Genomic DNA, 184,722 nt, shown 5'->3' with positions numbered 1-184,722 from the left:
TGTTAAGCACGCCGCCAGCGTTCGTCCTGAGCCAGGATCAAACTCTCCAAACAATGCTTGAAAAGAAATCTCTCTGGCCGGCACCCCCCGGCTAAGGAAAGATGCCGTCAAAGGAATCCGTCACCGATGAAACCACCGGTCGACGGGGTCATGCATGATTCATGCACTGGCTTTTAGCACACTGTTGAGTTCTCAAGAAACGGACGCGACCACCATCACCCGAAACCCACCAAGGAGTCCCGAGATCCAGGGCGATTACTTCCGTTCGGCCGACTCTACGACGATCGCCGCATCGTAGACCTGGAGGGCCATACGATCTCGGCCGATGCTCTTGTTAGAGTGACCGCCCCTCTCGGGGCAACCACTCCATACTAAACCCTCGCCCGCCTCACGTCAAACCTTTCGGTCTGGCCGCGCCACGAACGACCCCAGCTCGACGTGAACGCCTCGTCTGGGTGGTTGTCAGAGTGGCTTGCCCGTCGGGTCCGGCCGCCTCTCGGCGTCCCGCACTCCCCGGGGGCGAAGAAAACATTAGGCAACGCGGACCCGGCCGTCAAATCACGCCGAGATGGCCGAAACCCTAGGTCAGACGGGAACTTCCGGCGTCGGCCACCCTCCACGCCACACGATTGTTACCTACGTCACACCGACTCTTGGCCATAAAAACAGCCGCCCCGGTCCGGGACCGGGGCGGCTGCCCAGTGTTGCCGCAGTCAGCACAGTGCCGCAGTCAGCGCAGCGCCACAGTCAGCACAGGCGGGAGGTCAGGCGACCTCGACGCCGCCGACCGTCTTCTTGCCTCTGCGCAGCACGAGGAATCGGCCGTGCAGCAGGTCGTCCGACGAGGGCACGTACTCCTCGTCGGTGATCTTCGTGTTGTTCAGGTACGCGCCGCCCTCCTTGACGGCCCGGCGCGCCGCGGACTTCGACTCCACCAGGCCGCTCTGCGCGAGCAGTTCGACGTACGGCGCTCCCAGCGCGGGCACGACCGCCTTGGGCACCTCGGCGAGCGCGGACTCCAGCGTGCGGGCGTCGAGTTCGGCCAGCGACCCCTGGCCGAACAGCGCGCGCGAAGCGGCGATCACCCGGGCCAGCTCGTCGGAACCGTGGACCAGAGTGGTGAGGTCCTCGGCCAGGGCGCGCTGCGCCTCACGGGCCGCCGGCCGCTCGGCCACGGCCTTCTCCAGCTCCTCGATCTCCTCCCGGGTCCGGAAGGTGAAGACCTTCAGGAACCGCACAACATCGCGGTCGTCGGCGTTCAGCCAGAACTGGTAGAACGCGTACGGCGAGGTCAGCGCGGGATCGAGCCAGATCGCCCCGCCTGCCGTCTTGCCGAACTTCGTCCCGTCGGCCTTGGTGATCAGCTTGCCGGTGAGCGCGTGGACGTGGCCGCCCTCGACCCGGCGGATCAGATCGACCCCCGCGGTGATGTTGCCCCACTGGTCGCTGCCGCCGAGCTGCAACGTGCATCCGTGCCGCCGGTACAGCTCCAGGTAGTCGTTGGCCTGCAGGATCTGGTAGCTGAACTCGGTGTAGCTGAGTCCTTCACCGGCCAGCCGGGCGGAGACCGACTCCCTCGCCAGCATGCGGTTGACGGGGAAGTGCTTGCCGACGTCCCGGAGGAAGTCGATCGCCGACAGGTTCGCGGTCCAGTCGAGGTTGCTGACCAGAGTGGCCGCTGTCGGCCCCTCCTCGAAGGACAGGAACTTCTCGACCTGCACCCGGATTCGTGACACCCATTCGGCGACGATGTCGTTGGAGTTCAGCGCCCGCTCGGTGCTGCGGCCGCTGGGGTCGCCGATCAAACCGGTGGCGCCTCCGACCAGGCCGATAGGCCGGTGGCCCGCCCGCTGGAAGCGGGTCAGGATCAGCAGCGTGGCCAGGTTGCCCATGTGCAGCGAGGGTGCGGTCGGGTCGAAGCCCGCATAAACGGTGATCGGACCGTCGGCCAGCGCCTTGCGCAGCGCGTCGATGTCGGTCGTCTGCGCGATCACGTCGCGCCACTCGAGCTCGTCGATGATGTCAGCCATCTCCGACGTCGGCACGAGGTTGCCTGAAGTTGCGGTCACGGTCATGGCTTTCGCTTATCGAATGGTGGATGTACGGGCTTCCGTACAAGCCTGCCTGATCACGGAACCTTATCGCCACTTCTTACCTGCGCGTCAGATCGAGGCACGGCCTCGGCGCCGGGGAACGTGGGCGCGGTAGGGCGAGACGGTGGGGTCTCCGTCGATCCAGAACCTCCAGGGCGTCTCGGCGCCCGCCGACACTCCGGTGCGAGGACCTGTCCTGACCTGGCCGGACGGTACGGGCCGCCCCTCGTGCACCTGGATCGGGCCGCCGGAGCAGCAGTCCGTTCCGTTGTGATCCCGGACCAGGCCGAGCGCCACCGTGAGCCGGGCCGGCCCACGCGCGAGGTCGCGGTCCGGGATACGCCGCACCAACCCCTCCATGTCCGGGCCGTCGGCGTGCGGCATGCGCCGGATGCGCGCGCTGTGCACACCCGCGATCACCTCGCCGGCGCGTAACAGGACGGCCGAGCCGGTGCCCGCGGGCATGCACACGAGATTGGCGCAGTAGTGCATGCCGTACGTGAAGTAGACGTAGAGGTGCCCGGGCGGGCCGAACATGACCGAGTTACGCGGCGTGCGCCCCCGGTAGGTGTGGGAAGCCGGGTCCTGCCCCGGCCCGCCGTACGCCTCGACCTCGCTCAGCCGCACCGCCACAGATCCGTGGACGACCACGCGCCCGAGCAGGTCGGGTGCGACCAGGTCGGAAGGGCGGTCGAAGAAGTCGCGGCCGAGCGGGGCGCCCGCGACCTCCTCGATCAGCTCTCGTTCGCCCATGCCGCCTGACCGTCGACGACGTCCCTGAGGTTCGCGATCTGGTCGCGGACCCGGTCGGGCGCGGTGCCGCCGAAGGCGCTGCGGGCGGCCAGCGCGCCGTGCACGTTCAGCACGTCACGGACGCTCGCACCGGTGGCGTCGACGGCGAAGTGCGGCGAGACCTTGGTCAGCTCGTCGTCGGTGAGCTCGCCGAGGTCCTTGTCGTTCACCTGGCACCACACCACCAGGTGGCCGACGGCCTCGTGCGCCTCACGGAACGGCACCCCGCGGCGGACCAGCAGTTCGGCGAGGTCGGTGGCCAGGGCGAAGCCGTCGGGCGCGCTGGCCTCCAGCTTGGCCTTGTTCACGCGCATCGTGGAGACCATGCCCGACACGGCGGGGAGCACCAGGAGCAGGGTGTCGACCGCGTCGAACACCGGCTCCTTGTCCTCCTGCAGGTCGCGGTTGTAGGTGAGCGGCAGGCCCTTGAGGGTCGTCAGCAGCGACATCAGCGAACCGATGAGCCGGCCGCTCTTGCCCCTGGCGAGCTCGGCGACGTCGGGGTTCTTCTTCTGCGGCATGATCGACGAGCCGGTGGAATAGGCGTCGTCCACCTCGATCCACCGGAACTCCTGCGAAGCCCACAGCACGATCTCCTCGCCGAGCCGGGAGATGTGCACACCGATCAGTGCCGCGCAGAACAGGAACTCGGCCGCGAAATCGCGGTCGGCGACCGCGTCCATCGAGTTCGGCGCGGGGGCGGCGAACCCGAGTTCGGCGGCGACGGCGGCAGGGTCGAGCGGCAGGGAGGACCCGGCCAGCGCGCCCGAGCCGAGCGGCGAGACCGCCGCGCGCCTGTCCCAGTCACGGAGGCGGTCCACGTCCCTGGTGAGCGCGTGGACGTGGGCCAGAAGCTGGTGGCCGAACGACACGGGCTGGGCGTGCTGCAGGTGCGTCATGCCGGGGGCGGCGACGTCGGCGTTCTCCTCGGCCTGGCTCATCAGCGCCGTCTCCAGCTCGACAAGCCGGGAGACGATCATGCGGACGTGGTCACGCAGGTAGAGGCGCAGGTCGGTGGCGATCTGGTCGTTGCGGCTGCGGCCGGCGCGGAGTTTGCCGCCCAGCGAGCCGAGCCGTTCGAGCAGGCCGCGCTCCAGCGCCGTGTGCACGTCCTCGTCGGCCACGGTGGGGCGGAACTCCCCCTTGCGGCACGCCTGGTCGAGGTCGTCGAGCGCGCCCAGCATGCGGTCGAGCTCCTCCTGCGTCAGCAGCCCGGCGCGGTGCAGCACCCGCGCGTGCGCGCGCGAAGCCAGCAGATCGTACGGCGCGAGCCGCCAGTCGAACTGCACGCTCACCGACAGGCGCGTGAGGGCGTCCGCGGGTCCCCCCTCGAACCTGCCACCCCAGAGCCGCATCGGCTTGTTGTCCGCCACCGTCTTCTCCCTCCGATATTCAAGTCCCTGCAGAAAAGATGACCGCGCGCAGTTCCCGCCCGGGGCCGTCGTACGTGGATCCTTGCGCCTTCTCCGGTTTTCTCGGATGAACTTTCGGCGCGGATCCTTCACGCGGATCCTTCTGCGGGACTAATCCGCGACCTTAGCCGACGTACGCCCCGGTCCCTGCACTGGAACCGGGGCGTATGCCGGGTGAATCAGGCCTGGCAGGCGTCCCGCGCGGCCGCGATTTCCTTGTGGTCCATCGAGTGCGGCGATCTCCTGCTGACGTCGATCGGCAGGCCCTTCTCCGACTGCCTCCGCACGGGTCCTCCCGGTGCGGCAGGAGATGGCCACCGACCTGCCGCATCCGCCCGCGAGTGGGCCCGGCACGTCATGGTTCCTGCTTCTCACTGCCGTGGTCGCGGACCTCCACGGCGAGCTTGTGCCTGCTCACGTCGGGCGGGCGGCGGGTGGCCAAATTGAGCAGCGTCTCCGCCAGCGCCTGCCCCCCGGTCGGGTCACGGCTGATGACGAGGATCGTGTCGTCGCCGGCCACCGTGCCGAGGATCGACTCCCAGCCCGCGTGGTCGATCGCCGAGGCGAGGAACTGTGCCGCTCCCGGGGGCGTGCGCAGGATCACGAGGTTGGCCGACGCCTCGGCCGACACCAGGAGCTCCTCCGCGATCCTTCGCAGCCGCGCGTCGGGGTTCTCCGGCAGGCCGTTGGCGGCACCGGTCCGGTAGAGCGGTATCCGTCCCCCGCCCTCGCCGGGCAGCGCGTAGACCAGCGTGCCGTCGTCGGCCCGCAGCTTCAGCGCGCCCAGCTCGTCGAGATCGCGGGAGAGTGTGGCCTGGGTGACCTCCACTCCCTGCTCCGCCAGGAGCTTGGCCAGCTCGGGCTGTGAGCGGACCTTGTGCCTGGTCAGCAGCTCCACGATGCGCGCGTGCCGAGCAGCCTTGGTCAGCGGGATGGTCACGACCCCTCCGCACCCCGCGTCGCCAGCCAGTGCAGCAGCGCCTTCTGGGCGTGCAGCCGGTTCTCCGCCTGATCCCACACCACGCTCTGCGGCCCGTCGATGACGTCCGCGGCGATCTCCAGCCCCCGGTACGCCGGGAGGCAGTGAAGCACGATCGCGTCCTGGTCCGCCAGGCCGAGCAGGGCCGTGGACACCTGGTAAGAGGCGAAGGCCGCGACCCGCTCGTCCTTGCCGTCCTGGCCCATGGACACCCAGGTGTCGGTCGCGACGACGTGCGCTCCGGCCACCGCGGCCTCCGGATCGCTCACCGCCGTGACGGATCCGCCCGTGGCCGCCGCGATCTCGGCGGCCCGCTGCATGACCAGGGCGTCGGGCAGGTAGCCCACCGGCGCCCCGATCCGGACGTGCATGCCGGCCGTGGCCCCGCCCAGCAGGTAGGAGTGGGCCATGTTGTTGGCGCCGTCGCCGAGGTAGGCGAGCGTGAGGCCCCGCGGCGAGCCCTTGTGCTCCCGGATCGTCTGCAGATCGGCGAGGATCTGGCAGGGGTGGAACTCGTCGGTCAGCGCGTTCACCACCGGCACCGAGGAGTGGGCCGCCATCGCCTCGATGCGCTCCTGGCCCGCCGTCCGCCACACGATCGCCGCGACCTGCCGGGACAGCACCCGCGCGGTGTCCTCGATCGGTTCTCCGCGTCCCATCTGCGACGTGCCGAGGTCCATGACCAGAGGCTGGCCGCCCAGCTCGGCGACGCCGACGGTGAAGGAGACCCGGGTGCGGGTGGACGGCTTGTCGAACAGGACGGCGACCGTGCGGGGGCCCTCGAGGGGCCGGTAGCCGAACCGGTCCTTCTTCATCGCCTCGGCGAGGTCGAGCACCTGCGCCTGCTCTTCCGGCGACAGGTCGTCGTCCCGCAGGAAGTGTCTTACTCGCGCCGATCCCGAGCCCTGCCTCATCGGCGCCGAGTCCGCGCCCTGGCCCGGGCCGGCGACGTGGTTCACGAGGTCGTTTTCAGGCATCTGCGGCCTCCAGGATGCCGGGCAGCGCGTCGAGGAAGGTCTGCACGTCGGACTCGGTGATGACAAGCGGCGGCGCGAGCCGTACCGCGTCGGGCTGAAGGGCGTTGACCAGGAAACCGGCCTCCTGCGCCGCCGCCTGCACCTGCGCCGACTTCGGCGCGGTGAGCACGGCGGCCAGCCAGAGCCCGCGCCCCCTGATCCCCTTGAGCAACGGATGCCGCACGGCGGCGATGCCCTCGGACAGCAGCGCCCCCACCTTCACGACATTACCCAGCAGTCCATCGCGCTCGATGGTGTTCAGCACCGCGAGCGCCGCCGCGCACGAGACCGGGTTGCCGCCGAAGGTCGAGCCGTGGTCGCCCTTGGCGAAGACCTCGCCGGCCTCGCCGAAGCCGATGCAGGCTCCGATCGGCAGGCCCCCGCCGAGGCCCTTGGCCAGCGTCAGAACGTCGGGGACGACCCCCTCCGCCTGATGGGCGAACCAGTGCCCGGTGCGGCCGATGGCGGACTGGATCTCGTCGGCCACGAGCAGCGCCCCCGCCGAGGAGCAGATCTCCCTGGCGGTGCGGAAGTAGCCGTCGGGCGGCGGTACAACACCCGCCTCACCCTGGGTGGGCTCCAGGAAGACCGCGGCGCAGTCCTCGGTCACCGCGTTCTTGAGCGCGTCCGCGTCCCCGTAAGGGACGAACCTGACGTCGAGCGGGAACGGCCCGAACTGGTCGCGGATCGAGGGCTTTCCCGTCAGTGACAGCGCGCCGAGCGTGCGGCCGTGGAAGCCGTTCTCCATCGCCACCATGTAGCCGCGGCCGTGCGTCTTGCCGTACTTGATGGCGATCTTGACTGCCGCCTCGTTGGCCTCGGTGCCGGAGTTGGAGAGGAAGACCCGCGCCGGCTCTCCGAGCAGGGCGAGCAGCTTCTCGGCGAGCAGCACCTCGGGCTCGTGCAGGAACAGGTTCGAGGTGTGCGCGAGAGTGGCCACCTGCCGGGACACCGCCTCGACCAGGTCCGGGTGGTTGTGGCCGAGCGAGGTCACCGCGATGCCGCCGATGAGGTCGAGGTAGCGGCGCCCGTCCACGTCCCAGACGGCGCAGCCCTCGCCGCGGGCGATGGCGACCGGCGGCACCCCGTAGTTGCGCATGAAAGCCGCTTCGAAGCGTCCGCGCAGTTCGTCGTTGGTGGTCACCTGGCAACCTCCCCGTTCACGGCGCCGTCCGCCGTCGCTCCGACCCCGCCACGCACCGCCGGGAGGGCGTCGTCGGGCTCCACCATCGTCCCGATGCCCTCGTCGGTGAAGACCTCCAGCAGCAGCGCGTGCGGCACCCGCCCGTCGAGCACGTGGGCCTGTGGGACGCCACCGCGCACGGCGGCCAGGCATGCCTCCATCTTCGGAACCATGCCACTGGACAGCGAGGGCAGCAACGTGGCGAGTTCGGACGCCCCTATGCGGCTGACGACCTCCTCGCTGTTGGGCCAGTCGGCGTACAGCCCCTCGACGTCGGTGAGGACGATGAGCTTCGACGCCTGGAGCGCCACGGCGAGAGCGGCCGCGGCGGTGTCGGCGTTGACGTTGTAGATCCCGCCGTCCTCGCCACGGGCCACGGACGACACCACCGGGATGCGGCCGTCGTCGAGCAGGGCCCGCACGGCGCCGGCCTCGACCCGGACGATCTCCCCGACCTGGCCGATGTCGACATTGACGCCGTCCACGACGACGTGCTTGCGCTCGGCGGTGAACAGGTGGGCGTCCTCGCCGGACATGCCGACCGCGAACGGCCCGTGCTCGTTGATCAGCCCGACCACGTCGCGGTTGACCTGGCCGACCAGGACCATCCGGACGACCTGCATCGCCTCGGGTGTGGTCACCCGCAGCCCGGACACGAAGTGGCTGTCGATCCCGAGCAGATCGAGGTGCGACTGGATCTGCGGGCCGCCGCCGTGCACGATCACCGGCCGCAGGCCGGCGTAGCGCAGGAACACCACGTCGGCCGCGAACTTGGCCCGCAGGTGCTCCTCCGTCATCGCGTTGCCGCCGTACTTGATGACGACGGTCGCGCCGTGGAAGCGCGCGAGCCAGGGCAGCGCCTCGATCAGGGTGTGCGCCTTGTCCAGGGCGCCGTTCCGCCTGACGTTCATGACGAGTACGCCGAGTTCTCGTGCACGTAGGCCGCCGTGAGGTCCGTGGTGTGCACGGTCGCGGTGTGCGGGCCGGCGGACAGGTCGATGGTGATGGTCACGTCGCGGGGCCGCAGGTCGACCTTGGCGCGGTCGTCTCCGGCCGCGCCGCCGCGGCAGATCCAGATGCCGTTGACCGCCACGTTGACCCGCTCGGCGTCGAACACGGCGTCAGTGGTGCCGACCGCGCTGACCACCCGGCCCCAGTTGGGGTCCTCGCCGTGGATCGCGCACTTGAGCAGGTTCGAGCGGGCCACCGAACGGCCCACCGCCACCGCGTCCTCCTCCGACGCCGCGCCGACGACCTCGATGGCGATCGCCTTCGAGGCGCCCTCGGCGTCGACCAGAAGCTGCCGGGCAAGGTCCGCGCAGACGGCGGTGACGACCTTCTCGAACTCGGCGAGGTCGGGGCGCACGCCCGACGCTCCGCTCGCGAGCAGCAGCACGGTGTCGTTGGTCGACATGCAGCCGTCGGTGTCGAGCCGGTCGAACGTCACGGAGGTCGCCCTGCGCAGCACCGTGTCGAGCTCCTCGGACGTGAGGTCGGCGTCGGTGGTCAGCACGCACAGCATCGTGGCGAGCGCGGGCGCGAGCATCCCGGCGCCCTTGGCCATCCCGCCCACCATGTAGCCGTTCTCGCCGCGGCGGAACGAGATCTTGCTGACGGTGTCGGTGGTCCGGATCGCGTCGGCCGCCGCCAGGCCGCCGTCGCGACTGAGCTGGGCGGCCGCGGTCCCCACGCCGCCGAGCAGCGCGTCCATCGGCAGCCGCTCGCCGATCAGGCCGGTGGAGCAGACCGCGATCTCCGCCGCGGAGTCGTCCAGGACCTCCGCCACCTTCTCGGCGGTGGCATGGGTGTCCTGGAAGCCCAGCGGGCCGGTGCAGGCGTTGGCGCCGCCGGAGTTGAGGACGACGGCCCTCACCCGGCCGCCGCTGAGGACCTGAGCCGACCACAGGACGGGCGCGGCCTTGAAGCGGTTGCGGGTGAAGACGCCGGCCGCGGCACGTGAGGGGCCGTCGTTGACGACCAGGGCCAGGTCGCGGGCACCGCCGCTCTTGATTCCGGCGGCGACTCCTGCGGCGCGGAAGCCAAGCGGTGCGGTCACGCTCATGCGCGCTCCTCACAGGGAATGATCTTGGTCACGGGGCGACTCCATTGGTGGGAAGGCCGACTTCTTCCGGCAGGCCGAGAGCGAGGTTGGCACTCTGGATCGCGCCGCCCGCGGTCCCCTTGGTGAGGTTGTCGATCGCGACGACGGCGACGATCCGCCCGGCTCGCTCATCGAGGGTGACCTGCAGGACCGCGGTGTTGGCCCCGACCGTCATCGCGGTCGCCGGCCAGACCCCCTCGGGCAGCAGGTGGAGGAACGGCTCGTCCTTCACCGCCGCCTCGTACGCCTCCCGGACCGCGGCGGGGGTGACACCTGAGGCGGCGGGAGCCGTGCACGTGGCGAGGATGCCGCGGCTCATCGGCGCGAGGGTCGGCGTGAACGACACCCGGACCGGACGTCCGGCGACGGCCGACAGGTTCTGCTCCATCTCCGGGGTGTGCCGGTGCACTCCGCCCACGCCGTACGCGCCGACCGAGCCCATGACCTCGCTGCCGAGCAGGTGGGCCTTGGGCGCCCGGCCGGCTCCGGAGGTGCCGCTCGCGGCGACGACCACGACGTCGGGCTCGGCCAGCCCGGACGCGAAGGCGGGGAACAACGCCAGCGTCGCGGCCGTCGGGTAGCAGCCAGGGACGGCGATGCGCCGGGCGCCGCGCAGGACCTCGCGCTGACCGGGCAGCTCGGGCAGGCCGTAGGGCCACGTGCCGGCGTGGACGCCGCCGTAGAATGCTGTCCACTCCTGCGCGCTGGTCAGCCGGAAGTCGGCGCCGCAGTCGACGACGAGCGTGCCGTCGCCGAGCTCGGCGGCGACCGCGGCCGACTGGCCGTGCGGGAGGGCGAGGAAGACGACGTCGTGACCGGCGAGCACGTCGGGGGTGGTCTGCTCGATCACCCGGTCGGCCAGCGACGGCAGGTGAGGCTGGTGGGCGCCGAGCCTGGTTCCCGCGCTGGACGCGGCGGTCAGCGCGCCGATCTCGACGGCGGGGTGTCCGAGCAGCAGACGGAGCAGCTCTCCTCCCGCATAGCCGCTGGCTCCGGCGATCGCCGCCCTCATCCGCGCCCCCCGATTCTTCACGATCCCTGCATGATCATGCAGCAGACCTCATGTTCTTGCTGGTGTAGAGAGTATGCATCGCAAAGCATGAGCATGCAAGCAGCGTTCCGAGGGATGGACATCTAGCCGACGTACCTACCGGTCGGTATCGTGAAACCTCCGGTTAACGAACGAATCCGGGAGTGCGCCAGCATGACGATCACGAACGAACAGGTCCAGGCCCAGCTCACGGCGCCCGGGCAGCTCTTCGAGATGGAAGAGGTCGAGGTCGGCGGTCACAAGATCCGGGCGTGGAAGCACGCTCCGGCGACCTTCCGGGCCCTCCTGGAGATCACCCGGTTTCACGGGGACAAGGTGTTCATCGTCTACGAGGACGAGCGCATCACGTACGAGGAGCACTTCCGGCTGGCCGCGACACTCGCCAACCGCCTGGTGGACGACTACGGCGTGCGCAAGGGCGACCGCGTCGCCGTGGCCATGCGCAACTACCCCGAGTGGATCGTCTCCTTCTCCGCCGTGCTCGCCGCCGGGGCGGTGGCCGTGCCGCTCAACGCCTGGTGGACCGAGCAGGAGTTGGAGTACGGCCTGAGCGACTCCGGCGCGAAGGTCGTGATCGCCGACGGCGAGCGCGCCGCCCGGATGGCCGGCAGCGGCCTGCCAATGATCGTCACCCGGGGCGAGGGGGCCAACTGGGCCGAGGTCCTCGGCGAGGTCCGCGCCGACGTGACGCTGCCGCAGGCCGAGGTCGGCCCCGACGACCCCGCCACGATCTTCTACACCTCCGGCACCACGGGCAGGTCCAAGGGCGCCCTCGGCAGCCACCGCAACCTCGGCCAGGCGCCGATGACCGTCGCGTACGCGATGATGCGCACGGTGGCGATGGCCGGCAGGGACGTGGCCGCAGCGGCGGAAAAGCGCAGGATCACCCTGCTGACCGTGCCCCTCTTCCACGTCACCGGGTGCTTCGCCGTACTGATGACCACGATGTTCAGTGGCGGCGGGCTCGTGCTGATGTACAAGTGGGACCCCAAGCGGGCCCTGGAGCTCATCGAGCGCGAGAAGGTCACCGTGATGAGCGGCGTGCCGACCAACGCCTGGCAGCTGCTGTCGCACCCCGACCTGGACAAGCACGACATCTCCTCGCTCGGCTCCGTCTCGTACGGCGGCGCCCCGGCCCCGCCGAAGCTGCTGGAGCGGATCACCGAGTCGCTCCCCAACCGGACGCCCGCCAACGGGTACGGCATGACCGAGACGACGGCGCTCGCGATCTACAACAGCGGCGGGGACTACCTGGCCAAGCCCGACAGCATCGGGCTGCCGCTCGCCGTCGTGGACGTCAAGGTCTGCGACCCGCTCGGCGCCGAGCTGCCGCCCGGCGAGGTCGGCGAGCTGTGCATGCGCGGGCCGATCGTGATCATGGGCTACTGGAACCGCCCGGAGGCCACGGCGGAGACGTTCGTGGACGGCTGGCTGCACACGGGCGACCTGGCCCGCATCGACGAGGACGGCTACGTCTACATCGTCGACCGCGCCAAGGACATGGTCATCAGGGGCGGCGAGAACGTCTACTGCGCCGAAGTCGAGGCCGCCCTGTTCGAGCACCCCGCGGTCGACGACGCGGCCGTGATCGGCATCCCTGACGACGAGCTGGGCGAGCAGGTCGGCGCGGTCGTACGGCTCAGGCAGGGCGCCGGCGCCACCGGCGAGGAGCTCCAGGAGTTCCTGCGCGGCCGCATCGCGGCGTTCAAGGTGCCGGTGCGGTTCTGGTTCAGGGAGGCCGAACTGCCGCGCAACCCCGGCGGCAAGGTGCTCAAGACCCATCTCCGCAAGGAGACCCTGGGCCTTTAGGGTTACCTCCCGCGTAATCGCCTCTCCTCGGGGCTCCGTGACACCGTTCACCTGTCGTTACGGAAGACATCCCCGAAGGAGTGGACAATGACCGACTACACCGTCCTGGCCGAGCGTTACATCGCCGCCTGGAACGAGCGCGACGCCGAGGCCAGGGCGAAGGCGGTGGCGGAGCTGTGGACCGAGGACGGCGGCTACACCGACCCGCTGGCCGCCGTCACCGGGCACGAGGGGATCGCGGCAGTGATCGCCGGGGCGCAGGAGATGTTCCCCGGGTTCGTGTTCACCCTGGGCGGGCCCGTGGACGGCCACCACGACATCGCGCGCTTCACCTGGCACCTGGCCCCGGAAGGCGCCGCCGAGCCTGTCGTGATCGGCTTCGACGTCGTGGCGCTCGCCGGGGACGGCCGGATCGGCAACGTGTACGGCTTCCTCGACAAGGTCCCCGCCTGATCGCGCTCCCGGCTCCGGAGTCCGCCCGGGACTTCCACTCCTGGGCGGCTCCGGATGGCCGGCCACCGCCGCGTTCCTCAGGCCGCCGGTCGCCTGAGAGCCCGCATGCGCGGGCATCGCGGAGTCGCCCGACACAGTGCTCATCGGCATGAAAAGTTCATCGGCGTTTCGGCATTACAGGTCGCCTTTGTCGGTTCGCGGACCCGAAATTTTTCAGCCGGTCTTTGACATGTTTCAGAGCCGATTCCCACAATGATCCTCCGGCGAACCCCGGGGCCGGGCGGCGCGCTCCTACCGGTGATAACGCGCCGCCCGGCCCTCCCCCGATCGGAGGAGCAGACATGGCCGACAGCGCCGCGCCTACCGCAAGACGTAAAGGCTTACGCACGACGATCGCCACGGCGCTCGCGGGCGTCCTGACCGCGGCGCTCGCGACCGTGACCCTGTCCGCCACGGCCGCGCAGGCGGCCGACTGCAGTGCCGGATACGTCGGCCTGACCTACGACGACGGCCCCAACCCCAGCAACACGACGAACCTGTTGAACACATTGAAGGCCAACGGCCTGCGGGCCACCATGTTCAACATCGGGCAGAACGCCCAGAACAACCCCTCCCTGGTCAGAGCCCAGGTCGACGCGGGCATGTGGGTCGGCAACCACAGCTGGACCCACCCCCACCTCACCCAGATGAGCAGCTCCCAGATCCAATCGGAACTGCAGCGCACCCAGCAGGCCATCCAGCAGGCCACAGGCTCGGCGCCGAAGCTGTTCCGCCCGCCGTACGGCGAGACCAACTCCACGCTCAAGTCGGTCGAGCAGCAGCTCGGCCTCAAGGAGATCATCTGGGACGTCGACTCCCAGGACTGGAACGGCGCCAGCACCGCCCAGATCGTGCAGGCCGCCGGTCAGCTCCAGAACGGCCAGATCATCCTCATGCACGACCAGTACGCCACCACCGTCGCCGCCATCCCCCAGATCGCGGCGAACCTCCGCAGCCGCAACCTGTGCGCCGGCATGATCTCGCCGTCTACCGGACGGGCCGTGGCCCCCGACGGCGGCGGCCCCGTCTCTCCGTCCCCGTCGAACCCGCAGTCACCCAGCCCCTCTCCCACGCTCACGCCTCCGCCGGGACCGGGCGGATGCACCGCGACGATGCAGACCGTGAACTCCTGGAGCGGCGGGTTCCAGTCCAACGTGACGGTGCGCGCGGGCAGTTCGGCGATCAGAGGCTGGACGGTGACCTGGAGCTGGCCCGGTTCCCAGTCCATCAGCCAGCTGTGGGGAGGCCTGCAGTCCGGTTCCGGCTCCGCCGTCAGCGTGCGCAACGAGTCCTGGAACGGCGGCCTGGGCGCGAGCGCCTCCACCACGTTCGGCTTCGTCGCCAACGGCACCGCCGCCACGCCGACGCTGACCTGCAGCGCGTCCTGACGGACACCACGACGGCACTCCCCTGATTTCAGGGGAGACCGGACGGCCGTACGGCGGGAGGGGACGACCCTCTCGCCGTACGGCCGTCGTGCTCCCGGGCGCTCCGCGCCGGCATCCGGCGAGGAGGAAAAGCAGTTGCCCTCGGAGAGGTGTCTCGTTGAGATGACTCGTCGTGGCCGAAAGTGCTGATCGCTCCCTCAAATCCCTCGCCCGGCGGCTGAGGCTCGACCTCAGCCCACTGCGCGAGTTCCGCGACTTCCGCCTCCTGCTCGGCTCGGGGCTGATCACGATGCTCGGCACGGTCATCACGACCGTGGCCGTGCCGTACCAGATGAAGCAGCTCACCGAGTCCTACGTCGCGGTGGGCCTGGTGGGCATGGCCGAGTTCGTACCGATGGTGGTGTGCGGCCTGTGGGGCGGCGCGATCGCCGACGCGCGCGACCGGCGCACGATCGTGATACTGAGCGAGCTGGGGTTGTGCCTCTCCTCAGTGCTCCTGCTCGTGAACGCGCTGCTGCCCCGGCCGCAGGTGTGGGTGCTGTACGCCGCAGGGGCGCTGGCCGCCGGGCTCGGCAGCATACGCGGGCCAAGCGAGCAGGCGCTGATCAACCGGGTGCTGCCGCTGGACCGGATGCCCGCGGCGTTCGCCGTGCAGGGACTGGTCCGCAACGCCGCCATGATCGCGGGACCGGCCGCGGGCGGTCTCATCGTGGCCATGCTCGGCCCGGCCGCCTCCTACGGAGTCGACGTCGCCACGTTCCTGCTGTCCCTCGCGCTGCTGATCAGGGTCGGCGCGGTCCCCCGAGCCGAGGAGCCCACCCCCGCGTCGCTGCGTTCCCTGCTGGAAGGCGTGCGGTACGCGCTGCGACGGCCGGACCTGATGGGCACCTATCTCGTGGACATCGCCGCGATGGCCTTCGCCAGTTCCACCGCGCTGTTCCCCTTCCTGGCGGAGAACCTCGGCGCGCCCAAGGCCGTCGGAGTGCTGTACGCCGCCGGCGGTGTGGGCGCGGTGATCGCCTCACTCACCTCGGGCTGGACGGCCCACGTCCACCGGCACGGGCTCGCGGTCATCGTCTCGGCCACCCTGTGGGGCGTCGCCGTGGCCCTCGCCGCCCTGATGCCGGACATCTGGCTGGTGTTCCTGTTCCTCGCCGTCGCGGGCGGCGCCGACATGGTGAGCGGCCTGTTCCGCGGCACGATCTGGAACCAGACGATTCCGGACTCCTATCGCGGGCGGCTGGCCGGCATCGAACTGCTGTCCTACTCGACCGGGCCGATGCTGGGCGACGCCCGGGCGGGGTTCATGGCCCAGTTGGGCGGCGCCCGCTTCTCCCTGGGGGTGGGCGGCCTGCTCTGTGTGGCCGCGGTCGGTGTGATGGCGGCCGCGTTGCCCAAGTTCCGCGGATACGACGCGCGGACCGACGAGCACGCGCTCGCCCTCCGCCCGCCGGAGTCCGCGACGGCGTGAAATGTTCATCGGCGTTTCGGCAGGCGAACGCACACTTGATCGGTTCATCCGAATGAAACATTTCTATCCCTACTTTGACATGTTTCAATCGCGCTTCCCAGAATGATGCCCCACCTGTCCCCCGACGCCCGATCAGGGTCCCCGACTGGAGGAGCAGACATGGTCGACAGCGCCGTACCCATCGGAAGACGTAAAGGCTTACGCACGACGATCGCCACCGCGATCGCGAGCGTCCTCACCGCCGCGCTCGCCGCCGTGGCCCTGTCGGCCGCGCCCGCGCAGGCGGCCGACTGCAGTGCCGGGTACGTCGGCCTGACCTACGACGACGGCCCCAACCCCAGCAACACGACGAACCTGTTGAACACATTGAAGGCCAACGGCCTGCGCGCCACCATGTTCAACATCGGGCAGAACGCCCAGAACAACCCCTCCCTGGTCAGGGCCCAGGTGGACGCGGGCATGTGGGTCGGCAACCACAGCTGGACCCACCCCCACCTCACCCAGATGAGCAGCTCCCAGATCCAGTCGGAACTGCAGCGCACCCAGCAGGCCATCCAGCAGGCCACAGGCTCGGCGCCGAAGCTGTTCCGCCCGCCGTACGGCGAGACCAACTCCACGCTCAAGTCCGTCGAGCAGCAGCTCGGCCTCAAGGAGATCATCTGGGACGTCGACTCCCAGGACTGGAACGGCGCCAGCACCGCCCAGATCGTGCAGGCCGCGAGCCGCCTGCAGAACGGCCAGATCATCCTCATGCACGACCAGTACGCGACGACGGTCCAGGCGATTTCGCAGATCGCGGCGAACCTCCGCAGCCGCAACCTGTGCGCCGGCATGATCTCGCCGTCCACCGGCCGCGCGGTCGCCCCCGACGGCGGCAGCGGGGGCCCGACCGGCCAGCCGACCGTCACGCCCACGAACCCCGGCGGCGGCAGCTGCACCGCGACGCTGTCCGCGGGTCAGCAGTGGAGCGACCGGTACAACCTCAACGTCTCGGTCAGCGGCTCCAGCAACTGGACCGTGACGATGACCGTCCCCTCTCCCGCCAAGATCATCTCCACCTGGAACATCAGCGCCAGTTATCCCAGCGCCCAGGTGCTGACCGCGAAGCCCAACGGCAGCGGCAACAACTGGGGCGTGACCATCCAGCACAACGGCAACTGGACCTGGCCGTCTGTCTCCTGCCAGGTCGGCTGACCTTCATGCCGGGGTGCGGCGCTCTTCCGGGGGAGCGCCGCACCCCTATGCGGAATGACCGCCCCCACGTGGCATCCCCGCAGCCACCTGCACGCCACCTCACCACGAACCCTGCGGCGAACAGCATCACGCACCGCCCATACGCCGCTACGGTGAGCGCATGACGGCAGGCACTCGCGGCGAAATGGATGAGGCGCCGCAGCAGCTTCCGGGCTGGGCCATCCCTCCTTCGGAGGGCTTCACGGCCGCCGACCTCGACCGCCTGCCGGTACCTGCCCACACTCAGCTCATCGACGGCGGCCTCGTCTTCCGTAGCCCCCAGAGCGCGTTCCATACGTGCGCGAGCTATCTGATTGTGGAGGGACTGCGCCGTCACCTGCCCGGACACTTGCGCGTGCGCCGGGAGATGAGCGTGATTCTCGGCCTGCGCCAGCGGCCCGAGCCCGACGTGTGTGTCATCCGGGCGGAGGCGGATCGCGCGCCGGACCAGACGGCGTACGAGGCGAGTGACGTGCTCTTGGTCGTCGAGGTCGTCTCGCCGGACTCGGAGGAGCGGGACCGCAAGCGCAAGCCGCAGCTCTACGCGGAGGCGGGGATCGCCCACTTCTGGCGGATCGAGAACCAGTCCGGGCGGCCCACGGTCTACGTCTACGAACTCGACCCGGCAACCACGTCGTACGCGCTGACCGGGATCCACCACGACCGGCTCAAGCTGTCGGTGCCCTTCGAGATCGACATCGACCTCACCGAGATCGACGCTCTCTGACCTTCGCCTTCACGAAACCGGCGGCAGAGCGGACGCGGGACCGCCGCCGCCGGCGAGGAATCACCCATTGCTCCTCTGGTTACCCGCGCGTATCGTCCGGAGTTGAGCACCACTCACATTCACGCGCGTGAACAGCACGAACCTCGGTCCCTTCACCCCCCCGACACCGCGAAGGGAAGTTCCCCCATGCACGCGCGCCTTCGACGGGCGATCACCGCTGCCGCCGCGCTGGCCCTCGTCGCCGTCGGCCTGCCGGCGGCGCCGGCCGCCGCGGCCCCCTACTACCCGCCCGACGACTACTGCCTCGGCCAGTGCGCGGACGTCCTGCCGCCCGGCCAGAACGGCAACGCCACGCTCGTGGACATCCTGGGCAACCAGACCCTCGGCACGTACCCGGCCCACAGCAAGGACCAGCTCGGCAAGTACGCCGACCTGATCTCGGGCTACCCCGGCCTGACCGACGAGCAGATCTCCGCGTTCTTCAACGACAGCGCGTTCGGCGTGCCGGCGAACCAGGTCGACAGCACGGTCAGCCCGCGCTCGGACGTCACCATCGTCCGCGACAAGGCGACCGGCGTCCCGCACGTCACCGGCACCACCCGCGAGGGCACCATGTTCGGCGCCGGATACGCGGGCGCGCAGGACCGCCTGTGGTTGATGGACCTCATGCGCCACGTCGGCCGGGGCGAGCTGACCCCCTTCGCCGGTGGCGCGGCCGGCAACAGGGAGCTGGAGCAGAGCGTCTGGCGCAACTCCCCCTACACCGAGGCCGACCTCCAGGCCCAGATCGACCGGTTGAAGACGGCCGGGACCCGGGGCGCCCAGCTCTACGCGGACGTGCAGAACTACATCGCCGGGATCAACGCGTACATCGACCACTGCATGGCCAACCGCGACTGCCCGGGTGAGTACGTGCTCACCGGCCACCTCGACGCGATCACGAACAAGGGCGGCCCGGAGGACTTCCGGATGACGGACCTGATCGCGATCTCCGGCGTGATCGGCGGTCTGTTCGGCGGTGGCGGCGGCGCCGAGATGCAGTCCGCCCTCGTACGCGTGGCCGCGCGGGCGAAGTACGGCGCCGCCGAGGGCGACCGGGTGTGGGCGGCCCTCCGCTCGCAGAACGACCCGGAGACCGTGCTGACCCTGCACAGCGGGCAGAGCTTCCCCTTCGGGGCGGCCCCGGCCGGCGCGACCGGAGTGGTGCTGCCCGACGCGGGCACGACCGCGCCGGTCGACATCACGGCCAACGAGACCGGCACCGCGACGTCCGCGACCACGCAGGTCAAGAGCGCGCTGACCGGGCTCACGGTGGACAACTCCAAGCCGGAGATGTCCAACGCCATCGTGGTCTCGGCCGCCAAGGCGACCGGTGGTCACCCGATCGCGGTGTTCGGCCCGCAGACCGGCTATTTCGCGCCGCAGCTGCTCATGCTGGAGGAGCTGTCCGGGCCCGGCATCCGGGCGCGCGGCGCGGCCTTCGCCGGGCTCAACCTCTACGTGCTGCTCGGACGCGGCACCGACTACGCCTGGAGCGCCACCTCCGCCGCCGAGGACATCACCGATACGTACGCCGTGACGCTGTGCGACCCGAACGGCGGCACGCCCACGATCTCCAGCGACCACTACCTCTACCACGGCGTCTGCACGCCGATGGAGACGCTGAAGAAGACCAACTCCTGGAAGCCCAACACGGCCGACTCCACCGCCGCCGGGTCGTACGACCTGGTCGTCAAGCGGACCAAGTACGGCCTGGTCACCTGGCGGGGCACGGCCGGCGGCGTGCCGACGGCGTTCACCGCGCTGCGCTCGACCTATCAGCACGAGGCGGACTCCGCGATCGGCTTCCAGATGTTCAACGACCCGGCGGAGATGGGCTCGGCGGCGGCGTTCCGCAACTCGGCTTCCTCCATCGGCTTCGCGTTCAACTGGTTCTACGTGAACTCCGCCGACGCGGCGTACTTCATGTCCGGCAACGTCCCCGTGCGGTCGGCGGTGTCCGATCCGAACCTGCCCATGGCGGGTGACGCCGCGCACGAGTGGAGCGGCTTCGACCCTGCGGTCAACACGGCGTCCTACGTCCCGCCCTCGGCCCACCCCCAGGCGGACAACCAGGACTACTTCGTGAGCTGGAACAACAAGCAGGCCAAGGACTTCGGCGCGGCCGACGGCAACTTCAGCTTCGGCCCGGTCCACCGGGCCGACCTGCTCGACGCGCCGGTCAAGGCGGCCCTGTCCTCGGGCACCCTCGACCGCGCCGGGGTCGTGAAGATCATGGCGTCGGCCGCGACGACCGACCTGCGCGGGTGGAAGGTGCTGCCCAAGCTGCTGCGCGTGATCAACAGCGCCTCCGTCTCCGACTCCGCCCTGGTCTCGGCCGTCTCCAAGCTGTCCGCCTGGGCCGCCGCGGGCGCCAAGCGGGAGGAGACCGCCAAGGGCAGCAAGACCTACGCGCATGCCGACGCCATCCGGATCTTCGACGCGTGGTGGCCGAAGCTGGTGCGGGCGCAGTTCCGGCCCGGGCTGGGCGACGGGCTCTACCAGTCGCTGGTCAACGCGCTGCAGATCAACGAGTCGCCGTCCGGGCACCAGCAGGGCGACGTCTCCTCACTGCCCGGCTCGGCCAACGAGGCCCAGGCCCACAAGGGTTCGTCGTTCCAGTACGGCTGGTGGGGCTACGTGGACAAGGACATCCGGGCCGTGCTGGGCGACCCGGTGGCCGCTCCCCTGCCGGCGAAGTACTGCGGGGCGACCGTGGCGGCCTGCCGTACGGTCCTGCTGGACAGCCTGTCGGCGGCGCTTGCCGAGCCTGCGGCGACGACCTACCCGGGTGACGACTCCTGCTCGGCGGGCGACCAATGGTGCGCCGACGCCGTCCGGCAGTCGCCGCTCGGGGGCGTCAAGCACTCGCTGATCTCCTGGCAGAACCGGCCGACCTACCAGCAGGTCGTCTCGTTCCCGGCGCACCGCGGAGACGACGTGACCGATCTCGCCCTGGGCCGTACGGCGAGCGCGTCCAGCACCCAGGGCTCCAACAGCCCGGGGAAGGCCGTCGACGGGGACCCGGCCAGCCGGTGGGCCAGCGGCTGGAGCGACAACCAGTACGTCCAGGTCGATCTCGGGTCGGCGAAGACCGTGGGACGGGTGATCCTGCGCTGGGAGACGGCCTACGGCTCGTCGTACCGGATCCAGACCTCGCAGGACGGCACCGCGTGGACCACCGTCGCGCAGACGACCACGGGCGACGGCGGCGTGGACAACGTCGCGTTCGCGCCGGTCGGCGCGAGGTACGTGCGGATGCAGGGCGTCAAGCGCGCCACCGGCTACGGCTACTCGCTGTACTCCTTTGAGGTGTACGGCAAGTAGTAGGACGACGGTCAGCCTGGCTCGCGCCAGCCCTCGCCCTCCTCGGCGAGGGCGTCGAGCCGGGCGAGGTCGGCCGGGCCGAGGGCGCCGTCCGGGTCGTCCACGACGACCACCCACTGAGCGTCCTCGGCGTCGTCCTCGCCCGCGAGCAACTCACGGACGACGCCGGGAACGCCCAGTGCAGGGAACAGCTCGGCCACGCTCTCCGCGGACTCCTCCGCGTTGTCCCGCTCGGGGAAAACCAGCAGGTGACGCACCGCTCCTCCGGGAAAACGACCGCGGGTGCCGGCACGGCTCATACGCGCCGTGCCGGCACCCGCTCAGGCGATCATGCTCAGGCGCCGCGGAGCTGGGCTCCGGTGCGCTCGCCGGCGAGGGCGACGGCGGCGTCGCGCGCCGCCGTGGTCTCCTCGACCGTGAGCGTACGGTCGAGCGCCCGGAACCGCAGCGTGTAGGCCAGGGACTTGTTGCCCTCGCCCACCTGCGGGCCGGTGTAGACGTCGAACAGCCTGATCGACTCCAGCAGCTCGCCCGCCCCGGCCCGGAGGGCGGCCTCGACCTCGGCGACCGGGGTGGAGGCGGCGACGGTCAGCGCGACGTCCTGCGTGGCCACCGGGTAGGCGGACACGGCGGGCGTCTGCACCGGCCCGTCGGGGCTGAGCAGCGACAGCTCCAGCTCCATCGCGCAGGTGCGCGGCGGCAGCCCGTAGGCCTCGACGACCCTGGGGTGCAGCTCGCCGGCGTGACCGACCAGCACCGGCTCGCCGGTCTCCTCGTCGGTGACGGTCAGCGCGGCGCACCGTCCGGGGTGCCACGGCTCGTGCTGGTCGGCCCGGACGCCGAGCTCCACGCCCGCCGCCCGCGCGACCGTGCGGGCCGCCTCGACGGCGTCCGCCCAGGACGCCTCCCGGCCCTCGCCCCACCAGCCGGAGCGCTCGAACTCACCCGCCAGCACCACGGCCACCCGGAGCGGCTGCCTCGGCAGCGCCGTCTCGATCGCCGCCAGCTCCTCCTCCGTGGGCCTGCGGTCGACCGGGAGCACCGGCGCCGTCGCCGGGGCCTGCGGCTCGGGCCGGTAGACCAGCCCGGACTCGAACAGCGCCACGTCGGCGAAGCCGCGGCCCACGTTGCGCACCAGGGTCTTCAGCAGGCCCGGCAGCAGCGTGGTCCGCATGTACGGCTCGTCCTCGCTGAGCGGGTTGACCAGCCGGGTCGCCCGCCTGCGGGGGTCCTGCTCGGACAGCAGCAGGTTGTCGAGGTCGCGCGGCCCCATGAACGGGTAGGCGAGCACCTCCACGTATCCCGCGTGGGCCAGGGCGCGGCCCACCCGGCGGCGCAGCCGCTGCGCCTCGGTCAGCCCGCCCCCGGCCGGAGCGGGCGGCAGCACCGACGGGATGCGGTCGTACCCCTCCAGCCGGATGACCTCCTCCGCGAGGTCGTTCGGGTCGGTCAGGTCGGGGCGCCACGTCGGCGGCGTGACCGTGATCAGGTCGTCGCCGTGGACGGCCAGCCGGTCGGCGAGGTCGCCGGAGGCGAGCACGCCGGTGGCCGCGACGCCGTGCCCGGCCGTGGCGGCGGGGGCGGCGCCCTCCGTCACCACGCAGCCGATCTGCTCCAGCCGCCGGATCACGCTCTCCCGCTCGTACGTCACGCCCGCCACCCGGCTGGGGTGGTCGGCCGGGATGGTGATCCGCACCGGCGAGACCTCCACCTGGGCGTGGGTCACTCCGGGATCGGCGACGGCCCCGCCCAGCTCGACCAGGAGCTGGACGGCTCGCCACGACGCGGCCAGGGGCAGCTCGCGGTCGACGCCGCGCTCGAACCGCTTGGACGCCTCGCTCACGAGGTTGTGCCGCCGCGACTCGCGGGCGATGCCGGTGGCGGAGAAGTGCGCGGCCTCGATGACGATGTCGGTCGAGGTCTCGGAGATCTCCGTGTGCAGGCCGCCCATCGTGCCGGCCATCGAGATCGGGCCCGAGTCGTCGGCGATGAGGATGTCCTCCTCATGGAGCGTGCGCACCACGTGGTCGAGCGTCTCCAGAGTCTCCCCCCGCCGGGCCCGCCGTACGACGATCGGGCCGGACAGGCGCGACCGGTCGAAGGTGTGCAGGGGCTGGCCGAGCTCCAGCATCACGTAGTTGGCGATGTCGACGGCCAGCGAGACCGAGCGCATGCCGGCGCGGGCCAGCCGCACCCGCATCCACAGCGGGGACTCGGCGGCGGGGTCGAAGCCGGTGACCGCGCGCAGCACGAACCGGTCGCAGGCGGTGGGGTCGGCGATCGACGCGGGCCAGGACTCGCCGCCGCCGGACTCCGCCTCGGTCGCGGCCGGGTCGCGGAACGGCACGCCGAACGCGATGGCCGCCTCACGGGCGACACCGCGGATCGACAGGGCGTAGCCGCGGTCGGTCGCGACCTCCAGTTCGAGCACGTCGTCACGCAGGCCGAGCAGCTCGACCACGTCGGCGCCGATCGGGGTGTCCTGCGGCAGCACCAGGATGCCCGGGGAGGAGTCGGCGATGCCGAGCTCGGCCTCCGAGCAGATCATGCCGTCGGACAGGCGCCCGTAGGTCTTGCGGGAGCCGATCTCGAAGCCGCCGGGAAGCACCGAGCCGGGCAGCGCGACCGGGACCACGGCGCCCTCGGAGAAGTTCGTCGCGCCGCACACGATCTCGCGCGGCGTCGCCTCCCCCACCTCGACCTTGCAGTGCCGGATGGGCTTCTTGAACCCGGTCAGCTCCTCGAACTCGAGGACCCGGCCGACCACGACGTTCTTGATCTCGTGGCCGTGCGAGTGGATGGCCTCAAGCTTGAGGCCGGCGGCGGTGAGCCGGTCGGCCACCTCCTGGGCGGTGACCGCGGGGAGATCGACGTACTCCCGCAGCCATGAAAGCGGGACCTTCATCAGACCTCCATCCCGAACGGCAGGGTGAACCGGATGTCGCCCTCGACCATGTCACGCATGTCCTCGGCGTTGTGGCGGAACATCAGCGTCCGCTCCACGCCCATGCCGAAGGCGAATCCCGAGTAGACGGCGGGGTCGACGCCGCAGGCGAGCAGCACGCGCGGGTTGACCATGCCGCAGCCGCCCCACTCGATCCAGCCCTCCGACTTGCAGGTGCGGCAGGGCGGGTTGCCCGGCACCGCCGAGGAGCCGCGGCAGACGAAGCAGCGCAGGTCGAGCTCGGCCGACGGCTCGGTGAACGGGAAGTAGTGCGGCCGGAAGCGGGTGGTGATCCCCGGGCCGAACATCACCTCGGCGAACCGGTCGAGCGTGCCCTTCAGGTGGGCCATCGTCAGCCCCTTGTCGACCGCCAGGCCCTCGACCTGGTGGAAGACCGGCGTGTGCGTGGCGTCCAGCTCGTCGGTGCGGAAGGTCTTGCCCGGCGACACCACGTACACCGGCAGCGGGCGCGACAGCAGAGCCCTGATCTGCACCGGCGAGGTCTGGGTGCGCAGCACCTTCCCGGAGTCGACGCTCTCCACGAAGAACGTGTCGTGGTCGGACCTGGCCGGGTGGTCGGGGGCGATGTTCAGCGCGTCGAAGTTGAACCACTCGCCTTCGAGCTCGGGCCCCTCCGCCACCTCGTAACCCATCGCGACGAACGCGTCGGCGATGCGCTCCTGCAGGGTGGTCAGCGGGTGCCGGGCGCCGCGCGGCGCGCGGTCCCAGGGCAGCGTGACGTCGACCGTCTCCTCGATGAGGACCCGTGCGTCCCGCTCGGCCTCCAGCTCGGCCTGGCGCGCGGCGAGCGCCTCGCCGATCGCCTTGCGCGCCGCGCCGATCCGCTTGCCCGCCTCGGCGCGCGCGGCGGGCGGCAGTGCGCCGATCTCACGGTTCGCCAGCGCGATGGGCGAGCGGTCGCCCACGTGCGTCAGCCTGGCCTGCTTCAGATCGTCGAGGTCGCGCGCCGCGGCGATCGCGGCGAGAGCGTCGGCCTGCGCCCGCGCGACCTCGTCGGCGTGCAGCGGCGTCACCTCGACCGGGTCATAGGTGTTCGACAAGAGAGAGCTCCGTATCCAGGGGCCTGCGAGCGCCCTGCGCTCAGCGTGGTCAGTTTAGTCCGATCAGCCCACCGGGCCGTCCTCCGCGCGATCGGCCTGTGGAAAAGGCTCAGGCGAAGTCAGGGGTGCCGGTGGGCAAGGTAAATCGGAACTCCGCGCCGCCGCCGGGCGCGCGCTGCACGCTGATGGTGCCGCCGTGGGCCTCGACGAGGCCCTTGACGATGAACAGGCCGAGGCCGGTCCCCCCGCGGCGGCGGCCGTTGCCCCGCCAGAACTGGCGGAAGACGCGGCCGACCAGCTCGGGCGCCACGCCCTCACCCTGGTCCCGCACCGACACCGCCACACCCCATTCGACCGGCTCCACCACTATGGTCACCGTACCGCGTCCGTGGCGCACCGCGTTTTCCACCAGGTTCGCGAGAACCTGGTCAATCTTGTCCTGGTCGAGCCACATCTCCGGCAGCTCGCCGAGGACCTCCAGCCGGAAGCGGTCCTCCGGCTCCCCCGCCGCCACCCGGCCCGCGATGATCCTGCGAGCCCGGGCCGGCACATCCACGATCTGGCGGTGGATCTCCACCCTGCCCGACTCGATGCGCGAGACGTCGAGCAGTTCGGTGATCAGCCGCGTCACCCGGTCGGCGTCCGCGTTGACCGTCTCCAGCATGACGCGCTTCTGGGCGTCGGTGAAGCGCTCCCACTTGGCCAGCAGCGTCGCGGTGAACCCCTTGACGCTGGTCAGCGGCGAGCGCAGCTCATGGGCCACGGTCGAGACCAGGTCGGCGCGGCTGCGCTCGATCCGGGCGCGCGCCGAGGCGTCCCGCAGCGTGATCACGACCCGCTCCACGCGCCCGCCGCGCGGCGGCGTGCGGACGAAGCGCGCGGCGACGAGCATCTCCTGGCGGCCGGGCAGGTGCAGCGGCCGTTCCGGCTGGCGGCTGCGGATGGACAGCCCGCCCTGCGGGTCGAGCCATTTCCACCAGTCGCGGCCGTCCTGGTCGCGCATCGGCAGCACGTCGCCGATGAGCCTGCCCACCGCCGCCTCGCGGGTCACCCCGGTCAGCCGCTCGGCGGCCCGGTTGACCATCAGGATCACGCCGTCGGCGTCGGTGGCCACGAGGCCGTCGGGAAGGTCGTCGACGTCGATGCGCGCCCGCCCTCCGGCGTCCCCCTCAAGGGCGCCGCCGGGGGTGTCGTCACCTCGCACGAGACCGCCTCCTCGAGCTCCGGAACTGCGCACGCCGCCGCGTCCTGCGCGACTCCTTCGCCGACAATAGCGGGTTTCCCGGGCTCGGCAGCAGCCTCAGAGCGCGGGGGTAGTGGGATCTTCCACGGAATGTAAGGTCTGCCGCTGAGCGCGCGCGGAGCCGTACAGGCAGACCGCTGCCGCGGTGGCGAGATTCAGGCTCTCCGCCCGCCCGTAGATCGGGACGCGCACCACCTCGTCGGCCAGCGCGAGGAGCTCGGGCGGCAGGCCCCACGCCTCGTTGCCGAACAGCCAGGCGGTGGGCACGTCCAGCGCGACCTCGTCGAGCGTCCGGGTGCCCGCGCCGTCGGCCGCGAGCACGCGCAGCCCCGCCTCCCGCGCGTGCCGTACGGCGTCCGCCACGGGAGTGCCGGTCACGACCGGCAGGTGGAACAGGCTGCCCGCGCTGGCCCGTACGCACTTGCCGTTGTACGGGTCCACCGACGCGTCGGTGAACACCACCGAGTCGGCGCCCGCGGCGTCGGCCGTACGCAGGACCGTGCCCGCGTTGCCGGGATCGCGCACGTGGGCGAGGATCGCCACCAGCCGGGCCCCCCGCGGCACCGCCTCGGCCAGCGGGACGTGCACGAACCTGCACACGGCCAGCAGGCCCTGCGGGGTGACCGTCTGGGTCAGCTCCGACATGACCTCGCCGCTCGCGCGGTGGACCGGGACGCCCGCCGCGAGGGCGGCGGCCACGATGTCGGCGTGCCGCGTCTCCGCCTCGACCGTCGTGAACAGTTCGGCCGTGACGTCCTTGAGCGCGAGGGCCTCGCGGACCGCCTGCGGCCCTTCCGCCAGGAACGCCCGGTCACGGTCCCGGAAAGCCCGCTTGGTCAGCCTGCGGGCCGCCTTGACGCGCGGCGACTTGATGTTGGTGAGCTCCGCCATGCCCGCTTGTCCCCCTCGACGTGAAATGAGGGCCCGCCGCAGGCGGCGGGCCCTCGTCTTTGCGCAGGTGTCAGGCGACCGGCGCGTTCACGTCGGACGGGAGCGCCTTCCTGGCGGACTCGACCAGCGTGGCGAAGGTCTGCGTGTCGTTCACCGCGAGGTCCGCGAGGATCTTGCGGTCCACCTCGATGCCGGCCAGGCGCAGGCCCTGGATGAACCGGTTGTAGGTGATGCCGTTCGCGCGGGCGGCGGCGTTGATCCGCTGGATCCACAGCCGGCGGAACGTGCCCTTCTTGTCCTTGCGGTCCCGGTACGCATAGGTCATCGAGTGGAGCATCTGCTCCTTGGCCTTGCGGTAGAGCCGCGACCGCTGCCCGCGGTAACCGCTCGCCCGCTCGAGAACGACCCGGCGCTTCTTCTTGGCGTTGAGCGCCCGCTTCACGCGTGCCATGTTGTTCTATCTCCCCGGGTCGTTACTTCGCGAGCAGCTTCTTGATCTTCTTGGTGTCGGCGTCGGACATGACGACGACACCCTCGAGACGGCGCGTGCGAGTGGACGGCTTGTGCTCGAACAGGTGCTGCCGGTTGGCGCGGCGGCGGACAACCTTGCCGGATCCGGTGAGCCGGAACCGCTTCTTCGCACCGCTGTGCGTCTTCATCTTCGGCATCTCAGCCGTCTCTCCTCTTTCGTCCGTGCCGACGGCCCAGGCCGGTAGCCCGGGCCGGCGGCATGCCTTACTCCGCGAGACCGCCCCGGTCTCGGTTTCCGTGTACGTCTGCGGCGCCCCGCCTGGTGGTTCAGGCGGGCGTCACTGCGGCTGCGCGGCCTGCTCCTCGGCGGGCTCCGCCTCCGGCTGGCCGGCGTCGCGGGCCTTCGCGGCGGCCTTCTCGGCCTTCGCTTCGGCCTTCTTCTTGTGCGGCCCGATCACCATGATCATGTTGCGGCCGTCCTGCTTCGGCTGCGACTCGACGAACCCCAGGTCGGTGACGTCCTCGGCGAGGCGCTGCAGGAGCCGGAAGCCCAGTTCCGGCCGGGACTGCTCGCGACCCCGGAACATGATCGTGACCTTGACCTTGTCTCCCGCCTTCAGGAAGCGCACGACGTGACCCTTCTTGGTCTCGTAGTCGTGCGGGTCGATCTTCGGCCGGAGCTTGATCTCTTTGATGATCGTGTGCGCCTGGTTGCGGCGGGCCTCGCGCGCCTTCATGGCCGACTCGTACTTGAACTTGCCGTAGTCCATGAGCTTGCAGACGGGCGGGCGGGCCGTGGCCGCGACCTCCACCAGGTCGAGATCGCTCTCCTGCGCCAGCTTCAGTGCGTCGCCGATGGAGACGATGCCGACCTGTTCGCCGTTCGGGCCGACGAGGCGCACCTCGGGCACGCGAATACGGTCGTTGATGCGGGGCTCGGTGCTGATGGGACCTCCAAAAGACTTCCGCTTGTCTCGACCGTGCGGAGCAAAAACAAAACCCCGCACGTCACGCATGCGGGGTCACTGAGCTCTCCTGCCGAAAACTCCGGTGTGATCCTGGACCCGTCCGCCTTTCGGCGGATCAGGTGGGAGGAGGACCTCCGCTTGCGCGTCCAGCTCATGCCGGACCGATCGAGTTCCTACGCTACCACAAACCCGAAGGCCCCTCGACGTATTCCACGGCCGCCACAAGGGGCGCCACGGTGCCGCTCAGGCGGCCGCGCGCCGGGCGATCTCGGCCTCGCCGGCGGCGCGCATCGCCTCCACCGGCACGTCCGCGCGGCCGGTCATCAGCTCGGCCTGCCGCACCGCCTGGTGCAGCAGCATCGGGAAGCCGCCGATCACGGTGCGCCCCCGCGCGCGCACGGCCGCGGCCAGCGCCGTCGGCCAGGGCGCGTAGACGACGTCGAACAGGGCCGCCTTCTCGGGCAGTCTGGCCGCGACCCGCTCGGCCAGCGCGTCGGCCGCGCCGGACGGCAGCGTGGAGACGACCAGGTCGGCCGCGGGGTCGAAGTCGCCGAGCGAGCGCACGGTCACCGTGGTGCCGAGGCGCTCGGCGACCCGCAGGGTCTCTCCCGCGCGGGCCGGGTCGCGCACGACCAGCGTGACCTCCGCGAGGCCCGTATCCCGCAGGGCGGCGACGGCCGAGGCCGCGGTGGCGCCGCCGCCCAGGATCACCGCCGAGGCGGGCGCGGGCACGCCCGCCTCGGCGAGCGCCTGGACGATGCCGTACACGTCGGTGTTCTCGCCGTGGCGCGCGCCATCGCGGAACACCACCGTGTTGGCCCCGCCGACCGCCACGGCGAGGTCGGAGACGGTGTCGAGCAGCGGCAGCACGGCGCGCTTGAGCGGCATCGTGAGCGACAGCCCCGCCCACTCCGGGCCGAGCCCGCCGACCAGGTCGGCCAGCCCGTTCTCGGCGCACTCGATCGCGTCGTAGCGCCAGTCCGCCAGGCCCATCGCCGCGTACGCCGCCCGGTGCAGCACCGGGGACAGCGAGTGCGCGATCGGGGAGCCCAGCACGGCGGCCCGCCGGCCGGTCCCCTGGTCGGTCACGGTCATTTGTTGTTCCGGTTGAACTCGTCGCGGAACTTCCAGAACTCCGACTCCTTGTCGGTGAACTTGGTGATGCCCCGCTTCGGGTCGACCGTCACGAAGTACAGCCAGTTGCCGTCCGCCGGATGCAGCGCGGCCTCGATCGCGTGGTCGCCGGGGTTGGAGATCGGGCCGGGCGGCAGGCCGAAGTACTTGTAGGTGTTGTACCTCGAGGTGCTCTCCAGGTCGGCGTGCGAGGCCGCGATGCCGTACTTGTTCAGGCCGTACATGACCGTGCTGTCCATGCCCAGCTTCATCTGGGGGTTGGAGGTCAGCCGGTTGTAGATGACCCTGGCGACCTTCGGCATGTCCTCGGCGCTGCCGGACTCCGCCTGGACGATGCTGGCGATCACGATGATCTGCTTGGCGGTGAAGCCGAGCTGCTTCGCCTGGCCCTCCAGGTCGACCCGATCGGCGGTCTGGTTGAACCGGTCGACCATCTTGGTGAGGATCTGCTGCGGGGTGAGCTTGCTGCTGATCTCGTACGTCGCCGGGAACGCGAAGCCCTCCAGACGGCCCTTGGCGTACGGGGGAAGCCCGATGTCGGCACGGGCGGCCTTCTTGAAGTCCTCGACCGGCTTACCGGTGGCGGTCGACAGCTCCTCGTAGATCTTGCTGAGCCGCAGCCCCTCGCGGATGGTCAGCCGGTTGAGCATCCGGTTCTTGGGGTCGAGCAGGGCCAGGGCCGAGGCGGCGGACATGCCCTTGCGCATCTCGTACTGGCCCGGCTGGAGCGAGGAGCTCTTCCCTGCGGCGCCGATGGCGTTGATGAACGCCCGCGCGCTGGCCACGACGCCCTCGTCCTCCAGCATCTGGGCGACGTCGGTGGCGCTCTCGCCCTCCTCGATCTCGACGACGACCTCGCCGCGCCCCTCCCCGGTGTAGTCCTTGGCGATCACCACGCCGCGCGCCCAGGTGAAGCCGAAATAGCCGAGGCCGCCGAGGACCCCGACGATGATCACAACGGCGAACAGCGTGGCGACCCTGCCCTTGCGCCGCTGTTTCTTGCGGCGTCTGCGGCTGCGCCGCTGCTGGCTCCGGCTGCCAGAGGGCCGGCGCCGGGGAGAACCGTCGTCGTCCTCGGCGCCGAGCAGGAAGTCCATGTCCAGATCATTCATAGTGCGCTGGCCAATCTCTCGGTACGAGAGGCCTCCCGTCAAGCGAGTGTGCCAAACCGAGGGGGTTCGGGACAGGGGGTTCCGCGGGGGGCGTTCCCGATATATGGAGCCCCGCCCGGGGGCGGCGGGGCCGTGCGGACGCACCGGACGCGCTCCGGAACCCCGCGGGACGGCGCCGCGGATGCCCCGGGGGCGATCAGTTCGTCCCGAGATACCTGTTCAGCTCCTCCCGATATTTCCTGAACTCAGCCTCTTTGTCAGTGAATTTGGTGATTTTACGCCGGGGATCCGTGGTGACGAACCAGTACCACCCGCCCTCGGCGGGGTGGAGGGCGGCCGCGAGCGCGCTCTCCCCCGGATTGCCGATGGGCCCGGGCGGCAGCCCGGGGCGCGCGTAGGTGTTGTACGGCGAGTCGACACGCGTGTCCTCGGTACTGACCTTGAGGGTGTGGCGGTTCAGCGCGTAGTTGACCGTGCTGTCCATCTCCAGCTTCCCGCCGCGCGCGAGACGGTTGTACACCACTCTGGCGATCTTGGGGTAGTCGGCCGGGACGCCGCCCTCGGCCTGCAGGATGCTGGCGACCGTCACCGCCTCTTTGGGCGTGAGCCGCACGCGCGGGGCCAGGTCCTCCAGCTTCACCTTCGCGGCCGCGACGCGGAACCGGGCCGTCATCTTCCTGAGCAGATCGACGGCGGTCATCCCCGGCTCGATCTCGTACGTCGCGGGGAACAGGAAGCCCTCGGCCGCCCCTTCGGCGTACGCGGGCAGGCGCAGGCGCCGGGGCTCGGCGACGGCTTCGGTGAAATCCTTCAGCGGGATGCCGGTCCGGTCCGCGAGCGTGCGCAGCACCTCGCTCGTGCGCAACCCCTCGGGCACGGTGACCGTGCGCATGACCCTGCTCGCGGGCGAGAGCAGCAGATCGAGGGCGCCGGCGGCGGCCATGCGACGCCGCAGGGTGTAACGGCCCGGGTGCAGGCCGCTCTCCTTGGAGCGCGCGATAACCTGCTCGACGAACGACTGGGCGCTCGCCACCACGCCGGCCCGCTCCAGCGTCTCGCCGATCTCGGCGGCGCTCGCGCCCGGTGTGATCTCGACCGTGACCGTGCCCGAGCCGCCGCCGGAGTAGTCGGGGGCCTTGGCGGGCTGCCCGACCACTTGGTGCACGCCATAGGCCACCGCCACCGCGACCAGGGCGAGCCCCCCGGCCACGGCGGCCGCGGTCCGCCTCACCGTGAGGTCCCGCCGCTCGCTTCCTCACCTGGCCCGGTGCCGGGCCGCGGTGGTTCGAGAGGTCTGCCGGGGGGATTGCCGGTGGCGCGCTCGCCGTCGAGCGCGGCCTGCAGCAGCACGACGGCCGCCGCCTGGTCGATCACGTCACGCTGGTTGCGCGACTTCACGCCGCTGGAACGCAGGCCCTGCTGGGCGCTGACCGTGGTGAGCCGTTCGTCCACCAGCCGGATCGGGAGCGGAGCCACCCGGGTGGCCAGCCGCGCGGCGAACTCGCGCGCGGCCCCGGCGGCGTGGCTCTCCCTGCCCGACAACGACGTGGGCAGCCCGACCACGATCTCGATCGCCTCGTGCTCGGCCGCGATCTCCGCGATCCTCGCCAGGTCGCCGCGGCCGCGCCGTACGGTCTCCACCGGCGTGGCCAGCAGACCCGACGGGTCGCTGCGGGCCACGCCGATGCGGACGGAGCCGACGTCGACCCCGATCCTGACGCCGTGCCTCATCGGCCGCTCACGCCACCGCGGAGGAGATGGCCTCCTCGACCGCGCGCAGCGCGTCATCGATCGCCTCGGGCCGCGTGCCGCCGCCCTGGGCCACGTCGTCCTTGCCGCCACCGCCACCCCCGAGTGCCTTGGCGGCGACGCCGACGAGCCGGCCCGCCTTCAGGCCCCGCTCGCGTCCCGCCTCGTTGACCGCGGCGACGACGACCGGCCGGTCGGAGGGGGCGCCGGAGACGACGACGACCGCGGCGCGGTCGCCAGGGAACCTGCCGCGCACATCGAGGGCGAGTTTACGCAGGTCGTCGGCGGAGGTGCCATCAGGCGCGCGGTGCGTCACGACGGAGACGCCCCGCACGTCGCGGGCCTGGGCGGCGAGTTCGCCGGCCACCGCGAGCACCTGGGCCGAGCGGACCTTCTCCAGCTCCTTCTCCGCGGCGCGCAGCCGGGTGACGATGCCCTCGATACGCTCGGGCAGCTCCTCGCGGCGGGTCTTGAGCTGCTCGCTGAGCTGGGCGACCAGCACGCTCTCGCGGGCCAGGAACCGGAACGCGTCGAGGCCGACGAGCGCCTCCACGCGGCGCACACCCGCGCCGATGGACGACTCGCCCAGCACCTTCACCAGGCCGAGCTGGCCGGAGCTGGCCACGTGCGTGCCGCCGCACAGCTCGCGGGAGTAGTCGCCGACCTCGACCACCCGGACCTCGTCGCCGTACTTCTCGCCGAACAGCGCGAGCGCGCCCATCGCGCGGGCCTGCGCCTGGCTGGTGTAGAACGCGTTGACCTTGAGGTCGTTGATCAGGACGGCGTTCACCTCGTCCTCGACGTCGCGCAGCATCGACGGGGAGACGGCCCCGGCCGCGGTGAAGTCGAAGCGGAAGCGGCCCGGGGAGTTCTCCGAGCCCGCCTGGGCCGCCGACTCGCCGAGGGCGTTGCGGAACCCGCGGTGGACCAGGTGGGTCGCGGTGTGGCTGCGGGAGATCGCGCGGCGCCGCTCCAGGTCGATGTCGGCCTGCGCCTGGTCGCCGACCCGCACCTCGCCGGTGCGCACCTTGCCGCGGTGCACGACCAGGCCGGACACCGGCGACTGGACGTCCACGATCTCGATCTCCGCGCCGCCGGTGCGGATCAGGCCCTGGTCGGAGAGCTGACCGCCGCCCTCCGCGTAGAACGGGGTGCGGTCGAGCACGACCTCCAGCGTGGTCCCCGCGCCGGCCGCCGGGACGGACGCGCCGTCGACGAGCAGGCCGATGACGTTCGCCTCGGCGGTGGTGTGGTCGTAACCGAGGAAGTCGACCTTCCCGGACTTCTCCAGGATGCCGGTGAACACCGAGATGTCGGCGTTGCCGGTCTTCTTCGCCGCGGCGTCGGCCTTGGCCCGGTCCCGCTGCTCCTTCATGAGCCGGCGGAAGCCCTCCTCGTCCACCTGGAGGCCCTGCTCGGCCGCCATCTCCAGGGTGAGGTCGATCGGGAAGCCGTAGGTGTCGTGGAGCTGGAACGCCTGGTCGCCGCTGAGCGTCGCGGCGCCCTTGCGCTTGGTCTCCTCCACCGCGACGTCGAAGATCGCCGTCCCGGTGCGGAGCGTGCCGAGGAACGACGCCTCCTCGGCGTCGATGACCGTGTGGATGTTGGCGGCGTCGGCCTTGAGCTCGGGGTACTGCTCGCCCATCACGTCGATGGTCACGGCGGTGAGCGCGTGCATGTGCCGCTCCTCGCCCGCGCCGAGCAGGCGGAGGTTGCGGATCGCGCGGCGCAGCATGCGGCGCAGCACGTAGCCGCGGCCCTCGTTGGACGGCAGCACGCCGTCGCCGACGAGCATGACGCCCGCCCGCATGTGGTCGGCGATCACCCGCAGCGACACGTCGGCGCGCTTGTCGCGCCCGTAGCGCGACCGGGTGAGGTCGGCCGCCGTGTCGAGGATCTTGTACGTCGTGTCGATCTCGTAGATGTTGTCGACGCCCTGCAGGATCGCCGCCATGCGCTCCAGGCCCATGCCGGTGTCGATGTTCTTGGCCGGCAGCTCGCCCGCCACGTCAAAGTCGATCTTGCTGCGGACCTTGCTGAGCTGGAACTGCATGAAGACGAGGTTCCACACCTCGAGGTAGCGGTTCTCGTCGGCGATCGGCCCGCCCTCGCGCCCGTACTCGGGGCCGCGGTCGTAGTAGATCTCCGAGCACGGCCCGCCGGGCCCGGGGACGCCCATGTGCCAGTAGTTGTCGGCGAGGTCGCGGCGCTGGATGCGGTCGAGCGGCAGGCCCACCCTGCGGTGCCAGATGTCCTGGGCCTCGTCGTCGTCCAGGTAGACGGTCGCCCACAGGCGGTCCTCCGGGAAGCCGAAGCCGCCGTCGGACTCGGGCCGGGTGAGCAGCTCCCAGGCGAACGGGATCGCCTGCTCCTTGAAGTAGTCGCCGAAGGAGAAGTTGCCGAGCATCTGGAAGAAGCTGGCGTGCCGGGTGGTCTTGCCGACCTCGTCGATGTCGAGGGTGCGCATGACCTTCTGCGCGCTGGTCGCCCGCCGGTACGGCGGCGTCTGCTGCGCCAGGAAGAAGGGCTTGAACGGGACCATCCCCGCGTTCACGAGGAGCAGTGTCGGGTCCTCGGCGACCAGGCTGGCCGAGGGCACGACTGTGTGCCCGCGCTCCTCGAAGAAGCGCAGGAAGCGGCGCGCGATCTCTGCCGACTCCATTTCAGCGGCCGTCCTTTACGTCGTAGATTCTGTTCTTGCCTGTGGTGTTTCCATCAACCGTGTCGAGCCCGAGCTCGGCACGCAACTCGGTTTCCCTGCTCGCCGCCAGGTGGCGCACCTCGCCGGCGAAGTCCCTGAGCTGGTCGGCGAGGGTCACCGCGCGGTCGGCGGTGCGCCTGGCCACGTGGTCGGGCCGCAACGACTGAAGCTTACGCATGGTCCAGACCGTGAGGAACGCGCCCAGGGACATGTAGAAGAGCCGCCGGATCATGCGCGTCCCCTCCCGATCGCCCGGCGCTCCACGGCGCGCTCGGCCGCGTGCCGCTCGCTGATCCTGTCGCCGGTGCGAGGGCCGGTGCGGGGGCCGCCGCGGGCGACCCGCCGGGCCGGGACCCTGCGGGCGGCGCGCCGGGCCAGCGCCAGGCGGAAGCCGTCCCTGAAGGCGGAGATCTTGAGCACCGGACCGGCGAACAGCGTGGACGCCACCCCGGTGATCTTGACCATGTTGCCGCTGACATCACGCATGTTGTCCGTGATCTCCTCGGCCGCCACCAGCCGCCGGTTGGCCTCGGAGACGGTCTGGCTCATGTCGTCGAGGAGCGGGGCGATGCGGTCGCTCAGCTCGGCCACCGACTTGCGGGTCTCGGTCAGCAGTCTGGCCAGTCTGACCAGCACGACGACCATGAAGCAGACCAGGATCACCCAGAAAATGGCGACCACGAGGCCCGCCAGCTCTCCCGCGGTAAGCATGTGCCGATCTCCCTAGATCAACGGAGCTGGAATGGCAAGACCTTACCGCGAACGACCTGCCCGCCGTTCCGCACCACACACGCGGGCTGCTCCGCGTCACACACACCGGACCGCGGACCGTGGTGCTCAGCCGCCGCGCAGGAAGCTCCGGATCTTCGCCCAGCGCTCGGCGAACCGCGCCTCCGCGCCGTGCGTGGTCGGCTCGTAGTAGCGGCGCTCCCGCAACTCCTCGGGGGCGTAGTCCTGGCGGACGAGGCCGTGCTCGAAGTCGTGCGGGTACTGGTAGGTCCTGCCGTGGCCGAGCTTCTTCGCGCCCGGATAGTGGGCGTCGCGAAGGTGGTCGGGGATGCGGCCCACCATGCCGCGCCGCACGTCGTCGGAGGCCGCGCCGATCGCCTTCACGACCGCGTTCGACTTGGGCGCCAGCGCGCAGTGGATGACCGCCTGGGCGAGGTTGATCCTGCCCTCGGGCAGGCCGATGAACTCCACTGCCTGGGCGGCGGCCACCGCGACCTGCAGGCACGTGGGATCGGCCATCCCCACGTCCTCGCTTGCGAAGATCACGATCCGGCGGGCGATGAACCGCGGGTCCTCCCCCGCCTCCACCATCCGGGCGAGGTAGTGCAGCGCCGCGTCGGCGTCCGAGCCGCGCATGCTCTTGATGAACGCGCTGACCACGTCGTAGTGCTGGTCGCCCTGCCGGTCGTAGCGCACGGCCGCCTTGTCGACGGCCTTCTCCACGACCTCCACCGTGACCTCCGCCGTGGCCTCGTCGGCCAGCATCGCGGCGGCTTCCAGGTAGGTCAGCGAGCGCCGCGCGTCGCCGCCGGCCAGCCGTACGAGCTGGTCGAGGGCGTCGGGGTGCAGCGTGACGCGCCCGCCGAGGCCGCGCGGGTCGGCCACCGCGCGCTCCAGGACGGCGCGGACGTCGTCTTCGGCCAGCGGCTCAAGGGTGAGCAGCAGCGAGCGGGACAGCAGCGGGGAGATGACGGAGAAGAACGGGTTCTCCGTCGTCGCGCCGATGAACGTGACCCAGCGGTTCTCCACGGCGGGCAGCAGCGCGTCCTGCTGCGCCTTGTTGAACCGGTGGACCTCGTCCACGAACAGCACGGTCTGCCTGCCGGTCATGCCGAGCTCGCGGCGGGCCTGGTCGATGGCGGCGCGCACGTCCTTGACCCCGGCGGAGACGGCAGAGATCTCCACGAACCTCCGCTTGGTCGCGCCCGCCACGACGTAGGCCAGCGTGGTCTTGCCGGTGCCCGGGGGTCCCCACAGGAACAGCGACATCGGGGCGTCGCTCTCCACCAGCCGGCGCAGCGGCGTGCCGGGCCCCAGCAGGTGCCGCTGGCCGATCACCTCCTCCAGCGAGCGCGGCCGCATCCGCACGGCCAGCGGCTCCTGGCCCCGGTGCGCCTCCTCGGCGGCCGAATCGAACAGGCTCTCCACATCGCCGACACTACCGTCAGCTGCCCCACACGGCCGTCGCGCCCGTGTGCCCGGTCCGTACGGCGTAGTAGCCGACGGCCACGGCGAGGATCACGGCGGCGGCCGACACGACCAGGACACCGGCCCGCGAGCCGGCGCCCTCGGGAGCGCGGCGGGCCCGGGTGAGCCACACCATCAGCAGGGACGCGACGGTCAGCGACGCTGTCACCGGCACGAGGATCTCCGCGAGCCCGCTGTGGACCTCGATCGCGTCAGAGGGCTGGCCCTGGAACATCCGGTGCTCCAGCGCCTCCCCGCTCTCCTTGGCCGCGAACACCGCGCCGAGGGCCACCACGGCGGTCGCGACCAGGACCCAGTCGAGCTTGTGCCGCAGGCGGGGCAGCACGGCGTACGCGATCGACAGCACCGCGAGCAGCGGCGCGAAGATCACCGCCGCGTGGATGATGAGAGCATGGGCCGGGAGTCCGAAGACCTGATCGAACATCGTGCATCGCTCCTGAGACGGCGGCCGGGGAGGGGATTGCGGGCCGTCCCCCCGGTATACGGATTCGCTCGGCAGGAGGTTCCCAGGCGGATCTGAGAGCAAGATGAGCGCAAACTCTGGTGATACCCCTGGGGCGCCTGCTTTACACGAAGCCGACGGGATCACGGATAGAGTGGCGCCTCAGTCGTAATAAAAGGGGAAAGGGAAGGCATAGCGGTGACCGACACTGATCGGCAGAAGCAACCGGCTTCGCGCGTGAGCACGGCCGGGCGCGCGACCACCCCCCGTCGCCGCCTGCGTAGCAGCCTCGGCGCCGGGCTGGGGCTCCTCGCGCTGGCGGGCAGCCTGGTGGCCTGCAGTGACGGCTCGGCCGACAACACAGCCAAGGCCACCCCCTCGGCCACCCCCTCGGCCTCCGACTCCGAGGGACCCACGGTGAAGCACACCGAGCTGACGGAGCCCACACCGTCGGCCGCGCCCACCAGCCTGCGTCAGGTCACCTGCGAGTACCGCAAGGACGACTCGGGCGCCCCGTCGAAGTTCGTGGGCTTCCCGCCCAAGAAGCTGAGCAGGGGGGTCATCGCGGCCAAGAAGATGGTCATCACCACGAACCAGGGCCGGATCGTCATCGACCTGGCCACCAAGGACGTGCCGTGCGCGGTGAACTCCTTCGCCTTCCTGGCCAAGAAGAACTTCTTCGACAACACCGTCTGCCACCGCCTCGCGACGGTGGAGACCGTCGGCCTCGGCATGCTGCAGTGCGGCGACCCGCTGGCCAAGGGCGACGGCAAGAACAAGAACGACGGCGCGGGCGGCCCGGGATACCTGTTCAACGACGAGAACCTCAACGGCATGCCGCTCAGCCGCGGCACGGTCGGGCTGGCGCAGGCCACGGAGGACGCCAACTCCAACGGCAGCCAGTTCTTCATCTCCTTCACGGACGAGAACACCCAGCTGACCGCCATGGGCGCCGCCTTCACGATGATCGGTGTCGTGACCCGGGGCATGGACGTCATCGACAAGATCGCCAAGGGTGGCATCATCCCGTTCAACGGCGACCCCACGGCCGACGTGCGGGGCGAGGGCTCCAACGCCCCCAAGAAGAAGGTCGTGATCAAGGACGTGGCCATCGTCTGACCGGGCCCCGGACACAGGACGGCCCCCGCGACCGGTGTCGCGGGGGCCGTCTCGCGTTCTACTGCCTACTGCGCGGACTCGGGCTTGTCGGCCTTCGGCGTGGCGTCCACGCCGGCCTCCTTGCGCTGGTCCGGGCTGATCGGTGTGGGCGCCCCGCTCAGCGGGTCGTAGCCGGACGCCGTCTTCGGGAACGCGATCACGTCCCGGATCGACTCGCCGCCCGCCAGCAGCATGCAGACGCGGTCCCAGCCGTAGGCGATGCCGCCGTGCGGCGGCGGGCCGTACTTGAACGCCTCAAGCAGCCAGCCGAACTTGCTCTCGGCCTCCTCCTTGGAGATGCCGAGCACGTCGAACACGCGCTGCTGCATCTCGGCGCGGTGGATACGGATCGAGCCGCCGCCGATCTCCATGCCGTTGCAGACCATGTCGTAGGCGTAGGCCAGGGCCTCGCCCGGGTTGTCCTGGAAGGTGTCGGCCCACTCCGGCTTCGGGGAGGTGAACGGGTGGTGGACCGGGGTCCAGCCGCCCTCGCCGTCCTCCTCGAACATCGGGGCGTCGACGATCCACAGGAACGACCACTGCGACTCGTCGATCAGGTCGCAGCGGCGGCCGATCTCCAGGCGGGCCGCGCCGAGCAGGTCGCGGGAGGCCGCGCGCGCGCCGGCCGCGAAGAAGATCGCGTCGCCGGGCTTGGCGCCGGTCGCCTCGGCGAGGCCGGCCAGCTCGGTCTCCGACAGGTTCTTGGCCACCGGGCCGCCCAGCGTGCCGTCCTCCTGCACCAGCACGTACGCGAGGCCGCGCGCGCCGCGCGACTTGGCCCACTCCTGCCAGGCGTCGAGCTCCTTGCGGGTCTGCGAGGCGCCGCCCGGCATCACGACCGCGCCCACGTACGGCGCCTGGAAGACACGGAACGAGGTGCCGGAGAAGTATTCGGTGAGGTCGGTCAGCTCGACGCCGAAGCGCAGGTCCGGCTTGTCCGAGCCATACCGCGCCATCGCCTCGGCGTACGTCATCCGGGGCAGCGGAGTGGGCAGCTCGTAGCCGAGCGTCTCCTTCCAGATCCGCCCGATGAGCGCCTCGCCCAGCTCGATCACGTCGTCCTGGTCCACGAACGACATCTCGATGTCGATCTGGGTGAACTCGGGCTGCCGGTCGGCCCGCAGGTCCTCGTCGCGGAAGCAGCGGGCGAGCTGGTAGTAGCGCTCCAGGCCGGAGACCATGAGGAGCTGCTTGAACAGCTGCGGCGACTGCGGCAGGGCGTACCAGTTGCCCGGCTGGAGCCGCACGGGCACCAGGAAGTCGCGGGCGCCCTCGGGCGTCGAGCGGGTCAGGTTCGGGGTCTCGACGTAGACGAATCCGCGCTCGCGCATGACCTCGTTGGCGAGGTAGGTCGCCTGCGAGCGGATCCGCAGCGCGTCGGCGATCCGCTGGCGGCGGATGTCGAGGTAGCGGTACTTCAGCCGCGCCTCCTCCGACACGCCCGCGCTGCCCTCGATCGGGAACGGCAGCGGCGCCGACTCGCTCAGCACCACCACCTCGGAGGCGACGACCTCGATCTCGCCCGTGGGCAGATCGGGGTTCTCGTTGCCGGCCGGGCGCCGGCGCACCTCGCCTGTGACCTTCACGCAGTACTCCGCGCGCAGGTCGTGGGCGTGGTCTTCCTCCCGGAAGACCACCTGGGCCGAGCCGGAGGCGTCGCGCAGGTCGATGAAGACCACGCCGCCGTGGTCGCGCCTGCGCGCCACCCATCCGGCCAGCGTCACCTTCTGGCCCGCGTGCTCCTTGCGGAGCGTGCCTGCCTCGTGGGTGCGGATCACGAGAGTTTCCCCTTCAAGAACTCGACGACCTCCGCGAGCGGAACCGCGGTCTGGTCGGCTGTGGTCAGGTCCTTCACTTGCACGGCTCCCGCCTCGATATCTCGGTCGCCGAGGATGAGCGCGTACCGCGCGCCGCTGCGGTCGGCGGCCTTCATCGCGCCCTTGACGCCACGGCCGCCGAAGGCCATGTCGACCGCGAGACCGGCCCGGCGCAGCTCGCTCACGAGCGGGAACACGCGCCGCCTGGCCTCCTCGCCGAGCGGCACGGCGAACACCTCGACGCCGCGGGGGCGCTCGGCCAGCAGGCCCTCGGCCTCCATCGCCAGCACGGTGCGGTCCACCCCGAGGGCCCAGCCCACGCTCGGCAGCGCCGGGCCGCCGATCTGCTCGCTCAGCCCGTCGTAGCGTCCTCCGCCGCCGACCGCCGACTGGGCGCCCAGGCCGTCGTGCAGGAACTCGAAGGTCGTACGCGTGTAGTAGTCCAGGCCGCGCACGAGCCGGGGGTCGTCCTCGTACGCCACGCCGGCGGCCGTCAGCAGGCCCCTGACCTCCTCGTGGTAGGCCTTGCAGGCCCCGCACAGGTGATCGGTGACCAGCGGCGCGTTCTCCAGCTGCGCGCGCACCTCGGGGCGCTTGTCGTCGAGCACCCGCAGCGGGTTGATCTCGATCCGGTTGCGGGTGGGCTCGTCGAGGTCCAGGCCGCGCAGGAAGTCCTGCAGCGCGGCGCGGTAGGCCGGGCGGCACTCCTTGCAGCCCAGCGAGTTCAGCAGCAGCCGGACGCCGCGCAGGCCCAGCGAGGCGTAGCCGTCCATCGCCAGCACGATCAGCTCGGCGTCGAGCGCCGGGTCCTCGGCCCCCAGGGCCTCCGCCCCGACCTGGGAGAAGTGGCGGTAGCGTCCCGCCTGGGCCCGCTCGTAGCGGAAGTAGCTGCCCGAGTACCAGAGCTTGATCGGCAGCGGCCCGCCGTACAGGCCGTGTTCGAGCACGGCCCGCATCACGCTCGCGGTGCCCTCGGGGCGCAGCGTCAGCGACTGGCCGCCCCGGCTCGTGAACGTGTACATCTCCTTGGTCACGATGTCGGTCGACTCACCGACGCCGCGCGAGAACAGCGCGGTGTCCTCGAAGGCCGGCGTCTCGATGTAGCCGTAGCCGGCGCGGCGGGCCGGCGCGGCCAGGGCGTCCCGTACGGCGAGAGCCCACTCCGAACGCGGGGGCATCCAGTCGAAGGTGCCCTTGGGCGCCTGAAAGGTCATCACAATCCCCTGGTCGGGCCTGCGTGCGGCGCGACGTCCCTGAGGAAGGGGTTCGTCGCGCGCTCGCGGCCGATGGTCGTCTGAGGTCCGTGGCCGGGCAGGACCGTCGTCTCGTCCGGCAGCGTCAGCGTCTTGGCGAGGCTGCGCAGGATGGCGGCGTAGTCGCCGCCGGGCAGGTCGGTACGGCCGATGGAGCCGGCGAACAGCAGGTCGCCCGCGAACAGGACCTGGGAGTCCTCGACGGGCGTCCGGAACGTCACCGACCCCCTGGTATGGCCCGGCCTGTGCTCGACCGTGAGCTCGAGCCCGGCCAGCGACAGCACGGCGCCGTCGGCCAGCTCCCGCACGTCGTCGGGCTCGGAAAGTTTCAGCCCGCCGAACGCCTGGCCCGCCTGCGGCGGGAACCCCTTCGCCGGGTCCGACAGCAGATCGCGGTCCTCCGGATGGATCCACGCGGGCACGTCGCGGGCGCCGCACACCGGGGCCACCGACCACACGTGGTCGAGGTGGCCGTGGGTGAGCAGCACCGCGACCGGCTTCAGCCGGTGCTCGCGCAGCAGCGCGTCGAGATCCTCCACGGCATCCTGACCTGGGTCGATGACCACGCACTCCTCGCCTGCTGCGGGAGCGACGACGTAACAGTTGGTCTGGAACGACCCTGCGGGAAACCCGGCGACGAGCACGGAAGCGGCCTCTGCGTCTCTACGGATCAATCAAGGATTGCGCGAGCGAATGTAACCGAAGGGTACCGGTGCGGGTCGGCAGGCTGCGAACCAATACCCGTCAGCCGATACGATTCGCCCACCTCAATAGTCATTCTTGGAGCAGTCGAGCCGGATGCTATAGAACAGGTCGCCGTTCCCGGAGTACCTCCCGGGTGTGGCGGGCACGCGCCGGCGAGATCGCGTCCGGGCGTACGACCATGGGAAACAGGACGAGTCGGGAGGTCGAAGTGGTCACCGGCAAGGACCGGCAGAAGCAGCTGGCCCGGGAGCACTACGAACGGCAGCTGCGGGCACGCGTGGAGCGCGAGCAGAAGTCACGGCGCAACGCGATCATAGGCACCACCGCGGCCGTGGTGGTGGTGATCGGCGGCGTGGTGGCGGCGACGACCCTCCTCGGCCGTGACGACAGCGACGCCACGGCGTCCGCGTCGGCGTCGGCGAGCAGCAAGCCGCTCGCGAACGACCCGAAGCCGTACGACCCCGCCAAGGGCACCTGCGGCTACGTCGCCGACGAGGGCAGCGGCCAGGTCAAGAACGTCGGCATGCCGCCGGAGAAGGTGAGCACCGCCCCGGCGACCATGACCATCAAGACCAACCTCGGCGACATCGTCGCGAGGCTGGACAGCGAGAAGGCGCCCTGCACGGTCAACTCGTTCAAGTTCCTGGCCTCCAAGGACTACTTCGACAACTCGAAGTGCCACCGGATGGGCACGGACTTCCCGATCCTGCAGTGCGGCGACCCGCTGGCCAAGGCCGACGGCAAGAACCCGACCGACGGCCAGGGCGGCCCGGGCTACCGCTTCGCCAACGAGAACCTGGCGGGCGCGAAGTACACGCGGGGCGTGCTCGCGATGGCGAACAGCGGCCCGAACACCAACGGAAGTCAGTTCTTCATCGTGTTCGGGGACACCGGGCTGACGCCCGACTACACGCCTTTCGGTACGGTGACCAAAGGACTCGAAATCGTGGACAAGGTCGCCAAGAAGGGCGTCATCCCCAGTGCCGGCGGGGACGGCACTGGTGCCCCGAAGCAGCCCGTGGTCATCAAAGACGTGACAATCACCAGCAAGAGCTGACGTAATACAACCAAGGGCACATCGAGCCCTGGAGGCTGATTCAAGTGCGGGAGGACACGGTGAGCACCGACCCGTGGGGCCGGGTAGACGAGGACGGCACCGTCTACGTGCGTACGGCTGAGGGAGAACGGGCCGTCGGGTCCTGGCAGGCCGGTGAGCCGGAGGAGGCGCTGGCCTACTACCGCCGGAAGTTCGACGAGCTGGCGGGCCAGGTGCAGCTCCTGGAGCAGCGGGTGCGCGGCACCGACCTCGCGCCGGCCCAGGCCGAGGCGAGCATCACCAAGCTGCGGGAGTCGGTGGCCGAGGCGCACGCGGTCGGCGACCTCGGCTCGCTGCAGGACCGGCTCACGGCGCTGACCGAGCTGGTCGGCAAGCGGCGTGAGGAGCTGCGGGCCGCGCGCGACCAGGCCCGGGTCCACGCGCGCGAGGTGAAGGAGCGCATCGTCGCCGAGGCCGAGCGCATCGCCGAGGAGACGACGCACTGGAAGTCCGGCGGCGAGCGGCTGCGGCAGCTCGTCGAGGAGTGGAAGGCCGCCGAGCGGGTCGACCGGGCCACCGAGGCGACGCTGTGGAAGAGGCTGTCCACGGCGCGTACGGCCTTCGCCAAGCGGCGCAAGGCGTACTTCTCCTCGCTCGACCAGCAGCGTGACGCGGTGCGCGGCACCAAGGAGCGCATCGTGAGCGAGGCGGAGGCGCTGGCGGACTCGACGGACTGGAACGCCACCGCGGCGGCCTACCGGGAGCTGATGCGCGAGTGGAAGGCCGCCGGGCGCGCCTCCCGTGAGGTCGAGGACGAGCTGTGGGCGCGCTTCAAGGGCGCTCAGGACCAGTTCTTCCAGGCCCGCTCGGCGGTGTTCGCGGAGCGGGACGCCTCCTTCGCGGCCAACGCCGAGGTGAAGGAGGCCCTGCTGGCCGAGGCCGAGAAGCTGCTGCCGGTCACCGACGCGCGTGCCGCGCGCTCGGCGCTGCGGGGCATCCTGGAGCGCTGGGAGGCCGCGGGCCCGGTGCCGCGCGACCAGCGCGACCGCCTGGAGGGCGGGCTGCGCAAGATCGACGACGCGGTCCGCAGGGCCGAGGACACCGAGTGGAAGCGCTCCAACCCCGAGGCCAGGGCCCGTGCCCAGGACACGGTCAACCAGCTCCGCAGGTCCATCGACCAGCTGGAGACGCGGCTGGCCAAGGCCCAGACGGCCGGCCGGGACAAGGACGTCAAGGAGGCGGAGGAGGCACTGTCCGCCCGCCGCTCCTGGCTCCAGGAGGCGGAGCGGACGCTCGCCGAGTTCTCCTGACCCGCTTCGATCGCGTCCCGGCGTGACCTCGCGTCACGCCGGGATTTCGCGTGTCCGCCGCGCCGCGGTTCCGGCCATCCGGGCCGCGGCGGGCCGTCAGCTGGTGACGCGGTAGACGTCGTAGACGCCCGCGACGTTTCGCACCGCCTTGAGCACGTGGCCGAGGTGCTTGGGGTCGCCCATCTCGAAGGTGAACTTGCTGATCGCCACCCGGTCGCGGCTGGTCGTCACCGAGGCCGACAGGATGTTCACGTGCTGGTCGGACAGGGTCCGCGTGACGTCCGACAGCAGGCGGGGCCGGTCGAGCGCCTCCACCTGGATGGCGACGAGGAAGACCGAGTCGTCCCCGGGCGACCAGGAGACCTCCACCAGCCGGTCGGGGTGGGCGTTGAGCTGCTCCACGTTGGGGCAGTTGGTGCGGTGCACGGAGACGCCGTGTCCCCGCGTGACGAACCCGACGATCTCGTCCCCCGGAACCGGGGTGCAGCAGCGCGACAGGCGGACCCACACGTCCGGGTCGCCCGCGACCATCACGCCGGCGTTCGAGTTGGCCCTCAGACGGCCCTTGAGCCGCGTGGGGACCTGGGCCTCGGCGATGTCCTCCTCGGCCCCCTCGACGCCGCCCAGGGCCTGTACGAGCTTGTCCACGACCGACTGCGCGGTGAGGTGCCCCTCGCCGACGGCCGCGTACAGGGCGGAGACGTCGGCGTAGCGCAGGTCCCTGGCCAGGGCCAGCAGCGCCTCGCCGGACATCAGCCGCTGCAGCGGCAGGCCCTGCTTGCGCATGGCCCGCCCGATCGCCTCCTTGCCCGCCTCGATGGCGGTCTCGCGGCGCTCCTTGGTGAACCACTGGCGGATCTTGTTGCGGGCCCGGCCGCTCTTGACGAACTTGAGCCAGTCCCTCGACGGCCCCGCGTCCGGCGACTTCGACGTGAAGATCTCGACGGTGTCGCCGTTGCCGAGGCGGGACTCCAGCGGGACCAGCCTGCCGTTCACCCGCGCGCCGATACATCGGTGGCCGACCTCGGTGTGCACGGCGTACGCGAAGTCGACGGGGGTGGCGCCCTCGGGCAGGGCGATCACCTGGCCGCGCGGGGTGAAGACGAACACCTCCGACACCGACAGGTCGAAGCGCAGCGACTCCAGGAACTCCCCGGGGTCGGAGGTCTCCTTCTGCCAGTCGAGCAACTGGCGGAGCCAGGCCATGTCGTTGACCTGCTTGACCTTGCCGGCCCCGGCCCCGGTCATCTCCTCCTTGTACTTCCAGTGCGCGGCCACGCCGTACTCGGCGCGGTTGTGCATGGCCCGCGTCCGGATCTGGAGCTCGATGGCCTTGCCCTCAGGTCCCATGACCGTCGTGTGGAGCGACTGGTACATGTTGAACTTGGGCATGGCGATGTAGTCCTTGAACCGCCCCGGCACCGGCTTCCACTGGGCGTGGATCGTTCCGAGCGCGGCGTAGCAGTCGCGGACCGTGTCGACCAGCACGCGGATGCCCACCAGGTCGTAGATGTCGTCGAAGGCCACGCCCTTGGCGATCATCTTCTGGTAGATCGAGTAGTAGTGCTTGGGCCGGCCGCGCACGGTCGCCTTGATCTTCGCCTCGCGCAGGTCGGCGGAGACCTTCTCGATGACCTCGTGCAGGAACAGGTCGCGGCGCGGCGCGCGCTCCGACACCATCCGGGCGATCTCGTCGTACCGCTTCGGGTAGAGCATGGCGAACGCGAGGTCCTCCAGCTCCCACTTGATGGTGTTCATGCCGAGCCGGTGGGCCAGCGGCGCGAAGATCTCCAGCGTCTCGCGGGACTTCTGCTGGCGCTTGTGCTCGGGCATGTAGCGCATGGTCCGCATGTTGTGCAGCCGGTCGGCCAGCTTGATCACCAGCACGCGGATGTCGCGCGACATCGCGACGACCATCTTGCGCACGGTCTCGGCCTGCGCCGCGTCGCCGAACTTCACCTTGTCGAGCTTGGTCACGCCGTCGACGAGCAACGCGATGTTGTCGCCGAAGTCGGCTCGTAACTCATCGAGGCTGTAGGCGGTGTCCTCGACGGTGTCGTGCAGCAGGGCGGCGCACAGCGTCTCGTCGTCCGTGCCCAGCTCCGCCAGGATCGTCGCCACCGCGAGCGGGTGGGTGATGTACGGGTCGCCGCTCTTGCGCTTCTGATCGCGGTGGTGATAGGCGGCGACGTCGTACGCGCGCTCGATCAGCCGCAGGTCGGCTTTGGGATGGGTGGCACGGACCGTCTTGAAGAGCGGTTCCAACACCGGATTCATAGCACCCCACTGCCCCCCGAAACGGGCGAGCCTCCGTCGCGTGGCCGGCGACGCCGGCTTGTCCTCCGGGACCGCCGCGGGGTCGCGCGCCGCGTCGGGGGGCACGTCTGCGACGGGCTCGGGGGCGTCGCGGGAGATCACTCCGCGATCGACCCGCGCGCTGTCGGGCACGACCACATCACGGGGCACACAGACTCCTCACGTCGAGTCCAGATTCCACAGTGTATCCGTGCTGCCACAGCACTCTCGGCCGCGTGCCCCCTGACCGGCCCGCGCGGCTCAGACGGTGAGCAGGGTGCGGACGTCCAGGCCCGGCAGCCGGTCGCGGCCGGAGAGGAAGGACAGCTCCATCAGGAAGGAGACGGCCACGACCTGCGCGCCCGTCCTTCTGACCAGCTCCACGGCGGCCCGGGCCGTGCCGCCCGTGGCGAGGACGTCGTCCACGATCAGGACCCGGTCGCCGGGGTCGAAGGCATCGGCGTGCACCTCGATCGTCGCGGAGCCGTACTCGAGATCATAGGACGCCTCGTACGTGTCGGCGGGCAATTTGCCCTTTTTGCGCACTGGTACGAACCCGGCGCCGCTGCGGTAGGCCACCGGCGCGGCGAGGATGAAGCCCCGCGCCTCGATGCCGACCACCTTGTCGAACGCCAGGCCGTCCCCGAGCTCGCCCACGACCTGCGTGAAGGCCGCGTGGTCCGCCAGCAGCGGGGTGATGTCCTTGAAGAGGATGCCCGGCTTGGGGTAGTCCGGGATATCCCTGATGAGAGCCGTCCAGTCAGTCACGACGCCCAAGCCTAACGGTGCCGGGGAACACGAAGGCGCCCCCGGAACCGGGCGGGTTCCGGGGGCGCCTGCGATGGGCCGGGATCAGCGCTTCTTGCGCTTCTCCGTGGTCGTGGTGGTGACGTTCTGCGAGCCGGCCGAGACGGGCTCCTTGGTGGCCGCCTTGGCGGCGGAGACCTGCTTGGCGTGCACCCGCTGGGCCAGGGCCTGCCACTTGGGCTCCCGCTCCTTGAGCGTGACCAGGATCGGCGTCGCCACGCACAGGGACGAGTAGGTGCCGACGATCATGCCGACGAACAGGGCCAGCGACAGGTCCTTCAGCGTGCCGGCGCCGAGCAGCGTGGTGCCGATGAACAGGATCGCCGCCACCGGCAGGATCGCCACCAGCGAGGTGTTCAGCGACCGGATCAGCGTGTGGCTGAGCGCGTTGTTGGCGGCCTGCGTGTAGGTCATCTTCGCGCTCGTGCCGAGCTTGCCCGTGACCTCCTTGATCATGTCGAAGACGACGACCGCGTCGTACAACGAATAACCGAGGATCGTGAGGAATCCGAGCATGGTCGCCGGGGTGACCTCGAAGCCCGACCAGGCGTAGACGCCCGCGGTGATCACGAGGTCGTGGACGAGGGCGACGATCGCCGCGAGGGCCATCCGCCACTCGAAGGCCACCGACAGGTACAGCATGATCGCGATCATGAAGACCGCGAGGCCGATCCAGGCCTTCTGCGAGACCTCGCCACCCCAGGTGGCGCCGATGACCTGCGAGCTGACGTCGTCCTTCGTGACGCCGTACTTCTGGGCCACCGTCTGCTGGACCTTGGTCACCTCGTCGCCGTTGAGGCTCTCGGTGGTGACCCGCCAGTTCGGGCCGGCCTGCTGCACGATGATCTGGTGGACTCCGGCGTCCGCGACGGTCTCGCGGACCTGCTCGATGCTGGAGCCGGGCGTGCGCTTGAAGTCGAAGACCGAGCCGCCGCGGAACTCCACGCCCAGGTTCAGCCCGTTCAGCGCCAGGCCCAGGATGGAGACGGCCAGCAGGAACACCGACAGGCCGTACCAGATCTTGCGCTTGCCGACGAAGTCGATGTTGATGTCGCCGCGGTAGAGGCGGCTGATCACTCCCGGCATCACGCCTCCTGCAGGGTCTGCTCGGCGGGGCTGGTGCGGCCCATGCGCTCCGCGTCGAGTCCGGACAGCTTGTGGCCCTTCGAGAAGAACCGCAACCGCGCCACCAGGGACATCAGCGGCTTGGTGAAGAGGAACACCACCACGATGTCGATGAGCGTCGTCAGGCCCATCGCGAACGCGAAGCCGGCCACGTCGCCGACCGCGAGGAAGAAGAGCACCACCGCGGCGATGAACATGACGGCGTCGGCGACCAGGATGGTCCGCCGGGCGCGCCGCCAGGCCACCTCCACCGCCGAGCGCAGCGTTCGGTGGCCCTCCTTGATCTCGTCGCGGATCCGTTCGAAGTAGACGATGAACGAGTCCGCGGTGATGCCGATCGAGACCACCAGACCGATGATGTGCGGCAGCGAGAGCCGGAAGCCGGCGTTGTGGCTCAGCACGTCCACCGTCAGGTACGTGAACACGGTGGCCACGGCCAGGCTGGCGATGCCGATGAGGCCGAGGCCGCGGTAGTAGAGCAGCAGGTAGAGCATGACGACGATCAGGCCGAGCGCGCCGGCGATGAGGCCGCCGTTGAGCTGGTCCTGGCCCAGGGTCGAGGAGACCGAGACCACCGAGTCCTGCCGGAACTTCAGCGGCAGCGCGCCGTACTTGAGCTGGTCGGCGAGGTCCGTCGCCGTCGTCTGCGTGAAGCTGCCGGAGATGCGGGCGCTGCCGCCGGGGATGGCCTCCTCGATCGTCGGAGCGACGATGACGACGCCGTCCAGCACGTTGGCGAGCTGGTTGCGCGGAGCCGGCAGGCTCGTGATGCGGCGGGTGATGTCGGCGAACTGCGTGGCGCCCTTCGACTTGAAGTCGACCTGGACGATCCACTCACCCGTGGTGGGGTCGGTGCCCGCCTGCGCGCCGCTGATCTCGGTGCCCTGCACCGCGGCCTTGTCCAGGATGTACCGCGCCGAGCCGTCGTCGCTGCAGGCGACGATCTGCTTGTTCGGGTCGTCGATGGCGCCCTGACCGCGGTTCTTCGCGGTGCAGTCGATGGTGCGGAACTCGGCGAGCAGCGCCGGGTCGATGCCGCTGGTGTCCTGACCGGCCAGTGGGTCGCCCGTGTCCTGCGGAGCGGCCGTCGGCGTGGGGCTGGGAGCCGCCGAGGGCGAGGCCTTGGCCCGGGCGCCCCGGGCGGTCCCGGCGCCCGCCCTGTGGTGGGTCGTGGCCCTCGTCGAGGTGCTCGGCTCCGGCGACGGCGCGGTCAGCGCCTTCGACAGGGCACGGCCGGCGGGAGACGCGTTGCCGTTCGGGGCCGCGCTCTCCCTGGCCGTCGACGACGCGGCCGGAGTGGCCCCGGGCGTCGCGGCGGCCGACCCGCTGGGCGTGGGCGCCGCGGTGGGCACCTGGGCCGGCTGGTTCGTGGCGGCGGCCACCGCGAGCACCTGCCGCATGCGCAGTTCGGCGGTGGTCGACACCAGCCGCAGCGCCTCGTCCCTGCCCGCGCCCGGAATCTGGATCACGATGTTGTCGTTCGACTTCGCGACCTGGGCGTCGGAGATGCCGGTGCCGTTGACGCGCTGCCGGATGATCGTCACGGCTCGGTCGAGGCTCTCCTGCGACGGCGCCTTCCCGTTCGCCGTGACCGGCGTGAGCGTCACCGTGGTGCCGCCCGCGAGGTCGAGGCCGAACTTGGGGACGAACGCCTTCTGAAGGGCGACCGTCGCGCCCATGACGAGAATGAGCGCGAGGAGCAGCAGGAGTGTGCGTCCAGGCTTGCTCTGGCTACTGGTCGGTGGGGCCACTGGAGGTCAGTTCTTTCGTCGAAAGGTTGTGATCAGCCTACTCAGGACTGCTTGGTGCTCGTATCGTCACCGTTCCCCGTGTCGGGACCGTCCGTCACGGTCTCCTCGGCCTCCTCGGCCGTCACCTCGTCCACGGGGGTGAGCACCCTGCCGATCGCCGCCTTGACCCAGCGGGTCTCGACCCCTGGGGCCACCTCCAGCACGACGTCGTCGTCCTGGAGGGCGACGACCGTCGCGAACAGGCCTGTCGTGGTCATGACCCGGACGCCCGGGGTGAGGGAGTTCTGCATCTGGACCTGCTCCTGCTGCCGCTTGCGCTGGGGGCGGATCAGGAGGAAGTAGAAAACCACTACCAGCAAGATCAGTGGCAGGAACGTCCCAAGCGGGTTGTTACCCACGGGGGCCACCCTTCCGTAACGTGATGAACCGGCCTGACGCCGGAGGTCTTGTGCGCTTCACACGCGGGCCACCGCGACTTCTCGCGTGTGCGGCCAGTCAAGCCACGCAGTGTATGCGAGCCCGCAGAAGCCCGGCAACGAACCCACGGCTCGCCGGGCAGGAAAGTTCCCGTTTCATGGGCTTCGCAATCGGTCTGTTACCTCTTTGCCCCGGTTTCCGCTTCCGGCCGCCGCGCCGGCGCAAAGCGTGGCGGGAGGGGCGATCAGGCGTCGTCGAAGAGCGTGGGCACCGCCACAGAGCCGACGGCGTCGGGAGGCGGAGTCAGACCGAGGTGCGCCCAGGCGGTGGCGGTGGCGACGCGGCCCCTCGGGGTGCGGGCCAGCAGCCCCTGCCGCACCAGGAAGGGCTCGGCCACGACCTCGACGGTCTCCGGCTCCTCCCCCACGGCCACCGCGAGCGTCGACAGGCCCACCGGGCCGCCGCCGAACTTGCGCAGCAGCGCGTCGAGCACGGCACGGTCGAGCCGGTCCAGCCCTTCGGCGTCCACCTCGTAGAGGTTGAGCGCCGCCGCCGCGACCTCCTGGTTGATCACGCCCTCCGCGCGGACCTCGGCGAAGTCGCGCACCCGCCGGAGCAGGCGGTTGGCGATGCGGGGCGTGCCGCGCGAGCGGCGGGCGATCTCGTGGGCGCCCTCGTCCGGCAGCTCCACCGACAGCAGTCGCGCGGAGCGCCTCAGCACCTGCTCCAGCTCGGCCACCTCGTAGAAGTCCATGTGGGCGGTGAAGCCGAACCTGTCGCGCAGCGGCGCGGGCAGCAGCCCCGCCCGGGTGGTGGCCCCGACCAGCGTGAACGGGGCGATGTCGAGAGGGATCGAGGTGGCGCCGGGGCCCTTGCCGACGACGATGTCCACCCGGAAGTCCTCCATGGCGAGGTAGAGCATCTCCTCCGCCGGGCGGGCCATGCGGTGGATCTCGTCGATGAACAGGACCTCTCCCTCGGTCAGCGTGGACAGGATCGCGGCGAGATCGCCCGCGCGCTCCAGCGCCGGGCCTGAGGTCATCCGCAGCGGCGCGCCGAGCTCGGAGGCGATGATCATGGCGAGCGTCGTCTTGCCGAGCCCCGGGCCGCCGCTCATCAGGACGTGGTCGGGCGGGCGGTTGCGGCGCAGGGCGCTCTCCAGGACCAGCGACAGCTGCTCGCGTACCCGGCCCTGGCCGATGAACTCGTCCAGGCGCCTGGGGCGCAGCGCGGCCTCGATCGCCCGCTCGTCGCCCTCGGGTTCCGGCGACACGAGATCCCGCTCGAAGCTCACTCGACACCATCCGCTCGACCTGCCGGGACCCGTCCGCTTCCCGGTGAAACTTTCATCGAACCATCAGCCCGCCACGCGCCCCGCACCGTGGGCGAGGCGCGGCCCTTCACAGGATCACCGCACGCTCAGCGCGCGCAGGGCGGACTTGAGCAGCGCGGCCACCTGCGGGGTGCGGCCGGCGGCGACCTCCGCCTCGGCCTCCGCGCTGACCGCCGCGACCGCCTCGTCGGCGTCCCTGGACGAGTAGCCCAGCCCGACCAGTCCCGCGTGGACCTGGTCGCGCCAGACGGGCGCCGCCGCGCCGTTGATCGCGGCGTCGACGGCCGCCGCCGGGGTGCCGAGCTTGTCCTTGAGTTCGAGCACGATGCGCTGCGCGCCCTTCTGGCCGATGCCGGGCACCATCGTCAGGGCCTTGATGTCGGCGCTCGCCACCGCGACCCGCAGCGCGTTGGGCGCGTGGACCGCGAGCATGGCCAGGGCCAGGCGCGGCCCGACCCCGCTGGCCGTCTGGAGCAGCTCGAAGACCGTGCGCTCGTCGTCGGAGGCGAAGCCGTACAGCGTGAGCGATTCCTCGCGGACGACGAGCGAGGTCGACAGCCGGGCGGGTTCGCCGACGCGTAGCCCGGCCAGGGTGCCGGGGGCGCAGTGGACGAGCATCCCGACGCCGCCCACCTCGACCACGGCGCTGTCGGCTCCGATCGCCGCCACCTGCCCCGCAACGGATGCGATCACCGCGTGCTCCCTCCCCGGTCCGGACGCCCGGCCGCGACTTCGCCGGGCCTCCCAGTCCTACCAGAGCCCGCGGGGCCCACACCCCCGGAACGGGCCCGGGCCAGGGCGTCGGCCAGGCGGTGCTGCACGCCGCCGCGCCAGACGTGGCAGATGGCCAGGGCGAGCGCGTCGGCCGCGTCCGCGGGCTTGGGCATGGCGTCGAGCCGCAGCAGCCGGGTGACCATCGTGCCGACCTGCTTCTTGTCGGCGTTGCCGTTGCCCGTGATGGCGGCCTTGACCTCGCTGGGCGTGTGCAGCGCGACCGGCAGCCCCCGCCGGGCCGCGCAGACGATCGCGACGGCCGACGCCTGGGCCGTCCCCATGACCGTGCGGACGTTGTGCTGGGCGAAGACCCGCTCGACGGCGACCGCGTCGGGCTTGATCTCGTCGAGCCAGCGCTCGATCTCCGCCTCGATGACGACCAGCCGGGACCCGATGTCGTCGTCGGCCGGGGTTCGGACCACCCCGACCGACAGCAGGCTCAACGGCGCGCCCGGACGGCCCTCCACGGCGCCGAGACCGCACCGTGTCAGCCCCGGGTCCACGCCCATCACCCGCAGTTGGGGCAACCGCACCGGCACGCCTCCCTGATCCCGGCGGCGCGGCCGCCGCTGCGCCGAACATCTGTTCGGTCGGTCACTCTATCGCGATCAGCGGCCGCGCGGGTGCGTCAGAAGTAGTCGATCATGTACGCGCCGCAGCCGAACGCGGCGTCCAGTGCGTCGTCGGCGTCGGGAGAGCCGCCGCTCAGCAGGCCGGCACGGCGGAGCGTGGCCGTGGGCACGCCGGCGAACAGCGCGGACATCCCGCCGATCGTGAGGCGCGTCGCCTCCGCGGCAGGCCCGCCGGGCCGCGTCACGGAGCCGGCGCCGCCGTCCACCCGCAGCACCCACGTACCCGCGTTGCCCGGGCGCAGGGAGTCGGTCACCTCGACGGGGGTCTCGACGCGGACCCCGGCGGGGAAGCCGCGCCCCTCGACCGCGGCGGGCAGGTCGATCAGCCGGAACATCCACCGGGTCTGGGTGACCTCGTCCTTCGACCGCTCCCGCAGCATCCAGAGCACCGGGTCGGCGGGGTCGACGCAGGCGGTCACCGACTTCGCGACGGTCGAGGCGCTGCCGACCAGCGACCAGAGGGCCCTGGACGTCGCCTCCGACCCCGCGAGCAGGTTGTCGACCTCGATGTCCCCGTCGCTCCACCGGTAGACGACGAACCCGTCCTCGGCCAGGTAGCAGAAGTCGTCGTCGTCCTCCAGCCACAGCCGCCAGGTCCGCTCGTCGAAGCACAGCGGCCCGCTCGCGCGGGTGGCGGCGTGCACCCTGCCGATCAGGGCCACGAGCTCGGCCGCGTCGGCGGGGCCCATCCGGCGCAGCTTGACCGTGCCGGCCGCGCCGCCGCCCAGCGTACGCAGCGCCTCGGTGGGCACGGTGATCCGCTGGAGCACGCCGGCGTGCTCGTAGCCCGCGCTCCGGTACACCGGCGTGGTGGCCGGGTAGAGCGCGGAGACCGCGTGGCCGAGCTCCGCGCAGCGCTCGATGGCCGCGTGTGTGAGCGCCCGGCCCACTCCCCTGCCACGGTCCTCGGGCGACACCGTCACGCCCGCCACGCCGCCCATGGACAGTGGCCGGCCGTGCCACCACTGGACGTACGGGTTGATCCTGGCCGTGCCGACGAGGCGAGGGCCGTCGAAGGCGCCCAGGTAACGGCCCTCGGGCAGCATCGGGGAGACGAGCTTGCGCCAGGTCTCGGCGCCGCCGCCGGACAGCGGGCCGAAGGCGCGCCTGCGGTTGTCGAGGACGGCGTCCAGGTCGTCGCTCGTGAGATGACGGATTTCCACAACCGGCCAAGCTATGCGGGCTCCGGCGGCCTCTGCCACCGGTTTTCCGCCCCGTCGCCGAGCCGGGGCCGCAGCGCCCCTTGTCCGCCTCCGGCGGTCAGGCCTCGACCTTCTCCATGACCTCGTCGCTCACGTCGAAGTTCGCCCAGACGTTCTGGACGTCGTCGCTGTCCTCGAGCGCGTCGATGAGCTTGAAGACCTTCCGGGCGCCGTCCTCGTCCAGCGGGACGTTGAGCGTCGGGACGAAACTGGCCTCGGCCGACTCGTAGTCGATGCCCGCGTCCTGCAGCGCCTTGCGCACCGGGATGAGGTCGGAGGCCTCGCTGATCACCTCGAAGTTGTCGCCGAGGTCGTTGACCTCCTCGGCGCCCGCGTCGAGGACGGCCATGAGCACGTCGTCCTCGGTCAGCGACCCCTTGGGGACGATCACGACGCCCTTGCGGTTGAACATGTACGACACCGAGCCGGGGTCGGCGAGCGAGCCGCCGTTGCGGGTCAGCGCCACACGCACCTCGGACGCCGCGCGGTTGCGGTTGTCGGTGAGACACTCGATGAGGACCGCGACGCCGCCGGGGGCGTAGCCCTCGTACATGATCGTCTGCCAGTCGGCGCCGCCGGCCTCGAGGCCGCCGCCGCGCTTGCGGGCCCGCTCGATGTTGTCGATCGGGACCGAGTTCTTCCTGGCCTTGGTGATGGCGTCGAACAGCGTGGGGTTGCCGTCCGGGTCGGGCCCGCCGGTCCTGGCCGCGACCTCGATGTTCTTGATGAGCTTGGCGAAAAGCTTGCCGCGCTTGGAGTCCAGCGCCGCCTTCTTGTGCTTCGTCGTCGCCCATTTGGAGTGGCCGGACATCGCCTAGAGCTCCCTCACCATTTCGACAAAATACGAGTGCACCCGCGCGTCGCCGGTCAGCTCCGGGTGGAAGGACGTCGCGAGCAACGGTCCCTGTCGGACCGCGACGATCCTATCCCCAGCTTCGGTGCGGCCCAGCACTTCCACGTCGGGCCCCACGGACTCGACCCAGGGCGCGCGGATGAAGACGGCCCTGATCGTCCCGCGCCCGGCGAAGTCGAGATCGGCCTCGAACGAGTCGACCTGGCGGCCGAAGGCGTTGCGCCGGACCACCATGTCGATGCCGCCCAGCGTCTCCTGGCCCTCGATGCCGCCCTCGATCCGGTCGGCCAGCATGATCATGCCGGCGCACGAGCCGTAGGCGGGCATGCCCTCCTTGATCCGCAGCCGCAGCGGTTCGAGCAGCTCGAAGATGGCGGCGAGCTTCCACATCGTGGTCGACTCCCCGCCCGGGACGACCAGCGCGTCCACCGCGGCGAGCTCCTCCTGCCTGCGCACCGGCGTGGCGGTCGCGCCCGACTCCTCCAGAGCGCGGATGTGCTCGCGCACGTCGCCCTGCAGGGCGAGCACGCCGATCTTGGGTGCCGACGTCACGGTTTCCCTTCCTGTGGTGACCCTGTTCAGGGTATGGCCACGGTCTTGCGCGCCCAAAACGATAAATCAGGAGCGGCCCAGCTTCGCGAGGGCGGGGAGGGCGCGGGCGATGGCCGTACGCTCCTCGGGGGTCAGCGCGCCCAACCGGCCGGACAGGTAGGCGATCCTGGCCTGCCGTACGGCCCGGAGGCGGTCGCGGCCCTCGCCCGTCAGTTCGACGGTGCGCACCCGCGCGTCCGAGGCGTCGGTGCCCCTCGTGACGAGACCGGCCTCCTCCAGGCGGTTGACCTGCACGCTCATCGTCGGCAGCTGCACACCATGCTCCTCGGCCAGGTCCGTCATCCGGCACGCGCCGTCCTCCAGGGAGCCGAGCACGGAGTACTGCTGCGCGGTGACCGGCTGCCCCGCCGTCGTACGGCGCAGCAGCATCACGATGTGGCGCAGCTCGCGTGACAGGTTCTCGGCGAGCCGTCCGGTGTCGTCGGTCGTCATAGCAGGTCACCATAACGGTGGCCGGCCCGGCGCAGACGAAGCGGGCGGCGCCCCCAGAAAGGGGACGCCGCCCGCTCGGCGTGCCGGAGCGCGCCGTCAGGGGCGCTCGGTCTCCTGCCGCACGGTCGCCTCCACCATGTCCTCGGCCCGTCGTCTCCCGCCGAGCCGCGATCGAGGGGTCGAGCGGGCGCAGGTACGTCTGCTGCACGCCGGGCACCCTGTCCTCGATCACGAACGTCGCCCTGGTGCGCACCTCGGACCCGGGGGCCGGTACGACGGGCACCACCTTGAAGCCGGCGGTCCGTCGCCCAGGTGGAGGACCAGGTCCGGGTGGTCCTCGGCCAGGCGGCGGTAGGACGTGAAGTAGCCGTGCTCGTACTGGGCGCAGGACACGAAGGCCATCGTCAGCGGGCCGCCGAACGACAGGGGGTGCGGCGCGGTCAGGGCCCTGCCGGCCGGTGAGACGTGCGGCCCGAGGCGGAAGCGGTACCAGTACTCCCTGCCGGGTTCCAGGTGGTCCGCCTCGACGTGGACGCTGTGCCCCCATTCCGGGCTCGCCTCTGCCACGCCCGCCCGCACCACGCGGTGGCAGCGCTCGTCGGCGTAGACCTGCCACTGGACGGCGAACGTCCGCTGCGGCATGCCGCCGAGCCCGTCCTCGGCCAGCGGCTGCGGAGCGAGGCGGGTCCAGATCACGAAGCCGGCGTGGTCGGGGCCGCCCGAGGCCACGCCGAGCGTGAACGGGTCGGAACGCAGGTCGCGCGAGGCGAGTTCGCCCGCCGCCTCGGGCGTGGGCGTGGCGGCGCCCCGAATCCGGCATCAGGCCGCGAACAGCAAGAACGCCCGGCTGGTATGTCCCAGCCGGGCGTCCGTCCCCACAGCTCTTCCGGGGATGCCTACCAGCCCCGCTCGGCGAGGCGGTGCGGCACGGGGATGTCGTCGACGTTGATGCCGACCATCGCCTCGCCCAGACCGCGCGAGACCTTGGCGATCACGTCGGGGTCGTCGTAGAACGTGGTGGCCTTGACGATGGCGGCGGCGCGCTTGGCGGGGTCGCCGGACTTGAAGATGCCCGAGCCGACGAACACGCCCTCGGCGCCGAGCTGCATCATCATCGCGGCGTCGGCCGGGGTGGCGATGCCGCCCGCGGTGAACAGCACCACCGGCAGCTTGCCGGTCTTGGCGACCTCGGCCACCAGCTCGTACGGCGCCTGCAGTTCCTTGGCGGCGACGAACAGCTCGTCCTCGGGCAGCGAGGTGAGGCGCTTGAGCTCGCCCCGGATCTTCCGCATGTGGGTGGTGGCGTTGGAGACGTCGCCGGTGCCGGCCTCGCCCTTGGAGCGGATCATCGCGGCGCCCTCGGTGATGCGGCGCAGCGCCTCGCCGAGGTTGGTGGCCCCGCACACGAAGGGGACGGTGAACTGCCACTTGTCGATGTGGTTGGCGTAGTCGGCCGGGGTGAGGACCTCGGACTCGTCGATGTAGTCGACCCCGAGCGCCTGGAGCACCTGGGCCTCGACGAAGTGGCCGATCCTGGCCTTGGCCATCACCGGGATGGAGACGGCGTTGATGATGCCCTCGATCATGTCGGGGTCGCTCATCCGGGACACGCCGCCCTGGGCGCGGATGTCGGCGGGGACGCGCTCCAGCGCCATGACGGCGACGGCTCCGGCGTCCTCGGCGATCTTCGCCTGCTCCGGGGTGACGACGTCCATGATGACACCACCCTTGAGCATCTCGGCCATGCCGCGCTTCACGCGGGCGGTGCCGACGGCGGTGGTCTCGTTGACTTCGGGGGTGCTGCTGGACACGGTGATACCTCACGACGGCGGGCCTACGGAATCCCCTCCATCGTAGGCGGTGGCCGATCCCGCACCCGACGCACCCATATGTCAGGGTCGATCAGGCCGTTTGTCCATCATGGCGCGACGGGCTTGCGCGAGGCGAGCACGACCCAGACCTGGCCGCGGGCGAACGGCATGGGCGTGCCGTCGGCCATGGTGTAGGTGGTGCCCTCCTTCTCCGAGGCGCGCGACCACTTCACCCGGTAGGCCTGCCCGTCCCTGAGCACGACGCCGGTGCCCTTGCCCACCGTGTGCACGAGCGGGGTGTAGCTGCCGGTGAAGTCGTGGAACTCCGAGCGGTCGGTCTTCACCCACTGGATGACGATCGTCGGGGCGCCCTGCTGGCCGCCCTCGGCCGCCATGTCCTTCTCGCCGTCCTGCGTCACCAGCCAGCGCTTCTGGGCGGCCGACCAGGCGAAGGTGAAGCGGGCCGCCGGGTAGCGGACGCTGACGCTCTTCTGCGGCGTGCCCCCGGCCGGCGGTTCGTCGGAGAAGACGAAGCCGATGTCGTCCGCCTTGCTCGCCTGCGGCGCCTTGGCCAGCAGCTTCCTGGGGCTGCCGACCAGGTTGTACGGCGCGACCCGCCCGGCCGCACGGGTGTAGGCGCCGGGGACCCGGCTGTCGGACACGTCGAACAGCGAGGCCTTCTGGACGTAGGGGATCATCTTCGTCTGCACGCCGGAGTAGGCCAGGGCGGGCTTGCCGAACATCGGGAGGATGTGCAGGTCGGAGATGCGGGCGCTGCGGACCGGCCCCACCTGGGCGGGCAGCTTGGAGGAGAAGATCGCCATGAGCCGGGTGAGCCCGCCCTCGACCTGCTCGACGAAGACGACGTCGGCGCTGCGCAGGCCCATCTGCGGCTTGCCCGCGTGGGTGTTTTCGATCTTCACGGCGAGGACCGGCTTGCGGGCGGCGACGGGGCGGCCGGTGAACGGGTGCTCGGGAGGCGGCGTCGGCGACGGGGACGCGAGCGGGCTCGCGTCCTGGGACTGGGCGGCGGGCTTGTCGTCGCCAGAACACGCGGTTCCGGTCAGGATGACCGCCATGGCCAGCGTGAAGCCGATCCCTGCCCGCACCGTACCCGCTCCTCCCGGTGGAGAGCCCCCCGCCGCCAGGCACGACGGACCTGGCCCACGCGGACCCGTTGACCAGCATGGCTATGAAACGGCATGAGCTTACCGGGATCAGCCCGAAATGCCCGACAAAAAGTGACTATCCAGTAGCGAGGGATTCGGGCGGTTCGTCATCGATGTCGAAGAAGCGGGGCGGATCGGTGTGCCCGGCCAGGCGCAGCGACCGGGCCAGCCAGCGCCGCTGCGCCGTACGGGTGACGCCGGCGGCGTTGTTGTAGAAGCGGCGCGAGTAGACGACCTTGGCGACCGCCGTGTCCAGTTCCTCCAGCAGCGCCGCCCCTGCGGCGTGCTCGGCCAGCTTCTCCCGGAACCGCTCCTGGTCGACCACCGCCCGCAGCGTCCTCGACAGGTCGCTCTCGGCGTGCTCGCGCTCGTCCGGCCCCGCCGTACGGGCCTCGTGGGCGGCCGCGGCGAGCACCAGCGAGGTGGCGGGGTCGAGAATGCGCGAGCCGGCGAGCTCCAGGCAGACCGCGGCGCGGCGCAGCAGCGCGGCGTCGAGCGCGGCCTGCGCGGTCTCCAGGCGGATGTGGAGGCGGTCGAGCCGCCCGGCCCGCCAGGAGACGTAGACGGCGAACAGCACGACGACCACGGCCGCCACGAGGATCAGGGTCGTGGTCACGCCGGCACCTCCCCGCGCGGCGCCGGGCCGCCGCGCCCGGCCGCGCCTGTGTCGATCGTCCCTGTGTCGATCGTCCCTGTGTCGATCGTCCCTGTGTCGATCGTCCCTGTGTCGATCGTCCCTGTGTCGATCGTCCCTGTGTCGATCGTCACGGCAGCACGTCCTCCACCACGCCCGCGCTGGCGTGGGTGACCGTCTCGTAGACGCGCACGACCTCCCGCGCGACCGTCGACCAGTCGTACTTCCACACCGCCTGGCGGGCCTCGTCGGAGAGCTTCGCGCGCCGCTCGGCGTCGTCGAGCAGCCGCGCGGCCTCCCTGGCCAGGGCGGCCGGGTCCCCGGTGGTGAACAGCGCCCCCGCCTGCCCCTCGCCCAGCACCCGCCGGAAGGCGGGGATGTCGCTGGCGAGGATCGGCGCCCCGGCCGACATGGCCTCGGTGAGCACGATGCCGAAGCTCTCCCCGCCCAGGTTGGGCGCGCAGAAGACGTCCACGGAGTGGTAGGCGCGCACCTTGTCGGCCTCGCTGACCATGCCGAGCAGCCCGACCCTGTCCCGATACTGCTTGGACACCCGCCCGAGCACGTCGTCGGGGTCGCCGGGGCCGGCGATCAGCAGGCGCAGCGCGGGCCGCTCGGGGGCCAGCAGGGCGAACGCCTCCAGCAGCACGGCCAGGCCCTTGCGCGGCTCGTCCATCCGCCCGAGGAAGCCGATCACGTTGCCGTCCGGGCCCCAGCCCGGCAGCGGCTCGCCCTCGGCGTACCTGCGCACCGTGACGCCGTTCGGGATCAGCACCGCGTCGCCGCCGAGGTGCTCCACCAGCGTCTTGCGGGCGGCGTCGGAGACCGCGATCCTGCCCGTGATCTTCTCCAGCGCGCTCTGCAGCATCGGCGCGGCCACCGACATCGCCCGCGACCGCTCGTAGGAGGCGTGGAACGTGGCCACGATGGGCCCTCGGGCGACCCAGCAGGCGAGCACCCCGAGGGACGGCACGGCGGGCTCGTGCACGTGCAACACGTCGAACCCGCCCTCCCTGATCCACTTGCGCACGCGGTTGGCCGACAGGAACCCGAACGCCAGGCGGGCGACCGACCCGTTGTACGGCACGGGCACGGCGCGGCCCGCCGGGGTCACGTACGCCGGCAGTTCGGCGTCGTCGGCCGCGGGGGCGATGACGGACACCTTGTGCCCGTCGTCGATGAGCGCCTCGGCGAGGTCCCTGATGTGCGCCTGCACGCCCCCGGGGACCTCCCAGGTGTACGGGCAGACGATGCCGACGTTCACGACCCGGCCCCGCCGCGGGGCTCCAGGTCGTCGAGCCACAGGCGCTGGAGCATGTGCCAGTCCTCCGGATGCTCCGCGATGCCCTTCTCGAACACCGCCGCCACGGCCTGGGTCATCACCCTGACCTTCTCCTCCCGCGTCCCCTCGGTCGGGGCGGGGATCTCCTCGTAGATGCGGATGCCCCAGCCGTCCCCGTCGAACCACAGCACGGCGGGCAGCAGTGCGGCGCCCGTCTGGATCGCCAGCACGGCGGGACCGGCGACCATGCGCGTCCTGGCGCCGAAGAACTCGACCTCGACGCCGGAGGCGGTCAGGTCGCGCTCTGCGGGCAGGCAGACCGGCTTGCCCTCGCGCAGCCGCTTGGCGAGCGTGCCGAACGCCATCGCGCTGCCGCCGTCCCTGGCGGTCAGCGGCAGCACCTCCATGCCGAGTTGCTCGCGGTAGGCGACGAAGCGCTCGAACAGCGACTCCGGCTTCAGCCGCTCGGCGACGGTGGTGAAGCGGTGGCCCATGTGGACCAGCCAGGCCCCGGCGAGGTCGTAGTTGCCCATGTGGGGCAGCGCGACCACCACTCCCCTGCCCCGGGCGAGGTTGTCGAAGATGTGCTCGCCCCCGGTGGCCCGGGTGCCGTCGAGGATGCGCTCGCGGGTGTAGGCGGTGAAGCGGAACGACTCCATCCAGTACCGGAAGTAGGAGCGCATGCCGGCCCGGCTCAGCTCGCGTACGGCGTGGTCGCCGGGGTCGCCGCCGACGACGCGGGCCAGGTTGGCCTCCAGGCGGCGCACGGACTTGCCCCGCCTGCGCCACAGCCGGTCGGCGAGGACCCGGAAGAACCAGGCGGCCGCCCGTTCCGGCACGTATCGGACCACGGCCCAGCCGGCGGTGTACGCCGCCGCGACCAGCCGGTCGGCGAGCGGCGCCGTGCCGGGTCGCGAGGGCCGCCCGGGGGGTGGGCCGGCCGTGCCCTTCATCTGACCACCGCCTGTCTGTAGACGTGCACCATCCGCTGGACCACCGTGACGGCGCTGGCGGCGGCGAGCAGCCAGAGCCCTGCCGCCAGGACGTACGGCACGCCGAGGCCGGACAGGCCGGCCGCGACGAGCACGACCACGAGACGCTCCCCCCGTTCGGCGATGCCGACGTTCGCGGTCATGCCGAGACCCTCGGCCCTGGCCTTGGCGTAGGAGACCAATGCTCCCGCGACGAGACAGAAGAGCGCGACTGTCGCGAGGACGATCTCGGGCTCGTCCTTGAGGACGAAGTAGAGGATCAGCCCCGAGAAGATCGAGGCGTCGCCGAGACGGTCGAGCGTGGAGTCCAGGAAGGCGCCCCACGTGCTCCCCTTGCCCGTCATCCGGGCCAGCACGCCGTCCAGGAGGTCGGCGAGCACGAAGAACGTGATGACGAGCGTTCCCGCGAACAGATGCCCGAGCGGGTAGAAGACGAGAGCCGAGGCCACCACTCCGAGCGTGCCGATCGTGGTGATCACGTCGGGCGAGATCCCCCAGCGGGCGAGGGCTCGGCCCAGCGGGGTCATGACTCGGGTGACGGCGGGACGCAGGATGTTCAACATCGCCGTCCGATCGTAGGCCATCCGGCGCCGCCGCACCTCGCAAGCACATTCCGCCGAAAAGTCTTGTGATATGCGCCACATGGGTAAAGGGTGAAGAGCACGCGCCCGCAGGACCGCGCGGAGATGACACGGAGGTGAACCGCCGCGTCAGCCGCCGTACGGTCCTGGAAGGGCGAGGCCCCCGGGCGCGGACAGCGACGGCACGAGCGGCCGGCGCGGGGTGCGTGCCACGTGCCCATCCCGACCGCTCAGAGATTCGGGAGGCGATGTGGCCGAAAGATCATCCGGCGCGACAACAGGGGCCGCGGGCAGGGCACCCGCGGCCGATCGGCCGGACATGGTGCGCAATGTCGTGCTGGTCGGCCATTCCGGGGCCGGGAAGACCACGCTGGTCGAGGCGCTGCTCGCGGAGACGGGCACCATCCAGCGTCCCGGCCGGGTCGAGGACGGCACGACGGTCAGCGACTTCGACGAGGTGGAGGTACGCCAGCAGCGTTCCGTCAACCTGTCGGTCGCCCCCGTCGTCCACAACGGCATCAAGATCAATTTTCTGGACACCCCGGGGTACGCGGACTTCGTCGGCGACCTGCGGGCCGGGCTGCGCGCGGCCGACGCGGCGCTGTTCGTCGTCTCGGCGGCCGAGGGCGTGGACGGGCTCACCCGCATGCTCTGGGAGGAGTGCGCGCTCGTGGGGATGCCCCGCGCCGTGGTCATCACCAAGATCGACCACCAGCGCGCCAACTTCGACGAGGTCCTCGCCACCTGCCAGGACGCGTTCGGCGACGGCGTGGCGCCGCTCTACCTGCCGGTGGACGGCACCGGGCTGCTCGGCCTGCTGTCGCAGCGGCTGTTCGACTACGGCGGCGGGCGCAGGACCGAGCGGGAGCCGGACGCCGACCAGCTCGCGCTCATCGAGCAGTACCGCGGCGACCTCATCGAGGGGATCATCCAGGAGAGCGAGGACGAGTCCCTGATGGACCGCTACCTCTCCGGCGAGACGATCGACACCAAGGTGCTCATCGACGACCTGGAGAAGGCGGTCGCGCGGGCCGGCTTCTACCCGGTCCTCGCCACGGCGCCGGGCGTCGGCATGCTGGAGCTGCTGGAGATCGTCACACAGGGCTTCCCTTCGCCCCTGGAGCACCCGCTGCCGAAGATCACCTCGATCGACGGCAAGCCGTGCAGGGAGATCACCGCCGATCCTGACGGCCCGCTCGTGGCCGAGGTCGTGAAGACCACGAGCGACCCGTACGTGGGACGGATCAGCCTGGTCCGGGTCTTCTCGGGCACGCTGCGACCGGACATGACGGTGCACGTCTCCGGTCACGGCCTGGCGGAACGGGGGCACGAGGACCACGACGTCGACGAGCGGGTGGGCGCGCTGTCGTCGCCGCTCGGCAAATCGCAGCGGACCGTGGGCAAGTGCGTCGCCGGGGACATCTGCGCGGTCGCCAAGCTGTCGCGGACCGAGACGGGCGACACGCTCTCGGACAAGGACGACCCGCTGCTGGTCGAGGCGTGGACCATGCCGGAACCGCTGTTGCCGGTCGCCATCAGGGCCAAGTCGAAGGCCGACGAGGACAAGCTCAGCCAGGCCCTGAGCCGCCTGGTGGCGGAGGACCCGACCCTGCGGCTGGAGAACAACGCCGAGACCCGCCAGCTCGTGCTGTGGTGCATGGGAGAGGCGCACTCCGACGTCCTGCTCGACCGCCTGGCCAAGCGGCACGGGGTGGAGGTCGAGAAGATCGACCTGCGCGTGCCGCTGCGGGAGACGTTCGCCGGCAAGGCGCAGGGCATGGGGCGCAACGTCAAGCAGACCGGCGGCCACGGGCAGTACGCGATCTGCCACATCGAGGTCGAGCCGCTGCCGTCGGGCGGCGGGTTCGAGTTCGTCGACAAGATCGTGGGCGGCGTGGTGCCGAGGCAGTTCATCCCGTCCGTGGAGAAGGGCGTGCGGGCGCAGATGGAACGCGGGGTCGTCGCCGGCTATCCGATGGTCGACGTGCGCGTCACGCTCTACGACGGCAAGGCGCACTCGGTCGACTCCTCCGACATGGCCTTCCAGATCGCGGGTCAGCTCGCGCTCAAGGAGGCCGCGTCCAAGGTGGCGACGCACCTGCTCGAACCGGTGGACGAGGTGGCGGTGCTCGTGTCGGACGAGTACGTCGGAGCCGTGATGTCCGACCTGTCCTCCCGCCGCGGCAGGGTGCTCGGCACCGAGCCTGTCGGCACCGGCCGCACGCTGGTGCGCGCCGAGGTGCCGCAACTGGAGATCACGCGGTACGCGATCGACCTGCGGTCGCTGTCCCACGGGGCGGGCACGTTCAGCCGCTCCTTCCTGCGGTACGAGCCCCTGCCCGCCCATCTTGCCGACAAGGTGGCCGCGGCGGGCGAGTAGCGGCCCGATCGGAGCGATTTCGGAGACCCCGGCGGCCCGCCTCCCGGCCGCCGGGGTTTTCGCAGCTCATCCGCACCGTCGCCGGCGCCGGGTTTCGCACGCCCGGGGTAAGGGGAGCCCCAGAGGGTGCCCCGCGTCACATCCGCATCACAAGTTCATTTCGTTTTTCTGGCTAAACCGCTCTTTTGCCGATGTAAGACTTGTGGCCGGACTTACTGGCAAATCGGAGGGGTAGCCACGTGACCGAGCGGAGACAGGTCGTCCGCCCGTTGATCGCGACCACCGTCATCGCCGCCGTCGCCGTCGGAGCCGCCTACACGTTCGGCCCCGGCGCCCAGGCCGAGAAGGTCGGCGCGGAAAAGGCCGGCCGTACGACGGTGCCGAAGGCGACGCGGCAGCACGTCGACGCGGAGACGCTCACGGCGGCGGACACCTGCGCCACCAGCGCGAAATACCCCAAGCGCCAGCTTCGCGGCGTCTGGATCGCCACGGTGCACAATCTCGACTGGCCGTCGAAATCGGGCCTGTCGCCCGACCGGCAGAAGGCCGAATATGTAAAAATCCTCGACAACGCGGTCAAGCGGCGCCTGAACGCGGTGTTCTTCCAGGTGCGGCCCGCCTCGGACGCGATCTACCGCTCGTCGATGGAGCCGTGGTCCCAGTGGCTCACCGGCACGGCGGGCAAGGACCCGGGCTGGGATCCGCTGCCGTTCCTGGTGGAGGAGGCCCACAAGCGCGGCCTGCAGTTCCACGCGTGGTTCAACCCCTACCGGGCGGCCGACTCGGTCTCCTCGAAGCTGCCCGCGGGGCACCCGGCGCTGCTGCATCCCGACTGGACCGTCAAGCACGAGGGCAAGCTGTACTACAACCCCGGCCTGCCGCAGGTGCGCGACTGGGTGACCAAGGTCGTGACGGACGTGGTCAAGCGCTACGACGTCGACGGCGTCCACTTCGACGACTACTTCTACCCCTACCCCGGACGGGGCACGCGGTTCGCCGACCAGGCCGCGTACAAGAAGTACGGCAAGGGCATGACCCTGGCCGACTGGCGGCGGCGCAACGTGAACCAGCTGGTCGCCCAGGTCTCGCAGGCGGTCCACACGGCCAAGCCGTACGCCGTCTTCGGGATCAGCCCGTTCGGCATCTGGCGCAACAAGGCCGAGGACCCGGCGGGCTCGGCCACCAAGGGCATGTCGGCCTACGACTCGATCTACGCGGACGCCAGGGCGTGGATCAAGGCGGGCTCGGTCGACTACGTGATGCCCCAGCTCTACTGGCCCAGGGGATTCGCCGCCGCCGACTACTCCGTGCTCGCCAAGTGGTGGGCCGACGCGGTGAAGGGCACCGACGTCGACCTCTACATCGGGCAGGCGCTCTACCGGGTGGGCGCCGCCGACACCCCGGCCTGGACCAAGGCGGGCGAACTGCCCGCCCACCTCACGCTGAACCGCAAGTATCCGGAGATCTCGGGCGACGTCTACTTCAGCGCCGCGCAACTGGTGAAGAACCCGATGGGCGTGCTCGACCGGATCATGAAGAGCCACTACGCCCGCCCGGCGCTGCCGCCGGTGCTCAGACAGGGGTCCGCGCCCGCCGCCCCGCGCGGGGTGAAGGCGACCGGCGGGACGCTGACGTGGCAGGCCCAGCCGGGCGCCCAGTCATACGGGATCTACCGGGTGACGGGCAAGGACGCCTCCTGTGCCACGGCGGACGCGCGCAACCTGGTGGCCGTCGTGCCGGCTTCCCAGGCTCCGTCGTACGCCGCCGGCGACCCCGGCGCCTACTACGTCACCGCCGTCGACCGCCTCGGCAACGAGAGCCCCGCGACCCGGGCGGCCTGACCCCTCCCTCCGTTGCGACGTGTCGTCCCGGATTGCTGCGCGGCCTTCAAGAGGTCCGGTAGCGTGGTCGCGAGTTTTTTCAAGATCACGTACGGGGACTGCGCGTACGGGGACTGGGAGTCGCCGGTGAGAGACACGTGGGTGAGGCGTGCGGTCGTCGCCGTCGTGTTCGGTGTGTCGGTCGTGGCCTCCGCTCCCGCGGCGGCCGCGTCCGCCGCACTCGCGGCCGGGCCGGCGACGGCGGCCGGTGAACGGGTCGTGCTCGTCGGAGTCCCCGGCCTGATGTGGAGCGACGTCACCCCGGCCGACACCCCGAACCTCTGGCGGCTCGCCGGCGACTCCGCCCTCGGCTCCCTGTCGGTGCGGGCCATACGCAAGGACACCTGCCCGTACGACGCCTGGCTCACGGTCTCGGCCGGGGTGCGGTCGGCGGTGGGGGGAGCGTGCGGCATGGCCCCCACGCCCGAGGCCGACGGCGAGGGGGCGGTGGTCCCCGAGTTCTCCTGGCTGTGGGAGGTGCGGGAGCAGGACGACGCGGGCACACTCGGGCAGGCCCTGCACGCGGCCGGGCGGACGACGATGGCCGTCGGCCCGGGAGCGGCGCTCGCGCTGGCCGACCGCGAGGGCCGGGTGGACGTCTACGCCCCCTCTCCCGCCGAGGTCACGCAGTGGTCGCGCGGCGACGTGGTCGCCGTCGAGATCCCCGACCTCGTCGCGCCCTACGTCTCCGGCGACCGGCTGAGCGACGTGCCCGAGCGTCTGTCCGCCGAGGCGCGGCGGGCCGCGGCGCGGGCGGCCGACGCGAAGCTGGGCTCGTTCCTGCCGCGGCTCGGATCGGCGACGGTGCTGGTCGCCGGACTCTCCGACCACGGTTCCGTCCCCCACCTCAGGGCCGCGATGATCCATGGTGGCGGGGCTTCGGGCACGCTCGGCGCCCGCTCCACCCACAGGGACGACATGATCATCCTTCCGGATCTCACCGCCACGATCCTGGCCAGGGCCGGGGTGGCCGCTCCCCCGGCCGTCGTCGGCGTGCCGGTCGAGACCCATGGGACGGGCGGAAACCTGGACGAGCGTGTGGCGGCCCTGCGCACCGCCGACGTCGCCGGGCAGACCATCCGCGACACGACAGGCGTCTTCTTCACCACGCTCGCCGTGCTCCAGGTGGTCTTCTACGTCACCGCGTTCCTGCTGCTGCGCCGCCGCGACGGGCTGCCCGCCGTACGGGCCGCCGCCGTGGCGCTCGCCTCGATCCCCGTCTCGACCTACCTCGTCAACCTCACCCCGTGGGCCCGTACGGCGCAGCCCGCGGTCACGCTCTTCGCCGCGATCGCGGCGATCGCCGCGGCGCTGACCGTGGCGGCCCTCGCGGGGCCGTGGCGGCGCGGCGTGCTCGGGCCGCTGACCGTGATCGCGGCGGTGACCGCGGCCGTGCTGCTCGGCGACCTGCTGACCGGCACGCCCCTGCAGCTCAACAGTCTGATGGGCTACACGGGCGTGGTCGGCGCCCGCTACTACGGTCTGGGGAACATCCCCTTCGCGTTGCTCGCCACGGCCGTGCTGCTCGTCACCACGGCCGCCGCCGACCGGCTGGTCAGAGCGGGCCGCAAGGCCGTCGCGGTGACCCTGGTCGCCGCGCTCGGGGCCTTCGCGATGCTGCTCGACGGCTGGCCGGGCGTGGGCAGCGACTTCGGCGGCGTCATCGCCTTCGTCCCGGGCATCGCGGTCACCGCCCTGATCGTGGCGGGCAGGCGGGTGTCGATCGTCAAGCTGGGCGCGTTCTGCGCCGCGGGCGGCGTTCTGGTGATGGCGATCGCCTACCTCGACTACCTGCGTCCCCCGGCCAGCCAGACGCACCTGGGCCGCTTCGTGGGGCAGGTGGCCGACGGCACGTTCCTGCCGGTGATCTCCCGCAAGCTCGGGGCGATGCTCTCCACGCTGCTCAGCCCCAACCTGATGCCCGTGGTGATCGCCGCGTTCGCGTTCCTCGTCTTCGCGCTGCTGCGGCCGGGGGCGGCGAGCGCCGGCGTCCTGCCGATCGCGTTCGAACGGGCGCCCATGCTCAGGGCGGGCCTGCTCGGCGCGCTCGTGAGCGGCCTGGTCGGCATGCTCGTCAACGACTCGGGCGCCGCGGTGCTGTCCATGGCCCTGGCTCTGGCCGTGCCGCTCGTCCTCAGCGCGGGCATCCGCGCCCTGCAGCACGGCGAGCCGGTCCCGGCCGCCGGATCGCCGGGCCCGCCTGCGAGCCCCGCGGCGGCCTGACGCCGTCCGGGCGACCGGCTCTTGACCGGGCAGCGGTCAGGAGGCGGCGGGCCAGGCCTCCGCGAGCAGGTCACGCGTGTCGCGCAGCAGCTGCGGCAGCACCTTGGTGCGCCCGACCACCGGCATGAAGTTGGTGTCGCCGCCCCACCGGGGCACCACGTGCTGGTGAAGGTGGGCGGCGATGCCCGCGCCCGCCACACCGCCCAGGTTCATGCCGACGTTGAAGCCCTGCGCCCCGCTCGCCTTGCGCAGCGCCTGCGTCGCGCGCTTGGTGAACTCGGCCAGCTCCGCCGTCTCGGGCCCGTCGAGGTCGGCGTAGTCGGACACGTGCCGGTAGGGGCAGACCATCAGGTGCCCGGAGTTGTACGGATAGAGGTTGAGCACGGCGAACACGGCCGATCCCCGGGCCACGATCAGCCCGTCCTCGTCGGGGAGCTTGGGAATCTCGCAGAACGGGCAGCCGTCATCCGCGCCGGACCCGCTGGGCTTGTTCTCGCCCTTGATGTAGGCCATCCGGTGCGGGGTCCAGAGGCGCTGGAAATCGTCGGGAATCCCGGCGCCCGCCTGCTCGATCGGCTCTGAATCCACGTCCGCGATCTCCTCCGCTCCCGTTGTCCCCGTGCGTTGTCCCCGTGCGTGGTCCCGTGCGCGTCGCACTGTGCAGCAGCATATGACCTCGCGGATCTCCTCTCACCGGCCGGGTTGCGCCAGAGCCACGACCACCGGCCCACGACCGTTAGGGCCGCGACCGTACGGCCCGCCGATATCCGCGGACAGCGGACGGCTCGCTTGGTCATCGGGCAGAATGCACCTGCCCGACGTCCCACCCCCCGAGGAGCCGTCACATGAGCGAGGCCGCCGCCGTCGAGGAGCGAGTGGAAGAGCAGACCGACGCGTACGCCGAGGGGAGCCTCGACGACCCGGCGGGCGTGGAGGCGGCCGATCCGGCGGAGCCGGAACTCCCCCTGGAGACGCCGCGGCCCGAGGCGCCGACCGCGAACGTCCTCAAGGGCCGGATCAAGGTCGCCGACGAGGTGGTGGAGAAGGTGGCCGCGCTGGCCGCCCTGGAGATCCCCGGCGTGGCCGACCTGGGTGGCGACCTGGAGCGTGCCTTCGAGTCCGTGCGCGACCGCATCGGCGTGGGGACCAAGCGGGCGACGCAGGGTGTGCAGGCCAGGATCCAGGACCAGCAGGTCTCGGTCGACGTGACCATCGTCATCGTGTACGGCCACGTGGTGATGGACGTCGCCACCGAGGTCAAGGTCAACGTGGCCCGGTCGGTGAGCCGCATGCTCGGCATGCGCGTGGTCGAGGTCAACGTGACCGTCGACGACGTCCGCCTTCCCGGTCAGGACTCCCCCACCAGGGACGCCCCGGCCGCCTGAGCCGGGCCGATCCGCCCCGGAGGCCTCCTCTGATCGCCCCGGGCATTCCTGGCCGTCCCACTCTGCCGGCAGAAGCGAGAACGCGGGAGCCCCCGGGTGGGGGCTCCCGCGTTCGGGGTGACGACGATCAGACCTGGATGCGGCGGCGGACCGCGTCGACGATCTCGTCGATCGCCTGGTCGATCGGCACGCCGTTCTTCTGCTCGCCGTTGCGGTAGCGGAAGGAGACCGCGCCCGCGGCGATGTCGTCGTCGCCCGCGAGGAGCATGTACGGCGCCTTGGCCTTCTGGGCGTTGCGGATCTTCTTCTGCATGCGGTCGTCGCTCTCGTCGACCTCGACCCGGATGCCGTGCTCGCGCAGCCGCTTGGCGACGTCCTGGAGATAGGGCGCGTGGGCGTCGGCGATCGGGATGCCGACGACCTGCACCGGGGCGAGCCACGCGGGGAACGCGCCCGCGTAGTGCTCGACCAGCACACCGAAGAAGCGCTCGATCGAGCCGAACAGCGCCCGGTGGATCATGACGGGCCGCTGCCGGGTGCCGTCGGGAGCCTGATACTCGAGACCGAAGCGCTCGGGCAGGTTGAAGTCGAGCTGGATGGTCGACATCTGCCAGGACCGGCCGATCGCGTCCCGGGCCTGCACCGAGATCTTGGGCCCGTAGAAGGCCGCGCCGCCCGGGTCGAGGACCAGCTCCAGATTCTCGGACTCGGCCACCTCCCGCAGGGTCTGGGTGGCCTCCTCCCACGTCTCGTCGGTGCCGACGTACTTCTCCGGGTCCTTGGTGGACAGCTCCAGGTAGAAGTCCTCCAGGCCGTAGTCGCGCAGCAGGTCGAGCACGAACCGCAGCAGCGAGGTGAGCTCGTCGCGCATCTGCTCACGGGTGCAGTAGATGTGCGCGTCGTCCTGGGTCAGGCCGCGTACCCGGGTGAGTCCGTGCACGACGCCCGACTTCTCGTAGCGGTAGACCGTGCCGAACTCGAACAGCCGCAGCGGCAGCTCGCGGTAGGACCGCCCGCGCGCCCCGAAGATCAGGTTGTGCATCGGGCAGTTCATCGGCTTGAGGTAGTAGCGCGCGCCCTCCAGCTCCATGGGAGGGAACATGCCGTCGGCGTACCAGTCGAGGTGGCCGGAGATCTTGTACAGGTTGTCCTTCGTGATGTGCGGGGTGTTGACGAAGGAGTAGCCCGCCTCCTCGTGCCTGCGGCGCGAGTAGTCCTCCATGACCCGGCGGATCACGCCGCCCTTGGGGTGGAACACCGGCAGGCCCGAGCCCAGCTCGTCGGGGAACGAGAACAGGTCGAGCTCGGCGCCCAGCTTGCGGTGGTCGCGCTTTTCGGCCTCCTCCAGGAGGTGGAGGTACTCGTCCTGCTTCTCGCGGGACTCCCAGGCGGTGCCGTAGATGCGCTGGAGCTGCGGGTTCTTCTCGCTGCCCCGCCAGTAGGCGCCGCCCGACCGCATGAGCTTGAACGCCGGGATGACCCGGGTGCTCGGCAGGTGGGGCCCCCGGCACAGGTCCTTCCAGCACAGCTCGCCCGACTTGGGGTCGAGGTTGTCGTAGATGGTCAGCTGGCCGCCGCCGACCTCGACGTTCGCGCCGTCGGCCGAGTCGGCCGCGCCGCCCTTGAGCCCGATCAGCTCCAGCTTGTACGGCTCGGCGGCGAGCTCGGCGCGGGCCTCGTCGTCGCCGACCGGACGGCGCCGGAAGGTCTGCCCCTGCTTGACGATCTCGCGCATGCGCTTCTCGATGCGCTTGAGGTCGTCGGGGGTGAACGGCTCGCGGACGTCGAAGTCGTAGTAGAAGCCGTTCTCGACCGGCGGGCCGATGCCGAGCTTGGCCTCAAGGAAGATCTCCTGGACGGCCTGGGCCATGACGTGCGCGGTGGAGTGGCGCAGGATGGCCCGGCCGTCGGGGCTGTCGATCGCGACCGGCTCGACCACGTCGCCCTCGGCGACCTCGGCGGCCAGGTCACGCAGCTCGCCGTTGATCCTGGCGGCGATCACCGACCTGCCGTCGGCGCCGAGCGCCTCCCCGGCCGTCGTACCCGCCGCCACCACGCGCTCGGCTCCGGCGAGGGTGATGCGTATCTCAAGGGCGGCGGACACGGTGGCTCCTTAGGACAGTGTCGATGTAGCGCGCACGCGGAGAGGCGGCGGCTCCGATGCCTCCGATGCTACCGGAGCAGTAGGCCGTGCTCCGGCCTTCGCTCAAGGCCTGAGGTGCAGCGGGTTCTCCAGGTGAAGTCGCCCCGGTTGCGTGGACAGGCCGGCGGGTGTTCGTCACGGATCGTGACGGCGTGTTGACGTACGCCGCGGCCGGGTCGCCGTCACATGAGGCGCCGGCTGTGAGGCGCGGCCGCCGAGTTTCTGGTTGTATAGCCGATCATGAAGGGACTGGCGACACCGGCGGTTATTGCGGTCCTGGCGTGGACGTCCCCTGCCGCCGTTCCGGTAGAGCCGACGGCACTGGCCGTGATGACATGGAACGTCTGCACGGCCACGAACGCCAACTGCCGGCTCTATCAGGCCGACGCCCAGCAACTGGCGCAAATCATCGGCGGATACGCGACGAGCCAGCCGATCAGACCAGACGTGATTTTCTTGCAGGAGTTCTGCGGCGGGGCCGATCGGACGCTGGAGCTGGGACTACAGCAGCGGACCGGCCGGAAATGGACCGTCCGCTCGTTGGCCCTCACCTCGAACGCGGGCGCTCCGTACGCCTGCCATGCCGATAAGTCGGGTCGCGCGCGAGGCGCTCAAAGTATCGCCATCGCAGTCGCCGACGATGCGGTGACCTTCACCAGCCATCCCCTGTCCTCCCCACCTTGGTATGTGAAGCGGGCAGTGCTCTGCGCCACGATCGCCGCCAAGCGGGTCCGCGCGTGCGGCACCCACCTGTCGTCCGGGACTCGTTACGATGACCGTCAGCCGGGAGCCCCGTACCGCACCAGACAGATCAAGGAAATGATGGCCTACGCCGCCAAGCCCGGTTACCGGAGCGTATTCGGCGGCGACCTGAACGTCGCCCCACCGGACAGCGCTGATGGCAGCGCCGCCGGCCGGCGTGCGATCGTGCCCGCCTATCGGGCATACCGTGAGTGCGACCAGAACGGGACCAGCCGTACCGGGCGCTGGACACACAGTGCCGACGGGAGACGCAAGAAGCTCGATTACCTGTTCACGTCCCAAAGCAGCAAGCGCCAGTGCCATGTAGCCCCGCCCACATCCCTGTCCGACCACAGGCCGGTCTACCTCAGAGTGGAGTTCTAGTGACTCGTCACGCACTGATGTGCCCTGGGTTCCGTGGAGTCGGCTTGGCTGGCTGTCATGCCGGCAGGGTGTTCGCGTAGACCATCTCGTACTCGATCGGGCTCCCTGTGTCTCACCCGTGACCGGCACCAGGATGGCTGCACCCCGGCCTTCAGGCCGGGGATCGCGTCACACGAGCGCCGGATCACGAGGGTGGGCTCAGGAGACGGGCCAGGTCCAGTCGCGGATCTCGGCGGGGTCCTCGCCGAACTCGCGGGTGTGGGCGCGGGCGCGCAGCCGGGCGTCGGCCATGCGCTGGCGCAGGTGGGCCGCCCTGCTGCCCAGGCCGGGCACCCGGTCGATCACGTCCATCACCAGGTGGAAGCGGTCGATGTCGTTGAGCATCGCCATGTCGAACGGCGTGGTCGTGGTGCCCTCCTCCTTGTAGCCGCGCACGTGCAGGTTCTCGTGCCCCGTGCGCCGGTAGGTCAGGCGGTGGATCAGCCACGGGTAGCCGTGGAAGTTGAAGATGATCGGCCGGTCCGTGGTGAACAGCGCGTCGAACTCGGCGTCGCGCAGGCCGTGCGGGTGCTCGGAGGCCGGCTGCAGCCGCATGAGGTCGACCACGTTGATCACCCGGATGCGCAGCTCGGGCAGGTGCTCGCGGAGCAGCGCGGCGGCGGCCAGCGTCTCCAGCGTGGGCACGTCACCGGCGCAGGCGAGCACGACGTCGGGGTCGGCGCCCTCGTCCGTGGAGGCCCAGTCGAGGATGCCCAGCCCGCGGGCGCAGTGCACGATCGCCTCGTCCATGCTCATCAGGTCGAGCACGGGCTGCTTGCCCGCCACGACGACGTTGACGTAGTCGCGCGAGCGCAGGCAGTGGTCGGCGACCGACAGCAGGGTGTTGGCGTCCGGCGGCAGGTAGACGCGGACGACCTCGGCCTTCTTGTTGAGGACGACGTCGAGGAAGCCGGGGTCCTGGTGGCTGAAGCCGTTGTGGTCCTGGCGCCAGACGTGTGACGACAGCAGGTAGTTCAGCGAGGCGACCGGCCGGCGCCAGGGGATCTTGCGGGAGGACTCCAGCCACTTGGCGTGCTGGTTGAACATCGCGTCCACGATGTGGATGAACGCCTCGTAGCAGTTGAACAGCCCGTGGCGGCCGGTCAGCAGGTAACCCTCCAGCCAGCCCTGGCACTGGTGCTCGCTGAGCACCTCCATGACCCTGCCGCGGGGACCGAGGTTCTCGTCGGTCGGCAGCAGGGCGGCCTCCCACTCCTTGTCGGTCGCCTCGAAGACGGCCGACAGGCGGTTGGAGGCGGTCTCGTCCGGGCCGAGCAGCCGGAAGTTCGTGGGGTTGGCCGCGATGACGTCGCGCAGGAACGACCCGAGGACGCGGGTCGGCTCGCTGGAGTCCGTCGCCGGGGCCTTGACCTCGACCGCGTAGTCGCGGAAGTCGGGCAGCACGAGCGGGCGCAGCAGCTCCCCGCCGTTGGCGTGCGGGCTGGCGCTCATCCGCAGCGGCCCGTCCGGGACGGTCCGCGTGATCGTCTCGACCGGCCGTCCGTCGGCGTCGAACAGCTCTTCCGGCCGGTAGGAGCGCATCCACTCCTCCAGGGCCTCCAGCCGGTCGGGCCGGTTGCGCACGTCGGTCAGCGGCACCTGGTGGGCGCGCCACGTGCCCTCGACCGGGAGCCCGTCGACCTCGCGCGGCCCGGTCCAGCCCTTCGGCGTACGCAGAATGATCATCGGTAGCGGGCCGCCGTCGGCCATCTGGTCGAAGACGGTGTCGAGGGTCGCGGCCATGAGCTCGTGCATCTCCGCCGGTTCCCGGCCGGAGACGATGTGCGGGCGGTGGCCGTACCCCTCGAAGAGCTTGACCAGCTCGTCCTCGGGGATCCTGGCCAGCACGGTCGGGTTAGCGATCTTGTAGCCGTTCAGGTGCAGGATCGGCAGGACCACCCCGTCGGTGTCCCGGTTGAGGAACTTGTTGGAATGCCAGCCGGTGGCGAGCGGGCCGGTCTCGGCCTCGCCGTCGCCGACGACGCAGGCCACCACCAGGCCGGGGTTGTCGAAGGCCGCACCGTACGCGTGGGAGAGGGCGTAGCCGAGCTCCCCGCCCTCGTGGATGGAGCCCGGAGTCTCGGGGGCGACGTGGCTGGGGATGCCGCCGGGGAAGGAGAACTGGCGGAAGAGCCTGCGCATGCCCTCGGCGTCCTGGGTGACGTGGGGGTAGCGCTCGGTGTAGGTGCCTTCGAGCCAGGCGTGGGCGACCGCCGCCGGGCCGCCGTGACCGGGGCCGGCGATGTAGATCATGTCCTGGCCGCGCTCCCGGATGATCCGGTTGAGGTGGGCGAAGCAGAAGTTGAGCCCGGGCGTCGTGCCCCAGTGGCCGAGCAGCCGCGGCTTGACGTGCTCCGGGCTGAGCGGCTCGGTCAGCAGCGGGTTGTCCATCAGGTAGATCTGGCCGACGGACAGATAGTTCGCGGCCCGCCAGTAGGCGTCGATGTTCCCGTATGCGTCCATGCCCCTGACACTTTCCCAGCAGCGGCGGCCGAACCAGGGTCTTTCGCCCACAAACCAGCGTGCCCACCGACGGTAGTCTTGGCGCCATGTCCGGCACCCGATGGCTCGACGAGGGGGAGCAGCGCACCTGGCGTTCCTACCTGCGGACGAGCCAGCTCCTGCAGGAGGCCCTCGAACGGCAGTTGCAGCGCGACTCGGGCATGCCGCACGCCTACTACATGATCCTGGTGGTCCTCTCCGAGTCGCCCGGGCGGACCATGACGATGACGGAGCTGTCCGCCATCCTCCAGTATTCGGTCAGCCGCCTGTCCCACGCCGTCTCCCGGCTGGAGGAGAAGGGCTGGGTGCGGCGGCTCAAGCGGCCGGAGGACCGGCGCACGACCGTCGCCGAACTCACCGACGAGGGCTTCGCCGCCCTCGTGGAGGCGGCGCCGGGCCACGTCGAGGAGGTCCGCCGGGTGCTGTTCGACCCCCTCACCCCCGGCCAGGTGCGGCAGTTCGGCGAGATCCTCGACACGATCCTGTCGGCCTTCGAGTGCCAGAGGGCCGCGGAGGCCGAGCGTCCCCCCGCGCTCGACGCCGCCGCCCAGTAAGCCGCCGCCGAGGGCTACCGCTGATCTCGCGCGGCTTGGGCAAGCCTCTTCAGCGCAGCAGGAGATCGATGGCTACCTCCAGTCGTTCGAGGTAGACCTCCCGGGATGCGACCTGATGCTTGAGGCCGATCGATGCGCTGATCATCGTCTGCGCGACAGGGGGTGCCGCCTCTCGTCCCGACTCGATGGCGATCGCGTCTGTGATCAGTTCCTCGAAACGTCGCCGCGGGGTCTCGATGATCTCTCCGAGGAGGTCGGGATTGTCCTCGATGACCATCGCGACATCGCTCGTCAGCGGGCCGATGTAACGGCCCGCCCACTGATCGAACGCTTCGACGAGACGCTTCAAAAGGGGTCGGCCGGTGTCGGCCAGGACGTGTTCGACCGCTGTGATATCGCGATTCAAGGCCTGGGCGACCGCCGCACGGAACAGAGTCTCCTTCGAGGAGAAGAGGAAATAGAGCCCGGGCCGGGAGATGCGCGCCGCCCGCGCCACCTCCTCCATCGAGGTCTTCCGGTAACCGAACCGCGCGAACGTGACGATCGCGGAGTCCAGAACCATGATTCGACGGTCGGTATCGGCGACCGTCGACGGCGGGTGGCCGACCTCGGGACTGCTCATGAAACGAGCATACGAGCGAGCGGCGCACTATACAAATTGAGTCTAGTGTGTATAGTCACCGCCGTGACCACGCGCAAACTCATCTCCACGCCCTTCACCTCCTCCAGCACCGCGGACGAGGTGCTGCGGGGCGTCGACCTCACAGGCGTCCGCGCGATCGTGACCGGAGGTTCCTCCGGAATCGGCACCGAGACCGCTCGTGCGCTGACCTCTGCCGGAGCGGAAGTAACGCTCGCTGTCCGGAACACGACCGCGGGTGACGCCGTCGCCGAGACGATCGCGAGGTCGACCGGAAAGATCCGGCCCCGAGTCGTCCGGCTCGACCTCGCCGACAGGAGCACGGTCACGCGATTCGTCGACGCATGGAACGGTCCGCTTCACCTGTTGATCAACAACGCAGGCGTGGTCACCGGGGGCCTCGAACGTACGCGTGAGGGCTGGGAGCTGCAATTCGCGACGAACCATCTCGGCCACTTCGCCCTGGCCACCGGCCTGCACGACGCCCTGGCCCTGGGAGCGATCGACCGTGACGGAGCACGGATCGTCTCGGTCAGTTCGACCGCGCACATGCGTTCCGGCATCGACTTCGACGACCTCCACTTCGAGCGTCGCAGCTACGACCCGCAGATCGCCTACGCCCAATCGAAGACGGCGAACTCTCTCTTCGCCGTCGAGGCGACTCGCCTCTGGGCCTCCGACGGCATCATCGCCAATGCGGTGAACCCCGGCGGTGTCGCGACGGGACTGCAGCGCAACTTCACAGCGCAGCAGAAGGCATCGCTCGATGCGGCCGAGGCCGCCGGAATCTTCACCTACAAAACGGTCGAGCAGGGAGCCGCCACCAGCATCGTCGCGGCCGTCGCCCCGCAGTTCGCTCACTCCGGAGGCCACTACCTCGACGATTCACAAGAGGCTTACACCGTGCCGGACGACGCCGACCTCGCGCAGCACCCACACGGTGTCAAGGAATGGGCGCTCGACCCCACTGCCGCCAAGCGCCTCTGGACGGTCTCGACCCACCTGCTCCGCGTCTGATCTCTCGACGCCGCAGCAAGCGAACAGGCCGCGTCCATGGGTCGCGTGGTCTGGGGGCGGCACCCGCCCCGCGAGCGGGTCGGCGATCCGGCCGCCGTCGTCGATCTGGCACACCAGCGTCCCGTGCTCGCTCCAGACCGTCACCGTGCCGGTCCCGTCGGTGTGCTCCCCGGTGTTGGTGGCCAGCTCGTTCACGGCGATGAGCATCTCGGTCAGGCGCCGCCCCCCGAGCCCGGCCACGAGGGCCTCGCGCTGGCACCCAGGATCTCCTCGCCGCCCAACACCTGTAACAACGCACCGGGCCGTCGCCGCCGATTCCCCGGGCCCTCCTGGTGGGCGTGGCCTCGTGCGGGCCTACGGCGGGGCCGGCGGGCTCAGGCTCCGGGCGGGTCGGGGTGGAGCATGAGCAGCACGGCGCGGTTGCGCTCGTCGTGGCCCTGGTAGACGTGCGGCCGGGAGGCCTCGAACCGCAGCGAGTCGCCCTCCGACAGGTCCACCGGCGCGTCGGCGGGCCCCGCGGTGATCCGGCCGCCCGTGAGGACCAGGCACTCCTCGACACCGGGCAGGTGGGGCCGCGACTCCTGCCCCTCGGCGGCCACCTCGATCGCGTAGACCTCGACGGTGCCGCGCAGCCGGATGCGGTGCAGCAGGCGGGCGCCCACGGCGTCGCCGGTCACGACCGGCCGCTCGTCTCCCGCGCGCACGACCTCCACGACGGGAGCCGGCGGTTCGATCAGCTCCCCCAGTGAGACCTTGAGCGCGGTGGCGAGGGCCCACAGCGTGCCGAGGGTGGGGTTGCCCGCGCCCTGCTCGATGCCGTGCAGGGTCGTCTTGCTGATCCCGCCCGCCGCCGCGAGGTCCGCCAGGGAGATGCCGGCCGCGTTCCGGAGCCGGTGGACGTTGTCGCCGACCACTTGCGCCATGTTCACATGTATCAGCATAGTGGTACGCCGATATCAACTTAACGAACGGAGTTGCCATGACCGTGTCCCGGCTCCGCGACATCCCCGGCATCGGGGTCGACGTCGTCGGCGACGCCGCCGACGCGGCGGACGACCCGGAGCTGCTGCGGCTGGAGAACCTGGACACCGACCTCCGGCCGCCCGCCGTCGCGATCGAGGCGACCCGGGCCGCCCTCGACGACGACGCGGCCAACAGCTACCTGCCGTTCCAGGGCCGCCGCTCCCTGCGTACGGCCGCCGCCGCGCATGTGGGCCGCATGACCGGGCGCTCGTACGACCCCGGCACCGAGTGCGTCAGCGTCGCGGGCGGGCTCAACGGCGTGCTGAACACGCTGCTCGCCACCGTCGAGCCGGGCCAGGAGGTCGTGCTGTGCGACCCCGTCTACGCGGGGCTGGTCAACCGGGTGCGGCTGGCGGGCGGCGTCCCCCGCTTCGTGCCCGCCAGGGCCACGGCCGAGGGGTGGACGCTCGACCCGGAGGAGCTGGCCGCGGCGGTCACCGCGCGGACCGCCGCGGTGCTGATGATGAGCCCGCTCATGCCGACCGGGCTCGTGCTCGACGACCGCCACTGGGCGGCGCTCGCAGCCGCCTGCGAGCGGCACGACGCCTGGCTGGTCTACGACGCGGCGATGGAGCGCATCCGCTTCGACGGCCGGCCGCCGAGCCATCCCGCCGCCCGCGACGACCTGGCCGGCCGCACGATCACCGTCGGCTCGGCGTCGAAGGAGCTGCGGCTCATCGGCTGGCGGGTCGGCTGGGTGGTGGGGCCGGCCGCCGTCCTCGCCGACATCCGCCTGGTCGGCCTCACCAACGTCGTCTGCCAGGTGGGGATCGCCCAGGAGGCGGTGGCGGCCGCCCTGGACGCGCCGGACGCCGAGGCGGACGTGGCGGCGGCCACCGCCGTGTGGGCGCGCCGCCGGGACGCCGTCCTCCGCGAACTGGCCGGCTATCCGGTCGTCCCGCCGCACGGCGGCTGGTCCGCCCTGGTCGACACCCGCCCGCTCGGGCTGACTCCCGCCGAGCTGTCCCGGCTGCTGTTCGAGCGGGGGAAGGTCGCCGCCACGCCCATGGACGGCTGGGGCCCTTCGGGGGCCCGCTACCTGCGGCTCGTGTTCGCCAACGAGCCGGTCGAACGGCTGGCCGGGCTCGGCGAACGCTTCCGTCGCGCGATCGGCTGACCCTCAGGCCGGGAGCCGTCGTCCCCGCGCGAAAGCGCCCGGGCGGAGGCGTAGGCGATCGTCGCGTAGAGCGGCGTCCAGACCAGGCCGAACGCCTGCGGCGGCGGCTGCCAGGAGGGCTTGCGCAGCCGGGCGTACCAGCCGGAGCGGGCGTCGGTGGACAGGCCGCCGACCGCCGCGGCGGCGGTCACGGCGAGGGCCGTGCCCAGCAGCGTCTTCTTCGATGTGCGTCTCATGCGTCCTGTTTCTTCCCGGTGGTCCGCGCTCACGCGGGGATGTGGTTGCGCAGGCGCAGCGCGTCGGGATACGGGGACAGGTAGGTCTGGTCGCGGACGTACCGCGCATGAACGGACCGGGCATGGACGGACTGGGCATGGACGTACCGCGCATGGACGTACAGGGCCTCCGCGCCCCTCGCGTGATGCCTGAGCAGGGCGAGCGGCACCGCGAGGGCGACCCTGCGGGCCTGGTACGACGCGATGACCTCGGTCAGGTCGGCCCGGCGGACCGGGTCGAGCTCCCGGCCGATCATGCCGAGGCAGTGGTGCAGGACGTTGACGTGGCGCCCGACCGTGGCCTTGGCGGCGAGGGCCGCCAGGAACGCCCGGCCGTACTCGCGGGCCAGCGCCTCCCGTGGGCGCTCGCCCGCCGCGGCCACGAGCCGCCCGATCTCCCGGTACGCCGCGGGCGCGTGAGCGAGGATCTGCATCTTGTGCCGCGTGTGGAAGGCGACCAGGTCGCGGGGGCGCCAGTCGCCGGCCAGCAGGGCGCGCAGGCGGGCCGAGGCGAAGATCCGCTCGACGAACGCCTCCCGCAGCACGGCGTCGCGCAGCCGGCCCTCGTCCTCGACGGCCAGCTCCGGGCGGGCGGCGGTGAGCGCGGCGGCGAAGACGCCCTTCCCACGCCGGTCGGCCGCGGCGCCGGACTCGGCGTACACGGGGATTCCGTGCAGCCCGCAGCTCGGGCTCCTCGCCTTGAACACGTACCCGTCGACGTCCGCCAGACCGGCCGCGCGATCGGCGGCGAGGGCGGTCATCGGGGCGGTCAGGTCCACGCGCGTCCGGCGCGTGACGAGCCGGGGCCCGTCCGGGGAGCGCTCCAGGCGGAGCGTCTCGCGCGGGGCGCCGAGGCCGATCTCGATCTCGGGGCAGACCGGCACCCAGTCCACGTGCTCCGCCAGCTCCGCGGTCAGGAACCGGTCGCGGCAGTGGCCGCCGTCGAACCGCACGGGAGCGCCGAGCAGGCAGCTCGACACGGCGACCCTGGGCCTGATCCCTTCCGAGGGCTCCATGATCAGGCCGCTGGCCGCAGCAGGGCGGACAGGCGGTGCAGGCCGCGGGCCGTGCGCGCCTTGACCGTGCCGAGCGGGACCCGCAGGTGCTCGGCGATCTCCCGCTGCGTCAGGTCCCCGTAGTAGGCCAGCTCGATCGCCTGGCGCTGCACCTGCGGCAGCGAGGCCAGCGCGCGGCGGATCCGGTCGCGGTCGGCGAACTCGTCGCCGTCCAGCCGTCCGTCGCGCCCCGCCGGGTCGGGGACCGCCTCCAGCGGCACCGTCGCCGGCGCACGGGCCCGCAGGTGGTCCACCGCCCGGTTGCGAGCGATGCCGAACAGCCAGGCCGACAGGCTGCGGCCCGGGTCGAAGCGGTGCCGGAAGCGCCACACCTCGGTGAAGACGACCTGCATGACGTCCTCCACGTCCTGGGGAGGCACGAGTTTGCGCAGGTAGGAGCGCACGGCCGGCGAGTGCACCCGGTAGCACTCCCCCAGCGCTCCCGTGTCCCCCGCGGCGAGGCGGAACTCCAGGGTCTCCTCCATCGGCCCCCCTTGGGCAGAAGACTGGACGAGAAACTTATTCAAAACCTATTCATAACTGCCCGTGTCGGCAGCGGACAACCATGGGGGCCGAACACCTGAATCAAAAATGCGTCAAAGAGGGTCGAATCACCGCAGAGTGGTCATTACCGCCGAGAGGGCGTCACGAAACGTGTTCACCCGGACGACGTGCGTAGGCAGGTTGTCCCACCATCCGGGGCCGCCGACCACGACGCGGCAGGCGGGGCGGAGCCCCGGCAGACCGGCCAGCGGAGCCGGATCGCCCGTCTCCCGGATCTGCGACCACACGAACACCGCCGCGGGGCCGAGGCGGCGCATCGCGTCCGCCAGGGCGGTGTACGGCGTGCGCGCCCCGAGCACGCGGGTCTCCACCCCGAGCATGCCGAGCGCGGCGGCCAGCGCGTGGATCGGCAGCGCGTGCTGCTCCTCCTCCGCGCCGGCCAGCAGGACAGGACGGGGATGCACGGGCGAGGGCGCACGCGCGGACAAGCGCGTCAGCGCGGCCTGGAGCCGGTCGGAGAACAGGTGCTCGACGTCGATCCCGGCTCCGGTGTCCTGCTGCCTGCGGGTGACGGCCGCGAACACCGGAAGCACGAGCCGCTCCCACGTCCACACCACGCCGTGCGCGGCCAGCGCCGCGTCCAGTCCCGCGTTCACGGCCGCGGCGTCCAGCGCCGTCGCCGCGCGGGCCAGCATCACCGCCGACAGCAATCCGGGTTCCGCGGCCGGCCGTACGGCGGGGCCGGACGGCACCGCGGTCTCCGACGGCCTGGGGGACTCGAACGGCCCGGGGGACTCCGGCCGTCCGGGCGACTCCGGTGGCGCGGCGGCCCCCTCCCCGGCCCGGGACGCCCCCCGCTCCGCGGGTGCGGGCCTCGGCCGCAGCGCCTGCCTGGCGGCGTCCGCCGGCGGCATCCCGGCGCGGACCAGCCGGTTCATCTCCTCCAGGCGGCGCAGGTCCGCGTCGTCGTAGCGGCGGTGCCCGCCGGGGCTGCGCCTGCTCGGGCCGATGCCGTACCTGAGGTTCCACGTGCGCAGCGTGGACGCGGGCACGCCGAGCCGCCGGGAGACGGCCCCGATGCCGTAGCCCGGCTCCTCCTCGGCGGCCGCGTTCCCACCGGCCCCCGGCCCGCCCTCGCGCGTCACGTGCTCACCCCGTGTTCGTCCGGTCGTCGCCACGGCCCCGCGCACGGCGCCCGTGCCCGCCCCTGACCTTGTTTCGGCTCGGGGGCCCGGCACGGATGCAACCGCCGGAGCGGGCGGGCGCGAAAACTCTACTGACGGCGCCGCCGATCACCGTAACGATCGAAGGAGCAGTGGGCATGCTGACGTTGACCCGCGAGACCGGCAGCGTTCGGGACGAGACGCGGGAGCCGTTCGATCGCCGCCTTTCCGGCCTGTTCGACCGCGCCCTGGACGATCTGCTCCGGCGCGAGATGAGCCGGTTGTCCTTTCTCGGCGCCGACGACCGGGAGGTGCTGCGGCGTCACCTCGCCGACTTCGTCGCGCGCGGCGGCAGGCGGCTGCGGCCGGCGTTCGTGTACTGGGGCCACCGGGCCTCCGGCGGCTCACCCGACGACCTCGGGGCCGTGCTGGCGGCGGGCTGCTCGATCGAAATCCTCCACGCGTGCGCGCTGATCCTCGACGACGTGATGGACGAGTCGCCCCTCCGGCGCGGCCGGACGACCGCCCACCTGGCGCTCGCCGAGCGTCACCGGGAGCTCGGCTGGGCCGGGTCGTCGCGGCGGTTCGGGGAGTCGGCCGCCGTCCTGCTCGGCGTGCTCGCCTTCACCTGGGCCGACTCCGCGCTGCTGGCCGACCGCCGGAGGCTGGCCGACGCCCTGGAGGTCTTCACCCAGCTGCGCGTGGAGCTCATCGCCGGGCAGTACCTCGACCTGACCTGCGCCGCCCGGGGTGGCGGCGACCGCCGGGAGGCACTGCTGATCTCGACGTACAAGTCGGGCAAATACACGGTGGAACGACCGCTGCACCTCGGTCACGCCATCGCCGGAGGCGAGCCCGGGCTGCGCCGGGTCCTCAGCGCGTACGCGCTCCCGCTGGGCGAGGCGTTCCAGCTCCGCGACGACGTCCTCGGCGTCTTCGGCGACCCGGCGCGGACCGGGAAGCCCGCCGGGGCCGACCTGCTGCAGGGCAAGCGGACCTACCTGCTGACGCTGGCGCGCGAACGCGCGGACGGCCCGGGAGCGGCGCTGCTGGACGCTCTGCCGGGGACGGCCGAGGCGCGGCCGGACCGCCTGGACGCGGCCCGGGAGGTGATCGTCGCGACCGGCGCGCTGGAGGCGGTCGAGCGGCGCATCCACGGCCTGACCGAGTCCGCAGGCGAGGCGCTGTCCGGGGCGGACATGCCCGCGGACGCCCGGGCGGCCCTGCTCGGCCTCGCCCGCCGCCTGGCCCAGCCCGGCCCGGCGGCTTCGCCGGATCAAGCCGGCCGTGCGGCTTCGGCCGGTCCCGCTCCCCTGACCGGCCCCGCTCCCCTGGCCGGCCCCGGCGAGCCCGCTGCCGGCGGGGCGGGCTGATGACCGCGGGCGGGCCTGTCGTGGTGATCGGCGCCGGGCTGGGCGGCCTGTCCGCCGCGATGCGCCTGGCCGGGGCGGGCCGTGAGGTGACGGTCGTGGAGGCCGCCGACGTGCCGGGCGGCTGCTGCGGCACGGCGACCCTGGGCTCCCATCGCTTCGACACCGGTCCCTCGGTGCTGACCATGCCGGGGGTGCTGGCCGACACCTTCGCCGCCGCCGGGCAGGATCTGGAGCGCTGGCTGCCGCTGCGGCGGCTCGATCCGTACTACCGGCTGACCTTCCACGACGGATCGCGGCTCGACGTGGTGGCGGGGGCCGACGCGATGGCCGAGCAGGTGCGGGCGCTGTGCGGGCCCGCGGAGGCCGGGCGCTACCGGCGGTTCCGGCACCTGCTGGGAGAGATGTTCGAGGCCGAGTGGGGCGCGTTCATCGACAGGGACATGACCCGGCTGCGCGCGCTGGCCCGGCCGTACGCGCTGGCGCGGCTCGCCGCGCTCGGCGGTTTCCGCCGGCTGGACGGGCTCGTGCGGCGTCACCTCACCGACGAGCGGCTGATCAGGGCGCACACCTTCCAGGCGCTGTACGTCGGCCTGTCGCCGCGCCGCGCCCTCGGCGTGTACGCGGTGATCGCCCACATGGACACGGTCGGCGGGGTCTACTTCCCGCGGGAGGGCGGCATGCACGCCGTCCCCCGGGCCATGGCCGCCGCCGCGGAGAAGGCCGGGGCCGTCATCCGGTACGGCGTGCGGGCCACGCGGATCGAGACCGACGGGGCGGGGGTCGTCGCCGTCCGCCTCGGCACCGGCGAACGGCTCGCCGCCCGGCACGCCGTGGTGGCCTGCGACCTGGTCCGGGCGCAGGGCCGGCGAGGCGGCGACGGCCTGCTGCCGGAGGAGGCGGCCGACTGGCGGCTGCGGCGGCCCCGCTTCTCCCCCTCCTGTCTGGTGGCGCACTTCGCGCTTGACCGGCGCCCGGAGGGGCAGGCTCACCACACCCTGCACTTCGGGCGGGAGTGGGAGACGACGTTCGCGGCCCTGGAGGCGGGCAGGCCGCAGCCGGACCCGAGCCTGCTGGTGACCTGTCCACTTAACCCCGGGCCACACAACCACGGGCCACACAACCACGGGCCAGACAACCACGGGCCGGGCGACGGCGGTCCCGCCGTGCTCAGCGTGCTTGAGCCCACCGCGAACACACGGAGCGGCGCCGACTGGACCACCCTCACCCCCCGCCTCGTGGACCGCATGGTGGAGCGGCTCGCCGGCCTCGGGTACGGCGACCTGTCCGGCGCGCCCCGGCTGGTGTTCGATCCCCCCGCCTGGCGGCGGCGCGGCCACTCCGCCGGCACGCCCTTCGCGCTCGACGCCCGGTTCACCCAGACCGCGTGGTTCCGCCCGTCCGGCGCGGCCAGGCGGGTCCCCGGCCTCCACTTCGCCGGCATGTACACGGCTCCCGGGGTCGGGGTGCCGCCCGTACTGATCTCCGGCCGCCTGGCCGCAGAACGCATCCTGGAGAGCGCCCCATGAGCACGCTGAGCACGCCGTCCCGGGCGCCGGCCGCGACGCTGACGGCCGGCTACGAGCGGTGCCGCAGGCTGCACGCGAGCTACGGCCGCTCGTACTACCTGGCCACCCGCCTGCTGCCCGCCTGGAAACGGCCGCACGTCCACGCGTTGTACGGCTTCGCCCGCTACGCCGACGAGATCGTCGACTCGCTGGCGCTGACCGGCGACCGGGCCGCGGCGCTGGAGCGCCTGTCCTCCCGGCTCGCCGCCGCGCTGGACGGCGACCGCGTCCGCGATCCGGTGCTCCCCGCGTTCACGCACACGGTGCGGGCGTTCGGGATCGACCAGGCCGACGTGCGGGCGTTCCTCGCGTCCATGCGCGCCGACCTCACCGTGGACCGGTACGCGACCTACGACGACCTGCTGGGATACATGGAGGGCTCTGCGGCGGTCATCGGGACGATGATGCTGCCGGTGCTGGAGGCCCTGCCGGGCGAGGAGGCGCGGGCCCGCGAGCCCGCCCGCCAGCTCGGGCTGGCCTTCCAGCTCACGAACTTCATCCGCGACGTCCGCGAGGACCTGGCGCGGGGCCGCGTCTACCTGCCGCTGTCGGACCTCGACAAGTTCGGCGTGACCGAGGCCGACCTGGCCGCGCCGTACGCCACGCCGGCCGTGCGGGAGCTGGTGGCCTACGAGTGCGACCGCGCACGCGACCACTACCGGCGGGCCCGCGACGGGATCGCGCTGCTCGCGCCGTCGTCCAGGCCGTGCATCAGGGCCGCGTACGAGCTGTACGGCGGCATCCTGGACGTGGTCGAGGCGGCCGGGCACGACGTGCTGGCGAGGCGGGCCAGGGTGCCCCGGCGGCGCAGGCTCGCGATCTTCGCCCGGCACCTGCTCGCCGCGCGTGCCGAGCGCCGTGTGGAGGTGGCCTGACGTGGATCCCGGGCAGGACGCCGCGCAGGGCGCCGGTCCGGTCCCCGGGCCGAGGATTCCCGCCCGCGAACGGGACGCGATGTCCCTGCCGGTCGTGGTGGACGCCATGGGCGGGGACCACGGGCCCGCGGAGATCGTGCGGGGTGCGGTCGAGGCGTGGCGGGAGCACGGCGTGCCGGTGGTTCTCGTCGGCCAGGCCGGGGTCGTACGCGGGGAACTGGCCCGGGCCGGGGCGGCGGGCGAGATCGACGTCGCGCACGCCGCCGACGTCGTGCCGATGACCGAACGGGGCGCGGGTGCGGTCCGCATGGCCTGCTCCAGCCTGGCCGTCGGTTTCGATCTCCTGCGGGACGGAGCGGGCGCGGCCTTCGTGTCGGCGGGGTCCACCGGGGCCGTGGTCGCCTGCGCGGTCGACCGGCTGGGCACCGCGCCCGCCGTGCTGCGCCCCGCGCTGGCCGTGGCGCTGCCGACGACGACGGGCGGGGCCACCGTCCTGATCGACGCCGGCGCGACCGTGGACCCGACGCCCGGGATGATCGCCCAGTTCGCGCTGCTCGGGGCGTCGTACGCGCAGCTCGTGCTGGGCGTTGCCGACCCCCGCGTCGGGCTGCTGTCGATCGGCGCGGAGCCCGGCAAGGGCAACCGGCTGACCCGCGGGGTCGAGACCCTGCTGCGGGGCATGCCGCTGCGTTTCCACGGCAACGTCGAGGGCGGCGACGTGCTCACCGGGGCCGTCGACGTGATCGTCACCGACGGCTTCACCGGCAACGTCCTGCTGAAGAACGTGGAGGGGACCGTGCGCGCCACGCTCGCCCTCGTGGCGGCGGAGGGCGTGGCCGGGTCCGCCGACCTCGGCCGGGTGGCGCGACGCTACGACCCCGAGACGCACGGCGGCGCGGCCCTGCTCGGGCTCGCCCGCACCGTCGTCGTGGCGCACGGCTCCTCCCGGGCCGCGACCATCGCCAGGGCCTGCGTGGTGGCGCGCGAGCTGGCCGAGGGCGAGGTCGTGGCCCGCCTCGGCGACCGCCTGGCGATCCGATCGGGCCGATCATCGGGGTGATCGCGGCTTCGATGGGTGGTCATGACGGAGGGTGGGCCAGGAACGCGAGTACGGCGGCGACGCGCCGGTGGATCGCCGGTTCGTCGGTCAGCCCGAGCTTGCTGAAGATGGAGTTCACGTTCTTCTCGACGGCCGAGACGCTCAGGTGCAGGTGTGCGGCGATGGCGGCGTTGCTGCGCCCCGCCGCCATGCCCTCGATGACGTGGCGCTCCCGCTCGGTGAGCCGGCTGAGGGGCGAGGTCTCCTGGCGCGCGCGCCGGTGCACGAGGCCTTCGACGACGACCGGGTCGATCACGCTGTCCCCCTTCGCGACGGCTCGTACGGCCGCCAGGAGCTGACTCCGGTCGCCCACGCGGTCCTTGAGGAGGTACGCGAGGCCGGCCATGCCGTCCTTGAAGAGCTCGATCGCGTAATCGGGGTCGGCGTGGTTGGACAGCACCACGACCCCGAGGGCCGGATGCCTCTCGCGCAGCCGGTGCGCGGCGGCGACGCCCTCCAGCGTGTGCGTCGGCGGCATCCGGATGTCGGTGACGACGACGTCGGGCCGGTGCTCGTCGACCGCCGCCATGAGGCGCTCCACGTCCTCCACCGAGGCGACGACGAGGACGTGACCGTCGAGTTCGAGCAGCTGCCGGGCGCCCTCGCGGACGAGGTAGTGGTCGTCGGCGAGGACGACCCGCAGGGGGGCTGTGTCAGGCGGTTGTGGCATCTTCCATCACCGAGGTCGGGAACGATGCGACGACAGTAGTACCGACGCCGAGGGACGAGCTGATCTCGAGCCGCCCTCCGACCGCTTCGACGCGGTCGCGTAGCCCCGCCAGCCCCGAACCGGTCGTGGCCGGGGCGAAGCCGGCGCCCTCGTCGGTGACCGCGACCCGTAGCCCGTCGGCGGCGAGCGGAGCGACGACGATGCGGGCGCGCCCGGCCCCCGAGTGTTTGATCACGTTGGTGGTGGCCTCGCAGACGACGTAGTACGCGGCGGTCTCCACCGCAGGTGAGAACCGTCCTCGCCAGCCGGGGGTCGGCGTCGACCGTGACGCGGATCGGCAGCTGGTCGGCCTGCGCCTCGATCGCCGGCACGAGGCCCCGGTCGGTCAGCAGCGGCGGGTGGATGCCCCGGACCAGGTTGCGCAGGTCGGCGAGCGACCGCTGAGCCTGCGCGTGCGACTGGGCCGCGACCTCGCCCTCCGGCGTCCGCTCGCCGAGCATCGCCCGGAGCAGCTCCAGCCGGGCGAGCAGGACGACGAGCTGCTGCTGGATGCCGTCGTGCAGATCGCGTTCGAGCCGGCGGCGCGCGTCGTCCTCGGCCCGTACGAGCCTTTCGCGCGACGCCGCGAGCTCCTCGACGCGGCGCGCGAGTGCGGCGGCGAGATCGGCGCCCCGGAGGGCGAGCGCGGCGTGCCGTGCCAGCACGGTGAGCAGCCGGACGTCCTCGTCCGACCAGCCGCCGCGCCGCGGCCCGCACTCGATCGCTCCGATGTCCTCCCCTGCCGCCACCAGCGGGACGACGAGCCGCGCCTCGCCCGCGCGCGACGACCCGGCGTGGGCGTGTATGCCGGGGTGGCACCGGATGTCGATCCAGGCCACCTCCATTCCCGACGCGATCGTGTCGGCGGTGCGGGCCGCGAGCGTCCGCGGATCGGTGCCCTCGAGCGACTCGGCGAGGTGGCGTACGAGGGCGTGACCGCGGACGCGGCCCCCGCTGAGGACGCGGTCGACGAGGGCCTCCACCCGGACGCGCACCGCGTGGCCGCTCACCGCCGCCACGCTCGCGAGCGCCACGGCCGGCAGGGCCCCGCCGCGACCGGCGAGGGCGGCGGCCGCCGCGTAGAGGGCGAGGACGAGAGCCAGGACGGCGCCGTAGGCGAGGGTGCGGGCGGCGTACAACTCGACCTGCAGCAACCGATAGCGGCGAACACCCGCGAGCAGCGCGATCGGCAGCACCCCGGCGACGGGGACGAACACCAGCGCCCACCAGTCGCCGAGCACGTAGGCCCCGGCGGGCGTCGCGACGAGCATCAGCGCGAGCACCACCGCGATCGTGAGCGGCCAGAGCAACTGCCGGCGGCGCTCCCCGCTCGCCCCGCGGACGCGGGCGACGAGGGTCGCGAGCCCGGCGAGCACCAGCAGCGGCAGCGCGCCCGACAGGTCCACCGGCCGCGGGCCCAACGGGAGCGGGGCCGGCGCCGTCCGCACCGCCAGGCCCACTTCCAGGGCGAGGTCGGTCTGCCGGGAGGTGACGGCGGCGACCACCGGGACGACGACCGCGGCGGCCAGACTCACCGTGACCATCGCCCACCGCATCCGGCCCCGCACGCGTTCGTCCGGGAAGAGGGCGAGGAGGACCGCCAGAGCGGCGAAGCCCGACCAGTAGACGACGTTCGCGACGACGGCCGCCGTCCACGGCAGCCAGCCGGCCTCGGCCGGGACGGCGACGCCGATGACGCTCGCGATCGCGAACGCGACGAGATGGCAGGTGCCGACGGCGGCCAGCCACCGTGCGCTCGCGTGCTCCGGGCGCGCGGCCAGCGCCACCAGACCGGCCAGCCACCACACCGCCGCCAGCGCGACGGGAAACAACACCTGGGGAGCCGGCACCGTCAGCGACGCCCAGACGCACACGGCGATCCCGGCCGCGCCCGCCGCGGCCGGGGCTCCAACCACAATCCGAGCCGTCATCCGCCCATTGTGAAGCGGCGTCGGCGCCGGGGACACGGAGGCAGGCCACCGGCCCCACTGCGGACAACCTCCGTTCTTGGTTGCGGTGACGCGGACCGTACGCGGTGGCCTGCGGGGCGGCGTCCGGCGGCGGGCGGCGCGTAGCGTCCCCGTCGTTCATCGCAGATTCCCCACCTGGAGGGAGCCGACATGGCCACACGCACGAGCAAGGGCTGGATCGCCTACGTCGTCATCAACAGCCTGGTGACGTTCTTCGGCCTCAGCTACATCTTCTTCCCCGGCGAGGACGTCGTGAAGGCGGGCTACAGGACCGAGGGCGTGCTCGCGCTGCCGGCGGCCGTATGGGGCGGTTACGTCGTGGTGTCCGCGCTGGCCATGCTCGCCGTCGCGGTGACGGGACTGCGCCGCGGCGAGCGCTGGGCGCTGCGGGCCGTCCTGTACGAGTTCGCGTTCCTGGCGGCCGTCGTCGTGATCGAGCCGGACCCGGTCGTCCCGACGGTCTTCGCCGCCGTCCTCGCCGTCGCGCTGTGGAGGTCCGCCCGCGCGGCGCGCAGGCCCGCCGCCTCGGGCGAACCCGCGTCTGCCGCCGAATCCGCCTCGCGCTGAGAGGCGGGGCACGCGGGGGCCCAGGGCACGGAGGAGGCACAGGGCACGGAGGAGCGGATCACCTGGCACGCGCGGCGTGATCTTTCGCGGGACACCGCTGTGCGGGACCACGCCGGCGCTTGCCGGAGGCTCGGGGCCCGGGTGCGTAGGCTGAGCCCATGGCAGCCCCACACCACGCTGGGTGCCGTCGGACACGGCGCCTGCCGCCTCCGGCCGCTCAGCGCTCGGGCGTTCCGCCGTACGGGAGCCCGGTGCTCCGCCCGGCGAGGGGGTCGGCCCCGTCCCAGGTGCCCGCGCTCGCGTACGGGATGAACCGGGCGAACAGCTCTTCCGAGTACCAGTCGTGAGCACGGACCCGTTCGACGACCTCGCGGTGCGCCCGCCCGGCGTAGGCGAACGCGCGTACGGCGGCGGCGTCACGCCACAGGGAGAAGGTCGCCTGCCTGGCCAGCGGCCACTCCCCCAGCCCGACGGAGGCGAGGCAGCCCTCCTGAACCCCCAGCGACCGGTCGACGGCGGGTGCGGACCGGTAGAACGCCGGCAGCCTCGACGGCCGGATCGACGCCCGGGTCAGCACCGCCACCGGACCGCTGTGCGGCGCGCCGTCAAGGCCGCCGGTCGCGGGGGCGAACGGCTCGGCGCCGTTCCAGCGCCCACGCGAGGCGGTCGGCGCGAGCCGTACGTGCCAGTTCTCGATCGCCTCGCACCGCCACCTCGCGGGGATCGGCGAGCGTGCCAGGAACTCCTCGAGCGCCCGCTCGTCCCGCCAGACGGCGAGCAGCGCCCACCGGCGCAGGTCGGCGCCGAGGGTCGTCGACGCCCCCCGGCCCGTGCCGAGCAGCCGCCAGAACAGCAGGCCCCCGGTGCGGCGCAGCACCGGGCGGTCGAAGGCCATGTGCCGCATCGCCCCCCGGCCGGCGTATCTCTGGAGGTGGAACGTGACGACGCTCCCGCCGCTCGTCCCCATGCTGGTGGCGCTCATCGGCGGCTACCTTCTCGGCTCGATCCCGGTGGCGGTGCTGGTCGCGGGGCGGCGGGGCGTCGATCCCCGGGAGGTGGGCGACCGCAACCCCGGCTTCTGGAACGTGCGCGAACGGCTCGGCCGCCGGGCCGCCGTGCCGGTCTTCGCCGGGGACATGGCCAAGGGCGTGCTCGCCGGGCTGCTCGGGCTGACGGCCGGGGGCGCGCACACGACCGGGCCGGGAGTGGTCACCGGCCCGAGCGCCACAGCCGCATACCTGGCGGTGGGCGCCGCGATGATCGGGCACGCCTGGCCGGTCTTCGCCGCATTCCGCGGCGGGCGGTCGGTGCTCACCTTCGCCGGCGGCATCGCGGTGATCTGCCCGCCCGCGTTCGTGCTCGCGCTCGCCCTACTGGCCGTGACGTTCCTGCTCACGCGGTCGTTCGCGATCGGGGCCAGGGCCGGGGTCTTCGCGATCCCGCTGCTGCAACTGCCGTTCGCGCCGATCGGCCACGTCGCCGCGACCGGCGCGCTGATGTGCCTCATCGGGCTGCGTTTCGGTCAGGCGGCGCTGGCCGCGCGCCGCACGTGAGGGCATCGGCGCAGGCCGGGCGGCCGAGGCTGTAGGCGCGGCTCCGCCAGGTCCTGACGGGCCGCAGCGTCGCCTGCGTCAGCCGTACGGCCGTGGCCGGGTCGAGCAGGAACGACAGCATCACGCCGGCGCCCGGCCGGGCGTAGCTGCGCCGCAGCGCGGTGGTGAGCAGCACCCGTACGGCGAGCAGCGTCAGGTCGAGCCGGGTCGGCCGCCCGGCGGCCAGGCGGAGCGCCGGCAACGCGGCGGCGAGCCAGACGACGGCGAGATCGGCCGCCTGCCAGGCGGGGCGGGTGACATCGCGCAGCGGCAGCGAACGCCCCCACTCCCGCCACACCTCGGCCGCCGACTCGTGCATGTCGACCTCCAGCAGGCCCCCCGCGTCGAGGAAGCCGACCCTCCAGCCGCCGGCGGCCAGGGCCCTGGCGAGGGCGACGTCGTCGGTCATGTGGCCGCGCACCCGGGTGAAGCCGTCGGCCCGCAGCATCGCCTCCCGGCGGAAGGCCAGGCACTGGCCGTTGGCCACCACCCGGTGGGGCGGCGGCGGGGCCGGGGGCCCGATCGGGCCGAACCGGTAGACCAGCGTGGCGAGGAACGACGCGTGCAGCGCCTGCTCGGCGAGGCCGTCGCAGACGAACCGCGGGCCCGCGCTGACCAGGTCGTGGTCCCCGAGGGCGGCGTCGAGCGCGCGGAACAGGCCGGGCCGGGGCCGGGTGTCGGCGTCCAGGGTGACCACGATCTCGCCGCGTGCCTCCCGCAGCCCCTGGTGCAGCGCCCACTGCTTGCCCACCCAGCCGTCCGGCAGCGGGCGTCCGCGCACCACCGTCGCCCCGCGGGCGGCGGCGAGCCGCGCGGTGCCGTCCGAGGACTCGTCGTCCACCACGATCACCTCGGTGACGGCGGGGTCGGCCAGCACCGCCCGCAGGCAGGGCCCGAGCCGCCGCTCCTCATCTCTGGCCGGGATGACGACCGAGATCTCCGGGCTTCCACCCCCCGGCGTCTCGTCCCGGCCGATCCACGGCGCCGAGCCGCCGCTTCCGGGAGAGGCGTCCGGCACAGGCGCGGCCAGCGGGGGGAGGCGCCGGCGGCCTCGGGCGAGCCGCACCAGCACGACGGCCGCGGCGACGGCCTGGGCCGCGGCGAGCACCCGTGCGGCGGCCCCGGCCCGCGGCCGCCGGGCTGTCCCGGCCGTTTCGGCCGCCCTGGCCCTCACCGTCTCGCCTCCTCCGGCCGCCGCATCGAACGGGGGAAGTCCCTGCGCACCAACGCGGCCACGATGCGCCCGCCCATCGCCACCAGCGGCAGCCCACCCCCCGGATGCGCGGACCCGCCGACGAGGTACAGCCCGCGCCGCGGCCCCCGGTTGCCGGGACGGCGGAAGGGGGCGAACGGGCCGCCGTACGCGCCGCCGTAGATCGCGCCGCCCCACGCGCCGTACCGGTCGCGCAGGTCGGCCGGGGTCAGCAGGTCGAGGAAGCGCAGCCGTCCGGACAGGTCGTGCCCCCGGCTCGCCAGCCGGTCGAGGACGAGCTCCGCGTACGCCCCGGGCGGCATGGGCCAGCGCCCGGGGTCGCCTGCGGGGACGTTCACCAGCATGCTCCAGCTCTCCGCGCCGGCGGGAGCCTGGGTGGCGTCGGCCACCGCGGGGCAGCCGATGTAGACCGTGGGGTCCTCCGGCGGCCGCCGCCGGTCGAAGATGTCGCCGAACTCGCGCCGATAGTCGGCGGAGAACACGACCGAGTGGTGCGGCAGGTCCTCGGTCCGCCCCTCCACGGCGGCGAGCATCAGGAAGGCGGACGACGACAGGCCCAGCCGGGCGATCCGGCGCAGCCGGGCGCGGTCGGGCAGGAGCCGCCCGTAGAGGGAGGCCGCGTCGGCGTTGACGATCACGATGTCGGCCCCGACCGCCTCGCCGAGGGCGGTGCGGACGCCGCGGACCCGCTCCGCGTCGGCGACGACCTCGGCGATCTCGGTCTCCAGGCGGATCTCGACGCCGGCCTTGGCCAGCGACCCGGCCAGCGCGTCGGCGAGGCGGGGCAGCCCGCCGCGCACGTACCACCCGCCGTCACCGTGCTCGATGGCGGGGACGCAGCCCAGGGCGGCGGGCGCCCGGTAGGGGTTCGACCCGGCGTAGGTGGCGTAGCGGTCGACGTACTGGCGCAGGCGGGCGTCCCGGAAGAAGCGGCCCGCCAGGGCATGCAGGGTGCGGCCCGGCGCGACCGCGAGCAGGTCGCCCAGCCGGGGGCGCGGGAGAGGGCCGCTCGGCTGCCCGCCCGCCGGTCCGCCCGGCCGATCACCCGGCCGATCACCCGGCCGATCACCGGGCCGCCGACCCGCCGGCCGGAACGGCGGCTCGACCACGGGCCCGGACGGCGGTCCCGCGAAGAAGGTGCGCGTGGAGGCGTCCAGGCAGCGTCCGGCCCAGCGATGGAAGGCCCGCCAGTTGCGGCCCTCGCCCGGCGCGAGCCGGTCCACCGCCTCCGCCGTACGCTCCGGGTCGCGGTAGGTGGACAACGTCGAGCCGTCCGCGAAGCGATACCGGCACAGCTCGTCGAGTTCGAGCAGGTCGAGCGGCACGCCCAGGTCCAGGAAGAGGCCGGGCAGCGTGAGCAGCGAGGGGCCGATCGAGAACGTGAACCCGTCCCGCCTGTGCTCGGCCAGCTTGCCGCCGAGCCGGGGCAGCCGCTCGTAGATCCGCACGTCGTGCCCGTCCCGCGCGAGCAGCAGGGCGGCCACCATGCCGCCGACGCCGCCCCCGACCACGATCACCTCCGCCACGCCCGCCCCCATGCGAGCAGGGCGAAGGCGCCCATCGCGAGCCCTCCGGCGGCGGCCACGAACGGATCGGGCGGCCGGAAGACCACGGCGAAGCCGACGGTCTCCATCATCGCCATGACCGTGTAGAGCGCGACGAGCCCTGTCGTGCCCGCCGCCTGCGCGCCGCTCACGGACCGGTTCGCGGCGGCGCGGCCCGTGACGCGGTCGAGAAGCACCATGACCAGGACGGAGACCAGCAGCCAGCCGGCGAAGTTGGCGAGCGGCACACCCCGGTAAGGTCCCGGCTCCGCCCAGACCCACAGTCCGAGCCTGAGCATCTGCGGGTCGAGGAACAGGTCCCACGCGGTGAGCGCCACGGCTCCGGCGAGGATCGGCGTCAGCCGGCCGCGCGGCGCCACGCGGCGGGCGACGGCGTGGGCGGCCAGGCCCATGCCGCCCCAGGCGAGGGCGACGATCAGCGGGACGCCGCCGGGCCGCGGCCACAGGGCGCCGGTGTAGCGGTAGTCGCCGAAGGGCAGGCCCGTCCTCGTGCCGATCCACTCGGCGGCGTAACCGGCCGCCACCGCCGCCGCGAACGCGCCCGCCGCCCTGCGCGGGGTGTGCGCCGCCGCCGCGAAGGCGAGGGCGCTCACCGCGAGCAGGACCACGACCGCGGTGGTGAGGCGCAGATCCTGGGGCCGCAGTCCCGTCGCGATCTGGGCGGCCACCATCGCGGCCAGCGCGGCCACGCCGGCCGCGTTGAGCCAGGCGGCCCCCAGGCGCGGCGCGGTCGCCGGCGTCCCCCCCACCGGCCGCCGGGGCGGCCGCGACCTGCCCGGTGACTGCGGTGGTTCCGGCCCGGGTGACGGACCGGAGAGCGCCGGCCCGCTCACCCGCCGCCGGGGCGGCCGCGAGCCGCGCCGCTCCCGTGGCGTGCCGTCAGCCTCGGCCGCGCTCTTCCGTGTGGTGTCCCACGTCTCCACGTAGGGTGATTCGAGCGCATCCCCCTGATCGGATGCGCTTCGCCCCACGCGGGCACGGCCGCCGGGGACACCCCGCCGTACGCGCCGGCCGGGTCGTCACCAGCGGTGGTGGACCTGCGGGCGGATCAGGTCGTCGTAGACCTGGCGGACCGCGTCGTGGGTCTCGGCCGGCAGAGGCGGGAACTGCGCCGCCGCCGCGTTGGCCTCGGCCTGCCGGGGGTTGCGGGCGCCGGGGATCACGACGCTGACCCCGGGCTGGTCGATGATCCAGCGCAGCGCGAACTGCGCCATCGTCATGCCCTCCGGCACGAGGCCGCGCAGCCGCTCGACCGCCTGGAGGCCCACGCCGTACTCGACGCCGGAGAAGGTCTCGCCGACGTCGAACGCCTCACCCTGGCGGTTGAAGTTGCGGTGGTCGTCCTCGGCGAAGACCGTCTGCGGGCCGTACTTGCCCGACAGCAGGCCGCTCGCCAGCGGGACCCGGGCGATGATGCCGACTCCGGCCTTCTCCGCGGCCGGGAGGACCTCGTCCAGCGGCTTCAGCCGGAAGGCGTTGAGGATGATCTGCACGGTGGCCACGCCGGGGCGCGCGATCGCGGTCAGCGCCTCGGCCACCGTCTCCACGCTCACGCCGTACGCGGCGATGCGGCCCTCGGCGACCAGCGTGTCGAGCGCGTCGAAGACCTCGTCGGTCTCGAAGACGGCGCTCGGCGGGCAGTGGAGCTGCACCAGGTCGAGCGTGTCGACGCCCAGGTTGGCGCGGGAGCGGTCGGTCCAGGCGCGGAAGTTGTCCAGCGTGTAGACGTCGGGCGTCTGCTGCACCCTGCGGCCCATCTTCGTGGCCACGGTCAGGCCGGGCCGCTCCTTGATCAGCTTCCCGATGACCTTCTCGCTGCGGCCGTCGCCGTACACGTCGGCCGTGTCGATGAGGGTGGTCCCGGCGTCGACCGCGGCGTTGAGCGTGGCCAACGCGTCGGCCTCGCTCACCTCGCCCCAGTCGGCCCCGAGCTGCCACGCTCCCAGCCCGACGACGCCGATCTGCCTGCCCGTCCTGCCCAACACGCGCTGTTCCATGAGGTCAGATCGTAGCGGGGCAGCTCAGGCGGAGGCCGCTCCACCCGCCAGGTGGTGCAGGAACCAGTCGCGGGCGAGCCGCGCGACCGTCTCCAGCGCGCCCGGCTCCTCGAACAGATGCGTGGCGTGGGGCACGATCTCCAGCCGGACCGGCGCGGTGATCGCCCGCATCGCCTCCCTGTTGAGGTCGAGGACGACGGAGTCGCGCTCCCCCACGATCAGCAGCGTCGGCTGGCGCACCGAGCGGAGCGCGCCCGCGGCGAGGTCGGGCCTGCCGCCCCTGGACACCACCGCGCCGACACCGCCGGGCCGCCTCGCCGCGGCGACGAGCGCGGCGGCGGCGCCCGTGCTCGCGCCGAACAGGCCGATGGGCAGACCGCCGACGACCTCGTCCTCGGGCAGCCGGTCGGCCAGCGCGCCCACCCGGTCGGCGAGCAGGCCGATGTCGAAGCGCAGGTGGCCGGTGACCGCGTCGACGCGCTCCTCCTCCACCGTGAGCAGGTCGGCCAGGACGGTGGCCAGCCCGGCCCGCTGCAGTTCCCTGGCGACGTACCGGTTACGCGGGCTGTGCCGGCCGCTGCCGCTGCCGTGGGCGAACAGCACCGCTCCCCTGGCCTCCCGGGGAACCGCCACGTCGGCGTCGAGCACGACGTCGCCGACCGGCATCCGCACGCTGAGTTCGACCTCGCTCATGGCGCCCGCCCCCCTCGGCCGCGCCCTGCTGAGCGGCGCTGGACAACCAGGACGGCACTGGACAACCAGGATGGCGCTGCACAACCGAGACGGCACTGGACAACCGGGAGGCGTACCCCCGGTCGGTCGAGGCAAACCGGGGACGGCGTGACCTCCGCGTGCGAAACGGGCGCGCCGGCAGTGGTGTCAGGAGCGGCGCGGGAATCGCGGCGTCAGGAGCGATCTGCGCACCGCGGCGTCAGGAGCGACGCGAGCGCATCGCCTTGAGCACCCGCACGCCGCCGTCCTCCCCGTCCTGCTCCCTGCGGGACGCGCCGTCCACCAGGCGCCGGTACTCCTCCGACTCCATGGGACACAGCGCGATGCGGCCGTCCCGGTCGAACAGCAGCCCCCAGCCGTACTTCTTGGGCAGGGGCGAGGCCCGCAGGCAGGCCTGGGAGCGGGAGAAGAACTCCTTCCTGAGCTCCGCGCGCCGCTCGGCGGGCAGATCCGCCGGCAGGTCCTGGCGGCGCAGCCAGGTCTCGAACAGCACGTCCTCCTGCGTCAGGCCGTACGGCGCGCCGGAGATCAGCTCGTACTGGAGGACGGCGACGGTGGGCTTGCCACCGCGGGCTCCGGGCACCTCCGCGGCGGTCACCGGGCAGTCGTCGGCGACCGCGATGAGCGTCGAGTAGTAGTTCAGGTCCTCGGCCATGTCTCCACTATGCCCCAGGAGATCGACGGCTCACCCCGCTCCGGGCGCGCCTCGGGAAGGCTTGCCGAAGGCGGCAGGCGGGCGAGCCTCAGGGATGAGGCGGACCTCCTCGGGCAGGCCGTTCACGTACACCTCGCCGCTGTCCTCCCTGGCCTCCAGATCGACCCGGGCGCCCGCGAGCGGGAAGCCGGAGATGCGCAGCTCCCCGAACCCCTTGGGCAACACCGGCGCGATCCACACCTTGCGGTGCGGAACCCACGGGTCGATGCGGAGCAGGAGCCGTAGGAGCTGGATCGGGGTGGCCGAGGCCCAGGCCTGCGGCGAGCACGAGGTCGGATACGGCAGCGGCGTGTGGAACTCCCCGCGGTCGAACCCGCAGAAGAGCTCGGGGAGCCGGTCGCCGAAGGCGCGGGCGGCGTCGAGGAGGCCGGTGGCGACGCGCTGGGCCCCCTCCACGAATCCGTAGCGCATGAGCCCGGACGCCACGAGCGCGCTGTCGTGCGGCCAGACGGACCCGTTGTGATAGCTCATCGGGTTGTAGGCGCCCATGTCGGAGGCGAGGGTGCGGACGCCGAAGCCGGTGAACATCCGGGGCGACAGCAGGTGGTCGGCCACGGCCGCGGCCTTGTCGCGGTCGACGATCCCCGACCACAGGCAGTGGCCCATGTTGGAGGCGAGGGCGTCGATCGGGCGGCCCTCGTGGTCGAGTCCGACGGCGAAGTAGCCGCGGTCGGGCAGCCAGAACCGTTCGTTGAACCGGGCGCGCAGCTCGGCGGCCCGTTCCCGGTAGCGCCGCTCGGTCTCGGTGTCGCCCGCCTCCTTGGCGAAGTAGTGGCGGGCGATGCAGGCGGCGTAGACGTATCCCTGCACCTCGGCCAGGGCGATGGGCGGCCGGGCGATCGTGCCGTCGGCGAAGTTGATGCCGTCGAAGGAGTCCTTCCAGCCCTGGTTGAGCAGGCCCTGGTCGGTCTTCCGCTGATACCACAGGAACCCGTCACGCATGCCGTACCGCTCGATCCACTCCAGCGCCGCGTCGGCGTGCGGGAGCAGCCGCTCCACCGCCCCCTGGTGCAGGCCCCAGCGGCGCAGCTCGCCGAGGAGGATGACGAACAGCGGGCTGGCGTCGACCGAGCCGTAGTAGGCGTGCCCGCCGGCCGACGTGTCGTCCTGCCGGGCGCCGTAACGCAGCTCGTGCATGATCTTCCCGGGCTCCTCCTCGGTCAACGGGTCGATCTTGGTGCCCTGCAGGGCGGCCAGCCGGTTCAGCGTGCCGTGCGCAAGCTCGGGGTCGAGCGGCAGGGCCATCCACGCGGTGAGCAGCGAGTCGCGGCCGAACAGCGTCATGAACCAGGGCGCCCCGGCCGCGACGGTGGGCGGCAGCTCGGGATGCTCGGGGTCGAACAGCCGCAGCGCGCCGAGGTCGTCGTGGGACTGGCGCAGGATTCCCGCCAGAGCGGTGTTGGTCGTCGTCACCTTGGGCAGGCGCTTGTCCCACTCGAACAGCTGTCCCGCCCGCCGGGCCAGCGTGGGCGACAGCCGCTTGTCCGAGTACCACGGCTCGGTCTCGACCCCGTCGATGATCGGGTTGGCCTGCACGCAGGCCCTCCACTCGCCGCGCGGCGGCACCACCACACGGAAGACGATCAGGCGCGGGTTGAGCATCGGCAGCACCGGGGTGCCGTCGGCCCTGGCGGCCACCCGCACCCCCCTGCCCTTGCTGACCGAGAACATCCGCAGCGACCGCTCCTCCGCCGCGGTCGTCACGTCGGCCACCCAGTGCACCCGGTGGGTCTTCACCTCGAACAGGTCGCAGACGTCGGAGCCGACGTGCAGGGTCACCATGCAGCCGGCCGGCTCGTGCGACAAGTTGCGGATGGTGAGGTCCTCCGACAGCCCGCCCCCGATGTACCGGTCGCGGACGACCAGCAGCGTGCTCTCCGCCTGCCCCGGCCGCGGCGCCGCCCGGCCGACGAAGGTCGCGTGGTACGGCTCGCCGGTGAGGACCTGGAGCTCCTCGATCGGGCCGTCGTCGACGCGAAGTTCCCAATGGGACAGCAGCCGGGTGTCGGCGTAGTAGATCCCCTGCGCGGATCCGGGAAGGATGTCGCCGTTGCGGGACGACACGCAGAACGATCCCCCGGCCACGAGCGTCATGGCGCCCCCGCCGATGGCGTTGGGCTGCCCCTCGAACGTCCACCCGCTCGTCATGCCGATCACCCCGGCCCGGTCCCTCGCTCCCGACGGTTGCCCTCATACCCGCAGGTCGAGCCGGTTTTCGCCAAGTTTGCAGTCTTATATCCGCATCAAGTGGTCCAGAGGTGCCTTTACCCGCCTATGACCCGCCGTTTCCTACTCTTTCGGCATGCGCAGGTGGGTGAGCTCGGAGGGGCACGAGGTGGACCCGGTGGTCATCGAGGGCCGCCCGCTGCTGCGCGTACGGCACCTGGGCTACCACATCGGCTACTGCGCCTCCGTCGCGGAGGTGGCGGCCTACGTCGATCTCGCCGACCTGGTGGAGGTCGTCGACCTGCGTCACGCCGCCAGGGCTCGCGGACAAGGATGAGGGGTGAGCCGGACCGGCTCACCCCTCCGTCGCGCCACCGCGTCGCCTCACCGCGGCGCGGGCGCTCAGTCCCAGCCCGGAATGTTCCAGAAGTCGTCGGCCGCCGCCTTGGGCTGCGCCTTGACCTGGGTCTTGGCCTTGGCCTTGGGCTTGGCCTTGGCGACGGCGGGCTTCGCCTTGCCGACCGCCGGCATGCCCCAGCCCTGGAGCGGCCGCGCCCAGGCGCCGGCGTCCTCGTCGTCGGTCCTCGCGCTCGACGGCTTGTGCGCGAAGTCGTTGCCGGACATCTTGGTGTACGTCGGCTGGTTGGACGTGGGGTGAAGGAAGACGTCCTGCGGCGCGCCCTGGCTGTTGTTCTTTCCGGTGGCGGGCATCGTGAACATGGAGCCCGGCCGCGATCCGTTCGCCTGGTTCCCGTTCATCGGACCGCCGGCGGGCCTGCCGCCGCCCACCACCGGGACGCCGGCGAGCGGGCTGCCTCCGGCGGGACCTCCGGCCGGCTGCGTGCCGGCCTGCCGGCTGTCGGCCGTGCCACCGCCGGGCGCCTGCCTGCCGGTCGTCGAGCCCTTGGGGCTCTGGCCCTTCGCCATCGGTCCGTTCGCCCGGTTCTCGGCCGCGTCGTCCGCCGGGAAGAACTGGTCGACCTTCGCACCCTTGTCCAGAATGTCCAGGGCCTTGGACGCGACGAAGTCGGGCTCCTCCGGGTGGTTCATCGCCATCGCGGCGATCTGCTTGCCGGGCGACATCGGCTCCTTGGCGGACAGCGGAGCCGGGTCCGCGGGAGCGGGGCCCGACAGGAGAGCCGCGGCGAGTACGGCTGTAGCTATAGGCATGAGTATTTCCCCCGAAATCTTGTGGACGGTACAAGAACGAAGGTAAGCGCACGATGCCGGGCCATCACGGACCCGATGCTCAGTGTCCGGTCAAATAAGAGGATCAGCCGCTTCAGGACATAGACCCCCAGGTCACCCCTGCTCCGCCGATTACAGGCACGACCGTGGCGCACGATAAGGGCCGGTACGGCATTGCACGCGGCGGGCGGTAGGTGACACGGCGCGGCGCTGAATGGTGATTCGTCCTCCTGCCGGAAGCGCACCGCGCAGGCTCACCGCGGTTTGCGGCGCTCGTGCGAGCATTTGTGGCATGCCGACCGATCTGCGCAGCCGATGGAATCACAACACGCATTACCATCACCTGGCTCTGCAGGCCGTGGCGCCCGGGGCGAAGACGGCTCTGGACGTTGGCACAGGCGATGGTCTGCTGGCGGCCGACCTACGCGAGCGGGTGCCGCAGGTGACTGCCATCGATCTGGATCCTGCGGTCCTCGACCGGGCTCGCGCGACAAGGGCGGACGTGGACTGGGTCGTGGGCGACGTGATGAGCACTCCGTTACCCGAGGGGCACTTCGACGTTGTCACGTCCATCGCGACCGTGCACCACCTGCCTGACTTGAGCGCGGGACTCGCAAGGCTGGTCTCGCTCGTAGCGCCAGGTGGAGCGCTCGTCGTGATCGGTTGCGCGAACAGCGGACATCCGCGCGACTACCTGATGGACGCCGTCGGCGTCGCCCAACACCAGGTGTTCTCGCGCACACGCGGCTACTGGCATCACACGGCGCCCGTGAAGATGGCCTTTCCCCACACTTACGCCCAGGTGAAGCAGATCGCCTCCACTGTCCTACCAGGGATGCGCTGGCGCCGGCTTCCACTTTTTCGCTACGCCGTCTTCTGGCGCAAGCCCGCCTGAAGAGCCGGTGCTCGACGTCGACGAACGCGCACGTCCGGGCGAACGTCACCGGTATGACCCCCGGCCGGGGCGCCCATTGGGGGCATGGTGGGCATCCTGCCGGGAAGGACCGGCCGCCCTCGGATGGATGCCCACCGGTGACCGCCCGGCTATGCGACCGGCGGGGCTTGAAGGCGGTTGCCGACGTGTGGGCACCGGGCTCGCCCACGCCGCCTGCGAGCCGCACGGCGGTTGCCGAGGTGGGAACGGCACGGGGGTGAGCCGCGAGCGGCTCACCCCCGTAAGGCTGTCGCAGGACGACGACCGGTCACCTCGGCATGAGGACCTTGTCGACCAGGTAGATGGTGGCGTTGCTCGTCGCGATGTTCCCGCAGGTCACAGTGGCGTCGTTGACCTTGAGGCTGGAGTCGGACCCCGAGACCGTGAGCTTGCGCCCCTCGAGGGAGCTCAGCTGGCCGTGCATGTCCGCCGGTGCCTTGCGTCCCTTGACCACGTGATAGGCCAGCAGTCCCCTGAGCGACTTGCGGTTCGACATCAGCTGGTCGAGCTGGTTCTTGGGAATCTTGTTGAACGCGTCGTTCGTGGGCGCGAACACCGTGATGTCCTGCGCGGAGTTGAGCGTCTCGGCCAGCCCGGCCTTCTTCACGATGCGCGCCAGCGTGGACAGCGACGGGATGTCGGAGAGCGCGGTGCCGACCGGCACCTTGGCCAGTTCGGCGGGGCTGCCCTTGCCCGAGGCCGGCAGCGACGAGCAGCCCGCCCCGACGGGCGACCCGGAGACCGACGGCGACGCGGACGCGGTGGGGCTCTCGCTCGCCTCGGCGCTGGGGGTCTCGCTGGTCATGTCCGTGGCGGTCTCGTTGGCCGCGACAGGAGCCGCGGGACTGCCGCCGCCCTGGCTGCCGCACGCCGCGGACATCGAAAGCGCCGCGGTCAGGGCGGCAAGGGCGAGCAGACGGGTATTCATGATCGTGTTTCCTTAGTCGTGGAAAGGTCGTTGCTGGGTGGCGGGTCGGGTGCGTGATGAGACACGGAGCGGACGCACCGATCGGTCCTGGGACCGGACGCGGCGCCCGGCGTGCCACCCGCACGACCGCCCGCGCCTTGCGACCCCTGCGGACGGCGACACCGGAAGAGCCCGCCACACCGGCTCAGGACCGGTGTGGCGGGCCGTTCAGACGGGCCGGTCACACGGGCCTCTTCCATCAGGCCGTATGTGGCGGGCTCACCAGCCGCGCGGCCGCTGGTGCTGGCGGGGCCGTGTGATCGTCTTCTGGCGCGCCGTCCTCGGCTGCGCCGTCTTCTGCTCCCCCCTCGGCAGCGGATAGGTCCTGGTCGACTGGACCCCCTGCATCGGACCGAAGGTGAACGGCTGCGGCGCCTGTCCGGGCTTGCCGGAAGCGAAGACGGGCTGGATGAAGACGTCGCGTGTCTTGGGATCGATCACCGGAACGTACTTGGTCCCGGTATCTCCCCCGGTTGCCCCGTCGTCCGCCCTGTCGTCCGCCGTCGCGGAGGGCCGTCCGGTGTCCGCCCCCGGGCTGGTGGACGTGCCGGAGGCTCCGGGCTCGCTCGCCCCGGCCCGCGATCGGGGAGCGGCGGCGCTGTCGTCGCGTCTGCCGTCCATCCCGCTGGGAGCCATCCATGGCGGCGCCTGGGGGAGGCTGAACGGAAACTCCCCGGCCTGGGGCGCCATGCCGGGCCGCGACGCGAATTGCGGCCGGCCCGCGGACGGCGGCGCGGCGTTGTTGTTGTCCGTGGTTGCCCTCGTCCCGGGCGGGGCCGGGTCCGGCGGCACGGCGGCCGGCCCGGAGAGCAGGGCGGCGGCCAGTACGGCTGTACAGAGAGGCATGAGACTCCCCCGAGGTCATCGATGGTACGAGCACGACGGTAAGCGCCGCACCGGGGAGTGATCACGCATCCGACGACCAATGTCCGGTCAAGCATGGCGATCGGGCGCTTCACCCGCAAAGATCCCATCGCGCCCGCAAGCGGCCCGGGTACGCCCCCGGAGAGGGCCGGCGCAGGACAACGGGGCCCACAGGTGAGGAGCGGGACGGGCTCAGTCCGGCAGCCTCACCTCGATCGGCACCACGATCGGCGGAGGCGAGGGCGGGTGCGGCAGGGGCCGGCGCTCGAAGTAGTGCTCCAGGGCATGCCGCAGCCGGTCGAGCGCCTCGTCGACCGTGTGCCCTTCGCAGGCCACCTCGACCTGGACACAGCGCGCGCAGTACAGGCCGCCGTCCTCGGGAGTGACGGTCGCGGTCAGCCGCACGGTCCGTCCCATGCTCCCACCGTGCGCGGCGGCGGACCGGGGTAATCCCGGCGGGCGGGCAACACTGCGGAGATCCCCACCCCGCCGGCTCCGGCCCGCAGGCGCTTCGCACCCGGATTTTGCCTGATAGGGAGGCATGCCGACGCGCTGCCGCGAGGACGGCGGGTTTCCCCGGGTAGGGCCGGGCGCATGGGCGAGAAGGACAAGAAGGAAGAGCCGTCGGTGGGCGACGAGGTCACCTGGAAGAGCCACGGCGGCGAGGCGGTCGGCAAGGTCGAGAAGAAGATCACCGAGCGGACGGAGGAGGCGGGCCGCACCGTGGCCGCCTCACCCGAGGACCCGCAGTTCCTCGTGCGCAGTGAGAAGAGCGGCGGGACTGCGGTGCACAAGCCGTCGGCCCTGCATCCGAAGGAGTAAGGACGGGTCCGCGGGCGCGCGCCTGGGGTCGCGCCCGCCGGGCCGTCTCCTGCCGCGCTAGTTGAGCGTCTTCTTCCAGTGGAAGCCGCCGGGCAGGTTCACGGTGAGGGTGCGGCGCCCGTCCGCCGTCTTGGTGACGCGGAAGGCGCGTCCGCCGAAGCTGTGCCCGACGCCGCCGCGCGAGAGGTTGAGCCTGAACGGTCCCATCTTGATCGATTTTCGGTAGCTCCAGCCCATGGTTCCTCCATGAATTTTCCGTGCCCTCGCGACTACCCGGGAAGACGATCAGCACACCGGCCGACCGGATCATCTCCGTTTATGACCGTGCCGCCGGGTATGGCCAGCAGGGAGCTTTCGGCCGCCAGGAGCGCGATCGGATCGCCGGCCAGGCGCCGGGGCTCACGGATCCGACGTCATCGGCGGGGTCTGCGCGTCCTCAGGGGGACGCCCGCCCGAGACCGGAAGGAGCGACGCCATGGGACACGCCGGAGTGATGCTGGAGACCTATCCCGCCGACCTCGGCGGCGTGGACAGGCAGGTGCTCGCGAAGTGCATCGAGGCCTGCTTCGACTGCGCGCAGACCTGTACGGCGTGCGCCGACGCCTGCCTGAGCGAGCACGCGGTGGCGGAACTCGTCCGCTGCATTCGCACCAATCTCGACTGCGCCGACATCTGCGCGACGACGGGCCGGGTGCTGTCACGGCACACGGGCTACGACGCGAACCTGACGCGCGCCCAGCTTGAGGCGTGCGCGCAAGCGTGCCGCAGTTGCGGCGACGAATGCGGCCTGCACGCCCACATGCACGAGCACTGCCGGGTCTGCGCCGAGGCGTGCCGCCGCTGCGCCCAAACCTGCAACGAGTTGCTGGCCGCGCTCGGCTGAGCACGTCCGGCCCCACGGCGTCCCCACGGCGTCCCCACGGCGTCCCCACGGCGCGGCCTCGCCCGCGCCCGCCTGCGCGATTGCCGGTGCGATGGCATGGCCGTGAGCGGGACCGTGTAAAAACGGTTCCTATGGCAAAGGAAGCGGACGAGGAGCCGACCGGCGACGACCTGGAGGCCGTCACCGCCGCGGTGCTCACCGCCTCGCGTGTGCTCGTCGCGATCTCAGCGCGGTCCCTCGCCGCCGCGGAGGACAAGGTCACCCTGCCGCAGTTCCGCATGTTGCTGGTGGTCGGACAGGGCGAGACCAAGCTGGTGACGCTGGCGGACAAGCTCGGCGTCAATCCGTCGACCGCCATGCGCATGGCGGGCCGCCTCGCCGTCGCCGGTCTGCTGAAGCGTGAGGTGAATCCGCAGAACCGGCGGGAGACCCTGCTGCGGCTGACCGACAACGGACGGCGGATCGTGGAGGAGGTCACCGCCCGGCGCAAGGAGGAGATCGCCGCGATCCTCACGCGGATGCCGGCGTCCCAGCGGCAGGCCCTCATCACCACCATGCGGGAGTTCAACGACGCGGCGGGCGAACCACCCGCCCGCATCGCCTTTCCGCTCGGCTGGCCCGGCCCGTCCTCCTGACCCCGCCTCACCCGGTTCCGCACCGCGCACACGTCGGCCGGGACGGCCGCCACGTCGACGGCCCTGCCGTGGCGGGCAGACGGGCCTCCGGCGCCGCGTCCGTGTGCGGAACCCGGGGGCCCGCGGGCGTTTTACGGGGTTCCAGCGGCTCGGCGCGCGGTCAGCAACCGGAGGCGGCGCATGCCCCGGGAATGAGCCCGGGGGCTCCGTCGGCGCCCGACGGCACCTCACCCCGGTCCTGGCCGCCACCGCCCTTCGAGGCGCCGCCCGTCTTGTCCGACGAGCCGGTCCCGGCCCGGCCCACGCTCTTCCCGCCGGAGGAGGAGCCGCCGCCCGAGGAGCCGGAGGCGGTGTCCGCGCCGCCCCCGCCGGGCGCCTGCGCTCCGCCGGAGCCGTCCCCGCCGGACCCGATCGCGCTCTGATCGCCTGAGCCCTGATCCGTCGCGTCCTGATCGGTCGCGCCCTCGTCCTCCGGGCCCTCCGCTGCGGCGCCTGCGTCGTCACCGGCGGACCCGCCGTCCTGGGCGGGGGCCGACTGCGCCGCGCCGCCCGCGGCGGGCGGATCGGCGGGGCCCGAGCCGCCGCGGAGCGCGAAGCCCGCTCCCCCTGCGGCCAGCACGGCCACCAGGGCCGCGGCGGCGATGACGACCGGCTTCCTGTTCTTGGTGGCGGGGGACGGCTCCTCCTGGCTGGAGAGGATCTCCTGCCGGAACCGATCATCCTGGCTCGTCTGTGACGGGACGCGCCCTTGCATGTGAGACAACTCCCAGCGGTCGTTTCGGGGGAAACCTCCACGGCTTCCGCGGGTGGCTGACCACCCTAACCCCACGAGTGACCAAATTTCACATAGACGGCTAAACAATCATGAATCTCCACGGGCGGCCCGACCTGCAGTCCCGCGACAAGTCCCCCGAGCATGCTCATTCTTGAGCAAACACGGAGTAAAGGCTCTCGGTAGCATCCCAGTGCCACTCCGGCTTCCCGCCCAGATCAGCGCGGGGGAGACCGAGACCCCGTCCGGCCGGTCACCCGTCAAGCTGAGCGCCGTACAGCGAAGGAAGAACCGATGACGGACGCCCGCCTTGCCTTTCCCGTGTCGGAACGGGCCTGCCCGTTCGATCCGCCGCGGGAGTACGCCAGGCTCCGGCTCGAACGGCCGGTCAGCCGGGTCGACCTGCCCAGCGGCCAGTGGGCGTGGCTGCTCACCCGGCACCAGGACGTGCGGGCAGTGCTCGACGACCCCCGGTTCAGCTCGGACATGAGCCGGCCCGGGTTTCCCAACCTCTACGCCAAGCCCGTGGAGCCCGTGCTCAAGGGCACGTTCATCCGCATGGACGGCGAGGAGCACGCCCACTACCGGCGCATGCTGACCGGGGAGTTCTCGGTCAAGCGTGTGGAGGCCATGCGCCCGGCCGTCGAGGCGGTCGTGGACGGCTGTCTCGACCGCATCGAGGCGTCCGGCTCCCCGGCCGAGCTGGTGCGCGATCTGGCGCTGCCGGTGCCCTCCCGGGTCATCTGCGGGATGCTCGGCGTCCCCCACGAGGACCACGCCACCTTCGGCGGGTACCTGCAGACGCTGTTCGACGCCAAGAGCGACCGTGAGCAGATCGGCGCCGCGAAGACCGGCCTCGCGGCCTACCTCGACCGGCTCGTGACCGACAAGGAGCGCGAGCCCGGCGACGACCTGATCAGCCGCCTCGTGACCGAGCAGGTCCTTCCTGGACGGCTGAGCAGGCAGGAGCTGATCACGATCTCCTGGATGCTGCTCGCCGCGGGGCACGAGACGACCGCCCACATGATCGGTCTGGGAGTGCTGACCCTCCTGGAACACCCGGATCAGCTCGCGGCGATCAAGGCCGACCCGAAGCTGATGGCGGGCGCCGTCGAGGAGCTGCTGCGGCACCAGACCGTCATGCAGCTCGGCATGACCCGGGTGGCCGTGGCGGACGCCGAGGTCGGCGGGCAACTCATCCGGGCCGGCGAGGGCGTCATCGCCCTCCTCGCGGTGGCCAACCGCGACGGTGAGGTCTTCCCCGACCCCGACAGGTTCGACATCCGCCGCGGTGCGCGCAACCACGTCGCCTTCGGGTACGGCCCGCACCAGTGCCTCGGGCACACGCTCGCCCGGCTGGAGCTGCAGGTCGCGTTCACCCGGCTGTTCGAGCGCTTCCCGGGCCTGCGCCTGGCCACCCCGGTCGAGCGGATCCCCTTCCGCTACGACGCGATCGTGTACGGCGTGCAGGAGCTCCCCGTCACCTGGTGACAGGGGCCGCGCGCCAGCAGGACGAGATGGGACGAGCCGGTCCCCGTAGGACGGGACGGCCGAGGAGGAAGCATGCGTGTCAGCGTCGACACCGGCCGATGTTGCGGGGCGGGGACCTGCGTCCTCGTCGCGCCCCGCGTCTTCGACCAGACCGACGACGAGGGCATGGTCGTCCTGGTGGACCCGTGCCCTCCGCGGGAGTTGTGGAACGACGTGCGGGAGGCGGCGGTCGCGTGTCCCCGCAGCGCCATCGACGTCGACGACGAGGAATGAGGGGCAGGGCCTTCCCTGCCCCTCATCGCGTCTGGGATGTGCCGGCTCGGCGCCTGCGACCACCTCTGAACTCCGACCAGCCTATATAGGCACGACATTACGCACGATAATCGTACTTTTCAGATTAAGCATGCTTCGCTTAAAATCTAGGCGGATCATGAGGCGTTCACGTCATTGGGGGGTGTATGCGTCGGGCATCCGGCTCTTTACAGGTTGGCGAGCGGCTTCGCGCCCTCTGTTATACCGCTTCCGATCACACATCTGTCGTCAGACTCAACCGCAACGAGCACTTATACGTCTGCGGTGAGCAGGCGAGTCATCTGTACATCATCATCAGCGGCCGGTTGAAGACGGTCAGCGTCTCGCGCTCCGGCAAGGAGTGCCTGCTGGGCATCCACACCCACGGCGACCTGCTGGGCGAGTCGTGCCTCCTGGGCGGCAGGCGGGGCGAGACGGTGACCGCGATGACCCCGGCCACCCTGCGCAAGATCCCCCGGGCGAACTTCCTGTCCGCACTGGCGGACGACGGCCTGCTCGAGGACTTCCTGTGCTACCTGGCCCATCGCCTGACCGAGCAGCAGCAGGTGATCACGAGTCTGGTCACGGCGGACAGCGAGGAGCGCCTGGCGCACACCCTGCTGCGCCTGGCCCGCAAACTGGGCACCCCCCGCGCCGGGAAACTCTGCATCAACGACAAGATCACCCAGGAGGAGTTGTCCGGCATGGTGGGCACCACCCGCTCCCGGGTGGGCTACTTCCTCAAGCGCTTCCGCGACAGCGGTCTGATCGAGACCCGGCCGGACGCCTTCCTGGCGGTGGACGAGGAACGGCTGGGCGACTACATGGAAGCGATTTCCTGAAGTTTCAACGAACATCGTTCGGTGCAATAGGACGGCCGGGGCGGTTTTCCGCGCCCGGCCGTCGGCCTTTCTTCCGGGGTGAACGATTTCGAATGTCAGGAATACGACTCCTCATCGGGGGTAGAACCGTTTCCTTTTGAGCCGCCGGCGCCGGCCGCGATCATGCGGGCAGGCGGAACACCACGCTGCCGTTGAATCCGCCGAAGCCGAAGCCGTTCGAGAGGGCGACCCCGATATCGGCGCGGATCCCGCCGGTGGCCGGCGCGAACCGGAGGCCGGGGTCGGCGGGGTGCTCGAGCCCCGGGTTGGGGTGGACGAACCCGCCCCGCATCTGCACGACGGTCGCCACCGCCTCGACCACCCCCGCCGCCGCCAGGCAGTGGCCGGTGAGGGCCTTGGTGGAGTTCACCCAGGCCCCGCCCGCCGCCTCGCCGAGCACCTGCCGCAGCGCCTCCGCCTCCGCCGCGTCCCCTAGTGGGGCTCCGGTGCCGTGCGCGTTCACGTACGACACCTCGCCGGGCGAGACGCCGGCCCGCCTCATCGCCCGGGTCATCGTGGCCGCCTCGGCCTTGCCGTCGGGCTCGGTGAGGCTGCTCGCGGCCAGTCGCAGGTCCCATCCGGCCAGCTCGGCGAGCACCTCGGCGCGCCGCGCCCGCGCGGACCGCCGCGACTCCAGCACCACGCACGCGGCGCCCTGGCCGTACGCGAAACCGCCGTGGGTCTCGTCGAAGGGCGGCCCCGCGGGCCCGGGGGCCATCGCGCCGACGTTGAGCAGGGCCCGCTCCTCGACGGCGGACAGGTCGGTGAGTGCGCCGACGACGAGGCACACGTCGGCCTCTCCGATGGCGACGAGGCGAGCGCCGTGCACGAGGCCGGCGTTGCCGCTCGCCGAGGCCGCGCCCACGGTGCAGCCCTCTCCCGTGATCCCGAGCAGCTGGCTGATCGTGCCGACGTGGTCGGTGTCGAGGAGCCGCAGCGCCGCACGCGGGGGCAGGTGGGCCGGCCGGTTCGCATACCGGTCGTGCAGGCCCGTCAGGTGGCGGCCGGTCAGGTTGCTCCCGGCGACCACGAGCCCCACGCGGTCGCCCGGCACGGCGCCGGTGTGCAGGCCCGCCCCGACCCACGCCTCTGCCGCCACGCCCACGGCGGCGCGCAGCGGCAGCGGGGCCCGCCGGGTGAGCCGCTCGGCGGAGCGCCGCAGCCCGTCGGGCGCGCCCGCGGGCAGGACGGGCAGCGCGTCGCGCACCTCCTCGTCCAGCAGGGCGGCCGGGGGGCCGCCGTCCGGGCGTGGGCGCACGCCCCTCCGTCCCTCCCGCAGCGCCCGCTCGAACGCGCCGACGTCGCCCGCGATCGCACAGACCACGCCGACGCCCGTGACGGTCACCGTCTCCATAGGAGCGCCTCCATCAGAGCGCGCCGGTCACGCGTGTTTCCGCAGCAGTTCGACGAGCTCCCCGACCGGCGCGCCCTGGCGGAACTCCGAAAGCGGCACCTCGATCATGAGCTCCTCCATGACTCCGGTGACGATGTCGGCCCGGTCCACGCTGTTGCAGCCGAGGTCGGCGAGGCTGCGGTCGGGCGTGATCTCAGCCGGATCGATCTCCGGGACCACCGCCACCGTCTGCCGCCGGATCGACTCGAGGATCGCGACGTCGTCCATGCACCCCTCACTCCCTTCAGATCCACTCGTATCGGCGGTGGTGGTCCTCCACCGCGCGCAGGGCCAGCATCGGGCGCCGGTCGGCGCACCGGTCCAGCAGGTGCTCGTAGGCGGACACGTCCACCTTGCGGTCGCGCTCGGGCACCAGGCAGCGCATGTTCTCCGGCAGCACCTCCAGATATTCGGAGAAGGTCAGCTCGGCCCTGGCCGACAGCCGTCCGGCGATGTCCATGGCCGCGACCTCCTCGGCCGACCTCTGGTCGGCCACGCCGCTGAAGAACTCCGACGAGCAGCCCGAGCCGTAGGAGAACAGGCCGACACGCAGCGGCGCGGCGGGCCGCACGGTGTCGAGCGCGCCTGCCAGGGCGAGATAGAGCGAGCCGGAGAAGAGGTTGCCGACCTCACCGGGATAGGCCAGCGACGGGCCCACCCGCCGCTCGAAGTCCGCCTCGATCTCGGCCGGGGTCGCCGCGGTGAACTCGCGCAGCAGCTTGCGGTGCCCGGCCTTGACCATCCCCGCGAACGGCGTGTGCAGCGCCAGCAGGTCGAACGTCGTCATCAGGTCGACGTCCTCGACCCGCGCGCGGTAGTCGGCGAAGCTCTCCCGCAGGCACTCCAGGTAGGCGAGCAGCGACCGGTCCACGTCCGCGATGTCGTACGCCGGGGAGGGCCGGGCGGTGTCGAGCGTCTCGAAGCTGTAGAGGCCGAAGGCCCCGGGGTCGAGGGCGAGCACCCGAGGGTCGTCGCCGACCAGCATGGCGACCGCGCCGCTGCCGGTGGCCGGCTCGGCGTACTCCGCCCGTTCGTCGGCGAGCGCGACGTCGGTGGCGATCACCAGCGCGCGGGCGCCCGGCGAGACGCCCGACGCGACGTAGGAGGCGGCCAGGCGCAGCGCGGCGGTCGCCGAGTAGCACGCCTGCTTGACCTCGAGCAGCCGGCAGTGCCGGCCGAGGCCGAGGTGCTCGTGCACGTACGACGCGACCGACTTGCTGTAGTCGACCCCCGACTCGGTGGCCGTGATGAGGAACTCGACGCTGTCGCGTTCCTCCTCGCCGAGCCGCTCGAGCAGCGGGGCGGCGGCATTGACCGCGTTGGTCACCGGGTCCTCGAACGGCAGCGCCACCGCGCGGCGCGCCATCATGAGGTTGCCGAACCTGCCGGTGTCGAGCCCCCGCCCGGCGAACAGCTCGGCGACCTGCACGCACGCCACGCCGCCGTACACGTTGAGGGACTCGATGCCGGTGAGCCGTTCTGTCATCGTCGGCCCTGCCCTTCCTCGATCGATGCGGTCCGCCCCACATCGCCGGGGCGCTCGTCACCGGCTCCGAGGCGGAGGAAGCCGGCCAGTGCGCGGTTCACCTCGTCCGGGTGGGTGACGCAGGGGAAGTGACCCGCGTCGGGGATCTCGACGTACCGGGCGTCGGGAATGAGTCCGTGCAGCAGATGCGCGGTCTTGAGCGGGATGACCGAGTCGTGGCGGCCCTGGACGATCAGCGTCGGCACCGAGATGCCCGGCAGCCGGCCCAGCAGGTCGGGCTCGGCCGCGAAGACGTCGAGGTAGCGCAGGCCGATCCTCGGGTCCATGCTCTCGCAGCGCAGCAGCGCCGCCTCCAGGTCGTCCCGCTGCTCAAGGATCCGGGCGGACCCCGATCCGGCGATGATGTGGTCGAGATCCTCGGCCACCACGCGTTCCAGCCGGTTGACGGCCCCGGCGCGGTTGGCGTACTTGTACGACCCGCAGATGATCGACAAGGACGCGGTGGCCTCGGGGTGCCGCAACGCGAAGTTCTGCGCCAGCAGGCTGCCGAACGACGCGCCCGCGACGTGGACCGGGAACTCCACCCCGAGTCCGCGCAGCACGTCGTGATGCAGGGCGGTGATGCCGTCGAGGCTGATGTCGCCGTCCGCGGTGGTGGCGCCGACGCCGGGGTGGTGGATCACCACGACCCGGCACCGCCCGGCAAGGTCGCGGAACTGCCGGGCGAACACCCCCGCCCCCATGTTGAACGGATGCATCAGCAGCAGCGTCGGCCCCTCGCCCGCGCTCAGCACCTCGACCTGTCCGCCGCCGTACGGCACGAGCGTGCGCCGGACGGCGGGAGCGGCCTCCCGGACCGCCGCCCAGTTCTGGTCGGCAGGGCGGTAGCCCTCGCGCAGCACGTCCTGGATGTCGGACGGCACCTCCCCGGCGGGACGGTAGGCGGCGCGGGCGGCGTCGAGGGCCGTGACCGGCTCCTCGGCCGTCATCAGGCGCGGCACCTCCGCGGCGGAGCCGAACAGCCCGGTCAGCCGTTCGGCGACGACGTCGATCTCGGCCTTGCCGTACCCCAGGGGGACGGCCAGCCGGACCAGCCGGTCGCCCGCGAGGTGCGGCCCGCCGCGCACGCCGGTCTCGCGGAACATCCAGGCGAGGAACGACGGCACCGGATGGGGCAGGCCGGCGAGGCGGTCCATACGGGACAGGTCGAGCAGCAGGCAGTGCCCGCCGGGGGGGCCGGCGAGCGGCACGCCCGCGGCGTCGAGCCGCCGCCACAGCGTCCGCACGCCGAGCATCCGCTGACGCACCAGCTTCAGCACGCCCTCGCGGTCGGCGAGGGCCAGGGACAGCGCGCGGCGGTCGAGCAGGCTGAGACCGGGCCCGCGCAGCTCGGCCTCCTCTCGCAGCCGCGCCGCCACCTCGGGCAGGCGGGTCGCCACCAGGCCGCCCGCGTGGACCCCGAAATCCTTGGTGGCGCTCATCGTGACGACGTCCGCCGCGGCGAGCAGGTCGCGCACCACGTCCCACACTCCGCGGCCCTGGTGTCCCGGCTCGTGCTCCACCACGAACACGGCGTTCTCCACCACGCGGGTCGCGTCGACGACCAGCGGCACGCCGTGCGCCCCGGCACGCTCCCGCACCTGACGGAGATTGGCGGCCGACACCGGTGCGCCGCCCCCGGCGTTGCCGGTCAGCTCGACGGCGACGAAGGCGGTCTCCCCGGCCTCCAGCGCCTTGTCCAGTGCGGCGAGGTCCAGGTCGCCGCCGAAAGGACCTTCGGAAGCGGACGGCACCGGGACGGGGTCGAAGCCGTTGTCGGCCAGGTTGAACAGCAGGGTCGGGAAGAGCCCGTTGTGCGGCACGGCGCCGCGCCGTCCCGGCCACGACCGGCACAGCAGCGCCTCGGCCGCCCGGCCGGACGGCGCCGCGACGACCGTGTCGAACGGCAGCCAGGGCGGGGTGAGCTCGTCGCCCGCGCCGGGCTCGGCGGCCCGGCGGACCAGTTCCCCGGCCCGCCGCACCACCGCCTCGTCCGTACGCTCGGCCCACGAATCGGTGACCAGGTCGAACTCGACGGCCCCGGACGGCAGCCGCAGCGGGTTGTGCCCGTGGGCCGCCAGCAGCGCCTCCCGCTCCCCGGCCGCGGTGGCCACCGGGCCGGCGTCCTGCCGCCCGCCGGGGCCGGAGGAGGCGGTGACAGCGGCGGGGCCGTCGGAGGGGGCGGGTGGGGTGACGGCGGCGGGCATGGCCGGGTCGGCGATCATCAAGATGACGTCGGCGACCGGGGTCCGCGGGCCGTCGGCGGGCTGGCAGAGGTAGAGGGGCGCGTTCACGGGCCGGAACTTGTTCTTGAACTGGAAGTTGCCGGTGCCGAAGATGCCCGCGCCGCGCAGCTCCTCCAGGCCCTGTTCGACCTCGGGCGCGGCGTTCGGCGAATCGCACACCTTGGCCCCGAAGCTCGCGCCGAAGCTGAACAGCGTGCACCCCTCGGCCACGAGCACGTCGATGATCTTCACGATGGCGTACTCGAGGCCGCCCAGCGGGCCGTCGGCGGGGTAGAACTCCACGTCCAGCAGGTAACCGTTCTCCGACGGGATGCGGGTCACGACCACCGCGTTCACGAGGGCGTCGTCCAGGTAGGTCAGGAAGACCCGGTGCCGCTCGTTCAGCAGGCCCTCGCGGATCTCCTCGCGGACCCTGCGGACGTAAGGGTTGGTCATCCGCTTGCCGCCGGCCCAGCGGTCCACCAGCTCGGCCAGCCGGCGGTCCGTCGCGGGGTCGGAGCCCGAGCGGTACTCCACCGTGCGGCAGGAGCCGCTGCGTTCGAACCGCTGGACCATGTAGCGCAGCCGGCTCATCCGGCCGCCCTTCAGCGTGAACCTGCTCAGGTCCTCCAGGCGCTGCACCGCGCCGAACGGCGTGGCGGTCAGGCGGTGGCCTCCCGCCTCCTCCAGCCGCCGCAGCGACAGGAAGCTGGCCCTGAGGCCGTGGCCGCGCGCGTACTCCAGATATTCGGCCACGAGCTCGGTGAAGTACTCGTCCGAGCCGACGTAGCTCCAGGAGAAGAGGTCGTCGTCACGGCGCGAGAACGTGAAGAATCCCTGGCGCGACGAGCCGAGGAACAGCAACGGCGCGATGTCCCGGCCCGCGAGGCCGGTCTCCTTGGCGTACCGCCGCTCCAGGTCGGCCACCAGGTCGCGCAGGCCGGGCCGCTCGGCGACGGCGGCACGCGAGACGATCAGCGGCACGCCCTCCCCCTCGGCCGATGCCCCGGCGGCCCGTGCCTCGCTGCTCCCGATGGCGGCCTCGGGCGCGCCCATGGCGTCGCGCCCGGTGTGGGTAGGGGCGTCGCCGGAGGCGGCCAGCGAGGCGACGGCGGCGGCCCCGAAGGTGTCCTGCAGCCAGTGGGCCAGCTCGGCGAGCGTGGGCCGGTCGAACAGCAGTGACTTGCGCAGGCCGCCGAGCCGCTTCTCCAGAGCGCTGATCACGCGCAGCATGTCGAACGACGTGAGCCCGTTGTGCTCGAAGCTCCGCGCCGGGTCCAGCGGCCGCCGGATGACGCCCTCCACGAGGTCGCGCACCGCCCGCTCGGCAGCCGCCCCGCCGTCGCCGTGCTCCGCGTCGTCCCCGCTCGTCGCGGAGGTGAGGACGGTGGCAGGTGCGGGGCCGGTCGGGGTATCCGGACCGGCGTCCCGGACGGTCGTCCGGGCGTCGGCCGCCCGCGTATCGCGTTCCCGCGCAGCGGTTCTCCGGACGGCGGGCTCGGGCCCGGGCCGGTCTCCGGACGGCGCGGTCAGCGACGTGATGTGCGCGGCGAGCGAGTCGACGCTGTCGTGCTCGTACATGTCTTCGGCCTTGAGCTCCAGGCCGTACGCCGCGCCGAGCATGCGGGCGAGGTCCATGCGGAAGATCGAGTCGAGACCCAGCTCCGCGAAGGGCCGGTCGCCCTCGATCTCCTCGGCCGGCATGGCGAGGATGCGCGCCAGGTGTTCCCTGATGCTCCGCGTCACCGGCGCCGCCGCCTCGGCCGTGACCTGGGCGGCGGCCGTGACGGCCACCGGCCGCGCGGCGGGCTCGCTCGGCTCGGGCCGGCCGTCGGCGGCGGGTGCCGCGCTGCGTATGGCGGGCTCGGCTCGTTCCGAGGGCCCGCCGGGCCGGGCGGGGTTCTCCTGTGCCCGCGCGGCGTCCGGCGGGGCGAGCCGCACCCGGGCCCGGCGGGCCGGCCGGAGCCCCATGCTGTGCCGTACGTGCTGATTCGGCTGCTGCACCGTAACCTCCGTGGTGACCTCCGGGGTGGGACGGGACTCCTCTGGGGTGAACCAGAACCTGGTCCGGCTGAACGGGAAGCTCGGCATCGGCAGCCTGCGCGGCGGCCGGGCACCGCCGCCCGCCCGCCGGGCCCTGTGGGCGGTCCAGTCGACGCGCGCCCCGGTGACCCAGGCGCGGGCCAGCGCGTCCAGGTCCTCCTCGGCGCAGGGGCCGGCGTTCCGCGCGGCGGTGCCGACATGGATCACGCCGTGGCGGCCGGGCGCCGTTTCCCCCGCCGCCGCGGCGCGCAGCGCCGACACGAGCTCCTCATGGCTCGCCGCCACCACGGCGAGCCGTTCGCGCAGTTCCTCCCGGCCCGCCTGCAGCGTGTACGCGACGCGCGCCGGCTCCAGGCCGGGCCGTTCGCCGAGGAAGGCCGCGAGCCGGGTCGCGTACGCGCGCAGCGCCTCGCGGGTCGGCGCGGACAGCACGAACAGCTCAGGTCCTGCCGGCGACGGCTCCGCCGCTTCCTCGGCGGGCGTCACCGCCCGCTCCAGCACGACGTGGGCGTTCGATCCGCCGAAACCGAACGAGCTCACCCCCGCGCGCCGGATCGGCCGCCCGTCCGGCCCGGGGGTCGCGGGCCAGGGCAGGCCGGTGTCGACCAGGTGGAGCGGCGTTCCGTCGAGCCGCAGGTAGGGGTTGACCTGTCGCCTGTGGAGGGTCGCGGGCAGTTCCCCGTGCTCCATCGCCAGCAGGACCTTGAGAACCCCGGCGATGCCTGCCGCCGCCTCCAGGTGGCCGATGTTCGTCTTGACCGAGCCGATGCCGGTATGCGGGGTCCGCGGCATCGGGCGGCCCCAGTCCTCGTACAACCGTGTGAACGCCTTCTTCAGGCCCTCGATCTCGATGGGATCGCCCAGGCGGGTGCCCGTCCCGTGCGCCTCGATGTAGGTGACCGTGGCCGGGTCGACGCCCGCCTCCCGATGCGCCCGGACGAGCACGTCGGCCTGCGCCTCCGGGTTGGGCGCGGTGAGCGACGCCGACCTGCCGCAGTGGTTGACGGCGGTGCCCCGCACCACCGCGTAAACGTGGTCGCCCTCGGCGAGCGCCCGATCGAGCGGCTTGAGCATCACGACGCCGACGCCCTCGCCGCGCACATAGCCGTCGGCCGCCGCGTCGAACGCCTTGCATCGTCCGTCCGGGCTGAGCATGCCCGACTGGGTGAAGGCGACGAACACGTCCGGGTTGAGCAGCACGTTCACGCCGCCGGCCAGGGCCGTCTCGCACTCCCCCGCCTGGATCGCGCGGACCGCGCGGTGGATGGCCACCAGGGCGCTGGAGCAGGCGGTGTCCACCGCCTCGCTCGGGCCGCGCAGGTCGAGCAGGTGCGAGACCCGGTTGGCGAGCACGGCGTGCGCGACACCGGTCGCCATGTGGGCCTGGACCGGCACGCCGTGCCGGGTGAGCAGGGCGTCGTAGTCGGAGGTCGCGACCCCGGCGAACAGCCCGGTCGCGGTTCCGGCCAGCTCCGAGGGCCGGTGCCCGGCATCCTCGATCGCCCGCCACGCGGCCTGCAGGAACAGTCGCTGCTGAGGGTCCATCAGCGCCGCCTCCGCGGGCGAGATGCCGAACAGCCCGGCGTCGAACGCCGCGACGTCGTCCAGGAAGCCGCCCTGCAGGTGCCGCGTCCGATCGTCCGCGCGAAGGTCGGCGCGATCGTCGGGCACCGGGCCCACGAGGTCGTCGCCGCGCACCAGGTGCCGCCAGAACTCGCTCAGGTCGGACGATCCGGGAAGCATCCCGGCCATGCCGACCACCGCCACCTCGACCGGCAGGCGCCCGTCGCGGGGTTCGCGTAGGCCGTCCCTGTCGCGCGCGCCGTCCGGCTTCTCCGGTCCCTCCGGCCGCTCGCCGCGGCGCGCCCCGTCGCGCGCGTCGCCGCGCATCGCCGCTCCCGGTTCCGGGGCCGGGGCCGGGGCCGGGGAGGCGTCCACTGTGGTGGGCTCGGCGGCGGCCGGGTGGTCCGTGCCCGCGTCGGCGGGCCGTTCCCGGCCGGCGTACCGGGCGGCGAGCGCGGCCCGGTGGTTGGCGTCGAGGTAGGCGGCGAAGCCGGTCAGCGTGGGGCACTCGAACAGGACGGTGGGCAGGAGGTCGAGCGTGTAGCGCTCGTTGACCTCGTTGATCAGCTCGGTGAGCGAGACCGAGTCGAAGCCCAGCTCCATCAGGTCGGCGTCCGGGTCGACCTCCGACTCGTCCACCAGCAGGAAGCGGGCGGCCACCGCGCGCAGGTCGCGCTCCACGTGAGCCGCGTACCCGTCGGCGTCCTGCCCGCCGCCTTCCCGCGAGGCGTGCGCGGGCGCCCCGCCGGAAGCCCCGCCGGAAGCCCCGCCGGAAGCCCCGCCGGAAGCCCCGCCGGAAGCCCCGTGCGCCGCGCGCGACGGCGTGTCCGCCGCCCGCGCGCCGGGGCCGCCGGCGGACTCGGCGACCGCCGGTTGGAAGACGACGAAGCTCGGCTCGCCGCCCGCGAGCGCCCGGCGGAACGCCTCCAGACCCGCGGGCGTGCTCAGCGGCGCGATGCCCCAATGACGGGCCATCAGGCGTTCCGTGGCCTCGTCCACGGCCATGCCACCCTCACGCCACAGCGGGTAGCCGATGGCGACCGTGCGTCCCGCGCGCCGCCCGGCCAGCCGTTCCCGCTCCCGATCGCGGGCGAACGCTTCGAGGAAGCCGTTCGCGTACGCGTAGTCCGCCTGGCCGAGGTTGCCCATCTCGGCCGTCGCCGAGGAGAACAGCACGAAGAAGTCGAGCGGGTCGTCCCTCGTCAGCGCGTCGAGGTGGAGCGTGCCATCGATCTTCGGGGCCAGTACTTCGGCGACCTCGCCGGGCGTCTTGAGCACGGCCCGGGCATCGCGAGTGACGCCCGCCGCGTGGACGAGGCCGTGGAGCCCGCCGAACTCCTCCCGCACCCGCTGGAGCAGGCGCTCGGCATCGGACCGTACGGCGATGTCGGCGGGCAGGTAGCGCACCCGCACGCCCTCGCGATCGAGGGCCCCGACGCGGGCACGACGCCTCTCGTCGAGTGGGGAGCGGCCGGTCAGGACCAGGTTGACCGGACCGTGCCCGGCCAGGAACTCGGCGACGAGCAGCCCGAGGGCGCCGGCTCCCCCGGTGATCAGGTAGGTGCCGCCGGGGCGCAGCGGAAGACCGGCGACGTCGGCGGGCGTGAAGTCCTCGAGCTCGCGGACGCGGCGTCCCGCGCCGTCGTACCGCACCTCGGTGACGCCGCCGGACTCGGCGCAGAGCTCCTCCGCCAGGAGGGCGGCGAGCCGTCCGCCGGGCGTGCCGGGATCGAACTCCACTCGGGCGGCCGTGAAGCGGGTGTGCTCCAGGGCGAGTGTCCGCAGGGACCCGGCCACGGCGGCGTACGCCGGGCGGATCAGCTCGGCGCCGCCCGCGTGCGCCACGACGGCGCGCAGCGAGGCTCCGCCGTTCCGCCCGAGGATCGAGACGGCTGTCCAGAACGGCGCGTGGAACCCCTCCCGCACGTCGGCCGACGCGTCGCGAGCTGCGGCGGCCGGTACGCGCAGGAACGCGTCGGGCAGCAGGCCGCGATCGGCGAGGTCGTCGATCAGCCGCCGGCAGTGGTCCGGGTCGCCGGGGACCAGCGTGTAGGTCCCGTCGTCGCGCCGCCCGTAGTCCGCTCCGGCGACCACGGACACACAGGTCACCCCGCGTCCCGCGAGCTCGCTCCCGACGGCCAGGCGCAGGGGCTCGTCCGCGAGGTCGAGCAGGGCCACGCGGGGCGGGCGACCCTGACGTGCCGGACCTTCCGGACGCCAGACCGGACGCAGATAACGGCAGTCACCAGCCCCCGTACCACCTGGGGCGGCCGTTGCGACGGCGGTGGCGGCGGAGCCGGCGCCCTGCGACCCGCCGCTGCCAGAGCCGCTGATCGGGCCGCTGATCGGGCCGGTGATCGGGCCACTGATCGGGCCGGTGCCCGCGGAGGCGGGCTGTGCGACCGGAGCGGCGGTCAGGCCGTCAATGGCCAGCAGGACGGCACCGTCGTCGTCGGCGAGCCGCAGGTCGAACCGGCGGCGTCCCCGATCGTCCGGGGCCTTCTCCGTGACGTGGACCCAGCACGCGGACGGCAGGGGGGCCTGGCACAGGGCCAGGTCGAGCCCGACGGGGACGTAGCCCGTCGCTCCCTCGACCAGCGCGGCGGCCGCCTGGAAGGCGCCGTCCAGGAGCGCGGCCTGACGCGCGGGTTCGCCGATGCCGCCGTCCCTGCCCGCCTCCTCCGCCATCGAGGACTCCACTGCCGAGGAGTCCGGCGCGGCGGGCGCGGCGATGCGGGCCAGGCACTCGCCCACGCCGACGCGCAGGGCGGAAACGACACGGAGCCCGGGCCCGTAGTCGAGCCCCGCCCGGCCGAGCTCGCGGTAGAAGCCCGCGACGTCGATCTCCCGGCCGCACCGAGACCGGATCGCGTCGAGTTCGAGCACCTGCGCGACGTCGCGCCGATCCGCCTCCGGTCGGGTGACGCCGTCACCGGCCGGGGCCGCGGCGGCGAGCGGGGCCAGCACGCCCTCGGCGTACGCGGCGCCGTCTGCGCCGGGTACGAGCACCCGGAACCGCCGGCCGTCCTCCTCCGGGAGGAAGCGGACCGAGACCTCCCGAATGCCGGATTCGAGGCTGATCGGCCGGTGCCAGCGCACGTCGCGCAGGGCTACGGCGGCGTCGGACAGGCCGGAGGCCGAGCGGACGAGTCCGAGGACCGCCGCACCCGGCAGCCAGCGCGCCCCGCCGACACGGTGATCGGTCAGGTGCGGCTCATCGCCGTTCAGCGGCAGGAGCGCCGTCTCCCCGGAGCCGGGCCCGGCCTCGCTCTGCGGCACGGACGTCACCGCGTCGCCGTAGGGCGCGGCGCCCGCCACGTCCTGGCCGGTCGCACCGGCCGCACCGGGCTCTGCGGGCACCACCGGCCCGTCCAGGTCGAGCCAGTAGCGACGGCGCTGGAAGGGATAGGTGGGAAACGACGCCCGCAGGGGCACGGGAGCGGGCCACAGCACGCGCCAGTCCACCTGTGCCCCGGCCACCCACGCGCGGGCGAGCCTGGGCAGGCTGCGCCCGGCCAGGAGCGCGGCCACGAACTCCGCGCCCTCGTCGCCGTCCAGCAACAGCCGGGTGTCGGCCCCCTCCGCCCTGCCGGTGACGACGTCGGGATGCGGCTCGCCCGACGCGTACGCCCGCAGACGCTCCGCGAGGCCCCGCCGATCGGTCGCCAGCACGGCCAGGCGCTCGGTCATCTCCTGGCGGCCGACCTGGCTGGTGTAGGCCAGCTCGCGCAGCGTGGCCTCGCACGCCGCGTCGTCGTCCACGAAGTCCGCCACCCGCGCCGCGTGCGCGCGCAGCCGTCCGGCGTCGCGGGCGGACAGCAGGAAGAGCTGCCGCTCTCCGTCGTCGGGCAGGCGGGGCCGGTTCTCCATGTGCTCCTCCACGATGACGTGCGCGTTCGCGCCGCCCGCGCCGAACGAGCTCACGCCGGCCCGTCGTGGAACGGCCCGCGGCCCGCCGCCGAGGTCGATCACCGGCCGCTTCCACTCCGTCGCGCGCGACGGCGGAAGGAACGGCGACCTCTCGAATTCGATCTTCGGGCTGAGGGTCTCGAGGTGGACGCAGGGCGCGATCGTGCCGTGGCGCATCTGGAGCAGCACCTTCGTCAGCCCGGCCACGCCCGCCGCGGCCTCCAGATGACCGATGTTCGCCTTGACCGAGCCGATCGCGCATCGGCCCGCGCCGCCGTCCGCGGCCACGCCGAACGCCCGGGTGAGGCCGGCGACCTCGATGGGGTCGCCCAGCTCGGTGCCGGTGCCGTGGGCCTCGACGTAGCTGATCGTCCGGGGATCGACCCCGGCCCGGCGCAGCGCCTCCGACACCAGCTCCGCCTGCGCGTTGGGGTTGGGGACGGTGAACCCGGCGGTCTTCCCCCCCGCGTTGACGGCGCTGCCGCGGATCACACCCCAGACCCGGTCGCCGTCGGCCAGGGCCCGGTCGAGCGGCTTCAGCAGCACGGCGCCGACGCCCTCACCGGGCACGTATCCGTCGGCGCGGGCGTCGAAGACCTTGCACGCGCCGTCGGCCGACAGCATGTTCATCGCGCACAGGGACACGTGGTGGTTGGGGTGCAGGATGAGGTTCACGCCGCCCGCGATCGCCATGCGGCACTCGCCCCGCCGGATGCTCTCCACCGCGAGGTGCACGGCGGTCAGCGAGGAGGAGCAGGCCGAGTCGACCGCGAAGCTGGGCCCGGACAGGTCAAAGAAGTACGAGACCCGGTTGGCCACCGACCAGTAGGCGGAGTGCGCCCCCGACAGGCGCCCCCGAGGCCACTGGGTCGCCCCCAGCTCGCCGTACGTGCCGTACATGATGCCGACGAACACGCCGGTGCGCGGTTCGCGGGTGTGCTCACCCAGGTAGCCCGCGTCTTCGAGCAGGTTCCAGGTCGTCTCGAGGAACAGCCGTTCCTGCGGGTCGATGTTCACCGCGTCGCGCGGCAGGATGCCGAAGAACCCGGCGTCGAACTGGGCGACGCCCTCGATGAAGCCGCCCCACCGGCTGTAGGTGCGCTGCGGCCGGCCGCGTCGCGGGTCGAAGTACGGGCGCCAGTCCCAGCGGTCGGCGGGCACCTCGGTGACGCAGTCGTTGCCCTCGGCCAGGTTGCGCCAGAAGGCGGCCAGGTCGGGCGAGCCCGGGTAGCGTCCGCTCACCCCGATGATCGCCACATCGACCGGCCGCGCCTCGTCTCCGCCGCCGTTCACACCGCCGGCGCGGACAGCCGCGGCCGTGGTGGACGTGGTGGACGTGGCGGCGGGAGGCGCGGCGGAGGCCACAAGCCCTTCGGACGAGTCGGAGAACTCGGTGGACTCGGAGGGCTCGGTGGACTCGGAGGGCTCGGTGGACTCGGAGGGCTCGGTGGACTCGGAGGCGAGCACGGCGCTCAGCCGCTCCCCGTGCTCCCGGGCGAGATATCGGGCCAGCTGCTCGATCGTGAGCTGCTCGAACAGCAGGGTCGACGGCAGCGGGCCGAGGTCGCGCTCGAACCGGTTGATGATGTTCAGGCTGATCAGCGAGTCGATGCCGAAGTTCTCGAACGTGGTGCGCTCGCCCAGATCCGCCTCACGGAACTTGAGCACCTCGGCGAAGACGCGCTTGACGTAGTCGCGGGCCTGCCGGTCGAGGCGCATACCCGTCGGCGCCGGGGCCCGCCCCACGCCGCCGTCCTGCCGAGCGTCCGCGATCGTCGAGGTCCCGGAGGTCTGCCGGCCTTCCTCGGTGGCGGGCGTCGCGGCCTCGATCCCGAACCTGGCCAGTCCGGCGGGCCCGGCCTTCACGACGAGAGCCTGTGGCACCCCGGCGGCGAGGATCCGCGTGAGCGCGGCCATGCCCTGGGCGGGCTCGACGGAGCCCACGTCGAGGTCGGCGAAGCGCCGCCGGTGCCGGTCGTCGGCGCCCATGCCGACGTCGCCCCAGTAGCCCCAGTTCACGACCGCAGCCGGGGCCGCCCCCGCCGCACGCAGGTGCAGGCCGTACGCGTCCTCGAAGGTCCCGGCCGCCGCGTAGGCCGCCTGCCCGGGGGTGTCCACGAACGTCGCGGCCGAGGAGAAGAGCACCAGGAAGCGGAGCGGCTCCCCGCGCAGCGCCTCGTGCAGGTTGACCAGTCCTGTCGTCTTCGGCGCCAGCGCCGCGAGGAAGGTCTCCTCGTCGAGGTTGGCGAGGATGCGGTCCGCCGCCACGGCGGCCGAGTGCACCGCGCCGTCGACGGGCCCGAACCGCTGCCGGACCCGCGCGACCGCGTCGCGCAGGGCGGCGGGATCGCAGACGTCCGCCCTCTCGTACACCGCCTCGCCGCCCAGGCCGGCGATCTCCGCGACGCGGCGCTCGATCTCCGCGTCCCGCTCGCGGCGGCCGATCCACGCCAGGCGGGCGCCGTAGGTGCGGGCGAGGTGGCGGCTCAGCTCGTAGCCGATGCCGCTCGCCCCGCCCACGACGAGGCACACCCCGCCGTTCGGAAACGGCAGGCCGGTGGCGGAAAGCCGGGCAGGGACGAGCGTGCGCGTCCAGCGGCGGTCTCCGCGGCGCACCACTATCGGCGCGCCCTCCGTTTCCGCCCGTACGGCACGCGCGGCCGCGTCGGGGTCGGGCACGTCGCCCAGGTCGACGCAGGTGACGGTCCACCGGGGGTATTCCGCGCCGAACGTGCGGGCCAGGCCGAGCAGCCCCGCAGCCTCCGCGCGTGCCGCCGCGTCGGCCGGCGCCGCCTTCACGTCGTCGAACGGCACCGCACCCGCCGTGACCACCGTCAGCGTCCCCCGGTCGGGGCGCTCCCCCGCGATGAGGGCCTTCATCAGCCGGAACAGGCCGAGCATGACGGGATGCCCGGAGGCGTCGCCGGGGCGCGTCCCGGCCAGGAAGTAGACCCGGTCGTACGGCGGGCCGAGCCGCGCCGGATCGAGTTCGGCCAGTGGCAGAGCCCGGGTGTGGCCGCCGTCGTGGAGCGCGAGCAGCGCGCGGGCGAGTGCGGCCGACTCCGCCGTGTGGACGATCAGCACCCGCCGCTCGCCGTCGGCGTCCGCGCCGGCGGGGACGCGCTCCCGGGGCCCGTCCTCCCGCCATCGCGGCACGTACAGCATGCCGTCCAGGGCGTCCGGCACCGGGCGTACGACGAGACCGGACAGCCGCACCAGGACGCGTCCGTCGCGATCGGCCACCTCGATGGTGAAGCGGTGCTCGCCGTCCCGCCTGACATGCGCGTACGCAGGTCCGGTCAGCGGCGCGAGGACGTCGATCAGGTCGGCGGAGAACGGCACGGCGGGGCCGGTCGCGCCGTCCGCGACGAGGGCGGCCGCCGTCTGCAGCGCGCCGTCGAGCAGCGCCGGATGCACGGTGAAGCGGTCCTCGCCCGGCCGGGGCGCGACCGGCGTGCCGTCCGCGGCGTTCGTGAGCGTGCCCAGTGCCTCCTCCGGGCCGAGGACGACCTCGCTGAGGGTGCGGAAGGCCGGGCCGTACTCGATTCCCGCGGCGGTGAAGGTCCCGTACAGCTCGTCCGCGGTCCGCCGCTCACGGCAGCGGGCCCGGATGCCGGCCAGGTCCAGGGTGTGGGCGGACCTGTTTCCCGGGGACACCCGGCCGGTGACGTACGGAGCGGCCGGGTCGCCGGCCGTCAGCGCGAACGTGCCGTCGGCGGCCAGCTCGACGTGGACGCGCCCGTCGTCCGCCCCGAGCGGACGCAGCCAGCGCACCGACGACAGCGTGAGGGGCGGCGTGGAGCCCTTCCGCGCGGCGGCGCCGGCCACGGCCTCCACGGCCGCGGCGGCGGGCAGGATCGGCTCGCCGTTCACCCGGTGATCGCGCAGCAGCCACGGCACGGCGAGCCCGAACGCGTCCTCCCGTGACCCCCCTTCCGGCGAGGCCTGCGCCGTGGCCTGCCGGGCGGGCCGGTCGGTGCGGGGGCCGCCGATCCAGTGCCGGTCGCGGGCGAACGGGTAGGCCGGGAGCGGCACGCGGCGGGGTCGCCTGCCGCGGTGACGGTCCGCCCAGTCGACGGCCTCCCCCCGGACGTAGGCCGCGGCCAGCCGCTCCGCCTCGTCTGCCGGTCCCTCTGCCGCTTCCTCGGCGGGCTCGGCGCCGTCCGGCGTGCCGATCAGGAAGGAGCCCGGCGCCCGGCCCTCGCGCAGGAGGGCGCGCAGCCGCTCCTCCAGCTCGGTCAGGTCGCGGGCGACGACGGCGGCGCGTTCGGGGAGGTGACGGCGGCCCACGGCCAACGTGTACGCGACGTCCTCCAGCGTGTACGACGCGGGCAGGGCGGCGACCGCGTCGGCCAGGTCGGCCAGCCGGCGGCGCAGCGCCTCGTCGGTCCGCCCGGAGACGGGCACGACGTGAGCCTTCTCCGGGGAGTTACCGTCCTCACGCCGCACCTGCCGCGGCGGCTCGGCGACCACGATGTGACAGTTCGTGCCGCTGAAGCCGAAGCTGCTCACGGTCGCGACCCGGCTGCCGGAGGGGCCCGGGTGCCAGTCGGTCAGCTCCCGCACGACGTAGAACGGGCCGCCGTCGAGGTCGATGTTGGGATTGGGCCCGTCGAAGTGGACGGCGGGCGGCAGCTTGCCGTGCCGCATCGCGAGGAGCACCTTGATGAGGCCGGCCACCCCGGCCGCCATCGTCGTGTGGCCGACGTTGGCCTTGACGGAGCCGATCCCGCAGAAGCCCGCCCGATCGGTGCCGGTCCTGAACGCCTGGCTGAGCGCCTTCACCTCGATCGGGTCGCCGAGCGGGGTGCCGGTGCCGTGCGCCTCGACGTATCCGATGTCGTCGGGGCGGACCCCGGCCCGGCGGTGCACGGCGGTGAGCAGGTCGGTCTGCGACGTGGCGCTGGGCGCGGTGATGCCGTTGGTCCTGCCGTCGCCGTTCACACCGGTCGCCCGGATGACACCGTGGATGTGGTCGCCGTCGGCCAGCGCTCGGTCGAGCCGCTTGAGGACGACCACGCCGACCCCCTCGCCGAGCACCGTGCCGTCCGCCGAGGCGGCGAAGGGGGCGCACCGGCCGGTCGGCGACAGCATGCCCACCTGGCTGCAGCGCACCTGGAGTTGTGGCGTCAGCATCAGGGCGACGCCTCCGGCGATCGCCGTCTCGCACTGCCCGGTGCGGATGCTCTCACAGGCCAGATGGACCGCGACCAGGGAGGAGGAGCACGCGGTGTCCACCGCCATCGTGGGACCGGTCAGGTCGAGCAGGTAGGAGACGCGGGCCGCGAGGATGGAAGGCGAGGTGCCGAGGAAGCCGTACCCGCTGTCGAGCACGCCCTCCTCCTGGAGCAGCCGCGCGTAGTCGCCCGCGCCCGAGCCCACGAACACCCCGCACCGCGGCGGCCGGCCCGAGCCGGGGGCGGCGTAGCCCGCGTCTTCCAGGGCCTTCCACGCCTCCTCCAGGAACAGCCGCTGCTGGGGGTCCATCGCCTCCGCCTCCAGCGGCGACACGCCGAAGAATCCCGCGTCGAACGCGTCGACGTCGTCGAGCATGGCCGCCCAGCGGCTGCACGACTTGCCGGGAACCGTACGGTCGGGGTCGTAGTAGGCGTCGGCGTCCCACCGGTCGCGGGGGATCTCCGTCACGGCGCAGCGCCCGGCCGCCAGATCGGCCCAGAAGGCGTCCAGGTCGGGCGCACCGGGGAAACGTCCCGACATTCCGATGACCGCGATGTCGTCCCCCCGCGGCCCGCCGTCCGGGATCGTCCCGCCAGGCTCGGTGCTCTTCGTCGCCTCACCGCCGTCGGAAGGCGCGCCGCCGTCGTGCGCCTCCACGGTCGTCTCCTCACCTGAAGACACTCCGTCGTCCGGTTCCGAAACGGCCGCGCCGGCCCTCGGCCGCGGAGGCCCCTCCAGGTCGTCCGCGTCCGCCCGCGTGCCACTCGCCGGGGCCTGCGGGGAGGGCTCGGTCGCCGCAGACGCGGCTGCGGGTCGCGCGGCGCACAGTTCGTGGACGAAGTCGGCGAGCCGCTCGACGGTCGGGTGGTCGTAGACGGCCACCGAGTCGAGTTCGACGCCGAAGCGCTCGCCGAGCTCCTGGCGCACCAGCTCCGCCGTGATCGAATCCACGCCCATGTCACTGAACGGAGTGCGCGGGTCGATCTCCTGCCTGGACACGTAGAGCTGCTCGCAGAGCGCGTCCTCGATGGCCTGGACGATCTCCTCACGCGGCACGCCCGCCGTCCCCTCGGGCGTCTCGTCGAACCGCGTCTCCTCGGGTGCCGGCTCCTCGGGCAGCGTCGCGTGGACGGCGAGCGGGCGCGGGCCGCCGGCCGCCACCGCTCGCCGGGCCGGATCGTCCTCGTACGCATCGGCATCGGCTTCGGCCGCACCGGCGGCGGGTGGGGAACCGGCGAGGGACACGAGGGTCTGCGGCGCTTCGGCCCCGCCGCGGCGCCAGTCGCCGAGCCAGCAGCGCTCCTCGGCGAAGGGATACCCGGGAAGCATGGGCACCCGCCGGGCGGGGCGGGGGTGGCACGCGGCCCAGGGCACGTCCGCGCCGCCGACCCAGGCCGCGGCCACCTCCGCCAATCTCCCGGCCCGGAAGAGCCGGACGGGATCGAAGCCCGCCGGGACGCCGCCACCGGTGGCCGGCTCAGGTGCCGGCCCGGTGGCCGGCTCGGTGGCCGATCCGGTCGCGGTTCCGGTCTCCGTCGGCGTCCACGACCGGACGCCGTCCCCGGGCTCGCCGTCCACGAAACGGGACAGCACCGTACGGATGTCCTCGAAATCGTCCGCCAGCACGGCCAGCCGTACGGGCATGGGGGTCCGGCCGACCTGGCTCGTGTACGCGAGGTCGGCGAGTTCGGGCAGCGGTTCCCCGTCGTCACCGGGACGCAGGAAGGAGAGGTAGGCGCGGGCGTACTCCCGCAGCGCGTCCCGCGTGCGGGCGGACAGGACGAACAGGTGCGGCCCCCTGCGGCGGGCACGGCGCGGCGGCCTGGGCGCCTCCTCCAGGATGACGTGGGCGTTCGAGCCTCCCGCGCCGAAGGCGCTCACGCCCGCCCGGCGAGGCCCGCCGCCCTCCGGCGCCGGCCACGGCTCCAGCCGCTGCTGCACGCGGAAGGGCGAGTTCGCGAAGTCGATGTGCGGGTTCGGCTCGGCGGAGTGCAGCGACGGCACCAGAACCGCGTGGCGCAGCTGGAGCAGCGCCTTGGTGACACCCGCGATGCCGGCGGCGCTCTCCAGATGGCCGATGTTCGACTTGACCGACCCGACGGAGCGGACGCCCGGCGCGAGCCCGGCGCCGGCGAACGCCTGCCGCAGGCCCTCGATCTCGATCGGGTCGCCGAGCGAGGTGCCGGTGCCGTGCGCCTCGACGTACCCCACGGTGCGGGGGTCGATCCCGGCCCGCCTGACGGCCTCGCCGATCACCTTCGCCTGCGCGGCCGGGCTGGGAACCGTGAAACCGCTGGTCCGGCCGCTGTGGTTGACCGCGCAGGCGCGGATGACCCCGTACACGTGGTCGCCGTCGGCGAGGGCCCGGTCGAGCGGCTTGAGCAGCACGGCCCCCGCGCCCTCGCCCGGCACGTAGCCGGTGCCGTCCCGGCCGAAGGCGCGGCAACGCCCGTCATCGGACAGGAACTGGCCCTGCGCGAGCTGGAGGTACTTCTGCGGGTGGACGCTCAGGTTGACCCCGCCCGCGAGCGCCAGGTCGCACTCGCCCCGGCGGAGGCTCTCGACCGCCAGGTGCAGCGCGGTGAGCGAGGACGAGCAGGCCGTGTCGAGGGCGACGCTCGGGCCGTGCAGGTCGAAGGTGTAGGACACGCGGTTGGCGATGGCCGAGTGCACCGCCATGGGCCGCACGCCGTCGTCGGCGGAGTCGAGGAGCTGGTAGTGGTTCCACATCACGCCGACGAACACCCCGACCGGCAGGCCGGAGAGCGCGGCCGGCGGGTAGCCCGCGTCCTCCAGGGCGTGCCAGCCGACTGTCAGGAACAGCCGCTCCTGGGGGTCCATCCGCTCGGCGTCGCGACGGGAGACGCCGAAGAACGCGTGGTCGAAGCGGTCGACGCCGTCGACGAAGCCGCCCCAGCGTCCGTACGTGCGGCCCGCCGTGCCCCGCCGCGCGTCGAAGATCTCCTCGTGGTCCCAGCGCTCGACCGGCACCTCCGTGACGCAGTCGCGCCCGCCCGCGAGGTTGCGCCAGAAGGCGCGCAGGTCCCGCGCCTGCGGATAGCGGCCGGCCATGCCGATGACGGCGATCGGCGTCGGCTCGTCCCGCCCGGCCCCCACCCGGCCGCCTACCGTGCCGGTGAGGTCTCCCGCCTCCCGTACGGCGCCGGACCGCGCGCCGCCCGGCAGGGACGTGCCGCGCTCTCCGGGCTCTTGGGGCTCTTGGGGCTCTCCGGGCTCGTGGGGCGCGACGGCGGGGACGGTCCGGCCGACGGCCACGCGGTCGCCGTACACCGCGGCGATCGCCACCTCGTCGTACGCCCCCGCCTCCTCGACCGTGCGCAGCCCCACCTCGGTGGGCATCGGAGCCAGCCCCGACGACGCGCGGGCCCGCTCCAGCACCTCGGGCGCGACGCGCATGCCTCCTTCGGCCCAGTAGGGCCAGCCGATCGCGAGCGTGCGCCCGGACCGGCCGGGCCGCTCCGCCCGCAGCCGGGCGAAGTGCTCGATGAAGGCGTTGCCGTACGCGTAGTCGCACTGGCCGGGGTTCGGCAGGGTCGCCGACAGCGAGGAGAACAGCACGAACATGTCCAGGTCGTCGTCCGCCGTCGCCCGGTCGAGGTTGACCGCGCCGTCGATCTTGGTCCGCAGGACCTCCGCCGACGCCGCCGGGTCCTTGGCGAAGAAGACCGCGTCGCGGACCACGCCGGCGCAGTGGAAGACGCCGTCGACGCGGCCGTACAGCGCGCGCACCTTGTCGAGGGCCGCCGCGGTCTGCGAGGCGTCGGCGATGTCGGCCCGGAGGTGGACGACCTCCGCGCCCGCCTCCTCCCAGGCCGCCATCCGGGTGGCCGTCTCGGCCCGCAGCGGCCCCCGGCCGAGCAGCGCCAGCCGGGCGCGCCAGCGCCGGGCGAGGTGACCGGCCAGCAGGGCGCCGATCCCGCCCGTGCCGCCCGCCAGCACGTAGACCCCGCCCTCGCGGAACGGCAGCGGCTCGCCGCCCGGCCGGGCCTGCGCGTACCTGCGGACGAACCGCTCGCCGTCGCGATACAGCGCCTCCCCGTGGGCGTCCGCTCCGGCGGCGGCCTCGGTGAGGATCGCGGCGGCGACGGCCTCGACGTCGTCCTCGTCGGCGTCCACCTCCACCCGGCGGCAGCGCAGCGCCGGGACCTCGGCCGACAGGGTGCGGGCCAGCGCCCCGACCGCCGCGTCCTCGGGCCGCGCCGCCCCGTCCGGGGCCGCGTGGACGTACAGCACATCGACCGGCTCGGCGACGCGGTGATCGGCCAGCGCGGCGGCCAGTGCCCAGACGGCGTGATAGGGCCCGGTCCGATCCGCCGTCTCCGCACCGGCGAGATGCGCGGTGCCGCCGGGATCGGCGACGACGGCATAGGTCCTCGGCGCGGCGGCGGTCCTGGACAGCTCGCCGAGCAGCAGGCGTGCCTGGTCCCGGTCGCCCGGACGCATCGCGCAGGTGTCGCGGTCGATCACGGCGAACGCCTCTCCCGCCGTCACGTGCACGACCCGTCCGCCCGCGCCGGCGATCCCGTCGCGCAGCGCGTCGGCCAGGTCCGCGGTCCCCCCGACGAGGACGAGGTCACCGGGTTCACGAGGCTCGTCAGGCTCATCGCGCTCACCGGTCCGTGCGGCGGGAGATGCCGCCCACACCGGAGCCAGGCACGTCATCTCGGCCTCGCCGGGCGCGGCGGCCGGGGGTTCGGCCGTCCGCGCGACGCCGTCCTCGCCTCGGGTCCGCGCCACGGGCCCGTACGTGTCCACCAGGTGGCGGGCGAGGCTGTCGATGTCGCTGAACTCGAACAGCAGTGTGGGGTAGAGCTTGCTGCCGACGAGCCCCTCCAGGTCGCGGCTGATGCGCAGCATCGCGACCGAGTCGAGCCCGAGCTCGTAGAACCCGGCATCGGTCCGGACGTCGGCGGGATCCACGCCGAGCAGCCCGGCGATCAGCTCCCGCAGGCGCCCGGCCATCTCGCCGGCCGGGTCGCCCGTCCCGCCGGGCCGATCAGCATGATCGGTCTCGCCGTCCGCCGGTGTCACGTCCCGCGGGTCCGGGCGGCCGGCCGGCGCGCTCTCCCGCGCCGGCGCCCCGACGTCGCCGCCCACCAGCTTGGTGATCAGCTCGGGATGGCGGATCCGCTTGCAGGTGAGCTTGCGGAACTCCGCGACGAGCAGCCCCTCCTCGTCGTACAGGAAGCAGTCGTTGTGGACCACGTCGCCCGAGGGCGCGAACTCCTCTGGCGAGGGCACGTGGACGTGGCAGCGGCCGCGCAGCGGCCGGGGTGCGCGGAAACGCTCGATGAAGACCGGGATGAACGGGTCGCCCGGCGACGGCCGCTGGCCGTAGGCCACGATGGAGGCCGCGTCGAGCGCCGCCGGGTGCAGGTGGAAGCCCTTCTCGTGGCCGGGGCGCGCGCTCTCCAGGTCCAGCTCGGCCAGCAGCTCGCCGTCCCCCTGGAACAGCGGGCCCCGGCAGCGCATGGGGGCGCCGTGCTCGATCCGCTCGCCGCGGGCCTGCGCGTACAGCTCGGCGATGTCGCGGCGGGCCGTGGCCCTCGCCCTGACGGCGTCGAGGTCGAGCCGTCCGGGCTCGGGACCGTCGGTGAAGCGGAGCTCGGCCGAGAAGTTCCGCCGCCAGGACGAGTCGTCGCCGCCCGCCGGGCGGCTCTCCCCGGTCACCTGGCGGACGCCGTCCTCCTCGGGGCCGACGAGTACGCGGATCTCCCGGTCGAGGCCGTCGGCCGTGGCGACCGCCTCGGTGAACAGTACGTTGCGCAGCTCCGCGCGCCGGTGGTCGAACCCTTTGGCGATGAGGATGCGGTAGACGATGTCGAGGAAGGTCACTCCCGGCATCACCGACACACCGTGCACCCGGTGGTTCTGCATGATGAAGTCGGCGTGCCGCAGCGACAGGCGACACTCGATATCGGGCATCGAAGCGTTCCTCTCCTCGGTGTGCTCAGAGCGCGCGTGACATCGCGGGGATGGTAAGAACGGGTCCGGCGGCGGCTCAGCTCAAGATTGAGCGCGGCTCAGCTCAAGGTTGAGCGCCGAGGCGGCGCAGAGCCCGCTCGCGCAGCGCCACCCGGTCGGCCTTGCCGTTGCGGTTCAGCGGCATTTCGTCCAGCGGCCACAGGTGCCGCGGCAGCATGTACGGCGGCAGCCGGTCGGCCAGCCGCGCGGCGAGCACGGGCATGTCGACGCCTCCACCGGCGACGTACGCGACCAGGACCTTCCCGGTCTCGTCGTCCAGGGCGAACACCAGCGGGTCACAGCCGGGCGCGGCCTCGCGCAGCGCGTGCTCGACCTCCGCCAGCTCGACCCGGTAGCCCTGGATCTTCACCTGGGAGTCGTCCCGTCCGAGGTGCACCAGCCCTGCCTTGTCGTCGAGCCGGACCCGGTCGCCGGTGCGGTACCACGTCCTGCCGTCGACCTGGTGGAACCGGCCCGCGTCGTTGACCGGATCGAGGTAGCCGCGGAACATCTGCGGGCCGGTCACGCACAGCTCGCCGGTCCGCTGGTCGGGCTCGGCGTCCGGGCCGAGCATCAGGAAGTCCATGCCGTCGTTGGGGTAGCCGATCGGCACGGTCTCGCCCTCCCAGTCGAGCGGCACACCCGCGGGCCATCGGTAGGCCGTGCAGGCGATCGTGAGCTCGGTCGGTCCGTAGATGTTGTCGAGGGCGGCGTCCGGCGCGGCCGCCCGCATCGCCCGCGCGGTCTCGACCGGTAGCGGCTCCCCGCAGAACACCGCGTAGCGCAGCCCGGCGAGCGACCCGGGCGCGAGCGCGCCCCTGGCCCGCACCGCGTTGACGAGGCTGGGGGTGGCATGCCAGAGGGTCAGGCCGTACGACCGGACGTACCGGGCCGGGTCGAGTGCCTGCAGCCGCGTCAGGGCGCACACGCAGGCCCCGCTGCCCCAGGCCATGAAGATGTCGAACATCGCCAGGTCGAAGGTGAGGTCGTAGACCTGGCTGAACCGGTCGCCGGGGCCGACGTCGTAGCGCGGCAGCGACGCCCGAAGGAACGCGCTCACGTTGCGGTGCGCGACCGGCACCCCCTTGGGCCGTCCCGTGGACCCCGAGGTGAACAGCACGTACGCGACGTCCTGCGGCGTGCGGCCCGACGGCGGGCGGAAGGAGTCCGCCTCGTCGTCGCCGGGCACCCGCACGGGCACGCCGGCGGGCACTGCGGCGGCGTCGGCGGCCAGGACGACGCGGACGCCGGCCGACTCGGCCACGCGCGCCGCCTGCGCGGCCCCGCCGGCGTCCACGACCAGACAGTCCACGCCCGCGGCGCGGGCGATCTCCGCGTTGCGCTCGGCGGGGGCCTCCAGGCCGAGCGGCACGGCCGCGGCCCCGGCGTACAGCGCGGCCAGCAGGCCGATGTACGCCTCGAGGCTCTTGTTCGCGAGCAGTCCCACGCGGCGCGGCGCCCGCCCGTCCTCGGTCAGCGCGGCGGCCCAGGCGCGGGCCCGCCGGTCCACCTCCGCGTACGAGAGGGTCACGGCGTGCACCCGCAGGGCCGGGCCGCCGGGATCGCGGGCCAGCCCGTCGAGGAACCATTCGTCCAGCAGCCGCTCCGTCATCAGTCCTCCTGAAGCTCGAACCGCACCGCCACCGGCGGCCCCGCGACCGGAGTCAGGGCCGGCCCGACGTGGCGCGCAGCCGGGTCAGCAGCGCCCACACGCTCCCCGGCGTCCGGAAGTTGGCGGGCACCAGGTCCTCGTCGGGGAACGTCACCCCGTACGCGTCCTCCAGCGCCGCGATGAGCCCCACGGTCGCCACCGAGTTCAGGCCGAAGGCCGCCGTCACCAGGTCGGGCGCCAGCGGCGCGCCCTCCGGCAGCGTGGGAAGGTAGGGCCGCAGGACGCTCTCGAACGTCTCGTCCCAGTGCTCCGTCACCGTTCGGTCCGCCTTTCGCACTCGATCGACGTCGCGCCCACGACGGCGGCGCGCCACGCGAGCGGGCGGTGTGGCGGCCCGCGCACAGTCCGGACGCGTGGGGGCGAAGGCCCGCCGCGTACCGCCGGATGCTAGGCAGGCGCGCCGGACCGATGCCGCTCAAAGTTGAGCAGACGGCCGCGGGCCGGTCTGGCGACGATCGAAAGCATGGCTCGTGACGTGCTGCTCGGCGGTTCGTCCGCCCTCCTCGCCGCCCGGCTCGCCGATCACCTCCTGGCCCGCGGCGCCGGCCGGGTGAGGATCGTCACTCCTCCCGGGCGGCCGCCCGCCTCCGCGGGCGGCGCCGCCCCGGACGACCGGCCGCGCGATCCGCGGCTGCTGGTCGTGGACGCCGGTCCGTGCGGCGACCTGCCCGAGGAGGTCCGGGCCGACGTCGTCTGGCTCCTCACGGGGGACGCCGGGGCGGTTCCCGGCCGAGACGCCCGTGCGGACGCGGCGCTGGCCCGGAGCGTCATCGCCCGCCTGCCCGTGCTCGGCGCGACCGGGATCGTCCACGTGACCGCCGACGAGATGTGCCGTCCCCTCGGCGCGGACGCCAGGCCGGTGGACGCGGCCGTCGCCCGTCTGCACACGGCGGTGGAGGAGGAGGTGGCGGCCGCCTGCGCGGAGCACGGGCTCGGCCACCGGCTGGTGCGCACGGTCTCCCCCGTCGACGCGCTGTCGCCCGCCGGCACGGTGTCCGCCGCCGGCCCTGTCGCGCCGGCCGGGGCCGTGCCGCCGAACACCCGGGTCGTGCCGCCGGCCGCTTGGCCGGGCGGACCCGTGCCCGCCGGACTGCACCGGTTCCTGGCCGCCCTGCGCTCGGTCGTCGACGAGGTCACCGCCCGTGCGCCGGATTACTTCGGCACACGGCCGCTGCGCTGCCTGCTCCCCCCGGAGTCCGCCGTACGGCTGACGCCGATGGACGAGGTCGCGCGCGTGCTGGTCGAGCTGGCGGACGATCCGGAGACGGCGGGCGGCCGGTTCCGCCTGGCCGCGTCCGAGGCCGTGCCCGCGGACGACCTGCTCCAGCGGATCGGCGACGTCTACGGGGTGCGGCTGCTGCCGGTGCACGACCCCGCCGAGCTGGATCCGATCGACCGGCTGCTGCACGACCGGCTCACCGGGTTCCTGGCCGAGCCGTCGCCTTGGACCGGCTGCCGGGAGACGACGCCGGGGCCGCTGGTGTGGGGGCCGCCCGCGCAGCGGGCGCTGCTGCGGCGGATGCGCCGCGCCCAGGAGACGGCCGGCGAGGCGGCCCGCGACCGCCGGGAGAGGCTGCCCGCGCGGCTCGTGCGCACCACCATCGACGTCGCGGGACGACCCCTGACCTACCACCTGGCGGTGCCCCCCGCCGTGCCGGGACCCGCCGGAACCCCGGCCCGAGGGGGACCCGGAGCCGAGCCGCTCGTGCTGCTCAACGCGCTGGGCCAGGGCCTGGCCTTCTGGCACCCCCTGATCGACAGGCTGTCGGCGCGGCGGCGCGTCCTGGTCGTCGATCCGCGCGGGCCCGAGGACGACGACCCGGCGTCCGTGCCCGGTCTGGACGACCATGTCGACGACCTGGAGGCCGTGCTCAAGAACGAGGGCGTCGAGCGCTGCCACCTCGTGGGCTGGTGCACGGGGCCCAAGCAGGCCGTCCGGTTCGCGGTCCGCAGGCCCGACGTGGTCGCCTCGATGGTGTTCCTCAACGGCTCGTTCCGGGTCGAGGGGGGCCACGACGACCTCGACACCCCCTACGAGCGGAACCTCGACTACCTGTGTCGGACGCTGGCGCGGCGGCCGGACCAGGCGGGGCGGCTGCTGCGCCTGTTCGGGGGCGAGGAGCCGCCCGCCTCCCGGCCCGACGAGGTGCTCGCCCTGACCAACGGCGCGCTGCGGGAGGAGGTCCGTGCGCCGTTCCTGTCGGCGCGGACCCTGGTGCCCTACGCCCTTCAGATGCTCGCCTTCTGGGGTGACGACGTGTCGGCAGAGGCCGGGCAGGTCCGCGTCCCGGTCCTGGCCGTCGGCGCGGAGCATGACCGGGTCGTCTCCACGCCGCGGCTGCGCGCGGCGGCGGCGCGTTTCCCCTCGGGACGCTTCGTGGAACTCCGCGGCGCGACGCACCAGTGCCTGTACGACCGCGCCGCCGTGCTGGCCGAATTGATCGAGGAGTTCGTGGCCGATCCCGCCGCGATGGCCGGCTCCGACGTGATCGCCGGCCTGGCGGGTGAGGTGGTCCAGTGACGCGGAGCGCCGGCGACGGCGACCGGTTCGACGCGGTTCGACGCGGTTCGAGACAGTTCAACGTTGAGGAGGAACGCCCGATGACGCAGGCGATGTCGTTCGACCGCGTTGCCGACAGCTACGACGAGATGCGAGGCGGCCTTGAGCGGGGCCGCCAGTCGGCGGCGTGCCTGGCCCCCCACCTGGTGGCCGGCACGACCCTGGAGGTCGGCGTCGGCACCGGCGTGGTCGCCGCGGGACTGCGCGAGCTGGGGCATCCCGTGATCGGGGTGGACATCTCCGAGCCGATGCTGCACCGGGCGCACGAGCGGCTCGGCGGCCGGGTGGCGCGGGCGGACGCCAGGGCGCTCCCCCTCCCCCGGGGCACGGTGGCGAACGTCGTGTTCGTCCACGTCCTGCACCTGGTCGGGGACATGGCCGCCGCCGTGGCCGAGGCGGCCCGCGTGCTGCGACCCGGCGGGCGGCTCGCCGCCGTGCACGGCAGCCCCGTCGCCGACCCCGACGAGCTGGTGGAGGCCCTCGACCGGCTGGCGCCTCTGCAGCCGCCGCGGCCGGACACCCCGGAGGGGCTCCTGTCCGCCGGTGAGGCCGCGGGCCTGCGGCCGGTGGAGCAGCACTTCGCCGCCGAGTACGAGAAGGCCACCTCCCCCGCGGAGCTGGCGGAGAGCATCGAGCGGCGGGTGCCGCCCTACCTGTGGCACGTGCCCGACGACGTCTGGCGGGACGTGGTCGTCCCGGTCGTCGCCGGCCTGCGGGCGCTCCCCGACCCCGATCGGCCGCGGGTGCAGACCTGGCGCTCGATGTGCACCGTCCTGGAGAAGCACGGCTGAGGCTCTGAAGCAGCACGAGCCGGGCGGAGCAGCACGTGCCAGGCCCCGCACGCCGCTCCGGGCGATCCTTCCGGCTCTCGCTCCGGGCGGTCCTTTCTGCTTTCGCGGCCGCTTGGCGAGCCGCGGCCCCGGCCCGGGCGGAGAAATCGGCCACGGGCCGGGGCGGGAGGACGGACGCCGCCGGACTCAGCGAGGAAGCCGGGCTCAGCGGGGGATGAGCTCGAAGGCGATCGCGAGCCGGCCGCCGAAACGCTCGCCCGTCTGGCGGGCCATCGCGGTCAGCGGGCCGCGCACGTCCGTGACGGGCGGCCGCAGGCCCGCGAGGTAGGCGCGGTGCGCCTCCAGGGAGGCCACGGCCTTGTCGATGGCGTCGGTGACGTCCACGGCGTGGGTGGGGTGCGGCGAGTTGGCGATGGCCACGTGGCGCACGCCCTGCCAGGGCTCCAGGCCGAGGTCGCGGAAGATCCAGCGGTTGCCCGCGTCGCCCACGGCGTCCAGCAGGGCTCGCCCGGTGTTGCGGTGGTCCGGCGGGTTCCACCGGCCGCTGAGGAACCGGTCGTGGTGGTTGAAGCCGATGACCAGCTCGGGCCGATGCCGCCTGATCTCCTCGGCGAGCCGCCGGCGCAGCGGCAGGCCGTACTCGACGACGCCGTCGGCGTAGTCGAGGAAGGTCACCGAATCCACGCCCACGATCGACGCGCTCTCGCGCTGCTCGGCCTCCCGTACGGCGGCCGCCTCCTCGGGCGGCATCCCGTCGATCCCGGCCTCGCCGCGGGTGAGCAGCAGGTAGCTCACGGACTTCCCGGCGGCGGTCCAGCTCGCGACGGCCCCGGCGGCGCCGAACTCGATGTCGTCCGGATGGGCCACCACCGCGAGTGCCGTGCTCCAGTCGTCGGGCATAGGCTGCAGTTCGTCGCTCATACCATTTAAATTAGCACGCCACGCCATTCTCGATAAAGGCCGGACGCGGCTTTTATAAAGCTCCGGAAATGCTCAATCCTGAGCAGACACACCCCCCGCCTGCCAGGCAGAATCCTGCAGAACAGTGTTGTCATGTTCCTGCGGAACAGCATCGTAATTCCACACCCGACAAATTCGGCGACATTCGAAACGCGGGAGGTTTCCGATGGGAAAGACCGCCACCGGGACGATGAAATGGGAGCCGTGGCAGCCGCAGCCGTACGCCGTGCAGGACGGCGGCCCGGTCCTGTCGCGGGGCACGGTCGTCAACCACTACACCGGCGACCTCGTGGCCACCGGCGCGCTGGAGTGCCTGGTCCTCACCGAGGCGGACGGCACCAGCCCGTTCCAGGGCCTGGAGCGGGTGACCGGCAGCCTCGACGGCCGCCAGGGCAGCTTCGTCTTCCGGCTCGACGGCGTCGTCCGGCCGGGCACGGCCGAGGCCACCCTGACCGTGGTGCCGGATTCCGGCACCGGCGACCTCAAGGGGCTGCGCGGCGAGGCCCGCTACACGAGCGGCAACGTGGGGCCGGACGGTCACGCGGAATTCACCTTCGAGTACGAGCTCGACTGATCGGCTGCGTACCATCGGAAATCGCGGCGCCGTCTGACGGCCGGTGAGAGCCGGCCGTCACGCGACGCCACCGCGCAGCATACGTCCGTCTGCGGCTCCGGAACGGGCCCGTCCGGCTCGTCCGGAGGCGCGGCAGCCAGACGAAGGGAGCTTCACCATGTCAGCCATCGGCACTCTCGCCGCGGTCTCGCTCGACTGCCAGGATCCCGCGGCGCTGGCGGACTTCTACCGCCAGGTCACCGGCTGGGAGGTGGTGTTCAGCAGCGAGAACTTCACCTATCTCGCCGGGAGCGACGGCGCCGTGCGCCTGAGCTTCCAGCGGGTGCCTGACCACCCGCGGCCCAGCTGGCCCGACTCGGCCAAGCAGTTCCACCTCGACTTCAGCGTGCCCGATCTGGACAAGGCGGAGCAGCAGCTGCTCGAGCTGGGCGCGACCAAGCCCGACTTCCAGCCGGGCGGCGACAAGTGGCGGGTGCTCCTCGACCCCGCGGGGCACGCGTTCTGCATCACCACGTACACGGGCTGAGCCACGTTCCAGGCGTAGCGGACAGCAGTCCCGCACGCAGCGGACAGTCGCGCGTGCAGCGAATGGTCACAGGGCAGCGGAAGGGGCCACGGCGGCGACGCCGTGGCCCCTTCCCCGTTCCGCCTCAGCCCCAGTACTGCGGGGTGAGCAGGACGTCCCGCGTGGTGCCCTGGACGATGATCTTGTCCCAGGCGCCGCCGCCCTTGTCCATCGAGATCCAGTCCTGGATGAACGAGGCGCGCGGGGCGTCGGGGTCGGTGCGCGCGTCGAGGCCCATCAGCAGGTACATCACGTCCAGCGAGCGCATGTGGATGAGGAAGTGCGCGCGGTCCATCCGGCCGAACGCCTCCTCGTACAGGAAGACCGTGGCCAGGCCGTCCATGTTGAGGTTCATGTTCTCGGCCACGGTCCGCGCGAACACCCGCGCCTCGGCGCGGTAGCGGTAGTCGAAGTCGACCGTACGGCGCATGACGACGCCCGCCGTGGCCGAGTTGAGCGTCTTGTCCGTCGGCATCGCGGTCTGCTCCTGGGCCGGCCGCACGTCGAACCGGGGCAGTCCGCCCTCTCCCGCGACGATGGGACTCATCGCCGGGTCCGCGGCCATCGCCTCGGTGGCGGTGCCGAAGATGCCCCATCGGTGCGGGAGCATGACGGTCTCCCGCACGCTGCCCGCCTCGAACAGCTCGTCCCAGACGTCGGCCTCGTGCGCGCCGAAGACGCCGCCCCGGATGTCGCCGCCCGGGCCGCCCATCGCCAGCAGCGCCCCGTAGTCGGCGTACGACGTGAAGTGCAGCAGCCAGTGGAGCCGGTTCTTCACGCCGAAGGTCTCCTCGTAGACGAAGACCGTGGCCGTCCCCGCGTGCTTGGCGTTGATGTGCTCGGCGATCTCGCGGGCGGCCTTCCGGGCGGCGGCGCCCTGCCCGGCGCGGATCTGCGCCACCCTCTCGACGATCACGCCCGCGTTCCCCGAGTGCAGGACGCGGTCCGGCGACTGCGACGTCTGGTGCAGCGCCGGCGGCACGGTCGTCTGTGTGGTGCTGTTCGACACCGTCTACTCCTTCGTGGACGTGGAATCTGCGGGGATGCGGCCGTCGAGGCATCGAGCGGCCCCGGTCATGAGCCGCTCGGCGATGACGTCGACGTGCCGGTTGCGCCAGTCCTCCAGCTCGGTGCCGCGGACGAACCGGTTGAACGCCCCCATCGCCGGGCCGCAGTGGATCTGGTAGTTGGCGCGCTCGGCCGGGTCTCCGGCGAGGGCGAGCCGATTGGAGTGGGCGAAATACCACTTGAAGACGAGCACCATCCGGTGGCGCGGGTCGCGCTCGGCCTTCTCGACGACGTGGGGCCGCCCGCCGGACAGGTAGTGGTCGCGGGTCTCCCGCCAAACCTCCTCGAGGGAACGGCGGAAGAAGGTGCGCTCGATGCTCGCCATCGTGGCCGGGTCGATCTCCTCCAGCGACCGGTGGCGCTGGTAGAGCTGGTGCAGCTTGGTCGCGCGGGCGGCGAACAGCGTCCCCTTCCGCACGACCTGCACCCGGGCCCCCAGCTCGAACATGTCGCCGGAGGGTGCGTACGCCGTGTCCTGCACGTCGAGCCCGGCCAGCAGGTCCTTGACGGTCTCGGAGGTGCCGGCCTCGGGGGAGCACTGGTTCACCGACCCCGTCAGCACGAAGTCGGCCCCGAGGACGAAGGCGGCGGCCACCGCCTCCGGGGCGCCGAGTCCGCCCGAGGCGCCGAGCAGGATCGGCGCGCGGTAGCCGTACCGGTCCGTGAGCTCGTCGCGCAGCCGGCGCATGGCGGGGACCAGCGTGAGCGCCACACCCGCGTCGGTGTGCCCGCCGGAGTCCGCCTCGACGCAGACCTCGCCGCTGACCGGCAGCTCCCGCGCCACCTCGGCCTCCGCCGGGGTGAGCCCGCCCTCCCGAATCAGCCGGTCGAGCAGCGCCTGCGGCGGCGGGCTCATGAACGCGGTGGCCACCTCCGGGCGCGACACCTTGGCCAGCACCCGCCGCACGGCGACCGGCCTGCCCTGGGCGTCCCGGTGCGCGCCGCTGAAGCGGAACCGCACCAACGGGGCCGTGACGTTGAGATACGCCGCGGCCTCGGCGAAGCGCACGTCGTGCTTGAGATACAGGGCGACCGTGCGCTCCTCCCTCGCGGGGTCGTCGAGGTCGTTGAGGAGGTTCATGCCGAACGGGACCTCGGGGCCGAGGCGGCGCCGGATGTCGAGCAGCGCCTGCTCGGTGCGCTCCAGCGACAGCCCTCCCGCGCCGAAGAAGCCCATCAGGCCCGAGCGGCCCATGCGCACGACCAGGTCGGCGGAGGAGATCCCCTTGTACATCGAGCCGGCGAGGTAGGCGTGCCGCAGCCCGTACTCGCGGCGGAACCGGGCGGAGCCCAGCCGCTCGGCCGCCGACGCGAGCCGCGCCTCCGTCTCGGCAGCGGAGTCCACCGCCGGCCCCGCCTCCCGCGAGGACGCCGGCCGCCGCGCCGGTCGGAGCGGTACGGCGGCCGGGCGGCCGGTCCGAACGGTCGGGGGCGCGTCCTCGACGGGAGCCGGAGTCACGGGAGCCGGAGTCACGGGGGCCGGAGTCACGGGGGCCGGAGTCACGGGGGCCGGAGTCACGGGGGCCGGAGTCACGGGGGCCGGAGTCACGGGGGCCGGCGTGCGGCGGGCCGACCGCCACAGCCCCGTGAGCACCGTGCCCGGGCCGACCTCGGCGACCTCGCGGACGCCGCGGTGGAGCAGATAGCTCATGCCGTCCCACCAGCGGACGGGGCTGGCGATCTGCCGGGCGAGCAGGTCCGCCACCCCGTCCGGCGGGTACGGCCGGGCGGTGACGTTGGCGACGACCGGCACCCGCGGAGGCGCGAACTCCACCTCGCGCAGGAACGCCGCGAACTCCTCGGCCGCCGGTCGCATGTGCCGCGAGTGGAAGGCCGCGCTGACGTTGAGCGGCACGCAGCGGGCGCCGCCCGCCCGTTCGACGGCCTCGACCGCCCGGGCCATGCCCTCCGGGGTTCCTGACAGGACCACCTGGTCGGCGGAGTTGTGGTTGGCGACGTCGACGTCCGCGACGCCGGCCTCCTCCAGCAGCGCCGCCAGGGTCGCGGCGGGCAGGCCGAGCACGGCCGTCATGACCCCGCCGTTGGCCCGGCCCATCAGCTCGCCCCTGCGCCGGACCAGCCGCACGCCGGTGGCCAGGTCGAAGCACCCGGCGGCGAACAGCGCGTCGAACTCCCCCAGGCTGTGCCCCGCGTAGAAGTCGGGTTCCGGCTCCTCGCGCAGCCGGGCCAGGTGGGTCAGCGCGTTGACGACGAACAGCGCCGGCTGGGCGTACTGCGTCTGCCGGAGCCGTCCGTCGGGGTCCTTCAGGCACAGGTCGCGAATCGAGTAGCCCAGGATCGCGTCGACCTCGGCGCACAGGCCGGGGAAGAGGTCGAAGAGCCCCTCCCCCATGCCCTTGCGCTGCGACCCCTGGCCCGGGAAGAGCCACGCGCGCATGATCAGCCTTCTCCTCCTCCGCCGGGTGCCGGCGGGCGCGGCGCGCCCGTCCGGAGCCCGGACTGGTCCGCTGTCACCGGGAAAGCCGTCACCGGGGAAGCTGGTAGGGAACCAGGAGCGTGTCGTGCAGCGTGCCGTCCACGAATGTCCTGGCCCAGGTGCCGCCGCCGCGGTGCGGCGCGATGAAGTCCTTCTCCAGGATCCGGCGGAAGTCGGGGTCGTGGTCGTCGAGGTGCATCAGCGTCAGGTAGTCCTCGAACGACCGCAGGTGGATCAGCCAGTGCAGCTGGTCCATCACGCCGAAGGTCTCCTCGTACAGGTACGACGTGACCCTGCCGGGCAGGACCTTGTTGACGTGGTTCTGCCAGGCGAAGGCGAAGTAGCGGGCCTCCTTGCGGAACTCGTGCTTGGCCTGGCCGACGCGGTGCAGGACGAGCTCGGCGTTGGCCGAGTTGAGCTGCTCCGACAGCGGCTGGGAGCTCTGCTTCCAGGCCGGGTCGACCCACAGGTCGCTCGGGACGTCCTCCTCGTTCTCATGGTGGGCGCCGTGCTGGGGCACCAGGATCTTCTCCTGCATCGTGCCCTCGACGATCAGCCGGCCCCACGCGCCGACGCCGTCGTCGTCCTTGACCCGGTCGGACTCGAGAAGGTCGATCATCGTCTCGTCGTGGTCGACCATCTCCAGGCTGATGCCGTAGTCGTTGGGCGACTTCCAGTGGATGAGCCAGTGGAGGCGGTCCTGCGTGCCGAACGCCTCCTCGTAGCAGAAGAAGGAGGCCCCGTTGAGGTCGGAGTCGTTCATGTGGCGGACGACTTCGGAGAAGAACTGGCGGCCCTCGGCCCGGTGGCTGTACTTGAGCTGGGCGTTGCGGGCGATGATGAAGCCCGAGTTGCCCGAGTGCAGCACCTTGTCGGCGGGGACGGAGGACTGGTGCTGTGCCGGCCTGATCCGGCCCGCGTCGAGGGTGGACACCGCCGTGTCTGACATTGCGCGATCCCTTCTCGAAGATCGGCGCGCGCCTGACGGATCTGCCCGCCGAGCGCGTGCGCCGCGTTCGGAGGAGACGATGGGGAACTGCGGCAGACGCTACTTGGCCGGTCAGAGCGTGTCTGCGCAATGTTGCGCAAGGAAAGGGGGCCCGATCGGCGATCGGGCCCCCTTGTATGCGGCGGGTCGGATGAAGGCGGCGCGTCAGCGCGAGCTGTTCACACGGCCGCCCTGCTCGGCGCCGGCCCGCTCCCGGCCGTCGGCCTGCTGCGGCGTCTGCCCGGGCCGCCGGGGCTGCTCAGGCTGCCGGGGCTGCTCAGGCCGCTGGGACTGCTCGGGCTGGTGGGACTGCTCGGGCTGCTCGGCGCCCGCCGCCTGCTGGGCGCCGTCCGCGGGCGGGGTCGTCTGCCGGGGCGGCGCCTCGCGCAGGAACAGCGACACGACCAGCGCGAGCACGACCACGGGCACGGCGACGAGGAAGACGTCGTCCAGCGCCTGCGCGAACGCGGCGAGCACGTGACCCCTGACCGGCTCGGCCAGCCGATGGACGGCCTGCACGTCGTCGGCCGCGACGCGCACGCCGCCCGCCTCGTCGGCGAGATGGCGGGCCAGGCCGGAGCTGAAGACCGCGCCGAGCACCGCCGTGCCGACGGCCGCGCCCATCCGCTGGAAGAAGTTCGCCGCCCCGGTGGCCGCCCCCAGGTCGCGCATCTCGACGGCGTTCTGCACGGCGGTCAGGACGGGCTGCATGGTCAGGCCGGTGCCCGCGCCGAACACGAACGAGAGCACGGCCACCCACCAGTACGCCGTGTCCACGGCGAGGCGCGACAGCGGCAGCATCGCCAGCACCAGCAGCACGGAACCGAGCACGGGGAAGACCTTGTAGCGGCCGGTGCGGGTGATGAGGTTGCCGGAGACGGCGGTGGCGATGATGATCCCGAACATCGCCGGCAGCATCGCCAGGCCGGCCGCCGTGGGCGACATGCCGGACACGACCTGCAGGTACACCGGCAGGAACACGATGCCGCTGAACATCGCGGCGCCGGCGAGGAACCCGAACACGTTCGCCACCCGGAAGACCGGGTTGCCGAACAGCCGCAGCGGGATGACGGGCTCGGCCGCGCGCCGCTCGACCACGACGAACAGCGCGGCGGCGACGGCGAAACCGGCCAGCAGGGCGAGCGACCCCGGAGCGGCCCAGCCGTACTCCTCGCCGGCCCAGTCGAGGTAGAGCAGCAACGCGGTGACACCGGCGACGATCAGCGCGGCGCCGAGGTAGTCGACGTGGTGCTCCCTGCGGGTCACCGGCAGCCGGAGGACGGCCGCGACGACGGCCAGCGAGACGAGGCCGACCGGCACGTTCACCCAGAAGATCCAGCGCCACCCCGGCCCGTCGGACAGCCAGCCGCCGAGCAGCGGCCCGCCGATACTGGCCAGGGCGAAGACCCCGGCGAAGTACCCCTGGTAGCGGCCCCGCTCACGGGGTGGTACGACGTCGCCGATGACGGTCAGCGCCAGCGCGAACAGCCCGCCGCCGCCCAGGCCCTGCAGGGCCCGGAACGCGATGAGCTGCCCGACGTCCTGGGCCAGGCCGCACAGCGCCGAGGCGACCAGGAACGACCCGATCGCGGCCATGAACGTCGACCGCCTGCCGTACAGGTCGGAGATCTTGCCCCACAGCGGGGTCACCACCATCGATGTGACGAGGTAGGCGGTGACCACCCAGGAGAGCATGTCCATGCCGCCCAGGTCGCTCACGATCCGGGGCAGCGCGGTGCTCACCACGGTCTGGTCGAGGGCGGACAGCAGCATGCCGGCCATCACGCCGGCCACCGCCAGCCGGACATGCGCGGCGGACAGGGCGGGGGCCGCCTGCCCGGCGGGGGGTGCGCCGCTGGCTGTGGTGCTCATCGTTTCCTCCCGTCTGATAAGGAACGTGGTCTGCGGACTGCGCCGCCGCCCGGATCGCCCTCCGCTCACTCGCGAGGACCTCTCGGGACGGCCGCCGTGCGGACCTCGGTCCTACTCGGTGAAGGAGAGCTCGAGCAGCGACGCGACGAGCTCGTCCTCATTCTGACCGGTGTCCTCACCGCGCGCAGTCCCGGCGGCCGGACCGGTCGCCGTCGCCGTCGGATCGGCCTCCCAGCCGAGCCACAGCCGCTTGCGCCGGAACACCGGGGCGGGCAGCGGCTCGCGGGGCGCCGGAGCGCCGTCGCGCAACCGCGGGTCGAGCCGGGCGGCGACGAGATGGGCGTTGGTGCCGCCGAGCCCGAACGAGCTGAGTCCTGCCACCCGCGTCCGCTCCCCCGGCGCCCAGGTGCGCAGCCGGGTGTTCGGGAAGAACGGCGAGGCCTCGAAGTCGAAGCGCGGGTTGGGGGTCTCGCAGAACAGCGTGGGCGGGATCTGGCCGTGCTCGACGGCGAGCACCACCTTGATCAGTCCGGCCACGCCCGCCGCGCTGAGCAGGTGGCCGACGTTCGACTTGACGCTGCCGATCGCGCACCAGCCGGTCCTGTCGCTGGTCTCGCGGTACACGTCGGTCAGCGCGCGCAGCTCGATCGGGTCGCCGATGAGGGTTCCGGTTCCGTGCGCCTCGACCATGCCGATCTCGTCGGCGCGCCGGCCCGCCGCCGCCAGGGCCTTCCTGATGACGTCGGCCTGGGCCGCCGGGTTCGGCGTGGTGATGCCCATCGTGTGGCCGTCGTTGTTCACGGCCACGGCCTCGATGACCGCGTGGACGCGGTCGCCGTCCGCGAGCGCGGCGGCCAGGGGCTTGAGCAGCACCGCCCCGCACCCCTCGCCCGGCACGAATCCGTCGGCCCGCTCGTCGAACGTGGCGCAGCGGCCCGACGGGGAGATGGCCCGGGCGGCGCTGAACTCCAGGTAGTGCTGCTCGTCGAGCAGCACCTCGACGCCGCCGGCCACGGCGATCTCGGCGTCGCCCGCCAGCAGGGCACGGCACGCGAGCTGCACACTGACGAGCGAGGACGAGCAGGCGCTGTCGACGACCAGGTTGGGCCCGCGGAAGTCGAAGTGGTGGGCGACGTGGGCCGCGATGAAGTTCTGGTCCGACTGCAGCACCGCGGGGCGCAGCCCGGCCCGTCTGCCGTAGGAGGAGATGCGGCCGCCGACGAACACGCCGACGTCCCGCCCCCACAGCTCGGCCCCGGTGTACCCGGCGTCGGCCAGGCAGGTCGCGGTGGCCTCCAGGAACAGCCGGATGCCGGGGTCGAGGCAGGTCGCCTCCTCGTCGCCCATGCCGAAGTAGGCCGCGTCGAAGTCCTCGATCCCGTCGAGGAAGCCGCCCCATTTGCTCAGCGACCTGCCCACGGCCGGAACCGGGCTGTACAGCCGCCGATGGTCCCACCGGGACGCCGGCACCTCGGTCACCGAGCAGCGTCCCGACAGCAGGTTGGCCCAGTAGGTCTCCACGTCGGGCGCGCCGGGGAAGCGGCAGGCCATCCCGATCACCGCGATCTTGCCGGCCGTCTCGTCGTCCCTCCCCACGCCGAAGGGCGGTACGGGCCGCTCCACCGCGGTCACGGGACCGGCGTCCGGCATCGGGCCCGGGCCGGGCTCCGGAAGCGCACCGGGATCGGGTTCCGGAAGCGCACCGGGATCGGGCTCCGGGGCGAACCGGGCCAGGTAGGCGGCGAGGCGTTCCAGCGTGGAGTGGTCCAGCAGGACGGACGGCTCCAGCCTTCGGCCCAGGTGCTCCTCGATCTGCTGGAGCAGCTCGCCCAGCATGACCGACTCGACGCCGAGCTCGGCGAAGTCGGCGGTGGGATCGAGGTCCGCTGCCGGGAGCCCCACGTTGCGCGCGAACAGCTCCACCAGCCACGCGGGCGGGCGGCCGCCGGTCGCGCCCGCGCTCACCGGCCGCCGCTCCACGGCAGGCACGGCCGGCCCGGTCGGCCCGGTCGGCGCGGACGGCCCGGTCGGCGCGGACGGCCCGGACGCCGCCGGCGAGGCGACGGCCATGCCGGTGGCGGCATCCCCGATGAGGGCGGCGGCACCCGCTTCCCCAGTACCGGTCAGGAGCAGGGCGCCGGGATCGGGCGCGACACCGCGCAGCGGCGGGCACGGCAGCACCGAGGTGCCGTCCGGCAGGGCGTCGGCGGGCAGGGCGAGCACGCGCTCCAGCACACGCAAACCCTCCGCGTCGCCGAGGCTGTCGAGCCCCGCGGGTTCGCAGACGTTGGGACCGCCGCGTCCCGACCCGCTCTCGCGCCACATCGGCCAGTTCACCGAGCGGAACGCGCCGTGGCCCTGCCGGGCCCTGCCGCTCACGAAGAAGTCCATGAAGGCGTTGGCGGCGGCGTAGTCCGCCACTCCGGCGGCGAGCCGGGGCACCGCCGCGCACACCGAGGAGAACGTGAGGAAGAACGCGGGCCGGTCGGTCTCGCAGACTTCGGCCAGCGCTTCCAGGCCGTCGGTCTTCGGTTCCAGCACGGCCCGCATCTCGACCGCGCCCTTGTGGGCGAAGACCGGGGTGCCCCGGCCGACCCGCCCCGCGCAGTGGACGACGCCGGCCACCGGGCCCCACGCGTCACGGACCGATCGCATGAACGCGACGAGCCCGGCCCTGTCGGAGAGCTTCCCGGTGTGCGCCCGCACCTCGGCGCCGAGGCGCTCCAGCTCGCGCACCGTCGCGACGGCGGCGGCCGAGGGCTCGGGCAGCGACGGGTCGTCCCACCGCTCCCTCGGCGGCAGGGACCGCGCGCCCACCAGGACGATCCGGCGGGCGCCCCTTTCCACCAGGTGGCGGGCCACCCGGGCGCCGATGCCCCGGGTCGCCCCGCTCAGCACGTACGGCGCGTCCGGCGCGAGCCGCAGCGGCACGTGCGGCGCGTCGACCGGCACCAGCCGGGGCTCGTGCCGCCGTCCCGCGCGGTGGCAGACCTCGCCGTACCGGCCGGGGTCGCCCCACTCGTCCAGCACCTGCCGGGCGACCTCGGCCGCCCGTGAGGCGGGCACGTCGGTGTCGAGCACGGTCGCCCGGATCTTGCCGTACTCCGCGCCGAGCATGCGGACGAACCCGGCCATGCGGGCGCCGGCGAGTGTGGCGGGAGCGCCCGGCGCGCCGAGCAGGCCCCGGGTGACGTGGACGACGCGCAGACCGGCGGCGTGCCGGTAGGACACGAGTTGCTGCAGCATGGCCAGCCTGGCCTGCCACCGTCCGGGTCCCGCCGGGGCGTCGAGGTCGCACAGGTCCACCCATCCGGACAGGCCGGGATGCCGGGCCAGCAGAACGCCGACGGCCTCGACCGCGCCCGCCTCGTCGTCGTACGAGAGAACGCCGCCGTCGCCGGAGGCAGGGCCGGTTCCGTTGCGGCCGGTTCCGTTGCGGCCGGGATCGGGGTGGGCGGGATCGGGGTGGGCGGCGCCTTCGCGGACCAGCAGCACCCGCCCCTGGCCCGCGGCGCGGGCCAGCTCGCGCGCCACGTTCTCGGTCCGGTCGTCGAAGACGCACAGCAGCGGCCCCTCGACGGAGGCGGGGACGCGTGCGGCGTCGGCGTGCACCCACTCCTTCCGGTAGAGCGGGATCTCCCGGCCCGCGTGAGGTCCCTCCCCCGTCTCCCGCCCGTACGGCGCGCCCGGCACCTCATGGACGCCGGCGGAGCCCGCGACCGGCGCACCGGCGCCGGGCTCGTACGGCCGCTCGGGCAGCCAGCACCGCATGCGGGCGAAGGGATACGACGGCAGGGCGATGACGTGCGGCGAGAAGCCCTCGGCGTCCCGTCCGGCGTGCTCGGGTCGGGAGGTCCCGGAGTGCCGGAGGCGGGGCCCGTGCAGGCGAGGCCAGTCCACCCGGCCGCCGCCCACCCAGTGGGCGGCGATCTCCCGCAACTCGTCCTCGCCGAATCCGGGGACGTACGCCGAATCGGACGCGGGGTCGGAAGCGGGGTCGGAAGCGGAGTGCGGTCCCGCGACGGGAGCATGCCCGGGATCGGGGGCCGGGACGCGCGGGAGCACGGGTCCCGGCTCCTGCCCAGGGCCGGGGGTGCGGCCCCGCAGCACGCCCGGCGGTTCCTCCCCGGCGGCGAAGCGCTCCAGGAGACCGGCCGCCTCCCGGAAGTCCGCCGTGACCAGGGCGAGCCGTTCCCGCAGCGGCTCTCGGCCGGCCTGCAGCGTGTAGGCGACGTCGGCCAGGTCGTGGCGGCCGTCCGCGTCGCGGAGCCAGGTCGCCATACGGCCCGCCAGCCGTCGCAGGGCGTCCCGATCCTGTCCCGAAAGCACCAGCGCCTGCGGGCGTCCTGCCGCGAAGCGGGGCCGTTCGGGGACGTCCGCGTACTCCTCCAGGACGACGTGGGCGATCGTCCCGCCGGCCCCGAAGGAGCTGACGCCGGCCCGGCGCGGCAGCGGACGGCCATGCGCGTCCTCACGCTCGGGCCAGGGCGCGGCCTCGCGTTGCACCCGGAACGGCACGCGGTCCCAGGCGATCTTCGGGTTGAGCTCCTCGGCGTGCAGGGACGGCGCGAACGTGCGGTGCCGCATCTGGAGCACGACCTTCGTCAGGCCCGCGATGCCCGCGGCGGCCTCCACATGACCGATCGACGACTTGACCGAGCCGATCGCGACGGCGCCCGGGGGAAGGCCTGCGTCGCCGAAGGCCCGCATGAGCCCGTCGATCTCGATGGGGTCGCCCAGCGCCGTTCCGGCTCCGTGCGCCTCCAGGTAACCGATGGTCGCCGGGTCGACTCCCGCGTCCCGCAGCGCGTCGCGCACCATCTCGCCCTGCGCCGCGGGGTTGGGCACGATCCAGCCGTTGGTCCTGCCCATGTGGACGACGGAGGTGCCGCGGATCACCGCGTGCACGCGGTCGCCGTCCTCAAGCGCGCGGCGCAGCGGCTTCAGCACGACGACGCCGACGCCCTCCGACGGCACGAACCCGTCGCCGCCCAGCCCGAAGCTGCGGCAGCGCAGGTCGGAGGCGGTCAGCTTCATGCGGCGCTGCTGGATGAACTTGTTCGGGTGCAGGGACAGGTTGACCGCGCCCGCGATCGCCATCTCGGCCTCGCCGCGACGCAGCGCCTGCACGGCCAGGTGGATGGCGACGAGCGAGGACGAGCACATCGTGTCGACGGTCATGCTGGGCCCGCGCAGGTCGAAGTGGAACGAGACCCGGTTGGCGATGCCGCCGATGGCCGACCCCGAGTCCTGGGGGTTGCCCCGCAGGGTCTGCTCGACGCCGAAGAAGGGGTACTCGTTGTACATCGAGCCCGCGTACACCCCCACCCGGGAGTCGTGCCGCTCACGCAGCCGCCGCCGGGGGTAGCCGGCGTCCTCCAGCGCCTCCCAGGCCACCTCGAGGAACAGCCGCTCCTGCGGGTCCATGAGGGCGGCGTCCCTGGGTGTGATGTTGAACAGCAGCGGGTCGAACGTGTCGACCTCGTCCAGGAACCCGCCCCACATGATGTCGGCGGGCCAGCCGGGGCGGCGCCGCGCGGACGGCAGCGGCCCGACGCAGTCGCGCCCGGAGACCAGGTTCTCCCAGAACCGGTCGAGGTCGGGGGCGTGCGGATACCGTCCGGCGATGCCGACGATGGCGATCGCCCGGTCGTCGTCGCGCTCGCCGTCCCCGCGTCGGTCGTCGCGCGCCGCGAGCGCCTTCGAGGCCCCTGCCTCCCGGTCCCGTGTCCCCGGCTCGGCCGGTCCGCCGTCCCCTTGGGCGTCGCCGTGTCCGCTCCCGGACGCGGACGCCGCACGGCACGCCTCGTCCGCGAGCCAGGGACCATCGAGATCGAGGAGCGCTCCCGCCACCCCGGCCAGATCGCGGTGCTCGAAGAAGAGCGTCGGGGAGACCTCGCCCAGGTCGCGCGCCAGCGCGTCGTTCAGCCGGGCCACGATGTACGACGTGAGCCCGTAGTGCTCCAGCGGCACATAGGCGTGCAGCTGGTCCACCGGTATGCCGGAGACCTCGGCATACCGCGCCTTGAGGTAGTCCTCCACCCGGGCGCGCAGGAGGGGGTCGTCCGCGGGAGCACGGCCGGGGCCGCCCCCCGGAGTGTCCACGCCGCCGGAAGCGCCATCGGCGGAAGCGGCGGCGGGCCCGTCCCCGGCGAGGGCCCCGGCGGTCTCCGTCCGCCCGGTGTCGAAGGACGGGGTGTCGAAGGACGGGGTGTCGAAGGGGTATGTGGGCAGCGGGACGCGGGCGCCCGGCACCGGCCAGCAGTCCTCCCACACCACGTCGTGCCCGGCCAGCCACGCCGCCGCGGCCTCCGTCTCGGAGGGGACTCCCCCATCGGCCCCCGCCGCGGCATGGCCTCCCTCCGCGGTCCCGGACCCGTCGAACGCCCCGGCGGGAGACCGGCCCGCCGGGGTTCCGGACGTGCCGGGGGCGGTCGGCGGCGGGGCCACCGCCGTTCTCAGGGCGGGGTGGTCGCGACCGGCCGCCATGGCATCCAGGGCCTCGGTGAGTGTCTCCAGGTCGGCGCAGCGGACGGCCAGCCGATGGGACATCGCCACCCGGCCCGTCTGCAGGGTGAACGCGACGTCCGCCAGCGGGGGGGCCGTGCCGGCGGCGCGCGCCGCGACCACATGGTCCCGCAGCCGCCGGGCGTAGCGGCCGAGGTGTTCCGCGCTCGCGGCCGACAGCACCACGACGTGCGTGCGGGGTCCGGGCGGCGCCGCCCGGCCGTCTCCCGGGTCCGGGGCCCTGGAGACTCCAGGGCCGTTGGCCCAGGGCTCCACAAGCCGTTCGGGCTCTGTCCGGTTCATCTCGCCTCACAGATGCGTCGACGGTCGGTCTTCGGGTGTGGTCACGCGCCGGTCGGCACGGGCCGGGCGCCGGGCGGCGCCAGTGACGTCAGGCGCCGGGCGAGCAGGCCGGCCGCGGCCTCCATGAGCCGCTCCGCCTCCACCTGCTCCACCTGCTCCACCTCCACCTGCTCCACCTCCACCTGGCCGCCCGGGGGGAGGAGCGGAGGTCGCTCCGGTGCGCGGCCGCCCGCGCCGCGGGACTCGACGTCGCGGGCCGCGACCACGAAGTCGGCGCCCAGCACGAACGCGACGGCGGCGGCCTCCGGTGTCGCGCACGCCGCCCCGACCCGGACGTGGTGTCCGTGTGCGGCCACCACCTCGTCCCGGCGGCGCAGCGCCTCGGGCAGCAGGACCTCCAGCCCCGGGCCCGCGGACGAGCAGTCGAGGCAGACGTCCTCACTCACGGGCAGGCGCCGGGCGACCTCCACCTCGGCGGGGGTGAGCGCTCCCCGGGCGGACAGCTCGGCCAGGATCGGCTCCGCCGGGGGCCGCATCAGCCGTTCCGCCAGGTCGGGAGCCGCCACCCGGGCGACGAGCCGGTTGGGCGCGACGGGCAGGCCTGCGGCGTCGCGGTAGGCCCCGGCGAAGCGGAAGCGCACCACCTCAGAGGGCGCCTGCGCGAGGGGCTCGTGCGGGATGGTCACGTGCAGGAAGCGCACGCCGTAACGCAGGCAGAGGCCGGCCACGCGCTCCTGCTCCGCCTCGTCACGGCCCGTACGGCGGGCGTCCAGGGCGACGCCGTACGGCGCGCCGGGACCGAGGTCGCGGCGCAGGCGCTGGACGGCCCGCTCCACGTCGCCGGCGGGCAGGCCGTCCACGCCGAGGAAGGCGAGCACTCCCCGCCGGGCGGTCCGGGTGACCTCGTCGGCCGAACCCGCCGCGTTCGCGTCCGCCGGCGCCGCGCATGCCAGGCGCGTGCCGTAGTCCCTCCTGAACTCCGCCGAGCCGAGGCGTTCCGCCGGGACGCGGTACGGCTCCCCGCCGGGGCCCGGACCGACGGACTCGCGGCCGGCCCGGACGGCCGGCCCGGCGGAGCCGGGCGTGGACGCGACGAGGTGTCCTTCGGCCTTGCGCCACAGTTTGGTCAGCACCTGCCCAGGGCCGATCTCGCGGACGTCGCGCACGCCCTGCCCGGCCAGGTAGACCATGGTGTCCCACCACCGCACCGGGCTGCGCACCTGCCGCGCGAGCAGGTCGGGCAGGGTCTCCGGCCGGTGCGGGCGGGCGGTCACGTTCGACACGACAGGCACGCGCGGCGGGGCGAAGTCCACCGTGCGCAGGTATTCGGCGAACGCCGCGGCGGGGAACGCCATGTACCGCGAGTGGGCGGCGATGCTCACGTTGAGCAGCACGCACTTGCCTGCGCCCGCCGCGCGCAGGACTGCGGCGAGCGCGCGCACCGAGTCCTCGGGGCCCGACAGCACGACCTGGTCGGGCGAGTTGTGGTTGGCGAGGTCGACGTCGGTGGCGCCCTCCTCGGCCAGCACCTCGCGCAGCCGGTCGACCGGCATCCCGACGACGGCGAGCATGCCGCCGCCCCGGGCGCGGGCCATCAGCTCGCCACGCCGCCGCACGATCCGCAGGCCGGTCTCGAAGTCGAAGCATCCCGCGGCGTGCAGCGCGGCGATCTCGCCGAGGCTGTGCCCGGCGAGGTAGGCGGGAGCGGGCCCCTCCTCCAGCGCCGCCCGATGGGCGAGCGCGGCCACGGCGAACAGCGCCGGCTGGACGTATCGCGTGTCGTGCTGGAGTCTCTCCTCGTCTCCCGCGCACAGGCGGCGCAGCGAGACCCCGATGATCTCGTCGGCCCGGGCGACCAGATCCGGGTAGCGGTCGAGCAGCCCGGCGCCCATGCCCTGGCGCTGCGCCCCCTGCCCCGGGAAGATCCAGGCGACGCTCATGTGCCCCTCCTTCCGTCCGCGTCCGCGAGCGGGCGTGTCCCACCCCCCGCGCCGGTCTCCCACGGCATCCGCTGGTGCAGGGTGAAGGCGGCGATCCGGTCCCGTACGGCAGGCGCCCCCATCAGGCGGGCGAACTCGGCGGCGGCGACGCGGCCGGTCTCCTCGGTGACCGGCCAGAGCAGGCCGAAGTAGCGCTTGGCCTCCCCGATCGCCTCGGGGGCCACCTTGGTCAGCCGGAACGCCAGGCGGCCGAGCGCGGCGGCCGGGTCGTCGCACACCTCGTCGACCAGCCGGTCGCGGTGCGCCTCCGCCGCGGACACGGGCTTGGTGGTCAGCGTCATCGCGTACGCCGGTTGGAAGCCGGTGCGCCGCACCAGGAACGGCAGGACCGCGCACGGCAGCAGCCCCCACAGCGCCTCGGGCAGGCTGAACGTGCTGCGGGGCGTGGCCAGCACGAGGTCGCAGGCCGCCGCCAGCCCGACCCCGCCCCCGGCGGCCTGGCCGTCGACCTCCGCCACCACCACCCGTGGCGTCGTGCTGATCCTGCGCAGGAGGGCGTGGAAGTCCGCCACGCCGCCGTCGCCCTCGGGCGCGTCCACCGCCTCGGCGAGGTCCATGCCCGTGCAGAACACGCCCGGGCGGCCCGCGAGCACGACGATCCGGCAGTCCGGCCGGTGCTCGGCCTCGTCGAGGGCGTGCCGGATCTCGGCGATCGTACGGGCGTCGAGACCGTTGCGCCGGTCCGGCCGGTCGAGGGTCACCCGCATCGTGTCGGGGGACGCCTCGACGCGGATGCCCCGATAATCCATGGTCATCTCCATCGGGCGGCGAGGGCGACGATCCGGTTCTACCGTCGGCCGGGAGCGGCGTCTGCTCACCATTGAGCAGGCCGCGTCCCCGCTTGCGGGGGACGATTGCGGCGGCGCGTCCCCGGAAGCGGGGAGGCAGGAGACAGACAGCGGCGGGATCGGAGGCGGGCCGAGCGGTGACGCTCACGGGACGGGCGACGGCGTCCGCGGACGGAAGGGACTCGACGGAGCCGCGGATCGCGGCGGGCGAGGTGCACGTGTGGGTGGCGGACCCGGACGCGCTGGATCGCGACGGGACGCTCGGCGGCTACCGCGCGACGCTGTCACAGCCGGAGCGGGACCGGGCCGCCGCCTTCCGGTCGGAGGCGGACCGGCTGGCGTTCGAGGCCGCGCACGGCCTGGCCCGAGCCGCGCTGACCTGGTGCGCGCCCGCCGTCACCGCGGACGCGTGGCGGTTCACGACCACACCCCACGGCAGGCCGGAGATCGTCGGCCAGCCGCCCCTCCGGCCGCTGCGGTTCAACATCTCCCACACGGCGGGACTGGTGGCCTGCGTGGTCACGCTGGGCGCCGCCTGCGGGGTGGACGCCGAGCGCGTGCACCGCCGGGCCGACCCGCTGCGGCTGGCCCGGCGGGTCTGCTCGCCCGCCGAGTACGCCCGGCTCGTCCCGCTCGACGACCCCGACGCCCGGGCCGACCTGTTCTTCCGCTACTGGACGCTGAAGGAGGCGTACGTCAAGGCACGCGGATACGGGATGACGCTGCCGATGAACGAGTGCGACTTCGAGATCGCGGCGTCCCTCCCGGCGGGGACGCCCACCACGGTGGAGGGGCGGAGCGTGGCCCGGTTCGGCCCTCGGCTGCGCGACGACCCGGCACGGTGGCGCTTCGCCCAGTGGCGGCCCGGCCCGCGCCACCTGCTCGCCCTCGCCGTACGGCGGGAGCCCGGCCTGCCCTGCGCGGTCGTCGTCCACCCGGCCCCGCCGCCCCTGCCGTGAGGCGTTCAGTAGGCCCGTTCAGGAGGTTACGGACAGCAGGCGGCGCAGGTCGGTCCTGAGGGCGTCGATGAAGTCGGGCCTGACGCCCTTGAGGTAGAAGTGGTCGCCCGCGAACACGCGGAGGGTGAAGGGGCCGGTGGTCACCTCCCGCCAGGCCAGCATCTCCTCGGGCGTGACCTCCGGGTCGGCGTCCCCCGTCAGCCCGGACACCGGGCAGGACAGCGGCGGACCCGGAAGGGGCCGGTAAGTCTCGTTCAGCGTGAAGTCGGCCCGCATGCCGGGCACGAACAGCCGGAGCAGGTCGGGCTGCCGCAGCACCTGGTCGGGGATGCCGTTCAACCGGGCGACCGCCGCCACGAACTCCTCATCCGGCAGGCCGTGCAGGTCGGCTCGGCGTTTGGGCAGGTGCGGGGCCCGGCGGCCGGACACGACCAGCCCCGCGGGCGGGGTGGCCGGGCCCGCGGACAGGCGGCGGGCCACCTCGTAGGCCACCGCCGAGCCCATGCTGTGGCCCATCAACGCGTACGGCCGGTCGAGATAGGGCAGCAAGCCGTCCACCACGGCGGGGACGAGCTCCTCCATCCGCGTGTACGGCCGCTCCCGCAGCCGCCACTCGCGGCCCGGCAGGACGACCGGGCAGACCTCGACCTCCGGCAGCAGCAGCGGCCGCCACGGCCGGAAGAAGCCGGCTCCTCCACCCGCGTGGGCGAAGCAGAACAGCCGTGCCGGCGCGTCCTGTCGCCCGGCGTCACTGCTCAGCCAGGCCGGCGGCGCCGGCTCCGGCCCTTTCGGGTACGCCTGCACGATCGTCACGCGACCACCTCCTCCCCTCGTCCGTCATCCGGCGGAGCGCAACACGACGTGAGCGTAGGACCCGCTGGCGCCGAGCGCGTTGACCAGGGCGCGCAACGGCTCCCCCGCACGGCGCGGGCGCCACGGCTCCCGCCGGTCCGCCAGGCGCAGCGGCAGGGCGTCCCAGGACACCAGCCCGCCGGTCCGCCCGGCCAGGGTGGGCACGATCTCCCGGTGCGCGAACTGCAGCAGCACCTTCGCGATCTGCGACATCCCGGCGGCCGACTCCAGATGGCCGATGTTGGGCTTGACCGTGCCCACGGGCACGCCGCGCCCGTCACTCCCGGCCGTCCCGGCGAAGACCTCCGCGAGCGCCTCTATCTCGGCGGCGTCGGCGACGCTCGCCCCGGCGGCCGCGCACTCGACGTACCCGATCTCCTCCGGCGTACGGCCGGCGCGGCGCAGCACCTGCCGGATCGAGTCGGCGAGCGCCGGGCTGTTGGGTGCGCCGAAGCGCACGCTCCGGCCGGAGTGGCCGATCCAGGTGGCCTCGACGACTCCATGGGCGGTGTCGCGGCCCCGCGCCGCCGCCGCGGCCGGGCGCAGCAGGACGGCGCCCGCCCCCTCGCCGAGCACCCATCCCGAGGACGCGGCGTCGAACGCGCCCGCGGAGCCGTCGGGCGACACGAGCCCCAGGGCCGACAGCACCTCCGCGTGGTAGGGGTGGCAGACCAGGTTGACCCCGCCCACCAGGGCGGCGTCGCACTCGTCCCTGCGCAGGCTCTCCACGGCCAGGTGCAGGGCGGTCAGCGACGACGAGCACGAGGTGTCGACGGCGACGCTCGGCCCGCGGAAGTCGAAGAAGTGCGAGACCCGGTTGGGGATGTCGGAGGCCATGGCGGTGACGGCCGGCGGCTCGCCCCGCCGCCACGCGTCCGCGCCCGCCTGCCGGTGGTCGTGCCACATCACGCCGGTGAACACGCCGACGCGCGGCGCAGCGCGGCGCAGCGAGCCGGGGGTGTGCCCGGCGTTCTCCAGGCACTCCCACATGACCCGCAGCATCATCCGCAGCTGCGGGTCGAGCGTGCGGGCCTCGGCCGGCGAGATGTGGAACAACAGGCTGTCGAAATCGTCGGCGTCGGGGAGGAAGCCGCCGATCAGGCCGGTGCCGCCGGCGGCCCGGCCGGCCGGCATGCGGCCGAACGCCTGCCGCCCCTCGGCGAGGCCGCGCCAGAACTCCGCCAGGTCGGCCGCGCCCGGATAACGCCCGGCGACCCCCACCACCGCGATCTCCGCCGCGCGCCGCCCGTCCGAGGCGGGGACGACGGGCACGGCGACCCGGTCGCGGCGGGCGGCGCCGAACACCGGCCGCTCCCCGGAGGCGGCGACCGGGGGCACGGGCCGGGCGGGCACGCCGCCGAGGAACGACTGCAGGAACCGGTGCCCGTCGCTCAGGTGCAGCCGCTCGCGGATCTGCTCGAACGCCACCGCCCCGACGGGGCAGAGCCCGACGCCGCACGCCGCCTGGCCCATCATCAGGAGCTGGCCGATGTATCCGGCCTCCAGGGCCAGGTAGCGCGGGGCGTCGTCGCCGTACAGGGGCGCGATGCCGTCGAGCTGCCCGACCAGGTACAGCTCGAAGCAGGCCCGGTCGTAGACGGGCCGGTTGTAGTAGAAGTGCGCGGAGCGGTCGATCCCGTCCGCCGGCCCGACCAGTTGCAGCGCGTGCTCTCCCGGCCGGTAGTAGTACAGCCCGGCGGCCACGCCCTCCACGCGCCGCACGTGCAGGTACACCTGGACGGAGTAGGTGTCCCCCGCCGAGGGGTAGAGCCGCCGGCCCCGCTCGCCCGGCGCCGACGTGCGCAGCAGGCTGAGAAAACGGCAGAAATCGTCGTACGGCAGCGCCGCCTCGGCGAATTCTCGGTGGCTGCCGCGCCAGTCGTAGTGCTCGGGCGCGAACTCGGCCGCGTCGAGCGGGACGATCCGCTCCCCCGCCAGCCGGGGGCGCTCACCCCACCGGCCGGCCTTGAACGCGGCCCGCTCCTGCGGCGAGAAGAAGTCCACGCTCCCCGCGGCGGGCGCACCGCCCGCGTCGCCGTCGCCGGACCCGGTCGCGGATCGCGCGGGGGGGTTCACGGCAGGCTCGGAATGCGGAACGCCGGACCTCGCGGCACCGTTCGCAGCCGGAAGGTCCGGCGACGGGCCCGGCGTCGCGGAGCCGTTCGACACGGCGGGGGTCGCCTCGGCGGCGCGGGGTCGCGAGGGCCGGCCCGTCCCCCGCGCGTCGGCCGCGGGGGTCTCCCCTCCGTCGCCGTCCGACAGCCGGGCGGCGACGTGCCGGGCGATGGCGGTGACCGTGGGCTCCGACAGGAGCGTCGCCACCGGCACCCGCTGGCGGTACCGCTTCTGCAGCTCGCCGGAGACCTGCACGATCGTGAACGACGTGGCGCCCTGGTCCCACAGGTCGTCGTCGGGCCGTACGGCAGGCACGCCCAGCCGTTCGGCGAACAGCGCGGCGATCTCGTCCCGCAGTTCTTCGACGCTCGGCCCGCGCGGCGCCTCCCCCGGCTCCTCCGGCTCGGCCCCGGGCTCCTGCGCCGCGCCGGGCGCGCCGGTGAGCGGCCAGGGCAGGGCGTCCCGGTCGAGCTTGCCGTTCGCGGTGGCGGGGAACGTGCTCACGAACCCGACGAAGTTGGGCACCATGTATTCGGGCAGCGTCTCGGCCGCGAACGCGCGCAGGTCCCTGACTCCCGGCGGGGTCGGACCCGACGGCTGCACGTACGCCACGAGCTTGCGGTCGCCCGTGTGGTCGGGACGGGCCAGCACAACGACCTCCTTGACCCCCTCGTGCTGCCGCAGCCGGTGCTCGATCTCGCCCAGCTCGACCCGGAACCCCCGGATCTTGACCTGGTTATCGGCGCGGCCGAGGAAGCAGATGTTCCCGTCGGGGAAGAAGGAGGCCCGGTCGCCGGTCCGGTACATCAGCTCGCCCGGCCGGGACGCGAACGGGTCGGGCACGAAACGCTGGGCCGTCAGCTCGGGCTGGTTGTAGTAGCCCAGGCTCAGGCACTCACCCGCGATGTAGAGGTCGCCCTCCACGCCGACCGGGCATGGTTCGAGCTGTTCGTCGAGGATGTAGTAGCGGCTGTTGTCGATGGGCCTGCCGTACGGGATGCTGCGCCAGGCGGGGTCGATGTCCTCGACCGGGAAGTAGTTGGACCAGACGGTCGCCTCGGTGGCCCCGCCGAGGCTGACGATTCGCGCCCGGGGGAACACCGCGCGGACCTCCCCTGGCAGGGACAGCGGGGTGTAGTCGCCGCTCAGGAACACCAGCCGCAGGTCGCCGGTGCCCGGCCGGCCCGCGTGCGCGGGCAGCAGCGGGGCGAGCTGGTTGAGCGTGGTGGGCGCCGAGTTCCAGAAGGTGATCGGCTCCCGCAGCAGCACGTCGGCCAGCTCGGCGGGGTCGCGCTGCTCGGTCTCGTCCGCGACGTACAGCCCGGCGCCCCGTCCGAGCAGCCCCAGGATGTCGAACACCGACAGGTCGAAGCCGAGCGAGGTCACGCACAGCCCGACGTCCTCCGGGCCGAAGCCGAACTCGCGGTAGGCCCAGCTCAGCAGGTTGAGCACCGGCCGGTGGGCCACGGCGACGCCCTTCGGCCGGCCCGTGCTGCCGGAGGTGAAGATGACGTACGCCGTGCTGTCCGGGGTGGTGACCGGCGGCGGGTTCTCGTCGCCGCGCGGGTCGTCGCGCACCGGGTCGCGGTCGACGCGGACCACCTCGACGCCCACGTCGTGACACGGGGTCTGCGAGGTGGACAGCACCAGCGCCGCCCCCGCGTCTCCGAGCATCACGGCCGCCCGCTCCCTCGGCAGGTACGGCTCGACCGGCAGGTAGACGCCGCCCGCCTTGAGCACCCCGAAGACGGCGGCCACCATGTCGGGCCCGCGCCGCATCGAGATGCCGACCACGGTCTCCGAGCCCACACCGCGGTCGCGCAGCTGCCAGGCGATGCGGTTGGCGCGCCGGTTGAGCTCGGCGTACGTCATCGTGCCGCCACGCCAGCGCAGCGCCACGGCGCCGGGCCGCTCCCGGGCCTGCCGTTCGAACAGCAGGTGGACCGGCCCGTCGGCGGGGAACTCGCGGGCCGTGTCGTTCCACTCGTAGAGGATCTTGTGCCGCTCGGCGGCGGACATGCCGCCGGGGCGCTCCCGCTCGCCGAGGAGGTGCGCCAGCCGGTCCCGGAGGCCGGCGAACGCCGCCTCGGCCGTCCCCTCGGGCAGGTCCGCGGGGTCGAGGTCCCAGCAGAGCTGCAGCCGGTCGCCCTCGCCGACGGCCACGCAGTCGAGCGAGACGTCCGGCGTGCACGTCCGCCATTCCCCGGCGACGACCCCCGGCGGCAGCGGATGGCCGTCGAGGTCGAACACGCTCGTGTAGACGACCGGATGGGCCAGGCCTCCGCGCCGGGCGGCGACGCGGCGCAGCTCGGCCAGCCCGCTCGCGCCGTCGGCCGCCGCGTCGGCCGCGAGGAGCCGCTGGTGGTCGCGGGCCCGCTCCAACAGCGGCGTGTCCCCCGGGACGTGCGGGATCCAGCTCAGCGCCGTGTGCTCTCCCGGCCGGCACGGCTCGGCCCACCCGGGCCACCGTACGACCGTCAACGCGAACGTGCCGGGCAGCCGGGCGGCCAGCGCCTCGCCGAAGGCGGCCAGGATCACGGCGTCGGCGGACACCCCGGCGCCCTCGGCGATCTCCTTCAGCCGCCGCCATCCCGGCAGCGTCGCCTCCAGCCGCACGCGCCGCCGGCCGCGTTCCTCCCCCGCCGCGAGCGAGGGCAGCGTGGGGCCCGGCGGCAGTTCGGCCAGCCGCTCGCGCCAGTACGCGACCTGCTCCGGCGAGGAGGCCGGGCGGTGCTCGCGGGAGTCGGCGGCGGGCGCGGGATCGGCCGCCGTGTCGGCGTACAGCCGCCACAGCTCGCGCAGCAGGAGATGGATGCTGCGCGCGTCGGCCACGGCCAGGTCGACCGCGACGTGGACGGTGGCCGTCTCCGGGGCGCCGGCGTTCCCGCCCGGGGCCGGGGACACGTTCGCCGGGAACACGTTCGCCGGGGACACGTTCGGGGCAGGGGACGCGCCCGCGTCGCGCGAGCCGGAGGCGCCGCGCGTCACCTGGATCTCGGCGTGCGGCCCCCGCCCGAGCGGGAACGGCCGCACGGACAGCGTCGCGCGGACCGCCTCGGCGTCGAGGCCGGACACCGGGATGTGCCACCGGCGCGGCGCCCTCGACCGCACGAGCAGCCGCCCGTCCACGGTCACGGACGCGCGCAAGGGCTCGTAGGCCTCGGCCAGGCGCAGCCACGCCCGCTCCAGGCGGTCCACGTCGAGGTCGGGCACCTCGAAGGCGTGGTAGACCTGACAGCCCTCCCCGCCGGACCGCCGGGCCACGTAGTAGGCCTGCTGCAGGTCGTTGAGCGGCAGGACGCGGTCGGCGCGGGAGTCCTCGGCCGCCAGCGCGCGCAGCGTGTTCGCGAACCTGGCGAACACCGCCTCGACGCCCGGGTGGAGGCCGTCCGCGACGTCCCAGCGGAAGCGCAGCTCGCCGTCCTGCTCCCACATCTGGTGGTCGAGCCCGACACCGGACGTGCGGGTGACGGCGTAGCGGACGTCGCGGCCGAACCCCGGCGGCTCGGCCCGCGGGCCGAGCATGCTGGTGAACACGACGGGCAGCGGCGGCGGGGCTCCACGCCGCAGGTGGCGCAGCGCCTCCACGCCGCCGACCGCCGCGTGGTCGAGATCCGACCACAGCAGCCGGTGGACCTCACGCGCCGCCTCGCCCAGGTCCATGCCGTCCAGGGCCGGCATCGGGAAGACCAGGCTGGAGGTGAACGGGCCCACCAGGCGGTCGGCCGCGGCGGGCAGCCGCACCCGGTCGCTGGTCGTCAGCACGAGCGAGAACGGCGTGCGCGCGCCCGCCCACGCCAGGGTCTCGGCGAACACGGTGAGGACGAGCGCGGTCGGCGACACGTTCCAGGCGGCGGCCCGCTCGCGCAGCGCCCGCCACTCGGCCTCCGCCAGCCCGCCCTCCAGCGGCCGCCGCGGCTCCCCCGACGGCGCCGGGACGTCAGGACCGGCCCCCGCCGCGGGCGCCGTGCTCGTGTAGGCCAGGGCAGGGCCCGGGGGCAGGTCGGCGAGCCGTCGCCGCCAGTGGTCGAGGTCGGCCTGGTGGGCCGGAGTGCGCGTGTGCGCCCGCAGGCGCTCAACGCACTCCCGCACGCTGGGCCCGGCCCCAGGCGGCTCGGGCAGCGGATCACCGGGCCGGACGTAGGCGCGCCACCAGTCGGACAGCAGCAGGTCGAGACCGCGGCCGTCGGTCACGACCGCGTTCACGTCGAGATGCACGACGGCCCGCCCGCCGCGCGCCCTGGTCACCTCGACGGCGAACAGCGGCCACTCGCCCGGTTCGTGCCGCAGCCGCGTCAGCCGTCCCCTGACCTCGGCCACACGGTCGTCGAGTTCGGCGTCGGCCACCTCGTGGACCGGCATCGTCCAGGGGCCCGCATCCCGCATCACCCGCTGGCGCCCGTCCTCGGCCAGCACGGCCCGCAGCATGTCGTGGTGCGCGACGACCCGTCCCCACGCCTCCTTCAGCCGGTCGGGGTCGAGCCCGGCGACCTCGAACTCGCGGTAGAGGTGGCAGCCCACCGGGTCGGGCCCGAGGTCCGGATGCGACCCGGCGACGTACGCCTGCTGCATGGGCGTCAGCGGGAACGGCGCGTACCGGTCCTCGGGCGCGGCCCCCTCGCGTCGCGAGGCGCGGGCCGGCTGCCCGGGCCGTTCGGCCTTGTGCGGTTCGGCCTCATACAGGCCGTCCTCGGGCAGCGCCCGGGCGATCCGCCGGGCCAGGTCGCGCAGGCCCCCCGCGTCGCGCAGCCACTCCAGCGGCACGTCGGCTCCCAGCTCCTCCTTGATCTCCAGCACGAGGCGGGCCGCCGTCATCGAGTCCAGCCCGTACGCCGCGAGCGGGGTGTCGTCCGCGGGCGCATCGGGGGAATCGGCGCCACTGCCCGTGCCCGAGCCCGAGCCCGTGCCGGTGCCGGTGCCGGTGGGCAGCGCCGCGGCCAGCATCCGCCGCAAGGCCGCGAGGACCTCGTCCACCGGCGCGTCCACCGGTTCCGCGACCATGTCCCGTGTCGGTCCCATCGCTCTCCCAGTCGTTGTCGGCGTCGGAGGGTGAATCGGGCCGGGCGGGGGCGCGGAAGGGGCCCGCCGGCGATCCCCGCGGCGAGGGCGTCCGCGGATGACCCGGCGAAGATCCGGCGTGAGATCCGGCGTCGTGCCGTCGCCGCCCGTCCGTATCGAAAAGCTAGACGGGGGCCCGCCGGCGCGCTGCTCAGGATTGAGCAGGCCGCCCCGGCCGGCCCCCGCCGCCGGATCGGACGGCTCAGTGGCCCATGCCGAGGCCGCCGTCCACCGGGACGACGGCGCCCGTGACGTAGGACGCCGCCTCCCCGGCGAGGAACGCGACGACCCCGGCCACCTCCTCGGGCTCGGCCGTACGGCGCAGCGCGATCTGCCCGAGCACCTCGGCCCGCCGCTGCTCCGTCATCGAGTCGGTCATGTCGGTGCGGACGTATCCCGGGGCCACCACGTTGACGGTGATCCCCCGGGAGCCGAGCTCGCGTGCGAGCGACCGCGCCAGCCCGACCATCCCGGCCTTGGCCGCCGCGTAGTTGGCCTGTCCGGCCGCGCCGGACAGGCCGCTGACGGACGAGATAAAGATCATCCGGCCGCGCCGCATGCGCACCATCGGCCCCACCGCGCGCCGGGCCACGCGGAACGCGCCGGTGAGGTTGGTGTCGAGGACGCCGGTGAAGGCGGCCTCGTCCATCCGCATCAGCAGCATGTCGGCGGTGACGCCGGCGTTGGCGACGAGGACCTCCACCGGGCCGTGCCGCTCCTCCACCTCCGTGAACGCGCGGTCGACCGCCGCCGCGTCGGTCACGTCGCAGCGCACGCCGAACAACCCGTCAGGTGCGCCGCCGCCTCGGTGGGTGACCGCCACGCGGTCGCCCTCTTTCGCGAACGCCCGCGCGATGGCCAGGCCGATGCCGCGGTTGCCGCCGGTCACCAGCACCGAGCGATTCATGCCGTCACCAGTCCCACCGGCCCATCGGGGGGTAGGGGGCCTGGTAGGCGTCCGGCGCGTCGTGCGACACCTTGGTGGAGAAACCGGCCGCCCGGGTGACCTGCCGGGTGAACGCCTGCCTGAACCGGGCGTCGCCCGGCAGGCCCGCCTCGTCCGCGGCCCGCAGCATCAGCTCCACGAACCGGTCGCGCTGCTCGTCGGTGATCCTCAGGCCCTGGTGGGCCCGGAAGATCGCCTCGAACCCGCCGAGCTCGTCGCTGAAACGGCTCGGGCCGCCCATCATCTCGACGAAGAACGCGGTCAGGTTCTCGGCGTGGTGAGAGGACCCGTACTCGAACAGTCTCTTGAGCAGGGGATCGCGCAGCACGGACTCATGGAAGTGCTCGGCGAACTTGCGCAGTGCCGCCTCGCCGCCGACATGCTCGTACATCGTCGTCATCGCAGCCTCCTCGGAACGCCTGGGCTGGCGTCACCGTAGGCGGCGGACGGTCGTCGATTCTGCTCAAAAGTGGACGAGGGATCAACGGCTGTGCGTCGCGGCGCTGTGGTAGTCGGTGTACGTGTAGGGGTTGTCGAGGATCTTCGTCTCGGGGATGTCGGGATTCATCCCCTTCTGCCACGCCTCCTCGCCCAGCGTCGAGCGCAGGTACTCGACGGTCCGCTCCACCTCGCGGCGCGCCGCGGCGAGGTCCACACCGACCAGACGGTGCTCGTGCTTCACCACGCGGCCGTTCACGAGGACCGTGTGCACGTCGCCGCGCTGCGCCTGGAACGCGACGTGCCCGTACGGGTTGAGCAGCGGGAACGACACGGGCGACGCGTCGTTCTTGATGAGCACGATGTCGGCCTTCTTACCCGCCTCGATGCTGCCGAGGTCGTCGCTCCGGCCGATGGCGCGGGCGCCGCCGCGCGTCGCCCACTCCACCACCTGGTCGGCGCGCAGGCTGCAGTGGGTGACCGTCTCCCCCCTGGCGTGCGCCTCCATGTGCTCGCGGGAACGGTCGGCGCCGAGCGTGGTGCGCATCGCCGAGAACAGGTCGCCGCTCCACCAGACGCTGGTGTCCATCGACAGCGAGACCGGGATGTCGTGCGCGCGGATGGCCCAAGTGGGCGGGTAGCCCTGGCCCGCGCTTTGCTCGCTCTCGGTGGAGACCGAGATCGAACCGCCGGTGGCGGCGATGCGGTGGTAGGAGTCCGCCGACAGCGAGGCGGCGTGGACGTAGACCGTGTCGGGCGTCATGAAGCCGTGCTCGTACATCAGGCGGATGCCGTCGTCGCTGGTGGCGCCCCACACACCCGCGTGGGTCGTGACCGGGACGCCGAGCTCGCGGGCCACCTCGAAGGCCGGCTTCTCGGGGAAGGCCGGGTCGCCGGTGACATCGAAGGCGATCTGGAAGCCCAGCATGTCGTCGCCGGTGATGCGGCGCCGGACGAAGTCGCGGAACTCCGGCGCGCCGGTCCACTCGGCCGGCGGCGCCTGGATGTTGCCGTAGGCCAGCACGAACCGGCCGGGCACCGCCCGCAGCGCGTCCACGGCCGCGTCCGCGTGATCGACCGTCCGCAGCCCGTGCGACCAGTCCACGACCGTGGTGACGCCGGCGTCGATCGCCTCGATCGCGGCCAGCAGGTTGCCCGCGTGCACGTCCTCGGGCCGCCACAGCTTGCCGTACTCCAGGTAGTACCAGACGAAGTACTGCGTCAGCGTCCAGTCGGCGCCGTAGCCGCGCATCGCCGTCTGCCACATGTGCCGGTGAGTGTCGATCATGCCGGGCATGACGATGCCGCCGGTGGCGTCGACGACGACGGCGCCGTCCGGAGCGGGCAGGTCGGGCCCCACCTCGGCGATCCGGTCGCCGACGACGAGGACGTCGGTGCGGGGCAGCACGCTGTGCCCGTCGTCCATCGGCAGCACCGTGCCGCCGCGCAGCAGCACGGGCCGGTCCGGCCCGAAATCGGTCGGCTCGTTCATCGTCGAACTCCTCACCTTCCCACTGGCCGAGCGCGCTCAACGACAACGAACACTTGTCCGCCATGCGGTCAGCGCTGCATCCGCTGTTACTTTCCCGAGCACCGCCCCTGCTGTCAACCATGGGTTTCCCCCATCATCTCGTGACGAAGAGCCGGTCGAGCATTTGACGCGCGGACCGCCTGTGCCAGAATCGCCCTCACGGACTCATGTCCGTTGATCGGACACTGCTGTAACAGCAAGGAGGGGGAGCCGGATGACAGACGACACCGCGCCCGAGCGGGGAGGCGGGCCGCTGTCCGGCGTGCTGGTGGCCGACTTCTCGCGGGTCCTCGCCGGGCCGTACGCCACGATGCTGCTGGCCGACATGGGCGCCGAGGTCGTCAAGGTCGAAGGGCCCAAGGGAGACGACACCCGCACCTGGATGCCGCCGGTGCGCGGCGACGTGTCGACGTACTACCTGGGGGTCAACCGGGGCAAGCGGTCGATCGCGCTCGACCTGCGGGACTCCGGCGACGCGAAGGTGGCCCGTGAGCTGGCCCGCCGCGCCGACGTGCTGGTGGAGAACTTCAAGCCCGGCGGGCTCGCCAAGTACGGCCTCGACTACACCTCGGTGAGCGCGGCCAACCCCGGCGTGGTGTACGCCTCGATCAGCGGGTTCGGCTCCGGCGCGGGCCGCGACGTGCCCGGCTACGACCTCATGGTGCAGGCCATGTCGGGGCTGATGAGCCTCACCGGCGACCCCGAAGGGCCGCCCTACCGCGCGGGGATCTCGGTCTTCGACGTCATGGCGGGCAACCACGCCGCCATCGGCATCCTCGCCGCCCTGCGCCACCGTGACGCGACCGGGCAGGGCCAGCACGTCGAGGTCAACCTGCTGTCCTCGGCGCTGACCGGCCTGGTCAACCACAGCTCCGCGTACGTCGCCGGTGGCGTCGTCCCCTACCGCATGGGCAACGCCCACCCGAGTGTCTTCCCCTACGAGCCGCTGCCCACCGCCGACAACGACATCATCGTCGCGGCCGGCAACGACGGCCAGTTCCGCAAGCTGTGCGAGGTGCTCGGCATCCCGGAGATCGCCGACGACCCGCGCTTCGCGCGCAACGCCGACAGGACCGCGCGCCGCGAGGAACTGCGGCCCATCCTGGTCGGACGGCTCGCCACGCGCGGCGCGCTGGAGTGGTTCGAGCTGCTGGTCGCGGCGGGGGTGCCGTGCGGGCCGATCAACACCATCGACGGCGGGTTCGCCATGGCCGAGCGCTTCGGGCTCGACCCGATCGTGGAGGTGGGCGAGGGCGACCGGGCGGTCCCGACCACCCGCCACCCGATCCGGTTCTCCGCGACCCCCGCCGCCTACCGGCTGCCGCCGCCGGAGCTGGACGAGCACGGGGACGAGCTGCGCGAATGGCTGACTCAGGAGGAGGACGGCGATGTCTGACGGGCCGGAGATGATCGAGCGGCCGTCGTATCCCACGGCGTTGGGGGCGTCCTCGCTCAGGTCGATCACCCTGCTGGGCCACGACCTCGCCGAGGACGTGATGGGAAAGGTCGGATTCGGGGAGCTGGCGTTCTGGCTCGCCGCCCAGCGGCGGCCCACGCCGGGCGAGACCCGGGTGTTCGAGGCCGTGCTCGCCGCGCTGGCCGACCACGGGTTCACCCCGACCGCGATCGTCACCCGGCTGACGTACCTGTCGGCGCCCGACTCGATCCAGGGCGCGCTCGCGGCCGGGCTGCTCGGCGGCGGATCGCGCTTCCTCGGCGTGACCGAGGACTGCGGCCGGTTCCTGCACGACGTCCTGGCGGCGCACGACGGGCCGCCGCCGTCCGACGACGCCGGCTGGGACGCGCTGGCCCTGGAGACCGTGCGGGCCCGGCGGCAGGCGCGGCGGTTCATCCCCGGCCTCGGCCACCACGTGCACAAGGAGGGCGACCCGCGCACGCCCCGGCTGCTGGAGATCGCCGCAGAGGAGAACCTGTTCGGGCCGCACCTGTCGCTGTTCGCCGCGATCGGCCGCGTGCATCCCGAGGTGCTGGGCAAGAAGCTGCCGCTCAACGGCGCGGGCGTCTGCGGCGCGGCGCTCGCCGACCTCGGCCTGCCGTTGGAGTTGCTGCGCGGCTTCGCCCTGCTCGCCCGTACGGCGGGCCTGATCGGCCAGCTCGCCGAGGAGCTGCGCCGCCCGGTGGCGAACGAGATCTTCCTGTCGGTGGACCTCAACAACCGGTCCGTCGACCCCGAGCCCTACGCCCCTGACGCCACTGGAGGTTCGCATGGCTGAACTGGTCGCGGTGATCGCGTCCACCCATCACCCGTTCTACTACCGCGCCAGCACGGCCACCGGCGAGGACCGCCCGCCGTTCGCCGACGAGTGGGTGCGCAAGGTCGAGGCCTTCCGGGAGACGCTGACCAAGGCGCGGCCCGACGTGCTGGTCATGGTCGGCTCCGACCACTTCCACCAGCTCTGGCTCGACAACATGCCGCAGTTCCTCGTCGGCAAGGCGCCCTTCTACGACGCGAACTGGTACAACGAGGAGCGCGAGTTCGGCCTGCCCCGGATGTTCTTCACCGGCCAGGAGGACCTGTCGGCGTACATCCTGCGGGAGGGCCTCGACGCGGGCTTCGACCTGGCCTTCTCCAACGAGCTGCGGATCGACCACTCGATCACGTGCCCGATCATCACGCTGCGGCCGCAGAACGACCTGCCGATCGTGCCGATCTACACCAACATCTTCGCCCCGCCGCTGCCGCGGCCGAAGAGGTTCGTGCAGCTCGGCCGTACGATCCGCGAGCTGGTGGAGTCGTGGCCGGCGGACAAGCGGGTCGCGGTGATCGGCACCGGGCACCTGTCGCTGGAGCTCGGCGGCCCGCGCCAGTTCGGCCCGCACGGGCCCGATCCCGAGTTCGACCGCAAGGCGGTCGAGTGGATCTCCTCCGGCGACATCGAGGGCTGCCTGTCGGAGGTCACCCTCGACAGCCTCCACCTGCCCGGCAACGCCACCCACGGCTTCATGGACTTCATGCTGATGATGGGCGTGGCCGGCGAGGGCGCCAAGGCCGACTACGTCGACACCTACGACCTGTTCCACACCATGGAGGCCTACTTCACCTGGTACCCCAACGGAGGCGTGGCGTGAGCAAGTACCTGCTGAACAAGTTCCTGTTCACCGTCGACCGCGATCCGGACCTGGTCGAGCGCTACCGCGAGGACCCCCGCGGCACGGTGGACTGGTGGGAGGCCGAGTACGCCAACCGGCTGCTGAGCTGTCACGGCGGGGAGGCGTCGACCTGGCTGCGCTTCGAGGACGCCGAGCGCGAGGCCCTGGCCGGCCACGACTACCCCCGGCTGTTCGAGCTGGGCGCGCACCCGTTCCTCACGCTCACGCTGTTCATCGCGATGTTCGAGCGCGACCACGAGCCGATGGGCTTCCAGACCGAGTACGCCCGGCGGCTGGCCCACATGACGATGCCGTACCCCGACATCGCGACCTGATCGGACCTGCCCGCCGTCGAATGCGGGCCGGGGCGGCGAGGCGCCGGGCACGCCGTGCGGGCGCGCCCGGCGGCTGTCGCCCATGACGACGTGCTTCAGCGGAAGGTGGGACATGCGCGCAGTACAGATCGTGGAACCCGGCAGGCCGCCGCTGGTGGCCGACCTGCCCGTGCCCGTCGCCGGGCCCGGCGAGACGCTGGTCGAGGTCGTCGCCGCGCCCGTCACACCGCTCGATCTGCTGTGCGCGACCGGCACGTCCTACTTCGGCAGGCCGCGCACGCCGTACGTGCCGGGCGTGCAGGGGGCCGGCGTCGCGGACGGGCGGCCGGTGTGGTTCGCGACCTCGGCCGGGATGGCCCCGGGCGACGGCAGCATGGCGCAGGTGGCGGCCGTGCCCGCGCGCGACCTCGTCGACCTGCCGGCGGAGGCCGACCCGGTCGCGGTGGCCGCGCTCGGGCTCTCGGCCGTCGCCGCGCACATGGCGCTGACCTGGCGCGGTGAGCTCGCCCCCGGCGAGCAGGTGGTGGTGCTCGGGGCGGGCGGCGTCGTCGGGCAGGCCGCCGTGCGGATCGCGCGGATCGCGGGCGCCCGCAGGGTCGTCGCGGGCGCCCGCTCCCCCGCCGCCCGCGAACGCGCCCGGCAGGCGGGCGCGGACGCCGTGGTGGCGCTCGACACCGACGACGTCGCCACGCTGGCCGCCCGCTTCGCCGAGGCCTGCGACGGGCCCGCCGACCTGGTGCTCGACCCGCTCTTCGGCCCGGCGGCGGCCGCCGCGGCCCGTGCCCTGCGCCGGGGAGGCCGGTGGGTCAACCTCGGTTCCTCGGCGGACGAGACCTGCCCGATCGACTCCTCCACGCTGCGCAGCGGGTCGCTGCGGCTGCTGGGATACACCAACAACGAGCTGAGCCCCGAGCAGCGGGCCGCCTCGATCGTCTTCGTCGCCGAGCAGGCGGCGCTCGGGCGGCTGGCCGTCGCCCACGAGGCGGTCCCGCTGGAGGAGGCGGGCGCCGCCTGGCGCCGTCAGGCGGCCGGGACCGCCTCCGGCAGGATCGTCCTGATCCCCGGGGCCGCCATCTAGGAGGCGGTGGCCCGCGGACTCCTGGGATGGCCGCGGCCTGCGGATTCCTAGGAGGCGGTGACCTGCGGGACCGACTCGTAGAGCGCCCAGTCGGCGCTGATCGCGCCGGCGGTCTTCAGCAACAGCGGCAGATACTCCTCGGTCAGCTTCTCCAGCGAGGTCTCGGCGGCATGGCTGTTGACGTTCACGGCCGCGATGACGGTGCCGGAGCCGTCGCGCAGCGGCGCGGCCACCGACCGGATCCCGAGGGCGAGCTGCTCGTCGGTCAGGGCCCAGCCCTTCGCCCGCACCTCGCGCAGCATGGCGTCGCGCTCCCGCGGATCGGGCCGCCAGCGCGGCTCCACGCCCGACCGGCTCGGCTCGGCCAGCACCCGCTCCAGCTCGTCCGGCGGGAGCGCGGCCAGCAGCACCTTGCCCAGGGACGTCTGCAGCGCGGGGAATCGCGTCCCGATCTGCACCGAGAGAGCGACGATCTTCGGCACGGCCACGCGGGCGACGTACACGATGTCGGACCCGTCGAGCTGGGCGATCGACGACGACTCGTGCGTCTGGGCGACCAGCCGTTCCAGATGCGGCCGGGCCACCTCCCACAGGCCCGTCGAGCGGACGTAGGAGACGCCGAGTTCGAGCACCCGCGGGGTCAGGGCGAAGCCGCCCTGCGCCGAGCGGGCGTACCCCAGCTCCTGCAGCGTCAGCAGGATGCGCCGCGCGGTGGGCCGGGCCAGGCCGGTCGCCGCCGCCACCTCGGTCAGGGACATGACCGGGCGCCCGGGCTGGAACGCCCTGATGACATCGAGGCCGCGCGCGAGCGCCTCGATGAAGTCAGGTCCGGTGTCGCCTCGTGCCATGAACGCCTCTTCCGCTCGAACTCGCCGAGTCAACTTTAGACCCTGGGCGCGGTTTGCTGTCCGCCTGTCGGCGGGCCGCGTCGCCCGAGATGCCCAGCTTCGCATCGCCGCGACGCGGCGACCGGCGAGGACACGTCCTCAACCTGACCGCTCAGCGGACCGCTGTCCGCATCAGTGACACGCTGACAGCGCCATGACAGGACGGTGAGAAGTGTGTCCGGCGACCATGTCGGGAGGACGGCCGGAGTCCTACCGTGCGCGGAAAGGATCGGTGCGCCAGGTCATCCGAGGAGCCCCCATGGTCACGTCCTTCCCCGCCCGGCCGCCGCGAGCGGCCCTCGCCCTCTCGACCCTTCTGCTCGTCCTGGCCGGCCTGCTCGGCACGGCCCTGATCACCCCGCCCGCGCGCGCCGCCTCGCTGGCGCAGGTCGGCTCGTTCGGCTCCAATCCCGGCAATCTGGCGATGTACGCCTACCGCCCGGACGGCCTGCCCGGCGGCCGGCCGCTCGTGGTGCTCCTGCACGGCTGCACGCAGAACGCGAGCGGCTACTTCGCCGATTCGGGGTGGCGCAAGTACGCCGACCAGTGGGGCTTCGCCCTGGTGCTGCCGCAGACCTCCAGCGCCAACAACTCGTCGAGCTGCTTCAACTGGTTCCAGACCGGCGACACCACGAGGGGGCAGGGCGAGGCCGCGTCCATCCGCGCCATGGTGGCGTACGCGGTCGCGAACTACGGGACCGACCCCGCACGGGTCTACGTGTCCGGACTGTCGGCGGGCGGGGCGATGTCCGCCGTCATGCTGGCGACCTACCCGGACGTCTTCGCCGCCGGCTCGATCGCGGCCGGCCTGGCCTACCGCTGCGCGAGCAGCCTCACCGAGGCGTCCGGCTGCCAGTACGGCCCGACGAGCAGAACCCCGCAGCAGTGGGGCGACCTGGTGCGGAACGCCTACCCCGGCTACACCGGGCCGTACCCGCGGGTGGCCGTCTGGCAGGGCCAGTCGGACTACACGGTCGTCCCCGCCAACGGCGCCCAGTTGCGCGACCAGTGGACGAACGTGCGGGGCGTCTCCCAGACTCCCGCCTCCACCCGGTCGCTCACCGGCGGCACCACGCTCAAGGTGTACGGCGACGACGACGTGCGCCTCTACGAGATCAGCGGGATGGGCCACGGGCTGCCGGTCGATCCGGGCGGCGCCGCCGACCAGTGCGGCGCCACCGCGGCGTACTTCCTCGACACGATCTGCTCGGCCTACCACGACGCCCGCTTCTTCGGCCTCGACGGCGGCGCCCAGCCCAGCCCCACCACCACGCCCACCATCACGCCCAGCCCCTCGCCCAGTGCCACGCCGCCGCCGGGCACGTGCGTACGGGCCAGCAACTACGCCCACACCACCGCCGGGCGGGCGTACCAGTCCGGCGGCTACACCTACGCGAAGGGGTCGAACGACGCCATGGGCCTGTGGAACACCTTCACCACCCACGCGCTGCGCCAGACCGGCCCGGACTACTGGGTGCTCGCCGACGGCCAATGCTGATACGCCGCGTTTTCGCCACCGCGTCCCGCGCCCTGCCCGTCCGGGCGGGGCGGGATGCTCGTCACGCGCTCCCGGCCGGCAGGGGCTCGCCCGTCTCCAGCAGAGTCTTGAGCGCGGACAGCACCTGGGGCCAGCCCTCGCCGACCATCTCCAGAACGGTGCTGCCGGGATCGAAGCCGTCGTGGACGACTGTCAGCTTGACCGTCTCCCCCACCGGCTCGATCTCGAACGTCACCCGTGACCTGCGCTCCGTCTTCAGCCTGGCGAGCACGTCCTCCCCCAGACCGACCGCCTCGGCCCACTCGGGCGTGAAGGTGTGCCAGGTGTACGAGAGACGGCGGCCGGGTTCGGACTCGACGACGACCTGCTCGGGATCGGCGATCGCCACACCGCCCTGATGCCACGTCATCGGCGCCCCCGGCCGCCAGTCGGTGTCGAAGGACAGGCCCCAGTAGCGCCGGGTGAAGCCGGGGTCGGTCAGGGCCTGCCACAACCGCTCGGGCGTGGTCCTGATGTAGGTGGTGTAGACGAACTCGGGGTTGCCCATCGGTTCCTGCTCCAATGCGTTCTTGAGATCGGCAAGAGCACGGGCCCGCTCGCGGTCGAACCTGCTCATCCAGCGGTCCGCGATGGCGTTGATGGGCACGGCGTTGAGGTAGTGCAGTTTCTCCCGGCCACGCCACACCGTGGTCACGAGGTTCGCCCCCTCCAGCACCGCCAGGTGCTTGCTGACCGACTGCCGCGCCATGTCCAGCCCCGCGCACAGTTCGCGCAGCGTCTGGCCGTTGCGGGCGTTCAGGCTGTCCAGCAACCGGCGGCGGCTGACGTCGGCCAGCGCCTTGAACACCTCGTCCATCGTCCCCATCCCGAACATGCAGCCTTGTGGCTGCATGAACGATATGCAGCCACGAGGCTGCATGTCAACGTCCCCCACTGGCCGCCACCGGGCGCTCTCGGGGCAGGGGCGCGTACGGCTCCGCCACCTCGACTTTCATCACAAAGGGGGTGAATGCGGCATCCAGCGACTATCTCTCCTTATGTCGCTATTTGGAATTAGTCAGTCATCAGCCGCCCCGGCCGCCATTATTGTCGCCGCCGCATTCGAATCGACACCAGGCGTGACCAACCGTGTATGCACACGTCATTGGCCGGACGGCAACGGTCTTTTACGGTGAGGTTCCCGCCGTCCCCGTGGAGGCATTCCGTGGAACTCGTCGGAGCGTGGTCCCGGCGCCTCGCCGAGCGTCTGACACCTCATGAGATCGATTTCGCCGCGGAGGTCGGCTCCGCCTATGCCGAAGGCGGGGAACGCCGCCGCCGTCTTTTCACTCCCGGGGACGGCGGTGAAACCGGGGGATTCGCGCCCGGCGCGGGAATAGGCGAGCTGCCGGCCATTCTCGACGCCCTGCGCGCTGCCGCCGATCACCTGCACGCGTTTCTCGCGGACGGAATGATCGGGAACACGCTCGCCGTGTACGCCCTCATCCAGGCGCGGCGTAGCGGCAAAACCCCTTCGCTTGAGCGAACCGCCGCCACCGGCGGCCCTCCGTCGCCCGCCCGGACGATCCCCGACCAGGGGCGCCTGCTCGACCAGGCGATCGCCGTCCTGATGGAGCGCCTGATCGCCTACGGTCTCAGCAGGGAGAGAGCCGAGCAACAGACCTACCGGCTCCTGGAGACGGTCTTCGAACCGGGCAACACCCTGGAGGAGATCCAGGCACTGCTCGCCGCTCTTCTGGCCACCGACCCCGCTCTGCCTCTGCCGGAACCCCGGCTCGGCGGCCGGACGCGTTCCTGGATGCTGCCACCGTGGCTCTGGTTCTACCTGATCGCCTACCTTCTGGTCGGAGTGCCCGGGCTGATGGCCGACTGGATCCGCCAGGCCGGCGACTACTGGACCCTGATCACGAACAGCCCTGTTGGCGTCGCCCGCACGGCGGGCATCGTGCTCGGTGCCGCGAGCATCGCCCAGCTCTTCCCCGCGCTGATCCTGCTCGGGGCGATGGCGAGCCTGCTGCTGCCGGGGTTCCGCGGAAGAAGAGTCGAGCGGCGGCACGATCTGAGAGTCAGCGACAACCCGGTCATCGAGGAGATCGCCGCGTTCGTACGGCGGCAGGACCCCTCCATCGAGATCAGGTTCAGCGAGAGCACCCGCATGCAGGCGCGTGTCTATCCCGTGGGCTGGAAGAAGGCGCGGATCGCCGTCTTCCTCCCGCTGACCGTCCTGTGGCGGGCCGACCCCGAAGCGGCCGAGGCCGTACTGCTGCACGAGATCGCCCACCGTCGTCAACGCGATCACCATGTCGTCGGTCTCGCGAGCCCTTTCACCTGGCTGGTGCGCGCCTGGGGCCCGATCTTCGTACTGGTCGGGCTGCTGCCGATCACCCTGTACGTCGCACTCGGAGGCGCGGCAGGACGCCTGCTGACCGGGCAGCTTCTCGTCCACGCCGCCGTCATTCCGAGGATGCTGCTCCTGCCGGTCGTTGCGCTGTGGCTGGCGGAACTCAGCGCGGACCGGCTGGCGGTCCGGCAGCGTGGCGCCGACGCGCTCATCCGGGCACTGGCCCTCGAACGGACCCTTCCCGGCGGCCGGCTGAGACGTGCCGGCAGGGTGCTCACCCACCCGCCGGCCGCGCTGCGCCGGAAGGTCGCCCGGGGGCGCTTCTGCGGCCTCACGGGACTGGCCGTGGCGTGGCCCGCGACCTTCGTCGTCCGGCTCGTGCTGGTGTCGGCCTTCGCCCTGCCCGCATTCATGCTCACCGGTGAGGACATCGGCGCCGCGATCGCCCACGTGCTCCAGAGCATCGTCAGAGGGCTCGCCTTCGACCGGCTCATCCTGGGCGGGAGCGCGGTGCTGCTGGTCGTCTGGCCGTGGATCGTGCGGACACGAGACACCGACGATCGCAATTCCCAGTTCGTCCCCTACGCAGTGGCCGCCATCCTTCCTCTGGCCCTCTATATGACGAGTTTCATCTGAACCACGGCTTTCATCTGAACCACGGCCCTCGATCGACGGTACGACAAGGAGGGAATTACTTCATGAACAGAAAAGCGCGGAAATGCGGATTAGCGGCGGCCGTGTCGGTGACCGCGGTGCTCGGGACGGTGATCCCGTCCGGCCCGGCGGCCGGCGCGCAGTCCGCCCTGCGGATCTATCGCGGCACCGCCACCGTGGTGGTCGACTCGTACGACTACTGCGGAGGTCCCCTCTCGGGCGAGCACCGGTTCATCGGCACCAGCCGATACAAGATGGCCGCGAGGTTCGTCACCGGTCCACGCAAGTCCGCCGCGGGCCGGGTCGAGCGCAATCCCTTCTACTGGGAGTTCTACGTGGGGAACATCGGAGCCGTCGGATCGTTCCAACTCGGCTCCGCCCATATCGTCACCGCGTCGGCCCGCGATCTCGGCGGCAACGCACGCGACCCGAGACTCTTGCTGGGCTACTGGGTCACCAGCCGATCGGGCACCTCCTGGTCCGGCAAGCTGGTCGACAGCCATCGCGCCGAGGGGGCCACGTTCAACCACTTCTACGGAGAGAAGACCATCGTCCCTTGCCGCGATCTCGGCACGTCTCCCTTCCTCTACGCCGTCAACGCCGGGGCGACGGTCTCGGGCCGGGTGAGCTCGGGAAGCGCGGCGTTCACCATCAGCGGCTCGACCTACGGTGACAACTACCGGTTCCGCATCACGTTCAGCGGCTGAGGGGAACGTTCCGCACGGCGGGGTACGACAAGCCAGGAGTCCCACGCCCGGACGCGCGGAGGTGTCGGCCGATGAAGGGACATGTTCTGCCGGTGGCCCTGCTGACGGCCGATCTGCTGGTCGGCGTGGGCGGCGCGTACGGCTCCGCCGCCTGGGCCGGGACGCCTTCTTCGCCCGCCGCGATCACCGCGCCCGCCGCACTCGCCGGGCCTGCGGCCACGACGCCGACGGCCGACCACAACGACCAGGACGTCATGTTCGCCCGGATGATGATCCCGCATCATCGTCAGGCGGTGGAGATGGCGAGACTGGCCGAGGGCCGCGCGGCGGACGCCAGGGTCGCGCGGCTCGCCCGGCGGATCGAGGCCGCGCAGGCTCCCGAGATCCGGACGATGAGCGGCTGGCTCACGGCCTGGGGCGAGCCGGTGCCCGGTGTGAGCCCCGCGCCGGCGCACCACGCCATGCCCGGAATGATGTCCCCCGAGGACATGCGGCGTCTCGCGGGGCTGTCCGGACGGGCCTTCGACCGGGCCTTCCTCACGATGATGATCCGGCATCACGAGGGTGCCGTCGCCATGGCGCGCGACGAGCTGCGCACCGGGGTCTACGAGCCGGCCCGGCGGATGGCGGCGGCCATCGTCTCCAGCCAGTCGGCCGAGATCAGGGAGATGAAAGGCCTGCTGGGTTAGCGCGGCCCGAGTCGTCGTGGGAGGTCACCGCTTGCGGTGCCGTCCGCCGGACGTCGCCGCCGCGGCCTTGAACCGGAGCCCGGTCACGGCGGTGGAGACCACCGCGAACAGCAGACCGGCCGGCAGGACGGCGTCGCCGGGCGACCACACGACGTCGAGGGACTTCCCCTGCGTGGCCGCCATGTTCCTGGTGGCGGGCGGAGCGGCGCTCTGGACGCTCGCGTTCACGGCCGCCACGGGCTGGATCGTCACCGGCGCCTTCGGCGCCACCTTGACCTTGCGCGGCAGGCCGTACCCGACGATCTTGCTCGTGTCGCGCACCTTGCGCTTCAGCCACACGCCGTCGACGTTGCCCTCGATCGTGTGGACCTTCCCGCCGACGACCTTCTCGACGATGCCGACGTGGTCGATGTCGCGGATCTTCTTGGACCCCGACCAGTCGAAGAAGACCACGGCGCCTGGCTCGGGCTTGTCGCTCCAGGCGTGGTGCTTCTTGAACCACTTGGCGTGCCGTGTGGTCAGCGCGAACTCGCCGACATGGCCCTGCACCCCGGCCCGGTCCGCCGCCCAGGAGACGAACATGTCGCACCAGGGGGCGGTCTTGAAGTCGGGGTCCTTGGCGATGTTGTCGGCGTACCACTCGCCGAACTTCGTGTGTTTCCCGGCTCGTTCGCGGTAGCCCAGTTCGGGGCGGACGGCGTCGAGCAGTTGTCGAGCTATCGGATCGGTGGAAATCGGAGGCTCCTCATGGCGCGCTTCAAGACATGACGAACCGGCCCGCGGGGCGTGGTGGCATGACGGCATGACCGTCCGGGGACACGGCCGCGGCGGGGCGGAATCAGAAACGGGAGATGTGGCAGCCCGTCACGGGCGCGCCATCACCCCGGAAGCCTGGAGACGTTCCAGGGCGGGCATGTGGTCCGGCGACGCGGACCGGGTGGGCAGGTGGAGCCGACACTCCACGCGCTCTCCTCTCCTTGGCCGCCTACCGGGTTAGCTGACGGGTTCGGGCCAGGAGTAGCCCTACCGGATGGTCCGGATTCACCCCAAGAGACGTGGGTCCCCGGTTCCCGGGATCGATGACTTCCGGGATTCGGCGGTCGCCGGTCGTCCTCGGGTTGAGGACCGCTCACCGGCGCGACACACGGGAAGCTTAGTAGATAACAAGTAAGACACGACCAAAAACCCGGCAAACGGCACCATTGCGGCCGTCCCCGTTCCGTACTTCCGCAGGTCCTCACGGTCGCGGGCCGCCCGCGGTGAGATGCGCCACACAGCGCCGTACGGCATTGACGGCCCGCCCGGCGAGCGGGTCGGCGGCCAGGCGGCCGTACCCCGAACACGCCGTCGCGCCCGGCGGCGGTCCCCCGCCGGGCGCGATCAGTGCAGAGAGTCAGTCGGCAGGGGTCAATAAGCAGGGGCCAGTTCCCTCCACAGCTCTTCGGGCACGGGCGTGGCCGCGAGATCGAGGTCCTCCCTGATCTCCTCCGCGCTGCGTGCGCCGATCAGGACGGTGGTGACGGCGGGGTGCCGAGCCTGAGCCTGAGCCGGTTTGCGGCGGGCGGCGGTCGCCGGCCGTCATGAGGTCACCGGCCGCAGCCGCAGCCCGGCCATCCCGCCGTCCACGGCCAGCTCGACCCCGGTCGTCGACCCCGCCCGCGGGCTGGCCAGATACGCCACCGCGTGCGCGACCTCCTCC

The 184,722-nt window shown here is 72.6% G+C and carries 143 protein-coding genes, 3 pseudogenes and 1 riboswitch; of the genes and pseudogenes, 46 read left to right on the top strand and 100 right to left on the bottom strand.

Translation table 11 applies throughout. The annotated features are described in order from the left end of the window. Positions 1-764: 764 nt before the first annotated feature. From tyrS to argC, 9 genes are all read right to left on the bottom strand, one after another. Complete coding sequence (tyrS, locus tag FLW16_RS25055) at positions 765-2,030, bottom strand: tyrosine--tRNA ligase (RefSeq protein ID WP_142562566.1); 1,266 nt, start codon at positions 2,028-2,030, stop codon at positions 765-767. A 132-nt stretch (positions 2,031-2,162) separates the two neighbouring features. Then, a complete protein-coding gene (locus FLW16_RS25050; RefSeq protein ID WP_142562565.1) occupies positions 2,163-2,846 on the bottom strand; it encodes a DNA-3-methyladenine glycosylase in 684 nt (227 codons plus the stop codon). Next, positions 2,828-4,240 (bottom strand): argininosuccinate lyase, encoded by a 1,413-nt coding sequence (gene argH, locus FLW16_RS25045; protein ID WP_142562579.1) that lies wholly within the window; start codon positions 4,238-4,240, stop codon positions 2,828-2,830. The genes FLW16_RS25050 and argH overlap by 19 nt, the downstream gene beginning before the upstream one ends. A gap of 412 nt (positions 4,241-4,652) precedes the next feature. Continuing rightward, a complete protein-coding gene (locus tag FLW16_RS25040; RefSeq protein WP_142562564.1) occupies positions 4,653-5,237 on the bottom strand; it encodes an arginine repressor in 585 nt (194 codons plus the stop codon). Then, on the bottom strand, positions 5,234-6,190 hold the full coding sequence (argF, locus tag FLW16_RS25035; RefSeq protein WP_142562578.1) for an ornithine carbamoyltransferase: 957 nt from the start codon (positions 6,188-6,190) through the stop codon (positions 5,234-5,236). The genes FLW16_RS25040 and argF overlap by 4 nt, the downstream gene beginning before the upstream one ends. A 55-nt stretch (positions 6,191-6,245) precedes the next feature. After that, positions 6,246-7,391 (bottom strand): acetylornithine transaminase, encoded by a 1,146-nt coding sequence (locus FLW16_RS25030; protein WP_260615556.1) that lies wholly within the window; start codon positions 7,389-7,391, stop codon positions 6,246-6,248. A gap of 41 nt (positions 7,392-7,432) precedes the next feature. After that, on the bottom strand, positions 7,433-8,386 hold the full coding sequence (gene argB, locus FLW16_RS25025) for an acetylglutamate kinase (protein WP_142562562.1): 954 nt from the start codon (positions 8,384-8,386) through the stop codon (positions 7,433-7,435). Beyond that, positions 8,383-9,537, bottom strand: a complete 1,155-nt coding sequence (argJ, locus tag FLW16_RS25020) for a bifunctional glutamate N-acetyltransferase/amino-acid acetyltransferase ArgJ (protein WP_142562561.1) — start codon at positions 9,535-9,537, stop codon at positions 8,383-8,385. Before argJ ends, argB begins: the two co-directional genes overlap by 4 nt. A gap of 28 nt (positions 9,538-9,565) precedes the next feature. After that, entirely contained in the window at positions 9,566-10,588 is a 1,023-nt protein-coding gene (gene argC / locus FLW16_RS25015; protein WP_142562560.1) for an N-acetyl-gamma-glutamyl-phosphate reductase, read from the bottom strand. 192 nt (positions 10,589-10,780) lie between these two features. Between argC and FLW16_RS25010 the strand changes: the two genes are divergently transcribed. The 7 genes from FLW16_RS25010 (at position 10,781) to FLW16_RS24980 (ending at position 21,113) form a co-directional block, all read left to right on the top strand. Then, positions 10,781-12,436, top strand: coding sequence for a class I adenylate-forming enzyme family protein (locus tag FLW16_RS25010; protein WP_142562559.1), 1,656 nt, complete (start codon positions 10,781-10,783; stop codon positions 12,434-12,436). An 87-nt stretch (positions 12,437-12,523) separates the two neighbouring features. Beyond that, the gene (locus FLW16_RS25005; protein WP_142562558.1) at positions 12,524-12,889 is read left to right on the top strand and encodes a nuclear transport factor 2 family protein; all 366 of its coding nucleotides are present in this window, start codon (positions 12,524-12,526) and stop codon (positions 12,887-12,889) included. A gap of 341 nt (positions 12,890-13,230) precedes the next feature. Continuing rightward, positions 13,231-14,316 carry a polysaccharide deacetylase family protein gene (locus FLW16_RS25000; protein WP_142562557.1) on the top strand — a complete coding sequence of 362 codons (1,086 nt, stop codon included), beginning with the start codon at positions 13,231-13,233 and terminating at the stop codon, positions 14,314-14,316. 172 nt (positions 14,317-14,488) lie between these two features. Beyond that, a complete protein-coding gene (locus FLW16_RS24995; protein WP_260615551.1) occupies positions 14,489-15,787 on the top strand; it encodes an MFS transporter in 1,299 nt (432 codons plus the stop codon). Positions 15,788-15,946: 159 nt separating this feature from the next. After that, positions 15,947-16,981 (top strand): polysaccharide deacetylase family protein, encoded by a 1,035-nt coding sequence (locus tag FLW16_RS24990; protein WP_142562556.1) that lies wholly within the window; start codon positions 15,947-15,949, stop codon positions 16,979-16,981. Positions 16,982-17,141: 160 nt separating this feature from the next. Further along, positions 17,142-17,747 (top strand): Uma2 family endonuclease, encoded by a 606-nt coding sequence (locus FLW16_RS24985; protein ID WP_260615550.1) that lies wholly within the window; start codon positions 17,142-17,144, stop codon positions 17,745-17,747. A 186-nt stretch (positions 17,748-17,933) separates the two neighbouring features. After that, a complete protein-coding gene (locus FLW16_RS24980; RefSeq protein ID WP_142562555.1) occupies positions 17,934-21,113 on the top strand; it encodes a penicillin acylase family protein in 3,180 nt (1,059 codons plus the stop codon). Positions 21,114-21,124: 11 nt separating this feature from the next. Here FLW16_RS24980 and FLW16_RS24975 read toward each other — a convergent pair whose 3' ends face one another. From FLW16_RS24975 to FLW16_RS24895, 17 genes are all read right to left on the bottom strand, one after another. Next, complete coding sequence (locus tag FLW16_RS24975) at positions 21,125-21,370, bottom strand: hypothetical protein (protein ID WP_142562554.1); 246 nt, start codon at positions 21,368-21,370, stop codon at positions 21,125-21,127. A gap of 77 nt (positions 21,371-21,447) precedes the next feature. Then, the gene (locus FLW16_RS24970) at positions 21,448-24,018 is read right to left on the bottom strand and encodes a phenylalanine--tRNA ligase subunit beta (protein ID WP_142562553.1); all 2,571 of its coding nucleotides are present in this window, start codon (positions 24,016-24,018) and stop codon (positions 21,448-21,450) included. Continuing rightward, positions 24,018-25,118, bottom strand: coding sequence for a phenylalanine--tRNA ligase subunit alpha (gene pheS, locus FLW16_RS24965; RefSeq protein ID WP_142562552.1), 1,101 nt, complete (start codon positions 25,116-25,118; stop codon positions 24,018-24,020). The genes FLW16_RS24970 and pheS overlap by 1 nt, the downstream gene beginning before the upstream one ends. 109 nt (positions 25,119-25,227) lie before the next feature. After that, a complete protein-coding gene (locus tag FLW16_RS24960; RefSeq protein ID WP_142562551.1) occupies positions 25,228-26,322 on the bottom strand; it encodes an ATP-binding protein in 1,095 nt (364 codons plus the stop codon). A 96-nt stretch (positions 26,323-26,418) separates the two neighbouring features. Continuing rightward, positions 26,419-27,252, bottom strand: a complete 834-nt coding sequence (locus FLW16_RS24955) for an RNA methyltransferase (RefSeq protein ID WP_142562550.1) — start codon at positions 27,250-27,252, stop codon at positions 26,419-26,421. 70 nt (positions 27,253-27,322) lie between these two features. Next, positions 27,323-27,703, bottom strand: a complete 381-nt coding sequence (gene rplT / locus FLW16_RS24950) for a 50S ribosomal protein L20 (protein ID WP_139575007.1) — start codon at positions 27,701-27,703, stop codon at positions 27,323-27,325. A gap of 22 nt (positions 27,704-27,725) precedes the next feature. Beyond that, complete coding sequence (gene rpmI / locus FLW16_RS24945) at positions 27,726-27,920, bottom strand: 50S ribosomal protein L35 (RefSeq protein ID WP_030504936.1); 195 nt, start codon at positions 27,918-27,920, stop codon at positions 27,726-27,728. A 141-nt stretch (positions 27,921-28,061) separates the two neighbouring features. Beyond that, the gene (gene infC / locus FLW16_RS24940; protein WP_363640473.1) at positions 28,062-28,670 is read right to left on the bottom strand and encodes a translation initiation factor IF-3; all 609 of its coding nucleotides are present in this window, start codon (positions 28,668-28,670) and stop codon (positions 28,062-28,064) included. Between the two features lie 264 nt (positions 28,671-28,934). Next, positions 28,935-29,786 (bottom strand): shikimate dehydrogenase, encoded by an 852-nt coding sequence (locus FLW16_RS24935; protein WP_142562548.1) that lies wholly within the window; start codon positions 29,784-29,786, stop codon positions 28,935-28,937. Continuing rightward, positions 29,783-30,922 (bottom strand): endolytic transglycosylase MltG, encoded by a 1,140-nt coding sequence (gene mltG, locus FLW16_RS24930; RefSeq protein ID WP_260615547.1) that lies wholly within the window; start codon positions 30,920-30,922, stop codon positions 29,783-29,785. Before mltG (FLW16_RS24930) ends, FLW16_RS24935 begins: the two co-directional genes overlap by 4 nt. Positions 30,923-31,133: 211 nt before the next feature. Beyond that, complete coding sequence (gene mltG / locus FLW16_RS24925) at positions 31,134-32,168, bottom strand: endolytic transglycosylase MltG (protein WP_142562546.1); 1,035 nt, start codon at positions 32,166-32,168, stop codon at positions 31,134-31,136. Beyond that, the gene (gene ruvX, locus FLW16_RS24920; protein ID WP_142562545.1) at positions 32,165-32,668 is read right to left on the bottom strand and encodes a Holliday junction resolvase RuvX; all 504 of its coding nucleotides are present in this window, start codon (positions 32,666-32,668) and stop codon (positions 32,165-32,167) included. The genes mltG (FLW16_RS24925) and ruvX overlap by 4 nt, the downstream gene beginning before the upstream one ends. A gap of 7 nt (positions 32,669-32,675) precedes the next feature. Next, the gene (gene alaS / locus FLW16_RS24915) at positions 32,676-35,348 is read right to left on the bottom strand and encodes an alanine--tRNA ligase (protein ID WP_142562544.1); all 2,673 of its coding nucleotides are present in this window, start codon (positions 35,346-35,348) and stop codon (positions 32,676-32,678) included. A 1-nt stretch (position 35,349) separates the two neighbouring features. After that, a complete protein-coding gene (locus tag FLW16_RS24910) occupies positions 35,350-35,619 on the bottom strand; it encodes a hypothetical protein (protein WP_142562543.1) in 270 nt (89 codons plus the stop codon). Further along, positions 35,616-36,098, bottom strand: coding sequence for a DUF948 domain-containing protein (locus FLW16_RS24905; protein ID WP_142562542.1), 483 nt, complete (start codon positions 36,096-36,098; stop codon positions 35,616-35,618). The genes FLW16_RS24910 and FLW16_RS24905 overlap by 4 nt, the downstream gene beginning before the upstream one ends. A 126-nt stretch (positions 36,099-36,224) precedes the next feature. Then, entirely contained in the window at positions 36,225-37,544 is a 1,320-nt protein-coding gene (locus FLW16_RS24900) for a replication-associated recombination protein A (RefSeq protein ID WP_142562541.1), read from the bottom strand. Positions 37,545-37,560: 16 nt separating this feature from the next. After that, positions 37,561-38,028: a DUF2231 domain-containing protein gene (locus FLW16_RS24895; RefSeq protein ID WP_142562540.1), complete on the bottom strand. Its 468-nt coding sequence runs from the start codon at positions 38,026-38,028 to the stop codon at positions 37,561-37,563. 216 nt (positions 38,029-38,244) lie between these two features. Here FLW16_RS24895 and FLW16_RS24890 point away from each other — a divergent pair, with 216 nt between their 5' ends. Further along, positions 38,245-39,165, top strand: a complete 921-nt coding sequence (locus tag FLW16_RS24890; RefSeq protein WP_142562539.1) for a peptidylprolyl isomerase — start codon at positions 38,245-38,247, stop codon at positions 39,163-39,165. Positions 39,166-39,230: 65 nt separating this feature from the next. Here FLW16_RS24890 and aspS read toward each other — a convergent pair whose 3' ends face one another. Genes aspS through FLW16_RS24875 form a run of 3 tightly spaced genes read right to left on the bottom strand, consistent with a single transcriptional unit; the run spans position 39,231 to position 42,918 of the window. Beyond that, a complete protein-coding gene (gene aspS / locus FLW16_RS24885; RefSeq protein WP_142562538.1) occupies positions 39,231-40,982 on the bottom strand; it encodes an aspartate--tRNA ligase in 1,752 nt (583 codons plus the stop codon). Continuing rightward, a complete protein-coding gene (gene hisS, locus FLW16_RS24880) occupies positions 40,979-42,235 on the bottom strand; it encodes a histidine--tRNA ligase (protein ID WP_139575019.1) in 1,257 nt (418 codons plus the stop codon). The genes aspS and hisS overlap by 4 nt, the downstream gene beginning before the upstream one ends. Continuing rightward, positions 42,235-42,918, bottom strand: a complete 684-nt coding sequence (locus FLW16_RS24875) for an MBL fold metallo-hydrolase (RefSeq protein WP_142562575.1) — start codon at positions 42,916-42,918, stop codon at positions 42,235-42,237. Before FLW16_RS24875 ends, hisS begins: the two co-directional genes overlap by 1 nt. 269 nt (positions 42,919-43,187) lie before the next feature. On the opposite strand from FLW16_RS24875, the gene FLW16_RS24870 reads away from it, so the two are divergent. After that, the gene (locus FLW16_RS24870) at positions 43,188-44,036 is read left to right on the top strand and encodes a peptidylprolyl isomerase (RefSeq protein WP_260615545.1); all 849 of its coding nucleotides are present in this window, start codon (positions 43,188-43,190) and stop codon (positions 44,034-44,036) included. A 59-nt stretch (positions 44,037-44,095) separates the two neighbouring features. After that, the gene (locus FLW16_RS24865) at positions 44,096-45,325 is read left to right on the top strand and encodes a DUF349 domain-containing protein (RefSeq protein ID WP_142562536.1); all 1,230 of its coding nucleotides are present in this window, start codon (positions 44,096-44,098) and stop codon (positions 45,323-45,325) included. Between the two features lie 96 nt (positions 45,326-45,421). Here the strand turns inward: FLW16_RS24865 and FLW16_RS24860 are convergent, their stop codons facing one another. From FLW16_RS24860 to pgsA, 20 genes are all read right to left on the bottom strand, one after another. Then, positions 45,422-47,602, bottom strand: a complete 2,181-nt coding sequence (locus FLW16_RS24860) for a bifunctional (p)ppGpp synthetase/guanosine-3',5'-bis(diphosphate) 3'-pyrophosphohydrolase (protein ID WP_142562574.1) — start codon at positions 47,600-47,602, stop codon at positions 45,422-45,424. A gap of 279 nt (positions 47,603-47,881) precedes the next feature. Beyond that, entirely contained in the window at positions 47,882-48,388 is a 507-nt protein-coding gene (locus FLW16_RS24855) for an adenine phosphoribosyltransferase (protein ID WP_142562535.1), read from the bottom strand. An 84-nt stretch (positions 48,389-48,472) separates the two neighbouring features. Next, complete coding sequence (gene secF / locus FLW16_RS24850) at positions 48,473-49,513, bottom strand: protein translocase subunit SecF (protein WP_142562534.1); 1,041 nt, start codon at positions 49,511-49,513, stop codon at positions 48,473-48,475. Beyond that, positions 49,513-51,231, bottom strand: a complete 1,719-nt coding sequence (secD, locus tag FLW16_RS24845) for a protein translocase subunit SecD (protein WP_142562533.1) — start codon at positions 51,229-51,231, stop codon at positions 49,513-49,515. Before secD ends, secF begins: the two co-directional genes overlap by 1 nt. A 113-nt stretch (positions 51,232-51,344) precedes the next feature. Next, positions 51,345-51,701: a preprotein translocase subunit YajC gene (yajC, locus tag FLW16_RS24840; RefSeq protein WP_142562532.1), complete on the bottom strand. Its 357-nt coding sequence runs from the start codon at positions 51,699-51,701 to the stop codon at positions 51,345-51,347. Between the two features lie 263 nt (positions 51,702-51,964). Then, a complete protein-coding gene (ruvB, locus tag FLW16_RS24835) occupies positions 51,965-53,014 on the bottom strand; it encodes a Holliday junction branch migration DNA helicase RuvB (RefSeq protein WP_142562531.1) in 1,050 nt (349 codons plus the stop codon). A 114-nt stretch (positions 53,015-53,128) separates the two neighbouring features. Continuing rightward, positions 53,129-53,746 (bottom strand): Holliday junction branch migration protein RuvA, encoded by a 618-nt coding sequence (gene ruvA / locus FLW16_RS24830; protein ID WP_142562530.1) that lies wholly within the window; start codon positions 53,744-53,746, stop codon positions 53,129-53,131. Continuing rightward, positions 53,743-54,345: a crossover junction endodeoxyribonuclease RuvC gene (gene ruvC, locus FLW16_RS24825; protein WP_142562573.1), complete on the bottom strand. Its 603-nt coding sequence runs from the start codon at positions 54,343-54,345 to the stop codon at positions 53,743-53,745. Before ruvC ends, ruvA begins: the two co-directional genes overlap by 4 nt. 110 nt (positions 54,346-54,455) lie before the next feature. Continuing rightward, positions 54,456-55,622 carry an enhanced intracellular survival protein Eis gene (eis, locus tag FLW16_RS24820; protein WP_142562529.1) on the bottom strand — a complete coding sequence of 389 codons (1,167 nt, stop codon included), beginning with the start codon at positions 55,620-55,622 and terminating at the stop codon, positions 54,456-54,458. A 97-nt stretch (positions 55,623-55,719) separates the two neighbouring features. Next, complete coding sequence (locus FLW16_RS24815; RefSeq protein WP_142562528.1) at positions 55,720-56,472, bottom strand: YebC/PmpR family DNA-binding transcriptional regulator; 753 nt, start codon at positions 56,470-56,472, stop codon at positions 55,720-55,722. A gap of 3 nt (positions 56,473-56,475) precedes the next feature. Continuing rightward, on the bottom strand, positions 56,476-57,066 hold the full coding sequence (pdxT, locus tag FLW16_RS24810) for a pyridoxal 5'-phosphate synthase glutaminase subunit PdxT (protein ID WP_142562527.1): 591 nt from the start codon (positions 57,064-57,066) through the stop codon (positions 56,476-56,478). A 66-nt stretch (positions 57,067-57,132) separates the two neighbouring features. Next, entirely contained in the window at positions 57,133-57,558 is a 426-nt protein-coding gene (locus tag FLW16_RS24805; RefSeq protein ID WP_139575030.1) for a MarR family winged helix-turn-helix transcriptional regulator, read from the bottom strand. A 228-nt stretch (positions 57,559-57,786) separates the two neighbouring features. Further along, a complete protein-coding gene (locus tag FLW16_RS24800) occupies positions 57,787-58,287 on the bottom strand; it encodes a PhoD-like phosphatase N-terminal domain-containing protein (RefSeq protein ID WP_312847152.1) in 501 nt (166 codons plus the stop codon). Positions 58,288-58,454: 167 nt separating this feature from the next. After that, positions 58,455-59,369, bottom strand: coding sequence for a pyridoxal 5'-phosphate synthase lyase subunit PdxS (pdxS, locus tag FLW16_RS24795; protein ID WP_221891269.1), 915 nt, complete (start codon positions 59,367-59,369; stop codon positions 58,455-58,457). 107 nt (positions 59,370-59,476) lie between these two features. Further along, positions 59,477-60,478, bottom strand: coding sequence for a DUF3048 domain-containing protein (locus FLW16_RS24790; protein ID WP_142562525.1), 1,002 nt, complete (start codon positions 60,476-60,478; stop codon positions 59,477-59,479). 136 nt (positions 60,479-60,614) lie between these two features. Next, positions 60,615-61,154 carry a hypothetical protein gene (locus FLW16_RS24785; protein WP_142562524.1) on the bottom strand — a complete coding sequence of 180 codons (540 nt, stop codon included), beginning with the start codon at positions 61,152-61,154 and terminating at the stop codon, positions 60,615-60,617. After that, positions 61,151-61,306, bottom strand: a complete 156-nt coding sequence (locus FLW16_RS43910; protein WP_185949575.1) for a hypothetical protein — start codon at positions 61,304-61,306, stop codon at positions 61,151-61,153. Before FLW16_RS43910 ends, FLW16_RS24785 begins: the two co-directional genes overlap by 4 nt. After that, the gene (locus FLW16_RS24775; RefSeq protein ID WP_142562522.1) at positions 61,303-62,436 is read right to left on the bottom strand and encodes a glycosyltransferase family 4 protein; all 1,134 of its coding nucleotides are present in this window, start codon (positions 62,434-62,436) and stop codon (positions 61,303-61,305) included. The genes FLW16_RS43910 and FLW16_RS24775 overlap by 4 nt, the downstream gene beginning before the upstream one ends. Continuing rightward, positions 62,433-63,407, bottom strand: a complete 975-nt coding sequence (locus FLW16_RS24770; protein ID WP_142562521.1) for a phosphatidylinositol mannoside acyltransferase — start codon at positions 63,405-63,407, stop codon at positions 62,433-62,435. The genes FLW16_RS24775 and FLW16_RS24770 overlap by 4 nt, the downstream gene beginning before the upstream one ends. Then, positions 63,404-64,009 (bottom strand): phosphatidylinositol phosphate synthase, encoded by a 606-nt coding sequence (gene pgsA / locus FLW16_RS24765; protein WP_142562520.1) that lies wholly within the window; start codon positions 64,007-64,009, stop codon positions 63,404-63,406. The genes FLW16_RS24770 and pgsA overlap by 4 nt, the downstream gene beginning before the upstream one ends. 268 nt (positions 64,010-64,277) lie before the next feature. Here pgsA and FLW16_RS24760 point away from each other — a divergent pair, with 268 nt between their 5' ends. The 3 genes from FLW16_RS24760 (at position 64,278) to FLW16_RS24750 (ending at position 70,510) form a co-directional block, all read left to right on the top strand. After that, positions 64,278-66,407 (top strand): elongation factor G-like protein EF-G2, encoded by a 2,130-nt coding sequence (locus FLW16_RS24760; RefSeq protein ID WP_142562519.1) that lies wholly within the window; start codon positions 64,278-64,280, stop codon positions 66,405-66,407. Positions 66,408-66,646: 239 nt separating this feature from the next. Further along, positions 66,647-68,248 carry a glycoside hydrolase family 10 protein gene (locus FLW16_RS24755; protein ID WP_142562518.1) on the top strand — a complete coding sequence of 534 codons (1,602 nt, stop codon included), beginning with the start codon at positions 66,647-66,649 and terminating at the stop codon, positions 68,246-68,248. Between the two features lie 126 nt (positions 68,249-68,374). Continuing rightward, entirely contained in the window at positions 68,375-70,510 is a 2,136-nt protein-coding gene (locus tag FLW16_RS24750; protein WP_142562517.1) for a hypothetical protein, read from the top strand. 36 nt (positions 70,511-70,546) lie between these two features. On the opposite strand, the gene FLW16_RS24745 is transcribed toward FLW16_RS24750, so the two are convergent. Further along, complete coding sequence (locus tag FLW16_RS24745; protein WP_221891268.1) at positions 70,547-71,098, bottom strand: HIT domain-containing protein; 552 nt, start codon at positions 71,096-71,098, stop codon at positions 70,547-70,549. A gap of 257 nt (positions 71,099-71,355) precedes the next feature. Between FLW16_RS24745 and FLW16_RS24740 the strand changes: the two genes are divergently transcribed. Continuing rightward, complete coding sequence (locus tag FLW16_RS24740) at positions 71,356-71,895, top strand: Asp23/Gls24 family envelope stress response protein (RefSeq protein ID WP_142562516.1); 540 nt, start codon at positions 71,356-71,358, stop codon at positions 71,893-71,895. 127 nt (positions 71,896-72,022) lie between these two features. On the opposite strand, the gene thrS is transcribed toward FLW16_RS24740, so the two are convergent. Then, a complete protein-coding gene (gene thrS, locus FLW16_RS24735; RefSeq protein ID WP_142562515.1) occupies positions 72,023-73,999 on the bottom strand; it encodes a threonine--tRNA ligase in 1,977 nt (658 codons plus the stop codon). Between the two features lie 279 nt (positions 74,000-74,278). Between thrS and FLW16_RS24730 the strand changes: the two genes are divergently transcribed. Next, the gene (locus tag FLW16_RS24730) at positions 74,279-75,163 is read left to right on the top strand and encodes an endonuclease/exonuclease/phosphatase family protein (protein ID WP_142562514.1); all 885 of its coding nucleotides are present in this window, start codon (positions 74,279-74,281) and stop codon (positions 75,161-75,163) included. Between the two features lie 198 nt (positions 75,164-75,361). Here the strand turns inward: FLW16_RS24730 and FLW16_RS24725 are convergent, their stop codons facing one another. Further along, positions 75,362-77,665, bottom strand: coding sequence for a phosphoketolase (locus tag FLW16_RS24725; RefSeq protein WP_142562513.1), 2,304 nt, complete (start codon positions 77,663-77,665; stop codon positions 75,362-75,364). A gap of 86 nt (positions 77,666-77,751) precedes the next feature. On the opposite strand from FLW16_RS24725, the gene FLW16_RS24720 reads away from it, so the two are divergent. Continuing rightward, on the top strand, positions 77,752-78,258 hold the full coding sequence (locus FLW16_RS24720) for a MarR family winged helix-turn-helix transcriptional regulator (RefSeq protein ID WP_142562512.1): 507 nt from the start codon (positions 77,752-77,754) through the stop codon (positions 78,256-78,258). Between the two features lie 49 nt (positions 78,259-78,307). Here the strand turns inward: FLW16_RS24720 and FLW16_RS24715 are convergent, their stop codons facing one another. After that, positions 78,308-78,880: a TetR/AcrR family transcriptional regulator gene (locus FLW16_RS24715; protein WP_142562511.1), complete on the bottom strand. Its 573-nt coding sequence runs from the start codon at positions 78,878-78,880 to the stop codon at positions 78,308-78,310. Between the two features lie 63 nt (positions 78,881-78,943). Between FLW16_RS24715 and FLW16_RS24710 the strand changes: the two genes are divergently transcribed. Next, on the top strand, positions 78,944-79,915 hold the full coding sequence (locus FLW16_RS24710) for an SDR family NAD(P)-dependent oxidoreductase (RefSeq protein ID WP_142562510.1): 972 nt from the start codon (positions 78,944-78,946) through the stop codon (positions 79,913-79,915). 33 nt (positions 79,916-79,948) lie between these two features. Here FLW16_RS24710 and FLW16_RS46255 read toward each other — a convergent pair. Further along, a pseudogene (locus FLW16_RS46255) lies at positions 79,949-80,155 on the bottom strand (sensor histidine kinase); the annotation flags it as partial. Positions 80,156-80,289: 134 nt separating this feature from the next. Further along, positions 80,290-80,838 (bottom strand): helix-turn-helix domain-containing protein, encoded by a 549-nt coding sequence (locus tag FLW16_RS24705; RefSeq protein ID WP_260615553.1) that lies wholly within the window; start codon positions 80,836-80,838, stop codon positions 80,290-80,292. A gap of 56 nt (positions 80,839-80,894) precedes the next feature. On the opposite strand from FLW16_RS24705, the gene FLW16_RS24700 reads away from it, so the two are divergent. Next, a complete protein-coding gene (locus tag FLW16_RS24700; protein ID WP_142562508.1) occupies positions 80,895-82,055 on the top strand; it encodes a pyridoxal phosphate-dependent aminotransferase in 1,161 nt (386 codons plus the stop codon). Here FLW16_RS24700 and FLW16_RS24695 read toward each other — a convergent pair. The 4 genes from FLW16_RS24695 to FLW16_RS24680 all read right to left on the bottom strand — a co-directional run bounded on the left by FLW16_RS24695 (position 81,974) and on the right by FLW16_RS24680 (position 85,034). Then, a complete protein-coding gene (locus tag FLW16_RS24695; protein WP_142562507.1) occupies positions 81,974-82,291 on the bottom strand; it encodes a TspO/MBR family protein in 318 nt (105 codons plus the stop codon). The two genes, FLW16_RS24700 and FLW16_RS24695, sit on opposite strands and share 82 nt — an antisense overlap. 29 nt (positions 82,292-82,320) lie before the next feature. Next, positions 82,321-83,346 (bottom strand): DUF523 and DUF1722 domain-containing protein, encoded by a 1,026-nt coding sequence (locus FLW16_RS24690; protein ID WP_142562506.1) that lies wholly within the window; start codon positions 83,344-83,346, stop codon positions 82,321-82,323. 2 nt (positions 83,347-83,348) lie between these two features. Next, positions 83,349-83,870: an RNA polymerase sigma factor gene (locus tag FLW16_RS24685; RefSeq protein ID WP_142562505.1), complete on the bottom strand. Its 522-nt coding sequence runs from the start codon at positions 83,868-83,870 to the stop codon at positions 83,349-83,351. A 126-nt stretch (positions 83,871-83,996) separates the two neighbouring features. After that, on the bottom strand, positions 83,997-85,034 hold the full coding sequence (locus FLW16_RS24680) for a MerR family transcriptional regulator (RefSeq protein WP_142562504.1): 1,038 nt from the start codon (positions 85,032-85,034) through the stop codon (positions 83,997-83,999). A gap of 176 nt (positions 85,035-85,210) precedes the next feature. On the opposite strand from FLW16_RS24680, the gene FLW16_RS24675 reads away from it, so the two are divergent. From FLW16_RS24675 to plsX, 4 genes are read left to right on the top strand one after another with little or no spacing between them, the layout of a single operon-like run. Beyond that, the gene (locus tag FLW16_RS24675) at positions 85,211-86,425 is read left to right on the top strand and encodes a polyprenyl synthetase family protein (RefSeq protein WP_185949574.1); all 1,215 of its coding nucleotides are present in this window, start codon (positions 85,211-85,213) and stop codon (positions 86,423-86,425) included. Next, a complete protein-coding gene (locus tag FLW16_RS24670; protein WP_142562502.1) occupies positions 86,425-87,951 on the top strand; it encodes an NAD(P)/FAD-dependent oxidoreductase in 1,527 nt (508 codons plus the stop codon). The genes FLW16_RS24675 and FLW16_RS24670 overlap by 1 nt, the downstream gene beginning before the upstream one ends. Next, entirely contained in the window at positions 87,948-88,865 is a 918-nt protein-coding gene (locus FLW16_RS24665; protein WP_142562501.1) for a phytoene/squalene synthase family protein, read from the top strand. The genes FLW16_RS24670 and FLW16_RS24665 overlap by 4 nt, the downstream gene beginning before the upstream one ends. Before the next feature lies 1 nt (position 88,866). Beyond that, the gene (plsX, locus tag FLW16_RS24660; protein WP_396686807.1) at positions 88,867-89,925 is read left to right on the top strand and encodes a phosphate acyltransferase PlsX; all 1,059 of its coding nucleotides are present in this window, start codon (positions 88,867-88,869) and stop codon (positions 89,923-89,925) included. 19 nt (positions 89,926-89,944) lie between these two features. On the opposite strand, the gene FLW16_RS45990 is transcribed toward plsX, so the two are convergent. The 4 genes and pseudogenes from FLW16_RS45990 to FLW16_RS45335 form a co-directional block, all read right to left on the bottom strand. Further along, positions 89,945-90,220 carry a response regulator transcription factor gene (locus FLW16_RS45990; RefSeq protein WP_185949579.1) on the bottom strand — a complete coding sequence of 92 codons (276 nt, stop codon included), beginning with the start codon at positions 90,218-90,220 and terminating at the stop codon, positions 89,945-89,947. 84 nt (positions 90,221-90,304) lie between these two features. Continuing rightward, positions 90,305-90,634, bottom strand: a pseudogene (locus tag FLW16_RS45985) (response regulator transcription factor); the annotation flags it as partial. After that, positions 90,618-90,869, bottom strand: a complete 252-nt coding sequence (locus FLW16_RS46250) for a sensor histidine kinase (protein WP_396686808.1) — start codon at positions 90,867-90,869, stop codon at positions 90,618-90,620. The pseudogene FLW16_RS45985 and the gene FLW16_RS46250, both read right to left, overlap by 17 nt. 166 nt (positions 90,870-91,035) lie before the next feature. Beyond that, positions 91,036-91,944, bottom strand: a pseudogene (locus FLW16_RS45335) (GAF domain-containing protein); the annotation flags it as partial. 849 nt (positions 91,945-92,793) lie between these two features. Here FLW16_RS45335 and FLW16_RS24640 point away from each other — a divergent pair. Further along, on the top strand, positions 92,794-93,210 hold the full coding sequence (locus FLW16_RS24640; protein WP_142562498.1) for a hypothetical protein: 417 nt from the start codon (positions 92,794-92,796) through the stop codon (positions 93,208-93,210). Between the two features lie 217 nt (positions 93,211-93,427). On the opposite strand, the gene FLW16_RS24635 is transcribed toward FLW16_RS24640, so the two are convergent. Further along, complete coding sequence (locus FLW16_RS24635) at positions 93,428-94,192, bottom strand: spheroidene monooxygenase (protein WP_260615539.1); 765 nt, start codon at positions 94,190-94,192, stop codon at positions 93,428-93,430. On the opposite strand from FLW16_RS24635, the gene FLW16_RS24630 reads away from it, so the two are divergent. Beyond that, complete coding sequence (locus FLW16_RS24630; RefSeq protein ID WP_260615537.1) at positions 94,149-94,763, top strand: glycerol-3-phosphate acyltransferase; 615 nt, start codon at positions 94,149-94,151, stop codon at positions 94,761-94,763. The two genes, FLW16_RS24635 and FLW16_RS24630, sit on opposite strands and share 44 nt — an antisense overlap. Here the strand turns inward: FLW16_RS24630 and FLW16_RS24625 are convergent. From FLW16_RS24625 to FLW16_RS24595, 7 genes are all read right to left on the bottom strand, one after another. Then, positions 94,714-95,976 (bottom strand): glycosyltransferase, encoded by a 1,263-nt coding sequence (locus FLW16_RS24625; protein ID WP_142562495.1) that lies wholly within the window; start codon positions 95,974-95,976, stop codon positions 94,714-94,716. The genes FLW16_RS24630 and FLW16_RS24625 overlap by 50 nt on opposite strands. After that, positions 95,973-97,541 (bottom strand): NAD(P)/FAD-dependent oxidoreductase, encoded by a 1,569-nt coding sequence (locus FLW16_RS24620; protein ID WP_260615536.1) that lies wholly within the window; start codon positions 97,539-97,541, stop codon positions 95,973-95,975. The genes FLW16_RS24625 and FLW16_RS24620 overlap by 4 nt, the downstream gene beginning before the upstream one ends. Beyond that, positions 97,529-98,503 carry a carotenoid biosynthesis protein gene (locus tag FLW16_RS24615; RefSeq protein ID WP_260615534.1) on the bottom strand — a complete coding sequence of 325 codons (975 nt, stop codon included), beginning with the start codon at positions 98,501-98,503 and terminating at the stop codon, positions 97,529-97,531. Before FLW16_RS24615 ends, FLW16_RS24620 begins: the two co-directional genes overlap by 13 nt. Positions 98,504-98,599: 96 nt before the next feature. Continuing rightward, complete coding sequence (locus FLW16_RS24610) at positions 98,600-99,577, bottom strand: aldo/keto reductase (RefSeq protein ID WP_142562493.1); 978 nt, start codon at positions 99,575-99,577, stop codon at positions 98,600-98,602. 24 nt (positions 99,578-99,601) lie between these two features. After that, positions 99,602-100,270 carry a dienelactone hydrolase family protein gene (locus tag FLW16_RS24605; protein ID WP_142562492.1) on the bottom strand — a complete coding sequence of 223 codons (669 nt, stop codon included), beginning with the start codon at positions 100,268-100,270 and terminating at the stop codon, positions 99,602-99,604. Positions 100,271-100,508: 238 nt separating this feature from the next. Next, positions 100,509-100,964, bottom strand: coding sequence for a DUF6157 family protein (locus FLW16_RS24600; RefSeq protein WP_142562491.1), 456 nt, complete (start codon positions 100,962-100,964; stop codon positions 100,509-100,511). A gap of 30 nt (positions 100,965-100,994) precedes the next feature. Beyond that, the gene (locus FLW16_RS24595) at positions 100,995-103,172 is read right to left on the bottom strand and encodes a glycogen debranching N-terminal domain-containing protein (RefSeq protein ID WP_142562490.1); all 2,178 of its coding nucleotides are present in this window, start codon (positions 103,170-103,172) and stop codon (positions 100,995-100,997) included. A gap of 154 nt (positions 103,173-103,326) precedes the next feature. Here FLW16_RS24595 and FLW16_RS24590 point away from each other — a divergent pair, with 154 nt between their 5' ends. Next, the gene (locus FLW16_RS24590) at positions 103,327-103,527 is read left to right on the top strand and encodes a transposase (protein WP_142562489.1); all 201 of its coding nucleotides are present in this window, start codon (positions 103,327-103,329) and stop codon (positions 103,525-103,527) included. A gap of 65 nt (positions 103,528-103,592) precedes the next feature. Here the strand turns inward: FLW16_RS24590 and FLW16_RS24585 are convergent, their stop codons facing one another. Beyond that, complete coding sequence (locus FLW16_RS24585; RefSeq protein WP_142562488.1) at positions 103,593-104,360, bottom strand: hypothetical protein; 768 nt, start codon at positions 104,358-104,360, stop codon at positions 103,593-103,595. 310 nt (positions 104,361-104,670) lie between these two features. On the opposite strand from FLW16_RS24585, the gene FLW16_RS24580 reads away from it, so the two are divergent. Then, a complete protein-coding gene (locus FLW16_RS24580; protein ID WP_142562487.1) occupies positions 104,671-105,273 on the top strand; it encodes a bifunctional 2-polyprenyl-6-hydroxyphenol methylase/3-demethylubiquinol 3-O-methyltransferase UbiG in 603 nt (200 codons plus the stop codon). Between the two features lie 307 nt (positions 105,274-105,580). Here FLW16_RS24580 and FLW16_RS24575 read toward each other — a convergent pair whose 3' ends face one another. From FLW16_RS24575 to FLW16_RS24565, 3 genes are all read right to left on the bottom strand, one after another. Further along, positions 105,581-106,240 (bottom strand): fasciclin domain-containing protein, encoded by a 660-nt coding sequence (locus tag FLW16_RS24575; RefSeq protein ID WP_142562486.1) that lies wholly within the window; start codon positions 106,238-106,240, stop codon positions 105,581-105,583. A gap of 258 nt (positions 106,241-106,498) precedes the next feature. Further along, entirely contained in the window at positions 106,499-107,125 is a 627-nt protein-coding gene (locus tag FLW16_RS24570) for a hypothetical protein (protein ID WP_142562485.1), read from the bottom strand. A gap of 210 nt (positions 107,126-107,335) precedes the next feature. Beyond that, positions 107,336-107,560 (bottom strand): type II toxin-antitoxin system HicB family antitoxin, encoded by a 225-nt coding sequence (locus FLW16_RS24565; protein ID WP_142562484.1) that lies wholly within the window; start codon positions 107,558-107,560, stop codon positions 107,336-107,338. A gap of 177 nt (positions 107,561-107,737) precedes the next feature. On the opposite strand from FLW16_RS24565, the gene FLW16_RS24560 reads away from it, so the two are divergent. Further along, a complete protein-coding gene (locus FLW16_RS24560; RefSeq protein WP_142562483.1) occupies positions 107,738-107,965 on the top strand; it encodes a DUF2945 domain-containing protein in 228 nt (75 codons plus the stop codon). A 57-nt stretch (positions 107,966-108,022) separates the two neighbouring features. Here the strand turns inward: FLW16_RS24560 and FLW16_RS24555 are convergent, their stop codons facing one another. Then, complete coding sequence (locus tag FLW16_RS24555; RefSeq protein ID WP_142562482.1) at positions 108,023-108,202, bottom strand: DUF4236 domain-containing protein; 180 nt, start codon at positions 108,200-108,202, stop codon at positions 108,023-108,025. A gap of 238 nt (positions 108,203-108,440) precedes the next feature. Here FLW16_RS24555 and FLW16_RS24550 point away from each other — a divergent pair, with 238 nt between their 5' ends. Next, a complete protein-coding gene (locus tag FLW16_RS24550; protein WP_142562481.1) occupies positions 108,441-108,848 on the top strand; it encodes a four-helix bundle copper-binding protein in 408 nt (135 codons plus the stop codon). A gap of 131 nt (positions 108,849-108,979) precedes the next feature. Continuing rightward, positions 108,980-109,483, top strand: a complete 504-nt coding sequence (locus FLW16_RS24545) for a MarR family winged helix-turn-helix transcriptional regulator (RefSeq protein ID WP_142562480.1) — start codon at positions 108,980-108,982, stop codon at positions 109,481-109,483. A 160-nt stretch (positions 109,484-109,643) separates the two neighbouring features. On the opposite strand, the gene FLW16_RS24540 is transcribed toward FLW16_RS24545, so the two are convergent. After that, positions 109,644-110,237 carry a hypothetical protein gene (locus FLW16_RS24540; protein ID WP_142562479.1) on the bottom strand — a complete coding sequence of 198 codons (594 nt, stop codon included), beginning with the start codon at positions 110,235-110,237 and terminating at the stop codon, positions 109,644-109,646. A 312-nt stretch (positions 110,238-110,549) separates the two neighbouring features. Here FLW16_RS24540 and FLW16_RS24535 point away from each other — a divergent pair, with 312 nt between their 5' ends. The 3 genes from FLW16_RS24535 (at position 110,550) to FLW16_RS24525 (ending at position 112,879) form a co-directional block, all read left to right on the top strand. Then, a complete protein-coding gene (locus tag FLW16_RS24535; RefSeq protein WP_142562478.1) occupies positions 110,550-111,746 on the top strand; it encodes a cytochrome P450 in 1,197 nt (398 codons plus the stop codon). Between the two features lie 72 nt (positions 111,747-111,818). Next, a complete protein-coding gene (locus FLW16_RS24530; RefSeq protein ID WP_142562477.1) occupies positions 111,819-112,019 on the top strand; it encodes a ferredoxin in 201 nt (66 codons plus the stop codon). 185 nt (positions 112,020-112,204) lie between these two features. Further along, positions 112,205-112,879 carry a Crp/Fnr family transcriptional regulator gene (locus FLW16_RS24525; protein ID WP_142562476.1) on the top strand — a complete coding sequence of 225 codons (675 nt, stop codon included), beginning with the start codon at positions 112,205-112,207 and terminating at the stop codon, positions 112,877-112,879. 160 nt (positions 112,880-113,039) lie between these two features. On the opposite strand, the gene FLW16_RS24520 is transcribed toward FLW16_RS24525, so the two are convergent. The 6 genes from FLW16_RS24520 to FLW16_RS24495 all read right to left on the bottom strand — a co-directional run bounded on the left by FLW16_RS24520 (position 113,040) and on the right by FLW16_RS24495 (position 138,667). Next, positions 113,040-114,272 (bottom strand): beta-ketoacyl synthase N-terminal-like domain-containing protein, encoded by a 1,233-nt coding sequence (locus FLW16_RS24520; RefSeq protein ID WP_142562475.1) that lies wholly within the window; start codon positions 114,270-114,272, stop codon positions 113,040-113,042. Between the two features lie 27 nt (positions 114,273-114,299). After that, positions 114,300-114,539: a phosphopantetheine-binding protein gene (locus FLW16_RS24515; RefSeq protein ID WP_142562474.1), complete on the bottom strand. Its 240-nt coding sequence runs from the start codon at positions 114,537-114,539 to the stop codon at positions 114,300-114,302. A 16-nt stretch (positions 114,540-114,555) separates the two neighbouring features. Beyond that, complete coding sequence (locus tag FLW16_RS24510; protein WP_142562473.1) at positions 114,556-115,797, bottom strand: hydroxymethylglutaryl-CoA synthase family protein; 1,242 nt, start codon at positions 115,795-115,797, stop codon at positions 114,556-114,558. After that, positions 115,794-136,700, bottom strand: a complete 20,907-nt coding sequence (locus tag FLW16_RS24505; protein ID WP_142562472.1) for an SDR family NAD(P)-dependent oxidoreductase — start codon at positions 136,698-136,700, stop codon at positions 115,794-115,796. The genes FLW16_RS24510 and FLW16_RS24505 overlap by 4 nt, the downstream gene beginning before the upstream one ends. A 103-nt stretch (positions 136,701-136,803) precedes the next feature. Next, complete coding sequence (locus tag FLW16_RS24500) at positions 136,804-138,351, bottom strand: amino acid adenylation domain-containing protein (RefSeq protein WP_142562471.1); 1,548 nt, start codon at positions 138,349-138,351, stop codon at positions 136,804-136,806. 52 nt (positions 138,352-138,403) lie between these two features. Then, complete coding sequence (locus tag FLW16_RS24495; protein ID WP_185949572.1) at positions 138,404-138,667, bottom strand: acyl carrier protein; 264 nt, start codon at positions 138,665-138,667, stop codon at positions 138,404-138,406. Positions 138,668-138,874: 207 nt separating this feature from the next. On the opposite strand from FLW16_RS24495, the gene FLW16_RS24490 reads away from it, so the two are divergent. Both FLW16_RS24490 and FLW16_RS24485 read left to right on the top strand, forming a co-directional pair. Then, positions 138,875-140,932, top strand: a complete 2,058-nt coding sequence (locus FLW16_RS24490) for an alpha/beta fold hydrolase (protein ID WP_142562469.1) — start codon at positions 138,875-138,877, stop codon at positions 140,930-140,932. Further along, complete coding sequence (locus FLW16_RS24485) at positions 140,929-141,762, top strand: class I SAM-dependent methyltransferase (protein ID WP_142562468.1); 834 nt, start codon at positions 140,929-140,931, stop codon at positions 141,760-141,762. The genes FLW16_RS24490 and FLW16_RS24485 overlap by 4 nt, the downstream gene beginning before the upstream one ends. Before the next feature lie 204 nt (positions 141,763-141,966). Here FLW16_RS24485 and FLW16_RS24480 read toward each other — a convergent pair whose 3' ends face one another. Continuing rightward, positions 141,967-142,683, bottom strand: coding sequence for a PIG-L deacetylase family protein (locus FLW16_RS24480; protein ID WP_142562467.1), 717 nt, complete (start codon positions 142,681-142,683; stop codon positions 141,967-141,969). A 205-nt stretch (positions 142,684-142,888) separates the two neighbouring features. On the opposite strand from FLW16_RS24480, the gene FLW16_RS24475 reads away from it, so the two are divergent. Both FLW16_RS24475 and FLW16_RS24470 read left to right on the top strand, forming a co-directional pair. Then, entirely contained in the window at positions 142,889-143,296 is a 408-nt protein-coding gene (locus tag FLW16_RS24475; RefSeq protein WP_142562466.1) for a DUF3224 domain-containing protein, read from the top strand. Positions 143,297-143,453: 157 nt separating this feature from the next. Then, positions 143,454-143,822, top strand: a complete 369-nt coding sequence (locus FLW16_RS24470) for a VOC family protein (RefSeq protein ID WP_142562465.1) — start codon at positions 143,454-143,456, stop codon at positions 143,820-143,822. 124 nt (positions 143,823-143,946) lie between these two features. Here the strand turns inward: FLW16_RS24470 and FLW16_RS24465 are convergent, their stop codons facing one another. The 7 genes from FLW16_RS24465 to FLW16_RS24435 all read right to left on the bottom strand — a co-directional run bounded on the left by FLW16_RS24465 (position 143,947) and on the right by FLW16_RS24435 (position 159,785). Then, on the bottom strand, positions 143,947-144,870 hold the full coding sequence (locus FLW16_RS24465) for a DUF6039 family protein (RefSeq protein ID WP_142562464.1): 924 nt from the start codon (positions 144,868-144,870) through the stop codon (positions 143,947-143,949). A 3-nt stretch (positions 144,871-144,873) separates the two neighbouring features. Next, positions 144,874-147,327, bottom strand: coding sequence for an ACP S-malonyltransferase (fabD, locus tag FLW16_RS24460; protein WP_142562463.1), 2,454 nt, complete (start codon positions 147,325-147,327; stop codon positions 144,874-144,876). 88 nt (positions 147,328-147,415) lie between these two features. Further along, positions 147,416-148,315 (bottom strand): DUF6039 family protein, encoded by a 900-nt coding sequence (locus FLW16_RS24455; RefSeq protein ID WP_142562462.1) that lies wholly within the window; start codon positions 148,313-148,315, stop codon positions 147,416-147,418. A 204-nt stretch (positions 148,316-148,519) separates the two neighbouring features. Then, complete coding sequence (locus tag FLW16_RS24450; protein ID WP_221891266.1) at positions 148,520-150,226, bottom strand: MDR family MFS transporter; 1,707 nt, start codon at positions 150,224-150,226, stop codon at positions 148,520-148,522. Between the two features lie 111 nt (positions 150,227-150,337). Then, on the bottom strand, positions 150,338-157,036 hold the full coding sequence (locus FLW16_RS44595; RefSeq protein ID WP_221891265.1) for a beta-ketoacyl synthase N-terminal-like domain-containing protein: 6,699 nt from the start codon (positions 157,034-157,036) through the stop codon (positions 150,338-150,340). A gap of 41 nt (positions 157,037-157,077) precedes the next feature. Then, the gene (fabD, locus tag FLW16_RS24440) at positions 157,078-158,976 is read right to left on the bottom strand and encodes an ACP S-malonyltransferase (protein WP_142562461.1); all 1,899 of its coding nucleotides are present in this window, start codon (positions 158,974-158,976) and stop codon (positions 157,078-157,080) included. Beyond that, positions 158,973-159,785, bottom strand: coding sequence for an enoyl-CoA hydratase-related protein (locus tag FLW16_RS24435; RefSeq protein ID WP_142562460.1), 813 nt, complete (start codon positions 159,783-159,785; stop codon positions 158,973-158,975). The genes fabD (FLW16_RS24440) and FLW16_RS24435 overlap by 4 nt, the downstream gene beginning before the upstream one ends. A gap of 176 nt (positions 159,786-159,961) precedes the next feature. On the opposite strand from FLW16_RS24435, the gene FLW16_RS24430 reads away from it, so the two are divergent. Next, positions 159,962-160,783 carry a 4'-phosphopantetheinyl transferase superfamily protein gene (locus FLW16_RS24430; protein WP_142562459.1) on the top strand — a complete coding sequence of 274 codons (822 nt, stop codon included), beginning with the start codon at positions 159,962-159,964 and terminating at the stop codon, positions 160,781-160,783. An 18-nt stretch (positions 160,784-160,801) separates the two neighbouring features. On the opposite strand, the gene FLW16_RS24425 is transcribed toward FLW16_RS24430, so the two are convergent. From FLW16_RS24425 to FLW16_RS24405, 5 genes are all read right to left on the bottom strand, one after another. Next, on the bottom strand, positions 160,802-161,596 hold the full coding sequence (locus FLW16_RS24425) for a thioesterase II family protein (RefSeq protein WP_221891264.1): 795 nt from the start codon (positions 161,594-161,596) through the stop codon (positions 160,802-160,804). Positions 161,597-161,620: 24 nt separating this feature from the next. After that, on the bottom strand, positions 161,621-168,769 hold the full coding sequence (locus tag FLW16_RS24420) for a non-ribosomal peptide synthetase (protein ID WP_142562458.1): 7,149 nt from the start codon (positions 168,767-168,769) through the stop codon (positions 161,621-161,623). A gap of 241 nt (positions 168,770-169,010) precedes the next feature. Further along, positions 169,011-169,715, bottom strand: coding sequence for a 3-oxoacyl-ACP reductase FabG (gene fabG, locus FLW16_RS24415; RefSeq protein WP_142562457.1), 705 nt, complete (start codon positions 169,713-169,715; stop codon positions 169,011-169,013). A 4-nt stretch (positions 169,716-169,719) separates the two neighbouring features. Then, positions 169,720-170,154, bottom strand: a complete 435-nt coding sequence (locus FLW16_RS24410) for a group II truncated hemoglobin (RefSeq protein ID WP_142562456.1) — start codon at positions 170,152-170,154, stop codon at positions 169,720-169,722. Between the two features lie 81 nt (positions 170,155-170,235). Beyond that, positions 170,236-171,684, bottom strand: a complete 1,449-nt coding sequence (locus tag FLW16_RS24405; RefSeq protein WP_142562455.1) for an amidohydrolase family protein — start codon at positions 171,682-171,684, stop codon at positions 170,236-170,238. Between the two features lie 253 nt (positions 171,685-171,937). Here FLW16_RS24405 and FLW16_RS24400 point away from each other — a divergent pair, with 253 nt between their 5' ends. The 5 genes from FLW16_RS24400 to FLW16_RS24380 all read left to right on the top strand — a co-directional run bounded on the left by FLW16_RS24400 (position 171,938) and on the right by FLW16_RS24380 (position 176,247). Continuing rightward, positions 171,938-173,119, top strand: coding sequence for a CaiB/BaiF CoA-transferase family protein (locus FLW16_RS24400; RefSeq protein WP_142562454.1), 1,182 nt, complete (start codon positions 171,938-171,940; stop codon positions 173,117-173,119). After that, positions 173,112-173,957 (top strand): citryl-CoA lyase, encoded by an 846-nt coding sequence (locus tag FLW16_RS24395; protein WP_260615529.1) that lies wholly within the window; start codon positions 173,112-173,114, stop codon positions 173,955-173,957. Before FLW16_RS24400 ends, FLW16_RS24395 begins: the two co-directional genes overlap by 8 nt. Then, entirely contained in the window at positions 173,950-174,813 is an 864-nt protein-coding gene (locus tag FLW16_RS24390) for an extradiol ring-cleavage dioxygenase (RefSeq protein ID WP_142562453.1), read from the top strand. Before FLW16_RS24395 ends, FLW16_RS24390 begins: the two co-directional genes overlap by 8 nt. Next, positions 174,810-175,169, top strand: coding sequence for a hypothetical protein (locus tag FLW16_RS24385; protein ID WP_142562452.1), 360 nt, complete (start codon positions 174,810-174,812; stop codon positions 175,167-175,169). Before FLW16_RS24390 ends, FLW16_RS24385 begins: the two co-directional genes overlap by 4 nt. Positions 175,170-175,281: 112 nt before the next feature. Further along, on the top strand, positions 175,282-176,247 hold the full coding sequence (locus tag FLW16_RS24380) for a zinc-binding dehydrogenase (protein ID WP_142562451.1): 966 nt from the start codon (positions 175,282-175,284) through the stop codon (positions 176,245-176,247). A gap of 47 nt (positions 176,248-176,294) precedes the next feature. Here the strand turns inward: FLW16_RS24380 and FLW16_RS24375 are convergent, their stop codons facing one another. Then, complete coding sequence (locus FLW16_RS24375; RefSeq protein WP_142562450.1) at positions 176,295-177,095, bottom strand: IclR family transcriptional regulator C-terminal domain-containing protein; 801 nt, start codon at positions 177,093-177,095, stop codon at positions 176,295-176,297. A gap of 298 nt (positions 177,096-177,393) precedes the next feature. On the opposite strand from FLW16_RS24375, the gene FLW16_RS24370 reads away from it, so the two are divergent. Continuing rightward, positions 177,394-178,632, top strand: coding sequence for a PHB depolymerase family esterase (locus FLW16_RS24370; protein ID WP_142562449.1), 1,239 nt, complete (start codon positions 177,394-177,396; stop codon positions 178,630-178,632). A gap of 61 nt (positions 178,633-178,693) precedes the next feature. On the opposite strand, the gene FLW16_RS24365 is transcribed toward FLW16_RS24370, so the two are convergent. Then, positions 178,694-179,488 (bottom strand): SRPBCC domain-containing protein, encoded by a 795-nt coding sequence (locus FLW16_RS24365; protein WP_142562448.1) that lies wholly within the window; start codon positions 179,486-179,488, stop codon positions 178,694-178,696. A gap of 348 nt (positions 179,489-179,836) precedes the next feature. On the opposite strand from FLW16_RS24365, the gene FLW16_RS24360 reads away from it, so the two are divergent. The 3 genes from FLW16_RS24360 (at position 179,837) to FLW16_RS24350 (ending at position 183,023) form a co-directional block, all read left to right on the top strand. Further along, entirely contained in the window at positions 179,837-181,609 is a 1,773-nt protein-coding gene (locus FLW16_RS24360; RefSeq protein ID WP_185949571.1) for a M48 family metalloprotease, read from the top strand. Positions 181,610-181,671: 62 nt separating this feature from the next. Further along, positions 181,672-182,334, top strand: coding sequence for a hypothetical protein (locus tag FLW16_RS24355; protein WP_142562446.1), 663 nt, complete (start codon positions 181,672-181,674; stop codon positions 182,332-182,334). A 71-nt stretch (positions 182,335-182,405) separates the two neighbouring features. Next, entirely contained in the window at positions 182,406-183,023 is a 618-nt protein-coding gene (locus FLW16_RS24350; protein ID WP_142562445.1) for a DUF305 domain-containing protein, read from the top strand. Positions 183,024-183,047: 24 nt separating this feature from the next. Here the strand turns inward: FLW16_RS24350 and FLW16_RS24345 are convergent, their stop codons facing one another. Both FLW16_RS24345 and FLW16_RS24340 read right to left on the bottom strand, forming a co-directional pair. Further along, the gene (locus FLW16_RS24345; RefSeq protein WP_142562444.1) at positions 183,048-183,827 is read right to left on the bottom strand and encodes a CHAP domain-containing protein; all 780 of its coding nucleotides are present in this window, start codon (positions 183,825-183,827) and stop codon (positions 183,048-183,050) included. A gap of 162 nt (positions 183,828-183,989) precedes the next feature. Then, a riboswitch (cyclic di-AMP (ydaO/yuaA leader) is annotated at positions 183,990-184,132 on the bottom strand. A gap of 469 nt (positions 184,133-184,601) precedes the next feature. Then, positions 184,602-184,722: SDR family oxidoreductase (locus FLW16_RS24340; RefSeq protein ID WP_142562443.1), on the bottom strand; the 121-nt coding region annotated here is incomplete at its 5' end.

The sequence above is a fragment of the Microbispora sp. KK1-11 genome (genome assembly GCF_006874435.1).
GTDB lineage: Bacteria > Actinomycetota > Actinomycetes > Streptosporangiales > Streptosporangiaceae > Microbispora > Microbispora catharanthi.
This window is presented reverse-complemented; position numbering and strand designations above follow the sequence as displayed.

Excerpts from the sequence above, each read along its gene's own strand:
- argB (WP_142562562.1), bottom strand. The coding sequence starts at position 8,386 with ATGAACGTCAGGCGGAACGGCGCCCTGGACAAGGCGCACACCCTGATC.
- FLW16_RS24530 (WP_142562477.1), top strand. The coding sequence starts at position 111,819 with ATGCGTGTCAGCGTCGACACCGGCCGATGTTGCGGGGCGGGGACCTGC.
- FLW16_RS25010 (WP_142562559.1), top strand. The coding sequence starts at position 10,781 with ATGACGATCACGAACGAACAGGTCCAGGCCCAGCTCACGGCGCCCGGG.
- FLW16_RS24525 (WP_142562476.1), top strand. The coding sequence starts at position 112,205 with ATGCGTCGGGCATCCGGCTCTTTACAGGTTGGCGAGCGGCTTCGCGCC.
- FLW16_RS24410 (WP_142562456.1), bottom strand. The coding sequence starts at position 170,154 with ATGACGACGATGTACGAGCATGTCGGCGGCGAGGCGGCACTGCGCAAG.
- FLW16_RS24505 (WP_142562472.1), bottom strand. The coding sequence starts at position 136,700 with ATGCCCGATATCGAGTGTCGCCTGTCGCTGCGGCACGCCGACTTCATC.
- rplT (WP_139575007.1), bottom strand. The coding sequence starts at position 27,703 with ATGGCACGCGTGAAGCGGGCGCTCAACGCCAAGAAGAAGCGCCGGGTC.
- FLW16_RS24905 (WP_142562542.1), bottom strand. The coding sequence starts at position 36,098 with ATGCTTACCGCGGGAGAGCTGGCGGGCCTCGTGGTCGCCATTTTCTGG.
- FLW16_RS24380 (WP_142562451.1), top strand. The coding sequence starts at position 175,282 with ATGCGCGCAGTACAGATCGTGGAACCCGGCAGGCCGCCGCTGGTGGCC.
- FLW16_RS24420 (WP_142562458.1), bottom strand. The coding sequence starts at position 168,769 with ATGGGACCGACACGGGACATGGTCGCGGAACCGGTGGACGCGCCGGTG.
- argC (WP_142562560.1), bottom strand. The coding sequence starts at position 10,588 with ATGAGGGCGGCGATCGCCGGAGCCAGCGGCTATGCGGGAGGAGAGCTG.
- FLW16_RS24450 (WP_221891266.1), bottom strand. The coding sequence starts at position 150,226 with ATGAGCACCACAGCCAGCGGCGCACCCCCCGCCGGGCAGGCGGCCCCC.
- FLW16_RS24705 (WP_260615553.1), bottom strand. The coding sequence starts at position 80,838 with ATGGCGCAAGTGGTCGGCGACAACGTCCACCGGCTCCGGAACGCGGCC.
- FLW16_RS24555 (WP_142562482.1), bottom strand. The coding sequence starts at position 108,202 with ATGGGCTGGAGCTACCGAAAATCGATCAAGATGGGACCGTTCAGGCTC.
- FLW16_RS24970 (WP_142562553.1), bottom strand. The coding sequence starts at position 24,018 with ATGAAGGTCCCGCTTTCATGGCTGCGGGAGTACGTCGATCTCCCCGCG.
- FLW16_RS24455 (WP_142562462.1), bottom strand. The coding sequence starts at position 148,315 with ATGTCAGACACGGCGGTGTCCACCCTCGACGCGGGCCGGATCAGGCCG.
- FLW16_RS24980 (WP_142562555.1), top strand. The coding sequence starts at position 17,934 with ATGCACGCGCGCCTTCGACGGGCGATCACCGCTGCCGCCGCGCTGGCC.
- argH (WP_142562579.1), bottom strand. The coding sequence starts at position 4,240 with ATGCGGCTCTGGGGTGGCAGGTTCGAGGGGGGACCCGCGGACGCCCTC.
- FLW16_RS24520 (WP_142562475.1), bottom strand. The coding sequence starts at position 114,272 with ATGGAGACGGTGACCGTCACGGGCGTCGGCGTGGTCTGTGCGATCGCG.
- FLW16_RS24640 (WP_142562498.1), top strand. The coding sequence starts at position 92,794 with ATGGCCACACGCACGAGCAAGGGCTGGATCGCCTACGTCGTCATCAAC.
- FLW16_RS24405 (WP_142562455.1), bottom strand. The coding sequence starts at position 171,684 with ATGAACGAGCCGACCGATTTCGGGCCGGACCGGCCCGTGCTGCTGCGC.
- FLW16_RS24545 (WP_142562480.1), top strand. The coding sequence starts at position 108,980 with ATGGCAAAGGAAGCGGACGAGGAGCCGACCGGCGACGACCTGGAGGCC.
- FLW16_RS24475 (WP_142562466.1), top strand. The coding sequence starts at position 142,889 with ATGGGAAAGACCGCCACCGGGACGATGAAATGGGAGCCGTGGCAGCCG.
- FLW16_RS24400 (WP_142562454.1), top strand. The coding sequence starts at position 171,938 with ATGACAGACGACACCGCGCCCGAGCGGGGAGGCGGGCCGCTGTCCGGC.
- FLW16_RS24370 (WP_142562449.1), top strand. The coding sequence starts at position 177,394 with ATGGTCACGTCCTTCCCCGCCCGGCCGCCGCGAGCGGCCCTCGCCCTC.
- argJ (WP_142562561.1), bottom strand. The coding sequence starts at position 9,537 with ATGAGCGTGACCGCACCGCTTGGCTTCCGCGCCGCAGGAGTCGCCGCC.
- fabG (WP_142562457.1), bottom strand. The coding sequence starts at position 169,715 with ATGAATCGCTCGGTGCTGGTGACCGGCGGCAACCGCGGCATCGGCCTG.
- FLW16_RS24590 (WP_142562489.1), top strand. The coding sequence starts at position 103,327 with ATGCGCAGGTGGGTGAGCTCGGAGGGGCACGAGGTGGACCCGGTGGTC.
- FLW16_RS24535 (WP_142562478.1), top strand. The coding sequence starts at position 110,550 with ATGACGGACGCCCGCCTTGCCTTTCCCGTGTCGGAACGGGCCTGCCCG.
- FLW16_RS24375 (WP_142562450.1), bottom strand. The coding sequence starts at position 177,095 with ATGGCACGAGGCGACACCGGACCTGACTTCATCGAGGCGCTCGCGCGC.
- FLW16_RS25030 (WP_260615556.1), bottom strand. The coding sequence starts at position 7,391 with ATGCGCAACTACGGGGTGCCGCCGGTCGCCATCGCCCGCGGCGAGGGC.
- FLW16_RS24550 (WP_142562481.1), top strand. The coding sequence starts at position 108,441 with ATGGGACACGCCGGAGTGATGCTGGAGACCTATCCCGCCGACCTCGGC.
- FLW16_RS24725 (WP_142562513.1), bottom strand. The coding sequence starts at position 77,665 with ATGGACGCATACGGGAACATCGACGCCTACTGGCGGGCCGCGAACTAT.
- FLW16_RS24720 (WP_142562512.1), top strand. The coding sequence starts at position 77,752 with ATGTCCGGCACCCGATGGCTCGACGAGGGGGAGCAGCGCACCTGGCGT.
- fabD (WP_142562463.1), bottom strand. The coding sequence starts at position 147,327 with ATGCGCGCGTGGCTCTTCCCGGGCCAGGGGTCGCAGCGCAAGGGCATG.
- FLW16_RS24355 (WP_142562446.1), top strand. The coding sequence starts at position 181,672 with ATGAACAGAAAAGCGCGGAAATGCGGATTAGCGGCGGCCGTGTCGGTG.
- FLW16_RS25050 (WP_142562565.1), bottom strand. The coding sequence starts at position 2,846 with ATGGGCGAACGAGAGCTGATCGAGGAGGTCGCGGGCGCCCCGCTCGGC.
- FLW16_RS24805 (WP_139575030.1), bottom strand. The coding sequence starts at position 57,558 with ATGACGACCGACGACACCGGACGGCTCGCCGAGAACCTGTCACGCGAG.
- FLW16_RS24540 (WP_142562479.1), bottom strand. The coding sequence starts at position 110,237 with ATGCAAGGGCGCGTCCCGTCACAGACGAGCCAGGATGATCGGTTCCGG.
- FLW16_RS24770 (WP_142562521.1), bottom strand. The coding sequence starts at position 63,407 with ATGAAGGGCACGGCCGGCCCACCCCCCGGGCGGCCCTCGCGACCCGGC.
- FLW16_RS24990 (WP_142562556.1), top strand. The coding sequence starts at position 15,947 with ATGGTCGACAGCGCCGTACCCATCGGAAGACGTAAAGGCTTACGCACG.
- FLW16_RS24575 (WP_142562486.1), bottom strand. The coding sequence starts at position 106,240 with ATGAATACCCGTCTGCTCGCCCTTGCCGCCCTGACCGCGGCGCTTTCG.
- FLW16_RS24670 (WP_142562502.1), top strand. The coding sequence starts at position 86,425 with ATGACCGCGGGCGGGCCTGTCGTGGTGATCGGCGCCGGGCTGGGCGGC.
- FLW16_RS24635 (WP_260615539.1), bottom strand. The coding sequence starts at position 94,192 with ATGAGCGCCACCAGCATGGGGACGAGCGGCGGGAGCGTCGTCACGTTC.
- FLW16_RS24690 (WP_142562506.1), bottom strand. The coding sequence starts at position 83,346 with ATGGAGCCCTCGGAAGGGATCAGGCCCAGGGTCGCCGTGTCGAGCTGC.
- FLW16_RS24685 (WP_142562505.1), bottom strand. The coding sequence starts at position 83,870 with ATGGAGGAGACCCTGGAGTTCCGCCTCGCCGCGGGGGACACGGGAGCG.
- FLW16_RS24935 (WP_142562548.1), bottom strand. The coding sequence starts at position 29,786 with ATGACCGTGACCGACCAGGGGACCGGCCGGCGGGCCGCCGTGCTGGGC.
- FLW16_RS24515 (WP_142562474.1), bottom strand. The coding sequence starts at position 114,539 with ATGGACGACGTCGCGATCCTCGAGTCGATCCGGCGGCAGACGGTGGCG.
- FLW16_RS24740 (WP_142562516.1), top strand. The coding sequence starts at position 71,356 with ATGAGCGAGGCCGCCGCCGTCGAGGAGCGAGTGGAAGAGCAGACCGAC.
- FLW16_RS24715 (WP_142562511.1), bottom strand. The coding sequence starts at position 78,880 with ATGAGCAGTCCCGAGGTCGGCCACCCGCCGTCGACGGTCGCCGATACC.
- FLW16_RS24570 (WP_142562485.1), bottom strand. The coding sequence starts at position 107,125 with ATGCCTCTCTGTACAGCCGTACTGGCCGCCGCCCTGCTCTCCGGGCCG.
- FLW16_RS24730 (WP_142562514.1), top strand. The coding sequence starts at position 74,279 with ATGAAGGGACTGGCGACACCGGCGGTTATTGCGGTCCTGGCGTGGACG.
- FLW16_RS24560 (WP_142562483.1), top strand. The coding sequence starts at position 107,738 with ATGGGCGAGAAGGACAAGAAGGAAGAGCCGTCGGTGGGCGACGAGGTC.
- FLW16_RS24480 (WP_142562467.1), bottom strand. The coding sequence starts at position 142,683 with ATGAGCGACGAACTGCAGCCTATGCCCGACGACTGGAGCACGGCACTC.
- FLW16_RS24565 (WP_142562484.1), bottom strand. The coding sequence starts at position 107,560 with ATGGGACGGACCGTGCGGCTGACCGCGACCGTCACTCCCGAGGACGGC.
- FLW16_RS24985 (WP_260615550.1), top strand. The coding sequence starts at position 17,142 with ATGACGGCAGGCACTCGCGGCGAAATGGATGAGGCGCCGCAGCAGCTT.
- secD (WP_142562533.1), bottom strand. The coding sequence starts at position 51,231 with ATGGGCGCGACGGTCGCCCTTCAGAAGGCGTTCGTCCCCAAGTTCGGC.
- FLW16_RS25005 (WP_142562558.1), top strand. The coding sequence starts at position 12,524 with ATGACCGACTACACCGTCCTGGCCGAGCGTTACATCGCCGCCTGGAAC.
- argF (WP_142562578.1), bottom strand. The coding sequence starts at position 6,190 with ATGAGGCAGGGCTCGGGATCGGCGCGAGTAAGACACTTCCTGCGGGAC.
- FLW16_RS24500 (WP_142562471.1), bottom strand. The coding sequence starts at position 138,351 with ATGACGGAGCGGCTGCTGGACGAATGGTTCCTCGACGGGCTGGCCCGC.
- FLW16_RS24585 (WP_142562488.1), bottom strand. The coding sequence starts at position 104,360 with ATGCCTATAGCTACAGCCGTACTCGCCGCGGCTCTCCTGTCGGGCCCC.
- FLW16_RS24580 (WP_142562487.1), top strand. The coding sequence starts at position 104,671 with ATGCCGACCGATCTGCGCAGCCGATGGAATCACAACACGCATTACCAT.
- FLW16_RS24350 (WP_142562445.1), top strand. The coding sequence starts at position 182,406 with ATGAAGGGACATGTTCTGCCGGTGGCCCTGCTGACGGCCGATCTGCTG.
- FLW16_RS24600 (WP_142562491.1), bottom strand. The coding sequence starts at position 100,964 with ATGGCCGAGGACCTGAACTACTACTCGACGCTCATCGCGGTCGCCGAC.
- FLW16_RS24860 (WP_142562574.1), bottom strand. The coding sequence starts at position 47,602 with ATGAATCCGGTGTTGGAACCGCTCTTCAAGACGGTCCGTGCCACCCAT.
- FLW16_RS24695 (WP_142562507.1), bottom strand. The coding sequence starts at position 82,291 with ATGAGACGCACATCGAAGAAGACGCTGCTGGGCACGGCCCTCGCCGTG.
- FLW16_RS24510 (WP_142562473.1), bottom strand. The coding sequence starts at position 115,797 with ATGACAGAACGGCTCACCGGCATCGAGTCCCTCAACGTGTACGGCGGC.
- FLW16_RS44595 (WP_221891265.1), bottom strand. The coding sequence starts at position 157,036 with ATGAACCGGACAGAGCCCGAACGGCTTGTGGAGCCCTGGGCCAACGGC.
- FLW16_RS25000 (WP_142562557.1), top strand. The coding sequence starts at position 13,231 with ATGGCCGACAGCGCCGCGCCTACCGCAAGACGTAAAGGCTTACGCACG.
- FLW16_RS24365 (WP_142562448.1), bottom strand. The coding sequence starts at position 179,488 with ATGGACGAGGTGTTCAAGGCGCTGGCCGACGTCAGCCGCCGCCGGTTG.
- FLW16_RS24605 (WP_142562492.1), bottom strand. The coding sequence starts at position 100,270 with ATGAGCGAGGTCGAACTCAGCGTGCGGATGCCGGTCGGCGACGTCGTG.
- FLW16_RS24700 (WP_142562508.1), top strand. The coding sequence starts at position 80,895 with ATGACCGTGTCCCGGCTCCGCGACATCCCCGGCATCGGGGTCGACGTC.
- FLW16_RS24595 (WP_142562490.1), bottom strand. The coding sequence starts at position 103,172 with ATGACGAGCGGGTGGACGTTCGAGGGGCAGCCCAACGCCATCGGCGGG.
- mltG (WP_260615547.1), bottom strand. The coding sequence starts at position 30,922 with ATGGACTTCCTGCTCGGCGCCGAGGACGACGACGGTTCTCCCCGGCGC.
- alaS (WP_142562544.1), bottom strand. The coding sequence starts at position 35,348 with ATGGAGTCGGCAGAGATCGCGCGCCGCTTCCTGCGCTTCTTCGAGGAG.
- rpmI (WP_030504936.1), bottom strand. The coding sequence starts at position 27,920 with ATGCCGAAGATGAAGACGCACAGCGGTGCGAAGAAGCGGTTCCGGCTC.
- tyrS (WP_142562566.1), bottom strand. The coding sequence starts at position 2,030 with ATGGCTGACATCATCGACGAGCTCGAGTGGCGCGACGTGATCGCGCAG.
- hisS (WP_139575019.1), bottom strand. The coding sequence starts at position 42,235 with ATGACCTTTCAGGCGCCCAAGGGCACCTTCGACTGGATGCCCCCGCGT.
- FLW16_RS24395 (WP_260615529.1), top strand. The coding sequence starts at position 173,112 with ATGTCTGACGGGCCGGAGATGATCGAGCGGCCGTCGTATCCCACGGCG.
- FLW16_RS24675 (WP_185949574.1), top strand. The coding sequence starts at position 85,211 with ATGCTGACGTTGACCCGCGAGACCGGCAGCGTTCGGGACGAGACGCGG.
- FLW16_RS24895 (WP_142562540.1), bottom strand. The coding sequence starts at position 38,028 with ATGTTCGATCAGGTCTTCGGACTCCCGGCCCATGCTCTCATCATCCAC.
- fabD (WP_142562461.1), bottom strand. The coding sequence starts at position 158,976 with ATGAGCGTCGCCTGGATCTTCCCGGGGCAGGGGGCGCAGCGCCAGGGC.
- pgsA (WP_142562520.1), bottom strand. The coding sequence starts at position 64,009 with ATGTTGAACATCCTGCGTCCCGCCGTCACCCGAGTCATGACCCCGCTG.
- secF (WP_142562534.1), bottom strand. The coding sequence starts at position 49,513 with ATGCCGGGAGTGATCAGCCGCCTCTACCGCGGCGACATCAACATCGAC.
- FLW16_RS24610 (WP_142562493.1), bottom strand. The coding sequence starts at position 99,577 with ATGGAACAGCGCGTGTTGGGCAGGACGGGCAGGCAGATCGGCGTCGTC.
- FLW16_RS24435 (WP_142562460.1), bottom strand. The coding sequence starts at position 159,785 with ATGGATTATCGGGGCATCCGCGTCGAGGCGTCCCCCGACACGATGCGG.
- FLW16_RS24910 (WP_142562543.1), bottom strand. The coding sequence starts at position 35,619 with ATGATCCGGCGGCTCTTCTACATGTCCCTGGGCGCGTTCCTCACGGTC.
- FLW16_RS24665 (WP_142562501.1), top strand. The coding sequence starts at position 87,948 with ATGAGCACGCTGAGCACGCCGTCCCGGGCGCCGGCCGCGACGCTGACG.
- FLW16_RS24815 (WP_142562528.1), bottom strand. The coding sequence starts at position 56,472 with ATGTCCGGCCACTCCAAATGGGCGACGACGAAGCACAAGAAGGCGGCG.
- FLW16_RS24390 (WP_142562453.1), top strand. The coding sequence starts at position 173,950 with ATGGCTGAACTGGTCGCGGTGATCGCGTCCACCCATCACCCGTTCTAC.
- FLW16_RS24490 (WP_142562469.1), top strand. The coding sequence starts at position 138,875 with ATGGCTCGTGACGTGCTGCTCGGCGGTTCGTCCGCCCTCCTCGCCGCC.
- ruvX (WP_142562545.1), bottom strand. The coding sequence starts at position 32,668 with ATGAGGCACGGCGTCAGGATCGGGGTCGACGTCGGCTCCGTCCGCATC.
- FLW16_RS24955 (WP_142562550.1), bottom strand. The coding sequence starts at position 27,252 with ATGGCGGAGCTCACCAACATCAAGTCGCCGCGCGTCAAGGCGGCCCGC.
- FLW16_RS24470 (WP_142562465.1), top strand. The coding sequence starts at position 143,454 with ATGTCAGCCATCGGCACTCTCGCCGCGGTCTCGCTCGACTGCCAGGAT.
- FLW16_RS24345 (WP_142562444.1), bottom strand. The coding sequence starts at position 183,827 with ATGCCGTCATGCCACCACGCCCCGCGGGCCGGTTCGTCATGTCTTGAA.